The organism is Methylobacterium sp. Leaf88, assembly GCF_001422795.1.
Taxonomy (GTDB): Bacteria; Pseudomonadota; Alphaproteobacteria; order Rhizobiales; family Beijerinckiaceae; genus Methylobacterium.
In genome coordinates this window covers 604,068-772,026 of sequence record NZ_LMMK01000012.1, presented here as the reverse complement: position 1 = coordinate 772,026, position 167,959 = coordinate 604,068, and the positions used below count along the sequence as shown (strand labels likewise).

Annotated in this window: 159 protein-coding genes, 1 tRNA gene, 2 pseudogenes and 1 riboswitch (1 of these 163 running past the window's edge); of the genes and pseudogenes, 92 read left to right on the top strand and 70 right to left on the bottom strand. The window is 67.7% G+C overall.

Annotation, left to right across the window (positions count from 1 at the left end; genetic code table 11):
• Window positions 1-460, top strand: a 460-nt coding sequence (locus ASF20_RS09970; protein ID WP_244476373.1) for a methyl-accepting chemotaxis protein, incomplete at its 5' end; no start/stop codon positions are given.
• 124 nt (window positions 461-584) lie between these two features.
• Here ASF20_RS09970 and ASF20_RS09965 read toward each other — a convergent pair.
• Window positions 585-1,475, bottom strand: coding sequence for a LysR substrate-binding domain-containing protein (locus ASF20_RS09965; protein WP_244476372.1), 891 nt, complete (start codon window positions 1,473-1,475; stop codon window positions 585-587).
• Between the two features lie 372 nt (window positions 1,476-1,847).
• Between ASF20_RS09965 and ASF20_RS09960 the strand changes: the two genes are divergently transcribed.
• From ASF20_RS09960 to ASF20_RS09950, 3 genes are all read left to right on the top strand, one after another.
• The gene (locus tag ASF20_RS09960) at window positions 1,848-2,117 is read left to right on the top strand and encodes a hypothetical protein (RefSeq protein ID WP_082501277.1); all 270 of its coding nucleotides are present in this window, start codon (window positions 1,848-1,850) and stop codon (window positions 2,115-2,117) included.
• Between the two features lie 357 nt (window positions 2,118-2,474).
• Window positions 2,475-4,175 carry an ABC transporter ATP-binding protein gene (locus ASF20_RS09955; protein WP_056273496.1) on the top strand — a complete coding sequence of 567 codons (1,701 nt, stop codon included), beginning with the start codon at window positions 2,475-2,477 and terminating at the stop codon, window positions 4,173-4,175.
• On the top strand, window positions 4,159-5,193 hold the full coding sequence (locus ASF20_RS09950) for an HlyD family efflux transporter periplasmic adaptor subunit (protein ID WP_056273493.1): 1,035 nt from the start codon (window positions 4,159-4,161) through the stop codon (window positions 5,191-5,193). The genes ASF20_RS09955 and ASF20_RS09950 overlap by 17 nt, the downstream gene beginning before the upstream one ends.
• 788 nt (window positions 5,194-5,981) lie before the next feature.
• On the opposite strand, the gene ASF20_RS23965 is transcribed toward ASF20_RS09950, so the two are convergent.
• Entirely contained in the window at window positions 5,982-6,281 is a 300-nt protein-coding gene (locus tag ASF20_RS23965) for a hypothetical protein (RefSeq protein ID WP_156389575.1), read from the bottom strand.
• A 24-nt stretch (window positions 6,282-6,305) separates the two neighbouring features.
• Window positions 6,306-7,277, bottom strand: coding sequence for an alpha/beta hydrolase (locus tag ASF20_RS09940; protein WP_056273488.1), 972 nt, complete (start codon window positions 7,275-7,277; stop codon window positions 6,306-6,308).
• Window positions 7,278-9,080: 1,803 nt separating this feature from the next.
• On the opposite strand from ASF20_RS09940, the gene ASF20_RS09935 reads away from it, so the two are divergent.
• Both ASF20_RS09935 and ASF20_RS09930 read left to right on the top strand, forming a co-directional pair.
• The gene (locus tag ASF20_RS09935) at window positions 9,081-9,647 is read left to right on the top strand and encodes a PilZ domain-containing protein (protein WP_082501257.1); all 567 of its coding nucleotides are present in this window, start codon (window positions 9,081-9,083) and stop codon (window positions 9,645-9,647) included.
• A gap of 361 nt (window positions 9,648-10,008) precedes the next feature.
• Entirely contained in the window at window positions 10,009-10,227 is a 219-nt protein-coding gene (locus tag ASF20_RS09930; protein ID WP_056273483.1) for a hypothetical protein, read from the top strand.
• A 383-nt stretch (window positions 10,228-10,610) separates the two neighbouring features.
• Here ASF20_RS09930 and ASF20_RS09925 read toward each other — a convergent pair whose 3' ends face one another.
• A complete protein-coding gene (locus ASF20_RS09925) occupies window positions 10,611-10,802 on the bottom strand; it encodes a hypothetical protein (RefSeq protein ID WP_056218727.1) in 192 nt (63 codons plus the stop codon).
• Window positions 10,803-11,144: 342 nt separating this feature from the next.
• Here ASF20_RS09925 and ASF20_RS09920 point away from each other — a divergent pair, with 342 nt between their 5' ends.
• The 6 genes from ASF20_RS09920 (at window position 11,145) to ASF20_RS09895 (ending at window position 15,296) form a co-directional block, all read left to right on the top strand.
• The gene (locus ASF20_RS09920; protein ID WP_056273479.1) at window positions 11,145-11,405 is read left to right on the top strand and encodes a hypothetical protein; all 261 of its coding nucleotides are present in this window, start codon (window positions 11,145-11,147) and stop codon (window positions 11,403-11,405) included.
• A gap of 337 nt (window positions 11,406-11,742) precedes the next feature.
• Window positions 11,743-11,952, top strand: coding sequence for a hypothetical protein (locus ASF20_RS09915; RefSeq protein ID WP_056218733.1), 210 nt, complete (start codon window positions 11,743-11,745; stop codon window positions 11,950-11,952).
• Window positions 11,912-12,220, top strand: a complete 309-nt coding sequence (locus tag ASF20_RS09910) for a hypothetical protein (RefSeq protein ID WP_244476371.1) — start codon at window positions 11,912-11,914, stop codon at window positions 12,218-12,220. The genes ASF20_RS09915 and ASF20_RS09910 overlap by 41 nt, the downstream gene beginning before the upstream one ends.
• Before the next feature lie 3 nt (window positions 12,221-12,223).
• Complete coding sequence (locus tag ASF20_RS09905; RefSeq protein WP_056273477.1) at window positions 12,224-12,880, top strand: SOS response-associated peptidase; 657 nt, start codon at window positions 12,224-12,226, stop codon at window positions 12,878-12,880.
• Between the two features lie 169 nt (window positions 12,881-13,049).
• Window positions 13,050-13,502, top strand: a complete 453-nt coding sequence (locus tag ASF20_RS09900) for a BLUF domain-containing protein (protein WP_056273474.1) — start codon at window positions 13,050-13,052, stop codon at window positions 13,500-13,502.
• 324 nt (window positions 13,503-13,826) lie between these two features.
• Window positions 13,827-15,296 (top strand): PAS domain S-box protein, encoded by a 1,470-nt coding sequence (locus tag ASF20_RS09895; protein WP_056273470.1) that lies wholly within the window; start codon window positions 13,827-13,829, stop codon window positions 15,294-15,296.
• Window positions 15,297-15,347: 51 nt separating this feature from the next.
• Here the strand turns inward: ASF20_RS09895 and ASF20_RS09890 are convergent, their stop codons facing one another.
• The 3 genes from ASF20_RS09890 to ASF20_RS09880 form a co-directional block, all read right to left on the bottom strand.
• Window positions 15,348-15,689: a response regulator gene (locus ASF20_RS09890; RefSeq protein ID WP_056273468.1), complete on the bottom strand. Its 342-nt coding sequence runs from the start codon at window positions 15,687-15,689 to the stop codon at window positions 15,348-15,350.
• A 261-nt stretch (window positions 15,690-15,950) separates the two neighbouring features.
• The gene (locus ASF20_RS09885; protein WP_056273465.1) at window positions 15,951-17,030 is read right to left on the bottom strand and encodes a quinone-dependent dihydroorotate dehydrogenase; all 1,080 of its coding nucleotides are present in this window, start codon (window positions 17,028-17,030) and stop codon (window positions 15,951-15,953) included.
• Entirely contained in the window at window positions 17,027-17,419 is a 393-nt protein-coding gene (locus tag ASF20_RS09880; RefSeq protein WP_056273461.1) for a DUF952 domain-containing protein, read from the bottom strand. Before ASF20_RS09880 ends, ASF20_RS09885 begins: the two co-directional genes overlap by 4 nt.
• Before the next feature lie 218 nt (window positions 17,420-17,637).
• On the opposite strand from ASF20_RS09880, the gene ASF20_RS09875 reads away from it, so the two are divergent.
• The 3 genes from ASF20_RS09875 (at window position 17,638) to ASF20_RS09865 (ending at window position 20,587) form a co-directional block, all read left to right on the top strand.
• Window positions 17,638-18,270 carry a helix-turn-helix transcriptional regulator gene (locus ASF20_RS09875; RefSeq protein ID WP_056273458.1) on the top strand — a complete coding sequence of 211 codons (633 nt, stop codon included), beginning with the start codon at window positions 17,638-17,640 and terminating at the stop codon, window positions 18,268-18,270.
• An 87-nt stretch (window positions 18,271-18,357) separates the two neighbouring features.
• Window positions 18,358-19,473: an ATP-binding protein gene (locus ASF20_RS09870; RefSeq protein ID WP_056273455.1), complete on the top strand. Its 1,116-nt coding sequence runs from the start codon at window positions 18,358-18,360 to the stop codon at window positions 19,471-19,473.
• A gap of 115 nt (window positions 19,474-19,588) precedes the next feature.
• Entirely contained in the window at window positions 19,589-20,587 is a 999-nt protein-coding gene (locus ASF20_RS09865; protein ID WP_056273453.1) for a TIM44-like domain-containing protein, read from the top strand.
• 88 nt (window positions 20,588-20,675) lie between these two features.
• Here the strand turns inward: ASF20_RS09865 and rsmA are convergent, their stop codons facing one another.
• Genes rsmA through lptF form a run of 5 tightly spaced genes read right to left on the bottom strand, consistent with a single transcriptional unit; the run spans window position 20,676 to window position 27,531 of the window.
• A complete protein-coding gene (rsmA, locus tag ASF20_RS09860) occupies window positions 20,676-21,536 on the bottom strand; it encodes a 16S rRNA (adenine(1518)-N(6)/adenine(1519)-N(6))-dimethyltransferase RsmA (protein WP_056273450.1) in 861 nt (286 codons plus the stop codon).
• Entirely contained in the window at window positions 21,533-22,555 is a 1,023-nt protein-coding gene (gene pdxA / locus ASF20_RS09855; RefSeq protein ID WP_056273447.1) for a 4-hydroxythreonine-4-phosphate dehydrogenase PdxA, read from the bottom strand. Before pdxA ends, rsmA begins: the two co-directional genes overlap by 4 nt.
• A gap of 36 nt (window positions 22,556-22,591) precedes the next feature.
• Window positions 22,592-25,258 carry an LPS-assembly protein LptD gene (locus tag ASF20_RS09850; RefSeq protein WP_056273445.1) on the bottom strand — a complete coding sequence of 889 codons (2,667 nt, stop codon included), beginning with the start codon at window positions 25,256-25,258 and terminating at the stop codon, window positions 22,592-22,594.
• The gene (lptG, locus tag ASF20_RS09845) at window positions 25,258-26,346 is read right to left on the bottom strand and encodes an LPS export ABC transporter permease LptG (RefSeq protein ID WP_056218780.1); all 1,089 of its coding nucleotides are present in this window, start codon (window positions 26,344-26,346) and stop codon (window positions 25,258-25,260) included. Before lptG ends, ASF20_RS09850 begins: the two co-directional genes overlap by 1 nt.
• A gap of 15 nt (window positions 26,347-26,361) precedes the next feature.
• Window positions 26,362-27,531, bottom strand: coding sequence for an LPS export ABC transporter permease LptF (lptF, locus tag ASF20_RS09840; RefSeq protein WP_056218783.1), 1,170 nt, complete (start codon window positions 27,529-27,531; stop codon window positions 26,362-26,364).
• Window positions 27,532-27,813: 282 nt separating this feature from the next.
• On the opposite strand from lptF, the gene ASF20_RS09835 reads away from it, so the two are divergent.
• The 4 genes from ASF20_RS09835 to msrP all read left to right on the top strand — a co-directional run bounded on the left by ASF20_RS09835 (window position 27,814) and on the right by msrP (window position 32,883).
• Complete coding sequence (locus ASF20_RS09835) at window positions 27,814-29,310, top strand: leucyl aminopeptidase (RefSeq protein WP_056273442.1); 1,497 nt, start codon at window positions 27,814-27,816, stop codon at window positions 29,308-29,310.
• A 5-nt stretch (window positions 29,311-29,315) separates the two neighbouring features.
• Entirely contained in the window at window positions 29,316-30,011 is a 696-nt protein-coding gene (locus tag ASF20_RS09830; protein ID WP_200927208.1) for a hypothetical protein, read from the top strand.
• Between the two features lie 85 nt (window positions 30,012-30,096).
• A complete protein-coding gene (locus tag ASF20_RS09825; RefSeq protein WP_056273439.1) occupies window positions 30,097-31,791 on the top strand; it encodes an AMP-binding protein in 1,695 nt (564 codons plus the stop codon).
• Window positions 31,792-31,926: 135 nt separating this feature from the next.
• A complete protein-coding gene (gene msrP / locus ASF20_RS09820) occupies window positions 31,927-32,883 on the top strand; it encodes a protein-methionine-sulfoxide reductase catalytic subunit MsrP (protein WP_056273437.1) in 957 nt (318 codons plus the stop codon).
• Between the two features lie 57 nt (window positions 32,884-32,940).
• On the opposite strand, the gene ASF20_RS09815 is transcribed toward msrP, so the two are convergent.
• The 8 genes from ASF20_RS09815 to carA form a co-directional block, all read right to left on the bottom strand.
• Complete coding sequence (locus ASF20_RS09815; protein WP_055956592.1) at window positions 32,941-33,831, bottom strand: LysR family transcriptional regulator; 891 nt, start codon at window positions 33,829-33,831, stop codon at window positions 32,941-32,943.
• Between the two features lie 251 nt (window positions 33,832-34,082).
• Complete coding sequence (trxB, locus tag ASF20_RS09810; RefSeq protein ID WP_056273810.1) at window positions 34,083-35,057, bottom strand: thioredoxin-disulfide reductase; 975 nt, start codon at window positions 35,055-35,057, stop codon at window positions 34,083-34,085.
• A gap of 14 nt (window positions 35,058-35,071) precedes the next feature.
• On the bottom strand, window positions 35,072-36,097 hold the full coding sequence (locus ASF20_RS09805; RefSeq protein WP_056273434.1) for a mitochondrial fission ELM1 family protein: 1,026 nt from the start codon (window positions 36,095-36,097) through the stop codon (window positions 35,072-35,074).
• A gap of 50 nt (window positions 36,098-36,147) precedes the next feature.
• On the bottom strand, window positions 36,148-36,660 hold the full coding sequence (locus ASF20_RS09800) for a hypothetical protein (RefSeq protein ID WP_056273431.1): 513 nt from the start codon (window positions 36,658-36,660) through the stop codon (window positions 36,148-36,150).
• A 7-nt stretch (window positions 36,661-36,667) separates the two neighbouring features.
• A complete protein-coding gene (gene greA / locus ASF20_RS09795; protein WP_181017364.1) occupies window positions 36,668-37,144 on the bottom strand; it encodes a transcription elongation factor GreA in 477 nt (158 codons plus the stop codon).
• A 126-nt stretch (window positions 37,145-37,270) separates the two neighbouring features.
• A complete protein-coding gene (gene carB, locus ASF20_RS09790) occupies window positions 37,271-40,756 on the bottom strand; it encodes a carbamoyl-phosphate synthase large subunit (RefSeq protein ID WP_056273428.1) in 3,486 nt (1,161 codons plus the stop codon).
• Window positions 40,757-40,919: 163 nt separating this feature from the next.
• A complete protein-coding gene (locus tag ASF20_RS09785; RefSeq protein ID WP_056218810.1) occupies window positions 40,920-41,297 on the bottom strand; it encodes a hypothetical protein in 378 nt (125 codons plus the stop codon).
• A 212-nt stretch (window positions 41,298-41,509) separates the two neighbouring features.
• On the bottom strand, window positions 41,510-42,751 hold the full coding sequence (carA, locus tag ASF20_RS09780; RefSeq protein WP_056273425.1) for a glutamine-hydrolyzing carbamoyl-phosphate synthase small subunit: 1,242 nt from the start codon (window positions 42,749-42,751) through the stop codon (window positions 41,510-41,512).
• 208 nt (window positions 42,752-42,959) lie between these two features.
• Here carA and ASF20_RS09775 point away from each other — a divergent pair, with 208 nt between their 5' ends.
• The 9 genes from ASF20_RS09775 to ASF20_RS09735 all read left to right on the top strand — a co-directional run bounded on the left by ASF20_RS09775 (window position 42,960) and on the right by ASF20_RS09735 (window position 53,388).
• Complete coding sequence (locus ASF20_RS09775) at window positions 42,960-43,421, top strand: GatB/YqeY domain-containing protein (protein WP_056218815.1); 462 nt, start codon at window positions 42,960-42,962, stop codon at window positions 43,419-43,421.
• An 86-nt stretch (window positions 43,422-43,507) separates the two neighbouring features.
• Window positions 43,508-45,430 (top strand): DNA primase, encoded by a 1,923-nt coding sequence (gene dnaG, locus ASF20_RS09770; protein WP_056273423.1) that lies wholly within the window; start codon window positions 43,508-43,510, stop codon window positions 45,428-45,430.
• Window positions 45,431-45,630: 200 nt separating this feature from the next.
• Entirely contained in the window at window positions 45,631-47,625 is a 1,995-nt protein-coding gene (rpoD, locus tag ASF20_RS09765; protein WP_056218821.1) for an RNA polymerase sigma factor RpoD, read from the top strand.
• Between the two features lie 238 nt (window positions 47,626-47,863).
• Window positions 47,864-49,111 (top strand): adenylate/guanylate cyclase domain-containing protein, encoded by a 1,248-nt coding sequence (locus ASF20_RS09760; RefSeq protein WP_056218825.1) that lies wholly within the window; start codon window positions 47,864-47,866, stop codon window positions 49,109-49,111.
• Window positions 49,112-49,156: 45 nt separating this feature from the next.
• A riboswitch (TPP riboswitch) is annotated at window positions 49,157-49,285 on the top strand.
• Window positions 49,286-49,386: 101 nt separating this feature from the next.
• Window positions 49,387-50,568 (top strand): glycine oxidase ThiO, encoded by a 1,182-nt coding sequence (gene thiO / locus ASF20_RS09755; RefSeq protein WP_244476385.1) that lies wholly within the window; start codon window positions 49,387-49,389, stop codon window positions 50,566-50,568.
• A complete protein-coding gene (gene thiS, locus ASF20_RS09750) occupies window positions 50,565-50,777 on the top strand; it encodes a sulfur carrier protein ThiS (protein ID WP_056218832.1) in 213 nt (70 codons plus the stop codon). The genes thiO and thiS overlap by 4 nt, the downstream gene beginning before the upstream one ends.
• Window positions 50,778-50,813: 36 nt before the next feature.
• On the top strand, window positions 50,814-51,599 hold the full coding sequence (locus ASF20_RS09745; RefSeq protein ID WP_056218835.1) for a thiazole synthase: 786 nt from the start codon (window positions 50,814-50,816) through the stop codon (window positions 51,597-51,599).
• 40 nt (window positions 51,600-51,639) lie between these two features.
• Window positions 51,640-52,296 (top strand): thiamine phosphate synthase, encoded by a 657-nt coding sequence (locus ASF20_RS09740; protein WP_056273417.1) that lies wholly within the window; start codon window positions 51,640-51,642, stop codon window positions 52,294-52,296.
• A gap of 18 nt (window positions 52,297-52,314) precedes the next feature.
• Entirely contained in the window at window positions 52,315-53,388 is a 1,074-nt protein-coding gene (locus ASF20_RS09735; protein WP_056273414.1) for a nitronate monooxygenase, read from the top strand.
• On the opposite strand, the gene ASF20_RS09730 is transcribed toward ASF20_RS09735, so the two are convergent.
• The 6 genes from ASF20_RS09730 to map (ASF20_RS09705) form a co-directional block, all read right to left on the bottom strand.
• Complete coding sequence (locus ASF20_RS09730) at window positions 53,389-54,141, bottom strand: hypothetical protein (RefSeq protein WP_056218845.1); 753 nt, start codon at window positions 54,139-54,141, stop codon at window positions 53,389-53,391. It abuts the gene before it with no gap.
• Window positions 54,142-54,172: 31 nt separating this feature from the next.
• Window positions 54,173-55,000, bottom strand: coding sequence for a transglutaminase family protein (locus ASF20_RS09725; RefSeq protein ID WP_056273412.1), 828 nt, complete (start codon window positions 54,998-55,000; stop codon window positions 54,173-54,175).
• Between the two features lie 37 nt (window positions 55,001-55,037).
• Complete coding sequence (locus ASF20_RS09720; RefSeq protein WP_056218850.1) at window positions 55,038-55,982, bottom strand: alpha-E domain-containing protein; 945 nt, start codon at window positions 55,980-55,982, stop codon at window positions 55,038-55,040.
• A 128-nt stretch (window positions 55,983-56,110) separates the two neighbouring features.
• Window positions 56,111-57,550, bottom strand: a complete 1,440-nt coding sequence (locus tag ASF20_RS09715; protein ID WP_056218853.1) for a circularly permuted type 2 ATP-grasp protein — start codon at window positions 57,548-57,550, stop codon at window positions 56,111-56,113.
• A 103-nt stretch (window positions 57,551-57,653) separates the two neighbouring features.
• Window positions 57,654-58,367: a DNA repair protein RadC gene (radC, locus tag ASF20_RS09710; protein WP_056218856.1), complete on the bottom strand. Its 714-nt coding sequence runs from the start codon at window positions 58,365-58,367 to the stop codon at window positions 57,654-57,656.
• Between the two features lie 10 nt (window positions 58,368-58,377).
• Window positions 58,378-59,208 carry a type I methionyl aminopeptidase gene (map, locus tag ASF20_RS09705; RefSeq protein ID WP_056273408.1) on the bottom strand — a complete coding sequence of 277 codons (831 nt, stop codon included), beginning with the start codon at window positions 59,206-59,208 and terminating at the stop codon, window positions 58,378-58,380.
• A 213-nt stretch (window positions 59,209-59,421) separates the two neighbouring features.
• Here map (ASF20_RS09705) and ASF20_RS09700 point away from each other — a divergent pair, with 213 nt between their 5' ends.
• The 5 genes from ASF20_RS09700 to ASF20_RS09675 all read left to right on the top strand — a co-directional run bounded on the left by ASF20_RS09700 (window position 59,422) and on the right by ASF20_RS09675 (window position 64,252).
• The gene (locus ASF20_RS09700) at window positions 59,422-59,676 is read left to right on the top strand and encodes a zinc-finger domain-containing protein (protein ID WP_055956304.1); all 255 of its coding nucleotides are present in this window, start codon (window positions 59,422-59,424) and stop codon (window positions 59,674-59,676) included.
• Between the two features lie 17 nt (window positions 59,677-59,693).
• The gene (locus ASF20_RS09695) at window positions 59,694-60,878 is read left to right on the top strand and encodes an FAD-dependent monooxygenase (protein WP_056273405.1); all 1,185 of its coding nucleotides are present in this window, start codon (window positions 59,694-59,696) and stop codon (window positions 60,876-60,878) included.
• A 37-nt stretch (window positions 60,879-60,915) separates the two neighbouring features.
• A tRNA-Leu gene (locus tag ASF20_RS09690) sits at window positions 60,916-61,001 on the top strand.
• Between the two features lie 833 nt (window positions 61,002-61,834).
• Window positions 61,835-62,713: a hypothetical protein gene (locus tag ASF20_RS09680; protein ID WP_156648006.1), complete on the top strand. Its 879-nt coding sequence runs from the start codon at window positions 61,835-61,837 to the stop codon at window positions 62,711-62,713.
• 66 nt (window positions 62,714-62,779) lie between these two features.
• Window positions 62,780-64,252: a hypothetical protein gene (locus ASF20_RS09675; protein WP_056273397.1), complete on the top strand. Its 1,473-nt coding sequence runs from the start codon at window positions 62,780-62,782 to the stop codon at window positions 64,250-64,252.
• Between the two features lie 91 nt (window positions 64,253-64,343).
• Here ASF20_RS09675 and ASF20_RS09670 read toward each other — a convergent pair whose 3' ends face one another.
• Together ASF20_RS09670 and ASF20_RS24930 are read right to left on the bottom strand one after the other, a co-directional pair.
• Window positions 64,344-65,756, bottom strand: coding sequence for a serine protease (locus ASF20_RS09670; protein WP_244476370.1), 1,413 nt, complete (start codon window positions 65,754-65,756; stop codon window positions 64,344-64,346).
• On the bottom strand, window positions 65,638-66,657 hold the full coding sequence (locus ASF20_RS24930) for a plasmid pRiA4b ORF-3 family protein (protein WP_244476369.1): 1,020 nt from the start codon (window positions 66,655-66,657) through the stop codon (window positions 65,638-65,640). The genes ASF20_RS09670 and ASF20_RS24930 overlap by 119 nt, the downstream gene beginning before the upstream one ends.
• A gap of 202 nt (window positions 66,658-66,859) precedes the next feature.
• Here ASF20_RS24930 and ASF20_RS09665 point away from each other — a divergent pair, with 202 nt between their 5' ends.
• Both ASF20_RS09665 and ASF20_RS24925 read left to right on the top strand, forming a co-directional pair.
• Complete coding sequence (locus ASF20_RS09665; protein ID WP_056273390.1) at window positions 66,860-67,048, top strand: hypothetical protein; 189 nt, start codon at window positions 66,860-66,862, stop codon at window positions 67,046-67,048.
• 458 nt (window positions 67,049-67,506) lie between these two features.
• Window positions 67,507-67,737, top strand: a complete 231-nt coding sequence (locus ASF20_RS24925; protein ID WP_082501255.1) for a hypothetical protein — start codon at window positions 67,507-67,509, stop codon at window positions 67,735-67,737.
• 39 nt (window positions 67,738-67,776) lie between these two features.
• Here the strand turns inward: ASF20_RS24925 and ASF20_RS09655 are convergent, their stop codons facing one another.
• The gene (locus ASF20_RS09655; protein WP_244476368.1) at window positions 67,777-68,622 is read right to left on the bottom strand and encodes a hypothetical protein; all 846 of its coding nucleotides are present in this window, start codon (window positions 68,620-68,622) and stop codon (window positions 67,777-67,779) included.
• A gap of 191 nt (window positions 68,623-68,813) precedes the next feature.
• Between ASF20_RS09655 and ASF20_RS09650 the strand changes: the two genes are divergently transcribed.
• From ASF20_RS09650 to ASF20_RS23950, 6 genes are all read left to right on the top strand, one after another.
• Window positions 68,814-69,161 (top strand): Rha family transcriptional regulator, encoded by a 348-nt coding sequence (locus ASF20_RS09650; protein ID WP_244476367.1) that lies wholly within the window; start codon window positions 68,814-68,816, stop codon window positions 69,159-69,161.
• 288 nt (window positions 69,162-69,449) lie between these two features.
• Window positions 69,450-69,914: a hypothetical protein gene (locus ASF20_RS23960; protein ID WP_156648005.1), complete on the top strand. Its 465-nt coding sequence runs from the start codon at window positions 69,450-69,452 to the stop codon at window positions 69,912-69,914.
• An 839-nt stretch (window positions 69,915-70,753) separates the two neighbouring features.
• Window positions 70,754-70,951 carry a hypothetical protein gene (locus ASF20_RS23955; protein WP_156648004.1) on the top strand — a complete coding sequence of 66 codons (198 nt, stop codon included), beginning with the start codon at window positions 70,754-70,756 and terminating at the stop codon, window positions 70,949-70,951.
• 94 nt (window positions 70,952-71,045) lie between these two features.
• Window positions 71,046-71,729, top strand: a complete 684-nt coding sequence (locus ASF20_RS09640) for a recombinase family protein (protein ID WP_056273800.1) — start codon at window positions 71,046-71,048, stop codon at window positions 71,727-71,729.
• 766 nt (window positions 71,730-72,495) lie between these two features.
• Window positions 72,496-72,942 (top strand): hypothetical protein, encoded by a 447-nt coding sequence (locus ASF20_RS09635; protein ID WP_244476366.1) that lies wholly within the window; start codon window positions 72,496-72,498, stop codon window positions 72,940-72,942.
• A gap of 90 nt (window positions 72,943-73,032) precedes the next feature.
• Window positions 73,033-73,782 carry a hypothetical protein gene (locus tag ASF20_RS23950; protein ID WP_156648003.1) on the top strand — a complete coding sequence of 250 codons (750 nt, stop codon included), beginning with the start codon at window positions 73,033-73,035 and terminating at the stop codon, window positions 73,780-73,782.
• Here ASF20_RS23950 and ASF20_RS23215 read toward each other — a convergent pair.
• Complete coding sequence (locus ASF20_RS23215; protein WP_082501253.1) at window positions 73,776-74,114, bottom strand: hypothetical protein; 339 nt, start codon at window positions 74,112-74,114, stop codon at window positions 73,776-73,778. The two genes, ASF20_RS23950 and ASF20_RS23215, sit on opposite strands and share 7 nt — an antisense overlap.
• Window positions 74,115-74,352: 238 nt before the next feature.
• On the opposite strand from ASF20_RS23215, the gene ASF20_RS24920 reads away from it, so the two are divergent.
• From ASF20_RS24920 to rnhA, 3 genes are all read left to right on the top strand, one after another.
• The gene (locus ASF20_RS24920) at window positions 74,353-75,405 is read left to right on the top strand and encodes a transglycosylase SLT domain-containing protein (RefSeq protein ID WP_082501252.1); all 1,053 of its coding nucleotides are present in this window, start codon (window positions 74,353-74,355) and stop codon (window positions 75,403-75,405) included.
• The gene (locus tag ASF20_RS09620) at window positions 75,300-78,770 is read left to right on the top strand and encodes a D-alanyl-D-alanine carboxypeptidase family protein (protein ID WP_244476384.1); all 3,471 of its coding nucleotides are present in this window, start codon (window positions 75,300-75,302) and stop codon (window positions 78,768-78,770) included. The genes ASF20_RS24920 and ASF20_RS09620 overlap by 106 nt, the downstream gene beginning before the upstream one ends.
• 85 nt (window positions 78,771-78,855) lie before the next feature.
• Complete coding sequence (rnhA, locus tag ASF20_RS09615; RefSeq protein ID WP_056273366.1) at window positions 78,856-79,320, top strand: ribonuclease HI; 465 nt, start codon at window positions 78,856-78,858, stop codon at window positions 79,318-79,320.
• On the opposite strand, the gene ASF20_RS23945 is transcribed toward rnhA, so the two are convergent.
• Complete coding sequence (locus tag ASF20_RS23945; protein ID WP_156648002.1) at window positions 79,317-79,925, bottom strand: hypothetical protein; 609 nt, start codon at window positions 79,923-79,925, stop codon at window positions 79,317-79,319. The two genes, rnhA and ASF20_RS23945, sit on opposite strands and share 4 nt — an antisense overlap.
• A 465-nt stretch (window positions 79,926-80,390) precedes the next feature.
• On the opposite strand from ASF20_RS23945, the gene ASF20_RS09610 reads away from it, so the two are divergent.
• The 3 genes from ASF20_RS09610 (at window position 80,391) to ASF20_RS25355 (ending at window position 81,791) form a co-directional block, all read left to right on the top strand.
• Complete coding sequence (locus ASF20_RS09610; protein ID WP_056273361.1) at window positions 80,391-80,705, top strand: hypothetical protein; 315 nt, start codon at window positions 80,391-80,393, stop codon at window positions 80,703-80,705.
• A gap of 300 nt (window positions 80,706-81,005) precedes the next feature.
• Window positions 81,006-81,302, top strand: coding sequence for a hypothetical protein (locus ASF20_RS09605; protein WP_162242613.1), 297 nt, complete (start codon window positions 81,006-81,008; stop codon window positions 81,300-81,302).
• A gap of 195 nt (window positions 81,303-81,497) precedes the next feature.
• Window positions 81,498-81,791: a WGxxGxxG family protein gene (locus tag ASF20_RS25355; protein WP_162242616.1), complete on the top strand. Its 294-nt coding sequence runs from the start codon at window positions 81,498-81,500 to the stop codon at window positions 81,789-81,791.
• A gap of 140 nt (window positions 81,792-81,931) precedes the next feature.
• Here ASF20_RS25355 and ASF20_RS09600 read toward each other — a convergent pair whose 3' ends face one another.
• Together ASF20_RS09600 and ASF20_RS24595 are read right to left on the bottom strand one after the other, a co-directional pair.
• Window positions 81,932-82,843 carry a DUF4336 domain-containing protein gene (locus ASF20_RS09600; RefSeq protein ID WP_082501250.1) on the bottom strand — a complete coding sequence of 304 codons (912 nt, stop codon included), beginning with the start codon at window positions 82,841-82,843 and terminating at the stop codon, window positions 81,932-81,934.
• A gap of 646 nt (window positions 82,844-83,489) precedes the next feature.
• Complete coding sequence (locus tag ASF20_RS24595; RefSeq protein ID WP_082501249.1) at window positions 83,490-83,903, bottom strand: hypothetical protein; 414 nt, start codon at window positions 83,901-83,903, stop codon at window positions 83,490-83,492.
• A 298-nt stretch (window positions 83,904-84,201) separates the two neighbouring features.
• Here ASF20_RS24595 and ASF20_RS09590 point away from each other — a divergent pair, with 298 nt between their 5' ends.
• Window positions 84,202-84,639, top strand: a complete 438-nt coding sequence (locus tag ASF20_RS09590) for a globin family protein (RefSeq protein ID WP_056273352.1) — start codon at window positions 84,202-84,204, stop codon at window positions 84,637-84,639.
• A gap of 74 nt (window positions 84,640-84,713) precedes the next feature.
• Entirely contained in the window at window positions 84,714-85,343 is a 630-nt protein-coding gene (locus ASF20_RS09585; protein ID WP_082501248.1) for a L,D-transpeptidase, read from the top strand.
• A 40-nt stretch (window positions 85,344-85,383) separates the two neighbouring features.
• Here the strand turns inward: ASF20_RS09585 and ASF20_RS09580 are convergent, their stop codons facing one another.
• Window positions 85,384-86,634 (bottom strand): GGDEF domain-containing protein, encoded by a 1,251-nt coding sequence (locus ASF20_RS09580; protein ID WP_056273348.1) that lies wholly within the window; start codon window positions 86,632-86,634, stop codon window positions 85,384-85,386.
• A 341-nt stretch (window positions 86,635-86,975) separates the two neighbouring features.
• On the opposite strand from ASF20_RS09580, the gene ASF20_RS09575 reads away from it, so the two are divergent.
• The 8 genes and pseudogenes from ASF20_RS09575 to ASF20_RS09545 all read left to right on the top strand — a co-directional run bounded on the left by ASF20_RS09575 (window position 86,976) and on the right by ASF20_RS09545 (window position 96,252).
• Window positions 86,976-88,454, top strand: a complete 1,479-nt coding sequence (locus tag ASF20_RS09575) for a SulP family inorganic anion transporter (protein WP_056273346.1) — start codon at window positions 86,976-86,978, stop codon at window positions 88,452-88,454.
• Window positions 88,455-88,655: 201 nt separating this feature from the next.
• Complete coding sequence (gene edd, locus ASF20_RS09570) at window positions 88,656-90,479, top strand: phosphogluconate dehydratase (protein ID WP_056273796.1); 1,824 nt, start codon at window positions 88,656-88,658, stop codon at window positions 90,477-90,479.
• Window positions 90,480-90,511: 32 nt separating this feature from the next.
• Window positions 90,512-91,129, top strand: coding sequence for a bifunctional 4-hydroxy-2-oxoglutarate aldolase/2-dehydro-3-deoxy-phosphogluconate aldolase (gene eda / locus ASF20_RS09565; protein ID WP_056273344.1), 618 nt, complete (start codon window positions 90,512-90,514; stop codon window positions 91,127-91,129).
• A gap of 279 nt (window positions 91,130-91,408) precedes the next feature.
• A pseudogene (locus ASF20_RS23205) lies at window positions 91,409-91,692 on the top strand (cation:dicarboxylase symporter family transporter); the annotation flags it as partial.
• Window positions 91,693-92,021: 329 nt separating this feature from the next.
• Window positions 92,022-92,414, top strand: a pseudogene (locus ASF20_RS24915) (transporter substrate-binding domain-containing protein).
• A 32-nt stretch (window positions 92,415-92,446) separates the two neighbouring features.
• Complete coding sequence (locus tag ASF20_RS24910) at window positions 92,447-92,614, top strand: hypothetical protein (protein WP_244472738.1); 168 nt, start codon at window positions 92,447-92,449, stop codon at window positions 92,612-92,614.
• A 722-nt stretch (window positions 92,615-93,336) separates the two neighbouring features.
• The gene (locus ASF20_RS09550; RefSeq protein WP_056218894.1) at window positions 93,337-95,013 is read left to right on the top strand and encodes a porin; all 1,677 of its coding nucleotides are present in this window, start codon (window positions 93,337-93,339) and stop codon (window positions 95,011-95,013) included.
• Between the two features lie 309 nt (window positions 95,014-95,322).
• A complete protein-coding gene (locus ASF20_RS09545; protein WP_056218898.1) occupies window positions 95,323-96,252 on the top strand; it encodes an amino acid ABC transporter substrate-binding protein in 930 nt (309 codons plus the stop codon).
• 39 nt (window positions 96,253-96,291) lie between these two features.
• Here the strand turns inward: ASF20_RS09545 and ASF20_RS09540 are convergent, their stop codons facing one another.
• Entirely contained in the window at window positions 96,292-98,481 is a 2,190-nt protein-coding gene (locus tag ASF20_RS09540; protein WP_056273339.1) for an ATP-binding protein, read from the bottom strand.
• 193 nt (window positions 98,482-98,674) lie between these two features.
• Window positions 98,675-99,133, bottom strand: a complete 459-nt coding sequence (locus ASF20_RS23935) for a hypothetical protein (protein ID WP_156648000.1) — start codon at window positions 99,131-99,133, stop codon at window positions 98,675-98,677.
• Between the two features lie 513 nt (window positions 99,134-99,646).
• Here ASF20_RS23935 and petA point away from each other — a divergent pair.
• From petA to coaA, 11 genes are all read left to right on the top strand, one after another.
• Window positions 99,647-100,222, top strand: coding sequence for a ubiquinol-cytochrome c reductase iron-sulfur subunit (petA, locus tag ASF20_RS09535; protein WP_056218904.1), 576 nt, complete (start codon window positions 99,647-99,649; stop codon window positions 100,220-100,222).
• Window positions 100,223-100,255: 33 nt separating this feature from the next.
• Window positions 100,256-101,542 (top strand): cytochrome b N-terminal domain-containing protein, encoded by a 1,287-nt coding sequence (locus tag ASF20_RS09530; RefSeq protein WP_056218907.1) that lies wholly within the window; start codon window positions 100,256-100,258, stop codon window positions 101,540-101,542.
• Between the two features lie 22 nt (window positions 101,543-101,564).
• Entirely contained in the window at window positions 101,565-102,455 is an 891-nt protein-coding gene (locus ASF20_RS09525; protein WP_056273335.1) for a cytochrome c1, read from the top strand.
• A 100-nt stretch (window positions 102,456-102,555) separates the two neighbouring features.
• Window positions 102,556-103,431: an S-methyl-5'-thioadenosine phosphorylase gene (locus ASF20_RS09520; RefSeq protein WP_056273332.1), complete on the top strand. Its 876-nt coding sequence runs from the start codon at window positions 102,556-102,558 to the stop codon at window positions 103,429-103,431.
• Between the two features lie 97 nt (window positions 103,432-103,528).
• The gene (gene hisB, locus ASF20_RS09515) at window positions 103,529-104,131 is read left to right on the top strand and encodes an imidazoleglycerol-phosphate dehydratase HisB (RefSeq protein WP_056218915.1); all 603 of its coding nucleotides are present in this window, start codon (window positions 103,529-103,531) and stop codon (window positions 104,129-104,131) included.
• A 37-nt stretch (window positions 104,132-104,168) separates the two neighbouring features.
• Complete coding sequence (locus ASF20_RS09510; RefSeq protein ID WP_056273793.1) at window positions 104,169-104,654, top strand: DUF2628 domain-containing protein; 486 nt, start codon at window positions 104,169-104,171, stop codon at window positions 104,652-104,654.
• On the top strand, window positions 104,651-105,313 hold the full coding sequence (hisH, locus tag ASF20_RS09505; RefSeq protein ID WP_056273328.1) for an imidazole glycerol phosphate synthase subunit HisH: 663 nt from the start codon (window positions 104,651-104,653) through the stop codon (window positions 105,311-105,313). The genes ASF20_RS09510 and hisH overlap by 4 nt, the downstream gene beginning before the upstream one ends.
• A gap of 48 nt (window positions 105,314-105,361) precedes the next feature.
• The gene (gene hisA, locus ASF20_RS09500; protein ID WP_056273325.1) at window positions 105,362-106,120 is read left to right on the top strand and encodes a 1-(5-phosphoribosyl)-5-[(5-phosphoribosylamino)methylideneamino]imidazole-4-carboxamide isomerase; all 759 of its coding nucleotides are present in this window, start codon (window positions 105,362-105,364) and stop codon (window positions 106,118-106,120) included.
• Window positions 106,121-106,137: 17 nt separating this feature from the next.
• Window positions 106,138-106,914 carry an imidazole glycerol phosphate synthase subunit HisF gene (gene hisF, locus ASF20_RS09495; protein WP_056273323.1) on the top strand — a complete coding sequence of 259 codons (777 nt, stop codon included), beginning with the start codon at window positions 106,138-106,140 and terminating at the stop codon, window positions 106,912-106,914.
• Between the two features lie 92 nt (window positions 106,915-107,006).
• Entirely contained in the window at window positions 107,007-107,330 is a 324-nt protein-coding gene (locus ASF20_RS09490; protein WP_056218930.1) for a phosphoribosyl-ATP diphosphatase, read from the top strand.
• A gap of 20 nt (window positions 107,331-107,350) precedes the next feature.
• A complete protein-coding gene (coaA, locus tag ASF20_RS09485; RefSeq protein WP_056219487.1) occupies window positions 107,351-108,355 on the top strand; it encodes a type I pantothenate kinase in 1,005 nt (334 codons plus the stop codon).
• A 20-nt stretch (window positions 108,356-108,375) separates the two neighbouring features.
• Here coaA and thpR read toward each other — a convergent pair whose 3' ends face one another.
• A complete protein-coding gene (thpR, locus tag ASF20_RS09480; RefSeq protein WP_056273320.1) occupies window positions 108,376-108,915 on the bottom strand; it encodes an RNA 2',3'-cyclic phosphodiesterase in 540 nt (179 codons plus the stop codon).
• Window positions 108,916-108,919: 4 nt separating this feature from the next.
• Window positions 108,920-109,516, bottom strand: coding sequence for an arylesterase (locus tag ASF20_RS09475; protein ID WP_244476383.1), 597 nt, complete (start codon window positions 109,514-109,516; stop codon window positions 108,920-108,922).
• 194 nt (window positions 109,517-109,710) lie between these two features.
• Between ASF20_RS09475 and ASF20_RS09470 the strand changes: the two genes are divergently transcribed.
• Both ASF20_RS09470 and ASF20_RS09465 read left to right on the top strand, forming a co-directional pair.
• On the top strand, window positions 109,711-110,424 hold the full coding sequence (locus ASF20_RS09470; RefSeq protein ID WP_244476365.1) for an ABC transporter ATP-binding protein: 714 nt from the start codon (window positions 109,711-109,713) through the stop codon (window positions 110,422-110,424).
• Between the two features lie 4 nt (window positions 110,425-110,428).
• Window positions 110,429-113,005 (top strand): ABC transporter permease, encoded by a 2,577-nt coding sequence (locus ASF20_RS09465; RefSeq protein ID WP_056273316.1) that lies wholly within the window; start codon window positions 110,429-110,431, stop codon window positions 113,003-113,005.
• 9 nt (window positions 113,006-113,014) lie between these two features.
• On the opposite strand, the gene ASF20_RS09460 is transcribed toward ASF20_RS09465, so the two are convergent.
• A complete protein-coding gene (locus ASF20_RS09460; protein WP_056273312.1) occupies window positions 113,015-114,013 on the bottom strand; it encodes an aldo/keto reductase in 999 nt (332 codons plus the stop codon).
• 100 nt (window positions 114,014-114,113) lie between these two features.
• Here ASF20_RS09460 and ASF20_RS09455 point away from each other — a divergent pair, with 100 nt between their 5' ends.
• A complete protein-coding gene (locus tag ASF20_RS09455; RefSeq protein WP_056273309.1) occupies window positions 114,114-115,025 on the top strand; it encodes a LysR family transcriptional regulator in 912 nt (303 codons plus the stop codon).
• On the opposite strand, the gene ASF20_RS09450 is transcribed toward ASF20_RS09455, so the two are convergent.
• The gene (locus tag ASF20_RS09450; RefSeq protein WP_056273307.1) at window positions 115,009-116,193 is read right to left on the bottom strand and encodes a hypothetical protein; all 1,185 of its coding nucleotides are present in this window, start codon (window positions 116,191-116,193) and stop codon (window positions 115,009-115,011) included. The two genes, ASF20_RS09455 and ASF20_RS09450, sit on opposite strands and share 17 nt — an antisense overlap.
• A 119-nt stretch (window positions 116,194-116,312) precedes the next feature.
• On the opposite strand from ASF20_RS09450, the gene ASF20_RS09445 reads away from it, so the two are divergent.
• The 3 genes from ASF20_RS09445 (at window position 116,313) to der (ending at window position 119,160) form a co-directional block, all read left to right on the top strand.
• Window positions 116,313-116,921, top strand: coding sequence for an NnrU family protein (locus tag ASF20_RS09445; protein ID WP_056273304.1), 609 nt, complete (start codon window positions 116,313-116,315; stop codon window positions 116,919-116,921).
• Between the two features lie 120 nt (window positions 116,922-117,041).
• Window positions 117,042-117,755: a tetratricopeptide repeat protein gene (locus ASF20_RS09440; RefSeq protein WP_056273302.1), complete on the top strand. Its 714-nt coding sequence runs from the start codon at window positions 117,042-117,044 to the stop codon at window positions 117,753-117,755.
• 46 nt (window positions 117,756-117,801) lie between these two features.
• On the top strand, window positions 117,802-119,160 hold the full coding sequence (der, locus tag ASF20_RS09435; protein ID WP_056273299.1) for a ribosome biogenesis GTPase Der: 1,359 nt from the start codon (window positions 117,802-117,804) through the stop codon (window positions 119,158-119,160).
• 9 nt (window positions 119,161-119,169) lie between these two features.
• Here der and ASF20_RS09430 read toward each other — a convergent pair whose 3' ends face one another.
• The 21 genes from ASF20_RS09430 to ASF20_RS09330 form a co-directional block, all read right to left on the bottom strand.
• Window positions 119,170-120,297, bottom strand: coding sequence for a carboxylate-amine ligase (locus ASF20_RS09430; protein ID WP_056273296.1), 1,128 nt, complete (start codon window positions 120,295-120,297; stop codon window positions 119,170-119,172).
• A gap of 36 nt (window positions 120,298-120,333) precedes the next feature.
• On the bottom strand, window positions 120,334-120,753 hold the full coding sequence (locus ASF20_RS09425) for a dihydrofolate reductase (RefSeq protein ID WP_056273789.1): 420 nt from the start codon (window positions 120,751-120,753) through the stop codon (window positions 120,334-120,336).
• Between the two features lie 41 nt (window positions 120,754-120,794).
• Window positions 120,795-121,544: an SDR family NAD(P)-dependent oxidoreductase gene (locus ASF20_RS09420; protein ID WP_056273291.1), complete on the bottom strand. Its 750-nt coding sequence runs from the start codon at window positions 121,542-121,544 to the stop codon at window positions 120,795-120,797.
• Window positions 121,545-121,551: 7 nt separating this feature from the next.
• Window positions 121,552-123,042 carry an amidophosphoribosyltransferase gene (gene purF / locus ASF20_RS09415; protein ID WP_056218966.1) on the bottom strand — a complete coding sequence of 497 codons (1,491 nt, stop codon included), beginning with the start codon at window positions 123,040-123,042 and terminating at the stop codon, window positions 121,552-121,554.
• A 107-nt stretch (window positions 123,043-123,149) separates the two neighbouring features.
• Window positions 123,150-123,755, bottom strand: a complete 606-nt coding sequence (locus ASF20_RS09410; RefSeq protein WP_056218968.1) for a CvpA family protein — start codon at window positions 123,753-123,755, stop codon at window positions 123,150-123,152.
• Between the two features lie 396 nt (window positions 123,756-124,151).
• Window positions 124,152-125,588: a DNA repair protein RadA gene (gene radA / locus ASF20_RS09405; protein ID WP_056218973.1), complete on the bottom strand. Its 1,437-nt coding sequence runs from the start codon at window positions 125,586-125,588 to the stop codon at window positions 124,152-124,154.
• Between the two features lie 48 nt (window positions 125,589-125,636).
• Entirely contained in the window at window positions 125,637-126,734 is a 1,098-nt protein-coding gene (gene alr / locus ASF20_RS09400) for an alanine racemase (protein WP_056273289.1), read from the bottom strand.
• 20 nt (window positions 126,735-126,754) lie between these two features.
• On the bottom strand, window positions 126,755-127,261 hold the full coding sequence (locus tag ASF20_RS09395; RefSeq protein ID WP_082501246.1) for a DUF29 domain-containing protein: 507 nt from the start codon (window positions 127,259-127,261) through the stop codon (window positions 126,755-126,757).
• Window positions 127,262-127,379: 118 nt separating this feature from the next.
• Complete coding sequence (locus ASF20_RS09390) at window positions 127,380-128,867, bottom strand: replicative DNA helicase (protein WP_056218979.1); 1,488 nt, start codon at window positions 128,865-128,867, stop codon at window positions 127,380-127,382.
• Between the two features lie 290 nt (window positions 128,868-129,157).
• Complete coding sequence (gene rplI / locus ASF20_RS09385) at window positions 129,158-129,721, bottom strand: 50S ribosomal protein L9 (protein WP_056218980.1); 564 nt, start codon at window positions 129,719-129,721, stop codon at window positions 129,158-129,160.
• A gap of 29 nt (window positions 129,722-129,750) precedes the next feature.
• The gene (locus tag ASF20_RS09380) at window positions 129,751-130,776 is read right to left on the bottom strand and encodes a DUF2232 domain-containing protein (RefSeq protein ID WP_056273286.1); all 1,026 of its coding nucleotides are present in this window, start codon (window positions 130,774-130,776) and stop codon (window positions 129,751-129,753) included.
• Window positions 130,777-130,939: 163 nt separating this feature from the next.
• Window positions 130,940-131,227: a 30S ribosomal protein S18 gene (rpsR, locus tag ASF20_RS09375; protein ID WP_056173092.1), complete on the bottom strand. Its 288-nt coding sequence runs from the start codon at window positions 131,225-131,227 to the stop codon at window positions 130,940-130,942.
• Between the two features lie 3 nt (window positions 131,228-131,230).
• The gene (rpsF, locus tag ASF20_RS09370; protein ID WP_055956175.1) at window positions 131,231-131,707 is read right to left on the bottom strand and encodes a 30S ribosomal protein S6; all 477 of its coding nucleotides are present in this window, start codon (window positions 131,705-131,707) and stop codon (window positions 131,231-131,233) included.
• A gap of 447 nt (window positions 131,708-132,154) precedes the next feature.
• A complete protein-coding gene (locus ASF20_RS09365) occupies window positions 132,155-132,418 on the bottom strand; it encodes a PepSY domain-containing protein (protein WP_056273282.1) in 264 nt (87 codons plus the stop codon).
• Window positions 132,419-132,485: 67 nt separating this feature from the next.
• On the bottom strand, window positions 132,486-133,223 hold the full coding sequence (locus ASF20_RS09360) for a pseudouridine synthase (RefSeq protein WP_156394235.1): 738 nt from the start codon (window positions 133,221-133,223) through the stop codon (window positions 132,486-132,488).
• A 14-nt stretch (window positions 133,224-133,237) separates the two neighbouring features.
• On the bottom strand, window positions 133,238-134,158 hold the full coding sequence (locus tag ASF20_RS09355; protein WP_156647999.1) for a methyltransferase: 921 nt from the start codon (window positions 134,156-134,158) through the stop codon (window positions 133,238-133,240).
• Between the two features lie 127 nt (window positions 134,159-134,285).
• Window positions 134,286-135,188 carry a GTPase Era gene (gene era, locus ASF20_RS09350; RefSeq protein WP_156389836.1) on the bottom strand — a complete coding sequence of 301 codons (903 nt, stop codon included), beginning with the start codon at window positions 135,186-135,188 and terminating at the stop codon, window positions 134,286-134,288.
• Window positions 135,189-135,267: 79 nt separating this feature from the next.
• The gene (rnc, locus tag ASF20_RS09345) at window positions 135,268-136,062 is read right to left on the bottom strand and encodes a ribonuclease III (RefSeq protein WP_056218996.1); all 795 of its coding nucleotides are present in this window, start codon (window positions 136,060-136,062) and stop codon (window positions 135,268-135,270) included.
• A gap of 13 nt (window positions 136,063-136,075) precedes the next feature.
• The gene (gene lepB, locus ASF20_RS09340; protein ID WP_056218999.1) at window positions 136,076-136,876 is read right to left on the bottom strand and encodes a signal peptidase I; all 801 of its coding nucleotides are present in this window, start codon (window positions 136,874-136,876) and stop codon (window positions 136,076-136,078) included.
• A gap of 116 nt (window positions 136,877-136,992) precedes the next feature.
• Entirely contained in the window at window positions 136,993-137,406 is a 414-nt protein-coding gene (gene acpS / locus ASF20_RS09335) for a holo-ACP synthase (protein WP_056273279.1), read from the bottom strand.
• Window positions 137,403-138,164 carry a pyridoxine 5'-phosphate synthase gene (locus tag ASF20_RS09330; RefSeq protein ID WP_056273276.1) on the bottom strand — a complete coding sequence of 254 codons (762 nt, stop codon included), beginning with the start codon at window positions 138,162-138,164 and terminating at the stop codon, window positions 137,403-137,405. Before ASF20_RS09330 ends, acpS begins: the two co-directional genes overlap by 4 nt.
• 95 nt (window positions 138,165-138,259) lie before the next feature.
• Here ASF20_RS09330 and ASF20_RS09325 point away from each other — a divergent pair, with 95 nt between their 5' ends.
• The 8 genes from ASF20_RS09325 to dxr all read left to right on the top strand — a co-directional run bounded on the left by ASF20_RS09325 (window position 138,260) and on the right by dxr (window position 145,938).
• Entirely contained in the window at window positions 138,260-138,634 is a 375-nt protein-coding gene (locus ASF20_RS09325; protein ID WP_056273273.1) for a PH domain-containing protein, read from the top strand.
• 168 nt (window positions 138,635-138,802) lie between these two features.
• Complete coding sequence (locus tag ASF20_RS09320) at window positions 138,803-139,870, top strand: 30S ribosomal protein S2 (protein WP_056273270.1); 1,068 nt, start codon at window positions 138,803-138,805, stop codon at window positions 139,868-139,870.
• Between the two features lie 185 nt (window positions 139,871-140,055).
• Window positions 140,056-140,979, top strand: coding sequence for a translation elongation factor Ts (gene tsf, locus ASF20_RS09315; protein WP_056273267.1), 924 nt, complete (start codon window positions 140,056-140,058; stop codon window positions 140,977-140,979).
• 167 nt (window positions 140,980-141,146) lie between these two features.
• Window positions 141,147-141,869, top strand: coding sequence for a UMP kinase (pyrH, locus tag ASF20_RS09310; protein WP_056219019.1), 723 nt, complete (start codon window positions 141,147-141,149; stop codon window positions 141,867-141,869).
• Between the two features lie 563 nt (window positions 141,870-142,432).
• The gene (gene frr, locus ASF20_RS09305; protein WP_056219022.1) at window positions 142,433-142,999 is read left to right on the top strand and encodes a ribosome recycling factor; all 567 of its coding nucleotides are present in this window, start codon (window positions 142,433-142,435) and stop codon (window positions 142,997-142,999) included.
• Window positions 143,000-143,152: 153 nt separating this feature from the next.
• Window positions 143,153-143,896, top strand: a complete 744-nt coding sequence (locus tag ASF20_RS09300; protein WP_056219506.1) for an isoprenyl transferase — start codon at window positions 143,153-143,155, stop codon at window positions 143,894-143,896.
• A gap of 2 nt (window positions 143,897-143,898) precedes the next feature.
• Window positions 143,899-144,762 (top strand): phosphatidate cytidylyltransferase, encoded by an 864-nt coding sequence (locus ASF20_RS09295; protein ID WP_056273264.1) that lies wholly within the window; start codon window positions 143,899-143,901, stop codon window positions 144,760-144,762.
• A gap of 12 nt (window positions 144,763-144,774) precedes the next feature.
• Window positions 144,775-145,938: a 1-deoxy-D-xylulose-5-phosphate reductoisomerase gene (gene dxr / locus ASF20_RS09290; protein WP_056219027.1), complete on the top strand. Its 1,164-nt coding sequence runs from the start codon at window positions 144,775-144,777 to the stop codon at window positions 145,936-145,938.
• Between the two features lie 8 nt (window positions 145,939-145,946).
• On the opposite strand, the gene ASF20_RS09285 is transcribed toward dxr, so the two are convergent.
• Window positions 145,947-146,591, bottom strand: a complete 645-nt coding sequence (locus ASF20_RS09285; RefSeq protein ID WP_056273260.1) for a TetR/AcrR family transcriptional regulator — start codon at window positions 146,589-146,591, stop codon at window positions 145,947-145,949.
• A gap of 261 nt (window positions 146,592-146,852) precedes the next feature.
• Between ASF20_RS09285 and ASF20_RS09280 the strand changes: the two genes are divergently transcribed.
• The 9 genes from ASF20_RS09280 to lpxB all read left to right on the top strand — a co-directional run bounded on the left by ASF20_RS09280 (window position 146,853) and on the right by lpxB (window position 158,468).
• Entirely contained in the window at window positions 146,853-147,983 is a 1,131-nt protein-coding gene (locus tag ASF20_RS09280; RefSeq protein ID WP_156648020.1) for an HlyD family secretion protein, read from the top strand.
• A gap of 9 nt (window positions 147,984-147,992) precedes the next feature.
• Window positions 147,993-149,570 carry a DHA2 family efflux MFS transporter permease subunit gene (locus ASF20_RS09275; protein WP_056273253.1) on the top strand — a complete coding sequence of 526 codons (1,578 nt, stop codon included), beginning with the start codon at window positions 147,993-147,995 and terminating at the stop codon, window positions 149,568-149,570.
• Between the two features lie 184 nt (window positions 149,571-149,754).
• A complete protein-coding gene (rseP, locus tag ASF20_RS09270) occupies window positions 149,755-150,915 on the top strand; it encodes an RIP metalloprotease RseP (RefSeq protein ID WP_056273249.1) in 1,161 nt (386 codons plus the stop codon).
• Window positions 150,916-151,250: 335 nt separating this feature from the next.
• Window positions 151,251-153,839 (top strand): outer membrane protein assembly factor BamA, encoded by a 2,589-nt coding sequence (gene bamA, locus ASF20_RS09265; protein ID WP_056219042.1) that lies wholly within the window; start codon window positions 151,251-151,253, stop codon window positions 153,837-153,839.
• Between the two features lie 44 nt (window positions 153,840-153,883).
• Complete coding sequence (lpxD, locus tag ASF20_RS09260; protein ID WP_056273245.1) at window positions 153,884-154,942, top strand: UDP-3-O-(3-hydroxymyristoyl)glucosamine N-acyltransferase; 1,059 nt, start codon at window positions 153,884-153,886, stop codon at window positions 154,940-154,942.
• A 172-nt stretch (window positions 154,943-155,114) separates the two neighbouring features.
• Window positions 155,115-155,579 (top strand): 3-hydroxyacyl-ACP dehydratase FabZ, encoded by a 465-nt coding sequence (gene fabZ, locus ASF20_RS09255; protein ID WP_056219047.1) that lies wholly within the window; start codon window positions 155,115-155,117, stop codon window positions 155,577-155,579.
• On the top strand, window positions 155,576-156,388 hold the full coding sequence (gene lpxA / locus ASF20_RS09250) for an acyl-ACP--UDP-N-acetylglucosamine O-acyltransferase (protein ID WP_056273243.1): 813 nt from the start codon (window positions 155,576-155,578) through the stop codon (window positions 156,386-156,388). The genes fabZ and lpxA overlap by 4 nt, the downstream gene beginning before the upstream one ends.
• Window positions 156,385-157,299 carry a UDP-2,3-diacylglucosamine diphosphatase LpxI gene (gene lpxI / locus ASF20_RS09245; RefSeq protein ID WP_082501244.1) on the top strand — a complete coding sequence of 305 codons (915 nt, stop codon included), beginning with the start codon at window positions 156,385-156,387 and terminating at the stop codon, window positions 157,297-157,299. Before lpxA ends, lpxI begins: the two co-directional genes overlap by 4 nt.
• On the top strand, window positions 157,296-158,468 hold the full coding sequence (lpxB, locus tag ASF20_RS09240) for a lipid-A-disaccharide synthase (protein WP_056273239.1): 1,173 nt from the start codon (window positions 157,296-157,298) through the stop codon (window positions 158,466-158,468). The genes lpxI and lpxB overlap by 4 nt, the downstream gene beginning before the upstream one ends.
• Before the next feature lie 5 nt (window positions 158,469-158,473).
• Here the strand turns inward: lpxB and ASF20_RS09235 are convergent, their stop codons facing one another.
• Window positions 158,474-158,917, bottom strand: coding sequence for a DUF805 domain-containing protein (locus ASF20_RS09235; RefSeq protein WP_056219058.1), 444 nt, complete (start codon window positions 158,915-158,917; stop codon window positions 158,474-158,476).
• Window positions 158,914-161,418, bottom strand: a complete 2,505-nt coding sequence (gene hrpB, locus ASF20_RS09230; protein WP_056273779.1) for an ATP-dependent helicase HrpB — start codon at window positions 161,416-161,418, stop codon at window positions 158,914-158,916. The genes ASF20_RS09235 and hrpB overlap by 4 nt, the downstream gene beginning before the upstream one ends.
• 177 nt (window positions 161,419-161,595) lie before the next feature.
• Here hrpB and map (ASF20_RS09225) point away from each other — a divergent pair, with 177 nt between their 5' ends.
• Window positions 161,596-162,345, top strand: a complete 750-nt coding sequence (gene map, locus ASF20_RS09225) for a type I methionyl aminopeptidase (protein ID WP_056273236.1) — start codon at window positions 161,596-161,598, stop codon at window positions 162,343-162,345.
• Between the two features lie 112 nt (window positions 162,346-162,457).
• Here the strand turns inward: map (ASF20_RS09225) and ASF20_RS09220 are convergent, their stop codons facing one another.
• The 6 genes in view from ASF20_RS09220 to chlG are tightly spaced (at most 35 nt apart) and all read right to left on the bottom strand, a layout consistent with a single transcriptional unit that may run on beyond the window.
• Entirely contained in the window at window positions 162,458-164,038 is a 1,581-nt protein-coding gene (locus tag ASF20_RS09220) for a cytochrome c (protein ID WP_056273232.1), read from the bottom strand.
• A gap of 35 nt (window positions 164,039-164,073) precedes the next feature.
• A complete protein-coding gene (locus tag ASF20_RS09215) occupies window positions 164,074-164,382 on the bottom strand; it encodes a hypothetical protein (protein ID WP_056273228.1) in 309 nt (102 codons plus the stop codon).
• A 3-nt stretch (window positions 164,383-164,385) separates the two neighbouring features.
• On the bottom strand, window positions 164,386-164,883 hold the full coding sequence (locus ASF20_RS09210) for a TspO/MBR family protein (protein ID WP_056273776.1): 498 nt from the start codon (window positions 164,881-164,883) through the stop codon (window positions 164,386-164,388).
• A gap of 8 nt (window positions 164,884-164,891) precedes the next feature.
• A complete protein-coding gene (locus ASF20_RS09205) occupies window positions 164,892-166,088 on the bottom strand; it encodes a geranylgeranyl diphosphate reductase (RefSeq protein WP_056273225.1) in 1,197 nt (398 codons plus the stop codon).
• A gap of 4 nt (window positions 166,089-166,092) precedes the next feature.
• The gene (locus ASF20_RS09200; protein ID WP_056273222.1) at window positions 166,093-167,454 is read right to left on the bottom strand and encodes a BCD family MFS transporter; all 1,362 of its coding nucleotides are present in this window, start codon (window positions 167,452-167,454) and stop codon (window positions 166,093-166,095) included.
• Window positions 167,451-167,959 carry the 3' portion of a chlorophyll synthase ChlG gene (chlG, locus tag ASF20_RS09195; protein ID WP_056273219.1) on the bottom strand. It continues 376 nt past the right edge of the window, so only the last 509 of its 885 coding nucleotides appear in the window; the start codon falls outside the window, past its right edge; the stop codon is at window positions 167,451-167,453. The genes ASF20_RS09200 and chlG overlap by 4 nt, the downstream gene beginning before the upstream one ends.

The window sequence follows — 167,959 nt, the reverse complement described above, 5'->3', positions numbered from 1 at the left end:
GCTGGCGCTCAACGCCACCATCGAGGCGGCGCGGGCCGGCGAGGCGGGCCGGGGCTTCGCGGTCGTGGCCGCCGAGGTCAAGGAGCTGGCCAACCAGACGGCGCGGGCCACGCAGGAGATCGGCGGGCATATCGCCCAGATCCAGGGCTCGACAGCGCGTGCCGTCTCGGCGATCGGCAGCATCACCGCACGTATTCAGGACATCAGCGGGGTTGCAACGACGATCGCGGCGGCGGTGGAGGAGCAGGGGGCCGCCACCCAGGAGATCGTGCGCAACGTGGCGCAGGCGGCGATGGGGACGAGCGAAGTCACGAGTAACATTTCGGGGGTAGCCGGCGCCGCCGAAGAGACGGGCGCGGCCGCTGCCCAGGTGCTGGGCGCCGCCTCCGAGCTGTCACGCCAGTCCGAGCACTTGAACGCCCAGGTCCGTCAATTTCTCGCAACGGTGCGGGCGGCATAGATGGCCGGCAAAGCGCCGGACACGGTGATGAGGTTCCCATCGACGAGACGGTGCAGCCCTGTTTCGGGACGTTTCGGACCACCTGCGGTGTTCGCAGGACGACAGTGTTGCCGGACCGGCGACGCTACAAAGCGACTGTTTCCTGGCAGGTCGCGTGCCGCTCCAGTGCAGCGATGATCGTGGAGGACAGGAGTTCTGCAGCCGGTGAGAGGGGGCCGGGCGCCCGGTAGAGGACGATCTCGGTGTCCGGCAGCTTCGGCAATCGTAGGCGATTGCCGACCGAGACCAGTCCCGCCGGGATCATCTCGGTCGGCAGCACGGTGACACCGAGTCCCGCCTGAACCGCCGCTTGAAGGCCCGCCAGGCTCTGACTCGTGTAGACCACGCGCCAGGGGCGTCCGCTCGCATCCAGCGCGGACAAGGCGCGCCGGCGGTACACGTCGGGCGAAGGCGGAAGGACGAGCGGCACCGGATCGCTGGCTTCCGTGAGGAGGCGGGGCGATGCGGCCCAGTCGAGGATTTCCCGCCAGACCTTCGTGCCGCCGCCGGACCCCTGGGGCTCGCGCTTGAACAGCATCAGGTCGTAGCGGCCCTTCGAGAAATCGTCGAGCAGGTTCACGGTGAAGTCGCAGCACACCTCCAGCGCGACCTGCGGGTGGGCGCGCGCGAAGCGGGCCAGGATGCCCGATAGGTGTACGGTGGCGAAATCCTCGGGTGTGCCCAGCCGAACCACGCCCCGCACATCCGGTTCGACGATGCGAGAAAGGACCTCGCTCCCGAGCTTCAGCATCTGCCTCGCATACGTCAGCAGAACCTCGCCTTCGGGCGTCAACTGCAATTCCCGACCATCCCGGTCGAACAGGCGTTGTCCAAGGCCCTCCTCCAGCCGCTTGATCTGCAGGGAGACCGTCGACTGGGTCAGCTCCATGCGCCGGGCGGCGCGGGTGAAGCTGCCATTGTCGACGATGGCCACGAAGGTGCGCAGAAGATCGAGATCGAAGGGGAGCGATGGCATCGGCATCCCTTTGATGTCGAGGCCTTCATTCGCCGTACAAGAAGCTGGGACAAAGTCTCGCTGAGCAGATTGACCGAATTCGGCTCCCGTGTGACGGATCGCACATGAAGACTGAAGTGTATGCTAGTGGGTATTTTGAATACAATGACTTCTGCCGTATCGTAAGCGGCGGTGATCGCTCTATTTGAAAACGCAATGCTTTGCATTGTGACGGAGACATTGTCGATTGCCTGGGCTTATCCAAATCTCTGTTGTGGCAGCACGGGACCGATGCGGCGGACAGAGGCCGCTTCGAGCCCCAGCCCAATCACGCGAACCCACCGGTTCGCGTGCCCCAAGCCCAAGCAATGGAGATGAGCCATGAAAGCCGTGATGAAGACCTTTGCTGCGACGCTCGTGGTCGCCCTCGGTGTCGCCGGGGCGACCTCGGTGGCGATGGCCGACTACCGGGTCGGTCCGCAGCAGCGCCCCCTTCCCCCCACCACCTGGGACGGTCTGGTCACCGGCGCGATCACGCTGCCGACGGATCAGGGCTACAGCGCATACGGTTGCCGGCGGAGTTCGGCTCAGGAAGGGAACGCCAATCAGCAGAACTTTCCAGTCCAGCAGTACGGCCAGGTCTCGGGTGGTTATCGCTGCTGACGCCCCTGCCGCCGGCCCATGGGCCGGTGGACGACGCTGACCCCGCGGGCCGCCGGCCAGTCCCCCTCGGTTCGCCGAAGCCGACAGGCTCTGGCGAACCGCTACGCGGGCGCCCGCCGCACATGCGTTCCAAGACCCCCGCATAGCCCTGCATCCGGCAGGACCGCTTTGCCCGCGGCTGCCTGGAGTGCGAGGCGCCCGTCAGGCGCTCAGCCGACCGCCCTGCAGAGCGGATCGGTCGAGTCCGCGCGGACGCGCAGCCGGGGCAAAGGCTGCGCCGTCCTCATACGAAATCCGAGCACTGGCCGGTCGCGGATCGCGAGCGGCTGCGTGCGCCACCCTGGAACGATGTGAACCATGATCGCGCCGCCGCACACACCGCTGACCTTGGCAAAGGCCTGCAAGCTGATCGGACGCCTCCTGAAGCCGGAGGCCGGATACGTCTGGATGGCGGTCGTCTACGGGGCCGCCATCGCCCTCCTGGGCCTTGCCACGCCCATCTCGGTCCAGTTGCTGATCAATTCGGTCGCGAACACCGCGCTGCCGGCGCCCCTGTTCGTGCTGTCCGGACTTCTCCTGCTCCTGCTGGCGATCGCGGCGGCGCTCAGCGCCGCCCGGGTCTACCTCATGGCGCTGTTCGAGCGGCGCGTCTTCGGCCGCATCGTGGCGGAGATCACTCTGCGCGCGGTCCACGCCCGCAATCCGTTCTTCGACGACGCCCAGCGGGGCGACCTGTTCAATCGGTTCTTCGACCTCATGACGGTCCAGAGGGCGGTGCCGCACCTTCTGATCGGCGGCTTTGCCATCGTCCTCCAATCGACCCTCGGCCTGATCCTGACGAGCTTCTACCACCCTTTCTTCCTGGCCTTTAACGGGGTCCTCGTCGGCGCGCTGCTGTTCCTGTGGCTGGTCTGGGCCGGCCCGGCGATCCGCTCGGGTGTGCGGCTCAGCCACGCCAAGCACGACACCGCCCGCTGGCTGGAGTGCGTGGGCGGCTCTAACGGGTTCTACAAGAGCAGCCGCCACCTCGACTTCGCCCTGCAGCGCTCGGAAGCCGTGACGGCCGCCTATGTGCGGGCGCACCGCCGCCACTTCGGCCATACCTTCGCGCAGACCCTCGGCTGCCTTACGGTCTACGCCGTTGCCAGCGCGGCCCTGCTGGCGCTGGGCGGATGGCTGATCCTGCAGGGCCAGCTCTCGATCGGGCAGCTCGTGGCGGCCGAACTCGTCCTGTCGGGAGTGTTCTACGGCATCTCGCAGCTCGGCTCCTACCTGGAGAGCTTCTACGACCTCGTGGCCGCGCTGCACGAACTGTCGCTGTTCTACGACATCGAGCAGGAGAACGACTTCGCGCGGACGGGGGCGGTGCCGGCGACCGGCTCCCTTCGCCTACGCGACGTCGAGGTCGAGGGCGGGCGCCTGGACTTCGCCGTCGGCAGCGGCGAGCAGGTCGCCGTCACCGCGGAGGCGCAGGTCGAGCAAGCGGTGGCCGCGCTGCTCAAGCGCTCGGTGCAGCCGCGGCGCGGGTTGGTGATGATCGGCGGGGCCGACATTGCCTCCTTCGAGATGTACCGCCTGCGCTCCGAGATCCTGGTTCTCGACCGTCCGACGCTCGTCGAGACCACGATCCGCGCCTACCTCGCCCTCGCGGACGACCAGGGAGGAGCCACGACCCAGGATTGCCTCGACCGCCTCGGTCTGTCGGAGCGCATCCTGCACCTGCCGCAGGGCCTCGACACCCCGCTCTCGTCCTCGGGCTGGCCGCTCTCGACCCGCGAGATCATGGCCCTGAAGCTGGCCGCGGCGGTGGCGCGGCCCCCCAAGCTCCTGATCCTGAGTACCCTCTACGACCTCGTGGCGCCCGAACACGTCGCGGCGGCACTGGTGGCCCTGCGCCAGGCGGGCACGACGGTTCTGCACTTCACCCAACGTCCCGAGATACAGGCCTACGACGGCTATCTCTGGCTCTGCAGGCGCGACCAGGTCCGGTTCGCGGATCCCGCGGGTCTGCTCGCCCGCGCCAACGACAAGGAGACGTCCCGTGCTGTCGCGGCCTGAACACCTGCATCACTTCCCGACGCTGACCGCGATCCGCCCGCCCCGTGCCGCCCTCGCGCTCGCCTGGATGCTCGGTATCGGCCTCGTCCTGGCGGCGCTGATCCTCCTCACCGTGCCCTGGGTCCAGACCTCGGCCGGAACGGGCCGCGTGATCGCGCCCAACCCGGCCGACCGCGTGCAGACGATCACGGCCCTCGTCCAAGGGCGGGTCGAGCACTGGTACGTGGAGGATGGCCAAAGGGTCCGGGCGGGCGATCCGATCGCACGGCTTGCCGACAACGACCCCTTCCTGCTTCAGCGGCTCGGGGCCGAGCGGGAGCAGATCGAGGCTGAGATCGCGGCCGCCGAACAGGCGGTGCGGGTGGCCGAGAGCGAGGTCAGCCAGACCCGGGAGGCGGCGGATAAGGGCTTCGTGACGCGGCGCAACTTCGAGGCCGCGCAGATCCGTGTCGCGGAGCGCCGCGTGCGGCTGGCCGAGGTCAGGGGGAAGCTGAGTCGCCTGGATGTGACGGCGAACCGTCAGGCGGCGCAGCTGGTGCGCGCACCACGCGATGGGCGGATCCTCCATATCAACGCGGCGGCCGGAGCGACCCTGGTCAATGCCGGGGACATCCTCGCCACCCTGGCTCCGCACGCCTCCACGCGCGTGGTGGAACTGATGGTCGATGGCCGCGACGTGGCCCTGATCCGGCCCGGGCAGCCCGTGCGCCTCGCCTTCGAGGGCTGGCCGGCCATTCAGTTCAGCGGCTGGCCATCGGTGGCCCACGGCCTGTTCGATGGGCAGGTTCGGATGATCGACCCCTCGGCTCAGCCGAACGGCCTGTTCCGGGTCCTGGTGGAGCCGGCACCCGGCAAGATCGCCTGGCCGGACGTCGCGTTCATTCCCCTGGGCGCCAAGGTGCGCGGCTGGATCCAGATGGAGACGGTGACGGTCGGCTACGAACTCTGGCGCGTCCTGAACAACTTCCCGCTGGAATTCCGCAGGCCCGGTCGCGAGGGGCAGGAGGCGACAAGATGAGACGCCGTCGAACTGTACGCCCGTTGTCTTCCCCGATGGTCGGAAGGCCGATGGCGGCCATCCGCGCGGTTCCTGCGTTCGAGGATTCCGATCCCGGATGGGGTGTCGAACGCCTGCTTCCGAGCATCGCCTCAAGGACGCTGAAGGGCAGGGGTGGGTCGAATGCGGATGGCCCGCTTCACGATGGGGTCATACGCACACCGGACGGCAACGATGTCGGGAAACAGCGGTCGTTCCGACATCAGACGTCGCCGAGGCGGCTGTCAGCCGACCTTCAGGCCGGCCTGAAACGCGAAGGCCCACCGTTTCGGTTCGCGGTCTTCCGGTGACAGGTAAGGAAGCTTTAACCACCTTGACCGAAACTGCATCTGTCAGATCGGAGACGGGGTGTTTGCCTCGGTCCGAGCCGATCACGCTGCTGGCCGACACGGCCGGCCGCAATACTGTACGACTGAAGCTGGTTGGTCCGATGGGAGCGGGAGCCTTGCTCGCCTGTCGCGCTGACTGGCTTCGCCATGCGTGGGACAGGCGTAACATGTTGGGGGAATAGCGCTTCCACGTGATCAGGCGTAGGCTCGCCGGATGTTCAGGTGGCGCATCTACCTTGTGACGACAGCGGTGCTTGCACTTCCCATCAGCGGCTTCTGGCTTCATGCCTGGCACATCGGGGCCGGCTTGAATTGGCTTGAGCCGGACGTCGATTTGTTGGTGATCGCAGCTCTTTCCGTCGGAGCCAGTGCGTTTCTGGCCTTTTCCGTGACGAGATCGATTGCGCGGTCCTAGGCCCGTCAGGAATTGTAGCTGACGAGCGCGACCACCCACGATCCGTGGTCCTTCACGAGGGCCTGTGCTCCAGCCTCGCTGGCCGTCGGAGCATGAGAGCCGGATGGCTGGATCTCATAGACGTCATAGCTTGCCGCCGTGCTCGTTGGCCCGACGTGACCAAACCCGCGAGCCGCACGGCCATGATGGCGGTCAAAGAGAAAGACCGCATCATCCGGGGAAGCCACGTTCCCGGCTTGACCAAAGCGTGCCGTATCGCCGTAGACGCGGCCCGTAGCTCTCTCGATTGCGATGTAGTGTGCCATGTGAAATCGTCCCGCCCTTTCTGATTACACACGGTCGCCGCGTGCCATCTCGAACGCGCGGTCGATGGCCTGAACGACCTGCTTTGGCGCGAGATGATGGATCATGTGGCCCATGCCTGGGACGACGATGAATTCGCTCTGAGGCAAGGCGTGGTGCAATCGCTCGGATTGACGTCCGACATCTGCGATCTGATCGTCGGCCCCGGCGATGATGACGACGGGCAATTTGAGTTCGCGGTAGTGCGCCTGCAGTTCGACCGTCACCGGGGTCATCAACGCAGCATCCTCAGCGGAAGCTCGGAGCTGCAGAGGTCGCAGCATCATCTCCTTGGGGAACTCCCGATCAAACCGCTCCGGCACGCGAGCCGGCGCGAACATCCCCTTGATCATGCCCGGCATGAGAGCCCGACCAACGAGTGGCGATACGGTGTAGCGCAGGACGTCCCCGATGCCGGGGATCGCCGGGGGTGAAGCCAGGATCACATCGGCCCGCAGCGTCGGGTAGTAGTAGCCCGAAGCCAAGACGAGGCTCCGCACGAGGCTTGGCGCCTGCAGCGCCAGGGCGATGGCGACAAGGCTGCCCCAGGAGTGCCCAAGGACCACCGCGTTCGAGACGCCAAGCCGCTCCAGAGCCTTTTCGTACAACGTCGCATGAGCCCGCGGGGTCCAGAGCCCGCGGGGCCGGCTGCTGTAGCCATAGCCCGGCCGGTCGAAGATGATGACCCGGTAGCGCTTGGCGAGTTCGTCCACGATCCCGCTGACCAGGAAGTCCTGGATCATCGTGCCGTTGCCGTGGATCAGCACCAAGGGCTGACCGTGGCCTCGGACGATGTAGTGCATACGCACACCATCCACGGTCATGAAGTCGCCGATGGGCGGCGTGCGCCGCTCGGCTTCGCGGGCGCTCACGACCGCAAACAGCGCGGATGCACCAAGAGCAGCAGCAGACCCGATGAGAGCGGGAACCAGCCAGGGCGTGGTCGAGCGGCGCGTCATAGTGTGATCCTCTGTGGTGAAAGTGGCTCCCTGATCGAGGAGACGGTGCGCGTGCGATGGGGGTCGAGCGTTCTCAGGGACGAGGGGCGGTTTCCAGGAGCCGGGGTGCCATCGCGGCGAGAGCCAGGAGTGGCCCTGGCATCACGACGCCGGCCCGCCGCATGGTCTGAGCAGCGGCTCGGCAACCCTGGATGTCGTTCGTGCCCGCCGCGCTCTCGATCTGCTGCACGTTCTCGGCGGAAGGTTTGGGAGCCGCGGGCGCAGCCGGGACCGTCGCAGACGCAACCTTCGCAGGTCCCGATGCCTTGGCCGTGGAGCCTGCCGGAGCGGCCTTGTTCTGCGCCTCACCCTGGGGACCAGCCGCACCCGGTCCGGAGGCCGTGATCTGCCCGCTCTGACCCGAGGTGTTCTGGGGCGTGCCCGGAGCGGAGGGCTTCGCTGACGTATCGTCACTCTTCTTGGCCGTCACCGCCGTAGCGAGCTGTGGCGGTGCCTCCGCCGCCTTTGTCGCGGCCTCGGGCTGTTTCACGAAGGCAACGAGTTCCGTGCAAAGGTTCGCCGGTCTACCGGTTCCGCCGCTGCTATCGGGCGTGGGCTGACTCAATGCGCCCTGAGCGCGTGCAAGGGCTGGGTTCAGAACCAGCGCGGCGATCGTCATCGCCTTTAAAGCCCGCATGTCGATGTCCTTGGATCAGCCGGGAACGGCGCAGACGCGTTCGGAGGTGCTGATCACAAGAAACTGATCGCAGAGTGATTGGTTGCGATGGAACCTCGATGATGAACCCCAGAAAGCACTAGACATTCGCTTGAATGGCCGGGATGTCGAAGATCCGATTATTTTCCGATTACTCTTGCCGGGCCCGATCTACGCACCCTTGAGACGCCCCATCTCTGTCGGGAAAGATAGGATTGGATTTCCATTGCGGATGAAACGTACCGGAATCACGATCCCGATATGCCCTCGTCTCGACCCTCGACCTGCAGCGTGATGCGCTGACACGAACCGGCTGCGAGTGCCTGCTCGAGGAGAAGACGTTCGATAAGGCCGGGATCAAGGGCCCCGAGTTCGAGGCGGCCCTCGCCTCACTCCGCCCACAGACGTGCTCGTCGTCTGGACGCTCGCTCGTCCAGATGATGCGCACCATCGACTCTCTCGATCGCGGCCATTGCCACGCGCCTCGGGGTCAGCCGGGACACGCTCTTCAGCGAGTTCCTCCAGGCCCGCCCCCGCAGCGAGGCAGACGTAGCGGATCCGGCGCAAGCACCGCTTCGTCTACCCCACCGACTGGCCGCATCTCTCGGCCGTGATCCGCTTCGAGCGAGCCAAGGGACGTTGCGAGGTCTGCGCCCGTCCGCATGGACGGCGCGTCTTCCATCTGACGGATGGGCGCTGGTGGGACGGAGGGGAGGGCTCCTGGCGTGACGGGGCAGAGCGCTTCGTCTGTCCGGCGAGTGGGGCCGACGATGCTCTTGGTACCGTACGAACCACACGCGTGATCCTGACCACCGGCGACCGCGACACGACGAACAACGCGACCCGGGACCGTTCGGCCTTTGGCCATCGCAGCCTCATGAACCCCGATCGACCCGAGCACCAGCGTCGGCGCTGGTATACCCTGTTCAGGCGCAACGCTTTAGGTGATCTCTTCAGGGCCCGTACTAGATTTGCATCTACCCAATGTCTCACAGGAAGTTCCGCAGAGACACAAAATTCTTTTCCTGGGTAATTTCATTGTTTGTTAACCCGGCAATCGGGATATTGGCTCGAGTTTGATGTATTAATGCAGCAAAATGGTATAGTAGATGCCCGATCGGCGACGGTTCAAAAGACAGCAATGCAATCTTGAAGCGAGGATCTTCGTTCCGCTCTCAAGTAACGCTATTCCTTGCCTCATCACGGATATCTCAACTCACGGAAGCTTCGTGCGTACGCCGAAGAACGCGCCCATCCCGGCAAATTTCGATCTTGCGATCGGCTTGAGCAGCCTACCCCGTGCGTGTCGCATCGCCCGGCGAGAAGCGGACGGCTATGGCATCGAATTCCTTGATCCTGTTCGTCATGAGGTAGAGGAAATCCTCATCGAGACCGCGTTCAAGGAAGACCTCGTCTTCGAAGCGCTCAACCCAGCCCTGGACAGCGAAGCCACGATGACCCGGGTGCGTCTTCGTCGAGCCGTCGACGCGGTGATGGATCTGATCGAGCGGCGCAACGCCATGGGCTGGGCGTATATCGAGCCCTTGCCGGATCCGTTTGATCAATCTCGGGAAGCGCTTCGCAGCACCAGCGCGGCTCTGATGCCGGCCTCGACCGCAAAGCTCTTGGCGCCTCCCTTCAGCAAGGGGCAAGGCCGTCGTTCGGCGGCTTTGTGACCGCCGCACCACGAGCGATGTTTCTCGTTCGTTCCGCAGGCCGAAGGTCTCGCCTCAGGAGGGGTCTTGGATCAGAAGAGGGGGCATTCCAGCTTCTGGTCCCGTGTCATGCTCCTCGCTTCCCATTCCGTCCTCCGGCAGCATCGCGAAGTCGTCGCCGTGATGGCCACCTATGGGATGTTCCTCGGCGGCATGCTGGTGCTCGCCTGGGCGATCTCCTGAGGGAGTCCGTGGATCGGTACGAGGCCATCGTGCATCGCGCGGCAGGGATCCGCGGCCGGGGGCCGCGCTGTCCCGGGTGGTGGCGCTCAGCGAGCTGAGATAGACCCGCCGCCCCAGGATGGGTGTGATAGGGGACGGAATGAGCGACCAGCGCAGCGCCGATTTCCTCGCCGTGGTCATCGAGAATGCGGAGCTGCGCCGGCAACTCGCGGAGGTTCAGGACCAGTGCGTCGAGCTGGCGGTCGACGCGGGTGAGCAGCACGCCGAGAACGAGGCCCTGCGTCTCCGACTGGCGCAGGCCGAGCGCGAGTGCGATGCCTGGCGCGCAGAGGCCGAACAGGGGCGGCGCACGGGCTGACCGTCGGGGGACCGCACCATTCGACCACCGGTTCGACTGATCGAGGCTCGTGAAGCCGGTCGTTCCCGCGCAAGCCAAAAGGCCTCCCGGGCGTTCCATGTCGTGCCGACGGCGGCCAAAGCCGAGATGCCTGAACGGGGAGGGCATACGAACGGGTTGCCCGCGGAGACGGTCGAGGTACGCGATGACGTGATCGCCCGGGGCGAGGCGCATCGGAACGAGCCCATCGCAACCCTTCATGCCCTCGGCAGCCGGGGGGAGCGTTCGACGGCGAACCTATGAATGCGAGGGCAGATCGAGGGCACGCTCGCCGCGATGCAGTGGCGTCGCGCCTGACTGCACGCTCTAGAGCCACGCACCGGGTAACCCGCCTGCCACGCGGCTCATTCCCAGTCGATCTCCAGGGAGCGCTCGAACGCCCCATCGCCGAGCTCTTTGCCTTTGGGATCGACGACCACGACGTCCCGAAAGCCTCGCCGCCGCAGCTCCCACGTCTTCTCCATCGCCTGTTCGTCCGTGCCGCAGGCGAAGGTCATCACCCTGCCACTCGGATCAATCCCCTTCACTGTGAACACGACATCGTCTCCGCTCTCGACCGGGATATGGGGTTGGCATTTGCGAGATCGTAGCCCGGATCGGATCACAGGTGGCCAAGTGGGGCAGCCTGGATCCTGGATCGGAAACGTCCGCTCAAGCAATGTCTCTGGTATACCTCTATCAAATGCAACGCCTTGGGATGTCTCTTCGGTGCCCCGTGCCTGACCAGCCGAGGCCGGATTTGCGACGCTCAGTTTTAATCCGGTGCAGTGCGTGTCCCCTGGCACGTCAAGAATGAAAACGGCTCCCCATATTGGTTTCAGACAGAGAGAAACGAACCAAGACATTGGTTCGTACTGTGAAGGAGCTCGTAAGCTTTAATGAAGACCCGTATCGCCGCCCTCGCCACTGCCCTTGTCCTTGGCGTTGCTCCGATCTCGTCCGCCATGGCCTATGACAGCCCCTCCCGCTACACGTCGTTCGCACCCTTCGACGTCGAGACCACGGGCTCGGTCAACGATATGCGCCGTCCTCCGGCCTATCTCGGTTGCCCGATGAGCTCGGCCGCCGAGGGCAACGCCAACCAGCAGAACTTCCCCACCCAGCAATACGGCCAGACCTCGGGCGGAAACCGCTGCTGATTGGATTCGCGACGGAGACTCCCATGCTGCTGAAAGGCTTCTCCACCGCGATGATCGCTGCCTTCGCGGGTGGCATCGTCTGCAGCATCGTCGGCTCGGCCAACGCCTCCTTGAGCCTGTAAAGGCCGAGCCCTACGGATATGCGTTCGAGACCCGCCTGGCCCTGGCCGCGGCGGGTCTCTTGCTATGCTTGACAGCTTTTCGAGGCGCAGCGTGACGCTCCCCCTGGCAAGGCGTTTCTGCCGTCTGTCCCCGGTCTGCACAGGTCGTCCACAAAGCGTTTGACCCGCGCCCGTCCAGAATGTTCCTGCTTTGTACTGAAGGGGGGACAAGACCCATGACCGCAACGCAGATCGCCGAGATGGCGTCCATGAGCGAGGCCGAGATGATCGCTCTGGCCTACGCAGAAGCGGCCGGTGGCGATGCCCGCCGGGCCCTGCTGCAGGCCATCGAGGACATCCTGAGCTTGGAGGCGAAGCTGGCCACGGCCGAACGGCGGATCTCCTATGGCTACGTTCGCGGTGCCGGACCCGGTCGGGGCACCTGACGTGGAGCGCCTGTGCGATGTCCGCGCCGAACGCATCGTCCTCCTGTGCAGTCCCTGCGGACGGCGCGGATCCTATGTGATCGAGCGACTGCGCCAGCGCTTCGGCGCGCATGCCTCGGTGCTGGACGTGTACCTGGCCCTCACGCAAACCTGCCGCTTCCAGCGCGAGGTTGGAAGCCGGACCCCCAACGTCTACGGCATGACGTGCCGGGCCAAGCTCGACACCACGGGTGGCCCTGAACCCGCGGGGCTGCCGTCGAGGACCTGAGCCATGTGCAACCTCTACAGCCTGATCACGCCACAGGCCGAGATCCGCGCTTCCTTCGGCGTGTCGGTCGATCGCACCGGCAACCTGCCGCCGCTGCCGGGCATCTTCCCCGATCAGCGCGCGCCGATCGTGCGCGTGACCGAGGACGGCGAACGCGTCCTGGAGATGTTGCGCTGGGGCATCCCGGGCCCGAAGTCGTTCGGCGAGCATCCTGTGACCAACGTGCGCAACGTGAAGAGCCCGCACTGGCGGCCCTGGCTGAAGCCGGAGTACCGCTGCCTGGTACCGGTCTCCTCGTTCAGCGAGTACGCCGACACCAAGCCGCGAAAGACGCCGACCTGGTTCGCTCTCGGCGAGGACCGGCCGCTGTTTGCGTTCGCCGGCATCTGGCGCCCCTGGACGGGGGTGCGCGGCACGAAGGCCGAGAACCCCGACCGCATCGAGGAGGAGCACCACCTGTTCTCCTTCCTGACCTGCGAGGCCAACGGTATCGTCGGCCCGATCCACCCGAAGGCCATGCCGGTGCTGCTGACGACGCCGGAGGCGTGGAGCACCTGGCTCGCGGCCCCGACCGAGATTGCGCTCGAGCTTCAGCGTCCCCTGCCGGATGCGATGATGCGGATCGTGGCGACGGGATCTCGAAAGGATCCGGCAGAGTGAAAAATCGAGCGGCTTCGCAAAATCCTACCTTGTCATTTGATTAACTTAGCTGCCAAACAAGCAAATCAGATTAAAGACGATCTTCACCGGACTACGTTATCAATCCATCTGGTAGAGAGAGAAAAAGATCTACTCATACAACGCCTGATGGCAGAAGCGAAAAACTGCGATGATCCACCAGCTTGTTTATTACAGCCGCAACGTCGTCCTCGGCAACGACCGGGCGATGCTGACGAATTTGCGGGAGATCGTCACAGCCTCACAGCGCAACAACAGCCGAGACGGGATCACCGGGTTCCTGATCTTCGACAAGACCTGGTTCATCCAGATCCTGGAGGGTGAGCAGGCGCAGGTAAGCGCGACTTATACTCGTATTGCACGGGATCCGCGCCACACGACGGCGACCATCATGGATGCGCGCAACAGTCCGAGCCGCTCCTTTCCCAACTGGACCATGGGAGGCGCCATGCGGACGCCGGAGGTGGAAGAGGTCTACCTGCAGCATGGCATCGGCAGCGCCATCGAGCCCACACGCCTGAAGAGCACGCAGGTCATCAACCTCGCGCTCGACCTCCAGGCCTTCGATACCGCCAAGCGTCAGGCGCAGCGTCTGGCCAGCTAACGGTATCCCACCGTCATCCTGGGGGCGCCGATCCCCACTCTGGCCTGACTGGAATCGAACGCCGTGGGAGGCCTCGGTCGCTGTTCAGCGGCTGAGGCGCAGCCCGAGATCTCGCCGGTCGTTGGAGCGGAAGATCGAACGCCGACGAGGTTCAGGTCTTGATGCCCTTGAAGGTCTTCGAGATCGGCGGCTGGGCTCGCGCTTCCCGATGTTCACGAGCGTCGGGACCGAACGCGCAGCGGCGATGGGCGGTGTGACAATCACACCCCTGGCCTGATCAGGATCGTTCACTAGAACGCTTCTGATCACCGGGACGGCCGACACTTGAACGACTACGAAGACGGCGCGCGCATCGACGCCGAGATCACCAGCTCCGTTGTCGGCTCCGATCCCTTCGCCGCTGCCGTGCGCGCGACGCGCATGCCGATGGTGATCACCGATCCGCGGTTGCCCGACAATCCCATCGTGTACGTGAACGACGCGTTCGTGAAGCTCACCGGCTACGAACGCTCGGAGATCATCGGACGCAACTGCCGTTTCCTGCAGGGCCCCGAGACGAACCCCGAGGACGTCAAGCGGGTCAGGGACGCCATCGACCGGCGCGTCACCATCGAGATCGACCTGAAGAACCACCGCAAGGACGGCATCGCTTTCTGGAACCGCCTCCTCGTCTCGCCTGTCTTCGCGCCCGACGGCGAATTGACTTACTTCTTCGCCTCGCAGTATGACGTGACCCTCGAAAAGGAGCGGCTTGTCGTCCTCCAGAAGGACCGCGACGCCCTGGAGGCGGAGTCGGCCCGCCGCTCCCTCGAACTCATCGAGAGCGAGGAGCGCCTCCGATTTACCCTGAAGGCCGGACGCCTCGGAGCCTGGACGCTCGATCTCGGCGTCATGCGCCTGGTCTCGTCGGATGGGTTCAAGGAGAACCTTGGTCGCCCGCAGAACGAACCGCTGACCTACGAGGAGATGCTCAAGGCCATCCATCCGGAGGATCTCCCCAGGAAGCTCGCGGCCCGGGACGCTGCGATTGCCGGCCACTCGGACTACGACGTCGAGATCCGTGTCATCACTCCGCGAGGCGAGACACGCTGGCTGCAGTTTCGCGGCCAGGCCTCGTACCGCGCGGATGGCACACCTCTGAGCATCGCCGGGATCAGCCTGGACATCACGGACCGCAAGCGGGCCGAAGAGCACCGCGACCTCCTTGCGGGCGAGCTCAACCACCGCATCCAGAACACCCTGGCGACCGTCCAATCCATCTCCCGCCAGACGCTGCGGGGTGCCGCTTCCTTGGAGGAGGCGCAGGTCGCGATGGAGTCCCGCCTACGTTCCTTGTCGGCCGCGACGGAAATGCTGGCCCGGGGCAGTGGCGATTGGGCGACTCTGACGGAGGTCGTCATTGCGGCGCTGCACCCGTTCGGCGTCGAGCAGGGTCATCGCTTCAAGATCGGCGGACCGATCCTGCGCCTCGCACCGCGCGTCGCCCTGGCCTTCGCGCTCGCCATCCACGAACTCGCGACGAATTCCGTCAAGTACGGTTCCCTCTCGCGGGACGACGGTCGGGTGATCGTGAGCTGGGATATCGTGGACGGGTCCAGTCCCGACCGGCTCTGGTTCCAGTGGCAGGAGGTCGGTGGACCCCGAGTCTCGCGACCGACGCGAACCGGCTTCGGCTCCCGCATGATCGAACGCGCCCTGGCCCAGGAGATCGGAGGGACGGCGGAGATCGATTACCGCCCGCGCGGCGTCGTGTTCACGGCCGAGGCGCCGCTGCTGGAGATCACCCGAGACTGAAGGGGCGCCGTTCGGTCGGGTATCCTCATTCTGATAAACGCCATCCAGACGTCAGGCCGCGTGGTGGATGGCGTCGACGACCTGGGAGGAGCTGTACGGTTTGGCGACGAACAACCCGTGATCCGGCATGTCCCGATTCGCGAACCGGTTGCGTCCCGAGGTCACGACGAGCCGGATGTCGGGCCAGGCGTTGTGGACGCGCTCGGCCAGGGTCACTCCGCACATAGACCCGGGCATATCGACGTCCGTGAAGAGCACGCCGATGTCCGAACGCTCGTGAAGGATGAACCAGGCTTCATCGGCTTGACGTGCCTCGACCACCGAGAAGCCGGCATCCTCCAGCATGTCGACCGCCATCATGCGGACGAGGTCATCGTCCTCGACCACAAGCACCCACGATGTTTCGGGATCGCGTTTCCTCGACGTTGCTGTTCAACAAGCGACCTCCGGAACGGTTGCCTGTGGGACCGTTAGGCCCAGGGGCATTCCCGACCTTGGCCGTCTCGGTATTTGATCCCGCGGTGTGGTGATATGGCTGAGCACCATGCTGCGAGGGACGCGCTCTGGTCCGGGTTCTCCCTGGAAGCGGGGCACTCCGTCGCGCGATCCGGTGACGTGAAGAGAGCGTAAGGGCGCTGGCCCGGCGCTGCGGCGTCAGCCCGGCAGCTTTGCCAGGGCGGCGGCGTCGCGCCCGACCACGGGGGCGAGCTGGGGCACGCCCTCGGCCTTCATTCGCTCCACCAGCCCGACCTTGATCTTCGGGATCAGCCCGGGACCGGCATAGACGAGGCTCGAATAGAGTTGGAGCAGGCTGGCGCCGGCCCGGATCTTGGTCCAGGCGGCCTCCGCCGAGTCGATGCCGCCGACGCCGACCAGGGGAAGCTTTCCGCCGACCCGCAGATAGGTTTCGGCGAGGAGACGGGTCGCCGCCGCGAAGAGCGGCCGGCCCGAGAGGCCGCCGGTCTCGCGGGCGAGGCTCGCCTCGCGAAGGGTCCCGGGCCGGGCGATGGTGGTGTTGGACACGACCAGACCCTGGACGCCGCGCCGCAGGGCGGTGGCCGTCATCGCGTCGAGGGCGTCGAGGGTGATGTCGGGCGCGATCTTCAGCAGGATGGCGGTGGCCGGATGGGTCGTGTCGCGGGCCTCGACCACCCGGGCGAGCAGCTCGTCGAGGAAGGCTTCGCCCTGGAGGTCCCGCAGGCCAGGGGTGTTCGGCGAGGAGACGTTGACGGTGACGAAATCCACCAGCGGCGCCAGGGCGCGGGTGCAGGTCACGTAGTCGGCGAGGCGGTTGGTCGAATCCTTGTTGGCGCCGATATTGACGCCGACGCGCCCCGGCCGGCCCTGGCGGGCGGCGAGGCGACCTCGCACCACTTCGAGGCCCTCGCTGTTCAGGCCGAAGCGGTTGATGACCGCTTGGTCCTGTGCCAGCCGGAAGACCCGGGGGCGGGGATTGCCCGGCTGCGCCTTCGGAACGACGCCGCCGACCTCGACGAAGCCGAAGCCGAGTCCGAGCAGGGCATCGGGCACCTCGGCGCCCTTGTCGAAGCCCGCCGCGAGACCGACCGGATTCGGAAACCGGCGGCCCAGGGCCTCGACGGCGAGGCGTGCATCGTCGGCCGGCGGCCGGCGCGGGGGCAGGGCGGCGAGGCCGCGCAGCGTGAGATTGTGCGCCGTCTCGGCATCGAGGCGGTGCAGCAGGGGCTTGGCCAGGGGGAAGAGGGCGCCGATCATGCCGGGCGTCCTTCAGCTTGGGGGCCCGCGCCGGCGAGGGGGGCTGCGCCGAGATCGCTCGGGAAGACGTGGCGCCCGTCGGCCCCGAGGGGCAGGTCGGTCACGGACCGGACGGCCTTCAGGTCCAGGACGGCGTGGAGGTGCGGGAACAGATCGCCCCCCCGCGACGGTTCGTATCGCAGGGCCGGCCCGAGATCTTCGGCCTCCACGGCGACCAGAACGAGGTCTTCGACGCCGGCGAAGTGGCGGGCCGCGGTCTCCCCCACCTGAGCGGCGGTGGAGAAATGGATGTAGCCGTCGGTGCGGTCGATCGGGGCGCCCTCGAAGCGGCCGATATCCTCGGCCCTGCGCCAGAGGGCCCGGGGGGAGATCTTGTAGATGAGCGCCATGCCCGCTCCGTACCGGGTTTCGCAGGGCCGATCAAACGCCGCCGCGACGTCCGAAACTGCAACCTCACGGACTAAGTTGACATCATGAGTTGCCAGGACCCGGGGATGAAGCGACCGGCTGAATCGGCAGCCTTCGCACCATTGCCATCCGAGTAGAATAGTTCTACTTTCCTAACTCTAGGCTGGACGTCTTACCCGTAATACGCTTTGAGCTTTCGATGCTGTCTCATGAACAGATTTGGACCGCAATCGACCGCCTAGCGGAACGTCATGGATTCTCCGCGTCCGGTCTCGCTCGGCGGGCCGGACTGGACGCGACAAGCTTCAATCGCTCGAAGCGCATCGGCCCCGATGGCCGCAAGCGCTGGCCCTCCACCGAATCGGTCTCGAAGGTGCTGGCCGCCACCGGGGCGAGCCTCGACGAATTTCTCCGTCTGATCGAAGCGCGCGATGGACCGCCGCGCACCATGATCCCGCTGATCGGCATGACCCAGGCCGGCGCCGGGCGCCTCTTCACCGACGAGGGCATGCCCACCGGCGGTCCCGGCTGGGAGGAGATCGAGTTTCCGGACCTGGCCGACGATCGCGCCTTCGCCCTGGAGGTGCAGGGCGATTCGATGGCCCCCCTCTATCGCGACGGCGACGTGCTCATCGTCTCGCCGACCGCCGGGGTCCGCAAGGGCGACCGGGTGGTGGTGCGGCTCGCGGCCGGCGAGGTGCTGGCCAAGGAACTGAAGCGCAAGACCGCACGCACCATCGAGCTCGCCTCGCTGAACCCGGACCACGAGGACCGGGTCGTCAACGTCAGCGATATCGCCTGGATCGGCCGGGTGATGTGGGTGCGCCAGTAGCGTCTCCGGCGCAGCTTTGCCGTTCTCCCGGTTGGGGCTATGCCTTGCGGCCGGAGGGGCCGCGTGCCCCGGATCGGCGGACAGGCCATGGCATCGCCCCGGACGGACGATCACCCTGCGGAAAGTGCGCCGGAGGCCGGCCTCGCCCGACTGCTGACCGCCTCGGCCGTGCCGGCCGCGCTGCTGGCGCCGGACGCGCCCGGCAGCCGCATCCTCCTCGCCAACCGCGCCCTCCGCGACCTCGTCCGCCGGCCCGCCGATGCGCCCTCCGACGGCGACCTGCGCGACTGGCTCGGGCTCGCCGGTGATCGGGACTCCGGCGCCACCTTCGCGGCGGCCCTCTCCGGTGGGGCGCCCGAGGGCGTCGAGGTGCTGGCGCGCCCGGGCGGCGGTGCGGCATTCTGGGTGCAGGTCTACCTCGTCCCGGTTCCGGAAACCCCCTACCGGCTGGCGCAGGTCGTGGACGTCACCCGCCGCCACGACGCCGAGGGAGCCCTCGCACTCTCCCGTCAGCGCGAGGCGCTGGGCCTGCTCACCAACAGCGTGGCCCATGAATTCAACAACTTCCTCCAGATCCTCATCGGCTACATCGACGGGCTAAAGCGTCGTCTGGGGGACCGCGACGAGCCCTTCATTCAGCGCGCCATCGTCCGCTCCACGGACGCGGCCGAGCGCGCCACCACTCTGACCCGCCAGCTCCTGGCCTTCTCGCGCCGCATCGCGCCCGATGTCCGCCCGGTCGACCTGAACGGGCTGATCGAAGCGTTCGGCGCCCGGACCGGCCCGACGCTGCCGGTCCGGATCACCCTGGAGACCCGGACCACGCCGGGGCTCGCCTGCGGCCTCAGCAACCCGACCCAGATCGAGCTCGCCCTCAACCACATCGTGGCCAATGCCTGCGAGGCCATGCCGGCGCCCGGGCGCATCGTGATCGCGACCTTCGCGGTGCCCCCGGGGGACCGGGCCCTGCAGCGGCCCGGCGACGGCGCCGTCGGCATCACGGTGACCGACGAGGGCCAGGGCATGTCCCCCGAGATGGCGGCCCGCGCCCTCGCGCCCTTCGTCACCAGCCGCGAGGCCGGTCGGGGTGCCGGGCTCGCCATCGTCCACGGCCTCGTGAAGCGCCAGAACGGCACGGTGTCGATCGACTCGAAGCCCGGTGAGGGCGCCACGGTCCGGATGGTGTTCCCTGCCGCGCTCTGAGGGGAATCCAACAGGATTCTGGCAAGACCAGCGGACTAAAAGTCCGGCGCGAACGTCACCATATCAGGAGCGGCGTCATCGCCGGACTTCCCATTTGTTCACCAGAGGCGTTTTCATGCTCACCTCCACCACTCGCCGGAAGCGCGCGGCATCCATCCTCGCGCTCGCCGCGACGCTGGTTCTCGCAGCGCCCGTCGTCGAGGCGCGTCCCGGTAGCGGCAGCAGCGGTGGCATGGGCTCGCGCGGCTCGCGCACCTACGCGCCGCCCTCGGCCACCACCACGGCGCCCGGCGCCCCGGCCCCGATCCAGCGCTCGCAGACCCAGCCCGGCCCCGCCATGGGCAATCCCGGCATGAACACCGCCGCCCAGCCCGGACGGCGCTTCGGCGGCGGCTTCATGGCCGGCCTGCTCGGCGCAGGCCTGCTCGGCGCGCTCCTGGGCGGCGGCTTCTTCGGCGGCCTCGGCGGCATCGCCTCGTTCCTCGGCTTGATCCTCCAGGTCGGCCTCGTGGTCCTGCTCGTCTCCTTCGCCGTGCGCTGGTTCCGCCGGCGTCAGGGCCAGCCGGTCGCGGCCGGCCTGTCCCGCTCCAGTCTCGACGGCGCCGGCGCGAATCCGGGCCCGTTGGGTGGCGCACCCCTGGGGGGCGCCCCGACGGGCGGCGGCTACGGCAACGCCCAGCGCGGTCCCGCACCGGTCCAGCCCGCGCAGGCGCGTCCGGTCCAGATCGGACCGGGCGACTTCGAGAGCTTCGAGATCGCCCTCAACGACGTGCAGGCTGCCTATGGCCGTGAGGATGCGGCCGCGCTCCGCAACCTCGCCACCCCGGAGATGGCCGGCTACTTCCTCGAGGAGTTGCGCGCCAACGAGGCACGCGGTGTCGTCAATCGGATCTCGGACGTGAAGCTGCTGCAGGGCGACCTCTCCGAGTCCTGGGGCGAGGGCAATGTCGAGTACGCCACGGTGGCGATGCGCTACGCCATCAAGGATGTGACGCTCGACCGTAAGACCCAGCGGGTCGTCGAGACCGGCGAGCCCGAGGCGGTGGAACTGTGGACCTTCGTGCGCGAGCGCGGCGGCCGGTGGATCCTCTCGGCGATCCAGCAGGGTCGCTGAACGACCGACATCGGCGATGAGCCGCTGAAAACGAAGGGCCCGCGCGGAGATGTCCGCGCGGGCCCTTCCGCGTTTCAGGAGGCGGCGATCAGGCGGGCCTGTAAGCCTGCGCCATCGCCACGAAGGCCGAGACCGGCACTTCCTCCGCCCTTGCCGTCTCGGGGATGCCGGCCGCGTCCAGAAGCCGGGCCGGATCGGGCACTGCCGCCTTGAGGCTCTGACGCAGCATCTTGCGCCGCTGCCCGAAGGCCGCCCGGGTGATCGCCTCCAGGGCCTGAACCGAACAGGCCAGCGGCTCGCGCCGGGGCGTCAGCCGCACGATGGAGGACGTCACCTTCGGTGGTGGCACGAAGGCCGAGGGCGCCACGTCGAAGAGGATGTGGGCCTCGGTCCGCCAGCCGCAGAGGACGCCGAGGCGGCCGTAATTGGCGCGGTCGTCCTGGTCGGCGACGATGCGCTCGGCCACCTCGCGCTGGAACATCAGTGTCAGGGAATCCCACCAGGGCGGCCAGGCTGCGCTGGCGAGCCAGCCCACCAGCAGGGGCGTGCCGATGTTGTAGGGCAGGTTGGCGACGATCCGTACCGGCCCCGTGCCGATCAGCGGCACCGGGTCGAAGCTCAGGGCATCGGCATCGACCACGTCGAGGCGCCCCGGATAGTGCGCCGCGATCTCGGCCAGCGCCGGAAGCGCGCGGGGATCGCGCTCGATGGCGATGACCCGGGCGGCGCCCTCCGCCAGGAGCGCACGGGTGAGGCCGCCGGGGCCGGGGCCGATCTCGACCACGGTCACGCCGTCGAGCGGGCCGGCCGAGCGGGCGATCCGTCCCGTCAAGTTGAGGTCGAACAGGAAGTTCTGCCCGAGCGCCTTCTTGGGCTCCAGGCCGTGCCGACGCACCACCTCCCGCAGGGGCGGCAGGCCATCGGTGCTGGTGCTTCCGTCCTCGCTCACGCGCCGGCCTTCACGAGACGGGCGGCGAGGCGGAGCGCCGCCATCAGGCTGTCGGGTCGGGCGATACCCTTGCCGGCGATGTCGAAGGCGGTGCCGTGGTCCGGCGATGTCCGGATGAAGGGCAGGCCGAGGGTGACGTTCACGCCCTCGTCGAAGGCCAGGGTCTTGATCGGGATCAGGGCCTGGTCGTGGGTCGGCGTCAGGGCCACGTCGTAGGTCTCCCGGGCCCGCGCATGGAACAGGGTGTCGGCGGGCAACGGCCCGCGGATGTCGATGCCTTCGCTCTGCAACTGCAGCACCGCCGGCTCCAACACGTCACGATCCTCCGTGCCCATGGTGCCGTTCTCGCCCGCATGCGGGTTGAGGCCGGACAGGACGAGGCGCGGCCGGGCGAGACCGAAGCGCCGGCGCAGGTCCTCCGCCACGATGCGGGCGGTGCGCAGGACGAGATCCTGCGTCAGCAGGTCGGGCACCCGCCGAAGGGCGACGTGAATGGTCACCGGAACCACCGCCAGGGTTTCGCTCCACAGCATCATCACGGGAAGCGGCGGGATCTCGCCGGGCTCCACCGCGCAGGCGGCCAGGAACTCGGTATGGCCCGGATGCGCGAAGCCGACCTGCGTCAGGACGTACTTGGCGATCGGGTTGGTGACGAGGGCGGTCGCCGCCCCGGCACGGACGAGGGTCACCGCCGTGGTGATCGATTCCAGCGTCGCACCGGCATTGGCGGAATCCGGCCGGCCCGCCACGGCATGAATGGCGGCGCCGCTGGGAAGGGCCATCACCGGCAGGGCGCGCCCGAAGACTTCGGTGGCGAGATCCGGGCCGACATCCGCGATGGGAACTCGCAAGTTCAGTTCGCTTGCCCGCCGCTCGATGAAGGCGGGGTCGCCGATCAGGAAGAAGGGCGGCAGCCCGGGCCCGGCGTCTCGCAGGCGCCAGGCCATGAGGGCGAGTTCCGGTCCGATGCCGGCCGGATCTCCGAGGGTGAGGGCGATCGGCCCGTGCAGGCTGCTCACCGCAACACTCCGTGTCGTTCCAGGGGCCAAGCCGCCTCAGCGGACCGTCGAGATGCCGTCGGCCGTGATGGCCGTATTCAGGTTCTGGCGGAAGTCCGCCTCGCCCAGGGTCTTCAGTTCAAGCCGGAGCAGGACGGTCCGGTTGCGCTCGCTGGTGCCGAGGGCCGCCGCCACCGGCGAGACGATGTAGTTGACCGACACCGTCGTGCACTCGTCCTGGTACCCGCCGCCGATGCTCATGCCCGAGAGATAGGCGCGTCCCGGGTTGCGGTAGACGGGCGCGTCCCCGACGGGATTCGCGAGGTAGGAGGCGTAGGCGGTCTGGAAGTTGTCGCGCACGTCGAGGTAGTGTGACAGGTCCACCAGGGCCGAGCCCGTGACGAACCAGTTCGGCGTCACGTGATAGGTGGCCGAGGCGGTGACGCCCTCGCGACGGTTGGCGAAGCCGAGGGCGGGCTGGGCCTTGTAATAGGAGTAGAACGCCGAAAGATCGATCGGCGCGAAGGGAGCGAGGCGGGCGATCACGCCGGTCTCGACCCGGTTCACGCCGAGATCGGCGTGGTCGAAGCGCCCGCGGGTGATGAAGGTGATGTGCTGGTTGGGCGACAGCTGGAACCGGCCGACGAAGTCCGAGGCCCGGCTGTCGAGGCCGGAATCGAGGCCGACATTGGCGATGTCGCCGCGGCGGAACGAGTTCACACCGGCGATCTGGATCGATTCGCCGAACATCACGTTCGCGTACCAACCGGCGGGGGTCACGACGGAGTACTGCGCGCCCAGATTGGTGCGCATGCCGCCCTCGACCCGGTCGTAGCCTGAGAACTTGTCCCACTCGAACAGCGAGGTGTCGTCGAAGATCAGGCTCTGTGCGTCCTCGTTCGGCAGCCGGCCGATCCGCGTCTCGCTCGGTCGCGCGATGACTTGGGCGATCGGCTCGATCGTGTGCACGCCCAGCGGTCCGAAATTGCTGACGAACGGGTAGCGGTAGTCGATGCCGACGGCGGGCAGGACGCGCCCCGAGAAATCCGCGTCCTGCGTCGCGATGTTGGCGGACAGGGCGTTCTGGTAGCCGGAGGTGCGCGGGTCGACGAAGAACGCGTCCGTGCGCAGGTAGGCGAAGGGCGTGAAGACCTGGCCGACGTCGTCGATGAAGCTGCGGCGCCAGGACAGCTGGGCCGAGGCGCGGGTGTTCGTGCCGGCGAGGCCCCGGATCACGCACTGGCCGCGCGAGAAGGACGTGCAGGTCTCGTAGAGGTAGTAGGTCCGGCCGTTGATGGTCGGCGTCTGGAGATAGGCCGTCGGGCTCTGAACGGCCTGGAAATCCGTCGCCTGGCGGGTCAGGCTGGTGATGTTGGCCTCGAACCGCACCTCGCCGCCCAGGAAGCCGGGTCCGTTGATGCGCTTGTCGTAGTCGATCACCGGCGCGACGAAGGGCTGCTCCTTCTGCCAGTCGAAGCTCGACAGGCCCTTGAAGTAGTAGCCCCGCGCCTCGAACCACGAGCGATCGCCCTGACCGATCAGGTAGGCGGTCGACACGGCCTCACGGAAATAGTCCGTGGTGATGCTCTGGTTGCGGATGCGGTAGTTGTCGAGGAACCACTTGTCGGTGACGCCGACGACGTCCCAGCCCGTGCGCCAGCGGTCGTTGATGTAGAACTGGCCCTTGGACTCCACCGAGCCGCGGAAGTCGCGGTCTCCCGCCCCGAGGGGGCCGGGCAGGAAGGCGCTCGGCGTGGTCTGGAAGATGCCGGAGAGGCGCAGGTTGTAGGAGCCCGTCTCCAGCCGGTGCCGGAACTCCGCCTGGCCGAGGACGCCCTGATTGCTCAGGAAGGCCGGTGACAGCGTCAGGTCGTAGTTCGGCGCCAGGTTGACGAAGAACGGGGTCGCGAGACCGGAGCCCAGGGCCGTCGAAGTGAGGAAGCGCGGCGTCAGGAAGCCGGTCTTGCGCTTCACCGTCGGGTCGGCGGTCTCGAAATACGGCAGGTAGGCGACCGGGATGCCGCCGATCTCAAGGGTCGATTCCTCGAACGCGACGGTGTGGGTCTGATTGTTGTGGACGATCTTGGTGGCGCGGATCTGCCAGAGCGGCGGCGTCTCCGGATTGTTCTTGCAGGGTTCGCAGGCCGTGTAGGTGCCGTAGTCGAAGCTGGTGCTGTCGCCCTCGATCCGCTCGGCTCGGGGCGCCGAGAAGCGGGTGCGGACGGTCTGCCCGTTGAGCTGGACGCTCTGCTGCACCCGGAGGGCGTCGATGAAGCCGTTCTTAAAGTCGTCGGTGAGCTCCATCTTGGAGCCGGTGACCACCGCGCCCGACGCCTCCGTCAGGCGCACGTTGCCCTCGGCGAAGACCCGGCTCGCCTTGCGGTCGTAGATCACCCGGTCGGCCTGCAAGGTGCGTGGGCCGTAATGCAGCTCGGCGTTGCCGCGGGCCGTCACCGTGTTGCGGTCGTTGTCGTAGACGAGCTCGGCGGCCTCCACGAGAAGGCGCTCGGCCGGCTTTCCCGAGTCCGGCTTGCCGGCGTCCGCCTTCGGGGCACTGGCCCGCGGGGCCCCCTGGGCGAGCGCCGGCCCGCCGGTCGCCGCGGGGGCGACGGCCGTGAGCAGCGCCACGAACCCCGTGGCCAACGTGATGTCGGCGACCTTACGCAACGCCAGTCCCAACTCCTGCCAAGGCCTGCGCCCCTTCGCCACCACCGAGTCCGACATCAGCCGTCCTCCTGATAGAGAAGCGTGAGCGTACCAAGGAGACTCCCTACCACGGCCGGGAACCACGCCGCCACAGCCGGCGTCACGATTCCCGAGGCACCGAGGCCTTCCAGCACCTGTCGGGCGACGTACAGCACGAACCCCGCCGCGACGCCGCTCAGCACCAGTTTGCCGACACCACCAAAGCGGAAGAACCTTAAGGAAACGCTGGCCGCCACCAGCACCATGGCCAGGAACAGGACGGGCCGCGCCAGCAGGACGTCGTACTGAAGGCGGTACCGCGTGGCGTCGAGGCCGGCCCGCTCGGAGCGTGAGATGGTCTCCGGCAGTTGCCAGAAAGGCACGGATTCGGGCGGCGTGAAGCGCTGGCGCACCTGCGAGGGCACCAGGGTCGAGGCGATCAGGTAGGTGTCGAAGGTTTCGGCAGGCTGGCCCTTGGCCATCACCCGGGCTTGGCTCAACTCCCAGTAGCCGTCGTGCAGGCTGGCCTTGGCCGCCTCGATCTGCGCGGTGAAGATGCCGGCCTCGTCGAAGGCGAAGACCGAGACGCCGGCCAGCGTGGTGGTGCCCTCCACCGCGGTGTCGGCGCGGATGATGGCCTGCCCGTCGAGGCTGCGCTGGCGGATCCAGAGATCCTTACCCGAGTTGGCCTTGGTCGAGCGGGCGAAGATTTTTGCCTCGATCTCGGTGGAGCGCTGCTTCATCAGCGCCGAAATCGGATTGTAGACCCCCACCGTGAAGGCCCCGATGGCCAGCGCCACGAACACGCCCGGTTGCAGGAACTGCCAGGCCGAGATGCCGGCGGCCCGGGCCACCACCAGTTCGAGCTTGCGCGAGAGCTGGAGCAGGGCGGCCATCGAGCCGAACAGGATGGCGAAGGGCAGCACGCCCTCGGCCACTGCCGGGGTTCGATAGAGCGAGAGCTGCGCCATCAAACCTGTGGACGCGCCTTCGGCGTCGCCGGCGCGTCGCAGGAGTTCGACGAAATCGAGGGTGTAGACCAGCGTGAAGACCGTGAGGAACACCCCCAGGATCGTGCGCACGAAGCGCATCGCGAAGTAGCGGCCAAGGGTGGCGCCGATCAGCATGGCGTCAGCTCCGCCTCACTGCACGCCGAGGCGCGGGCGCCGGCCGAAGCGGCCGACGAGCCCGGTCGCGGCCCGGCCCACCCGGGCGTTCCAGTCCCGCACCGCCGCGCCGTTGAAGATGATCACCGCCGAGATCAGGATGGCGAGGAGGGGCACGGCGTAGACGGCCACCACCGCGCCCGGACTGCGCGCCGCCGCGCTGGAAGCCGCGAAGCCGCCGATGCGCACGACCACCACCGCGAGGACGGCGCCGGCCACCGCGAGGCCGCGCCCCTGGCGGGTGGTGCGCGGGTCGCCGAGAGCCGCGAAGGCGATGAAGGTCAGGGCCAGCGGGTAGAGCCAGGACGAGAGCCGGTCGTGCAGCTCGGCCCGGAAACGACCCTTCTGCTGCTTGTAGTAGGTCTCGCTGGTGTCGGGGAACAGCAGCTGCGCCGTGGCGCGTTCGCGCGGCTTGTAGACCAGCTCGGCGTCGGGCGGCGTGAACGCGGCGAGGTCGACGGTGTAGCGCTCGAAGGTGATGATCGAGGCGTCGCGGGAATCTTTCTGCTGGCGGTGGATGCTGCCCTTCTCCAGGGCGAGATAGCTCTGGCCGCCATAGTCCAACGCCTGTCCGCGCTCGGCGAGGTAGACCACCGACTTGCCCGCCTCGCGCTTGTCCTGGATGAACAGGCCGAGCAGGGCGCCCCCCGGGCCGCGCTCGCGGAAATGGAAGGTGATGCCGCTGTCGAGGCTGGTGAACTGCCCCTCCTTGACCACGTTGGCGATAAAGTCGCCGCGCACCCGGGTCAGCACGTCGCGCAGTTCCTGAAACGACGATGGCATCACCTGGATCGTCAGGAAGGCCACCGCGAGGCTGACCGCGAGGCCGAGGCTGAGGAAGGGGCGCAGGATCTGCCGCGGTCGCATCCCTGCCGCCGACATGACGATGAGCTCGGAATCACCGTTGAGCTTGTTCAGCGCGTAGACGACGGCGATGAACAGCGCCACCGGAGCGATCACGGTGATCAGGGTCGGCAGCGAAAGACCGGTGATGAGGAAGAAGATGACCAGGGTCTGACCCTTGGCGGTGATGAGGTCGAGCTCGCGCAGGGCCTGCGTCACCCAGATCGTACCGGTCAGGCCAACGAGGCAGGCGAAGAAGGCCCCGAGCGCGATTTTGAAGATGTAGCGCTCGATCTGCGTCATGGGTTCTCGTGGATCGGCGTCTCGCGGATCGCCCCCCGCATCGCCCGGCGAGGCCTCGGCCCCACCCGTTTGTATCCGTCCCGCCCCCCGGCCGTCGACTCCGATCCGGGCGCGCCGATTCGGGCGCTTTCACGGCCGTCCGGTCGCGTTGCGTTCTGTGCCTCAACAGGTACACAGAAGCGCCGGGAGTGGCACGTCCGATGCCGTGCCGCTCCGCACATCCTGCACGCACCACTTCGAACGCACGGTTCGTTCGAGCCCAATCCTCGGAAAGCTAGCGTCATGGCGGACGGAATTACGATCGCGTTCGGGCCCCTCGGCCCGGTGGGCCGGGGCGACGTCGTCCTCTTCGTCGGCGACGATCTCGCCCTGGCTCCGGCCGTGGCCCAGGCGATCGGCGGCGGCGTGGCCGATCTCGTCGCCCGTGCCGCCGCCAGCGAGCGCTTCAAGGGCAAGTCCCTGTCGGCCCTGGCACTGCCCGCACCCACAGGCCTCGACGCCGACCGCCTGGTGGTGATCGGCCTCGGCTCGGAGAAGGACCGCGCCAAGATCGACTGGCCTGCGCTCGGCGGCTTCACCGCCAGCAAGGTCTCGGGCCGGAACGCCCAGGCCGCCCTGATCCTCGCCGGTCTCGATGTCACGGCCGAGAACGCTGCCGATTTCGCCCTCGGGGCCCGCCTGCGCCACTACAGCTTCGACCGTTACAAGACCAAGAAGAAGCCCGAGGGCGAGGATGCCAGGGCCACCGCGCTGACCCTGATGGTGGCCGATGGCGCCGCCGCCGAGTCGGCCGCGAAGGTCTCGGAGGCGGTCTCCGACGGCGTCATCCTGGCGCGCGAGCTGATCAATGAGCCGCCGAACGTCCTCTATCCGGAGGAGTTCGCCCGCCGGGCCGAGGCACTGACGCAGCTCGGCGTCGAGGTCGAGGTTCTCGGCCCTGGCAAGCTGGAGGCGCTCGGCATGCGCGCCCTCCTCGCCGTGGCGCAGGGCTCGACGAAGGAGGCCCGCGTCGTGGTGATGCGCTGGAACGGCGCCGCCGACCCGGCCGAGGCGCCCCTAGCCTTCATCGGCAAGGGCGTCTGCTTCGATTCCGGCGGCGTCTCGATCAAGTCCGCCGGCGGCATGGAGGACATGAAGGGTGACATGGGCGGAGCCGCCTGCGTCGTCGGCACGATGCACGCGCTCGCCAGTCGGAAGGCGAAGGTGAACGTCGTCGGCGCCATCGGCATCGTTGAGAACATGCCGGATGGCAACGCCATGCGCCCGAGCGACATCATCACCTCGATGTCGGGCCAGACCATCGAGATCATCAACACCGACGCCGAGGGCCGCCTCGTCCTCGCCGACGTGCTCTGGCACATCCAGAGCGCCTACAAGCCGAAGTTCATGATCGACCTCGCGACCCTGACGGGGGCGATCATCGTCGCCCTCGGCCAGGACATCGCTGGGATGTTCTCCAACGACGACGCGCTCTCGGCCAAGATCACGGCCGCCGGCGAGGCGACGGGCGAGGCCGTGTGGCGGATGCCCCTGATTCCGGCTTACGACAAGGCGATCGACTCGAAGTTCGCCGACATGAAGAACTCCGGCGGCCGCCATGGTGGCGCGGCGACCGCGGCGTCCTTCCTGAAGCGCTACGTCAACGACGTGCCCTGGGCGCATCTCGACATCGCCGGCGTGGCGATGTCCTCGTCGGCGAGCGAGATCAACAGGAGCTGGGGGGCGGGCTGGGGCGTGCGCCTGCTCGACCGCCTGGTGCGCGACAACTACGAGGCCTGAGCCGCGTGCTGCCGGCCGTGACTCCGCTGGCGGCAGCGCTCCTGGCGATCGCGCTTACTTTCGCTACGGGGTTCGACCAGCGGGTGGCCATGCCGCCCGAGCTCGACGCCCGCTTCTACGGCTTCTTCCTCGATCGTTACCCGCTCTTCGCGGTGGCCATCGTCTACGGACTCGCCTGCCTCGGCCTGCGGATCCTGCGGCCGGGATCGGCCGGCTGGCCCCGCCGCCTCATCGGCGGGGCGCTGGCCGTGGCCCTGTTCCTGGCAGCCTGCCTCTATCCCACCTTCGGCGGCGTGGCCCTGCGCCTCGCCTTCGCCAGCGGCGGCACCGCCTTCATCACGCAGCAGCCGATGCCGGCGGCCTACGCCCTCGGATCAGCCCTCGCCGCGACGGTGTTCGGAAGCGTCCTGGGGGTCGGCGCCCTGCTGATCGGCAACGGTCCTGCGGGTCGATCCCAGCCCCGGCGCTGGATGCGGGCCGCGGTCGACGTCCTGCTCCGGTACCTCGCCCTCTGGTTCGCCCTGGCCATGCTGGGCTTCGCCCACGCGGCGGGGTTCGGCATCTGGCCGCGCCGATCGATGACGATCGGGGATGCCCTGTTAGCCGGTACCCTGGCCTGCATCGCGTTTCTGCCGCACCTGAGTTGCAACGGGCTGACGACGCGGCAGGATCGTTTGCGCCTGGCCCGCGCCGACGCTTGATCCCGCCGCCGGAATGCCCGAGGATAGTTTAGGTGTGAACTAAGGAGGCAGGAAGCCGCCGGGTCGCATCGCAGGGAGGATCGACATGGCCGAAACCCGGAGCGCTGTGCGCCCGTGGCTGTCCGCGTATCCGCCGGGCATTCCCGCTGAGCTCGATGTCGACGGCCTCGGAACGCTGGTCGACCTGTTCGAGGAGTGCACGGCGCGCTCGGCCGCTCGGCCCGCGCTGGAGAGCTTCGGAGCCCGCATCTCCTACGCGGCCCTCGGGGCGTCGGCGGAGGCCGTCGCCGCGTGGCTGGCGGCGCAGGGCCTGACCAAGGGCGATCGCGTCGCCATCATGATGCCGAACGTCGCCGCCTATCCGGCGACGATCTTCGGCGTGCTCCTCGCCGGCTGTATCGTCGTCAACGTCAATCCCCTCTACACGCCGCGCGAGTTGACGGCGCAGCTGAACGATTCGGGCGCGCGCATCCTCTTCGTCCTGGAGAATTTCGCCCATACCGTGGTGCAGGCCCTGCCGGACCTCGCCCTCGACCGCGTGGTCCTGGCCGGTCCCGGCGACGGCCTCGGCCTGAAGGGGCGGCTGATCACCCTGGTCTCGCGCCATGTGAAGAAAGCCGTTCCGGCCTATCGCTTGCCCGAAGTACTCGCGGTCCGCTTCGACGCGATGATCCGCGCGGGCACCGGCAAGCCGAAGGTCCGGGTTCCCGTCGTGCCGGACGACTTGGCGTTCCTGCAATATACCGGCGGGACCACGGGGGTCGCCAAGGCCGCGATGCTGACTCATCGCAACATCATGGCCAATGTCGAGCAGAGTCGGATCTGGTTCCGCGTCTCGGCCGAGGACGGCGCAGCGCGCGTCATGGTCACGGCGCTGCCACTGTATCATATCTTCGCCCTGACCTGCTGCTTCTTCTTCTTCATGAAGGTTGGTGGCTGTTGCCTGCTGATCGCCAACCCGCGCGATGCCGACGGCTTCATCAAGACCCTCAAGGGGACGCCCTTCACCCACTTCTCAGGGGTGAACACCCTGTTCAATCTGCTCATCAACCATCCGAAGATCCGCGAGGTCGACTTCTCGAGGTTGGATTTTGTCATCGCGGGCGGGATGGCGGTGCAGGCGGCGGTCGCCGAGAAGTGGAAGGCGATCACCGGTCGCGCCATCGTGGAGGGCTACGGCCTGTCCGAGACCTCCCCGGTGGTCTGCGTCAACCCGCCGGATCTCTCCGCGTGGAGCGGCACCATCGGGTATCCCTTGCCCTCGACCGACGTCTCGATCCGAGGGCTCGACGGCCGCGAGGTCGATATCGGCGAGCCCGGCGAACTCTGCGTGCGCGGCCCCCAGGTCATGGCCGGCTACTGGAAGCGCCCGGACGAGACGGCCCACGCCACCACCGCCGATGGCTACTTCCGCACCGGCGACGTGGCGGTGCTGAACCCCGATGGACAGGTCCGCATCGTCGATCGAATGAAGGACATGATCCTGGTCTCGGGCTTCAACGTCTACCCGAACGAGATCGAGGACGTGCTCGCGAGCCATCCGGGCGTACTCGAATGCGCCGTGGTCGGCGCGGTCAACGACGAGACCGGCGAGATGGTCGTCGCGCATGTGGTGCGCAAGGACGACGCGATGACCACCGACGCACTCCGGACCTTCGCCCGCTCGCAGCTCACCGGTTACAAGGTTCCCCGCCGGGTCGTCTTCCACGACGCCCTGCCCAAGACCAACGTTGGCAAGGTGCTGCGTCGGGCCCTTCGCGACGATCCGCCCCCTCCGTGATCGCGTTCCGCCCGTAACCTGCGGCCGCCTGCCGGCGAAGGGTGACATTGAGACGGCTTGCGCGCTCGCCGCGTCCGGCCAATGTCAGGACAACAGGCCGGCGCGCCGCGATTCGCGCTGAACGGAGGGAACGACATGAACATCAGACGCACCCACGCATGGGAGATGCCCGAACATCTCGCGACGCCGGAGAGCGTGTTCCTCGATCGCCGGCGCCTGCTTGGAGGGGCCGCGGGCCTGGCGGCCGCCTCGCTGATCGGGACGGAGAGCGCCCGGGCGGCGTCCGACCCGACCGCCGATCTCTATCCGGCTAAGCGCAACGAGGCCTATACCCTCGACCGCCCGCTGACCCCGGAGAAGTTCAGCGCCGACTACAACAATTTCTACGAATACGGCACCTCGAAGTCGGTCCTGCCGGCCGCCAACGCCCTGAAGACACGGCCCTGGACGGTGGCCATCGACGGCCTCGTCGAGAAGCCGATGACCCTCGGAATCGACGACCTCATCCGCAAGATGCCGCTGGAGGAGCGCCTTTACCGGCACCGCTGCGTCGAGGCCTGGTCCATGTCGGTGCCCTGGACCGGATTCCCCCTCGCGAAGCTCGTGGCGCTGGCGAAGCCCACCTCAGGCGCGAAGTACATCCAGATGCAGACCTTCCTCGACCGGTCGATGGCACCGGGCCAGAAGTCGTTCCTGTATCCCTGGCCCTACACCGAGGGGCTGACCCTGGAAGAGGCGGGCAACGACCTCGCCTTCGTCGCCACGGGCGTCTACGGTAAGCCGCTCGCCAACCAGTTCGGCGCGCCGATCCGCCTCGTTGTGCCGTGGAAATACGGCTTCAAGTCGGTGAAATCGATCACCAAGATCTCTTTCGTGGCCGAGCGTCCGAAGACCTTCTGGGAAGGGCTGCAATCGGCCGAGTACGGCTTCTGGGCCAACGTCAATCCGGCGGTGTCGCATCCCCGCTGGAGCCAGGCCACGGAACGGGTCCTGGGCACCGACCAGCGCGTGCCGACCCTGATCTACAACGGCTACGGCGAACAGGTGGCCGGCCTCTACAAGGGGCTGGAGAAGGAGCGCCTGTTCGTCTGACGGGCCCTGCGGCGGGGCAGGTCGCTGCCCCGTCCGCTCAGGCGTCCGGTGTCGCTTCTAGTACGTCCAGCGCTGGGCCTTGGCCACGAGGAAGTCGCGGAACGCTTGGACACGGGCGACGGACCGCATCTCCTCGGCATAGACGAGATAGCTTTCCATGTGCGGCATCTCGGTCTCGCGCATGACCTGAACCAGGCCCGCCTGACCCTCCGCCGCGTAGTCCGGGAGGATGCCGATGCCGGCGCCGGTGTCGATGGCCTGCTGCAAGGCGGTGATGTTGTTCACCGTGAAGTGGATCGTCCGGCGCTCCTGTCCCTCGCGGCCGACGGTGGAGAGCCAGTGCGTCGCCAGCAGGTAGGACGGCTCGTTGCCGCCGAACGAGACCAGGCGGTGATTGTCGAGGTCGGCGATGGATTTCGGCTCGCCGAAGCGCTTCACGTAATCCTGCGAGGCGAAGGCGTGGTAGTGGACCGTGAACAGGCGCCGCTGGATCAGGTCCGGCTGGGCCGGGCGCCGCATCCGGATCGCCACGTCGGCCTCGCGCATGGCCAGGTCGAGTTCCTCGTTGGTGAGGATGAGTTCGACGCGCACGTCCGGGTAGAGGTCGAGGAATTCGGCGACACGCTGGGCCAGCCAGGCCGTGCCGAGGCCGACGGTGGTGGTGACCTTGAGGTCGCCGGTCGGCCGCTCGCTCGTTTCGACGAGGCGCGCCTTGGTGTTCTCCAGGCGCAGCTTCATGTCCCGCGCCGCGCGGAACAAGAGGTCGCCCTGTTCGGTCAGGATCAGGCCGCGGGCGTGGCGGTGGAACAGCGGCGCCTTCAACTCGCGTTCGAGGGCGCTGATCTGACGGCTGACGGCCGACTGGCTCAGGCCGATGTCGTCGCCCGCGCGCGTGAAGCTGCCGGCTTCCGCCACGTTGAGGAAGATGCGGATCTTGTCCCAGTCCAAGGCGTCCACTCCCGTACGCAACCCGACGCCGGCTGACCAAGCTTCCCGTCTCGCGGCGTGCGAGTCGGATATCCGTGCCTGGCCCGAGCGACCCGGACCCTCCGGCCCACGCGGGACGTGGACGGAAAGGTGCGAGTCATGCGGGTGACGCCGACGGCTCATGCCGTCAGCGCTTAGGTTAGTGGGTCGACCTTGCGATTGTCTTGACGCCGCGCGCAAGACGCATGGCGCCGTCGTCCGCCAGAATCTTCCTATTCTGCGGCGGCTTGCTGGGGTGTTTCGCCGACTTCGAGGGCGGCCAGGTACTTCTCGGCGTCGAGGGCAGCCATGCAGCCCATGCCGGCGGCGGTGATCGCTTGACGGTAGACGTCGTCGGTGACGTCGCCCGCGGCATAGACCCCGGGGATCGCCGTATGCGTCGTGCCCGGCGCCGTCTCGATGTAGCCGCCGTCGCGCATGGCCAGTTGGCCGTCGAAGATCGCGGTCGCCGGCTGGTGGCCGATGGCGATGAACACGCCATCCGTTCGGCGCTCCGTGATTTCGCCGGTGCGGGTGTCCTTGAGGCGGACATGGGTCACCGACGGCGGCTTCTCGCTGCCGCAGATCTCCTCGACCGCGTGGTGCCACACCACTTCGACGTTGGGGTGCTTGGACAGGCGCTCCTGCAGGATGCGCTCGGCGCGGAACTCGCCCCGGCGGTGGACCACGATGACCTTGGCGGCGAGGTTGGCGAGGTAGAGCGCCTCCTCCACGGCGGTGTTGCCGCCGCCGACCACCACGACCTCCTTGCCCCGGAAGAAGAAGCCGTCGCAGGTGGCGCAGGCCGAGACGCCGAAGCCCTGGTATTTGGCCTCCGACGGCAGGCCGAGCCACTTGGCCTGGGCCCCCGTGGCGATGATGACCGCGTCGGCCGAGTAGGTTTCGCCGGAATCGGCCTCCAGCCGGAACGGCCGGACCTGGAAATCCACCTTGGTGATGTACTCGGACACGATCTTGGTCCCGACATGCTCGGCTTGGGAGCGCATCTGCTCCATCAGCCAGGGACCTTGGATCGCCTCGGCAAAGCCCGGATAGTTCTCGACATCGGTGGTGATCATGAGCTGGCCGCCGGGCTGGAAGCCCGAGATCATCAGCGGCTCCACCATGGCACGGGCGGCGTAGATCGCGGCGGAGTAGCCGGCGGGGCCGGAGCCGATGATGATGAGTTTGGAATGGGTGTGCGCCATCGCTCTCGTCTCCTTCAGGCCCATCGCGCGCGGTGCTCGGCATAGGCCTTGGCCATCGCGCCTGCGATGACGGGGGTCGCATCCAGGGGCTGGTAGTGCAATTCCTCCAGGCGGCCGACAAAGGGCTTCAGGGCCCCGGCCATCGCGAGTCCCGCGAAGAGCCGCCTGTGGCGGATATAGGTCTTGGGCAGGTCGAACAGGAGGACGGGAGCCCCGGTGCTTACAGCCTCCCCGACCATGTTGGCCGAATCCGAGGTGACGACGATCGAATCGGCGATCGCCAGCATCGAAACATAGGGATTCGGGCTGCCACCGTCCCAGAAGAAACCGCCCTTCGTCGCCACCATGGTCCGCAGAGCGTCCCGCAGGTTCTGCGGCGTGCGCCGGGACACGGTGACCATGAGGGAACAGCCGCCCTCGGTGAGCTTGTCGAGGTCGCGCAGGAGCCTGCGCATATCCGCCGGGCGATAGCTCAAATGTCGGCTGTCGCCGCCGATCAGCACCGCGATGCGGGGCCAGGGCAGGGTGGACAGGCGCGGGTCCGGGTGCGCGCGGGCCTCGGCGAGACGCTCCGGTGTGACCTGGTGCGGCGGTGTCAGGGTGGTGAAGACGTTGGGGCCGCGCAGGTCGTCGTAATCGGGCACCCAGACGAAATTCGCCGCGTCGTGGCCGATGCGGGGATCCTTCAGGAAGGCCGTGAAGGTGCGGCCCTCGGACGCCGTGCGCACCGCGCGGAGGTACGGGACGGACCGGCGCCCGGACGCGATCAGCAGATCGGGGAGGGGCCCGGACAACGCGCCGCGTGCGTTGCCCGGCCGGTCCCGCGGGTCGGTCGGTCCCCAGGGTGCCATCCAGCCGAAGGGGGGGCGGGGCGCGATCCGACGGATCTCGAACGGCAGGCCGAGGGTTTCGGCGAGGCCGACGCACTGGTTTTCGTCGCCCGCCTTGCCGTCGGTGACGATCCAGGTCCTGGCCTGAGCGAGGTCGGGAAGCGGCGCGGCCGCGCCGGTGGGGGAGGGCATCGCGGACGCTGACGACATCGGGTGATCCAGGTCAATCCTCCAGCGGCGTCCTCCGCCGCGCCGTCCACTCAATCCCGGGGCAGGGCGCGCCGGAGCCAGCCCGCATAGTGCTGGGCGATGGCGGTCACCCGGCGACGCTCGGAAGCCGGATCGTACCAGGCCCCGCCCGAACTCGACGGGAGCGCGGAGAGCTGCGGGTGGCGCGCCAGGACCTCGCCCCGGCGGCCGAGGAGTAGGGCTTCCCCGTCGAGGTAGTCGCTCTGGGTGCCGCCGCCGAGGCGGCCCCGTCCGCCGTCGCCGCCCGCATAAGGATTGAGCGAGAGGCCCGTGATCCGCACCACCAGCCTGGGTCCGCGCCCGCCGAGCCGGTCGGCGAATTCCGTCGTCAACGCGGCGAGAAGGTCTTCGCGCAGGGCCAGCGCCGGGGTGCCGCCACCGAGCGCGATCAGGGGGCGGACATCCACGTCGATGCCGGCGAGGCGCTCGCCCCCGAGGCTGGGAAGATCCTCGGCCCGGGCCGATCCGAGCAGCGCGACGAGACCGAGCAGCGCCGCCGCTGCCCGGAAGAGGCCCGACCGCATGAAGGGCTCAGCCGCCGTACTGGACGGCGACGACCTCGTAGGACTTTCCGCCGCCCGGCGTCGTCACCTCGACGGTGTCGCCGACGCCCTTGCCGATCAGCGCGCGGGCGATCGGAGAGGTGATGGAGACCAGGCCGGAGCGCACGTCCGCCTCGGGCTCGCCGACGAGCTGATAAGTCTTCTCTTCCTCGGTGTCCTCGTCGAGGAGCTTCACCGTGGCCCCGAACTTGATCTTCGTCCCGGAAAGCTTCGACACGTCGATCACCTCGGCGCGCGAGATCATGCTTTCGAGCTCCAGGACGCGGCCCTCATTGTGGGACTGCGCCTCCTTGGCGGCATGGTACTCGGCATTCTCCGACAGGTCGCCCAGGGCGCGGGCCTCGGCGATGGCCTGGATGATCCGCTGGCGCTCCACCTGCTGGCGGTGCTTCAACTCCTCCTCCAGCGCTGCGTAACCGCGCACCGTCATCGGAACCTTGTCTATCGTCATCGTCTCGCGCCACAATGAATAAGCCCGGCCAGGAGCACGCCGCTCCTTCCGGGCCAGAGTAAGTTACTCCTGAACCGCCAACAACACGGCTTCCGTTCAACACGGAAGCCGCGCGAGACTTCAGGCCGCGAAGTATTCCTGCAAGGCGCGGACCTTGAGATCGCCTCCGAGATAGGCCTTGATGCCCTCGGCCGCAGCCATCGCTCCTGCAAGAGTGGTGTAGTACGGCACTTTATGCAAGAGGGCCGCGCGCCGGAGGGACCGCGAGTCCGACAGGGCGCCCGCCCCCTCGGTGGTGTTGAAGACGAGCTGGATGTCGCCGTTCTTGATCGAGTCGACGACGTGCGGCCGGCCCTCCAGGACCTTGTTCACGCGCTCGGTCGGGACGCCCTGATCGGCTAGGTAGCGCTGCGTGCCGCCGGTGGCGATGATGGTGAAACCGAGCTCCGAGAGCAGGCGGATCGCCGGTAGGATGCGCTCCTTGTCGGCGTCGCGCACCGAGACGAAGACCGCGCCGCCCTTGGGCACCAGGGTGCCCGAGCCGAGCTGGCTCTTGGCGAAGGCGACCCCGAAGCTCGAATCGAGGCCGATGACCTCGCCGGTGGAGCGCATCTCGGGCCCGAGCAGCACGTCGACGCCGGGGAAGCGGGCGAAGGGGAACACCGCCTCCTTGACGGCGATGTGATCCAGGACCTTCGGCTGCAGGGCGAAGCTCGCCAGGGATTCGCCGGCCATCACCCGGGCCGCGATCTTGGCGATCGGATCGCCGATCACCTTGGCGACGAAGGGCACCGTCCGCGAGGCGCGGGGGTTCACCTCCAGCACGTAGATCGTGCCGTCCTTGATGGCGTACTGGACGTTCATCAGGCCGCCGACCTGCAGCGCCAGGGCCATGGCCCGGGTCTGCCGTTCCAGTTCGGCGATGATCTCCGGCGACAGCGAGCGCGAGGGCAGCGAACAGGCGGAATCGCCCGAGTGGATGCCCGCCTCCTCGATGTGCTCCATGATGCCGGCGATGAAGACGTCCTTGCCGTCGCAGATGGCGTCGACGTCGATCTCGGTGGCGTCCGACAGGTAACGGTCGAACAGGAGCGGGTTCTTGCCCAGGACCGTGTTGATCTGTCCGGTCTTGTCGTTGGGATAGCGTGCCTTGACGTCCGACGGGATCAGGCTCGGCAGAGTGTCGAGGAGGTAGTCCGCGAACTGCGCCTCGTCGCGGATGATCGCCATGGCGCGGCCGCCCAGCACGTAGCTCGGACGTACCACGAAGGGCAGGCCGAGATCCGAGGCGATAAGCCGGCTCTGCTCCACAGAGTAAGCGATGCCGTTCTTCGGCTGCTTCATGCCGAGCTTGTCGAGGAGACGCTTGAACTGGTCGCGGTCTTCGGCGAGGTCGATGGCATCCGGCGAGGTGCCGAGGATCGGCACGCCGGCGGCCTCAAGGGCGCGGGCCAGCTTCAGCGGGGTCTGCCCGCCGAATTGCACGATGACGCCGTGGAGCGTCCCGGCCTGGCGCTCGGTCTCGATGATCTCGAGCACGTCCTCCTGGGTCAGGGGCTCGAAGTAGAGCCGGTCGGAGGTGTCGTAATCGGTCGAGACCGTCTCCGGGTTGCAGTTGACCATGATGGTCTCGTAGCCGGCTTCGGAGAGCGCGAAGCAGGCGTGGCAGCAGCAATAGTCGAACTCGATGCCCTGTCCGATTCGGTTCGGGCCGCCGCCGAGGATGATCACCTTCTTGGCGTCTGTCGGACGTGCCTCGTCCACCACCGCGCCCGCGAAGGGCGCCACGTAGGTCGAGTACATGTAGGCGGTGGGCGCCTGGAACTCAGCCGCGCAGGTGTCGATGCGCTTGAACACCGGGCGCACGCCCAGGGCCCGGCGCGCCGCCCGCACGCTGTCCTCGTCGGTCCTGGCGAGTACGGCCAGGCGGGCATCTGAGAAGCCGGCGGCCTTGAGCTGGCGCAGCGCCCCGGGGGTGTTCGGGATGCCGTGCGCCTTGACCCGGTTCTCCAGGTCGATGATCGCCTGGAGTTGCTCCAAGAACCACGGATCAATTTTGCAGGAGGCATGGACCTCCTCGTGGCTGACGCCGAGGCGCAGGGCTTGGCCGACCTTCAGGAGGCGATCGGGCGTCGGGGTTCCCAGGGCGGCCTTGATGGCGTTGTGGTCGTCGCCCTTGCCGAGTCCCTCGATCTCGATTTCGTCGAGACCGGTGAGGCCGGTCTCGAGGGAACGCAGGGCCTTCTGGAGCGATTCCGCGAAGCAGCGGCCGATCGCCATGGCCTCGCCCACCGACTTCATGGCGGTGGTCAGCGTCGGCTCGGCGCCGGGGAACTTCTCGAAGGCGAAGCGGGGAATCTTCGTGACGACGTAGTCGATCGACGGCTCGAACGAGGCCGGTGTCGCGCCGCCGGTGATGTCGTTGGCGATTTCGTCGAGGGTGTAGCCGACGGCGAGCTTGGCCGCGACCTTGGCGATCGGGAAACCGGTGGCCTTCGAGGCCAGGGCGGAGGAGCGCGAGACGCGCGGATTCATCTCGATGACGATCATCCGGCCGGTGGCGGGGTCGATCGCGAACTGGACGTTCGAGCCGCCGGTCTCGACGCCGATCTCGCGCAGGACCGCCAGGGATGCGTCGCGCATCACCTGGTATTCCTTGTCCGTGAGCGTCAGGGCCGGCGCGACGGTGATGGAATCGCCGGTATGGACGCCCATCGGGTCGATGTTCTCGATGGAGCAGACGATTATGCAGTTGTCGTTCTTATCGCGAACGACCTCCATCTCGTATTCCTTCCAGCCGAGGACGCTCTCCTCGATCAGGACCTCGTTCGTCGGCGAGGCGTCGATGCCGCGCTCGACGATATCCAGGAATTCTTCGCGGTTGTAGGCGATGCCGCCGCCGGTGCCGCCCATGGTGAAGGAGGGGCGGATGATCGCCGGCAGGCCGACTTCGGCCAGCGCGATCAGCGCCTGCCCGATGGCGTGCTCGCCGTAGCGCTTGCGCCGCTCGGACTCGCCCCGGTGCCAGGTCTTCTCGAAGGCGGCGAGGGCGGCGGCGCGGGGCTCGCCCTCGTTCGCCGCCTCGATGCGGGCAACCTCGGCCAGGTACTTCTCGCGGTCGGCCTTCTTGGCCGCCGAGGCGTTGGCCAGGGCCGATTTCGGCGTCTCCAGGCCGATCTTGGTCATCGCGTCGCGGAAGAGGTGGCGGTCCTCGGCCTTGTCGATCGCCTCGGTGGTGGCGCCGATCATCTGGACGTCGAACTTCTCCAGAACGCCCATTTTCTTGAGGGACAGGGCGCAATTCAGCGCCGTCTGGCCGCCCATCGTCGGGAGAAGGGCGAAGCCGCCCGGAATGGCGTGGCGTTCTTTCTCGATGATCTTGGCGACAATCTCGGGCGTGATCGGTTCGACATAGGTCGCGTCCGCCATGTCCGGGTCGGTCATGATCGTGGCCGGGTTCGAATTCACCAGCACGATCCGGTAGCCCTCCTCGCGGAGGGCCTTGCAGGCCTGGGTCCCGGAATAATCGAACTCGCAGGCCTGACCGATGACGATCGGCCCCGCACCGATGATCAGGATCGAGGAAATGTCGGTGCGTTTCGGCATCGGGCGCCTTGGCTGCAGGCACGCGCGCCCGGCCATGCGCGGTGCCGGGGAAGCGGCACGGGCCTGGGGGCGCTAGCGGCGTGGATTGTCGTTGATCCTGGCACTTACACGCAGCCCGCCGCCATTGGAAGGGCGCGGGCCGAAGGTGAAGCGCTGAAGCGTCTCAGAAGCCCAGGTAGAGAGCCGAGACGGCGCGGTCGATGGACAGGTAGAACACCCCGAAGGCGACCACGGCGGCGGCGGCGAATTCGAGTGCCGCATTGGAGAGGGTCTGGCTCCGGCGGAGCATCTCGCGGCCGAAATACAGGCCAATCCAGGCCAGCGTCATCACCACCGGTAGCGCGAACAGGAAGGACCAGGTGCTCTCGACGCGGTCGAGGCTCGCGGCCGGGTCGATCAAGGCGCGGATGTTGCGGACCCACGGCGCATAGCAGGCCGAGTAGAGGGCGGTCATCCACGCGAGGCTGACGGCCACGCCGAGATGGAACGTGAAGAGGCGATGCAGGCGCGAGAAGTCGTCGCGCGCGTCGTCGAACGTCATGTGGAAATCCCCGGCAAGCGTCGGAACCGACCCGGCGACGATCTTCGAACGCCGTCCTTAGCGGGCCGTTAACGATGCCGGGATGCCCCGGAATGCCGGATTTTTTGTGACGCGGCGGGAACCTTCTCGCGGTTGGCATCGCCTGCGTGCAGGGCTGGCCTGCCGCCGCCGCGGTGGCCGGAAGGGGCATCGCCTCCGTCCGGCCATACGAATCAGTCGGCGGTGGTGACCAGGGTCTCGGGCTTGCCGGCCTTCATCAGGGCGACGAAGCGCTCGAACAGGTAGTGGCTGTCCCGTGGGCCGGGCGAGGCCTCCGGGTGGTGCTGAACCGAGAAGGCCGGCCGGTCGGTGAGGGTGAGGCCGCAATTGGAGCCGTCGAACAGGGAGACGTGGGTCTCTAGCGCCGTCTCGGGCAGGCTCGCCGGATCGACCGCGAAGCCATGATTCATCGAGACGATCTCAACCTTTCCTGTGGTCTTGTCCTTCACCGGATGGTTCGCCCCGTGGTGGCCCTGCGCCATCTTCACGGTGCGGCCGCCCAGCGCCAGGCCCATCAGCTGGTGCCCGAGGCAGATGCCGAAGGTCGGCACCTTCTCGGCGAGCAATGCCCGGATCACCGGGACCGCGTATTCGCCGGTGGCGGCTGGATCGCCCGGGCCGTTCGAGAGAAACACGCCATCGGGCTCCATCGCCATGATCTCGTCGGCGGTGGTGGTGGCGGGCACCACGGTGACGTCGCAGCCGGCCTCGGCCAGAAGCCGCAGGATATTGCGCTTCACGCCGTAGTCGATCGCCACGACCTTGAGGCCGGTGCCGGGCTTGCGGTCGCCGTAGCCGGCCTTCACGTCCCAGATGGTCTGCGACCATTCCGAGCGCTCACGGCTCGTCACCGGCGGCACGAGGTCGAGACCTTCCATCGGCGCGAGAGCCGCGGCGCGGGCCTTCAGGGCCTCGCGGTCGAACCGGCCCTCCGGATCGTTGGCGATGACGGCGTTCGGCATGCCGTTGTCGCGGATCAGGGCGGTGAGCGCCCGGGTGTCGACGCCGGTGATGCCGACGATGCCGCGGGCCTTGAGCCAAGCGTCGAGGTGGCTCGACGAGCGCCAGTTCGATGGCTTGGTCACGGCGGACGCGATCACGGTGCCGCGCACGCCGGAGGCCGGCGCCGCATCGAGGCTCTCAAGGTCCTCGTCGTTGGTACCGGTGTTGCCGATATGCGGGAAGGTGAAGGTGACGATCTGGCCGGCATAGGACGGGTCGGTCAGGATCTCTTGGTAACCGGTCATCGCGGTGTTGAAGCAGACCTCACCGTCGGCGGTTCCGGTCTGGCCGATGCCGAAGCCCTCCAGCACGGTCCCGTCCGCCAGGACCAGAAGGGCTGTAGCCAGGGGCTCGGCCCAGGGAGCGGGGGGCGCGGGCACGGCAGGCGTCTGGACGCCATCATCTTGCAGCATCGGCGTGATCTCGCTTATGTCCGGCCGATCCCGGCGCCGTATAGCGGCGCATGCGGGCGGCTTGTCGTGCGGCGCTCATAGCGAGCGTGCCGTGTTAGGGTCAATGTGGCCCTCGCGTCGGTGCGTCTCAAGAACCCTGGTTCGCGCAGCAATTCGCAGACCACGCCGTTGATCCGCTGCCCTGGGTTCATTTTTCAGGAGTCACACGATGCTGCGCGCCCGTCTCACCACCGAGATGAAGGAAGCCATGAAGGCCGGCGACAAGGCGAAGCTCGCCACCGTCCGGATGATCCAGGCCGCCTTGAAGGACAAGGACATCGAGGCGCGCGGCCTCGGCAAGGAGCCGGCCTCCGAGGAGGAAATCCTCGCGCTCCTGCAGAAGATGATCAAGCAGCGCAACGAATCGGCCGCTGTCTACGACCAGGGTGGCCGGCCCGAGCTCGCCGAGAACGAGCGCAACGAGGTCGCGATCATCGCCGGCTTCCTGCCGCAGCAGATGGACGAGGCCGAGACCCGGGCGGCCATCGACAAGGCCGTGGCCGAAGTGGGCGCCGCCGGGCCCAAGGACATGGGCAAGGTCATCGCCGCCCTGAAGGGCGCCTATGCCGGCCGCATGGACTTCGCCAAGGCGAGCGGCCTCGTGAAAGAGGCGCTGAACGCAAAGGCCTGAGGGCGTCCCAGCGCCCCGCATCGGCGTTGGGGACTCTTTAAGCCCGGGTCGCTAAGATGGGCGGCCGCAGAGGTCCGGTTCTTGCCGTGCGTTACCCGCCCCACATCCTTGAAGAGATCCGTGCGCGCCTGCCCGCATCCGATATCGTGGGGCGGCGCGTCCGGCTGAAGAAAGCGGGCCGCGAGTGGCGCGGTCTGTCGCCGTTCAATGCCGAGAAGTCGCCCTCGTTCTACGTGAACGACCAGAAGCAGTTTTATCACTGCTTTTCCTCGGGCAAGCACGGAGATGTCTTCACCTTCCTGATGGAGACGGAGGGCTTGAGCTTTCCGGAGGCGGTGGAGCGTTTGGCGGCGGAGGCCGGCGTGACCCTGCCGGCGCCGAGCGCCGATGCCCGCGAGCAGGAGACCAAGCGCGCCGGGGCCTTCGACGTCATGGAGATGGCCGCCGCGTTCTTCGAGGAGCAGCTGCGCGGCCGCGCCGGTGCGGAGGCACGCGCCTATCTCGACCGGCGCCAGCTCGGCCCGGAGACCCGGAGCCGCTTCCGTCTCGGCTACGCGCCCGGTGACCGCTACGCTCTGCGCGACCACCTCGCCGCCAAGGATGTCGACCGCGATCTGATGGTCGAGCTCGGTTTGCTCGTGGCCGGCGAGGACATCCGCGTTCCCTATGACAAATTTCGCGACCGGGTGATGTTTCCGATCGCCGATTCGCGCGGGCGCGTCATCGCCTTCGGCGGCCGGGCGATGCAGAAGGACGCCAAGGCGAAGTACATGAACTCGCCGGAGACGCCGCTCTTCCACAAGGGGCAGCTCCTCTACAATCTGCACCAGGCCCGCAAGCCTGCGCACGATCGCGGCGTCATCATCGCCGTCGAGGGCTACGTCGACGTCATCGCCATGACCCTGGCGGGCCATCCCAACGCGGTGGCGGGCCTTGGCACGGCGCTCACCGAGGAGCAGATCGGCCTTCTCTGGCGCAACGCCGACGAACCGATCCTATGCTTCGACGGCGATGGCGCCGGCCAGCGTGCGGCCTTCAAGGCCCTCGATGTGGCGCTGCCCGGCCTGACGCCGGGCAAGTCCCTGCGCTTCGCCATGCTGCCCGAGGGCCAGGACCCCGACGACCTCCTGCGCGCCGAGGGAAAATCGGCCATCGACCGGGTGCTCGACACGGCCCGGCCCCTCGTCGAAGTGCTGTGGTCGCGCGCCACCGACGGGGCGCCGCTCGATACGCCCGAGCGGCGAGCCGGTCTCGCCAAATCGCTGCGCGAGATGGTCGCCTCCATCCGCGACGAGACCGTGCGGGGATTCTACCGGGACGAGATCGAGGGCCGCCTGCGCGCTCTCTCTCCGCAGGCCGCCTCCGGGCGCCGCGGCCCCTGGGAGCCGCGGGCGGCCTCCGCGCGACCCACCTTCCAGCGCCAGCCCCGTCCGGGCGATCCGCCACCCTCGCCGCGAATCACCACCAAGTTCAATCCGCTCTATGCTGGCGAGACCAGCGCCTCCGGCCCGGTGGCGTTTCGCGACCGCGAGGCGATGATCGTCTCCAGCCTCCTCGTCCACCCCGAACTGCTCGGGATCGAGGCGGAGGATCTCGCCGAGCTCGAACTGGGCGACCCGGATGCGCAGGCGTTGCGCTCCCTCCTGCTCGACAGCCACGCCGACGCGGATCAGCCCGGCGTCGCGGTTCTGGAGAGCCGATTGAAGCGGGCCGGGCTCACGGAAGCCGCCTCCCGGCTCGCCAGTCATGTGCGCCCGGGCGATCGATGGACCCTTGACGCGCATGCCGATCCTGTGCGTCTCGAAGACGCATTGCGTCAGGCCGTGATCTTGCACCGCAAGTCTGGAGCGCTAAATAGCGAACTCCGCTTGGCTGAGCGGGCCCTGGTCGAGGACGAGACGGAGGCGAACTTCGCTTGGCTGTGCGACGTAAAGGCCCGTATGGCCGTCATCGCTGGTGCGGAGGCGGACGAGGTGGTGCCGGATGCAGATGAGGCATCGACACCCTGAGACGCGCACCGCGAACGAATTCAGCCGCCATTGGCGGCTCATGGTTAACAATCGGTCAAGCGTCTCGCTTGCATACCGGGATCTGACTTCGACGCGGCTGTCACTTCGGCGGACCGCACATCACATGTATTTCAGCGTCGACGACGCGGAGTGAGCGACATGCTCCCGCGCGATGCTGACACGACAACCATAGGCGGACCATGGCGACGAAGGCAACGGAACGGGACGAGACGGATGCTGCTCCGGAGCAACAGACCGACGGGCCGCTCCTCGATCTGACGGATGCCTCCGTCAAGCGGATGGTGAAGCTCGCCAAGAAGCGCGGCTACATCACCTACGAGGAGATCAACGAGGTTCTGCCCGACGGTCAGTCCGACCCCGACCAGATCGAGGACGTGCTGTCGCAGCTCTCGGAGATGGGCATCAACGTCGTTGAGGCGGAGGAGACCGAGGAGACGACGGAGGCCAAGGGCAACGGCGAGGCCGACGACGAGGACGGGGCGGAGGGGACCGAGGTCGCCGAGATCGCCCCCACCAAGCCCGTTGCTCTGCGCGCCGAGACGACCAAGGAGCCCACCGACCGCACGGACGATCCCGTGCGCATGTACTTGCGCGAGATGGGCTCCGTGGAGCTCCTGTCCCGCGAGGGCGAGATCGCCATCGCCAAGCGCATCGAGGCCGGTCGCGAGGCGATGATCGCCGGGCTCTGCGAGAGCCCGCTGACCTTCCAGGCCATCATCATCTGGCGCGACGAACTCGTCGACGGCCGGGTGCTCCTGCGCGAGATCATCGACCTCGAAGCGACCTATGCGGGCCCCGACGCCAAGAACGCGATGCAGATCGCCGACGGCACGGAGGAGAGCGAGGACGCCGAGGGCGACGCGCCGACGCCGCCCGAGGGCGACGACGAGGATGACATGGAGAACAACGTCTCCCTGGCGGCCATGGAGACGGAGATCAAGCCGCGCGTCCTCGAGACGTTCGACAACATAGCGAACAATTATCGCAAGCTGCGCAAGCTGCAGATCGAGCACGCCGAGCTCAAGGCCTCGGGCGGCACCCGCACCGATGCGCAGGAGCGCAAGCAGGAGGAGCTCAAGGACGCCGTCGTCACCGACGTGAAGTCGCTCTCCCTCAATGCCAACCGCATCGAGGCCCTGGTCGAGCAGCTCTACGACATCAACAAGCGTCTCATCTCCCATGAGGGCCGCCTGATGCGCTACGCCGAGAGCCACGGCGTCGCCCGCGACGAGTTCCTGCGCCACTACCAGGGCTGGGAGCTCGACCCGAACTGGATGGAGCGCGTCGGCAGCCTCGGCGGCCGTGGCTGGAAGAACCTCGTCGAAAAGGGATCGAGCGAGGTCGCCCGGCTGCGCGAGCAGATCCTGACCCTCGCCTCGGAGACGGGCCTGGAGATCGGCGAGTATCGCAAGATCGTCAACATGGTCCAGAAGGGCGAGCGCGAAGCCCGCCAGGCCAAGAAGGAGATGATCGAGGCCAACCTGCGCCTCGTGATCTCGATCGCCAAGAAGTACACCAACCGCGGCCTACAGTTCCTGGATCTGATCCAGGAGGGCAACATCGGCCTGATGAAGGCGGTGGACAAGTTCGAGTACCGCCGCGGCTACAAGTTCTCGACCTACGCCACCTGGTGGATCCGTCAGGCGATCACCCGCTCGATCGCCGATCAGGCCCGCACGATCCGCATCCCGGTGCACATGATCGAGACGATCAACAAGATCGTCCGGACCTCGCGCCAGATGCTGCACGAGATCGGCCGCGAGCCGACCCCGGAGGAGTTGGCCGAGAAGCTGGCCATGCCGCTGGAGAAGGTGCGCAAGGTTCTCAAGATCGCCAAGGAGCCGATCTCGCTCGAAACCCCGATCGGCGACGAGGAGGACAGCCACCTCGGCGATTTCATCGAGGACAAGAACGTCGTCCTGCCCATCGATGCGGCGATCCAATCCAACCTGCGGGAGACCACGACGCGCGTGCTCGCCTCGCTCACGCCCCGCGAGGAGCGGGTGCTGCGCATGCGTTTCGGCATCGGCATGAACACCGACCACACCCTCGAGGAGGTCGGCCAGCAGTTCTCAGTAACCCGCGAGCGCATCCGTCAGATCGAGGCGAAGGCCCTGCGCAAGCTCAAGCACCCGAGCCGTTCGCGCAAGCTGCGCAGCTTCCTCGACAACTGACATCTTCGTTTGCTCTAGCTCGCCCCGGCCAACGACCCCTGCGAATGAGCCGGCTCCTCTCGGGGTCGGCTCTTTCGTTTCGACTTCCCGGCCATCGATGCGCATGAAGCGCGCCGAGCGGCGTCGGCTCCGGCGTCCGGCCCGGTCTGCACTGTTGAAGCGGTGACGCCGGCACGATACGCACGAAACCAGAGCGGTGGCCGTTGCCGGACGCCATCTTCCAACCCACCTTGGCCATATGCTCGATCAAGGCCCGCCCCAGCCTTCCCCCACCGCCGAAGCCGATGGCTCGGAGGCGGCCGACGTCCCCTTCGGCGCCCTCCAGCAATGCGTGGCCCTGCGCGACTGGCTGCTGAGCGAGGGGGCCCGCATGCCGAAAGCGGAAGACCTGCTCTCCGGCCTCGCCGAACGCCTGATCGCGCTGGATGTGCCGGTGGACCGCGCCACCACGGCCATCGACGCCCTGCATTCCGAGTATTCCGGCGTCGGGCGGTTCTGGACCCGCGAGACGGGCTCCACGGTCCGTCTGTTCCCGCACGGGGAAGCGTCGGACAAGGCCTATCGGGCAAGCCCGTTCTTCCGTGTTCACGAAACCGGCGCGTGGCTGATCCTCGATCTCGCCGAGACCCCGGATGAGGCCTTCGCGGTCATTCCGGACCTGAAGGCCGAGGGCTACCGGCACTACATCGTCGCGCCGCTGTTCTTCACCAACGGCACGCGCAACGGCATCTCCTTCGCCACCCGATCCGAAGCGGGGTTCCGCGATGAGGACGTGGCGATTCTCCGCTTCGTCATGCCGACACTGGCGGCGGTCATGGAGATGCGCAGCGTCAACAAGCAGCTGGATCACGTCCTGCGGATCTATGTCGGCGACGAGCCGCACAAGGCGATCCTCGGCGGCTCCATCCGTCGCGGTCACGTCCAGCGCATCCGCTCGGCGATCCTGTTTGCCGACATGCGCGATTACACGCGCATCTCCGCCGACATGACGCCGGAAGAGGCGGTCGACCTCCTGAACATCTTCTTCGACTGCCTGGTGCCGGCCATCGAGCGCGAGGGCGGCGAGGTCCTGAAATATCTCGGCGACGGCCTGCTGGCGATTTTTCGCGAACCCGGAGACGATTTGGGCGGTGCTGCCAAGGGGGCGCTCACCGCCTCGCAGAGCGCCATGGCGGCCCTCGCGGAGGCCAATGCGCTCGGCCGCTTCGCCAATCCCGTGGCCGCCGGCATCGCCCTGCATCACGGCGAGGCCGCCTACGGCAATGTCGGCTCCGGCGCCCGACTGGATTTCACCGTGATCGGACGCGACGTGAATCTCGCTAGCCGCGTCGCCCGGCTGAACCGGACGCTGGGCGAACCAATCCTGATGACGAAGCCCTTCGTCGACTTCCTCTGGGACATGCCGGAGCCTCTCGGCGAACATGCGCTCGATGGGTTCGCCGAACCCATGGGTGTCTATCGGCCGGCGCGCCCGCCCGCTGCCTGAGACCCGCGCGGGGATTGACCCCGATGCGCGGACGGCCCACATCAGGGGTGTTCCAGGGAGATCCCCGGCAAGGGGCTGAGAAACCGATGGCCGTCCGTTTGCGGATGGCGGCGCGGAAATCCTTCGAACCTGACCCGGTTCATACCGGCGTAGGGATTGGACCGCGGGTTTCTCCTCAAGCCCAACACGCTTCACCACGCGAAGCTGCAGTCCCACCAATCTCGACGCCAGTTGCGGAGATTGTGTTGGACGTGACCCCGAACGCCTTCCTCAACCTGCGACGGACGCATGGCGTTGCACCGCCGGCCGCCGTTGCCCCGGCACGCAGTGACGTGGTCATCGTCGGCGCCGGCCTTATCGGGCTGTCGATCGCTTGGCGCGTGACGCAGGCCGGGCGATCCGTGACCGTGCTGGAGCGCGACATTGTCGGCGCTGGGGCGAGCCTCGCCGCTACCGGCATGCTGGCCCCCGCTGCCGAGCACGAGCCCGGCTCCGACCCGCTGCTGCCCCTGGCCCTGGAGAGCCTGTCGCGCTGGCCGGGTTTCCGCGATGCCCTTCAGGCCGCGGCCGGCCTCGACATCGACTACCGAGAGGAGGGCACCCTGGTGCTGGCCATCGGCCGCGACGAGGTCGAGCGCCTGCGCTTCCGGCACGATCTGCAGAAGCGCTCCGGCCTCGACGCTCGCTGGCTGACCGGTCCCGAGGCCCGGGCCCGCGAGCCGCGCCTGCGCCCCGCCGTCACCGCCGGCCTGTACTGCCCGCACGACCATCAGGTCGATCCGAGCCGGGTAATGGCCGCCCTCGTGCGGGCCTGCCTCGCCGCAGGAGTCGCCATCGTGGAGGGCTGCGCGGTCGAGGCGCTGGATTGGAGTGCCGACCGGGTCACTGGCGTCCGTACGGCCCAGGGCATCAGCCGGGCCGACACCGTCGTGCTCGCCTCCGGCGCCTGGAGTGGGGAGACGGGACTCCTGCCCGATCATCTCGCCCTGCCGGTCCGGCCCCTGCGCGGCCAGTCCCTCGCCTTGCGGACCACTGCCCGCACCGGCACCCTCGCCCACATGGTCTGGACCGAGCAGGTTCACATGGCGCCGAAGAGCGACGGCCATCTCATCGTCGGCGCGACGGTGGAGGATTGCGGCTTCGTCCCCGGCGTCACGGCCGGCGGCCTCTACGCCCTGCTGGAGGGCGCCCGCCGCGTCCTGCCCGGCATCGAGGAGATGGCAGTGGAGGCGATCTGGAGCGGCTTCCGGCCGACCTCGGACGACGATGCGCCGATCATCGATGCCCTGGCGCCCGGCCTCGTGGTCGCCACCGGTCATCACCGCAATGGCTACCTGCTGGCCCCCGCCACCGCCGATGCGGTCGCGGCCCTGGTCGCCGAGGGAACGCTGCCGGATTACGCCCGGGATTTTGGTCGAGCCCGCTTCGCGTCGGCACCGCAGAGGGTGTTCGCATGAAGCTCACGGTCAACGGAGAGGCCCGCGAGAGCACGGCTGCCGACCTCGACGCCCTGTTCCGGGAGGAGGCCGAGGAGACCGGCATCGAGAGCCCTCAGGGCATCGCCATCGCGCTCAACGGGTCCGTGGTTCGCCGCCGGGACTGGGCGCTCACCGCCCTCAGCGACGGCGACCGCGTCGAGATCGTCCGCGCGATGCAGGGCGGATGATCGATAGGGGGGAGACATCATGACAGGAAGGTGGGAATGACCGAGATCGCGAACGACACTGACTCGCTGGTGATTGGCGGTGTGAGCCTGGGCTCGCGTCTTTTCATCGGTACCGCCGGCTACCCCACCCAGAGCATTCTGTTCGATGCGGTGGCGGCGTCCGGCGCCGAGGTGGTCACGGCCTCGATCCGGCGGGTTTCGCTCCAGGGGCACGGCTCAGATACGCTGCGCCGGCTCAAGGGGCACCGCTTCCTGCCCAACACCGCCGGCTGCGAGACGGCGCGCGACGCGATCATGACCGCCGAACTCGCCCGCGAGGCCCTCGATACGAACTGGATCAAGGTCGAGGTCATCGGCGATCGCGAAACGCTGTATCCCGACGTGGCCGAGCTGCTGGATGCCTGCCGCCACCTCGTCGATGACGGCTTCACCGTGCTGCCCTATTGCAACGACGATCCGGTGGTCTGCCAGCGTCTCGCCGATCTCGGCTGCGCCGCCGTGATGCCCATGGGCTCGCTGATCGGCTCCGGCATGGGTGTGGCCAACCCGGCCAACCTGGAGCTGATCTGTCGGCGCTCGCCGGTGCCGGTGATCGTCGATGCCGGCATCGGCACCGCCTCCGACGCGGTCATCGCCATGGAGCTCGGCGCCGCCGGCTGCCTCCTCAACACCGCGGTCGCCAAGGCCGACGATCCTGTGCGGATGGCTCGTGCCATGCGCAACGCCGTCCAGGCCGGTCGCGACGCGTATCTTGCCGGCCGCATCCCGAAGCGGGGCCGGGCCGAGCCGTCGAGCCCGCAACTCGGTCTCGTGGGCTCGTGAGCCGGGTTGCGTCCGACGCGCCCGCTACCGGCGCACGGCGATGAGTGGCCTGCCCGCGCGGCTGCTGGTGGTGACGGACAGGTCGGCGACCGACGTACCGGAGGTCGCCACCCGGAACATCCGCGCCACCCTCGAACGCCTCCTGCGGGCCGGCGCCCGCTGGGTCTGGTTTCGGGAGCGCGACCTGGCGCCGGATGCACGGCGCGCGCTCGCCCGGGATATCGCGCGCCTGGTTCAGGCCGAGGGCGGTTCACTGACCATCGGCGCCGATGTGGCGCTCGCCGCCGAACTCGGGGCCGACGGAGTCCATCTGCCCGGTGGAACCACCGCGGCCGAGATCGCCGAAGCCCGCCGGCGCCTATCCGGCGGTCGCATCGGGGTTTCGGCGCACACACTGGAGGAGATCGCGGTGGCCGCGCGGTCCGGCGCCGACTACGCTACCCTCAGCCCGATCTTTCCGACGCAGAGCAAGCCCGGCTACGGTCCCGCCCTCGGAGCGGCGGCCCTGGAAACCGCCGCCGTGTTCGGCATGCCGGTCATCGCCCTCGGGGGAATCACGGTCGACCGCGTGGACGCATGCCGCGCTGCGGGCGCTGCCGGCGTCGCGGTGATGGGCGCACTGATGCACGGCGTGGACCCGGTGGCCGAGGTGCGCGCCTATCTCGCCCGCCTCGGCGCGACATCCGACGAGCGGTGACAGGCAAGGAGGCAGCGCATGTGGGGAAAGAACCGCTTTCTCGAGCGCGTAAGGGTGCAGCATCCGATCATCCAGGCGCCGATGATCGGACCGAAGCCGGCCCTTGCCGCCAGCGTCAGCGCGGCCGGGGGCCTCGGCTCCCTCGCCTGCGCGGCGATGAACCCGGACACGGTACGCAACGAAGCGGCGGCGATTCGGGCGCGGACGGACGCGCCGTTCAACCTGAACTTCTTCTGTCACGTGCCGGACGTGCCGGATGCAGCGCGCGAGTCCGCCTGGCGCAGCCGGCTCGCGCCCTACTATGCGGAACTCGGCCTTGATCCGTCGGCTCTGATCGTCATGGCACAGCGGTCGCCCTTCGACGCTGCGATGCTCGCGGCCGTCGCCGACGTCCGGCCGGCGGTGGTCAGCTTCCATTTCGGCCTGCCGGAAGCGGCGCTCCTCGACCGCGTCCGGGCGCTCGGCTGCATCATTCTCTCGTCCGCAACCACGGTGCGCGAAGCGCGCTGGCTCGCCGAGCGCGGGGTCGATGCGATCATCGCGCAGGGAGCCGAAGCCGGCGGGCATCGCGGCCTGTTCCTCGGCGGCGATCCCGCGACGCAAGTCGGCACGATGGCTCTGGTGCCCCAGGTGGTCGACGCGGTGGACGTGCCCGTCATCGCGGCCGGGGGCATCGCCGATGTCCGCGGGATCGCCGCCGCCTTCATGCTCGGCGCCTCCGCCGTTCAGCTGGGAACGGCCTACCTGCGCTGCACCGAGGCCGGTCTCTCGGGGCCGCACCAGGAAGCCCTGCGCCGCGCCCGCGACGAGGACACCACGATCACCAACGTCCTGACGGGCAAGCCGGCCCGGGGACTCGTGAACCGCGTCATGCGCGAACTCGGGCCCTGGCACGCGGAGGTGCCGGTCTTCCCCACCGCCGCCATCGGGCTCCAGCCCCTGCGGATCGAGGCCGAGCGACGCGGCTCCGGCGACTTCTCGCCCCTCTGGGCCGGGCAGGGGGCGCCCCTTGCCCGCGAGACTGAGGCGGGTCGCCTGACCGTTGAGCTCGCGGAGGGCGCGCTCAGGCTCCTCGGCCGCGCGAGGGCGTGATTACTTCGCCGTGGCCGGGCCGTAGGGCGGCCGGGGGATCGCCCGATGGGCGGCACGCAGCGCCGCCGACCAGCGCTCCCGCAGATCGTGGAAGTAGCTCTCGCCGGCTTCGATCCGGTGGTTTACCTCGAGGTCGAGGGCGTTGCGGCGGGCGACCGCGATGTCGATGGGCAGGCCGACGCCGAGGTTCGAGCGCATCGTCGAATCCATCGAGACGAGGCCGACCTTGAGGGCGTCGTAGAGGTCGGTCTCGTACTTCACCGCCCGGTCCAGGATCGGCTTACCGTACTTGTGTTCCCCGATCTGCAGAAAAGGCGCGTCGCCGCTGCACTCGATGAAGTTGCCGGCCGAGTAGATCAGGTAGAGCTTCATCGGGTCTGAGCCGATCTGTCCGCCGAACAACAGCGAGACCGAGAAGCGCAGGTTGGCCGCCTCGAACCCCGCCTTCTCGATCTCGCGGACCCGCCGAATGGCGCGGCCCACGAGCTGGGCCGCCTGGAACATCGTCGGCGCCTCTACGAGCTTCATCTTCGGCTCGCCGGCATCGCCCTCGACTCCCTCGGCCAGAAGGCTGAGGACCGACTGGGTGATCGAGAGATTCCCGGCGGAGGCCAGCATCATCACGCGCTCGCCCGGCACGTTGAAGTGGTGGAGCTTGCGGTAGGTCGAGATGTCGTCGAGCCCGGCATTGGTCCGGGTGTCGGCGATCATCACCAGCCCCTCCTCGACGAGGACACCGACGCAGTAGGTCATGGAGCGGTCTTTCTCGCGCGTCCGTCCGCGATCAGGACTGGACGGAAGCCTGTGCTTGCTCGACGCGAAGCGTCACGTCGAGTGTTTCTGTCCCGCCGCCCATGCGGCTGCCGCGAATCGGAGCCGCCCCGAGATAGTCGAGGGCGACAGCCACGCGGATATGCGCCTCGGTGGTGGCGATACCATGGGCGGCGTCGAAGCCGATCCAGCCGAGCCCCGGCACCAGCGATTCGGCCCAGGCATGGCCGGAGCCTTGATCCGCATCCCGGTCGGCGTGGTGGTAGTAGCCCGAGACGTAGCGGGTGGGAATCTCGAGGTGGCGGGCCGCCGCGATGAAGAGATGGGTGATGTCCTGGCAGACGCCCTTCTCCTGCACGAAGGCCTGCGCGGCGTTCGTGCTGGCGCTGGCCGGGCCGGGGACGAAGGTGACCCGCTGGTGCACGGCGGCGAGCAGCCGGTGCAGACACGGTAGGGGGGCCGGGTCGCCGGCCGCCGCGATCTCCTGGGCGAAGGCCTGAATGGCGTCGTTGGCCAGGGCGAGATCTGAATCCCGCAGGTAGAACACGTCCGGCAGGCGCTCGATGGTGCCGCGCACGATGCCGTGCATCTCCAGGGTGTCGACCTCTCCGGTGACCCGGATCGACAGGGCCTCGGCCGGCTCGTCCGCCGTGAACCAGTGCACCACGTTGCCGAAGCCATCCTCGCGCTCGCTCACGCGGCCGTCGACGGAGGGCTCGATGCGCCAGCGCCGGACATACTGGCCGTCATGGTCGCGAGGACGCAGACGCAGGACCTGAATCAGCCCGCGGGCGGGCTGCTCATAGGTATAGTTGGTCTCGTGGAAGACGCGGATTCGCATGCGGCGACCTTTGCGCGGCGTCGGGCCGGGGCCGGCCCTATACCAGATATTGCTCGATGACCGCTGCGCCGAGGCGATTGTTCTCGACGATGAACTCCGTCACGAACTCATGCAGGCCGGATGAGAAGATGCGGTTGATGTTCTCGCCTTCCAGGCGTGCCAGGGTATTGCTGGCCAGGCGCTGGCTCGCGCCGCGCCGCCCGTAGGCGTCGGCGATGAGGTCGAGGTGCTCCACCAGCATGCCGTAGCAGTTGGTGAAGGAGCGCGGCATCTGCCGGTTCAGGATGAGAAGATCGGCCACCAGGAGTGGCTTCACGCTCTCGCGGTAGACCCAGTGATAGGCGTTGAAGGCCGAGACCTCGCGCAGGATCGTGGTCCACTGGAAATAATCGAGGCTGCCGCCGATCTTCTCCGTGGCGGGGAGCAGGATGCGGTACTTCACGTCCAGGATGCGGGCGGTGTTGTCCGCCCGTTCGATCGCCGTTCCGAGGCGTGTGAACCAGTAGGCGTCGTTGCGCAGCATCGTGCGGTAGGCCGAACCGTCGAAGGCGAGGGAGACGCCCTTCACCCAGTCCAGGAAGCGGGTGAACTCGTCGCGGTTGAGGTCGCGTCCCTCGTAGTTGCGCAGTTCGAGCCAGGCGCCGTTGATGGCGTCCCACATTTCGGTGGTCAGCGCCGTGCGGACGCTGCGGGCATTCTCGCGCGCGGTCTCGATGCAGGAGCGGATCGAGGAAGGATTGTGGGGGCTGAAGGCAAGGAAATCGCAGACGGTCGCTTCCGTGACGCTGGCGTAGAGCGGCTTGAACACGTCCGGATCGCCAGCCGAGGCCAGGGCGGAGGCCCACTCGTTGGTCTCGCCGCCGCCGTAGCTCGACGGCAGGGCGGCCAGGCGCAGGGCGGCATCGAGGATGCGGGCGACGAACTCCGCTCGCTCGGCGTAGCGCGAGAGCCAGTACAGGTTGTCGGCGGTCCGGGACAGCATGGGGTTCCATCGGGACGTCGGCTGGCGTCGGAAACGCAGGCCGCAGGGCGAAAAGGACTATGCCGGAGCCGGCACGGACTTGGAAAGGCACCCGGGACGGAAGGCCCCGCCGGATGCCGCGCGATGGCTCAGGCGTCGAGGACCCAGGTGTCCTTGGTGCCGCCGCCCTGGCTTGAGTTCACGACGAGCGACCCTTCCTTCAGCGCGACCCGGGTGAGGCCCCCGGGGACGATGCGGATTTCGTCCGAGCCGCACAGCACGAAGGGGCGCAGATCCACGTGCCGGGGTGCGACCCCGGATGCGACGAAAGTCGGGCAGGTGGAGAGGGCCAAGGTCGGCTGGGCGATGAAGCCGTCCGGCGCATGCTTCAGCTTGCGTCCGAACTCCTCGATCTCGCGCTTGGTGGCGTGTGGGCCGACCAGCATGCCGTAGCCGCCGGAGCCGTTGACCTCCTTCACCACGAGCTCGCTGAGATTGTCCATCACATAGGCGAAAGCCTCTTTCTCGCGGCAGCGGTAGGTCGGCACGTTGTGCAGGATCGGCTCCTCGCCGGTGAAGAACTTCACGATCTCCGGCATGTAGCTGTAGACCGCCTTGTCGTCGGCGATGCCGGTACCGACGGCGTTGGCCAGGGTCACGGTCCCGCGCTCGTAGGCGTTCATGATGCCGGGGACTCCGAGCACCGAGTCCGGGCGGAAGACTAGCGGATCGAGGAAATCGTCGTCGAGACGGCGGTACAGCACGTCGACCCGGCGGGGCCCCTCGGTCGTCCGCATGTAGACGACGTCGTCCTTGGTGAAGAGGTCGGAGGCCTCGACGAGGTCGACGCCGAGCTTGTCGGCCAGGAACGAGTGTTCGTAGAAGGCCGAGTTGTAACGACCCGGCGTCAGCAGCGCGACGGTGGGGTCGCGGGTCGCCGTGGACGGCGCGAGGCTGCGCAGGGTCGCCAGCAGGGCGTCGGGATAGTTCTCCACCGGTGCGACGCGGTGGCGGGAGAACAGCTCCGGGAACAGCCGCAGCATGACCTCGCGGTTCTCGAGCATGTAGGAGACGCCGGACGGGGTCCGGGCATTGTCCTCCAGCACGAAGAAGTCGTTCTCCCCGGTGCGGACGATGTCGATGCCGGCGATGTGGACGTAGAGGTCGTGCGGCACCCGGAAAGCGCGCATTTCCATGCGGTAATGCGGGTTGCGGTAGACGAGGTCGGCCGGGATCACGCCGGCCTTGATGCATTCCTGCGCCCCGTAGATGTCCTTCAGGAAGGCGTTGATGGCGGTGACGCGCTGCTTGAGGCCTCGCTCCAGGAAACCCCATTCGGGCTTCGTGATGACCCGCGGGATTATGTCGAAGGGTATCAGCCGTTCGGTGGACTCGTTCGCGCCGTAGACCGCGAAAGTGATGCCGATGCGCCGGAACAGCATCTCGGCCTGGCTGCGGCGGGTGTTGAAATGCTCGGGCGGCGTGGTGTCGAGCCAGTGCTTCAGGCTGTCGTAGGCTTCGCGCACGGCGGGGTTGCTCAGCGCCCCATCGGGCAGCCCGGTCATCTCGTCGAATGCAGCGAGCGCCATTCGCGTCTCCCCCTTGAACACCGTTTCTTGTCTAGGCAAGAGGCGCGCCAGCGTATTGGGATCGGAGTCCGCGCCCACCGCCCTTGCGTGTAGGGTAGCACGTTCAGATCAACTTCAAGCCCTTGAAGCTGGCGTGACCCTCCCGACCCAGGATGATGTGATCGTGGATCAGGATGCCGAGGGGGTCCAGCACCCCGATGAGCTCGCGGGTCATCCGGATGTCGGCGGCCGAGGGAGTGGGGTCGCCCGAGGGATGGTTATGAGCCAGGATGATGGCGGTGGCCGAGAGTTCGAGGGCACGGCGCGCCACCTCGCGCGGATAGACTGGCGTGTGGTCGACGGTTCCCCGCCCCTGGACCTCGTCGGCGATCAGGTGGTTGCGTCGGTCGAGGAACAGCACGCGGAACTGCTCGCGCGCCGCGAAAGCCATGGTGGCGCGGCAATATTCCAGCACGGCGCTCCACGACGAGAGCAGAGGGCGGTCGGCGATCGCCCCGCGCGCCAGCCGATGCCCTGCCGCTTCGATGAGCTTCAGGTCGGCGATGACTCCGGGGCCGATGCCTTCAATTTCAGCAAGTCGCGCCGGCTCAGCGCTCACCACCTCGGCAAAGCTGCCGAAGCGTCGGATCAGGGCCTTGGCCAGGGGCTTCACGTCCCGGCGGGGAATGGCCCGGAACAGGGCGAGTTCGAGAAGCTCGTAATCCGGAAGGGCCTCGGCCCCACCCTGGGCGAACCGGGCGCGCAGGCGGTCGCGATGGCCGAGGTAATGCGGCTCGCCGTCCGACGGGTCGGGCGCGGACGGCGGCCGGGTTGTCATGAGCCCGAAATCAACCGGCGGTCGGCGCGGGCTGGTGCAGACCCTTGGGCGAGAGGGTGAAGATTTCCGCCCCCGTCTCCGTCACCGCCACGGTGTGCTCGAACTGCGCCGAGAGCGAGCGGTCGCGGGTGACCGCGGTCCAGCCGTCGGAGAGAACCTTCACCGCTGGCCGGCCGAGATTGATCATGGGCTCGACCGTGAAGAACTGGCCGGGCTGGAACTTCACGTCGTAGCTCGGCTCGACGTAGTGCAGGATGGTTGGGGCATCGTGGTAGGTGCGCCCGAGGCCGTGGCCGCAGAAATCCCGCACGACGGAGCAGCGCTCCGCCTCGGCATAGGACTGGATCGCCCGGCCGATATCCGTGGTGGAGCCCCCCGGCTTGATCGCCGCGATGCCGCGCATCAGGCACTCGTGGGTGATCTCGCACAGGCGCTGGGCCTTGCGCGGCACCTCTCCGACATAGGCCATCCGACTCGAGTCGCCGTGCCATCCGTCGACGATGAGGCAGATGTCGAGGTTGACGATGTCGCCCTTGCGCAGGGGCTTGTCGTTCGGGATGCCGTGGCAGACCACGTGGTTGATCGAGGTGCAGATCGATTTCGGATAGCCGCGGTAGAGCAGCGAGGCCGGATAGGCGCCGTGGTCCATAGCGAAGGTGTAGGCGAGCTTGTCGAGATGGTCCGTCGTGATGCCGGGAGCGGTGGCCTCCATCAGCAGATCCAGGGCTTCCGCGGTCAGACGGCCGGCCTTGCGCATGCCCTCGAAGGCCTCCGGTCCATGAATCGGCGGCTGGGGCGCGCGGCGTCCGCTCTCGGACACGGCCTGTTCGTTCTGGGTCATGGGGACGTTTCGCGGAGGGGAACCGGGGCGGGGCCTGCCCCTATGTACGGTGACGCGCGCGCGAGGCCAACCCTTCGCGCGCTGCGCACTAGGATTGCGCCGAGGGAGAGGCTAGAGACGGGTCCCGGCAGACCCCGACAACACGGATGCCCGCACGAGCACGATCCTTCCTCGAGGACGAGGCTTCGGCGGGCCGGCAGGCAGGACGAGGCGATGGCTGACAAGGCGGTCCCGCATTTCCACAACGAGCCCGGCGTGGCGGTCATTCACGTCGGCTCCAAGGAGTTCATGTGCATCGGGGCCAAGCCCCCCTTCGATCATCCGCACATCTTCCTCGACATGGGCACGGACGACGAGACCATTTGCCAGTACTGCTCGACGCTGTTCCGCTACCGGCCGACCCTGGCCGCTGGCAACGCCGATCCGGCGATCTGCGTCTGGGACGACCGGACCTCGGCCGCCGCCTGATCAGGCGAGGCGGCTCCGTGCCGGCCCTGAACATCGCTATCGTCGGCGCGGGCATCGGCGGCCTGACGGCTGCGCTCACCCTCGATTCCGCCGGCCATGCCGTCACCCTCATCGAGCGCCGCACCGGATTCAGCGAAGTCGGGGCCGGGATCCAGCTCTCGCCGAATGCCAGCCGAGTGTTGATCGGCCTCGGCCTCGGCGCCGCCCTGCGACGCGCGGCGAGCGAGCCGCCGGCAGTGGTGGTGCGGGCCCTGACGAGTGGGACGGTCATAGGCGGCGTCGCTCTAGGAGCCCATCTGCGCGAGCGCTTCGGCGCGCCCTACTACGTCATCCATCGGGCCGACCTGCAGACCCTGCTCCTCGACGCTGTGCGCGGCCGGCCGGGTATCCGCCTCCTGATGGGACGGGACGTGACCGGTCTGGCGGAGCGACCGGACGGTGTCGACCTGACCCTGGAAATCGGCACGGGCACGCGGACCGAGCGGTTTTCCGCCGACCTCGTCATCGGGGCCGACGGTGTACGCTCCCGCCTGCGCGGCCACCTTGACGGCAAGGACCTGAGGTCCGGGCGTGCCGCGGCGTGGCGGGCCATCGTTCCGCGGGAAGCCCTGCCACCCGAACTTTCGGGCGAGGCCACGGGCCTGTGGCTTGGGCCGGCGCGCCACGTGGTGCATTACCCGATCCGGGGAGGCCAGCACGTCAACGTCGTCGCCGTGATTCCGGAGCGGAAGGGCAGCGAGGGCTGGGGCCAACTCGGTGAGCCGGCCGTACTGCGCGCCCGCTTTCGCGACGCGGCGCCGCCCCTCGCGGCCCTCCTGGCCGTACCGGATTCCTGGCTGGTCTGGTCGCTGGAGGATCGGGGTGCCGCCCTTCCGATGGCACGCGGACGGCTGGCCCTGATCGGGGATGCCGCCCATCCGATCCTGCCCTTCCTCGCACAGGGGGCCGCCCTCGCCATCGAGGATGCGGCGATCCTCGCCAGGGAACTGGGCGCGGACGGCGCCGATCTCGGTGCCGCCCTGGCCCGCTACGATGCGGTGCGGCGTGCGCGGGTGCGCCGCGTTCGCCGGGCCGCCCGTGCCAATGGCCGGACCTATCATGCGGGGGCTCTCGTCGGCACGATCCGTAATGTCGTGATGGGCCGCCTCGGGCCGGACGGAATGAACCGTCGCTACGCCTGGCTCTACGGCTGGACGCCTTGATCTGCGGAGGCGGCCCCGCTACCGCTGATGCTGGCATGCGGACGTGGCGAAACCGGTAGACGCACGAGACTTAAAATCTTGCGGCCTTTGGCTGTGCGGGTTCGAGTCCCGCCGTCCGCACCAATCCATTGAAATCGTGAACGGTGCCAGTAAGATGCTGGCAACAAGGTGTTTTTCGGCGCTCCCCGCTACAAAGGGCGCTACAATGGCCGTTCCGATGACCTCGCTCTCTCGTGCCCCCAACGGGGATTGGTTCGCCCGCAAGGGGCATCCCGAAGGACGTTCGCGAATCATACAAGCGGGCGTTCGGTGTCTCCCAGGAGGAGCGTTTCCGTCGCCCTGGGAGCTTGTCCACGGGCTCTGCGAAGGCTGAGCTACGCGAATGGGACGCGACTGTAACTGGCCGTATCGAGGCTCTGAGGGCCGCTGCGAGGGGCGAGGGTAGGGGGCTGACGCACCGCGAGGCTCATGGGCTGGCTGGGCAGTGGTACGGTTGGTTCGTAGCGCGGCATGAGGCTGAAGCCGATGCACCGGACCGGTGGGCGAATGACTACGAGACCCTTCAGGAAGCTCAGCGTCGCCTCGCTGGGCGAGCTGTAGGGGCACCGCACGAAGATGATGAGATAGAGGGTATTCCCGCCGCTCAGCGTCACGTCAGAGCGGCTGTCACCCAGTTGGGTGAGGTGGCCTCGTTCCTGAGCGAGAATGGCATACGCCTAACCGAGGCAGCGTCCGATGGCTTCCTCGATCTGTTGCAGTCTGAGTTAGCCGCTGCTTTGGCTACGCTGGGTCGGCGCGCGGGGGGCGATTACTCCGCCGATAGGCGGCCTGAAAGGTACCCTGATTTCCTCGCTAAGCCGGCATCGAAGGTAGCAGGGCTCACCTGTTGGTCTCTGTTCGAGGCATGGGTCACGGAGCGCAAGCCTGGAGCAGCCACGGTGGACCGCTGGCGTGCCGTGTTCAAAGGGCTCGATGCGTTCTTCGAGGGGCGGGACATCGCAGCCATCACTGGAGACGATGCCATCGGGTGGAAGAACACCCTCGTCACGACAGACCGCTCAGCTCGTGTCGTGAACGACGTTTGGCTCCGCGCAGCGCGAGTGGGCTTTGGCTGGGCGTTGGATAACAAGAAGATCGCTCTCAACCCCTTTGCCGGGGTGAGCGTGGCTGTCGGTAAGGCGCAGCCGAAGGTGCGTGAGAGGGAGTTCTTAGACGACGAATGGCGAACCATCCTCAAGGCCACCCTGACGCCGCTCGAAGGCCGCATGGCATCCCACAACATCGCAGCTCGGAGGTGGGTGCCTTGGATTTGTGCCTATACAGGCTCACGCCCCGGAGAGGTCACGCAGCTTCGAGCTGAGGATTTCACTCAGCATCGAGACGGCTTCTGGCTGATGAAGATCAACCCGGAGGCTGGCACGGTGAAGGGTGGACAGGCTCGAACTGTGCCGCTTCACGAGCACCTCATTGAGCTGGGGCTGATCGAGTTCGTGACAGGCGCAGGGCAGGGGCCACTGTTCTACGATCCTGCTGCGAAGCGAGTGGTGCGGGATGATCCTACGAACCCCGTTCAGGCACCTTGGGTGAAGCAGCGAAACAAGCTGGCTGAATGGGTGAGAGGGCTTGGTGTCACAGATACGAACATCAGCCCAAACCACGCATGGCGACACACCTTCAAGCGCCGAGCCGCACGCGCCAGGATCGAGAAGCGCATCAGGTTTGCCTTCTGCGGACACGCCTCAGACGATGTGGGCGACGACTACGAGACGCCCACTATCGAGGACATGGCAGAGGAGCTGAAGCTGTTCCCTCGGTTTGTCATCGAGACCGCTTAATCGCCTCGAACCACCCGCTCACTGCAACGTTACCTACCGCTTTCCTGGGTCAAACGAGGCAGTTCAATGGCAACCGATGTTCGTTCGGAGCTGCGTCGGCCACTCACGTTCAGCCTTGCGGTTGTGGCTGTCGTGCTTCTGCTGTGGCTGCTGGTCGTGACGGTGGTCCACGGCAGACAGCGGCGAGCCTTGGAGGCGCAGCTTGCGACCCAGATGGAGAGCCAGATCGCCCTGCAACAGGAGTTCGTCAAACAGCGGTCGGCTCTTGGTACGGTGAGCGAGCTGCAGGAGAAGGCCGCTCTGGTGGAAGCTCAGCGGCGGCGTGGAAGCGAGTTGGTCGCAGAAGCTGTTGCGCAGGTAGCAGCCCTGAAGGAGGCTCAAGCTGCGGCCGAGGTGCGTGCGGCCGAGGCAGGGAAGGCCGCTCAGCAGGAAGCTCAGCGCTTTGCAGACCTTCAGGCTCAGGCACAGAAGCTCGAACCTCTGCGGCAAGCAGCCTCCGAAGCCGAACAAGGTGCCGCAACCCGCACACGTGAGCTTACCGACCTGGACCGCATGATTGATGCGGCACGACAGCAGGAGGCGAAGCTGCGAGCCGGCCTCAAGGGCTTGTCGCAGGAGGTTGAAACGAAGGCGACGAACAACGCAAAGCTGGAGCAGTTCCAGCAGCAGACGCGAGAGGCTGTCGCTGTTGCACAGAGGGAACTCTCAGATGCGAAGGCTGGAAGCGAGCAAGCCTCCAAGCAGCGTCAGGAAGCCGAGCAGGCTCTCAGTGAATTGAAGGCCAAGAGTGACCAGCTTGCTGCTTCCATGACGCAAACCAACCAGCAGCTTGAGCAGGCACGTCAGAGCCTCACGGCAACGCAGGGTGACCTGTCCCGCGCCCAAGCCGAGCGAGATAGCCTTCAGGCTCAGCGTACCGAGACGCAGAACGCCATCAAAACCCTGACGAGCGAGCGCGACCAGCTCACCTCCAGTGTCACCGAAGCCAATCAGAAGCTCGAACAGGTGCGCTCCAGCTTGGCATCCACTCAGAAGGAGTTGGATGCGGCACAAGGCAGCCGAGACAAGCTCACCGCCGAGCGTGCGCAGCTTGAGAAGGCGATTGCCGAACAGATCTCTAACCGGGACAAGCTCTCCTCAGCTCTGACCCAGGCCAATCAGCAGCTTCAGCAAGCTCGCGAGGGCCTCGATAAGGCACAGAAGGAAGTCGCGAGTTCGCAGGCTGAGCGTGAACGGTTGACGTCTCAGAGCGGTGAGTTGCAGGCGGCAGTGTCGAAGCTGGATGCAGAGCGTCAGCGCAATGCGGCCGAGCTGGAAACTCTCAAGAAGCAGCAGGCCGAGGCGCAGGCGCAGCTTGGAACTCTGACTGAGAATGTATCGACCCGTAACAAGGAAGTAGCAGAGTTAGAGGGCCGCCTCGGTGCCACGCGCAAGGAGCTTTCCGACACCCAGAGCAAGCTGGCTGAAACTCGTCAGCAGCTCTCGGGTCAGCCTGCTAAGGACGGTACAGCATCTGAAGCCCCCTCAGAGCCGAAGTGAGTTCCGTTGAGGCGGTGGTGTTCGCATGAGCACCACCCCATCGGACTTCATTGTGCTCAGGTAGAAGGTTGGAGCCTACTGCTGGGCCTTGCTATTGGCAGGCGACGAACCCGCTCATGCTCTTGGCGGCGTCAGCAAGGTCGGCTGGATCGAGCTTGGCCCCGGTAGTGACCCCCGGCTGCATCGTGACCTGATTGGCCTCTAGGAAAGTGGCGAGCATGGTCGTCTTGATCGCGAAGTTGATGTTCTGGGCGAAATCGCCTGAGGCCATCGCCATCTTGAGGACGTTCAGCTTCGCAGCCACGACCCCCACAGCGTTACCGTAGTTGTCCAGTAGCGGTCCCCCTGAGTTGCCCTGCTGGACCGGCGCTGAGATTTGGTAGTAGCGGCTGTCATCACCAAGCCCTGACAAAGCAGTGACGTTGCCCAAGGTAAAGTTGCCCGAACTCGCTAGGATGTCTGCGTGGGGGTAGCCAAACACTGCGACGCCCTCGCCCAGACGCGTACCCATACGGAGTGACGCGAACTTGGTCCCAACGGCATCCTCGACAGCCAAGAGAGCAAGGTCATTGCTGGTGTCCGTGGCGACCACACGGGCCTTGTGAACGGGCTTGCCGTCCGTCAGCTTGACCACGACCACCTTGCAGTCCTTCACGACATGGGCGTTCGTGATGAGGTTGCCCTTGGCGTCCACGAAGAAGCCGGTGCCCGTGGAGATGCCCTTCTCCTCAGCCTTCGGTGTCACTGGAGGGACCGGGGCAGGTGGGGACACGGCAGCAGGAGGAGGCAGGGGCGCTGTGACAGGCGGTGTCTCACGGGCGGCAGGCTGCACTGGGACAGGGACCTGAAGGGGCACGGTTGCAACCTGAGCGTTGGCCTGAGGTGGTCCAGGGGGCTCGATCATCGGGCGTCCGTTCATTACGGAACCAAGAGATGCCGACATCAGGATGGCGACACGCTCTCCGCTGACGTTGCCCCGCTCGTTGTTCCAGAACAGCGTGAAGCCGAGGATGCCATCTCCGTCTTGGTGGTAACGCACATACTCGTCTTCGCCACTGGGCGTGGTCGCAGAGATGACGAACCACCCATCCTTGATGACGCTGTAGTGGACCACGAAGCGGTCTCGGCGCATCTTTTCGAGAAGGTCTGAATAGGCGACCTCCGCACCGACGCCCTGGAAGTGGTTATAGGCGACCCGAAGTCGCCCATTCGGATCATGGTAGCTCAAGCCGTTCTTGTTGGTGACAGAGCGCAGCCCCATGCCTTGAGGCATCCAGATTGGTCGTCCTCGCCAGGGATGGGAAGTGAGCTTGAAGCTCCAAGAGTCGAGGTTCGCCCGTCCAGCCTCGTACAGGCGGTCTGTGGTCATCCGATTAGCGGCACCATCAGGACGAAGGTTGTTCTCGTTCTGGAACCTCTTGAGCGCCGTGAAGGTCCGCAAGCCGAACTGTTCGGTGGGAACCGAGTTCTGGTGCCCTGTCGCGATCAGCAGCACCTGCACCATGACACGAGCACGGAAATCCAAGCCCTCGTTGAACACACTCTCCGCGTAGGTGAATTCCGGCGTTCTCGTTTGTGCAACCGCTGGAAAGGCATGGAGCCCTGCGAGCAGAATGAGAGCGGCCGAACGCATTAGTAGATGCCCTAGAGATCGCCAGACAACCAGTTGTAGGGCTTATGCAACTGGATGCAATCAGGCGGGAAGGCTTTGTTCGCTGGACTACACACCTTGGTGCTTTGATGGTTGCCACTGTTTTATGGCTAGCCCCGATGACTGACAGCGCCGAAAACCCATAGGCCGATTTCTTCCGGCTCTTAGCGAACCCTGCCAATCCCTTAGCGCGCCGTTGAGCGAGCTTGCTCATACCCGCCTCAATGGCCTCAAGGTCCATCGTCTCAGGATCGAAGGGGCCACCGTACCACTCCAGCATCGCTTTCTTTTCGCGGTGCCGAGGCTTGGTCATCGCCTCCACGAACTCCTCAAAGCCCCAGGTGCCCCCTACGTCCTCAGGAGGTGCCCGTCTCTCGCCCGCTACGAGGCGCGGATAGGCCACGGCTGGGTCCGCTTCCGTGACCTCTTCGACTGTCACCGTGTGCTGCCAGTTGTCCCCGAAATCGTAGGTGTAAAGGAACTCTGTCGCCCCGCGCTCAAGGATCAGCCCGAGCTTCGTTAACTTCGCGTCGCGGGTCTCGGGCCCATCGAACTCAGGGGCAGGGATGGCGTAGCGCCGCTCACCCACACGGAAGTCGAACAGGTGGTAGTCCTCGAACGGCATCGCCGCCTGGATGACCTCATGGAGGCCCTTGAGGCTGGTCGTGAGCGGCACCTCGACAGTTCGCCAGATGGGCGGCTCGGTGTCATTGAGGGTGATGCGCAGGCGCGCGATGCGGTCCACGTAGCTCATGCCCAGGAGCTAACCAGGGGAGTGCGCAGGGACGCAAGGCCCCTAGAGACATGCCAAAGGCCGGTAACCCTAGCTGGCGAAAACCATCCACGCTGCAACTGCTGCAACGGTTTCTTCTCGCAAGACGTTCATTCTGCCCTTCCCGGGGCTACCCACTGGCGCTGCCGGGGTAGACGTCAAGTTGGCGAGCGAAGTCCCGGCCATGAAGGCGAACCACTCTAAGCCGCCCTCGGGCTGGCTTGCGTTGCGGACCAAGCTCGCTGCGGCTGTGGATGCCTTGCAGCGGCTGCCAGTCCCTCTGTTCCTGGCGCTCAGCCTTGCAGCGACGCTGGCGTGGGTAGTCTTTCTCTGCTGGGCTGCATTCAACATCATGCTGCTGCTGATGGGCTAGATTTTTGCAGTGCAGAGCTAATACCGCAGAGCACAAGTATGCCTATTATTAACTCTTGTCCTCTATGGGTACGTAGGTAGTCTGGCCGGCCCTACCTTCGGTGACGCCATGTTGTACCTCTGTTTCGCCCTTCTTGGAGCTGCTGCCAGCCGGACTTTCACGGTGCGGGGCTTGCTAATCCTCGTGTCGGTCCTGGCTGTTGCCATTGGGCTGGAGGGCGCCCTTAGCCACCGGCCATTGCAGTCCGTTCTTCTGGGCACGGTGCTGATGTTGGTGACTGTTGAGGTCTCCTACCTCGCGGCGGCCCTGCTCGGGAACGCGAAGGCTCGGGCGCTGAGCTATTGGAGGGTTTGAGGGCGGGCAGACGGCCCAAACATTCCTCATTCCCTTGACCGAACCCATTGGCTTGTGGCTCGTTCCCTTTCCGTTCTCATTGCGGATCGAAGGGGCATCATCGCGTGGCACCGAGAGAAGACACCCGCCCGCCCATCTCCTCCTGTCCCATCGAGGCCATCGCTCAAGCCTATCTTGTGACGACTGCGGGTGACGAGGGACAGGCACTCCGCATCGCCATCACGGACGCTCTAGCGGACCTCATGGAGGGCGACAGGCGAGCCCGAGCACACAGCCGGCTCATCTCACGGGGCTACGTGCGTGGAGGTCTGCACGATGCCGCCGAGGAAGCCTGATAAAGCGCTCTACGGTGCTCGTAGAAGCCATCCAAGGCGTCAGAAGCTGTAGCCAACTCTGAGCCGCATCTGATGACGGTCGAAGCTCGTCAGATCGAGCGGCCCCGGCTCTCCGACCGCCTTTCCAGCCACCTGAAAGCTCCATGTGAACGATGCCCAGGCATGGGGCGTAAGGGTCGTGTAGATGGTCGGTCCGAGGTAGACCGCCTGCCCAGCAAGTTGATCGAGCATCAGACCTTCGTAGGTGCGCGCGTAACGGGCCTCGCCGCCGACGAACAAGCCAGCTCGGACTTGGTAGGCAATGGCTCCGGCCAGCTCCGTGCTTGACCCAAGCACCAGCTCGTCTCCGCTGTTGAGCCGCGTAGACGCGAAGGCGAAGCCGGCGTTGAGGGCCGCAACGAGCTTGCCTGGGATCAGCTCGTAATCTGCAAGTAGCCCGACCTCTGTACCGAAGCTGCGCGCCCCCACCCCAGAGCCACTATCCACGCCGTTGTAGCTCGGCACGATGTTAAGGGTGAGACTGAATGGGCCGGTTCGACGGTCGAGAAGGCGGAAGCGACTTTCCAAGAACGCTCCCGCGATGCCCCCGCTCAGGCGCGTTGGCGTGCCAGGGGAACCAACATTGTAGGCATTGAAAGTGATGCCGGGGGCAAGCCGGAAGTCACTCGTCAGGGGTACCTTCAGTGCAAGCCCACTGTCGATAGCTACGAACCGCCCCAGACGTTTGCCCAGTCGTCCCGAGGTCTCCCATTCTAGCTCCGCTTCACCGGGCACGCCGAGGTCGCTGCCTTCCGTGAAGCCGAACAGGTGCTCACTGTCGATGTCGCCAGGAGTGAGGTTTTCAGCGGCGGTCGGTAGTGACTGAGCCAGGACGGCCGATGACAAAGGCACCTGTCCAGCGGACAGTACCGTGAACGCGAGCACCCCAGCGGAAGGTAAGCGCACTTTTCGGCACCACGGACCCCACATGGGTTACAACCTTATTCATAGCACTTGCTATACGAGTTAGGCGCAGCTGTGCGCCTCAGTCAATGCCCCACTGCACTCCTCGTTGGGCGGCCCTGAAGGAGCACACCATGAACATGCTGACCGCCATCCCGAACGGGCTCACGATGTCGAGCCTGGAGATCGCAGAGCGCACCGGGAAGCGTCACCCAGATGTTAAGCGGGACATCCGCACTATGTTCGCGCACCTGGGGGAAGCAGGTGAGCAGTTCTGCTCAACAGCTTGGATCGACGGTCCAAACCATTCCCGCCGCAACATTGGCATCTACAGCCTGCCCAAGCGCGAGTGCCTGATCCTCGTCTCGGGCTACTCGGTGGAACTCCGAGCCGCGATCATCGACCGCTGGCAGGAGCTGGAGGCGCAGCAGGCACCACGCATCCCCACGCATGTCGAGGCCCTAAGGATGGCCCGTCCTTGAGCACTCAGCGTGGTTGGAGGTGAGCCGAGCTATCCTCCTGTGATTTTTTCCGACTGTTCGCGACCGCCACACGTACCGCCACACGGCTGATTATGGTCGCGAATGAGTATTGGATGGCGCATGTAGATCAATGGGTTGGGCAGGGGGTGGCTCGGCTACACACGGGGACTGATAGTCCTGTGGTGTGAAGTAGAGGTGTAAACTGCGCGAATAGCACACTTGACGCTGGTGCAAGTGGCTGTGACAGATGCGCCTATCCGATCCACCGTCTTATACAGCAGCGCATACGTGAGCCATCCCGCTCCCTCCATCGAAGTTGCCAAGCTCATCAGGATAACCCGTGCTGCCAGACATGCTGGGAACGTCAAGCGAGAGGATGGGAGGTGGCTCGACCTGATGACGCCTCATGCCCTCCAGATCGTTCTTGAGGTTGCTCAGCGGCCTGGGATCAATATGAAGCAGTTAGGTGCTGCTGCGGGGCTTGCTCATGCCTCTATTTCACGGAACCTCATGGCCCTTGGTGAGCGACATCGCAGAGACATGCCGGGGCTGGGTCTCATTGAGACGATAGACGACCCGCAGGAGTACCGCAGGAAGGTAGCGTTCTTGACGCGGAAGGGGCGAACGTTCGTGTCGGAACTTGTGTCCATCCAGTTGGGCGAGAAGGTCACCCTATCGGCTCCGACTGCCGTAGAGTTCCTGTCAGGCTGGGGCGGAGACGACAGGAGCACTTTATCCAAATCCATGAGTTGATTGTTTCACGGATGGATTGATTTCACTCCTGTAATACCATTTGCGCATCTAAGCTCTATTTGGGAGCCAGATCAATCGAGCTTCTTGCCGCGTGGACATCTTCGGAACTTATCTGGATAACCGCAGTCGTCCACCGCTGATGTGGCCGAGTGGTAGGGGTGAAAACGATGCTTGTGAAGTTCTTGGGCTGTGAGTTGGAGTTCGGTCTCAGTCGCTGCTACGTAGATGTCCCTCACTTCGGTGAGTTATACGTCAGTCGGACCCCAGATAACTACGGGAGACGGTGGTTTGAGTGTGTCAGGCAGAGCAGCTCCATTCAGCTCCATCTAGGAGCGACACACATCATCCTGTGCCGCCCGTACAAGCCCACCAGCGGCCTGGATGGTCTTTCCGCCGCCTGACTACCTTCACACCATTCACGCCCCCTAGTGGGCACTACAGTGGCGCTTGAGATGGGCATCCGAACAGGGTGCCCATTGTCTTTAGGGCTGGACATTCGACTACCCCAGGCTCCCCGCGATCCGCCAGAACGGCATGTACGTCCAGGGCATAGAGAAGCTCGATCCAAACAATCTAAGAGCCGAGCTTTGCCTCGGAAGGCAAAATGTTTTCCGCAGATTTACGAGGCGGCATCGACACATTCGAGTTCGCCAGTTTCCCCCTCGGCACCCCTCGCGCGGCATGGCGTGGTATCGCCCGCGAGTATCGCGCTCAGGCGCACGTGAGAAGCACGCGCGTAACCGCGACTGGGGGTGATGGCAGGCGGAACGGGCGTGGTTTGATAGGCTTGCTGACAGGCGGATCAGATGCTGCCTCCCGCCACACATGGAGCGTACCGCATGGTGACTGTGCATCACTTCCGGGTATGGGATGCCGCGAAGGACGAATGGGTTTACCCGCCGCTCAAAAGCCCGGAGAGCCGCATCCGAGATGAAGCGCGCGGCGAAATCCTTCCCGGTACGGCTGAGGACGTTGACGCTTCCACTTTGGATGAGTTCGGGCGCTACGATCCCGCAAGGCTCAACAAGTCCCCCTGAAGCGCAGCCGCTCACACCATTCCACGCGCCTTGACGGTATGCCAAGCGCAGCATAACAATCTGGTCAACGTTCGTTGACTGGAGTGTGATGGCCATGGCGCAGGGTGCTTTCGTCGCCTACTACCGCGTGAGTACGGCTCGACAGGGCGCGTCAGGTCTCGGCCTAGAGGCGCAGAAGGAGACCGTGGCTCGCTACCTGAACGGTGGTGACTGGAGCATCCGCGCGGAGTTCGTGGAAGTCGAGAGCGGGCGTAAGAGCGAGCGTCCCGAGCTTGGGCGTGCCCTTGCAACGGCTCGCCTACATCGCATCCCGCTCATCGTTGCCAATGTCTCAAGGCTCACGCGTTCGTCAGCTTTCCTCCATCGGCTTCTTGAGGCAGGCGTTGATGTCCGGTTCTGCGACCTCCCTGAAATCGAAGGACCAACAGGACGCTTCCTGCTCCAGCAGATGGCCTCAGTGGCAGAGCTGGAAGCCGGGATGATAGCCAGCCGCACCAAGGCTGCCCTCCAGGCTGCGAAGAAGCGTGGACAGAAGCTCGGAGGTAATCGGGGCGTGGTGATGTCGGATGCCACCAGGGAAGCGGGTCGAGCCACTCGGACAGCCAAGGCGAATGGACGGGCTGCTGACCTCGCGCCCATCATCGCAGAGCTTCGGGCCGCTGGAGTGACCTCCTACGGTGCCCTCGCGCGAGCCCTGAACAAGCGCGGCATCCCCACTGCACGAGGCGGTGAGTGGTCGCCCATGCAGGTGTCGAGGGTGCTCGCAAAGGTCGTGTAGCGCCCGCTGTGTCGCTCCTGGGTAACCTTGCGGTCTCTAAGGCGCTTGTCAGGCATGTTCTTCTTCTTTTCCAACCGGCTGGGCTGTCTCGGCTCGATCCTCATCTCGGCTGTGCTCACGCTGATCGTGCTCGCACTCTTCCGAGGGTTCTAGGAGGCTTCGAACTCGCTGAGTGCAGATCGGCTGTAAATGCCGTAGCTTCAGTTGCTTAGCTCAAGAACCCAGGGTTACCCCGCATACTAGGAAGCAGCAATCGCCAACTGATACGACCGGCTGCGAGGGATTACCCGACACACTAGGAAACCGGCCGAGCCGCTAAGGCTCCACCATCGATTGCCCCGCACACTTGCTACAAGCCTTATTGCTCCAGCGCGTCCCTATCCCCGATTGCCCCGCACACGGGCAGGAAGACCATCGCTGCCTCCGCAGGGGCTTCCATCTGCCTGCGCGTCTGTCCCTCAGAGGACGGGCTCAGTTCCCCTTCTAGGCCAACCTAACGCCGCCTTACGCGGCCCTTACGGCCTACTACCCAGGATCATCACACATGACAGTCCGATCTTGCCGTGCGCCCGGCTGTGGCGCGCGAACGTCTCGCTATGGGGCGTTCTGCCAAACCCATCGTTCCCGCTCTCGGCGTCACGGCCACCCGGAGCAGGAGAGCATCACCAAGGCCGACCTCACCCCACACCTGAAGCTCGTCCGAGCACGCATCGCGAGGAATGAGACAAGCCCTCTCTGGGCTGAGTGCGAGGCCCGGTGGAACGCGGTGCTGGAGCACGCTCGTCGCGTCCTGGCAGCCTTCCAGCGTGGTCAGGCAGGTTATCGCCCTGACCGGATCGCAGCCCAGGAGGTGGTCCAGCTTGCCAGCAACGTGGAGCCCTTGAGGGTGCTCGATACGACCTTCGCCATGTTCCTCTTGCAGGATCGTCAGCCTCGACAGTTCCGTTCAGATGCTGCCTTCCGGTTCCAGCTCGTCAGACGACTGCGTGGGCTGACCGAGCTAAACGCGGGCTCTTGGTACAACCACAAGACCGGGAAGACTCATAAAGCCTACCGTGAGCTGACACCGCGTGCCGTCATGGTCTTTGGTCAGTGGGTAGCCGATGCCCTTGGTGGTGTGGGTTTGTATCTCGCCAAGCTCGAACGGGAGCAGGAGGAGGCGAAGCAGCAGCAGATGAGGTCTCTGGCTGGAGCCCTGGAGGCACTTCAATGAAGTCCATACCTGCCCATCAAGCCTGCCCTGTCATCCCTCCGGGGGAGCAAGGTCTATTACCTACGTCCACAACACGCCCGAAAACATAGAATGGAATACACCGATACCGTTCTCGACCGGAAAACCGGCGAGCTCCTAACTGTCAGTGCAGGAGACTGGATCACCCTCACAGAGCTAGGAGACCGATACAGCGTCAGCAGGGTCAAGGTGCGCGCTGTCCTGCGAAAGATGAACTTCCTCTACGTCACGGGAGGAAGGGCGCACAACCGTCATCATCTCATGCCGTGGGTCGTAACACAGGGCCTCGGCAAGCACGTTCCGGCGAAACGTAAGGGCCAGTACCCCTTCGATGTCGTAAGCCCCGAGGGGCAAACGTGGATTGCCGAGCGGTGGTCTACGACTTCTGAAGAAATGGAAGCCGAAGAAGGCAGCCCTGCGGTTGTAGAGGCCGGTCTCGCCCTGAGAGGCTTCAAGGATGATCGTGGTCGCCATGACCTGAACATACAGGGAAGCGTGCTCTGGCTCAGCGACCACTACCCAGGTCTCAAGCACACGGAGATCGCGGGCATCCTCTCGGTTACCCAGCAGCTTGTTAGCCGCTATCTCAGCGTCCGTAGTAGGCAGCTCCAGGCAGCTAAGCTGCGTCGTGCTAAACCCCTTGAGAAGGTCGCTAAGGTCCATGTTTCGGTGGATCATCCCGCTGACTTCATGCTTTCCCTACCCTCCGGGGGAGCAAGGTCTATTACCCACGTCCACAACACGCCTGAAAGCGTCACCCAACACAAAAAGGGCCACCTTTCGGTGACCCTTTTCGCTCAACTAGGGACGGCTGTTCAGTAGCCGGAGCCGTAGTAGCCACCACCGCCATAGCCGTAGGCCGGGGCGTAGCCGTAACTCACAGGGCGGTCGTAGCCGTAGCCACCGTAACCGCCGCCGTAGGCCCCAGCGACTGCCGCGCCTGCTGCGAGGCCCGCGATACCCAGGCCAATGGCTGCGCCCGTTCCGATCCCACGGCGCCCATAACCGCCGCCGTAGCCACGACCGAAGCCGCCGCCACCATAACCACCATGACCGTAGCCACCTCCGTAACCGAAGCCACGGGCCTCTGCTGGTGCTGCGGCGAGGATGCCAAGGCTGAGAACTGCGGTCGAAACGATTGCGAACTTGCGCATCCGGTATCTCCTGCTGAATGACTGATTGCGAAACCAACGGTCTCGGCAGGCACTCGTTCCGGTTTACCGGTTTGCAAAAGGTCGCACGTAGGCATTGGCATCTGCTTCACGCCGATGAACGCGTAATGAACGTCAGCAGGAACTTACGCTGCACGATCTGTATGGCAGCGCATCGAGCTTCTAACCTTTGAGCCAATCGGCTCTTCAAACCTCAATCCTTTAACATCGCGAGAATCACATGAACGATCCCGTCCCGTCACAGGGCGCGAGCGAAGACACACCTGTGTCCGCTCCCCAGAGCATCACGCCTACGTCCCAGGAAACCACCTCGGCCCCCGTCACCCTTCCGGAGCAGGCCGTTAGAGCCCCTGTGATGGCCCCAGAAGCCCCGCAGACGGGCACCAAGCCTGCCCCGGTAATTGTCCAGCCTCCTGCCCCGATGCCCGCCCCTGAGGCTCCTACGGGCATCCAGCCGCCCCGTATCGTGCAGCCTATCGTGGCCCCGGTATCGAACGGTCCATGGGAGCCTGAGCTGGAGCGTTCATCCGCCTCAGCGGGTGTTGACGTGAACCTCATGCGCCGCGTTGCGACCACCGAGAGCACCGATAACCCGAGCGCTCGTGCCCGTACCTCCAGCGCCAAGGGCCTGTTCCAGATCGTGGACGGGACGTGGAACGAACTCTCGGCACGCTACCCTCAGCTCGGTCTGAACAACCGGATGGACCCCATCCAGCAGGCCCGTGTCGCCCCGTACTACATGCGGGAGATCAACGAGAACCTGACGCGCGTCCTTGGGCGTGCGCCTACGGCCTCGGAGAGCAAGCTCGGGTGGGTCTTCGGTCCCACGGGTGGAGCCATGATCCTCAAGGCGTCTCCCGACACTCCGGTTGATCGCGTCCTCGACACCCAGGCCATCGCCTCCAACCCCGGCATCTTCAAGAACGTGCGGACGGTGGGTGACCTCTACGCCTGGGCTGGTGGCACGATGGGGGAGGAGGGCTCGCACCCGAAGCCCCGCATCGACCTCATGCCGTACCTCGCGAAGGGTCACGACGCCTCCCACCTCGACAAGATGGACTGGGACTTGAAGTCCCGCCTTGCGAACATGGTCGCGGACATGCCCGAGAACCTTCGGGCAAGTTCCAGATCAACTCAGGCTTCCGTTCCCCGGAGCGTCAGGCCGAGCTGTTTGCTGCAGCCGTCAAGAAGTACGGCTCGGAGGAGGCTGCTCGGAAGTGGGTGGCTCCTCCCGGCAACTCTCAGCACAACCACGGACGTGCCGCTGATCTGAACATGAACGGTGACCCGGCTGTGAAGGATTGGCTCCACGCCAACGCAGCCAAGTACGGCCTTGGGTTCCCCATGAGTCACGAGCCGTGGCACATCGAAGCCCTGGACGCGCGCTCGACGAAGATCGCCCGGATGGGCATGACCAGCGACCCGGCCAGCACCTCTCAGCGCGTCCCGTTCACCCGAGAGGATGACCGGCTGCGGATGAAGGCCGAGGAGGACAAGAGCTACTCCCTCGTCCAGGCTGCCCAGGCATCCGCCACGCAGGACTGGATGATCGCCAACGCCCTGAAGTCCAACAACAAGGCCGTCTACGATCCCGGCTTCGACCCCGCTTCGGTGCCCAAGAACGATGACGTGAAGGCGCTCGACCCGCGCTACCTTCCCTACCTGTCGAAGGCGATGTCCGAGCAGGACTTGGACTTCCGCATCAAGCAGGCTCAAGGGGACGCTGAACGAGAGAGCCGACTGGCTGCTACCCGTGGCGGTATGCTGATCCGTATGGCAACCGGCATGGCTGACCCTGCGGGGCTCGCCCTGTCCGTCTTGGCTCCTGTTGGTGCCCTCGTTCAGGGCAGCCGTATGGCCCGTCTGGGTGCCGCTGCTGCTGATGGCGCTATCGGTGCCCTGGCATCGGAAGCCCCTGCGATGGTCAACCGTCCCGGCTACGAGACCCAAGAGGCGCTCTGGGCTGGCGTCATGGGCACTGCGGGATACCTGGCTCTCAATCGTCATGCCTGGAAGGGCACGCACATCGAGGAGACAGCAGAGCAGGCCGTGAAGTCCATGCACACCCTCCGCACCGAGCTGGAGAGTGGTACGGCCTTCAGCAACAAGTCCGCTGGTGCCGCCTCAGTCCCCTGGCAGAGGGATGCCGTCCGCTCTGACACCTACGAGATGAGCCTCCTTGAGACGGAAGCCACCGGCGATGCCTTCGTGAACCCGATGCGGTTCGACATGGCCCGTCACAAGAACTCAAAGAACCCTCTCGTTGCCGCTCTAACTGACACCCTGGTGCAGGATACGGTCGGCAACAAGAACACCTCCAAGGCCGTCTCCATCCCCGTAGAGGCTCAGGCACGGCAACTTCAGGAGCAGGCCAACACGGCTTGGTCGCGTGAGTACGAGGCCGCTACGGGCGACTACCGGAAGCGGAACAACATCTCTTGGTACGACTGGGAGTTCGGGGGCAAGGAAGTGCAGTTCCAACGCTCCATTTCCTACGCCGTCCGCAGCTCCGATCCTCTGGCCCAGGTCGATCCTGCTGTGAAGCAGATGGCGACTGCGTGGCAGAAGCAGTCCGAGAGCTGGCGCGAGTACGCTCGTAACCCTGGCTACAAGCGCGGTGAGACCATGCGCCCCTTACCGGGTGCTGAGGACTGGGCTGACAACCCGAACTACCTCCCGCGGTATACGAACTGGGGTCGCTTCAATGAGCTGAACATGGAGCACGGTAACGAGCTTCGCAGGCTCATCGGCACGGCCATCGAGCGGAAGAACCCTGACCTTGATCCCAAGTTCGCAGCCAAGCTCGGCTCCTACTACTACGACCGCCTAGCCAAGGTGGATGCAGGGCAGGAGATGACCACCATGAAGGCCCTCTCAGGGTCTGACGTGGAGACCTTACGGGCTGATCTGGTGCGCTACGGGCTCGATGAGGTGGAGGTGAACCAAGCCCTCTACCAGCTTGATGAGAAGGCGGGCGCTGAAGGGGGCAAGTCGATGACGAGCCGTCAAAAGCGTAGGACGGTCATGGACGAGAACTTCTCGATGACCCTGGAGGGACGCAACGGGCCTCGTGAGGTCGCCATAGCGGACCTCTGGGAGGACAACATGCACGCCATCGTCCACGCCTACAATAAGCAGATGTCGGGTGCCGTGGCTTTCGGTCAGATGCGGATCGAGAACCCGAAGTGGCACCCTGACGGGGACGCTCCGAAGTTCCTCGTGGACGGCATCCACTCGGATGGCGACTGGCAGAAGCTCATGGCCCAGGCACGCGCCCTGGACAGCGACCTTCGCCCTCAGGACCGCGCCAAGACCCTGGAGCGGGAACTGAACGACCTCCAGTTCGCCTACGACACGATCCGTGGAGTGCCACAGAGCGTGGACCGGACGCGGCTCGGTCAGGCCATGAGGGTGATCCAGAACGTCAACTTCGTGCGCCTGATGTCCCAGGCTGGCTGGTCCTCAGTGGCTGAGTTCGGACGCATCCTCGGTGAGTTCGGGGTCAAGCACATGCTCCAGACCATCCCTGGCTTCCGTGACTTCATGCGGGACGCCAAGACCGGCAAGCTCCTACGGGACGAGCTGGAGGACTGGGAGTACGCCTTCACCAGCGGTACGGACCACCTGCGTGGCTCTGGGATCACTTGGCAGGGCAACGACGTGGCCTCTCAGATGGCTGACGGTGCTTCTCGAAATTCTCGTCTCGATGCCGCTGAACAGGTCACCAAGAAGGCTTCACGGTACACCTCGATGGTCTCCCTGGCCCCCATCACCACGTTCCAAGAGCGTTGGGCGATGAAGGCTGCGGTATCGAAGTTCCGTGCGGCTGCCCTGGAGGATGGTGCCCTTTCAGAGAAGCGGATGCGCCTCATCGGCCTCGATCAGAACATGCAGAAGCGGGTGCTGAAGGAGATCAAGACGCACAGCGCCACCATCAAGGGGGAGAGTGGACGCGACATCCAGATACTCGGTCTGGAGCAGTGGGAGCCTCAGGCTCGCTCTGCCTTCGAGCACGCGATCACGACGTGGACCCGCAGGACCATTCAGCAGAATGACCTGGGGCAGATGAACGCGATGCTGGGTTCGCCCTTCGCCAAGATACTGTTCCAGTTCAGGAACTTCGTCATCGGCGCTTGGTCGAAGCAAACGCTCTCAGCGGTTCATAATCACGAGCTGAACGACCTCTTTGGGTTCATGGCTTCGATGATGTTCGGGACGATGGCGTACACCGTTCAGACTAACCTCAACCTCCTTGGCATGTCCGATGAGGACAAGAAGAAGGCCGCGAGCGACCGCCTGTCGGATGCCAAGATCGCGATGGCTGGCTTCCAGAGGGCAGGGGCCTCGTCCCTCATCCCAGGTGCCTTCGACTTCGGTGCTGGCATCATGGGCTTCGATCCGTGGTTCAACACCCGGTCCACTCAGAACCCCTCAGCAGGCTTGCTTGCCAACCCCACTGCCGGGCTCGCTGACGACTTCCTGAAGGGGGTCGGTGGTGTCACCAGCTCCTTCCACGAGGGAGGTAAGCTGGTCAGCGGAGACGTTCGCAACCTCTCAAGGGCACTGAACGTGCTCCACAACTATCCACTGATGCTCCAGACCATCAACGCCACATCATCGCTCCTCCCGGCCAAGTAGCCGGGGCGAGCAAATCACACACGACCAACCGGGAGGGGCTCGCAAGGGCTCCTCCCTTTTTCGTTTCAGAACAGGATCACGAACGATGACAGACGAGACTACACAGAGCACGCCACGCGAGATCACCATTGCCTTTGACGGGGCCTGTAAGGGCAACCCTGGACGGGGCGGCTATGGGGCCATCCTCGTGAACACCCGCACGGGCGCTGAGAAGATCGTGAAGGGCCGTGAGGCCAACACCACGAACAACAAGATGGAGCTGACGGCAGCCATCGCGGGCCTGGGAGCCCTGAGCCCCTGCGCTGTGGTCACCATGCTGGGTGACAGCAAGTACGTCATCCAGGGCATCACCGAGTGGCTGCCAGGGTGGAAGGCCAAGGGCTGGAAGGCTGCTGGGGGGAAGCCTGTGGCGAACAGGCAGCTATGGCAGAACCTGGAGATGGCCGTAGCGCGGCACGAGAGCGTCACCTGGGTGTGGGTGAGGGGGCACGCTGGACACGAACTGAACGAGCGCGTGGACGGGATCGCGAGCGCGATGGCGTGCGGTTAAACCAACTCAGATTGCCAAAGCACATACAGATCGGAAAACTGATCTACATACTTTGCCTTCGCCTGCCCAATCGCCGATCGCATCTCACTATCCCGATGGCCGTAGGCGCTTATGTTGAGGTAGACTACTAGGGTGGGTTTCGCGCCGTAGAGCTTTGAGATTTTTCGACTTATCGCGCTATCGAGCACATCTGGCAAAGCGTTGAGGCGTCTATCCCATTCCTCTCCCGGGTCTTCCCGAAGTGCCGGAGCAGATAGAGAGAACTCCTCTGCGCGTCGCCTGCCTGGCATCATCGCTTCTGTGACCTCAACACCGAAGACATCTCCTCCGCGCCGCACATGCCCATCTGGAAACTGCTCGGTCGATCCTGACAAACAAACAGCGTCTGCATGGCTCAAGGAGGCGAATTGACTTAGCGTCCAGGCGTCGCGCCAAAACGACCATTTCGGTGACCTGAAGATAGTGTAGGGGCCCACTGCGTCGGCTACTTCTCTGACCTGTTTATCAAAGGCTACTGGCGTCATCCATATCGACAGATTAGCTCTGATCTCAGCTGCGATCAGGGCTATGTTAGTTGCTGATGAGAAAGATTTTTGCATCTTCAACGCCCCATCCCCGGCCTCTCCTAGGCAGCCCCAAGCACTAAACAAGCTGCAACTTGTATCGGAATAGCCGGAGGTAGAAAGCCGGGCGGTGCGTTGCGCCTTTGCGATCCTAACATCTCTCACGGATGAGCGCTGCTTGTCCGAGGCCCACCGCTCAGAACAGGCTGAGAAGCGTCACCACTAGAGCTAGCACGAGTGCTGTGCTCGTCAGAAGAGCTGCATGTCCGTCTGCCACAGGACGTTTGCGAACCCAGCTCAGCATGTTCATGATCGCACCACTCGCTGGCCGCCTTCGATACAGCAACGCAAGGCACTGGAACCTTAGCAAGGCATGTCGCGGCTGGTAAGAGCTTGTCGTCCCGGATTATCAACCGAACGGATTAATTCCACATCAGATGATGTTGACACCCTAAAATCTCTATACAGGTTGCACGTAACGGTTCCGTGCCATTCCTGAGGTAGCTCATGTTCGACCTCGCACCGTTTGACCCAGCTTCGGCGCTTGCGGCGTTCTTCGAGCTTCCTCGTTGGGCGCAGATAGCACTTCTCATGATGGCAGCGGCTTTGGTGCTGATGAACAGCATCGTCGGCACCGCCCTTTGGTCGCGACGCAAGGCGCTCATCAAGGTGGAGGAGCTTACGGTCGATCTTGCTGACGTGAAGGCGCGGCTGAGTTCGGAAACACGCTGGCGACGAGCGAATGAGCGGTACGAGGCCACGATGCCGAAGGTCGCAGAAAGAGCGGCCGAAGGCCCACCAACAGCGATGCCTGCCTTCTGATATGGGCTGGGCTTCTAGGCAGTTCCTACGTGGCCCAAGACCTCGTCAGGCGCAGTCTAGCAATTCACTGAAGGATCATCTCACGCGCTCGTGAGGTTGCCGTCTTGCTTGCACCACCAAGCTCCTGGCTGACCTCGCCAGATGGCCCGCTTGGTCCTTCGTTATGCACGCCATTGGCAACACAAATGGGAGTTCACATTGGCCGACATTCAATCTCACGATCCTCTCGGAAAGTCGGGAGGTCAGCCAGGACCAGGGCAGCCCGGCTACAAGAAGCCAATGCCGGGGATTGAGGGGCCTGTGCTGAAGGATCAAGCTACGGACACGCTGAGCACTGTCACAGGACAGGCGAAAGAGGCGCTTGGAAACGTCACTGATCGTGCCTCGGAGACCTGGGACGATGTCTCAAAGCGCGGTGCCGACTACTACCGTCAGGGAAGCCGTGCCGTGAGCAACGCTGACAGCGCCACGGTGGCCAGCCTGTGCATCGCTGGCGCCATCGGGTTCGGTATCGGATGGCTGGTTTTCAGGCAGAAGTCCTACTCAGGCGACTACGTTGCGCGGCGTATGAGCGACAGCAGCGACCGCCGGTACTAAGGCCCATCCTACTAGGGACGCGAGAGTACGAACACGTCCCTCGTGCGACTTCGAGGCACTGAAGTTCTCCTGCATGATCGCGATGCGACCCAAGGTAATCCTCGGGAGATAGAAATAAATAAGCGGGCTCAGCGCGGAACGTTAGAGTGCAGCTTATGCTTTCCCTTGTGATTGTTATCACCTGAGGAATTAGCCATGAAGCTCATTGCCGCTGCCGTTCTTACCGTCCTTCTAGGCGCACCCGCCTTCGCACAGGCTACGAACCCCTCGAACAACGCTGTCACAGCGCCAGCGTCACCGAGCACGATGCCTGGAGCAAACACGACGGGCAACGTACCGACCACTACGGTCAGGCGCGAGGATGACACCAACTGGGGGTGGCTTGGTCTTCTGGGCTTAGCTGGACTGGCCGGTCTGATGCCACGCAAAGCTAGGGTGCAGCATACGGATGCCGTCAATCCGGGCGTCAGCCGTACCACCACCCGCTAACTAGTTCGGGAGCCTGTAATGGGCTCCCGCTCGCCAGCCGCTACAAAGACCGCTACAAAGCCCTCCGAAGTCGCCTGAAAAACATCAATGTTTACAGTGATCTGGAGTGGCACGAAGGGTCTCCCGCCGTCCGCACCAACTCATGCGATTCTGTCTCTGCACTCATCGGCTTGCAGCGACGAACAGCGCCGCGACCGACGGAGATAGACGAAAAGTCCCACGACACCCGCGAGGGCCACGCCCGCGAGTGCCGTCGAACGCAGGGGCGCTCGGGTGGACATCTCGCCGTCCGCAGACAGTCGAGCCAAGGCGCGGTCTTCGTCGAGGATCCAGGCGAGCGAGCGCCGGAGTGCATCGGCGGCATCGCGGTTGAACCATTGGCCGTGCGCGAAGATCACCCGGTCCGGATGAAAGCCGACGAGACGCTGCGCGGCGCGGACCGTGTCCCGATGGTTCAGGCGCAGAAGGACTCGCAGGTAGAGCGGTGCCTTGCCATCCGGGGCGACGATGCCGAGCAGACGGGCCAGGGGGCGCGCGAAGACCGGCAGAAGGTCGCCCTCGAGGTTGATGATGAGATCCGTCAGCAGGAGGGTCCGGCTTGGGCGATGGAACAGACAGATTTCCTGGAACACGGGTCCGGCGACGAGGACCTGATCGATCTCGTTCGCCCAGACGCGTGGCGGCTGGTCTCCCAATTCCGCATCGATCGCGAGGCCAGATCGGAGCACCTGGCTCCGGTCTTCGAGCCCCGGCACCGCCCAGGTGATCGCGTTGGGGCAAGCGGTCTGCCAGTCCTTCAGGAACATCCAATGCCCGACACTCGGCGCTACGAGGTGCCCGATACGCCCGAGTCCCTCCACGGCACATTGAAGGCCCGGGTGGTGCGGAACGGGCGAGTGGAGCAACAGCTCACCGCCGGCCAGTCGCAGCACCGTCATCCGCAAAGGGAGTGGAATGCCGCCCGCGCGAATCGGTGCGGCATCGACGATCCAGACGCCGTCCGCCACCTCCTTCGGTTGGTTCAGGGGCGGATAGCTGAGGTCATGCGCCAAGGTCCTGCACTCCACATCGACGTACACCCGGGGGAACGCTTCGGCAGAACTTGGAGGTCCATCTGTCGTGCGCGACCACGACCATCCCTCGCGCCGGGCGCCGCCCGAAATCGTCGGGTACCACGCTCGCCCAGGTCAGTTCCGAAGGAAAGCGCGCATCTTCGCTTGCCGAGGCGTCATGCGTGTCGATGGGTCGAATCCGCGGGATGGTTTCCCGCCTTCGGCCGCCTCTGCGATGAACCTCACACGCCCGGCGCTGCGCCCTCGGCTACGCCGGGACGCTAGCTCGGTCGTGATCGCCCGCCCGCTTCATAGTGCGGCGGGAGGACGGCGATCAGCGCTTCCAGAGCGTGCATCAGCCGATCGGGAAGGTCTCCGTCCATTTGAGGCGGAAACGAGAGCGCCAGGGCGCGGTCGACCCCGACGCGAAAGGGCGTCCGGTTACAATTGTCGGGGCGAGGAAAGCAAAGATAGGGGTATTCGAAATCCATCCTAACAGTCGGCTACGGCGCCGTTCGCTGACGGATAGTCTATCTACCCGCGAATAGTGACAACGCGACTCGGCGCAGACGGTTGCGCCGGCGTCCCTGGTGACGTTGGAAGGAGGCCGTCCGGTTCGCCCGGCCGGCCTTCGAGAGGGGCCTGACTACCAGCCGCCACGGCCGTAGGGACGGTCGCAGTCCGGACGATCCCCGTATCCGGCGCGGCGATAGCCGTATCCGCCGAATTCCTCACCATAGGTTCGGACCACGGTACGCGATCTGCGATAGACCGGGGCCTCGTCGTACCCGTAGTGGCGAACCAGCGGTGCCGGGCGGTCGCGCACGATGAGAGCCTCGTCGTCTTCGGCATAGCGGGGTTCGGGAGGGCCGTAACCGTAGCCGTAGGCACGAGCCTCATGAGCTTCCGAGGCGGCGGTTCCCATGAGAGCGCCCGCCGCGAGCCCCCCGATCACGCCGGCCAAGATGGCGCCGCCCTGGCCCCGGGCCTGCGCCTCTGGCGTTCCGAACGCACCCATCGCCAAGAGCGCAACGGCTGTGAAAGCTGCCAACGTCTTCATCGCCCATCCGCTGCTTTGTCGAGGAGGCCGGCATCGTGCGCGGTCTCGGTGGCCCAACCGGTGCTGTCCCGGCTGTTCAGGAGGAGATTGCCAAAGCGGCGCTGCACCCAGGCTGAAGCGCGTTGGCGGCATCCGTTCAGTTTCATCGGAGAAACGTCCGTCGCGGGGAATGCCCCTTCGCGAATCAACCCTATCGCAGGTTAGGACAGGGTTCTCTCTTGTGGGATGTCGCTGCCGGGGCAAGAACGTCATACGCGGCGTTCGCGCCGCAATCCCTTCCTCCCGCGTAGAGCTCCGAATGACCCCGGAACAAGTTGTTCTCGTCCAGGACAGTTTCGCCAAAGTTCGGCCGATCGCCAACGCTGCGGCAGACCTTTTCTACGGACGCCTGTTCGAGATCGCTCCGCAGGTTCGGCCGATGTTTCCGGATGACATGCGCGAGCAGAAAAAAAAACTGATGGCGATGCTGGGGCTTGCGGTCACGAACCTGCATAAGCCCGAGATGGTGGTGCCGGCGCTGCAGACGCTGGGCCGACAGCACGTCTCGTTCGGAACCCAGGCCGCACATTATGAACCGGTGGGCGCCGCCCTGCTCTGGGCGCTGGAGCAGGGCCTGGGCCCGGATTTTACCCCCGCGGTCCGGGAGGCCTGGATGGAAACCTATGCGCTCGTGGCAAATGTGATGAAGGCGGCGGCTGCCGAGGTTCGTCGACCGGAATCGACCGCCGACGCCTGATCCGCGCTGCGCTGGAACCAACGCGCGCGGCAAGCGTAGGCGGTCCGGCTTTGTTTGTGTTTTCGAGGATTCCGATGCGTTCCCGTCTGACGTCACTGGTCTCCGGTTTCGCCCTGGCGACGTTCCTGACCTGTCCTGCTTGGGCGGAGGTTTTGATCGCTGTCGACAAGGACGCGCAGCGCATGACCGTGACGGTCGATGGGCGGACCCGTTACGACTGGCCCGTCTCCACGGGCGTGGATGGCTACGACACGCCCAGCGGAGCCCATCGTCCGTTCCGGATGGAGCGCGCGCACTTCTCGCGCGAGTTCGACGACGCGCCGATGCCGAACGCGATCTTCTTCACCGGGCAGGGCCACGCGATCCACGGGACCAATCACACTCGGCGCCTCGGCAGCGCGGCATCCCATGGTTGTGTTAGGCTTGCCCCAAGGAATGCCGCGACCCTGTTCAGCCTCGTCAAGGCTGAGGGTATGGGCAAGACCCGGGTGGTCATCGAGGGCAGTTCCGTGATGGCGTCGCGGCGCCGCCGCGGCGCCGAGGACGGTGTGATGTCCGCCGGCATGCAGATGGGGCGCGAGCCCTCCGCAGCCTATCGGCCGGCCGCCGCCGTGAGGTTGGTGTCGCGCCGCGCACCCGTCTATGATTTCCGGGACCCGGCCGGGGACGGTGACGCCTCTTTCGTCGGTGACGGTCTCGATTAGGCGGGTCGAACCAAGCGATGGATCTCGCTGCTCGGCGCCCTCAGCCGAAGGCGCTGGTCCGCGCCGCCTCGGATGCGGCCGAGGCCGGCGCCAGAATTGTGCTCTCGACCCGGTTCCGTCCGCCGCGCTTGGCCCGATAGAGGGCATCGTCCGCCGCCTTGAGGAGATCGGCGGCCGTGATCGCGGGAGTTCCCAGGCTTCCATGCGCCGTCGCGACCCCGATGCTGACGGTGATGCAGGCGCCGTCGGGAAGAGCCGGATGGGGATAGGCAAGGGCCTGGATCGCCAGTCGCAGACTCTCCCCGATCCGCGCCGCCTCCGAAGGGTCCGCTCCGGGCCGGAAGACGATGAACTCCTCGCCCCCGTAGCGGGCCGCCTGTGCGCCGTGGCGGGCTGCCGCCGTAGCGAGCGCCTCGGCCACCTGTCTCAGGCAGCGGTCGCCTTCGGGATGGCCGGCCGTGTCGTTCAGACGCTTGAAGGCGTCGATGTCGATGAGCACCAGCGTGGCCCAGGCGCCGCCTGCGCAAGCCTCGCCCCATCCGGCCTGGACCTGGGCCGTGGCGCTGCGCCGATTGCGGAGCCCGGTGAGGCTGTCGGTCTCGGACAGGACCGTCAGGCGCGCGTTGGCGGCCGCCAGATCGACGTCGCGGGCGGATTTTTCCAGGGTCAGGAGAAAGGCCTCCTTGCGCGTCCATTCGCGGGTATAGGCGAGCTTGATGGGGACGAGGGTGAGGCTCGCGATCAGGAGCGGCAGTCCGGTCGCCTCGCTGCGCGGAAGAACGAATGCGACGGCGTAGGCCGCGTAGAGGCAGAAGGCGCTTCCGCAGAGGACGAGGCTGTGCCGGAACGAGAGCGGCGCGATCATCCCGACCACCATGGGCACGATCACCGCAAGGATCAGGTAGGTGTCCGCATGGGTCCGCGGCGCGATCCGGGCGCTGTTCAGGACGATCACCATGTCGAGCACGGAGATGCCAATGACGATCCCGGCCTGGCGTCGGGCACTGGTGATGCCGCGCAGCGCTGTGATCGCCGCGAATCCCGCAGGCAGGAACACGCCCAGGGTCAGGAAAGCCGGAACCACAAATTGCTCTGGACCGAGCAGGTCAAAGTCCATCTTCAGTGACAGCACATTGAAGACGATGAAGATCAGCAGCCACGACTGGATGTAGGTCGCCCGGGACCAGCGTGTCGTCTCGGTAAATTGTGCTTCGAGGTCTCTTGGCAGCCGCAGACGGTGCCAAGGTCTGCGGCGCGCAGCCTCGATCAGGCTGGAATTCGTTTCGGACATGAGGCGCGTTCACCGACGATCGAGCAGAGCCTATACGCGCCTTGCTTGCATGCGCGTAAACGCCATTCGTGCCTCGCGCGGAGCGTCGGCCCCTCCCGGCACGGACTCGGCGTCCATTGCACCGCGGCGGAATCCTGTTAAGACCCACCACATGTTGAAGGATCGAGCCAGATTGTACGCACGGCCCACGCCGCCGTAGCTCCGCTCTCCTCGGCGCCCGCCTTCCGTTCGGGTTCCATGATGGCCGCCCCGCGATGCGCGTCGGGTGGCCTGTCTCGCATTCCCCGTCTCGATTCCCGGCCGCCCGACTGCGCGCGGGAACGATTGGATGTCCCATTTCCATGACCCTGACCAACCTGCGGAGCCAGTGGGCTCCCAATATCACGCGTGAAATCCTGGCCGGCACCGTGGTCGCCCTGGCCCTGATCCCGGAGGCGATTGCCTTCTCACTGATCGCCGGGGTGGACCCGAAGGTCGGCCTCTACGCGTCGTTCTGCATCGCGGTGATCACCGCCTTCGCGGGAGGACGCCCGGCGATGATCTCCGCCGCGACCGGGGCGATGGCCCTCGTGATGGTGTCGCTGGTGAAGGAGCACGGCCTCGGCTACCTGTTCGCCGCCACGATCCTCACCGGCCTGCTGCAGATCGCGGCCGGCCTTCTGCGCCTGGGAAATCTCATGCGCTTCGTCTCGCGCTCCGTGGTGACCGGCTTCGTCAATGCGCTGGCGATCCTGATCTTCCTGGCGCAGATGCCGGAACTGATCGGGCAGGGGAGCACGGTCTACCTGATGACGGCGGTCGGTCTCGGCCTCATCTACGGGCTGCCGTACCTGACCAAGGCGGTACCCTCGCCGCTCATCACGATCCTCGTCCTGACGGCGTTCTCGATGGCCCTGGGCCTGCCAATCCACAAGGTCGGCGACATGGGGGCCCTACCCACCGAGTTGCCGGTCTTCGCCATGCCGGAGGTCCCGTTCACCTGGGAGACTCTGCGGATCATCCTGCCCTACGCGCTGACGCTGACCATGGTCGGGCTGTTGGAGAGCCTGATGACGGCGGCGATCCTCGATGAAATGACGGATACGGGCTCCGACAAGAACCGCGAATGTGCCGGGCAGGGGATCGCCAATATCGGCGCCGGCCTGTTCGGCGGAATGGCGGGCTGCGCCATGATCGGACAATCGGTCATCAACGTCTCGTCCGGGGGGCGGGGCCGGCTCTCCACGCTCTGGGCTGGCGTCTTCCTGCTCTTCCTGATCGTCGTGCTCGGCCCCTACGTGGCCCAGATTCCCATGGCCGCCCTGGTGGCGGTGATGATCATGGTGTCGATCAACACCTTCCAATGGGGCTCCCTGCGGACCCTCCTGACGCATCCGAAGAGCTCGAGCGTCGTCATGCTCGGCACCGTCGCCGTGGTGGTGGCGACCCACGACCTCGCCAAGGGCGTCCTGTTCGGTGTGGTGCTGAGCGGTCTGTTCTTTGCCCACAAGGTGACGCGCTACTTCGCGGTGGCCTCCGAGCGGACCGACACGGTGCGGACCTACCGGGTGACCGGCCAGATCTTCTTCGCCACGGCGGAAGCCTTCCACGGCGCCTTCGAGTTCCGCGAAGCCGGGCTGACGGGGATCGTCCTCGACCTCACGGCGGCCCATTTCTGGGACATCAGCGGGGTCAATGCCCTCGACCGCGTGGTGCTCAAGTACCGGCACCACGGTGTGGCTGTGGAGATCGTCGGCATGAACGCCGCCACGGCCACGATGGTCGAGCGCCTGGGTACCCACCACAAGCCCGGCGCAACCCTCGCGGCTGGCAGTCATTAACGAACGGCCTGGCCCGCAACCTGCAGGAGGTGCTGGCCAGGCCGCCGCCCGGATGCCATTGACGGCGCGTGGGTCCGATTGCGATCAGGCCCCGCTTTCGCGCCCCTGTCGTGCTGGCGCGAGAGGTTGATGCAGGCGCGGGCCGCCGCCCCCGGCGCAAGCGGGCGTCGGGCATCGCCCGAATTCGAGGAGGAATTGGCCATGAGCGCGCTTCACCCGGAAATCGCGGCCGTTACGGCGCGCGTGATCGAACGCTCCGGACCAACCCGCAAGGCCTATCTCGACCTGATCGCCCGCGAGCGCGACTCGGGCGTTCAGCGCCCGATGCTGAATTGCGGCAACTTGGCCCACGGCTTCGCGGCCTCCGGCGAGGACAAGGCCGTCATCAAGTCCGGCCGGGCGATGAACATCGCCATCGTCACCGCCTACAACGACATGCTCTCGGCGCATCAGCCCTACGGCCGCTATCCCGAACAGATGAAGCTGTTCGCCCGTGAGGTCGGCGCGACCGCGCAGGTCGCCGGCGGCGTACCGGCGATGTGCGACGGGGTCACCCAGGGCCAGCGCGGCATGGAGCTGTCCCTGTTCTCGCGCGACACGATCGCGCTCTCCACCGCGGTAGCCCTGAGCCACGGGATGTTCGACGGCGCGGCCCTGCTCGGCATCTGCGACAAGATCGTGCCCGGCCTCCTCATCGGGGCGCTTCGGTTCGGCCACCTGCCGATGATCCTGATTCCGGCCGGCCCGATGCCCTCGGGGCTAGCCAATAAGGAGAAGCAGCGCATCCGCCAGCTCTACGCCGAGGGCAAGGTCGGCCGCGATGAACTGCTGGAGAGCGAGTCGGCGTCCTATCACGGCGCGGGCACCTGCACCTTCTACGGCACCGCCAACTCGAACCAGATGATGATGGACGTGATGGGCCTGCACATGCCCGGCGCCTCCTTCATCAATCCCGGCACGAAGCTGCGCCAGGCTGTGACGCGGGCGGCAGTGCACCGCCTCTCCGAGATCGGCGCCTCGGGCAACGACTATCGGCCGCTCGGGCGCTGCATCGACGAGAAGGCCATCGTGAACGCGGTCGTCGGTCTGCTCGCCACGGGCGGCTCGACCAATCACGCCATCCACCTGCCGGCCATCGCCCGGGCGGCCGGCATCATCCTGGACTGGGCGGATTTCGACCACCTCTCGGCTGTGGTTCCGCAGGTGGCCAAGGTCTACCCGAACGGCTCAGGCGACGTTAACCACTTCCACGCGGCCGGCGGCATGTCCTACGTCATCGCCAGCCTGATCGATGCCGGCCTCCTGCACGACGACATCCTCACCGTAGCCGGCACGCGCCTGCGTGATCATGCCCGCGATCCGAAGCTGATCGATGACGACCTCGTCTTCGAGGAGGCTCCGGAGCGCTCGCACGACGAGAGCATCCTGCGCAGTCCGGCCAACGCCTTCCAGCCGGACGGCGGTATGCGCCTGGTGAAGGGCAATCTCGGCCGGGCCACCTTCAAGACCAGCGCAGTCGACCCCGCGCGCTGGACGGTCCAGGCGCCGGCCCGCGTCTTCGACGACCAGGACGACGTCATGGCGGCTTTCAAGGCCGGTGAACTCGATCGGGACGTGGTGGTGGTGGTGCGCTTCCAAGGGCCCCGGGCCAACGGCATGCCCGAATTGCACAAGTTGACTCCGCAGCTCGGCGTTCTGCAGGATCGCGGCTTCCGCGTCGCCCTCGTGACCGACGGCCGGATGTCGGGCGCTTCCGGCAAAGTTCCGGCGGCCATCCATCTCAGCCCCGAAGCCCTCGGCGGGGGTCCCCTGGCCAAGATCCGCGACGGCGACGTCGTGCGCCTGAGCGCGGAGGAGGGCTCCCTGGAGGTCCTCGTCGACCCCGCCGACTGGGACGCGCGGGACGCCGCCGCCGCGCCGCCGCCGGCCTTCGGCACGGGCCGCGAGCTCTTCGCCTTCATGCGCCACGGTGCCGATGGGGCCGAGCAAGGCGCCTCCGCCATGCTCGCGGCCGCCGGCCTCTGAATCCTCCGCCTACCCCGCCAAGGACGCTGCCCATGACCACCATCGATGCCCTGATGCGCTCCGTTCCCGTCATCCCGGTGCTGGTGGTGGAGGAGGTCGCCCAGGCCGAGCCGATCGCCCGTGCCCTGGTGGCGGGCGGCTTGACCGCCCTGGAGGTCACCCTGCGCACGCCGGCGGCCCTCGACGTGATCCGCGCCATGTCGCGGGTGGAAGGCGCCGTGGTGGGAGCTGGGACGGTCCTGAACCCGCGCGACCTGGACGCGGCGATGGAGGCGGGTGCGCAGTTCATCGTGAGCCCCGGCCTGACCGATCCGTTGACCCGCGCCGCCCTCGCGCGGGGGGTGCCCTACCTGCCGGGTGTCGCCAATGCGGCGGACATCATGCGAGGGCTCGACCATGGCCTCGACCGGTTCAAGTTCTTCCCGGCCGAAGCCGCTGGCGGCATCAAGGCACTCAAGGCGCTCGCCGGTCCCTTCGGGCAGGTCCGGTTCTGCCCGACCGGGGGCATCTCCGAAGCAACTGCAACGGACTGGCTCGCCCTGAAGCCGGTGCTCTGCGTCGGTGGAAGCTGGGTCGTCCCGCCGGGCGCACCGGAGCCGGATCTCATCCGGCGCTCGGCCGAGGCGGCCCTGCGCCTGCGAGGCGCCTGACGATTTCTCGGCCGATTGACGCACTTTGCTGTAGCCGGAAAAAGGTTAGTCTTCTGCGACGAGGGCCTGAAATGCATGGTCCGGCCCGGAGTTTCATTCTCTGGCCGACGGCGCGACCTCAAGCCTCGCACGCCCTGTGCTCAACTGTGTCGGGTGAACCAGAAGCTTAGCTTCCGGTGCGGAGCGCCATCAGGCGCGGCGGTTGGGGGGGAAGCGATGCAGTCCAGGCTCACCACCTCCCTCCTCAACGAAATGTTGCTCGAGATCGCTGGTGGGTAGCTGTGCAGCATCACGTGGCCTGACCTGCAGACCTCGAAGGAAATCTCCGGATTCTGCGCCCTGATCAGTGATGTCTTCCTGCGCTTGATTAGATGATCATTGCGCCGCTCGTCCTCTCGAGGCTCGTCGCGGGTATCGCACATAGGGGCGACACGGCTTCGGTGGGTCGCGTCGGGGGTAAGGCGATGCTCTGGTTCGTGGGGGCCTCGCTCTTCTCGCTGCTTCTCGGTTTGGTGATGGTCCTCATTCTCCGGCCCGGCGAGGGCCGCTCGGCCATCAACGTGCTGCGCAACAGCGTCGCGACCGTGGCGGTGGCCAAGTAAGAAGGGCAACTATCGTTTACCGACCAGCGTCTGGATCATTAAGTCAGTCCACTGCCGGAACCGGTCGCGTAGCAAGCGGTCGCAAGCGTCGCGGGGCGACGTCCGATGCATCGGTACCGCTTCGTGGCGAGGACTCACATGTCAGCACGTCGCACCGTTCGTGGGAGTCCTGGCCAGCGTCGGCTTGCTGGCCAGCGACGATCCATCCTAGGCGATCGACGTTCTCTCCGGCTCCCTAAAGACGATCGGCGGGACCGCCACCGTCCGCCTTCGCTAATCGAGAGAACGCCCTGACGTTCTCCTTCAGGGACCCGTCCGGCCAACCCGTCGGCTACGCCCCCGACCTCTGCCTGGAGGTCGTCGACGACATCGGGACGGAACTCGGGCGTTGGGATTTGAAGGTGCTGTATGAGCCGGTGACGTCGGAGACGCGGATCGCGGCGGTGACGTCCGGGCGGATCGACCTCTAGTGCGGCTCAACCACGGACAATGCCGAGCGGCGGAAGATGGCGGCCTTCTCGCCCATCACCTATGTCAGCGCGATCAAGCTTCTGGTGGAGCGCGGTGCTCCGGTCGGTTCATTCCGCGATCTGGCCGACCGGACGGTGGCGGTCACCGCCGGTACCACCAACGGGGTGTGGTGTGCGCGCTCTTCGCTCGTCTCGGCATCCCTGTCACCCTAAGGACTGGGCACGACCATGCCGAACCCTTTGCGATGGTCCGGGACAGGCATGCGGATGCCCTCGGTCCCGACGATGTCCGGCTCTACAGCCTGATCGCCGCCGCGGGGCCGGGCGGCTCCGCCGACACGGTCGGGCCCGACAAGTTCTCGTTCGAGCTCTATGGGCTGATGTTCCGCAACTCGCCGGCTTCGTCACCGTAACCTTGCAGCGTCTTGCCGAATCCCGCGAGCTGCGCTGGATCTAAAAGCGCTGGTTCCTCGAGCGCCTGCCGACCGGCATCCGTCTCAATGTGCCGATGTTCGATGAGCTTCGCACCAACTTTCAGGTGATCGGCCTGCAGGATTGACGGCCCGGACGCTCCCGGACGGACGCCGCGGGCGTCCGTCGCCGCGCGACCCGATTCGGCGCCGGTTGTCGGGACGCGTCCGCCGCGAGGCGCAGCGGCAGATCCGTCTCAGGCGGCGATCCACAGCATACCGGACGGTATGCCTGGCAGCTTGGCGGGCTGTGCACGCTTCCGAGAAATAGTCCACGAACGCCGTGGTCTCGGAATGTGTCGAAAATCACAGAATATTTCGTATTTTCGAGGACTTGACGGTCTCCGCGTCCTCAGGGGCGAACTGTAGAACGGTGGCCGGAGCGCTGAAAACCTGCCCACAGAACAGTTACTTAGTCGCCTGCGGAACGTTGCAGCGCCGCAACAGCGCCTTGGAACCGTTTCGCCGATCACGATTCCGAGTTGCCGCGAGGAACCACCTCGCACAGAGTGATCCTGCGCTGGGGGCAACGCCAGAGCAGCAAGTCAATTTCCAGCGGTCAACGCTCGGTCATTCAAGAACAAAGGGCCACGCGACACCGGGATCCATAGAGGTCTCGGGCGCAGTAAGCCTTCCCTCGGGTCTCGAAGCTTTTGGAGATATCAATGAAGCTCTTGAAGAGCTCGCTTCTCGCCTCCGCGGCAGGTTTTGCTGCGGTCGCAGGAGCACAGGCAGCCGACCTTCCGGTCAAGAAAGCTGTTCCGATCGAGTACGTCCGTGTCTGCTCCGCCTACGGCGCCGGCTTCTTCTACATCCCGGGCACCGATACCTGCATCCGTCTCTCGGGCCGCGCTCGCCTTGACGTCGGCTACCAGCCGACCGACAGCCGTTCAGGCACGAACGGTGACACCACCGGCTATATCGGCCTCGCCCGCATCAACGTCGATGCCCGCACCCAGACCGCCTACGGCACCCTGCGCGCCTTCGTGCGTCTCCAGTTCGCCTCGCGCACCGGCGCTACCGGCGGCCTCCGTTCCGGTACCCAGGAGCGTATCGGCAACGCGTTCGGTGCGACCGGCCAGGATCAGGCCGGCCGTGTCCAGCAGTTCGTGAACACCGACAAAGCCTTCATCCAGTTCGCCGGTCTCACCGCCGGTCGCGCTTCCTCGTTCTTCGACTTCTACGCTCACGATTTCGAGTTCGCCGGCGCGACCGCCAACTCGGATCTGCAGTCCACCAACCTGCTCGCCTATACGAGCAAGCTCGGCGACAGCGGCCTCTCGGCGACGATCTCGCTGGAAGATCCGTCCTTCCGTCGCAACACGATCTATTCGCAGCAGTTCGGTGCGAATGCCAACTTCGCTCCGGCCGGCTCACAGTCTCAGAATGTTGCCTTCTCGGGTGCGACTTCGCCGGTGCTCATCGGCATCAACAACGTGACCGGTGTCGGCACTTACGGCAACGTGGACGTAGCCCAGCGTAACCGCATGCCTGACTTCGTCGGTGTGCTTCGTTACGATGCGGCCTGGGGCTCCATGCAGCTCTCTGCTGCCGTCAAGGAGCTGAACACCGGCAACGCCATCGCCGGCAATGCAACCAACTTTAACGGCGGCATCCTGACCGCGCCCTTCATCCCGGGCGTGACCGGCGCTGCGATCGTGAACCAGCGTCCGCCCAGCGAGTACGGCTGGGCCGTGCAGGCCGGTGCCAAGATCAACCTGCCCTTCATCGCCCCGGGCGACACATTGTACCTGCAGGGTGCCTATGGCGAGGGTGCGACCCTCTACACTGGCTACTCCTCGTACAACGGCAGCTACGCCTCGCGCGCCAGCACCATCAACGGCGCTGCGTTCGACCCCTACATGTCCGATGCGACGCTCAACCCGTTCACGGGCAAGATCGAGCTGTCCACCAGCTTCACGGTGGTCGGTTCGCTGCTGCACTACTGGTCGCCTGAGTGGCGTTCGGCCGTGTTCGCCAGCTACGGCGAGCTCAACTTTGCCAACGGTGCCCGCGCCGCCAACGCCGCCGTGTTCCAGACGCTGGGCTCGACTGGTCAGTTCACCGGTATTCCGGGTCAGGCGTCCTTCGCCGTCAGCCCCGTCCTGCGTGACAACTACCAGATTGTTGCTGGTGGAAGCATCATCTGGTCGCCGGTTAAGGACCTCGATATCGGTCTGGAAGGCTTCTACACCAAGGTTGGTGTTCAGGACGGTCGCGTCGTTGACCAGACCCGGTCCACCGGTAACGTCACCGCTGCTTCCATCGCCAGCGGAGCAGTGCGCACTGTGACTGCATCGGACACCTTCCAGATCCGCGGCCGCGTTCAGCGCGACTTCTAAGGCGACAGAGCGGCTCAATCCGGGCTCCTTGCGAGCCCGGAACTTCACAGATCCGAATCTTCGAGACATGCGAACTGGCCCGGCTGAAAAGTCGGGCCTTTTTGCGTACCAAGTGTTGATCTGCATGGGCGAGACCTGACGAAATCTACGCAGCGAGATCATTCGGCACGGGCTTTGCCAGGGACGGGGGCGTTGCCAGCTTGCACAGCACGAAAACAACGATTGCGGCGGCTCGTGCCGCTGCTACGTTGCCCAGGTCAGTCCTGTCGATCGCCGAACCGTGATCGACCTCCCGGAGTCAGCCCGCAGATGCGTTCGTGTCACCAGAGATCCACCCTATCCGCCGTTGCCGTCAGCTTCGCGCTGTCGGTACTCGCGGTAGGGAGCGCCCAGGCGCAAGAGCTCACCGGAACCCTGAAGAAGATCAAGGAAACCAATACGATCACCATTGGCTACCGGGACGCGTCGGTTCCGTTCTCCTACCTCGACGGCGACCAGAAGCCGGTCGGCTACGCCCTTGAGATCTGTCAGAAGATCGCCGAGGCCGTGAAGACGAATTTGAAGCTTCCGAACCTCGAGGTGAAGCTGAATCCGGTCACCTCGGCCACGCGTATCCCGCTGATCGCCAACGGCACCATCGACCTCGAGTGCGGTTCGACGACGAACAACGCCGACCGTCAGAAGCAGGCTTCCTTTACCAACACCCACTTCCTCACGGCCACTCGCTTCGTCGCCAAGAAGTCGGCCAAGCTCGACAAGATCGACGATCTGAAGGGCAAGACCGTGGTTTCGACCTCGGGCACCACCAACATCCGCCAGATTAACGAGGCGAACACCGCACGCAATCTCGGCCTGACCATCCTGCCGGCCAAGGATCATGCAGAAGCCTTCCTGATGGTCGAGACCGGCCGTGCAGTCGCCTTCGTCATGGATGACGTACTGCTGGCCTCGCTGGCTGCCAGCTCGAAAGACCCGGGTGCCTACGCGATCTCCAGCGAGGCGCTGTCAAAACCCGAGCCCTACGGCATCATGCTGCGCAAGGATGACGCGCCCTTCAAGGCCGTCGCCGACGAAGCCACCGCCAAGCTCTACAAAAGCCCCGAGGGCAAGGCGCTTTACGACAAGTGGTTCACGAAGCCGATTCCGCCGCGCGGCATCAACCTGAACCTGCCGATGAGCGAGGCCATGGCGAAAGCCTTCGTCTCGCCGAGCGATAGTGCCGACCCGGCCGCGTACTGAGCCGACACACCATCGTCGCGCGTTCGAACGCCTCGCCCCTCACGGGGCGGGGCGTTCCTCTATGAGGGCGAGCATGTCCTCGCGGGCGGCTGGTTCGACCCGCGCCGCCAGGCGCTCGACGGTCTCGAACAGCATCGGCCACTCGATCGGCTTCGCGACATGTGCGTCCATACCGGCGGCGCGGCACCGCTCCATCTCCTCGGGCATGGCATTGGCGGTCAGTGCGATGATCGGGGTGGGAGAATGCCCTTCCTGCCGCTCCCGGGAGCGGATCACGCGGGTCGCTGCAAGACCGTCCAGTCCCGGCATCTGCACGTCCATCAGGATCAGGTCCGGGCGTTCGTGGCCGAAGGCCGCCGTCGCCGCCTGCTCTCCGTCATCCACCACCGTGACGGTGTGACCCTTGTGGCGCAGCACCGTCCCGATGATCTCCTGGTTGATCGAATTGTCTTCCGCCAACAGGATGCGCCAGCGCTGCGGCGATGGTCGGCTGAGAGTGGCGAGCCGCGAGTGCTCGACATCGTTCTCCGCCTCGGCGAGCCGCAGCGGCACCTCGAACCAGAACGTAGAGCCCTCGCCGACCCGGCTCAGCGCACCGATCTCGCCGCCCATCAGGTGCACCAGGCGTTTGCAGATAGTGAGTCCGAGACCGGTTCCACCATAGCGTCGCGAGATCGATCCGTCCGCCTGCGCGAAACGCTCGAACAGGTGGGGCAGGGCATCCTCCGGGATGCCGATCCCGGTATCCACGAGTTCAATCCGCAGGGCCGGTCGCCGCCTCGGACCGACGTTCGGTGCCGCTTTCCAGGCCACGCGCATGGTGACGGAGCCCTGGGGCGTGAACTTGATGGCATTGGCGGTGAGATTGAGGATGACCTGGCGCAATCGGGTCGGATCGCCCAGGACCCAGTCCGGGACATCAGGTCCGATCTGCGTGGCAACGCGGATCTCGCGGCCCTGTGCGATCTCGACGCTGAGCTCCCGACAGCCCTCGATCAGCCCGGCCAGGCTGAAGGGGAGTGACTCGATCACGAGGCGACCGGCCTCGATCTTCGAGACATCGAGGATGTCGTTCACGATGGTAAGGAGCGAGCGCCCCGCTTCCTGCGCGAGACCGACGAGGCGTGCCTGGTTTCGGTTGAGGCTGGCATCGCCCTGGAGAAGGTCGTGCACGCCGAGGATGCCCGCCAACGGTGTGCGCAACTCGTGGCTCATGGTGGCCAGGAATTCAGCTTTCGCACGCACGGCGGCCTCGGCTGCGATGCGGGCGCTGTGCAGGTCGGCCTCCTGTCTCTGTCGCTGCGTGACGTCGCGGATCGCCTGGATGACCTGGATCTCGCCCTGCTCCTCAATTCGCCGAAAGGCGGCCTCGACCCAGAGGTCATGCCCGGAACGGTGCCGCATCCGGTAGATCACCGATCCGGTCGGCTGCCCGAGCCCAAGAGCATGCAGAATTGCCGAGAGGTTTGCGATGTCCTCCCGATGGACGAGCGTCCGAAGACCCATGCGGTTGGCCTCGTCCACGGTGTAGCCGAGCATGCTCGTCACCGCGGGCGAGATGTAGAGATGTCGGCCGCTGACATCGTCGAGGACGATGAGGTCCGAGGTGTAGTCGGCCAACAGGCGATAGCGCGCCTCGCTTTCCCGCACGCGCTCATCCGCGGGCCGCCACTCCATCAGATCCGCTCGAACGGAAGCCGGGGGCGCCTCAGCGGGGCGGCGATCCGATCCGATTTGCTTCGAAGCCGATTCGGTGGGGGGGCGGTCGGGATCGGATTCGATGGACCCCTGTCCTCGAAGAGCCGAAGACCCGGCCTCGCCGGTGAGCCGATCGGGCCCCGGCGGCCCGGAGTCCACCTGCCTCGAGGGTCCGAGGTCGTGTAGGCTGACCATGACCCGTCGATCTGCCTGCGCACCTGTCACCCGAAGCGGGACGAAGGTCGCTTCGTACGCGTTCTGACCTTCGACACCCGCGGCCTCGCTCCGAATGCGAAGACTCGCACCCGTCGTGGCCGCCCGCTCGACGCCGGCGCGCAACAGCGCCGCCTGACTTGCAGGCAGCAGATCGGCAAATGCGCGACCCATGGCATCGGCGCTGTCGTGATGGTTTCGCGCCGCTGCGTTCCAGTCCTCGAGCCGAACTTCGTCGCCGGGTCGGAGCGCGACGATGAATTGCGGATCCGGAAAGGCCTCGAACGCGTCGCGCAGGACCTCGGCGTCGAGAAGCACCCGCTTTGGCGCATCACGCCTTCTGCGCTGGAGCATCCGTCCGATGACCTGAAGCCCTTGGAGTGCTCCCTTCACGTCGCACCTCCGAACTGCGCCGTCCGATGTCGCGAGTAGAACCATCCTATACCTTCCGCCAGGCGAGCGCCTGCGGCTCCCGCCATGGTCGTCGGCTGAGCGTGTTTCGAGATCGTGCTCACCGCGAGGGGATCGGTGGCGATCGCCCTGCCGTCAATTGAGACCCGCGGGGCGGCTCCCGAGACGACGAGGAGAAACGAGAGCGCGCGGCGGAAGAGGAACAGGATGGTAGGCCCTTTCGTACCGCCGCGTCCGCGACGACGTTTTCGAGGATCATCGCCACGTCAGTGCCTGCGACGGTCCGGAACGCGCTCCAGCGGGTCACGCTTTCCGTAGCATTCGGATGCGACTCAACCTCACCGCCCGCGAGGTTCGCCGCGATGATCGGAGGAGTTCCGCCGACAATCCGCAGACGTGGCGTCGTCCGCCAGGAAAAGACCACCGGGGCGGCGACGATGCGCAGCAGCACGGCCGGCGGGGACTGCAGATCAGGGGTATCCATCGAATCTTTCGGCGCTTCTGCCCGGACCGAGTGCCCCGACAGAGCTGTCGAGTCAGTCCGGCCGAGGTACTCCATCCGGCCGATCGCGCCCAGGCGGGGTAAGGTGAAGGATCGGCGGAAGGCATGCAACCGGAGCGCGTAAAGTCAGCGCCGCTTTCGGATCGAGAGCTCGTGCCGGTTGCAATGCGAGCTCTTCGAGCCGGCACGCCGCTGGACAGCGTCCGCCCGCGGAACCGGCGGTCGGAGATATTCTTCCAAATTCCACCCAGTGCAGTGCCGCTGTCGATACCCCCGGCATGTGCATGGCCGCCGGCGGGATTCGAGCTGGTCCGCGCGTGTGCGCATGTCTTCTGTGGTCTTCCTGCGCCACCCCCGCGACGGGGTCGCTCCACGAATAGAAACCGCGCGTTCTGAAAGGCTTCGCGCCTTGACTTCGGGTGACGCGGGGTCGCATTGCACAATCATGTGGGATGGTGCTTCCGTCCCGCCGGGATGACATCCCTTTTAAAGCCTCTAAGGTCCCGGCCGGCCCTGGACGCAGGGTTGGGATCAGGGTCGCCCGGCGCAATCATGCTTGGAGTTTGACACTTGGCGAACACGGCAGCCGATCCCGACAGCTCCCACGGCGCGCCGGACGGCACGCGTCGCGATTTCATGTTCCTCGCGACGGGCGCGGGACTGGCCGTCGGGGCCGGTGCCTTGGCTTGGCCCTTCGTCGCCTCAATGGCGCCCGATGCCGAGACCATCGCGGCCGGCGCACCCCTCGAAGTCGACCTGACGCCAATTCAGGAAGGCCAAATCGTCAACGTGTTCTGGCGCGGCAAGCTCATTTTCGTGCGCAGTCGCTCCGAGAAAGAGATCAAGGAAGCTTCCGAGGTGAAGCTCACTGATCTGATCGATCCGCAGCCCGATTCGGCTCGCGTAAAGCAAGGCCACGCCAAGTGGCTCGTCGTCTACGGCAACTGCACGCATCTCGGCTGCGTGCCGATCGGCCATCAAGGACAGTACGAGGGCTGGTCCTGCCCCTGTCACGGCTCCCTCTACGACACGTCGGGCCGGGTACGCCGGGGTCCCGCCCCGACGAACCTACCGATCCCCCCCTACGTCTTCGAGTCGGACTCCAAGATCCGGATCGGCGAGGAGGGCGGCAAGGCCGTCGCCTGACACCCTGAAACAGGATTTGGAGCGGGTCGCCCCATGAGCGGACACGGCAATACCTACGTTCCCAAGAGCGCCTTGGCGAAGTGGTTCGAATCGCGCCTCCCCTTGATCGGGCTGGTGCATTCGTCCTTCGTCTCCTTCCCGGTGCCGCGGAACCTGAACTACTTCTGGACCTTCGGCGCGATCCTGATCGCCATGCTGGTGTCGCAGATCGTCACCGGCGTTTGGCTGGCGATGCACTACGACCCGTCGGCCGCTAATGCGTTCAACTCCGTCGAGCACATCATGCGCGACGTGAACTACGGCTGGCTGCTGCGCTACATGCACGCCAACGGCGCATCGATGTTTTTCGTGGCGGTCTACGTCCACATCTTCCGGGCGCTGTATTACGGGTCGTACAAGGCGCCGCGCGAGGTGCTCTACATCCTCGGCGTGATCATCTACCTCCTGATGATGGCGACCGCCTTTCTCGGCTACACCCTGCCGTGGGGCCAGATGAGCTTCTGGGGTGCCACCGTCATCACGAACATCCTGGCCGCGATCCCCGTGGTGGGCGACACGATCCAGAGCCTGCTCTGGGGCGGCTACTCCGTCGGCAATCCGACGCTGAATCGGTTCTTCTCGCTGCATTACCTCCTGCCGTTCATGATCACCGGCGTGGTGATCCTGCACGTCTGGGCGCTGCATGTGACGGGGCAGAACAATCCGGCTGGAATTCCGATCAAGTCGGGCAAGGACGCGGTGGCCTTCACGCCCTACGCGACGATCAAGGATGTCTTCGCCTCGGTCGTGTTCTTCGCCTTCTTCGCCTACTGGATCTTCTACCAGCCGAACTATCTCGGCCACGCCGACAACTACGTGCCGGCCAACCCGGCGGTGACGCCCGCCCACATCGTTCCAGAATGGTACTTCCTGCCGTTCTACGCGATTCTGCGCGCCGTGCCGGACAAGCTCGGCGGCGTCATTCTGATGTTCAGCGCCGTGCTCATCCTGGCCCTGGCCCCTTGGCTCGATACGTCCCGGGTTCGCTCGTGTAATTACCGCCCGATCTACCGGCAGTTCTTCTGGCTGTTCGTGGTGGTCTGCGTGGTGCTCGGTTGGCTCGGCGCCAAGCCGCCGGAGGGTGGCTACGTCATCGCCGCCCGGATCTGCACGGCCTACTACTTCCTGCACTTCCTGCTCGTGATGCCGCTGGTCGGCCTGTTCGAGACGCCGAAGGCTCTTCCGGGCTCGATCCTCGAGACGGTGACGGGTCCCGGAAAGCAGGTGGGCGGGTCCGGCATGCCGGTCGGCGCCGCAGCCGCACCGTCCTCCAAGGGTTGAAGGCAGGGGACTTTTGAGAACCATGAAAACGACCCGCGTCCTCGCCGCAACCCTGCTCGCGGCTGTCCTGAGCATCACCGTCGCGTCGGCGGATGAGGGAACTCCCCATCCGCCCCGTGAGAAGTGGAGCTTCGCCGGCACCTTCGGCCGCTTCGACCAAGCTCAGCTTCAGCGCGGCTTTCAGGTCTACAAGGAAGTCTGCTCGAGCTGTCACAGCATGAGCCTGGTGCGCTTCCGCAACCTCTCGGAGGAGGGGGGGCCTGGCTTCACCACCGGGCAGGTCAAGGAACTTGCCGCCCAGTACAAGGTGAAGGAGCAGAACGATGCCGGCGAGGACGTCGACCGTCCCGCCCGCGCTGCCGACGCCTTCCCGTCGCCCTTCCCGAACGAGAAGGCGGCGGCCGCCGCCAACGGCGGCAAGGCGCCGCCGGACTTCTCCGTGCTGGCCAAAGCCCGCACCTACGAGCGCGGCTTCCCGTGGTTCGTCTTCGACGCGATGCCGTTCATCGGCTTCTCGGAGCAGGGCGTTGACTACATTCACGCGCTCCTGAACGGCTACGAGGATCCGCCGGCCGGCAAGGAGATTCCGGCTGGCACCTACTACAACAAGTACTATGCCGGTCACCTCATCGCGATGCCGAAGCCGATCAGCGATGGGCAGGTGACCTACGCGAAGAACGACAAGGGCGAGCCGGTGGTGCCGGAGACCACGGAGCAGTATTCCCGCGACGTCGCGGCGTTCATGGCCTGGGCGGCCGAGCCCCACATGATGGCGCGCAAGGCTCTCGGCTTACGGGTGATCCTGTTCCTGCTCGTGCTCTCCGGTCTGCTCTACTACGTGAAGAAGAAGATCTGGGCGAAGGTCGGCGGCGAGGTCCACGGTCTCCAGCCCGAACTTCACAAGACTTACTGATCCGGTTCGGGCGGTCCTTCTGGGCTGCCCGTCCTCCGTTGACACGACCCGCGCCGGCGTCCCAGGGAAGGGCGACCGGCGCAAACTTTTGGAGATGGGGATGACGGCAGCGGTGCTCGGCGTGATGGGCGGGTCCGGGGTCTATGACCTGCCCGGCCTGGAGGATGTCCGCGAGGAGCGGATCGAATCCCCCTGGGGCGCGCCTTCAGACGCGCTGCGCATCGGTCGCATCGGCGCGACGAAGGTGGTGTTCCTCGCCCGCCACGGCCGCGGGCACCGCTTCTCGCCATCGGGTATCAACTATCGCGCGAACATCGACGTGCTGAAGCGGGCTGGTGTCACCGACCTCGTCTCGCTCTCGGCCTGCGGCTCGTTCAAAGCCGAGCTGCATCCCGGTCTTTTCGTGCTCGTCGATCAGTTCGTTGACCGCACCCACGGCCGCGCCGGTTCGTTCTTCGGTGATGGCTGCGTCGCCCACGTCTCCCTGGCGCATCCCGTCGGACCGACACTGCAGGCGCGCATCGCTGCGGCGGCACAGGCGGAGAATATCGCGGTCCATCGCGACGGGACCTATGTCTGCATGGAGGGTCCACAATTCTCCACCTATGCCGAGTCGACCACTTACAAGGCGCTCGGCTACGACGTCATTGGCATGACCAACATGCCGGAGGCTAAGCTCGCCCGCGAAGCCGAGATCACCTATGCGACGATCGCGATGGTGACCGATTTCGACTGTTGGCACCCGACCCACGATGCCGTCGACGTCGCTGCCGTGGTGGCGGTGGCGCGAGCCAATGCCGACAAGGCCGCGCGCCTCGTCGCCCGTCTCGCCCGCGATTTCCCGGCCGAGCGCGAGCCCTGCCCCGTCGGTACGGAGCACGCCCTCGACGGCGCCATCATGACCGCTCCCGCGCAGCGCGACCCAGCCCTACTCGCCAAGCTCGACGCGGTGGCGGGCCGAGTCCTGCACCGCTGAGGAACCGGGAGCGCCGGTGAAATCGGCTCCGTCCACCCTTTCCGCGACCCAGTCTTCCCTCTAGAAGGCGGGTTCTTCCCCAAACCGGAACCGAACCGTGACCCACGAGGCCAAGCGCGCCGCCCGCATCAGCCGCAAGACAGCGGAGACCGACGTGCAGGTCGCGCTCGACCTCGACGGGACGGGGCGGGCTCAAGTCTCGACGGGGGTCGGGTTCTTCGACCACATGCTTGAGCTGTTCGCGCGTCACGCACTGTTCGACCTCGACGTGGCGGTCACGGGTGATCTCCATGTCGATCACCATCATACGGTGGAAGATGCGGGCATCGCCCTGGGACAGGCCTTCGCGCAGGCCCTCGCGGACAAGCGCGGCATCGGCCGCTATGCCGACATCCATTTGCCGATGGACGAGACCCTAACGCGGGTCTCCATCGATATCTCGGGCCGCCCGTTCCTCGTGTTCCGAACCCAGTTTCGGGTCGAAAAAATCGGACAGTTCGATACGGAACTCGTCCGCGAGTGGTTCCAGGCCTTCGCCATGAACGCTGGCATTACGTTGCATGTCGAGACGCTCTACGGTGAGAATGCTCACCATATCGCGGAGAGCTGCTTCAAGGGCTTGGCCCGCGCCTTGCGGCACGCAGTGTCGATCGATCCCCGCGAGGGCGGCCGTGTTCCCTCGACCAAGGGATCGCTCTGATCCGCCCGTTGGGTCGGCAGGGAGGATGCTAGACGTGATGCGCACCTACACATTGCACCCCGCGAAGGGGGCCCTCGTCGGCGAGGCACACGGTCTCGAGCGGGCGCACCTCGTGCCGGATGGCTTCTCCTGGCCGGCTTTCGCTTTCGGGCCGCTCTGGTTCTTCTTTCACCGGCTCTGGCTCGCCGGCCTCGGTGTTCTGGCGCTGCTGGCCGTGGTGGCGCTCGGGGGGCGGTTCCTTGGGCTGACGCCGATCGCCGGTTTTGTCATAACAGTCCTCGTTTCGCTCCTGATCGGACTGGAGGCTTCGTCCCTCCGACGGTGGACCTACGCCCGGGCGGGGCGTCCGGTGCGCGACGCCGTGACGGCCGCGAATGCTGAGGAGGCCGAAATGAAGGCTGCTGCACGCTGGCAAGACGGTGTTTCCACAGGGCGCACCGGACCGGCGCCCCATATCGGCATCTCGGTGCCGCCGAGTGACCTTGCCATCGGCATGTTCCCGTTCAGCGAGGGTCGGCGGTGAGTGCAGAGACCGTCGCGATCATCGATTACGGCTCGGGCAACCTGCATTCCGCCGCAAAGGCGTTCGAGCGGGCGGCTCGGGAGGCCGGCCTCGACGCGACGCGCATCGTTCTGACGAGCGAGGCCGAGGCGGTCGCCAAGGCCGACCGGGTGGTGCTGCCCGGCGTCGGCGCCTACGCCGATTGTCGCCGCGGTCTCGACGCCGTACCTGGCATGGTCGAGGCGATGACCCATGCGGCGCACGAGCGGGGTCGCCCGTTCCTCGGCATCTGCGTCGGCATGCAGCTCCTGGCGACGCGGGGCCTGGAATACGACACGACCGCGGGCCTCGGCTGGATTCCCGGCGATGTCGGTCCGATCCAGCCGAACGATTCCGGCCTCAAGGTACCCCACATGGGCTGGAACACCCTCGAGATCGACCGGCCACACGCTTTGCTGTCGGAGATCCCGACGGGCGAGGGCGGACTGCACGCCTACTTCGTACACAGTTACGCGCTCTCGCCTGAGCGGATGGAAGATCGCGTCGCCCACAGCGATTACGGCGGTTCGGTCACCGCGATGGTGGCGCGCGACAACGTCGCCGGCACCCAATTCCACCCGGAAAAGAGCCAACGGCTCGGCCTCGCACTGCTCGCCAACTTCCTCCGCTGGCGTCCCTGAGGCGCAGACCCCACCTGTGACCCGTCCCACCCGAAAGCGAACCGACGCGTGATCCTGTTTCCGGCCATCGATCTCAAGGAAGGGCGCTGTGTACGCCTCGTTCAGGGCGACATGGCCCAGGCCATCGTGTTCAGCGACGATCCTGCGGCCCAGGCGGCGGTCTTCGAGGAGCAGGGTTTCTCCTGGCTTCACATCGTCGACCTCGACGGCGCCTTCGCGGGCGCGCCGATGAACGCGGATGCCGTCGATGCGATCCTGGCGCGGACCAAGCTTCCGGTGCAACTCGGCGGCGGCATCCGCGAGATGCGGACCCTGGAGGCCTGGCTCGCTAAAGGCGTCAGCCGCGTCATCATCGGCACTGCCGCCGTGCGCGATCCCGCCTTCGTGCGCGAGGCCGCCCGCCTCTATCCGGGCAAGATCGCGGTCGGCATCGACGCCAAGGACGGCCGCGTCGCGGTCGAGGGCTGGGCCACCACCTCCAGCATGACGGCGGAGGAACTCGGGCGTCGCTTCGAGGACGCGGGCGTTGCCGCCATCATCTACACCGACATCGCCCGCGACGGCATCCTGAAGGGCCTCAATATCGAGATGACCCTCGGCCTTGCTAGCGCGGTGACCATCCCGGTGATCGCTTCCGGTGGCCTTGCCTCGATCGATGACGTCCACCGCATCCTGGAACCGGACTGCGCGCTCCTCGCCGGCGCCATCACGGGCCGTGCCCTCTACGACGGGCGGATCGACCCGCGCGAGGCCCTGGCGGCCATCCGGCGCGCGACCGGTGCGCCCGATGCGGCTCCGGCGGCCTGACGCATCCGAGGTTATTCGTGCTCAAAACTCGCATCATCCCGTGCCTCGACGTCAAGGACGGCCGTGTCGTGAAAGGCGTCCAGTTCCTGGAACTGCGCGATGCCGGCGATCCCGTTGAGGCGGCCAAGGCCTACGACGCGGCTGGTGCCGACGAGCTCTGCTTCCTCGACATCACGGCGAGCCATGAGGATCGCGGGACGCTCCTCGACGTCGTCAGCCGAACGGCGGAAGCCTGCTTCATGCCGCTCACCGTCGGTGGTGGCATCCGTACGGTGGCGGATATCCGCACTCTCCTGTTGGCCGGGGCCGACAAGGTTTCCATCAACACGGCAGCCGTGAACGATCCCGATTTCGTCGCCCGCGGTGCGGAAAAGTTCGGTAGCCAGTGCATCGTCGTGGCGATCGATGCCAAGCGGACCTCCGGTCCCGGCGAAGCGCCGGAATGGCAGATCTTCACCCATGGCGGGCGCAACCCTACCGGCATCGACGCCATCGCCTTCGCCCGCACCGTCACGGCCCGCGGCGCCGGTGAATTGCTCGTGACCTCGATGGATCGCGACGGGATGCGCTCCGGGTACGATATCGGCCTGACGCGGGCCATTTCTGATGCCGTCACGGTGCCGGTCATCGCCTCGGGCGGTGTGGGCGGCCTAGACGACCTGGTGGCGGGAGTCCGCGAAGGCGGTGCCAGTGCGGTTCTGGCGGCCTCGATCTTCCATTTCGGGCAGCACACGGTATCCGAGGCCAAGGTCCACATGGCCGCGGCCGGTCTCTCCATGCGCCTCGATCTCTGAGGCGGACCTTCGCAGCCCTTGCGTCATGATCCATCGTGCCGCACGTTTGGTTGCACGGCACGATAGGCCCGGTTCGCCGGGACCAGGATTGTATGACCCAGTTCACTCTCAGCGATCTCGAAGCCCTCGTCGCGGATCGTGCGGCAGCGTCTCCCGAGACCTCCTACACCGCAAAGCTCCTAGCCGGCGGCCCGGCCAAACCGGCCAAGAAGCTCGGCGAGGAGGCGGTCGAGGCGGCGATCGCCGCCGTACAGGGTGACCGATCCGGCCTCGTCAGCGAGGCCGCGGACGTGCTGTACCATCTCCTGGTCCTGCTGCGGGCCGGTGGCGTGACTCTGAACGAGGTGCTGGCCGAGCTCGAGCGGCGCACGGTTCAGAGCGGGATCGCGGAGAAGGCCTCCCGGAGCCCCGCGTGAACGCCGAATCGCTTTTCACGATGCCGCCTGCCGTGATCGAACGCCCGACCGCCCGGGGCCAGGACCCAGTCACCGGCCAGGGCTCGGAGCGGCTGTCGCCTTACCGCTTGTTCACCCGCGAAGAATGGGCTCAGCTGCGTGCCGACACCCCCCTGACCCTGGCAGCGGAGGAGGTGGCGCGCCTGCAATCCCTCAACGATCCGATCTCGGTCGAGGAGGTGGAGGCGATCTACCTGCCGCTTTCACGGCTGCTTTCACTCTACGTGGCAGCGACGCAGGGCCTGTTCAAGGCGACCCAGCGATTCCTTCTCGCCGAGCACGAGACGAAGGTACCCTACATCATCGGCCTCGCCGGATCTGTGGCCGTGGGCAAGTCGACCTCCGCCCGCGTCCTCGCCGCCCTGCTCGCGCGCTGGCCCAACACCCCCAAGGTCGACCTCATCACCACCGACGGCTTTCTGCTGCCCAATGCCGAGCTGAAGCGGATGGGCGCGATGGAGCGCAAGGGTTTCCCCGAAAGCTACGACACAGCAGCGCTCTTGCGCTTCCTCACCGACATCAAGGCCGGCAAGAAGCGTGTCGCGGCGCCCCTCTACTCTCACCTCGTCTACGACGTGGTGCAGGGCGAGGAGCGGATCATCGAATCGCCCGACATCCTCATCGTCGAGGGCTTGAACGTCCTGCAGCCGGCGCGCCTGCCCCGCGACGGCACCGCGATCCCGTTCGTCTCGGACTTCTTCGACTTCTCGATCTACCTCGACGGCCACGAGGACGACCTGCACCGCTGGTACGTCAATCGCTTCCTGCGCCTGCGCCAGACCGCTTTCCGCGATCCGCTCTCCTATTTCCGAAAGTACGCCGAGGTAACGGAATCCGAGGCGATCGAGATCGCCGATACGCTCTGGACGACCATCAACCTGCCGAACCTGCGTGACAACATCCTGCCGACCCGGCAGCGGGCCAGCCTGATCCTCGCCAAGGGGGCCAGCCACCGCATCGAGTCGGTGGCACTGCGCCGCCTCTGACGTCTCCACGCGCCCGTTCCCTATCCGAGCGGGTAGGCTGCCTCGACCACGTAGGGACCGCCGCCCTTCGATTCCCGCGCCGAGAACAGCGTCACACGCTCCGCCGTGAAGGTGAGGGGCGTGAACAGGCCGCGCTCGCCCAGATAGGCCGCGACATCCTCCGCGCCGGCCTCGCGTCGGAGGCGTGCGAGCGTGACGTGCGGCGTGAACTTGCGCCGTTCCGGCTCGGCACCGGCCTGACGGGCGAGACGCTCCTGTTCGGCCTGAAGGTCGAGAAGCTCCGGGGTTGGCAGCACCGTGGCGAGAATCGCACGCGGCCTGTCGCCGCCGAAGCTCGCCATACCGTCGAGGGTCACGGGGAAGGGGGACCGGGGTCGCGCTTCGATCAGGCGCTCGTGCAGCGCCTCCGCGAGGTCGATCTCGACATCGCCGAGGAAGCGCAGGGTGATGTGATAGTCCGAGGGCTCGATCCAGCGGCTTCCGCGCAGAGCGCCGCGCTTCAGGGCGAGCGCCTGCGCGAGGTCGGGGGGAACTTCGAGGCCGGTGAATAGGCGGGGCACGGGCTCAGCGCGCCTGCGGATGGAGACGGTCGAGGAAGGTCTCGACCGTCGGCAACATGCCGGCCACGATCGTTTCGACGCCCCTGGCGTTCGGATGCAGGCCATCGTCCAGGTGGGCCTGCCGGTCGCCGACGATGCCGTCGAGGAAGAACGGGTACAGGACGAGGTCGTAGCGCTTGGCGAGGTCCGGGTAGATCGCGTCGAAGCGCGCGGCGTAGTCCGGCCCGAGGTTGGGGGAGGCCTTCATCCCCGCAAGCAGCACGGGAATGCCGCGTGCCTTGAGCCGCTCGATCATCGCATCGAGGGCCTTGCGGGTTACCGCCGGGTCGGTGCCGCGCAGCATGTCGTTGGCGCCGAGTTCGAGGATGACGCCGTTGGTGTCGTCGGGGACCGACCAGTCGAGGCGATCAAGGCCTCCGGTCGTGGTGTCGCCCGAGACACCCGCATTCGCCACCGTGACGACGCGTCCGCGTGCCTTCAGGGCCCGCTCCAGCACCACCGGAAAGGCCGCGTTCGCGGGCAGGCGATACCCAGCGGTCAGGCTGTCGCCGAAGGCCACCAGCTTCACCGGCGGCACGTCGGGCGTGGCGTGCGATGGCATCGTGCCGAGCCCGAGTGCGGCAAAGAGCGTCATCAGAGCGGCGAGGCCGAGCCCGGCATGGCGCGCCGCCCGTGAGCGGACCATATCGGCGAGGCGTGAGACTCCACACAGACCCATTCGATCACAACCCCGACCCTTGCATCCACCTTGCCCGCCGTCACGATGACGACAGCTGCACACAGATCGGTCGCCCGTTGAAGTCCGACAACCCCATTGCGCCGACGGCGCAGACCATCGCCCTCTCCGACATCGACCTCAGCCTCGGCCGTGGGGCGGCGCGCGTCCATGTCCTGCGCGGCATCTCCCTCGATGTGGCGCCGGGCGAGGCGGTCGGTCTCGTGGGTCCCTCCGGCTCCGGCAAATCGACTCTGCTGATGGTCATGGCGGGCCTGGAACGGCCGGATTCAGGTCGCATCCTTGTTGAGGGTATCGATCTCGGAAGTCTGGACGAGGATGCCCTGGCGCGCTTTCGCGGGCGCCGCATCGGCATCGTGTTCCAGGCCTTCCACCTCGTCCCGACGATGACCGCCCTGGAGAACGTGGCGCTGCCCCTCGAACTCGCCGACCAGCCCGACGCGCACCGCCGGGCACAGGTCGAGCTGGAGGCGGTTGGGCTCGGCCACCGCCTGCACCACTATCCGGCCCAGCTCTCGGGTGGCGAGCAGCAGCGGGTCGCCATCGCGCGGGCTATCGCGCCCGACCCCGCGATCCTCGTGGCCGACGAGCCGACCGGCAACCTCGACGAGGCGACCGGTCGCCAGATCGTCGACCTGCTCTTCGCCCTGAAGCGCGACCGCGGCGCGACCCTCGTCCTCGTCACCCACGACCCCGGCCTCGCGCGTCTCTGTGACCGCACCGTCCGCCTCCGCTCTGGCCGGGTGGAAGCGCCGGTGCCGGTCCAGGCCTGACCCGATGCATGGCACCCTTCCCAACCCGAGCGGACGTTCCTCAGGGGGGCACGTTCCACTCACCCTGCGCCTCGCGCTTCGCGAATTGCGCGGCGGGCTGGCGGGCTTCACCGTGTTCCTCGCCTGCATCGCCCTCGGCGTCGCGGCCATCGCCGGCGTCGCCTCGATCTCGCGCTCCCTCACCGACGGTCTCGGCCGCGAGGGGGCGCGCATCCTCGGCGGCGATCTCACCTACAGCCTGATCAACCGGGAGGCGACGCCCGAGGAGCGCGCCGCCCTCGACGCGCAGGGTCGCGTCTCCGTGGTCACGACCCTGCGCGCCATGGCCGTGGCCGGAGAGACCGGCGCGGCCCTGGTCGAGCTGAAGGCGGTGGGCGCCGACTACCCCACCACCGGCGAACTCGTCACCGATCCGGCCGAACCGCTCGCGGATCTCCTGGCCGAACGCGACGGCGCTGCCGGCGCGGTGGCGGATCCGGCCCTGCTCACCCGCCTCGACCTGAAGGTCGGTGACCGGATCACCATTGCGGGCCGGCCGTTCGCGATCCGCGCCACTCTCGTGTCGGAGCCCGATCGCATCGCCAACGGTATCGGTTTCGGCCCCCGGGTGCTGATCACGCACGAGGCCCTGACGGCCTCGGGCCTGATCCGGCCGGGCAGCCTGAACCGCTGGAGCTATCGCCTGCAGATTCCGGGGGTCGGAGACGCCGATCTCGAGGCGCGCGCCGCCGCCATCGCCAAGGCCGCTCCGGATGCGGGCTGGGAGATGCGGGCGCGCACCAACGCCGATCCGCGCTTTGCCAAGAGCATCGAGCGCTTCACCCAGTTCCTCACCCTGGTCGGCCTGACGGCGCTCATCGTCGGCGGCGTCGGGGTCGCCAATGCGGTCGCGGCCTTCGTCGAGCGAAAACGCGGCTCCATCGCGACCCTGAAGAGCGTCGGTGCGCCGGGCGGGCAGGTGGTGGTGCTCTACCTGACCCAGGTCCTGCTGATCGCGGGCCTCGGGATCGCGATCGGCCTCGCGGTAGGCGCGTTCCTGCCCTTCGGGCTCGATGCGCTGTTCCACGATGCCCTGCCGCTGCCGCTGAATCCGACCCTCGCACCCGGCGAGCTCGCTCTTGCGGCGGCCTATGGGTTCCTGACGGCGCTCGCCTTCGCCATCCTGCCCCTGGGGCGCGCCCACGACATTCCCGTCTCGGGGCTGTTCCGGGACGTGGTCGATCCGGGGTCCGCCCGCACCCGTCTGCGCTATCGCCTGATCCTGGCGGCCGCCCTCATGGGGCTGGTCGGGCTGGCATTGGTCACCGCCTTCGACCGGCGCCTGGCGCTCGTCTTCATCGTCGCCGCCGGCCTCGCCTTCGGGCTGCTGCGCCTCGTCGCCCTCGGGCTGATGGCGGTGGCGCGACGCCTCCCGCGCCCGCGCATGGCGGCTCCCCGCATGGCCCTGGCGAATCTGCATCGGCCGGGGGCGCTCACCCCCGCCATCGTGCTCTCCCTTGGCCTCGGCGTGACCCTTCTCGTCACCCTGAGCCTGATCGACGCCAACGTTCGGCGAACGCTGACGAATTCCCTGCCAGCTAAGGCGCCGAACCTGTTCTTCCTCGATATCCCGTCGAGCGATGCGGACGCCTTCCACGCCTTCCTCGGCGGCCTTTCGCCGGGGGCGAAGATCGAACGCGTTCCGATGATGCGCGGTCGGATCACCGCCCTGAACGGCGTTCCGGCCGGCGAGATCAAGGCGCCCGAGGATGCCGCCTGGGTGCTCGACGGGGACCGCGGCATCACCTACGCCGACGACCTTCCCGAGGGCTCGTCTCTGGTCGGCGGTCACTGGTGGACCGCCGAGGAGGCTCGGACGCCGCTCGTGTCCTTCGATGCCGAACTGGCGGGCAAGCTCAACCTCGCCGTCGGCAGCAACGTGACGGTCAACGTCCTGGGGCGGACGCTGACGGCCAGGGTCGCCAACCTGCGCAAGGTCGAGTGGCGCTCGCTCGGCATCAACTTCGTCATGGTGTTCTCGCCCGGGACGTTCCGGGGGGCGCCGCACTCCGATCTAGCGACCCTCACCCTGCCGAGCGGACCCGACGCCAAGGCAGAGGCGGAAATTCTGCGTGACGTGGCAAAGGCTTACCCCTCCGTCACCAGCGTGCGGGTGAAGGAGGCCCTGGAGGCCGTGAGCGACATCGTCGCCAAGCTGGTCCTGGCCATTCGGGGCGCCAGCGGCGTCGCCGTGGTGGCGAGCCTGTTCGTTCTGGCCGGCGCCCTCGCGGCCGGGCACCGCGCCCGGCTCTACGACGCGGTCGTGCTCAAGACCCTGGGCGCCACGCGGGGCCGGCTGCTGGCGGCCTACACCCTCGAATACGGCGCCCTCGGCCTCGCCACGGCGATCTTCGGCCTCGCCGCCGGCACCCTCGCGGGCTGGGTCATCGTCACCCGGGTGATGAAGCTCGAGTTCACCCTCGACCTGTCGGGGGCGATCCTCGCGGCGGCCCTCGCGGTCGCCTTCGCGATTCTCCTCGGTCTGGCAGGGACTTGGCGGATCCTCGGCCAGAAGCCGGCGCCGTATCTGCGCCAGTTCTGACGGCGGTCGTCACAGAACCTCGATGCCGGCGGTTCCTCCCTCGGCATAACGGGCGCCGGCGGCGGCGCCGGGCGGGAACAGCCCGTCGAGCTCGGCGATCTCGCCGGGGGTGAGCGCGAGGTCCATGGCCGCGGCGTTCTCGGCGAGGCGGGCCACCCGCCGCGTCCCCGGGATCGGGACGACGCCCGGTGCCCGGTCGACGAGCCAGGCGAGGGCGATCTGGCCGGGACTGGCGTTCCGGCGCGCCGCGATGGCGCCGAGCCCGTCGAGCAGACGCTGATTCCGGGCCAGGGCGTCGGACTGGAAGCGCGGATTTCCCCGGCGGAAATCGTCCGCGGCGAGCCGCGCCGGATCGAGGGTGCCGGTTAGGAACCCGCGTCCGATCGGTGCGTATGCCACGAAGGTGACGTCGAGGTCACGGCAGGTCTGCAGCATCTCGTCCTCGGCTCTCCGGCTCCACAGCGAATACTCGCTCTGGACCGCCGCGATCGGATGAATCGCGTGGGCGGCCCGCAGGGTTTCGGGCGAGACCTCGGACAGGCCGAGTCCGCGCACCTTGCCCTGCTCGACCAGGCGCGCCATCGCGCCGATCATCTCGGCTAGCGGGGTCTCCGGGTTGCGACGGTGGCAGTAGTAGAGATCGATGGTCTCGACGCCGAGCCGGGTCAGCGACGCCTCGCAGGCCGCGGTGAGATAGGCCGGCGTGTTGTCGATCCGCCGCTTCGCGCTGTCGTCGGGGCTGTGGGAGGGGCGGACGATGCCGAACTTGGTGGCGAGCACGACCCGGTCGCGGCGGCCCTTCAGGAAGCGGCCCAGCAGGGTCTCGTTATGGCCGAGCCCGTAGGTGTTGGCGGTGTCGAGGAAGTCGTAGCCGAGGTCGAGGGCCGCCGCGAGGGCGTCGAGGGACTCCGTCTCGTCGGCCGGCCCGTAGAATTCGGACATGCCCATGCAGCCGAGGCCGGGGACGGAGACGGTGAGGCCGGTCTGGCCGAGGGGGTGGTGTCGCATCGCGGTGCCTGGGTTCGAAATTCGCCGCATCGGTGTGCCATGGGGCCGGATCGGCGATAAGATCGACACTCCTGGACGAACCGTTGAGCGAGGCTCATTAATGCAGCGGGCCGACCTCGCGGACCTCGCGGCGTTCGCGGCCATCGCCCGGCACGGCAGCTTCCGGCGGGCCGCGCTCGAGCTCGGGGTGTCCCCCTCCGCGCTGAGCCACGCCCTGCGGGGCCTGGAGACCCGGATGGGGGTGCGTCTGCTCCACCGGACCACCCGCAGCGTTGCGCCGACCGAGGCGGGGGCGGCCCTGCTCGCGGGGATCGGGCCGGCCCTGGCCGAGATCGCCGCGGCGGTCGGAGCCGCGGGCGCGTTCCGCGCCACGCTCGGTGGCGCCCTGCGCATCAACGCGCCGCGCTCGGCCTGCCGCCTCGTCCTGATGCCGCTGGTGGCGCGGTACCTCGCGCTCTATCCCGGCGTCCGCGTCGAGGTCGTGGGGGACGATGCGCTGACCGACGTGGTGGCCGGCGGGTTCGATGCCGGCGTCCGGTTCGGCGAGCACCTGGCCGGCGACATGATCGCGGTGCCCCTCGGAGGGCCCCGGCGCTTCGCCCTGGTGGGCGCCCCCGCCTATCTGGCCGGACGGCCGACGCCCGAGAGCCCGGCCGATCTCGTGGCGCACCGCTGCATCCGGCAGCGCTTTCCCGGCGGTGCGGTGTATCGCTGGGAACTGGAGAAGGACGGGCGGGCGCTGGCGGTCTCCGTCGACGGTCCCCTCGTCGTCAACGAACAGGAGATGATCGTGCAGGCGGCCCTGGCGGGGCTCGGCCTCGGCCTGGTCTTCGAGGACAGCGTCGCCGACCTCCTGGCGTCCGGTCGGCTCGTCCGCCTGATGCCCGACTGGTGTCCGAGCTTCCCCGGGCTGTTCCTGTACTATGCCGGCCGGCGCCAGATCCCCCCGCCGCTGCAGGCCTTCATCGACCTCGTGCGGCGGCCGGAGGCGGGGCTCACGGCCACACCTTGATCGCGAGGTTGCGCCGGAGAAGGTCGCGGTCGGAGGTGATGGTGCAGCCCTCGGTGCGCAGGGTCACGTAGGTCAGGAAGGCCGTGTCGCCGGTGTCGTCGAAGTTGCGCCCCTGCGCCTCGGGATCGAGCAGCGACGGATAGGCGATGAGTCCGCCGGGCGCCCGGCAGGGATCGTCGTACAGGGTGGCGCCGGCCAGGAGCAGGCGCGGCGTGTCCCAGTCCAGCAGGTCGCGGGAGGTGGTCCAGTAGAAGCCGGATTGCGGAAAGCCCGGCCCGGCCTTGGCCATGAAGACCGCGATCCAGGCGCCGCTGCCCCGGTGGCGCACGACGGCCCCGACCGGTGTCGGGAACGGCGCGACCGGCGCACAGGTCGCCGCCGCCTTGGCGGGCTTCGCGTAGGGGTCGGGGAAGGCCGCCGTGTAGCCGGTGCCGGTCCAGGCGCGCCACTGCGTCGGGTCGGCGGGATCGCGGGTGCGGAACAGGCAGACCCCCGCGGATTGGTCGCTGCCCGGCTGTGTCCAGCCCGTGGTGGAGGCGAGGAAGTAGCGCCAGGTCCCGTCCGAAAAGACATTCGACGGATTGAAGAAGCCGCGATGGCTGCCCTGCCCGACCTCCTGGCGGAAGGGGGCGCCGGCCACGACCACCGGTGGGGTCGCGCGGGTGAAGCTGCGTCCGCCATCGGTCGAGGCGGCCGCCACCACGCTGTTGTACCAGCACGCCATGTACTCCTTGGCGCGGCAGCGGCCCGGATGCTCATTGGCCCGGTACTCGTGGTGGACCAGGGCGGCGACGGCGCGGCCCTCCTCGGTCCAGGTGGCGGTGATCCACGAGGCGTCGTCGTAGGCGGCCGGATCGGCCTTGCCGCCGGATTCGAGCACCACCGCGCAGTCCAGTTTCAGGGCGTCGAGGCGGGGACCGCGGAAGGCGCGGTTCCGGTAGTGCATGCCGAACAGGGCGACGGCGCCGGAGGCCTCGCGGAAGGCGCGGGCCGAGGCGTCGGGCACGTCGACCCCATCGCAGGCGTCGCGCCCGGCCTTGAACATCACCACCGGGGGGCCGACCAGGGTCAGGGCGGAGAGCGGCGGCTCCGCGGCGGCGCGCGCCGGGCCGCCGAGGCAGACCAGCGCGAGCAGGAGCCGGGCCGCGAGGGGAGGGGGGCGCGTCATCGGGGGTCCCTGGACATCGGCCGCAGATTGGGTTTTGAACCGTTACAGTTCGATTGTGCGCACGCATCCGATTCCGGCCCTGTCCACAGATCCCCGACGCCCTCCCGCGAAGGCCTTCCATGCTCCTCCTCATCCTCGGGCTCGTGCTCTTCCTCGGCACGCATGCCTTCTCCATGGCACGGGCACGGCGGGCACGGGTGATCGATCAGGTCGGCGAGGGCCGCTACAAGCTCGCCTACACCCTGGCCTCCCTCCTGGGCCTCGTGCTGATCGCCTACGGTTTCCACCTCTATCGCCAGTCCGGCTACATCGCCGTGTGGGACCCGCCGGTCTGGACCCGCCACCTCGCCCTGCTCCTCACCGCCCTGGCCTTCGTCGCCCTGGCCTCGGCCTACCTGCCGGGGCACATCCGCGCCCGGGCCAAGCACCCGATGCTGCTGGCCGTGAAGATCTGGGCCACCGCGCACCTGCTGGCCAATGGCGACCTCGGCTCGATCCTGCTGTTCGGCAGCTTCCTCGCCTGGGCGGTGATGGCCCGGATCAGCGCCAAGCGGCGGGCCCTCGCCCCCGGGGCCGTGGCCGCGCAGCATGGCGGCCCCGCCGCCGCACCGGCGGGCTGGCGCAACGATGCCCTGGCCGTCGTCATCGGCCTCGGCGTCTGGTTCGCGTTCGCGCGCTACCTGCATCCGCTCCTGATCGGCGTCGCCGCCTGGCCGGGCCAGGCCTGAGACGCGTCCGGACCGAAGGGCCTCGCGTCGAAGCCGGTCGCCAACCGCCCGCGCCTGTGATAGGCGCAAGCCTTCATCTTCATGCAGCGGCCGCTCGGTTCCCGATCGGCGTGAGACGACATGGCCGAAAACAACGAGTTCATCCGCGAGGTCAACGAGGACTATCGCCGGGATCAGGTCGCCGAGATCTGGCGCCGCTACAGCGGCGTGATCATCGCCCTGGCGGTCCTCGTGGTGGTCGCCGTCGGCGGCTGGCGCTACTGGCAGCACGACCAGCGCGTGCGCGCCGAGGCGGCCTCCGAGCGCTTCGAGGTCGCCAACCGCCTCGCCCGCGAGGGCAAGGCGGCGGAAGCCGACAAGGCCTTCGAGGCGATCGAGGGCGATGCACCGTCCGGCTACGCCCTCCTGGCGCGCTTCCGGTCCGCCACGGAGACCGCCAAGCGCGACCCGAAGGCCGGGGCCGCCGAGTACGACGCGCTGGCCAACGACACCCGCGTGAGCACGGGCCTGCGTGACCTCGCCCGCCTGCGCTCGGCCCTGCTGCGCCTCGACGGAACGGAGCCCGACGCCGCCCTGGCGACGCTCCAGGGCCTCGCCGCGCCGAACGGCCCCTTCCGCCACACCGCCCGCGAGATGCTGGGCCTCGTCGCCCTGAAGCGCGGCGACTACGACGGCGCCGGGCGCTGGTTCGACCAGATCAACGCCGACCCGCAGACGCCGCAGAACCTGCGCCAGCGCATCGAGGTCTACGCGGCCCTGGTGGCCGGCGGACCCGTCACCGTGACCGCTGCGGCCCCCGCCGCCCCGGCCGCTCCCCCACCCGTCACGCGCTGAGCCCTCGACCCGCTTCTCACGGACGCCTGATCGAAACGAGCACACCATGGATATGCCGACCGTCGCGATCGTCGGACGGCCGAACGTCGGCAAGTCGACCCTGTTCAACCGCCTCGTGGGCAAGAAGCTCGCCCTGGTGGACGACCGCCCCGGCGTGACCCGCGACCGGCGCGAGGGCGACGTCAATTTCGGTGGTCTCGTCTTCCGCATCATCGACACCGCCGGCCTCGAAGAGGCCGATCCCGGCTCGCTGATCGGCCGCATGCGCGCTCAGACCGAGGCCGCGATCCTCGAGGCCGACGTGGTTCTGTTCGTGATCGACGCCCGCGCGGGCGTGCTCCCGGCGGACCAGCCCTTCGCCGAGATGGTGCGGCGGGCTGGCTGCCCGGTGATCCTCATCGCCAACAAGGCGGAAGGGGGCGCGGGCCTGTCGGGCGCCTACGAGGCGTTCTCCCTGGGCCTCGGCGACCCGATCCCGTTCTCGGCCGAGCACGGCGAGGGCATCGGCGAGTTGCACGACGCGCTGATCGAGAATCTGCCCAAGCCCGACGACGAGGACGAGGATTACGACGACGATCCGTCGAACCGCTCCCTCAAGGTCGCCATCGTCGGCCGCCCCAATGCGGGCAAGTCCACCCTGATTAACCGGATGCTCGGCGAGGAGCGCCTGCTCGTCGGTCCGGAGGCGGGCATCACCCGCGATTCGATCTCCCTCGACTGGGAATGGCGCGGCCGCCGGATCAAGCTCCACGACACCGCCGGCATGCGCCGCAAGGCGCGCATCGACGACAAGCTCGAGAAGCTCGCGGTCTCGGACGGCCTGCGCGCCGTGCGCTTCGCCGAGGTGGTGGTGGTGCTCCTCGACGCCACGATTCCGTTCGAGAAGCAGGACCTGACCATCGTCGACCTGATCGAGAGCGAGGGCCGCGCCCTCGTCATCGGCCTGAACAAGTGGGACCTCGTGGCCGACCAGAACGGCCTCCTGAAGAAGCTGCGCGAAGATTGCACCCGCCTGCTGCCGCAGGTCCGCGGCGTCTCCGTGGTGCCGCTCTCCGGCCTCGCCGGCGAAGGCATCGACAAGCTGATGCAGGCCGTGACCAACGCCGAGGAGATCTGGAGCACCCGCGTCTCCACCTCGCGGATCAACGACTGGCTCAGCGCCGCCACCCAGCGCAACCCGCCCCCGGCGGTGTCGGGCCGCCGGATCAAGATCCGCTACGCCACCCAGGTGAAGGCGCGGCCGCCGCACTTCGCCCTGTTCGGCAACCAGCTCGACGGCCTGCCGAAATCCTACACCCGCTACCTCGTCAACGCCCTGCGCGAGGCGTTCGAACTGCCCGGTACGCCGATCCGGCTGTCCCTGCGCACCTCGAAGAATCCCTTCGACCGGGAAAACAAGGGCTGAGCCTCGGGCTCAGGCCGCGCCGCAGGTCGTCTGCGCCAGCCAATCCACGACGGCATCGAGGGCCTGGCGGTTCGAGGTGTCGCCGTCGCGGGCCCCCTCGAAGGTGGCCGCCTGGCGCTCGGCGCTGGTGCCGTCCGCGAGGATACGGCGGGCCTGCGTCACCTCCGCTTCGCAGCCGAGGGCGGCGGCGTCCTCGGCGATGAGCACGAGGAGATCGTCCAGGGCCCGGGCGAAGGGCAGGGCCTCCTCGCTCGCCTCGTCGATCAGCTCGGCCTCGGTGCCGCTGCGCTGGGCCCGCCACAGGTTCTCCTGGGCGAGCGCCCGGGAGACGCCGTCGAGGTCGGCGTTGAGCTCCGGCCGGCGCACCATCAGACGGACGAGGCAGCGGTAGAGCGCCGCGATGGTCAGCGCGTCCTCCAGCCGGGTGCAGGAATCGGCGATCCGCAATTCGAGGGTCGGGAACTTGATCGAGGGGCGCAGCGACCACCACATGAAGCTCGCATCCTGGATCGAGCCGGCCCGGGTCATGATCCGCACGTAGCGGTCGTAGGCGGCCGTGTCGGCGAAGAGATCGGGCAGGCCGGTGCGGGGCAACTCGCCGAAGGCGCTGAGGCGATAGGCGCTGAGGCCCGTCGGCTTGCCCTGCCAGAACGGCGACGAGGCCGAGAGGGCGAGGAGCAACGGCTGGTAGGGCAGGAGCCGGTTCATCAGGTCGACGCGGGCGTCGGGATCGGGCACCTCCACGTGGACGTGCATGCCGCAGATCAGGCTGCGGCGCCCGGCGAGGCCGACGTCGCGCAGGATGCCCCGGTAGCGGTCGCCCTTGGTGGGAAGCTGGCGCGCCCAGTCCGCCACCGGATGCGTGCCCGCCGCGAACACGAGGAGGCCGTGCTCGCGCCCGAGCTTGCCCAGGGCCGAGCGCTGGCGCGACAGGACGTCCCGCGCCTGCGCGAAGTCCGTGGAGGGCGGGGTGCAGACCTCCACCTGGCACTGGAGCAGTTCGCGCCCGATCTCGGGCAATTCCTCGCCGGCCTGGACGTGGAAGGGCTTCACCGAGCGACGGGGGGTGCCGCGTGTCTCGGCATCCGCCAGGAAGTACTCTTCCTCGATGCCGAAGCGGTAAGGGGCTGAGGTCATCGGGAGCCTTGTGGAAGGGTGGCTCCCCTCAACCCGTCAGGCGCCGGTTTGTGCCCGCGCGGGGCCGCCCACGAGCCAGGCGGGGTCGAACCAGCGGTCGGCCTCGCCGTCGTAGGGCAGGCGGGTGATGTCCCAGTGCTGGATATACTTGGCGTAGACGTTCCAGACCGCGATGCCGCCGCCCACGAAGATGCGCCGCCCGGGATAGCGCGCCAGCACGGCCTGCGGGTCCTCGTGGCTGCGGATGACGTCGATGGTCCGGTCCCGGAAGGCGAATTCGGGCACCGACGCGATGGTCTTCGGCCCGGCGATCAGGACGTGGCCCATGGTGACGGCGAAGAACCGCGTCACGTCCTCGACGAAGAGCGGATCGGTGTTGCCCTCCCAGGGCAGGTGCCCGTTGAGGCCCAGCTGTCCGCGAAGGCCGATGGCGCAGATGCAGCGAACGTCGATCATGGCGGTCTCGAAGAACGGAGGAGGAGGGACGGCGTCCGGCGTCAGCACGCCATCTGCGGCGTCAGGATCCGGTCGCTCGGGAAGTCGTAGATCTTGCCGGACTCCGAAAAATCCGGGCTGGCCAGGCGCACGAAGTGCGGCGCGAGATCCTCCGGGGTCTTCAGGGTCGTCTCGTCTTCGCCCGGCATCGCGGCCTTGCGCATCGCGGTCCGCAAGGGGCCGGGATTCAGCAGCATGGCTCGCACGGGCGTCGTCGCGGTCTCGGCCGCGTAGGTGCGCACGAGGGCGTCGAGGGCGGCCTTCGAGACGGAGTAGGGCCCCCAATAGGCCCGGCACTTCTGGGCTGCGCCGGAGGTCACGAAGATGGCCCGGCCCGCATCGGAGGCCCGCAGCAGCGGATCGAACGAGCGGATCAGGCGGTAATTCGCCGTGACGTTGATCTCCATCACCTGCGCCCAGGTCTTCGGCGTCACGTGCCCGATCGGCGTGAGGTTGCCGAGGATGCCGGCATTGCCCACCAGGATGTCGAGGCGCTGCCAGCGCTCGTGGATGCCCGCACCCAGGCGGTCGATGGCGTCGTAATCCGTCAGGTCGAGGGGCACGAGGGTGGCGCTGCCGCCGACGCCCCGGATGGCGTCGTCGAGCTCTTCGAGGCCTCCTTGCGTCCGAGCGACGGCGACGATGTGGGCGCCGGCCTGGGCCAGGGCGAGGGCGGCGGCGCGGCCGATGCCGCGCGAGGCGCCGGTGACGACGGCGAGGCGGCCGGCGAGCGGCTGGGTCGGGTCGCTCATCGGACGCTCAATCGGCTTCGGCGAGCATGGCGAGGCGCCGCGGTCCCGCGATGGCGAGATCGGTCAGGCCGGTCGGGTAGTCGCCGGTGAAGCAATGGTCGGTGTATTGCGGGCAGGCCTCGTCGCGCCGCGCCTCGCCCATGGCCTTGTAGAGGCCGTCGATGGACAGGAAGGCCAGGGAATCGGCGCCGATGTAGCGGCGCATGCCCTCGAGATCGTGGGTGGCGGCGAGCAGCTTCTCCCGCTCCGGCGTGTCGATGCCGTAGAAGTCCGGGTAGGTGATCGGCGGCGAGGCGATCCGGAAATGCACCTCGCGGGCGCCGGCCTCGCGCATCATGCGCACGATCTTCACCGAGGTGGTGCCGCGCACGAGGCTGTCGTCGACCAGCACGATGCGCTTGCCTTCGACCACCGCGCGGTTGGCCGAGTGCTTCATGCGCACGCCGAGCTCGCGCACCGACTGGGTCGGCTGGATGAAGGTGCGCCCGACATAGTGGTTGCGGATGATGCCCATCTCGAAGGGCAGGCCGGTCTCCTGGGCGAAGCCCAGCGCCGCCGGCACGCCCGAATCCGGCACCGGGATGACCACGTCGGCCTCCGTCGCCGATTCCCGGGCCAGTTCGTGGCCGATGTTCTTGCGTACGGCGTAGACGCTCTTGCCGTTCACCACCGAATCCGGCCGGGCGAAGTAGATGTACTCGAAGATGCACGGCCGCATCGGCTGGGCCGGGGCGAAGCGGAGCGATTCGATGCCCTCTTCCGAGATCACCACGATCTCGCCGTTCTCGATGTCGCGGATGAACTTGGCGCCGATGATGTCGAGGGCGCAGGTCTCGGAGGCCAGGATGTAGCGGCCGTCGAGCTCGCCGAGCACCAGGGGGCGGATGCCCATGGGATCGCGGGCGCCGATTAGCTTCTTGTTTGTCAGGGCCACGATGGCGTAGGCGCCCTCGATCTGGCGCAGGGCCTCGGTGAAGCGCTCGACGATGCGCGGCGCCCGGGAGCGGGCGGCCAGGTGCAGGATCACCTCGGTGTCGGAGGTCGATTGCGTGATGGCGCCGTCGCGCACGAGGTCGCGGCGGATCGAGAGGGCGTTGGTGAGGTTGCCGTTGTGGGCCACGGCGAGGCCGCCGCTGGCGAGTTCGGCGAAGAGCGGCTGCACGTTGCGCAGGATGGTGCCGCCGGTGGTGGAGTAGCGGACGTGGCCGATGGCGGCCGGCCCTTCGAGGTGCTCGATGGTCGAGCGATCCGAGAACGAATCGCCGACGAGGCCGGGCCGGCGCTCGGAATGGAAGACCGCCCCGTCGAAGGAGACGATGCCGGCCGCCTCCTGGCCGCGATGCTGCAGGGCGTGCAGGCCGAGGGCGACGATGGCGGAGGCATCGGGATGGCCGAAGATGCCGAACACGCCGCACTCCTCGCGTAGCGTGTCGCCGTCGCGGTCGAGCCCGTCCACGACCTCGACAGGGGGGCGGGCGCTCGACTTGGCTACAGACATGATGATGTCGTTCCCTGCTTGGCCCCGCGCGAATCCCGGGCGGGCACCGTCAAGAAGGCGTCATGTAGTCGGCCTTCGCGCTGCAACCAAGCGCGCAGGGACGCAGATCAGCGTCGCGGGGCAGGCGTGGCTGGCGCTTCGGTGCGGCGCTGGGCCGGGACCTCCCCTTCCGGCGGCTCGACGGGATCGGCCGGCGTCTCGGTCTTGGGCTTCTTGAACTGCTTCAGCAAGCCTTCCGGATTCTCGGGCAGCTGGGCCACCAGGGCCTCGCCGGATTTCTCCAGCATCGGGCGGCTGCGGGCCTCGGACGCCCAGGGCGGCATCTTGCCCTGCACGAGCCAGGCCAGGAACACCCACCCGATGACGCAGATCAGGAAGCCGCGGCCGGCGCCGAACAGGAAGCCCAGCGAACGGTCGATCGCGCCGATGCGCGAATCGAGGATCATGTCCGACACCTTCACGGTGATGATCGATACGACGATCAGCGTCACCAGGAAGATCGCCGCGATCGAGGCCACCAGGGCGACGGTGGCATTCGTCACGTGCTGGCTGACGGTGGGCAGCAGGAGCGGATGGAATTTCCAGGCGATAGCGGCGGCGGCGACCCAGGCGATGATGGCGAGCACTTCGCGGGTCGCGCCGCGCACGGCGGCCAACAGCGCCGAGACCACGACGATACCCAGCACGACGAGATCGAGAACGGAGAACGGCATCTCTGACGATTGTCACTTCAAGGGGCGGAGCGGCGACGATGACCGGATCGTGCGGCTTCCCCCGGCCGCGGCCCTGTATATCGTGCGGAAACTCGGCCGTCACCCTGGCGTGGAGGCCCATTCCCGCCTGGTGCTCGTGCGGGTCCGGCGTGACGCCCGGCCCCATCACGACGTCCTCCGGCCGTTTCCGACGGCAAGAAAGCCGGCCGAGCGCCGCGTTGTTCGGCGGCGTGCCGGCCGTCTTCTGGTTTTGCGCCGAAACACATCGCCGGGATCGCGGGCCTGACCTTCCGCCCGGCCAGGATCGTCTGTCGGCCCTCCGCTCGGGCCGGCGCTAGACCTGATCCGAGGTCTCGAGCGAGGCCCGCTCACCGGGCCGCCCGTGCGGCCGAGGGCCTAATCGTCGTCGCCGTAATCGGGCGGGTTGTGGCCGCGGCGCTGCGCGACCCGGCGCGGACCGTTGCTGGCGATGCCCGCCACCATGTCGGCGATGTGGCGCAGGGCCTCCGTCGAGAGGGCGCCGTCGCCGCCCTCGCCGCGCCCCTGCGGCATCACCGCCTTGGCGAAGCCGAGCTTCAGCGCCTCCTTGAGCCGCGCCGGGGCCTGGGCCACCGGGCGGACCGCACCGGAGAGCCCGATCTCGCCGAAATACACCGTCTCGGGCGGCAGCGTGGCCCCGGACAGGGACGAGACCAGGGCGGCGGCCACCGCGAGATCGGCGGCGGGCTCCGAGATGCGCAGGCCGCCCGCCACGTTGAGGTAGACGTCGTGCGTGCCCAGGCGGATGCCGCCATGGGCCTCCAGCACCGCCAGCACCATCGACAGCCGGTTCGGGTCCCAGCCGACCACCGCCCGACGGGGCATCCCGAGGGAGGAGGGCGCCACGAGGGCCTGGATCTCGACGAGGAGCGGGCGCGTGCCCTCCATGCCGGCGAAGACCGCGGTGCCGGGGGCCGCGTGGTCGCGGCCGGCGAGGAACAGCGCGGACGGATTCGGAACCTCGGCCAGTCCCATGTCGGTCATCTCGAACACGCCGATCTCGTCGGTGGGCCCGAAGCGGTTCTTCACCGCGCGCAGGATGCGGAAGTGATGACCCTGGTCGCCCTCGAAGGAGGCGACGGCATCGACCATGTGCTCGACGACGCGGGGGCCGGCGATCTGACCGTCCTTGGTCACGTGCCCGACGAGGATCACCGCCGTGCCGCTGGTCTTGGCGAAGCGGATCAGGGTCTGGGCCGAGCCGCGCACCTGCGTGACGGTGCCGGGGGCGGATTCCACGGTCTCGGTCCACATGGTCTGGATCGAATCGATGATGGCGAGCGCCGGCGGGCGCCCCTGCGACAGGGTCTCGACGATGTCCTCGACATTGGTCTCGGCCGCCAGTTCGACCGCCGCCGAGGTCAGGCCCAGGCGCTCGGCCCGCAGGCGCACCTGCGCCACCGCCTCCTCGCCCGAGATGTAGACGACGCGCTCGCCCGTGCGGGCCATGGCGGCGGAGGCCTGCATCAGCAGGGTCGACTTGCCGATGCCGGGATCGCCGCCCAGGAGGATCACCGAACCGCGCACGAAGCCGCCCCCGGTGACGCGGTCGAGCTCGTTGATCCCCGACGGGATGCGCGGCGCCTCCTTCACCGCGCCGGTCAGGCCCTCCAGGGCGAAGACGCGGCCGCGGGCCCGGCTCGGCCGCGTCTTGACCGGCCCGGACTGGGGACCGGTGGCCCCGGTCTCCTCCACGATGGTGTTCCAGCCGTTGCAGGCCTCGCAGCGCCCGCGCCAGCGGTTGTAGACCGCCCCGCAGGACTGGCAGACGAAGCTCTGTTGGATCTTGGCCATCGCGATTCCGCTGGAGGAGCCGGAGGACTCGCCCGGATCAGGCGGAGGTCAGGCCCCGGTTCCTGTCACATAATGGCGAACATAGCGAGAACCCAGACCCGTCAGGATCTCGTAGCCGATGGTGCCGGCGGCGCGGCCCACCGCATCGACGTCGAGGCCGTCGCCGATCAGGGTCGCGGCGCTCCCGCGTCGGGCCTCCGGCGCCTCGGTGACGTCGAGGATGACGAGGTCCATCGAGATCAGCCCGAGGATGGGGCAGCGGACGCCGTCGACCAGGGCGACGCCGCGTCCGCTGGCGGAGCGCGGATAGCCGTCGGCGTAGCCCAGCGACAGGGTCGCCAGCCGCCGGGGCCCGGGCGCCCGCCAGCGTCCGTTGTAGCCGCAGGTCTCGCCGGCCGCGACGTCGCGGATCTGCGCGACCTGCGCCTCCAGGCGCAGCACCGGCCGCATCGGGTTGGGCTTCCACGGGGTCGGGTTGCCGCCGAACAGGGCGTAGCCGGGCCGCAGCAGGTCGTGATGCGCGTCCGCGCCGAGAAAGATCCCCGAGGAATTGGCGAAGGAGCCGGGCAGGCCCGGATGCGCGGCCCGGACCCGGGCGAAATCCGCGATCTGGCGCGCATTGACCGGGTCGCTCGCCCGTTCGGCGCTGACGAGGTGGGTCATCAGCAGGGCGATGCCGGCGCGCGCGATCAGCGGATCGCCCGAAAGTGCCAGGGCCTCGGGCACCGAGAGGCCAAGGCGGTTCATGCCGGTGTCCACGTGCAGGGCCGCCGGAAGGGGGGCGGCGGCGGCCTCCGCCAGGGTGGCCCATTCGGCGAGTTCCTCCCGGCTGCCGAGGACCGGCCGCAGCGCATGCGCTGCCAGCGTCGGGCCGAGGCCGGGCAGGAGGCCGTTCAGCACGTAGATCGTCGCCTCGGGCAGGACGGCCCGGGCCGCGATCCCCTCGCTCAGGTGCGCGACGAAGAACGTCCGGCACCCGGCCGCCCACAGAGCGGGCGCGACCCGGGCGAGGCCGCAGCCATAGGCATCCGCCTTGACCACGGCGGCGCACGCCACCCCCGGCGCCTGGGCGCCGAGCCGCCGCCAGTTCTCCGCGATGGCCGCGAGGTCGATGGTGAGGCGGGCGCCGTGGGTGCCTTCGAGCATCGGGCGCCGTTCCAAATCATTCAGGGCTCGGATGAGATGCCCGCCTTCTCGTTGGAGGCCTCGGGCCAGGGCATGTCACGGTTCAGCACCGCGTCGGCGGAATAGGGACAGGACTCGGGAAAGGTGGCCTCTGGGAGATTCGTCTCGGCCGCCGCCTCGATCCGTGCGCGTCGATAGGCACGGGCCAGGAGGTCCTCCATCTGCGCTCCGAGGCTCGGACTGTCCTCCATCCGCTCCAGCGCGGCGAGGCGCTGGACGCGGATGGAGGTCGTCCAGCTCCGACTTCGCATGTCCGGCTGATGGTCCCATTTCAGAAGGTGCAGCAGGATGATCCGAAGTGCGCTCGTCAGGGCGTTCCGTTCCGCGCGCGCCACCGATTCCACCTCGTCGATCAGATGGGGGATGTCGAGCTTCGCCCAGGCGCGCTGACGCAGATGTCCGGCCTGTTCAAGGGACCAGGCGGCCAGATCGCCGTCATAGGAGGCGCCGAGGCGCGGTTCGGCCTCGACGCGCTTGGGATGTGCCACGGTCGCTCCTTCTCGCGTCCGAGTGCGACGGTTCACGAATGCGGGCGATCTTACAGGATTCCTGGATCGTCCGCGAGGCGCGTCGGCGCACAGGCGGCCCCGGCCAGAAGCCGCCCGCCTACATCTGCTCCGGCAGGCGGTCGGACTGCGCAAGGTCCGAGAAGCGCGTGATGTTGGCGTCGAACTGGAGTTCGACGGTGCCGGTGGGGCCGTGACGCTGCTTGCCCAGGATCACCTCGGCCTTGCCGTGCACGCGGTTCATCTCGGCCTCCCAGGCGAAGAACTCCTCCGTGCCTTCGCGGGGCTTCTTGTTGTTGACGTAGTATTCCTCGCGGAAGACGAACATCACCACGTCGGCGTCCTGCTCGATCGAGCCCGATTCGCGCAGGTCGGCGAGCTGCGGGCGCTTGTCCTCGCGGTTCTCGACCTGACGGGAGAGCTGGGACAGGGCGATGATCGGCACCGCCAGCTCCTTGGCCAGCGCCTTCATGCCGGTGGTGATCTCGGTCATCTCCTGCACGCGGTTGTCGCTGCGCTTGCCCGAGCCGGAGAGCAGCTGCAGGTAGTCCACGATGAGGAGATCGAGGCCCTTCTGGCGCTTGAGGCGCCGGGCGCGGGCGGCGAGCTGCGCGATGGAGATGCCGCCGGTCTGGTCGATGTAGAACGGGATCGTCTGCATGTCCCGGGCGGCATCGGTGATCTTGTAGAATTCCGCCGGCTGGATGTCGCCGCGGCGGATCTTGTAGGACGGCACGCCCGACTGCTCGGCGATGATACGGGTCGCCAATTGCTCGGCCGACATTTCGAGAGAGAAGAATCCGACGATGCCGCCGTTCTTCGTCTCGGTCCGGCCGTCCGGCAGCTTCTCCGACTGGTAGGCCTTGGCGACGTTGAAGGCGATGTTGGTGACGAGCGAGGTCTTGCCCATGGCCGGGCGCCCAGCGAGGATGATTAGATCCGATCGCTGCAGGCCGCCCATCTTGGCGTCGAGGTCCGACAGGCCGGTGGCGACGCCCGAGAGCTTGCCCTCGCGCTGGTAGGCCTTGGCCGCCATGTCCACCGCGGCCGTGAGGGCGTCGGAGAACTTCTGGAAGCCGCCGTCGTACTTGCCCGATTCGGCGAGCTCGTAGAGACGCCGCTCGGTGCCCTCGATCTGGTCGCGCGGCGAGGATTCCACCGGCGCCTCGTAGGCGCCGTTCACCAGGTCCTCGCCGATGGTGATGAGGCGGCGGCGGATGGCGAGGTCGTAGATGGTGCGGCCGTAATCGCCGGCATTGATGACGGTGGTGGCCTCGGCGGCGAGGCGCGCCAGGTACTGCATCACCGTCTGGCCGCCGAGGTCGGCGTCGCCCAGGTAGGTCTTCAGGGTGATGGGGGTCGCGAGCTTGCCCGCCTTGATGAGCTGCGAGGCCACCTCGAAGATCTTGCGGTGGACGTCCTCCATGAAGTGCTCGGGCAGGAGGAAGTCCGAGATCCGGTAATAGGCGTCGTTGTTCACCAGGATCGCGCCGAGCAGGGCTTGCTCCGCATCGATGTTGTGCGGCGCGACGCGGAATTCCTGCGCGACGGGCTGAAGGTTGGCCGTCAGGGCGTTGGGCAGGGCCATGGGCTGATTCGAGGCTCCGACTCGTCGATTCATCGTCCGCGCGGTGGTCCGCCGCCGCACGTCGCTATCGCCCGACCATGGCGCCGGCATGGTTAGCCGAACCTTAGCCGATTCGCGCTTTGCGGCTTTCCGTTCCGTCGCGGCCGCATCCTTTGGACGCGCGGACGGGAAGGGCGGTCGCAGAAACGCCCGCCATCCTCGCGGATGACGGGCGTCCATGCTGGAACAAATGCGGAACTAGTCAACCTTTAAGGCTGGTCGTCCCCATTCTTCACCGTCCTGTGGCGCGATTACTCGCGGTCGTCGCCGGCCTCGGCGAGGGCGGCACCGACCTCGAGACCGAGGTCGTCGAGGTTGAAGGCCTCGCGCTCGGTGGTGGACTCGCCGCGGGCCTGACGCTCGGCCTCTTCGGGCGAACGGGCGACGTTCACCGTGATCGAGACCTCCACCTCGGGGTGCAGCACGACCGGAACGGTGTGCAGGCCCAGGGTCTTGATCGGCTGGTTGAGGGCGAACTGGTCGCGGCCCACGGTGAAGCCGTCGGCGGTGACGACGTCGGCCAGGTCGCGGGTCGAGACCGAGCCGTAGAGCACGCCGGTCTCGCCCGACTGGCGGATGAGCACGAAGCTCTTGCCCTCGAGGGTCTCGGCGACGGACTGCGCTTCGGACTTGCGCTCGAGGTTGCGGGCCTCGAGCTGGGCGCGCTGGGTCTCGAAGTGCTTCTTGTTGCCGTCGGTGGCACGCAGGGCCTTGCCGCGGGCGAGGAGGAAGTTGCGGGCGTAGCCCGGCTTCACGTTCACGGTCTCGCCCATCTGGCCGAGCTTGGCGACGCGCTCGAGGAGGATGACTTCCATGGTGTTGGTCCTTCGGTTGGGGGGGAGGATCAGAGTCGTCCGGCCGCGTCGCGGGGACGTCGGCGGTCGAGGGCGGTATCGGCGATGCCGAACAGGGTCAGGGCGACGAGAGCGACGCCCTGGGTGAAGAAGAGGATCAGGTAGAGGCCGAGCAGGAGGGCGAGGCGCCCGGGCCGGCCGCGGCTGCGGTCGTGGAAGGCGGCGAGGCCCTGGATGGCGAAAGCGGCGCTGAGCGCCCCCGCCACGGCGACGCCGAGCACGCCCGGATAGCCCGGCACCAGGGCGAGCAGCACCGCACCCCCGAGCACGGCCAGCACCCGGCGCGGCATCATCGTCGCGGCGAGGTCCGGCCAGGGGCGGAGCAGGCGCCCGGAGATGCGCACGATGCGGGCGGCGGCCCAGAGATAGAAGGTCAGCAGGACCGTGAGGCCGTGGGTGGCGAGCCCGGGCGCGATGGCCGCGAGGGCGTTGGCGACCTCGGTCCGGGTCGCCTCGGCGGGATCCTGCGGACCCGGCTCGGCCGGGGCCTCGGCCGGAGGCTTGGCGTCTGCCTCGGGGGCGTCCGGCTTCGGAGCGGGGGGCGCCGGATTGGCGGCGCGGTCGGCCCGGACCTGGATCAGCGTCCGGGTCATGCCCCGCAGCTGGGACTGGAAGGTCTCGTAGTTCGGGGCGGCGATGACCGCGATGGCCACGAAGGCGAGGCCGGCCGTCCCGGCGGTCCAGGCGAGCAGGCGCCCGGTCGGATACCATTCCATCGTGCCGTCGGCGCCCGGCCGTCCGAGCAGCGCCAGGTAGGCGAGCCACCAGGCGGGCAGGGCGAGATAGGCGAAGAAGCCGAGGCCGAGGAAGGGCTGGACCACGAGGGCGAGGGCCAGGGCGCCGGTGACGGCGGCCACGAGAGCGGCCCGGTGGCTCCAGCCGAGGCCCACGATCAGGATCGGGAGCGGGGCGAGCAGGTAGAGCAGGATCGCGAGCGCCGTCGCCTTCAGCAGGACGCCGAAGAGGAGGGCGGAAACGAGGCCCGCGCCGATACCGATGCCGAGAAACTGTGTCATCAATCCCGCTGTCCCACTGTCCCGGTCCGGGCAGGGTTAGAGGCACGTCCGGCCCCAACGATTCCCGGCCCACCTGTCGGATCGGCCGGTACGAACCTGTGTGCCGCGCGAGCGGCGTGAGGCCCCGGCCCGTGGTGACGGGCCGGGGCGAGCGCCGAGGCGCTTACTTGATCACGTAGGGCAGGAAGCCGAGGAAGCGGGCGCGCTTGATCGCCTGGGCGAGCTCGCGCTGCTTCTTGGCCGACACGGCCGTGATGCGCGACGGCACGATCTTGCCGCGCTCGGAGACGTAGCGCGACAGGAGCTTGACGTCCTTGTAGTCGATCTTGGGCGCGTTCGCGCCCGAGAAGGGGCAGGTCTTCCGACGACGGAAGAAGGGACGGCGTCCGCCGCCCGCACCACCACCAGCCCCGCCAGCGGCGGGTGCACCGGGTCCAGCACCAAATGCCATGACTTAAGCCTCCCCGCCGAAGCTGCGCTCGGGGCGGTCGCCCCGGTCGCCGCGATCACCCCGGTCGCCGCGATCGCGGTCGCCGCCGAATCCACCACCGCCGAAGCCTTCGTCGTCCCGACGACGGCCGCGCTCACGATCCTTGCGGTCGTCGCGGTCGCGCTTCTGCATCATCGCCGACGGCTCGGACTCGAGCTCTTCGACGCGGACGGTCATGAAGCGGAGGACGTCCTCGGAGATCTGCATCTGGCGCTCCATCTCGGCCAGAGCGGCCGGGGGGGCGTCGACGTTGAGGAGCGTGAAATGCGCCTTGCGGTTCTTCTTGATGCGGTAGGCGAGGGACTTCACGCCCCACATCTCGATCTTCTCGACCTTGCCGCCATTGGCTTCGATGACGCCCTTGTAGGTCTCGACCATGGTCTCGACCTGCTGGGCCGTCACGTCCTGGCGCGCCAGGAAGACGTGTTCGTAGAGAGGCATTAACGGGCCCTTCATATTCAAAGGGACCCGACGGCACGAAAAACGTGCGGGGAAGGAAGCGTCGGGCCGGTTCATCCGCAATCGCCCGGCGCCAAGCCCTTCGAGCCGTTTGAAGGCCCGAGCGGTTGATCGAAGGCGGAGACACGGGACGACGGGATCGGCCCTTCGCGGGGCTTCACCCTGTGCCGAACGAATCGGCACCGTCCGTTCAGCCCCCAGCCGGAGCGAACGCGAGGGGTGGCGGATAAACGAGTCGGTCGGGATTGGCAAGCCGGGGCGGACGCGGGGGGCTGTCCGAGCCGCCGCCCGGAGCCTGATCCGCTTCGAACGGATCGCCACCCGGGCCGGCGGGTCGACCCCGCAACGCGGGCGGGCCGGGATGAGTCCCCGACGCGGCGGGCCGGGTCGGTAGGCCGATCGCGGCGTTCGCGACCGATCGGGACCGGCTTACTTGTCCGGCTTCTCCGAGAGGATCGCGCCGGTCTTCGGGTCGGCGTGGAACTGCATCTTGACGCCGTTCTTCACGCCCTCGCCCTCCCAGTGGCCGTCATCGGCCTCGAATTCGGTGATGCTGGTGTAGCCCGCGGCCATCAGCTTCTGCTTGACCTGATCGGCCGGCATCCAGTCGGCGCCCGGCGTGTCGGCCAGGGCGAGGCTCGCCGGGCCGGTGCTGAGGGCGAGGGCGAGGAGGAGCGTCGAGAACCGGTTCATTGCGGATCACCCGTCGGGTTGGCGTTCGCCGATCCAACAGGTCGCGCCGGGTCCGGTTCCGGACCGGTCAGGGCGCCTCGCCCGCGAAGATCGCGGCGATCTCCGCCGGGCCGAGGACGCGGTATTCGCCTGGCGCGAGGTCGTCCGGCAGGCCGAGGCCTCCGACGCGGTCGCGGTGCAGGGCGGTGACGTGGTTGCCCAGAGCGGCGAACATGCGCCGGACCTGATGGTAGCGCCCCTCGTGCAGGGTCACCACGGCGCCGGTCTCGCCCTCGGCCTCGAACCCGACCGGCAGGAGCGGCTTCTCCTCGCCTTCCAGCATCAGCGTGCCGGAGGCGAGGACCGTGCCCTCGTCGCCCTTCAGCGGACGATCCAGGGCGACGCGGTAGCGCTTGGCCACGTTGGCCTTCGGCGCGATGATCCGATGCAGGAGGGCGCCGTCATCGGTGAGGAGCAGGAGGCCGGAGGTCTCCTTGTCCAGGCGGCCGACCGTGGAGAGGGCGGGGTCGCGCCGGCGCCAGCGATCGGGCAGGAGACCGTAGACGAGGGGGCCCGCCTCCTTGTGCGAGCAGGTCACGCCGAGGGGCTTGTGCAGCATCAGGGTCAGGCCCGGCGGCGGGTCGAGGGCGGCGCCGTCGACGGTCATCCGCTGGGCGAGGTCCGGCGTCACCGGGATGCGCTGATCCGCGTCGCGCAGGGGCGAGCCGTCGAGGACCACGAGGCCGGCGCGGGTGAGGAGCGCGATCTCCCGCCGCGAGCCGTAGCCCATATTGGCGAGCAGGCGGTCGAGCCGCAGCTGCGCGATCTTGGCCGGCCGCGTCATCGGCGCGCCTCGTAGATCTTGTAGCCGCCGGCCGAGGCCTTCAGCGTCACGCTCTTGAAGGCCGCCTTCAGGGGCGCCTCGTAGGGCAGGTGGGTGTTGGCGGTGAGCCAGAGGCTGCCCCCCGGGCGCAGGGCTTCCGCCGCCCGGGCGATGAAGGCCTGGCCGAGGGCCTGGTCTTCGGCGCCGCCGTCGTGGAAGGGCGGGTTCATCACCACGAAGTCCAGCCGCGACAGGCCGAGGCCGCCGGCGCGGATATCGGCCCAGCGCAGGGTGGCGCGCGGATCGCCGACGTTGCGCGTCGCCATCTCGATGGCGCGCCGGTCGAGGTCGATCAGCGTCAGGGCCGTCACCTTCGGCGAATGGAGGACGGCCCGGGCCAGGATGCCGAGGCCGCATCCGAAATCGGCGCCGGCGCCGGCGAGGGGCGGCAGGTGGGCGAGGAGCAGGGCCGTGCCGGGATCGAGGCGGTCGTAGGAGAAGATCCCGGCCTGCGTGCAGAGGGCGAGGTTGTCGATGTGGCGCGGACCGCCCTCGTGGAGGGCGTCCTCGAGACCGCTGATCGCTTCCGGGCGTGTGCCGACGCAGATCCGGTGGTGGCGCCGCGCCTCCTCCTGAACCGCGCAGCCGAACCCGGCGAGTTCCTTGGCGAGGCGGCTGCCGCCGCGATCCTTGGGGGCCAGCGCCGTCAGACGCCCGCCGGGCTGCAGGGCCTTGAGGCCGAGCGCCAGCACGTAGCGCCGCTCGATCGTCCCGGCCGGTGCCAGGATGTCGAGCCGCTCCAGGCGCCCGGGCTCCATATCCTCGAGGCGGGCCGCGCCGGGGCTCAACGGCGAGACCTGGACCGCGTGCGGGGGCACCTCCACCAGTTCCAGGGGCGGCGCGCCGTAGACGGCTTCCGAGACAGGCATGGTGGACATCGTGACGGGATCCGGCGCGACGGCGCGCGCGCCTCGACGGCTCAGGGCGTGACAGGAAATCGGGAGGCTCGGCCAGCGCGCGACAAGAATCGCCGCGGCGTCGATCTCCCGTTCTCATAGCCCATGCTCAGCCGCGCGGGAACTCCAGACCCATCTCCCGATAGCGCGCCGGATCGTCCGCCCAGTTCTCGCGCACCTTCACGTGCAGGAAGAGGTGCACCGTCTGCTCGGCCGCTTCCGCGATCTCGTGGCGGGCCGCCTGGCCGATGGCCTTGATGGTCTGGCCGCCCTTGCCGAGCACGATGGAGCGCTGGCTCTCGCGCTCCACGAAGATGGTCTGCTCGATGCGGACCGATCCATCGGGACGCACCTGCCACTGGTCCGTCTCGACGGTGGAGCGGTAGGGCAGTTCCTCGTGCAGGCGGTCGTACAGCTTCTCGCGGGTGATCTCGGCGGCCAGCATCCGGATCGGCGCGTCCGAGACCTGGTCCTCCGGGTAGAGCCAAGGGCTCTTCGGCATCATGCCGGCCAACGTCGTCTTCAGCGTTTCGATGCCGTCGCCGTTCAGGGCCGAGACCATGAAGGTGTGCAGGAACGGAATCCGCTCGTTCAGGGAGGCCGCGAGAGCCAGCAGGCGGTCGCGCGGGATCAGGTCGATCTTGTTCAAGATCAGCACCTTGGGGCGCTTCACGTCCGGTAGCTTGGCCAGAATCGCGTCGACCTCCTCGCTCACGCCCTTGCGGGCGTCGATCAGCAGGCAGACCGCATCGGCATCCGAGGCGCCGCTCCAGGCCGAATGCACCATCGCGCGGTCGAGGCGGCGCTTGGGGGCGAAGATCCCCGGCGTGTCGACGAGGATGATCTGCGCGGTGTCGTGCATGACGATGCCGCGCACCAGGGCGCGGGTGGTCTGCACCTTGCGGGAGACGATCGAAACCTTGGTGCCCACGAGGCTGTTCAGCAGCGTCGACTTGCCGGCATTGGGGATGCCGATCAGCGCGACGAACCCCGCGGTGGTGTTCTCCGGCATCGTCACCGCGGGAAGCGGCTGCAGCGGTGGCGGGGCGAAGTCGTCGTCGCCGTCGAAATCGTCGTCGGGCACATCGGCGTCAGGCATCGGGGGCATGTCCTTCAGCGACGTCCGCCGACGTCTCCTGGGTTCGGGAGGGAGCGGGGCCGGTGATCTCGCGCTCCAGCACGAGGCGGGCGGCCTCCTGCTCGGCGAGGCGCTTCGAGGGGCCGATGCCGATGCCGGCCTCCAGTCCCTCGACGCGGACGGCGATCTGGAACACCGGCGCGTGGTCGGGGCCCGAGCGTTCGACCACTTCGTAGAACGGGATCGGCAGGGCCCGGGCCATGGCCCATTCCTGCAGGGCCGATTTGGCGTCGCGGCCGCGGGGGGCCGCCGTGTCGGTGTCGGGGGTGAAGGCCGCGTTGACGATGCCCTTGGCGACCTCGTAGCCGGCATCGAGGAACACCGCCCCGAGGATCGACTCGCACACGTCCGCCAGGATGGTCTGGTTGCGCCGTCCGCCGCTCTGGACCTCGCCGGGGCCGAGGGCGAGATGCGGGCCGACGTCCCAGGTGGTCGCGACGGCGGCGCAGGTCTCGCGCCGGACGAGCCCGGCGAGACGCCGCGACAGCTCGCCCTCGTCGGCCTGCGGAAACGCCTCGTAGAGGAGGTCGCCGATGGCGAGGCCGAGGACGCGATCGCCCAGGAATTCCAGGCGCTGGTAGCTGCCGAGCCGGCCGTTCCCGCCGGCCTTGCTCACGTGGGTGAGGGCCTGGACCAGCAGCTTCGGGTCGGCGAAGACGTGGCCGACCCGCGCCTCGAGCACCGCGAGGTCGGGCTTCGGACGGGGCGCGCGCCGCGCCCGGCTGGAGGGACGCGCCTCTTCGGTCACGATGGATAACGTCCTAGTGGATGGTCGTGAACAGCCGGTTCCAGCGCACCTTCGCCGGCCAGTTCCAGATCTGCCATGCCGGCGTGCCTTCGTCGATGGAGAAGAAGATCATCTCCGCGCGGCCGACGAAGTTCTCGAACGGCACGAAGCCGACATTGGCGAGATCGCGCGAATCCGTCGAGTTGTCGCGGTTGTCGCCCATCATGAAGAACCGGCCTTGCGGCACGGTGTAGGGCTCGGTGTTGTCCCAGTAGCCGTTGTCGCCGTCGCGCTCGATCACCCGGTGGGTGACGCCGTTGGGCAGCGTCTCGAGGTACTGCTCGGCCTTGGCCTGCTCGCCGTACGGCCCGGTGGTCTCGAAGGGCGCGATCTTCTCGCGCTTCACCGGCACGTCGTTGATGTAGAGCAGCCCGGCCTTCATCTGGATCTTGTCGCCGGGCAGGCCGATGACGCGCTTGATGTAGTCGGTGGCGTTGTCCTTGGGCAGCTTGAACACGGCGATGTCGCCGCGCTTGGGCTCGGCGCCCCAGATCCGGCCATCGGCCGTGAAGGGCAGGTACTCGCTCAAGGGCAGGGAGTACTTTGAATAGCCATACGAATATTTCGAGACAAACAGGTAATCGCCGATCAGGAGCGTGGGAACGAGGGAGCCCGAGGGGATGTTGAACGGCTGGAACAGGAGCGTGCGCACCACCAGCGCGATCAGCAGCGCCTGGCCGCCGACCTTCAGCGTCTCCTTGATGCTCGCCCAGGTGCCGGTGTCAGCAGCCTTCAGGTCACGCTTCGTCTGCTGGTCCACGCGGGCACGTTCCATCTGGCTGCCATCTCCGGTCCGACGCTCGCGCCCGGATTCCGGGCGGCTTCCGTCGTTGACGGTCGACCGGCGGCATAGACCATGCGGAAAGGCGCCGCAACGCAGGGGGCTATCGGCTAAGTCCCGGGCGTGCTGTCCGGCACCGCCTCGATGATCACGAAGGCCTGAGCCATGGGCGGGTCGTCCGTGAGGGTGATGTGCAGCTTCGGCATGTGGCCGGCCGGGACCATCGCGGCGAGGTGCTCTGCGGCCGCCCCGGTGAGGCGGAGGGTCGGACGGCCGCCGGGCAGGTTCACCACCTCCATGTCGCGCCAGAAGACGCCCCGGGCGATGCCGGTGCCCAGCGCCTTGGCGCAGGCCTCCTTGGCGGCGAAGCGGCGGGCATAGGAGGGGGCCCGCGCCGCGCGGGCATCGCATTTGGCGCGCTCGCCATCGGTGAAGACCCGATGGGTGAAGCGCTCGCCGTAACGGTCCAGCGACTTCTCGATCCGGCGGATGTCGCAGAGGTCGGAGCCGATGCCGAGAATCATGCCCGGGCCGCGTCCATGGCAGCGCGCAGGTCTCGGATCGCCTGGGGCAGGCCCACGAAGATCGCCTCGCCGATGAGCGCGTGACCGATGTTCAGCTCGGCGATCTCCGGCAGGGCCGCCACCGGACCGACGCTGTCGAGGGCCAGGCCGTGACCGGCATGGACCTCCAGGCCGAGTCCCGCCCCGTAGGTGGCCGCCCGGGCGATGCGGTCGAGCTCGTGCGCCGTGCGCGTGGCGTCGCCCTCGGCCACCGCCTCGCAGTAGCTGCCGGTGTGGAGCTCGACCACCGGCGCCCCGAGCCGGCGGGCCGCCTCCATCACCGCCTCGTCCGGCTCGACGAAGAGCGAGACCCGGATGCCGGCCTCGGACAGGCGGGCGATGCGGGGTTGCAGGGCGTCGTGGCCGCCGATGATGTCGAGGCCGCCCTCGGTGGTGCGCTCCGCCCGCTTCTCCGGCACCAGACAGGCGGCATGCGGCTTCAGCCGGATCGCCATCTCGATCATCTCGTCGGTGGCCGCCATCTCGAAATTGAGCGGCACCGTCAGGATGCGCGCCAGCGTCTCCATGTCGGCGTCGCGGATGTGCCGCCGGTCCTCGCGCAGATGCGCCGTGATCCCATCCGCTCCCGCCGCGACCGCCTCGCGGGCCGCGCGAATCGGATCGGGCGCCGTGCCGCCGCGGGCGTTCCGCACGGTCGCGACGTGGTCGATGTTGACGCCGAGCCGGAGGCGGCTCGGCCGAGAGGTAGGAAAGGACATGGAGGCGGACTCCGGGCACGGACGTGGCGCCCTGACGGAACGGCGGACGCGCCCCTACATAGGTGCGGCGAGGCTTCAAGGGGATACGGCGCGCGATGGGTTTTCTCGATGGACTGCTCGGCCACGGCAGCGATCTCTCGCCGGCGGAGGTCAACCAGCAGATGGCCGGCATCCTCACCGAGGGCGAGCCGGTGCAGGTCGCCTTCCGGATCCTGCGCGACCTCATCGTGTTCACGGACCGGCGCCTGATCCTGGTGGACAAGCAGGGCCTCACCGGCCGGAAGGTCTCGTACCTGACCGTGCCCTACCGGGCGATCACGTCGTTCTCGGTGGAGACGGCGGGCAGCTTCGACCTCGATTCCGAACTGGCGATCTGGGTGTCGGGCCGAGCCGAGCCGATCCGCAAGACCCTCAAGCGCGGCGCCAACATCCTGGCGATCCAGCAGGCGATCGCGGCGTCGATCCGGTGAGATCGACCGCCCCGGCGAACCTTGCCTCGGCGGCCGGGCTCTGTTAAGGCCCCGCCCATTCCACACGCGGAGCCGGCCTCATGCCTGAATGAGGCGTTTCCGGTGGTCGTCGTCCCTCGGGCGCGATCGCTTCCTCCGCGGCGGTACCAACCGGAGAGTACAAAAGACATGGCCGTCGATTTCACCATGCGTCAGCTTCTCGAGGCCGGCGCCCACTTCGGACACCAGGCCCACCGCTGGAACCCGAAGATGCAGTCCTACATCTTCGGGACGCGCAACAACATCCACATCATCGATCTCGCCCAGACCGTGCCGGCCCTCCACCAGGCCCTTCAGGCGGTGAGCGACACCGTCGCCAAGGGCGGCCGCGTGCTGTTCGTCGGCACCAAGCGCCAGGCGGCCGACACCATCGCGGAAGCCGCCAAGCGCTCGGCCCAGTACTACGTCAACTCCCGTTGGCTCGGCGGCATGCTGACCAACTGGAAGACCATCTCGGGCTCGATCCAGCGCCTGCGCAAGGTCGACGAGACCCTCGACGGCGGGGCCCAGGGCCTCACCAAGAAGGAGCGCCTGATGCTGGCCCGCGAGAAGGACAAGCTCGAGAAGGCGCTGGGCGGCATCAAGGACATGGGCGGCGTGCCGGACCTGCTGTTCGTGATCGACACCAACAAGGAGCAGCTGGCGATCAAGGAGGCCCAGCGCCTCGGGATCCCGGTGGCGGCCATCGTCGACACCAACTGCAACCCGGACGGCATCACCTACGTCGTTCCCGCCAACGATGACGCCGGCCGCGCCATCGCCCTGTACTGCGACCTGATCGCCCGCGCCGCCATCGACGGCATCTCGCGCGGCCAGGGCTCGATGGGCATCGATCTCGGCGCCTCCGAGGAGCCGGTCGCCGAGGAGCTGCCGGCCAACGACGACGCGGCAACCTCCGTCGAGTCGGGCTCGGTCAACCAGGCCGACGTCGCCGCCCTCGTCGAGTCCACCGAGCACTTCGAGCTGCTCTCGGCCCCCCGCGGCGCGCCCGACGACCTGTCGAAGCTCCACGGCGCCGGCCCGCAGATCGTGCAGAAGCTCAACGAGGCCGGCATCTACCACTACTGGCAGCTGGCCTCCATGAGCGCCGACGACATCGCCAAGGTCGATGCCGACCTGAAGCTGAACGGCCGCATCGGTCGCGACGGCTGGGTCGACCAGGCCCGCGGCTTCGTCGAGGCTGCCGCTGCCGCCTGATCCCGCTGCGGCGGCCCGTCATCGGGCCGCCATCGCCAGATCGGACACTGCTTCCTGAAGCCCGGTGCTTTCCAAGAGCGCCGGGCTCAGTCGCTTCAAAAGACTCAGCTTCGCTGAACCCGTTCGCTTCAGAAGCCTTCCCGCGGGAAGGTTTCGCATCCGACAAGACACGGAAAGGACCCGCCATGGCCAACATCACCGCCGCACTGGTGAAAGAGCTCCGCGAGAAGACCGGCGCGGGCATGATGGACTGCAAGGGCGCGCTCAACGAGACCGATGGTGACATCGAAGCCGCCGTCGACTGGCTGCGCAAGAAGGGCCTCGCCAAGGCCGCCAAGAAGGCCGGCCGCGTGGCCGCCGAGGGTCTGGTCGCCGTCGAGTCCGCCGGCCACCACGCCGCGATCGTCGAGGTGAACTCCGAGACGGACTTCGTCGCACGCAACGACAGCTTCCAGGCCTTCGCCCGCGAGGCCGCCAAGCTCGCGCTCAACACCGACGGCACGCTGGACGGCCTCGAAGCCGCTACGTTCCCCGGCGCCGCGACCACGGTCAAGGAGAGCCTCGCCAACCTCATCGCCACCATCGGCGAGAACATGACCCTGCGCCGCGTCGCCAAGCTCGACGTGACCAAGGGCGTGATCGCCTCCTACGTCCACGGCCAGGTGGTCGAGGGCCTCGGCAAGATCGGCGTGCTCGTCGCGCTCGAGTCCGAGGGCGACGTCGAGGTGCTCTCCACCCTCGGCCGTCAGATCGCCATGCACGTCGCCGCCACCAACCCGGTGGCACTCGATGCCGCCGGCGTCGATCAGGCGACCCTCGACCGCGAGATCAACATCCTGCGCGAGAAGAATGCCGGCAAGCCCGAGAACGTGCTCGCCAAGATCGTCGAGAGCGGCCTGAAGAGCTACTACAAGGAGGTCACCCTCCTGGAGCAGCCCTTCGTGCATGACGGCTCCAAGACCATCTCCCAGGTGCTGAAGGAGGCCGAGGGCAAGGCCGGCGCGCCGGTCAAGCTCGCCGCCTTCGTGCGCTACGCCCTCGGCGAGGGTATCGAGAAGGAGGAGGCGCCCGATTTCGCCTCCGAGGTGGCCGCCGCCGCCCGCGGCTGAGCCGGACCGTCCCGGGTAAGGCCCCGCGGAAACCAGGGAATCGTCCAAGGGGCGGCGGCAGGAATGCCGCCGCCCCTCGACGTTCCGGCCTCCCTTGGGCTAGACACCCCTCCGCTTCCGATTGGCTCCCCGACCTGATCCAGGCCGGGTTAGAGGGGACTGGCTCGATGCCGGAGACCACACCGTTTCGCCGCGTCCTCGTGAAACTCTCCGGCGAGGCGCTGGCCGCACCCGATGGGTACTGGCTGCATCCCCCGACCCTGGCGGGCATCGCCGACGACATCGCCCGCACCCGCGAGGCCGGCGTGCAGATCGCCCTGGTGGTCGGCGGGGGCAACATGATCCGCGGCGCCCGCATCTCGGCGGCCGGCTGGATCGACCGGGCCACCGGCGATTCCCTCGGGATGATGGCGACCGTGATGAACTCCCTGGCTCTGGAAACGGCCCTGAACGCCGCCGGCGTCCCGGCGCGCACGATGTCGGCGGTCTCGATGCCGACCATCTGCGAGACCTATGCGCGCCAGCCGGCCCTGCACCACCTCGACAAGGGCCAGGTCGTCGTCCTCGCCGGCGGCACCGGAAACCCGTTCTTCACCACCGACACCGCCGCCGTCCTGCGGGCGGCCGAGCTGCGCTGCGATGCGGTGTTGAAGGCCACGCAGGTCGACGGCGTCTATTCAGCCGATCCGAACCGCGACCCCACCGCTACGCGCTACGACCGGCTGACCCATGACGAGGCCATCGCCCGCGACCTCAAGGTGATGGACACCGCCGCCTTCGCGCTCGCCCGCGAGAGCCGCCTGTCGATCGTCGTCGGGTCCGTCCACGCGCCGAGCTCGATCCTGGCGATCCTCACGGGTGGTGCCCCGGCGACCCAGGTCGTCCCCTAGGCATCACTGCGGCCGCGGCCTTTCGGTGGGCGACGCCTGCGGACGTCGCCGATGTCCTTCCGGCTGTGGCGCCCGATCTTGATCAGGGGTTCGCGAGCCTGTCGCCGGGTCGGGCGGCCGGCGATCTCTTGAAGCCCCGGAGGAGCTCCGGTCGCCGGCGCGGCGCAAGCGTCTTGCGGCGCATCGCCGCCACGGGGGTCGGGCGCCGATCGAGCCGTGCGACGTCCCCGGGCGTAGGGTCGGGGATGCCGGTCGCGCCGCACGCCCGTGAGACTCTCCATCCGCTGCGGCGATTCGATCCGATCCCGCTGTCCGCGGCCCGCGTCTGCCCGCCTGCGCGCCCGCGCCGATGTCGGGGGAAGCCAGGGCGTGCCGCGCTTCGGACCGGCTGCAGTGGAGGCTGGGAAGGCTCGGGCCCGCAGCGCGCCCGCCCGGCCCGGGCGTTTCCTGCCCCAACGACACGAACGCCATTTGCGACCCACTGGATTTTGGTTCATTGAGGCCCACGAACGGGCCCCGGCGGCCCGACCCATTCCCTCAAGTTCGCGTCGGGATAGTCCAGCATGGCAGCCATTCCAGAATTCGACCTGAATGACCTCAAGCGTCGCATGCAGGGCGCCGTGACGTCGCTGAAGGGGGATCTCGGATCGCTCCGGACCGGCCGCGCGACCCCGAGCATCCTCGATCCGATCCAGGTCGATGCCTACGGGGCGATGATGCCCATGGCGCAGGTGGCGACGGTGAGCGTGCCCGAGCCCCGTCTTCTCAGCATCTCGGTCTGGGACCGCGGCATGATCGCCGCCGTCGAGAAGGCGATCCGGGAATCCGACCTCGGCATGAACCCGCAGACCGAGGGCCAGACCATCCGCCTGCGCGTGCCCGAGATGAACGAGCAGCGCCGCAAGGAGATGGTCAAGGTCGCGCACAAGTACACCGAGGAAGCGCGCGTCGCCGTCCGCCACGTCCGCCGGGACGGTCTGGACCATCTCAAGAAGCTGGAGAAGGACGGCGCGATCAGCGAGGATGACGAGAAGCGTCAGGCCGGCGAGGTCCAGAAGGCCACCGACCAGTTCATCGCCGAGATCGACGGCGTGCTCGCCGCCAAGGAGAAGGAGATCATGCAGGTCTAGGATCCCGGATCGGGATCGGGGCCACGTGTGATCGGCACGAGAGACGGTTGGGGGAGAAGCGCGTTGGGTCGCTCAGAAGGCGCGCGTCAGATCGAGACGGCGCGGGTGCACGGCACGGACGTCGCGCTGGGCGCGGCGGAGACCGCTGCGGCGGTGTATCCGGGTGCGCCCCTGCCTGCCCTGGCGGCGCCCCCGACGCACGTCGCCATCATCATGGACGGGAACGGCCGCTGGGCCGCCGATCGCGGCCTGCCACGGGTCGAGGGGCATCGGCGTGGCGTCGAGGCGGTCCGGCGCGCCGTGCGCTCCGCCATCGAACTCGGCGTGCGCTACCTGACGATCTACAGCTTCTCCTCCGAGAACTGGCGGCGGCCGCCTGCCGAGGTCGCGGACCTCATGGGTCTGATGAAGCTCTTCGTCCGCCGCGACCTGGCGGATCTCCACGGCAACAACGTGCGCATCCGCATCATCGGCGAGCGCGAAGGCCTGCCGGCGGACATCGCCGGATTGCTCGACGAGGCCGAGCAGCGCACCCGGGCCAATACGGGCCTGACCCTCATCGTGGCGTTCAACTACGGCGGCCGGCAGGAAATCCTGCGGGCGGTCCGCAGCCTGGCCCGGGACGTGGCGGCGGGACGGCTCGCACCCGATGCCATCGATCTCGACGTACTCACGGGCGCCCTCGACACCACCGGCATCCCGGACCCGGATCTCGTGATCCGCACCTCCGGCGAGCAGCGCCTGTCGAACTTCCTGACCTGGCAGACGGCCTACGCGGAATACGTGATCGTGCCGGAGTTCTGGCCGGATTTCGACCATGCCGCCTTCCGCGCCGCCGTCGACGAGTATCACCGCCGCGACCGTCGCTTCGGCGGCCTCAGCGGCAAGGCCGGCTGATCATGGCACCCGGAGAGGCGGCACCCGCCTCGCAGCGCGGCCTCCTCGCCAGCCGCGAGTTCCACACCCGCCTGGTGTCGGCCATCCTGCTCGGCGCGATCGTGCTCTCCGCCCTCGTCCTCGGCGGCTGGCCCTTCGCGGTGATCTGGCTCGCCGCCGGGATCGTCTTCGCGGCCGAGTGGATCGGCATGAGCGCGGTCGTGCCCCGGCGCCTCGTTTTGGCGCTGACTGCCGCGACGCTGTTCGGCCTCGTCCTCTGCCTGCACGGCGACGCCCCGCTCGGGATCGCCCTCGGGGTCGGCGCCGTCGGGGCGGTCCTCGTGGCGGCCGTGGCCCGCGGCGGGGCGGGATGGGGGCGGGCCCTCGCGGGCCTGGCCAGCTCGGCGGTGATCGCTCTGGTTCCCACCGCCCTGCGCGACGATCCTTCCATCGGCCTCCTGGGACCGGCCTGGATGTTCGCCGTGGTCTGGTCCACCGACATCATCGCCTACTTCACCGGCCGGACCTTCGGCGGCCCGAAGCTGATGCCGAAGGTCAGCCCGAAGAAGACCTGGTCCGGGGCGCTCGGCGGCCTCGCGGCGGGCACGTTGGCTGGTGTCGCCCTGGTGATGGTCGCGCGCGACCATGGCTGGAGCGACCTCGCGACCACCTCGCTCGCCCTCGTCGCCCTCGTCAGCGCCACCGCCTCCATCCTGAGCCAGGGCGGGGATCTCGTGGAATCCGCCCTCAAGCGCCACTACGGCGTGAAGGATTCGGGCCGTTCCATTCCCGGCCATGGCGGCGTCATGGATCGCCTCGACGGCTTCTTCGCCGTGGCCGTCCTGGTCGGCCTCTATCTCATCGCCCGCCGCCTCGCGGCGGCCTGAAGGACCCTTCCGTTGCTGACCGTCACCATTCTCGGCGCCACCGGCTCCATCGGCCAATCGACCGTCGACCTGCTGCTTCAGCATCCCGACCGCTTCCGCATCGGCGGTCTCGTGGCGGGGCGCGACGTCGAGGCCATCGCTCGGCTCGCCGGCAACCTGCAGCCCGATTTCGTGGCCCTGGCCGACGCGTCCGCCGGTCCGGCCCTGCGCGACGCCCTGGCCCATACCGGCATCCCGAACGGGGCCGGTGAGGGCGCCGTCCTCGAGGCGGTTGCCCGGGATGCCGACATCGTAGTGGCGGCCGTGAGCGGGGCCGCCGGTCTGCGCCCGACACACGCGGCGCTGAAGCTCGGGCGCACCGTCGCCCTCGCCAACAAGGAGAGCCTGGTCTGCGCTGGCGACGCCTTCATGCGCGACGCCAAGCGCTACGGCGCCACCCTGCTGCCGGTCGATTCCGAGCACAACGCCCTCGCGCAGGCCCTGGGCGACGGCCGCCTCGACGACGTGGCGAAGATGACCATCACCGCCTCGGGCGGTCCGTTCCGGACCTGGACGCGCGAGCGCATCGCCGCCGCGTCGCCCACGGAAGCGGCGGCCCATCCGACTTGGTCGATGGGCATGAAGATCAACATCGATTCGGCTTCCCTGATGAACAAGGGACTGGAGCTGATCGAGGCGCACCACCTGTTCGCCCTCGAACCCGAGCGCCTCGATGTCATCGTCCATCCGCAATCGATCGTGCACGGCCTCGTCTACTGGCGCGACGGCGCGGTGACCGCGGGCCTCGCCATGCCGGACATGCGGGTGCCGATCGCCCATTGCCTCGGTCTCGGCGAGCGCCTGACGATCGCCCGCGGCCGCCATCTCGATCTCGCCGCCGCCGGCAGCCTGACCTTCGAGGCCGCCGACGAGGCGCGCTTCCCCTGCTTGGCGATCGCCCGGGCGGCGCTCGCCGCCGGGGGTGCCGCGCCCACCGTGATGAACGCGGCCAACGAGATCGCGGTCGCGGCCTTCATCAAGGGCGCGATCGGCTTCTATGGCATCGCCGACCTGGTCGAGCGCGCCTGCGCGCACTTCGCCGGCCAGTACCGGACCGCGCCCGAGGATGTCGACGAGGCCCTGGCCATCGATGCCGAGGTGCGCCGCTGGAGCAGCCAGGCCGTCGCGGCGGCCTGAGCCCGGGCTCAGGCCTCGGGGCTGTAGCCCGCCAGGAAGACGCGCACGGCCTCGCTGACGTTGTGCTCGATCTCCGCCTCGGAGACGCCGTCGCCGGCGTTGAAGAGGAGGCGCGTCAGGAGACCGGCCTGGCAGATCTGCAGGAACTGGCGCGCGGCGAGATTCGTACCGGCCGGGCGCAGGCGCCCCGCCGCGACCTGCGCATCGAGATAGGCGGCCAAGCGCGTCGTGCCCTGCACCGGCCCGGCCTCGAAATAGGCCTGGCCCAGGCGCGGGAACTTCTCGCAGGCGCCGATGACCATCCGAATCACCGTGACGTGCTCCGGCCGGATCATCTCGGCAAGGTAGCTGCGGCCGAGACGGGTGAGGACGCCCCGCACGTCGGGATCGTCCGCATCGAGCCGGAACAGCACCTCCGCGAGACCCCGCTTCTCGGCGAGCGCCAGATCCTCGAACAGCGCCTCCTTGCTGTCGAAGTAGACGTAGAGGGTCCCCTTCGAGACGCCCGCCGCCTTGGCGATCTCGCCCATGCTCGCCCCGTCGAAGCCCGATGCCATGAAGACCGCGCGCGCCCCGTCGAGGATCTGGCGACGCTTGTCGGTCTCCCCCGATGTGCGCTCCCGCGCATCGCGCGGGGCCTCTGCGGTCCCCATGGCCCTGACCCTCATTGACCGAACGGTTCGGTCACAATATCCCAAGGCTCTGGGTCGCGCCAGCGTTCGCAGCCCCGAAAATGACCGAACGGTTCGGTCAATTCTCTCGAAGAACCGGATCGAAGCCATGAGATCGATGCCATGAGCTTGCGCCAGGACGACGGGTTTCGGGCCGAGCCGGCCCAAGGCGACGCCATCCGAGCCGATGCCGTCGAGACGCGGACCGTCTCGGCGTCACCGGCCGCCGCGCCGGCCCAGCCGATGACGCCGGCGGTCATCGCGCCGCCGAAGGGCGAAGCCCGCGTCAAGCCCCGGCGGACGCGCAACGTCGTTCTGGCGACGCTGCTCCTCGCCGCCCTCGGCGGGGGGGCCTACAAGGCGCAGGCCTGGTGGACCGTCGGACGGTTCTTCGTCAGCACCGACGACGCCTATGTCCAGGCCGACATCTCGGTCCTGGCCGCCAAGATCCCGGGCTATCTCGCGGCGGTTCCGGTCGTGAACGGGCAGATGATGCACAGGGGCGACGTCATCGCCCGGATCGACGACGGCGATTACCGCCTCGCCGCGCAGGCCGCCCACGACAAGCTCGTCACCCAGCAGGCGGCCATCGCCCGGATCGCCCGGCAGGTCGAGGCGGCGCAGGCGCAGATGCTGCAGGCCTCGGCCCAGATCGATGCCAACCGGGCCGATGCGGTCCGCGCCACGGCCGATTACGCCCGCCAGCAGCAGCTCGAGAAGGTCGACTTCGTCGCCAAGGCGCGGATCGAGCAGGCGCGGGCCGACCGCGACCGGACGGACGCCGCCGTGAAGGGGGCCGAGGCCGCCCTGGTGGCCATGCGCGCCAATGTCGAGGTGCTGCGCGCGCAGGGCAAGGAGGCGGAGGGCCTCGCCGCCGAATTGCGCACCGCCGAGGCACGGGCCGCGCGCGATCTGGACTTCACGACGATCCGGGCGCCCTTCGACGGCGTGATCGGCAACAAGGCCGCGGAGGCCGGCGCCTATGTCTCCCCGGGCTCGCGCATCGCCGCCCTGGTTCCCCTGGAGAGCGTCCGCATCGACGCGAACTTCAAGGAGACCCAGGTCGAGCGCATGCATCCGGGCCAGCGCGTGCACATCGCGGTGGATGCCTATCCGGATCGCGATATCGTCGGCGAGGTCGAGTCGCTCTCCCCCGCCTCCGGCTCGGTCTTCAGCCTGCTGCCCCCCGACAACGCCACCGGCAACTTCACTAAGATCGTCCAGCGCCTGCCGGTGCGGGTCCACGTACCGGCGGACGTCGCCCGAGCGGGCCTCCTGCGGCCCGGCCTGTCCGTGACCGTCCGGGTGGACACCCGCGAGAACGCCGAGACCGCGGCCGGAGACGACCGCCTCCGCACGGCCGCCCGGCACTAGGGGCCAGCGATGGCCGCGATCGCCACCCTGGGACCGGCCGCACCGGCCGCCGAGCCGCCGCTCGACCGCCGCCGGATGGTGGCGTTCGTCTGCATGGTGTTCGGGATGTTCATGGCGATCCTGGACATCCAGATCGTCTCGGCGTCGCTCGCCGAGATCCAGGCCGGCCTGTCGGCCTCGGGCGACGAGATCCCCTGGGTCCAGACCAGCTACCTCATCGCCGAGGTGATCTCGATCCCGCTCTCCGGCTTCCTGTCGCGGGTCGTCTCGACGCGCTGGATGTTCGTGATCTCGGCCGGCGGCTTCACGCTGATGAGCCTGATGTGCGCCACCTCCACCTCGATCGACGAGATGATCGTCTGGCGGGCCGCGCAGGGCTTCATCGGCGGCGGTATGATCCCCACGGTCTTCGCCTCCGCCTTCACGATCTTCCCGCCCTCGAAGCGCTCCATCGTCTCGCCGATGATCGGCCTCGTGGCGACGCTCGCGCCCACCATCGGGCCGACGGTGGGCGGTTACCTCACCGACCTGTTCGACTGGCACTGGCTGTTCCTCGTCAACGTCGTGCCGGGGATCTTCGTGATGGTGTCGACCTACCTGCTGGTCGATTTCGACGAGCCGAACCTGACTCTGTTCAAGCGCTTCGACTGGTTCGGCCTCGTGTTCATGGCGCTGATGCTCGGCTGCCTCGAATACGTGCTGGAAGAAGGTCCGAACCATGATTGGCTCGCCGACGAGGCGGTCTTCGCCTGCGCGGTGGTGTGCCTGACCGCCGGACCCGCCTTCTTCTGGCGGGCCTTCACGGCCGCCGAGCCCATCGTCGACCTGCGCGCCTTCTCCGACCGCAACTTCACGGCCGGCTGCCTCTTCAGCTTCGTCCTGGGCATCGGCCTCTACGGCCTGACCTACCTCTACCCGGTCTATCTCGGGCGCGTGCGCGGTTACTCGGCGCTCCAGATCGGCGAGACGATGTTCGTCTCGGGCCTCTGCATGTTCGCCACCGCGCCGATCGCCGGGCGCTTCTCGGGCAAGGTCGACCCGCGCCTGATGATGGCGCTCGGCTTCCTCGGGTTCGCCACCGGCACCTGGATGGTCACGGGCCTGACCAAGGACTGGGACTTCTGGGAACTCCTGGTGCCGCAGATCCTGCGGGGCTGTTCGCTGATGCTGTGCATGATCCCGATCAACAACATCGCCCTCGGCACCCTGCCGCCGGCGCGCATGAAGAACGCCTCGGGCCTCTACAACCTCACCCGCAACCTCGGCGGGGCCGTCGGGCTCGCGCTGATCAACACCGTCCTGAACGACCGCTGGGACCTTCACCTCGCCCGCCTGCACGAGCGCTTCACCTGGACCAACACCGTCGTGCTGGAGCGCCTGGACATGACCCGCCGGCAGTTCGAGGTGCTCGGCGGCGATGCCGACGCGATGGCGCTGAAGGCCATGATGAACACCGTGCGGGTCCAAGGTCTGGTGATGGGATTCACCGACGTCTTCCTTGTTCTGACCGTCCTGTTCGTGGCCATGGCCTGCGCCGTGCCCTTCATCCGGCGGCCCCGTGCGGCGGCCGGCGGCGGCGGGCACTGAGGACGTCGAGCGCGCAGTCGAAGCCGGCGCGGTTCTTTACCCTGACCCCGGGAATGCGGGGACAGCGCCGCGCGATGCGCCCCTGCGACCGCAAACCCCGGCCAAAAGGTTTGCGTTCGCGTTCGACGCATCCGATCTGCTACAGCGGAGCGACGGCCCCGGGGGAGGCCGAGAGGATCGACCAATGGACTTTCTGAACGCCATGGGCGGCACGGCGAGCGGCTTCTTCGGCGCCGTGATCCCCTTCCTGATCGTGCTGAGCATCGTCGTGTTCGTGCACGAGATGGGACATTTCCTGGTGGGGCGTTGGTGCGGGGTCGGCGTTCACGCCTTCTCCCTCGGCTTCGGACCGGAACTGTTCGGCTTCAACGACCGGCATGGGACGCGCTGGAAGCTCTCGGCGATCCCCCTCGGCGGCTACGTGAAGTTCCACGGCGACGCCAACGGCGCCAGCGTTCCGGATCCCGAGGCCCTGGCCCGCATGTCCCCACAGGAGCGCGCCACCAGCTTCCCGACGCAGCCCCTGCCGAAGCGCGCCGCCATCGTGGCCGCGGGACCGATCGCCAACTTCATCCTCGCCATCGCGCTGTTCTCCGGCGCCATCTATTTCGGAGGGCGTTACGAGACGCCGGCCCGCGTCGAGGCCGTGATGCCCGACAGTGCCGCCGCCCGGGCCGGCTTCGAGCCCGGCGACGTGATCCGCGCCATCGGCGGATCGCGGGTCAACAGCTTCACCGACATGCAGCGGACGGTTTCGGGGGCGGCCGGCTCCAGCCTGACCTTCACGGTCGAGCGCGGCGGCGAGACCCGCGAGCTCGTGGCCGTGCCCGAGCGCAAGGAGGATGTGACGCCGTTCGGTCGTCACCGCTTCGGCCGGCTCGGGATCCAGGGTCCGAAGGCGAGCGAGGCGAAGCTCGTGCATTACGGACCGGTCCAGTCCCTCGGCCTCGGGACCTACGAGACCTACTTCGTGGTCGACCGGACGATCGACTACATCGGCAAGCTCGTCACCGGCCGGGAATCCCCCGATCAGCTCTCCGGACCGATCGGGATCGCTCGCGTGTCGGGTGCCGTGGCCCAGAGCGGCGGCCTCGGGGGCCTGATCGGGTTGATCGCGTTGCTCTCGGTCTCGATCGGCCTCCTCAACCTCTTCCCCGTGCCCCTGCTCGATGGGGGCCACCTGCTGTTCTACGCCTTCGAGGCCGTCCGCGGCCGTCCGCTGAGCGAGCGGGCCCAGGAGATCGGTTTCCGCATCGGCCTCGCCCTCGTGCTGTTCCTCATGCTGTTCGCCGCCTGGAACGACATCCTCAACCTCGGCGCGTCCTGGGGCGCACGCGGAACCTGAACACGCCTGGGCGCGACCGTTCGGCGTTCGCGCTCCGGTCCCGCGACGGGACACGCAACCGCCTCGATCTTAACCACAATCCGTCGCGCGCGCGGAACCTCCGGGTTTCGCGCGCAACCGTTTGTTGACCCTGTTCGACGATCGGGCCGGGGCGTTAAGTGACCGGAAGGCCACGTCTCCCCAAAATCCCCAGTGTGCAGGACCCCCCGGCGTTTGCTTAACGCCGGAATCCCGATAGAAGCTGAGCTTGGGACCAGATGTCAGGACGCCCGGAAAACGGACGCCTGATTGCGGGTGCAAACTCGCGCTGAAGATATAAAGAGACGGGCGATTACATGATGTCGATGACGGGGAAGCGCCGGCGTAAGTCGGCGGAACAGACCATCGTCCTAGTCGCCGCGGCGGCCGCTGGCCTTGTTCTCGGTGGAACCGCTCAGGCGCAGCAGATCGTCGTCCAGGGTAACAAGCGTGTCGATGCCGACACCATCCGGTCCTACGTGACCGGCACCGCCTCCGGCTCGCCCGAGGAAGCCCGCCGCAACCTGCTGGCGAGCGGCATGTTCTCCGACGTGAAGGTCTCCCGCAGCGGCGCCAGCACCGTCGTCAGCGTCCGCGAAAACAACCTGATCAACCGGGTGGTGTTCGAGGGCAACAAGAAGATCGAGAAGGCCACCCTCGAGGGCGAGGTCGAGGCCAAGGCGCGCGGCGCCTTCAGCGAGGCCGTGGTCCAGGCCGACATCCAGCGCATCAAGGAAGTCTACCGCCGCGCGGGCCGCGGGACGGCGAAGGTGACCTACCGGACGGTGGACCTGCCGAACGGCCGCCTCGACGTGATCTACGTGATCGAGGAAGGCGACAAGACCGGCATCAAGGCGATCAACTTCGTGGGCAACAGCGCCTACTCGTCGTCGAAGCTGCGCGAGCTGATGTCCTCCTCGGAGATGAACTTCCTCAGCTTCATCAAGACGTCCGACGTCTACGACCCGGATCGCATCACCAACGACCTCGACATCGTCCGGCGCTACTACCTGAAGAACGGCTACGCCGACTTCCGCGTCGTCAACGCCGATGCCCGCTACGTCGAGGGCGAGGGCGATGCCGGCTGGGTCGTCACCGTCACCGTCGATGAGGGCGAGCAGTACCGCGTCGGCGCGGTGGCGATCGATTCCCGCCTGCCGGGCCTCGACACCCAGACCCTCGACGGCGAGATCCGCGCCCAGGTCGGCGACGTCTACAACGCCGAGGACGTGGAGCGGACCCTCAACGGCGTGACCAACCAGGTCGGGCGCCAGGGATACCCCTTCGCCCAGGTGCGTCCCACCGGCCAGCGCGACCGCGCCACCCACACCGTGGCCCTGGGCTTCGTGGTCGAGGACGGCCCGCGCGTCTACGTCGAGCGCATCAACATCCGCGGCAACACCCGCACCCGCGACTACGTGATCCGGCGCGAGCTCGATATCACCGAGGGCGATGCCTACAACCGGGTGCTGACCGACCGAGCCGAGCGGCGCCTGAACGGCCTCGGCTTCTTCAAGAAGGTGCGCTTCTCCAACGAGCCGGGCTCCTCGGCCGACCGCGTGATCATCAACATCGACGTCGAGGATCAGCCCACGGGCTCGTTCTCGGTGGCGGGCGGCTACTCCACCCAGGACGGCATCATCGGCGAGGTCTCGATCTCGGAGTCGAACTTCCTCGGACGCGGCCAGTACGTCCGCGTGGCCGGTACCGGTGGACAGTACTCACGCGGCTTCGACTTCTCGTTCACCGAGCCGTACTTCCTCGGCTACCGTCTCGCCGCCGGCTTCGACGCCTTCTACAAGTACAGCGACCAGACCCGCTACTCGCGCTACGAGACCACGGTCTATGGTGGCCAGCTCCGCGTCGGCCTGCCGATCACCGAAGAGTTCGGCATCACGCTGCGCTACTCGCTCTACAACACCGAGCTGAAGGTCCCGAACACGGTCAAGCGGCCGTACAACGACTGTTCGAACCCGATTTCCGGCTACACCGCGACCTACGCCGCGAACGCGACGCTTCCGGGTCTGAACCCGGGTGACCCGGTGCGAAACGTCGGTGGTCAGGCGATCTACCCGAACTGTGCCCTCGACGGCGAAGCCTCGATCGCACTCAAGGGTTCGCAGGGCAGCACGCTGACCTCGCTCGCCGGCCTGACGCTGGCCTACTCGACCCTCGACAACCTGGGCTCGCCCCGCAACGGTCTCTACGCCGAGCTGAAGCCCGACGTCGCGGGCCTGGGCGGCGACTCGAAGTTCTTCCGCGTGACCGGCGACGCCCGGTACTACAAGGAACTCTACGAGGACGTGGTCGGCTTCGTCCGCTTCCAGGGCGGTCACATCACGGCGCTGAACGACCAGCCCCTGCGCATCACCGACCAGTTCTTCCTCGGACCGTCGCTGGTCCGCGGCTTCGCGCCCAACGGCATCGGTCCGCGCGACGTCGGCATCAGCGACAGCCGCTCGAACGCCATCGGCGGCTCGACCTACTTCGGCGGTACGGTCGAAGTTCAGTTCCCGCTTCCCGGCGTGCCGCGCGATCTCGGCCTGAAGGGCGCGGTGTTCGCCGATGCCGGTACGCTGTTCGGCTATAACGGCCGGACGCAGTTCAACGTGAACGGCGATGCCTTCATCAACGGTATCGCTCCGGGCGGCGCCTGTAACTTCAACCAGAACACCATCGGCGTCGAACCCGAATGCGTGAACGTGCGCGACAAGATGACGATCCGCTCCTCGGTCGGCGCGTCGATCCTGTGGAACTCGCCGCTGGGTCCGATCCGCTTCGACTACGCCTACGCCCTCTCGAAGGATGAAGGTGTGAAGGCCTACGATGCGACCGGCAACTACCTCGGCCGCGTCGGCAAGGATCAGCTCCAGGCCTTCCGGTTCTCCGGCGGCTCGCGGTTCTGACCCGGAGGCTGCCTCCTTTCGGGGAGGCAGTACGTTGTGACGGCATGTCAGATCCGATCTTCTTCTCCGCGACCACAACCCTCAGCCTCGGCGCCATCGCCGAGGCTGCTGGCGTTTCGCTTCCCCAGGGGGCGAACCCCGACGGCGTGATCACCGGCGCCGCGCCGCTGGAATCCGCCACGCCGGCCGACGTCGCCTACATGGACAACGCCCGCTACGGCGACGCCCTCGCGGCGACCCGGGCGGGGCTCTGCCTCGTGTCGCCCCGGTTCGCCCCACGCGTCCCGGCCGAGACCGTGGCCCTCGTCCTGCGGGATCCCTACCGGATCTATGCCGGCCTGCTGGCCCGGCTTCATCCGGAGGCGATGCGGCCCGCCTCGCTCTTCGGCTCCACCGGCGTCGCCCCGGGCGCGCACATCCATCCCGAGGCCCGCCTCGAACCCGGCGTGCGGGTCGATCCGGGGGCCGTCGTCGGCCCCGGTGCCGAGATCGGCTCCGGCACCGTCATCGGGCCGAATGCCAGCATCGGCCCCCGCGTCCGGATCGGGCGCGACTGCGCGATCGGGGCCGGGGCCACCCTGACCCACGCCCTCCTGGGCAACCGGGTCATCATCCATCCGGGCGCCCGCCTCGGCCAGGACGGTTTCGGCTTCGCCATGGGCCCCGGCGGGCACTTGAAGGTGCCCCAGATCGGCCGGGTCATCGTTCAGGACGATGTCGAGATCGGCGCCAACACCACGATCGATCGTGGCGCCAGCCGCGACACCATCATCGGTGAGGGCTCCAAGATCGATAACCTCGTGCAGATCGCCCACAACGTCGTCGTCGGACGCCACTGCGTGATCGTTTCGGGAGTCGGGATCTCCGGCTCCACCACCCTCGAGGACTACGTCGTCCTGGGTGGTCAGGTCGGCGTCGTCGGCCACCTGCGGATCGGCATGGGCTCCCAGATCGCCGGGTCGTCGAACGTGAACCGCGACGTCCCCCCGGGCAGCCGATGGGGCGGGACTCCGGCCAAGCCCGTGAGGGCCTGGTTCCGCGAATTGACCACGCTGGCGCGCCTGGCCGAGCGGTCCACCGGCGGAGACGAGCCGAAGGCCTGAGGCGCGGCCGCGTCCATCCGGGCGCGGAGACGGCATGTTGCCGCCGCATTCGTCGCCGAGGGCTTGCATCCGCCGGGCTTCTGCCGAATGAAGGCGCATCCTCCAGGTCTGGCGACACACGGGAAAAAGGCGGGCGGCGGAGGCGCCGACGCGCAGCAGGGTATTGCAATCGATGAGCGACATGCCGCGTGAACTCGGCTCGGCTGACATCCAGACGGTTCTGGAACTCCTGCCGCACCGCTATCCCTTCCTGATGATCGACCGGATCGTCGAGATCGACGGCGACCGGAGCTGCGTCGGGATCAAGAACGTCACGATCAACGAGCCGCAATTCACCGGGCATTTCCCCGGCCTGCCGGTGTTTCCCGGCGTCCTGCTGATCGAGGGCATGGCCCAGACCGCGGGCGCCATCTGCTGCCGCCACATCATGAGCGACGAGCTGCGCACCAAGCAGGTGTTCTTCATGACCATCGACAAGTGCAAGTTCCGCAAGCCCGTCGTGCCCGGCGACACCGTCCGCTACCACATGACCAAGACGAACCACCGGCGGACCATGTGGTGGTTCCGGGGCGAGGCGCGGGTCGACGGCGTCCTCGTCGCCGAGGCCGAGATCGGCGCGATGCTGGTGACGGAGTGAGCGCCGCCGCGGATATCCATCCGAGCGCGGTGGTCGAGGACGGCGCGACCCTGGGCGAGGGCGTCCGGATCGGTCCGTTCTGCCATGTCGGCCCGGCCGTGACCCTCGGGGCGGGCTGCGAGCTGGTCAGCCACGTCGTGGTGGCCGGCCAGACCACGATCGGCCCCCGGACCCGGCTCTATCCCTTCGCCTCCATCGGCCATCCGCCGCAGGACCTGAAGTTCAAGGGCGAGGCCTCGACCCTCACGATCGGCGCCGATTGCCTGATCCGCGAGGGCGTGACCATGAATCCCGGCACGGCCGGGGGCGGGCTCGAGACCACGGTCGGCGATCACTGCACCTTCCTCGCCAATTCGCATGTCGGGCACGATTGCCGGGTCGGCGACGGCGTCGTGTTCTCGAACAACGTCATGCTCGCCGGCCATTGCAGCGTCGGCGACTACGCCATCCTCGGCGGCGGGGCCGCCGTGATCCAGTTCGCGCGCGTCGGGGCCCACGCCTTCGTCGGCGGCCTGTCGGGACTGGAGAACGATTGCATCCCCTACGGGATGGCGCTGGGCAACCGGGCCTACCTGTCGGGCCTCAACATCATCGGCCTGCAGCGGCGGGGCTTCGCCCGGGAGGACATCCACACCCTGCGGCGGGCCTATCGGCTGCTCTTCGCCAACGAGGGCACGCTGATGGAGCGGCTCGAGGACGTCGCCGCCGAGTTCGAGACCCACCGCGCCGTGGCCGAGATCGTCGCCTTCATCCGCGCCGGCGGCAAGCGTTCGCTCTGCACCCCGCGCGAGACGCCGGGCGCCCCTTGAGCGCGAACCCGGTGCCGGCGGCGCGCATCGCTCCCGCACCGGCGGCGCTGGTCCTGGTGGCGGGCGCCGGCCGCCTGCCGGAACTCGTGGCCACCTCCCTCGACCGGGCCGGACGGCCGTTCCGCGTCCTGGCCATCCGGGGCTTCGCCGAGCGGGCGATGCGCGCCCGTGCGGATGCCACCGTCGACCTCCTCGACATCGCCGGCATCCTGGCGATCCTCAAAGCCTGGGGGCCGGTCACCGTGGTGCCGGCCGGCGGCGTGTCCCGGCCGAACCCGGCCGCGATCCTCAACGCCGCCGCGGCCCTGCGCAACCGCGACGCCTTGAAGGCCATCTCCGGCGGGGGCGACGACCGCCTCCTGCGCGGCGCCCTGGCGCTCCTGGAAGAGCACGGCCACGGCGTGGTCGGCGTCCACGAGGTCGCCCCGGATCTTCTCACGCCCGAGGGCCTGCTCGGCCGGCACGCGCCCGATGCCGCGGCGCGGGAGTCCATCGTCACCGGCCGCGCCCTGCTGGCGGCCCTGTCGGATTTCGATGTCGGCCAAGCCTCCGTCGTCGTCGGGCAGCGGGCCCTGGCCGTCGAGGGTCCGGAGGGGACCGACCGGATGCTGGCCCGGGCCCGGATGCTCGGACGCCGCCCCTTCGGCTACGGCAGCGCGCAGCCCGGCACCGTGCTGGTGAAATGCGCCAAGATCGGTCAGGACCTGCGCGTCGACCTGCCGGCGATCGGCCCCCGCACGGTGGCGAACGCGGCGGCGGCGGGCTGCGCCGGCCTCGCCATCCAGGCGGCCTTCACCCTGATCATCGACCGTCCGGCCACGATCGCGGCCGCGGACCGGGCGGGCCTCTTTCTCCTCGGCCTCGGTGCCGACGCGGGCGGCCCGGAGGCTGGAACGGGATCGGGATCATGAACGCACCGCACAGCGAGCGGACGATCTGGTTGGTGGCCGGCGAGGATTCCGGGGATCAGCTCGGGGCCAAGCTGATGCGCGGCCTGCGCGAGCTGTCCGACCGGCCGATCCGCTTCGGCGGCGTCGGCGGCGAGGCCATGGCGGCGGAAGGCTTCGCCTCGCTGTTTCCCATCGATGACGTGGCGGTGATGGGCTACCTGCCGGTGGCCGCCCGCCTGCGCACCCTGCTGCGCCGTATCCGCCAGACCGTGCGCGACGTCGTCGAGGCCCGGCCGGACGTCCTTGTCATCATCGACAGCCCCGGCTTCACCCACGCGGTCGCTTCGCGGGTGCGCAAGCGGATGCCGGACCTGCCCATCGTCGACTACGTCTCTCCGAGCGTCTGGGCCTGGCGTCCGTGGCGGGCGGCGAAGATGCGCCCCTTCATCGACCACGTCCTGGCCCTCCTGCCGTTCGAGCCGGAGGCGCACCGGCGCCTTCACGGCCCCGCCTGCACCTATGTCGGCCACCCGCTGATCGAGCGGCTCGGCGAGCTGCGGCCGGACCCCGTCGAGGCCGAGGCCCGGATGACGGGGCGACCGGTCCTGGCGATCCTGCCGGGCTCGCGCCGCTCGGAGATCGAGCGACTGATGCCGGTCTTCGGCGCCACCCTGGCGCGGCTCACGGCGCGCTTCGGCCCGATCGAGGCGGTGCTGCCGGCGGTGACCCGGCACAGGGCCCTGATCGAGCGCCTCGCGCTGTCTTGGGACAGCCCGGTCACCCTCGTACACGGCGAGGCGGCCAAGCACGCCACCTTCCGCCGGGCCCGGGCGGCCCTAGCGGCCTCGGGCACCGTCACCCTGGAACTGGCCTTGGCCGGCGTGCCGATGGTGGTCGCCTACAAGGTCTCGCGTATCGAGGAGGCGGTGGCCCGCCGCCTCATCCAGGTGCCCACGATCGTGCTGCCGAACCTGATCCTCGGGCGGAATGCCATGCCGGAATTCATCCAGGCCGAGTGCACGGCCCCGCGCCTCGCCGAGGCGGTGGCGCCGCTCCTCGCGGGTGAGCCGGCGCGGGAGGCGCAGGTCGATGCGCTCGCCCGCATCGACAGCCTGATGCGCCTGCCCGACGACGAGCCCCCGAGCCGGAGCGCCGCCCGCATCGTCCTGGCCGCCCGGCGCGCGGCCTGACCCGCTCAAGGCGCTGCGGGGACCGGACCGTACCGGTTGGTCCCGGGGCTCCCCGCCCGGAACACCGTCTCGACGAAGAACCAGACGAAGACGCCGAGCATCGCCGCCACGAGGGCGATGACGGGGAGGGGATGGGTGTCGACGGCCCGCTCCAGGGGCAGGACGCCGACGGTTTCCGCCAGGACATATAGGCCGAGCCAGCCGCCGCTGCGGTTCCGGTCGTGCAGGCGCCGGACCGTCTGGATCGCCGTCGCCCCCATCACCGGCAGGATCCCGGCGACCGCGAGGAACCCGACCCAGCGCAGGCCGAGGCTCGCGAGCCAGATACCGAGGCAGAGCAGCCCGGAGCCGAGGAGCAGCGCGCGGATCAGCAGGTACCGGTAGGCGGAGACCGCGAGCCGCCCGCGCGGATCGTAGAGGGCGAGGGGGGAGTGGAGGCGTTCGCTCACGTGCCCCTCGGCTTCACCCGCCGAGTCGGCGGCTCGGCGACCGGGTCCTCGGGCCAGGGATGGCGGGGATAGCGTCCGCGCATCTCCGAGCGCACGGCGCTCCACGACCCGCGCCAGAAGCCCGGCAGGTCGCGGGTGATCTGGATCGGCCGCGAGGCCGGCGAGAGCAGGTGCAGCACCAGGGGGATGCGTCCCCCGGCGATGCTCGGATGGCGTTCGAGCCCGAACAGCTCCTGCACCCGGACGGCGAGCACCGGCCCGCCCTCGGCCTCGTAGTCGAGGGCGATGCGTGAGCCGGTGGGTACCTCGACGTGTGTCGGGGCTTCCGCGTCGAGCCGGGCGCGCAGGGACCAGGGCAGGAGCGCCTGGAGGGCGCGCGCCAGGTCGTCGGCACCGATCGCATCGAGGCTGGTGCGCCCGACGATCTCGGGCGCCAGCCAGGCCTCGATCGTGGACACGAGGTGGGCGTCGGACAGGTCGGGCCAGGTCTCGGGATCGGCCGTGCGCAGGAACTGCAGGCGGGCGCGCCACTGCGTCAGCGCGGGCGTCCACGGCAGGGCCTGGAGACCGATCTCGCCGACGCCCCGCGCCAGGATCTCCGCCGAGGCGAGGTCGGCCGGGACGGGCAGGGTGCGCTCCCCCAGGGTGAGCGCTCCGAGGCGCCGCAGGGAGCGGGCCCGCAGGGCGCGGGCGCTCCGATCGAAGGCGATCTGCGTCGCCGCCTCGATCGCCGGTCCGAACAACGCCTCGATCGCCTCCAGGGTGATCGGGGCCGCCGACAGGATGCGCCCCTGGGCGGCGCTGCCGGTGAGCTCGGCGACGACGAGGAAGGGCGCGCGGGCCAGGGCGGAGGCCGCATCCACGCGCCCGGCCCGGCCATTGGCCATCACGAACTCGCCGTCACGGCCGCGAGCGCGGGCGACGCGGTCGGGATAGGCCAGGGCGAGGAGCGGTCCGGCCTCGCTCATGTCGAGGCCGGCCGGTGCGCTGATCAGTTTGCCGGCGAAGCCCTCCGCCTGCCGGGCCCAGCCCTGGGCGAGGCGGCGCATGTCGCTGGCGCGCTGGCCGCGGTCGCGGGCGAAGCGCTCGGCTCGATGGGTCACGTCGGTGTCGTCCCCGCCGAGGCCGCGCTCGACCAGCACCGCCGCGAGATCCGCCGCCGCGCGGGCCGTGCCGTATCCGGCCGCGCCGACGACCATGCGGGCGAGGCGCGGCGGCAGGGGCAGGGCACGCAGGGCCCGGCCGGTCTCCGTGAGCCGCCCTTCGCCCTCGATCGCTCCGAGGTCGCGCAGCATCGCCCGCGCCTCGGTCAGGGCGGGCGCGGGCGGTGGGTCGAGGAAGGCGAGGGTCGCGGGATCGGAAACGCCCCAGGCGGCGCAGTCGAGCACCAGGTCCGAGAGGTCGGCGGCGAGGATCTCCGGGCGGGTGAAGGGTTCGAGGGCGTTGGTGGCGGCCTCCGCCCAGAGGCGGTGGCAGATGCCGGGCTCGGTGCGGCCGGCGCGACCCCGGCGCTGGTTCACGGAGGCCCGGGAGGCGCGCGCGGTGACGAGGCGGGTCAGCCCCAGGCCGGGCTCGTAGACGGGGACGCGCGACAGTCCGGAATCGACGACGATGCGCACGCCCTGGATGGTCAGCGAGGTCTCGGCGATGCTGGTCGCGAGCACCACCTTGCGCCGGCCCGGGGGCGCGGGGGCGACAGCCCGATCCTGCTCGGCGGGTGTCAGCGCCCCGTAGAGCGGCGCGATCTCGGTGGCGTCGTCAACCTTGTCGGCCAGCAGCGTCGCGACCCGGCGGATCTCGCCCTGGCCCGGCAGGAAGGCCAGGACCGAGCCCGGATCGGCGCGCAGGGCCCGCAGGATGGCCTCGGCCATGACCTCCTCGATGCGCCGGTTCGGGTCGCGGTCCCAGTAGCGCGTCTCGACCGGGTGGGCGCGCCCCTCCGATTCGATCACCGGCGCCGTGCCGAGTAGGCCGGCGACCCGTGCGCCGTCGAGGGTCGCCGACATGACGAGGATCCGCAGGTCCTCGCGCAGCGCTCCTTGCGTATCGAGGGCCAGGGCGAGGCCGAGATCCGCATCGAGGGAGCGCTCGTGGAACTCGTCGAACAGGACGGCGCCGATGCCCGTGAGTTCCGGGTCGTCGAGGATCATGCGGGTGAAGACGCCCTCGGTGACGACCTCGATCCGGGTACGGCCGGAGATCTTCGAGCCGAGGCGGACCCGCAGGCCGACCGTCTCGCCGACGCGCTCGCCCAGCGTAGCGGCCATGCGCTCGGCGGCCCCCCGGGCGGCGAGGCGGCGCGGCTCCAGCAGGATGATCTTGTGGGAGGGCCGCAGCCAGGGCGCGTCGAGGAGGGCCAGCGGCACCCGGGTGGTCTTGCCCGCGCCGGGCGGTGCCACCAGCACCGCGGCCGGCCCTCCGGCGAGGGCGTCGCGCAGGGCCGGGAGGGCGTCCTCGATCGGCAGGTCCGATACGGCGGTGGCGGGAAGCGTCTGAGCCATCGCGGTGCTGGTGACGCGATCCGGCGCGATCCGCAAGCCGGGGCATCGCCCGATGAAGGCTGATGGCCGCCATGCCGAACCCCCGGTCGTCCCGGGGCCGACGATCCGCTATGGGATTGCCGCGACGAGCGGCGATGCGCGCGGCCGGCCATTCGGGCGGCCCCGAGGGACAGCGACATGACGGTATCGAGCGACGACGACTTGGCGGCGCTGAAGCGGATCGGGCGCATCGTTGCCCAGACGCTGGACGCGATGGGGAAGGCCATCGAGCCCGGGATGACGACGGCTGAGCTGGACCGGATCGGACGCCGGCTCCTGGAGGCGGCCGGCGCCCAACCGGCGCCGGAATTGGCCTACGGCTTTCCCGGGGCCACCTGCATCAGCGTCAACGAAGAGGTCGCCCACGGCATCCCGGGGGACCGCCGGATCGCTCCGGGCGACCTCGTCAACATCGACGTCTCCGCGGCGAAGGACGGCTACTTCGCCGATACCGGCGCCTCGTTCCCCGTGCCGCCCGTGACCCGCGCGGTGGAGCGGCTGTGCAAGGATGGCCGCCGGGCGATGTGGACCGGCCTGCGCCAGGTCGGCACCGGCAAGCCGATCGCCGCCATCGGCCAGGCGGTCGGCGCCTTCGCGCGCCGGAACGGCTACACGCTGGTGCGCAACCTGGCGAGCCACGGCGTCGGCCACTCCCTCCACGAGGAGCCCACCGAGATCGCCACCTGGCCCGACGCCTCCGAGCGCCGGGTCGCGACGGAGGGCCTGGTCTTCACCGTCGAACCATTCCTCTCCCTCGGGGCCGAATTCGCCGAGGACGGGGACGATCCCTGGACCCTCTACAGCCGGCCGCAGGCGCCCACGGTCCAGTACGAGCACACGGTCGTCGCCACCCGCAACGGCCCGCTCGTCGTCACCATGGTGAGCTAGGGAGGCGCACCACCGGCGCAGGAGCGGAGCCCGTGCCGGGCGACCCGTCGCGGCAGGATCCGCGGCGCAGGATCCACCGTCTTCGCGACCGGCCCCGTTCAAGGCGATCCCGTCAGGGCGTGGGCGTCGAACCCATGGTCGAGGCCTTCAGCTCGGGATTCTTGAGCTGGGCATAGGTCACGCTGGCGAAGCTGCCGATCACCGCGTGCCATCCGGCCTTGTCGTAGCGCGTGTCGTTCCGTCCGGCCTTGCAGAAGGCCGTCGTCAGCCCGTTGACGATATCGTCGCCCTTGGCGTCCGGGACGGCGGCCTTGATCTTCGGCAAGAGCGCGTTGAGGATCGGGATGAAGTTCTCGGGGTCGAGGCCCGCGAGGCTCTGGGCGGCCCCCGACTCGGCCACCGCCTTGGCGATCTCCGGCTGGGCGATCTCCGCGCAGGGCGCGGTGCCGGCCAGCATCGTCTCGGTCGCCTTGCGCGCCGTGGCGACGACGCCGCGCTCGCTGATCACCGGGGCGGCATTGCCCCAGGCATTGCGGACGTAGTCGGTGACGTCGGCCACCTCCTGGTCGGTCATGCCCGCGCCGATGGCGGGCATCGGCGCGTAGCCGTTCTGGGCCGAGAGGCCGCCGAGGATGACGCGGATCACCGTCTCGGGGCCTTGCGCCTGCACCGAGGTGTTGCCGGCGAGCGCCGGGATCGCCCCCTCGACGCCCTTCCCGTCCGGCTTGTGGCAGGAGGAGCAGTAGCTGAGATAGGTTGCCGCACCGGGGGCGTCGGCTTGGTTGAAGGCCTGGATGTCCTTGACCTTGTAGCTCTCCCTGGCCTTCTGCGTGCGCAGGTAGGCCACCATCGCCTTCAGGTCCGCATCGGTCATCTTCGACAGGGATTCCTGGATGGTCTGGCGCATCGGGCCCGCCGCGACGCCTGGCTGGTTCCCCGGGGCGGCGCCGGTCTTCAGGTAGGTCACGACCTGGTCGTCGCTCCAGCCACCGATGCCGGTATGGTCGTCGGGGGTGATGTTGGGGGCGTACCAGCCGTCGATGACGCCGCCGCCGAGCTTGCCGGCCAGGCCGCTGTTCCCGACTATCTTGTTGGCGTTGTGACACATGCCGCAATGCCCGAGCCCTTCGACGAGGTAGCCGCCGCGGTTGACCTCGGCGCTCGCCTGCGGGTCCGGCTGGAATTCGCCGGCCGTGAAGAAGGCGGTGCGCCAGGTGATGAGCGCCGTGCGGATGTTGAAGGGGAAGGGAATCTCGGAGGGCTTGCGCGGCTCGTGCACCGCCGGCAGCGACTTCAGATAGGCGAAGATCGCATCGGAATCGGCGCGGGTGACCTTCGTGTACCAGGCGAAGGGAAAGGCCGGGTAGAGGTAGGAGCCGTCCTTGGTGATGCCCTCGTGGAAGGCGCGGTAGAAGTCGTCCGCGCTCCACCGGCCGAGGCCGGTCTCCGGGTCCGGGGTCAGGTTCGGCGTGCGGATCTTCCCGATCGGCGTGTTGAGCACGTAGTTGCCGGCGAAGGGCTTCCCGTCCGGTGCCGTGTGGCAGGCGACGCAGTCTCCGGCGGTCGCCAGGTACTCGCCGCGCTTGATCAGCTCGGCATCCTGGGCCGAGGCGCCATGGATCGAGACGCCCGGGGCGGCCAATCCCACGACGAGGCCGGTCCCCAGACGGAGAGCGGTGCGGCGATAGTCCATGGCGTCTCTCCGGAACTGTGGGGTCTGGGGGGTGGTCAGATGGGCGTGTCGTGGGGATCGCGAAGGCAGACGGGCGGGGCGAGGAGGCCGAGGCGCAGCGCCATCTCGGTGAGGTGCGCCAGCCCGGCCCCGGCGAGGCATCCGGCGATCACGGGCCAGCCGGCACCGGTCAGGGCGCCGCGCAGCGCCAGCATCAGGGCTGCGCCGGCGGTCAGATTGCACAGGAGCGCGAGCGGCCAGACGCCCTGCGCCCGACGGCTCCACAGGATCAGTCCCAACGCCTCGATGGCCACGAGGAGCAGGATGGCGTCCACGAGGTGACCGCTGGCGAGAAAGGCCTCCATCGCTCACGCGCTCCGAAACGGACCGTTGAGGCGGACGATCGCCCGGTTCAGGCAGGCGGCGATCCCGACCCAGAGGAGGTAGGGCAGCAGGAGAAGGGCAGCCATCCCGTGCACGCGCCCTGTGACGATGATCAGCACCGCGATCGACAGCCACAGGAACAGCACCTCGACGAAGGCCCAGTCCGGCCGGCGCAGGCGGAAGAACAGGCCGCTCCAGGCGATGTTCAGCACGGCGTTGACGGCGTAGGCGGCCACCAGGGCCGCCCGGGCCGCCGGGCTCGCATCGGCGTTCCAGGCGAGCACCGCCGAGATCGCCGTCAGCGTGAAGATCGTGGTCCAGACCGGGCCGAAGGCCCAGTCCGGCGGCTTCCACGCGGGGCGCCTGAGGGCCTGGTACCAGGGCCCGGTCGTGGTCAGGAGGCCACCCGCCAGCGCCACCAGGATCGCCGTGATGGCGGCGATTCCGGCCGGCGCCCAGCCGCTCGCCCCGTCGAGAGCCATGGCGGGATTCACGGCGAGACCCAGCGGAACAGGTGCGCGAGATCCTTGAAGAAGATTCGCGCATGGGCCGCGGGCTTGGCCCGGACCAGCTCCTTGTTCATGTAGGAATCCCAGGTCAGCTGCTGCACGTCGCGATCCCGGCAGATCGACACGAAGCGCTCGCGCAGGCCGTCGTTGCGATACCAGACCGCCTGCATGATCCGCAGGATCAGGAAGACGCGTCCGTGCAGCCGCATGAAGTTGCGGCGCGCGCCCGCGAGGGCCCGGGCCTGCCCCGTGGCGAGGAAGGCTTGGCCCGCCTCGGCGGCGAGGCGTCCGCCGAGCATGGCGTAGTAGATGCCCTCGCCGGAGGCCGGCGCGACGATGCCGGCGGCATCCCCGGTGAGGAGGACGTCGCGGCCGTTGTCCCAGCGGCGCAGGGGCTTCAGGGGCAGGGGGGCGCCCTCGCGGCGGACGGTCTCGCCCGCCTCGAGGCCGGTGGAGGCGCGCAGGGCCCGGATGGCGCCCCGCAGGGAGAAGCCCTTGCGGGCACTCCCGGTGCCGATGCTCACCGTGTCGCCGTGCGGGAACACCCAGGCGTAGAAGTCCGGCGAAAGCTTGCCCTGATAATAGACGTCGCAGCGCGTGGCCTCGACGTCGTGCGCATCCCCCTCGGGCAGGCGCACGATCTCGTGATAGGCGAAGACCTGCCGCATGGCGGCGTGGCCGGGGACCTCGGCGCGGCCCACCGCCGAACTCGCCCCGTCGGCCCCGATGACGAGGCGCGTCCGGGCGGCGCGGGGAAAGCCGTCCTGGAGGTAGTGCACGGCGACCCCCTCCGCGTCGCGCTCGATGTGCCGGAAGGTGGCGGGCCGGAGCACCGCGCCCGCGGCGGCGGCCCGCTCCCGCAGCCAGGGATCGAAGTCGGCCCGGTCGACCATGCCGACGAAGCCGTCGCCGATCGGCATGTCCACGCGCTTGTCCCGGGGCGAGACCATCCGGGCCGAGCGGATTCGCGCGACAAGGAGATGGTCGGGGATGGCGAAATCGCGGATCAGGCGCGGCGGGATGGCGCCGCCACAGGGCTTGATCCGTCCGGGCTTGTCGAGGAGCAGCACGCGCCGCCCGCTGCGCGCGAGGTCGGTCGCCGCGGTGGCCCCCGCCGGGCCACCGCCCACAACCACCACATCGTAGGTTTCGAGGTCGGTGTCCCGGTCGGCCGCCATGATCTCACCTCGTGGATAGCGATGTCTCGAACGACGATTGAAGACGCCGGCCCCGCGGCACCTGGGTTGCTGGGGCTTGGGTCATGGGAGCATGGGCGATGCGCAGGGCCAGGGCGGCGGCGAGAACGAAGAGCAGCGCCTCGGCGGCGAACACGCTGGCATAGGCGTCGACCACGCGCGGCGTGACGAGGCGGGCCAGGTCCACCGCGACGGTGCCGAGGAATCCGCCGGCTCCGAAGGCCACGCCCTGGGCCGCGCCCCAGACGCCCATCCGCGTGCCGCGCTCGGCCTCGCCGCCGGCCCCGGCCAGCGCCATCATCGAGCCGATGGCCGCTACGGCGAAGATGCCGTTGAACAGGCCGAGGGCGAAGACCGGCACCCGCAAGGGGAAGTCGGCGCCCGCCAGGCCACCCGCCGCGATGCCCAGGAGGGCGAGGGCCGAGCCGAGGCAGCCCAGCGTGGTCCAGACCTTCAGGGACCCGAGCACCGGACCGCCGAGGCCCATGGTGAGGCCCGCCACGGTCAGCATGCCGGCGAGCACGCCGCCGTGCTGCAGGCCCGCGAGCTTGGTGGTCACCCCGGGCGTCATCGCGAAGACGAGGCCGGCGAAGGGTTCGAGGATGAGTTCCTGCGCGCTGTAGGCCAGCATCGCCATGAAGATGAAGATCGTGAAGCGCCGGGATTCCGGCTCGGCCCAGACCCGCGCCAGCACCTCGCGGAACGGACGCTTCTCCGCCGCCTCGGTGCCGCCGGACGACCCTTTTGCCGGCTCGACGCCGCGCAGCGCCAGGACCGCCATCGCGAAGGCGAGGAGCGAGACCGTGCCGGACACGGCGATCAAGCGGTCGCCCGAGAAGGGATCGAGGAAGTGCCCGGCCAGCGGCGCCGTGATGGCGAAGCCCGCGATCATCATGACCCAGACGACGGTGGCGGCGGCTCCGCGCCGGCGGGCGTCGACGCCGGTGGCGAGGAGCACGAGGAGCGAGGTCCCGGCGGCCCCCGCGCCCATCCCGACCGTGAGGAAGGACACCACCGCCAGGGCGAGGCCCGCGGCCTGGTGCGTCTCGGCAAGGGCGGTGGCGACAGCCGCGCCGAACCCGCCGAGGGCCAGAGCCGCCATGCCGCCCACGATCCAGGGCGTGCGCCGGCCGGTGCGATCCGAGCCGTAGCCCCAGCGCGGGCGCAGGACCTGGACGGCGTAGTGCAGGGCGATGAGGCCGCCCGGCACGATGGCCGGCAGGGCGAGTTCCACCACCATCACGCGGTTGATGGTCGAGGTCATCAGGACCACGACGGCGCCGAGGGCCGTCTGCACGAGGCCGAGCCGGACGATGGCGAGCCAGCCGAAGGTCGGGTTCGGCATCATGGACCTCCCTGGACCAGGGGCCGGAGGGCGAAGGCCGCCACCAGCATGCCGAGCACGTAGAGGGTGGTGCCGGTGCCGTTGTACCAGGCGGCCCGCTCGCGGGGTGCGGCCAGGAGGCGGCGCATCAGGATGAACTGACCGAGCAGCAGGAGGCCGATGACCGTTCCGTGCCAGGGCCGGTCCCAGGCGAACAGGCCGAGGATGACGGCCACCTGGGGGACGGCCATGACGAGGCAGGCGAGACGGGCGGCCCCGAGCGTTCCGAGCTGCACGGGCAGGGAGCGGATGCCGGTCCGGCCGTCGCCCTCCACCGACTTGAAGTCGTTGAGGGTCATGATGCCGTGGGCACCGACCGAGTAGAGCAGGGCGACCAGCAGGACCCGGTGGTCCGGCACCGACGCGGCCATCACCGCCGCTCCGGTGAACCAGGGCAACCCTTCGTAGCAGATCGCCACCGCCGAATTGCCCCACCAGCCGTTGCGCTTCAGGCGCAGGGGCGGGGCGC

What these genes read in the sequence shown, in the direction of transcription:
- ASF20_RS09965 (WP_244476372.1), bottom strand. Translation starts at nt 1,475, where the DNA reads ATGCCATCGCTCCCCTTCGATCTCGATCTTCTGCGCACCTTCGTGGCC.
- ASF20_RS09960 (WP_082501277.1), top strand. Translation starts at nt 1,848, where the DNA reads ATGAAGACCTTTGCTGCGACGCTCGTGGTCGCCCTCGGTGTCGCCGGG.
- ASF20_RS09955 (WP_056273496.1), top strand. Translation starts at nt 2,475, where the DNA reads ATGATCGCGCCGCCGCACACACCGCTGACCTTGGCAAAGGCCTGCAAG.
- ASF20_RS23965 (WP_156389575.1), bottom strand. Translation starts at nt 6,281, where the DNA reads ATGGCACACTACATCGCAATCGAGAGAGCTACGGGCCGCGTCTACGGC.
- ASF20_RS09940 (WP_056273488.1), bottom strand. Translation starts at nt 7,277, where the DNA reads ATGACGCGCCGCTCGACCACGCCCTGGCTGGTTCCCGCTCTCATCGGG.
- ASF20_RS09935 (WP_082501257.1), top strand. Translation starts at nt 9,081, where the DNA reads ATGCCCGATCGGCGACGGTTCAAAAGACAGCAATGCAATCTTGAAGCG.
- ASF20_RS09930 (WP_056273483.1), top strand. Translation starts at nt 10,009, where the DNA reads ATGAGCGACCAGCGCAGCGCCGATTTCCTCGCCGTGGTCATCGAGAAT.
- ASF20_RS09920 (WP_056273479.1), top strand. Translation starts at nt 11,145, where the DNA reads ATGAAGACCCGTATCGCCGCCCTCGCCACTGCCCTTGTCCTTGGCGTT.
- ASF20_RS09915 (WP_056218733.1), top strand. Translation starts at nt 11,743, where the DNA reads ATGACCGCAACGCAGATCGCCGAGATGGCGTCCATGAGCGAGGCCGAG.
- ASF20_RS09910 (WP_244476371.1), top strand. Translation starts at nt 11,912, where the DNA reads ATGGCTACGTTCGCGGTGCCGGACCCGGTCGGGGCACCTGACGTGGAG.
- ASF20_RS09905 (WP_056273477.1), top strand. Translation starts at nt 12,224, where the DNA reads ATGTGCAACCTCTACAGCCTGATCACGCCACAGGCCGAGATCCGCGCT.
- ASF20_RS09900 (WP_056273474.1), top strand. Translation starts at nt 13,050, where the DNA reads ATGATCCACCAGCTTGTTTATTACAGCCGCAACGTCGTCCTCGGCAAC.
- ASF20_RS09885 (WP_056273465.1), bottom strand. Translation starts at nt 17,030, where the DNA reads ATGATCGGCGCCCTCTTCCCCCTGGCCAAGCCCCTGCTGCACCGCCTC.
- ASF20_RS09880 (WP_056273461.1), bottom strand. Translation starts at nt 17,419, where the DNA reads ATGGCGCTCATCTACAAGATCTCCCCCCGGGCCCTCTGGCGCAGGGCC.
- ASF20_RS09875 (WP_056273458.1), top strand. Translation starts at nt 17,638, where the DNA reads ATGCTGTCTCATGAACAGATTTGGACCGCAATCGACCGCCTAGCGGAA.
- ASF20_RS09870 (WP_056273455.1), top strand. Translation starts at nt 18,358, where the DNA reads ATGGCATCGCCCCGGACGGACGATCACCCTGCGGAAAGTGCGCCGGAG.
- ASF20_RS09865 (WP_056273453.1), top strand. Translation starts at nt 19,589, where the DNA reads ATGCTCACCTCCACCACTCGCCGGAAGCGCGCGGCATCCATCCTCGCG.
- ASF20_RS09850 (WP_056273445.1), bottom strand. Translation starts at nt 25,258, where the DNA reads ATGTCGGACTCGGTGGTGGCGAAGGGGCGCAGGCCTTGGCAGGAGTTG.
- lptG (WP_056218780.1), bottom strand. Translation starts at nt 26,346, where the DNA reads ATGCTGATCGGCGCCACCCTTGGCCGCTACTTCGCGATGCGCTTCGTG.
- lptF (WP_056218783.1), bottom strand. Translation starts at nt 27,531, where the DNA reads ATGACGCAGATCGAGCGCTACATCTTCAAAATCGCGCTCGGGGCCTTC.
- ASF20_RS09835 (WP_056273442.1), top strand. Translation starts at nt 27,814, where the DNA reads ATGGCGGACGGAATTACGATCGCGTTCGGGCCCCTCGGCCCGGTGGGC.
- ASF20_RS09825 (WP_056273439.1), top strand. Translation starts at nt 30,097, where the DNA reads ATGGCCGAAACCCGGAGCGCTGTGCGCCCGTGGCTGTCCGCGTATCCG.
- msrP (WP_056273437.1), top strand. Translation starts at nt 31,927, where the DNA reads ATGAACATCAGACGCACCCACGCATGGGAGATGCCCGAACATCTCGCG.
- trxB (WP_056273810.1), bottom strand. Translation starts at nt 35,057, where the DNA reads ATGGCGCACACCCATTCCAAACTCATCATCATCGGCTCCGGCCCCGCC.
- ASF20_RS09805 (WP_056273434.1), bottom strand. Translation starts at nt 36,097, where the DNA reads ATGTCGTCAGCGTCCGCGATGCCCTCCCCCACCGGCGCGGCCGCGCCG.
- ASF20_RS09800 (WP_056273431.1), bottom strand. Translation starts at nt 36,660, where the DNA reads ATGCGGTCGGGCCTCTTCCGGGCAGCGGCGGCGCTGCTCGGTCTCGTC.
- carB (WP_056273428.1), bottom strand. Translation starts at nt 40,756, where the DNA reads ATGCCGAAACGCACCGACATTTCCTCGATCCTGATCATCGGTGCGGGG.
- ASF20_RS09785 (WP_056218810.1), bottom strand. Translation starts at nt 41,297, where the DNA reads ATGACGTTCGACGACGCGCGCGACGACTTCTCGCGCCTGCATCGCCTC.
- carA (WP_056273425.1), bottom strand. Translation starts at nt 42,751, where the DNA reads ATGCTGCAAGATGATGGCGTCCAGACGCCTGCCGTGCCCGCGCCCCCC.
- ASF20_RS09775 (WP_056218815.1), top strand. Translation starts at nt 42,960, where the DNA reads ATGCTGCGCGCCCGTCTCACCACCGAGATGAAGGAAGCCATGAAGGCC.
- rpoD (WP_056218821.1), top strand. Translation starts at nt 45,631, where the DNA reads ATGGCGACGAAGGCAACGGAACGGGACGAGACGGATGCTGCTCCGGAG.
- ASF20_RS09760 (WP_056218825.1), top strand. Translation starts at nt 47,864, where the DNA reads ATGCTCGATCAAGGCCCGCCCCAGCCTTCCCCCACCGCCGAAGCCGAT.
- thiS (WP_056218832.1), top strand. Translation starts at nt 50,565, where the DNA reads ATGAAGCTCACGGTCAACGGAGAGGCCCGCGAGAGCACGGCTGCCGAC.
- ASF20_RS09745 (WP_056218835.1), top strand. Translation starts at nt 50,814, where the DNA reads ATGACCGAGATCGCGAACGACACTGACTCGCTGGTGATTGGCGGTGTG.
- ASF20_RS09740 (WP_056273417.1), top strand. Translation starts at nt 51,640, where the DNA reads ATGAGTGGCCTGCCCGCGCGGCTGCTGGTGGTGACGGACAGGTCGGCG.
- ASF20_RS09735 (WP_056273414.1), top strand. Translation starts at nt 52,315, where the DNA reads ATGTGGGGAAAGAACCGCTTTCTCGAGCGCGTAAGGGTGCAGCATCCG.
- ASF20_RS09730 (WP_056218845.1), bottom strand. Translation starts at nt 54,141, where the DNA reads ATGACCTACTGCGTCGGTGTCCTCGTCGAGGAGGGGCTGGTGATGATC.
- ASF20_RS09725 (WP_056273412.1), bottom strand. Translation starts at nt 55,000, where the DNA reads ATGCGAATCCGCGTCTTCCACGAGACCAACTATACCTATGAGCAGCCC.
- ASF20_RS09720 (WP_056218850.1), bottom strand. Translation starts at nt 55,982, where the DNA reads ATGCTGTCCCGGACCGCCGACAACCTGTACTGGCTCTCGCGCTACGCC.
- ASF20_RS09715 (WP_056218853.1), bottom strand. Translation starts at nt 57,550, where the DNA reads ATGGCGCTCGCTGCATTCGACGAGATGACCGGGCTGCCCGATGGGGCG.
- radC (WP_056218856.1), bottom strand. Translation starts at nt 58,367, where the DNA reads ATGACAACCCGGCCGCCGTCCGCGCCCGACCCGTCGGACGGCGAGCCG.
- map (WP_056273408.1), bottom strand. Translation starts at nt 59,208, where the DNA reads ATGACCCAGAACGAACAGGCCGTGTCCGAGAGCGGACGCCGCGCGCCC.
- ASF20_RS09700 (WP_055956304.1), top strand. Translation starts at nt 59,422, where the DNA reads ATGGCTGACAAGGCGGTCCCGCATTTCCACAACGAGCCCGGCGTGGCG.
- ASF20_RS09675 (WP_056273397.1), top strand. Translation starts at nt 62,780, where the DNA reads ATGGCAACCGATGTTCGTTCGGAGCTGCGTCGGCCACTCACGTTCAGC.
- ASF20_RS09670 (WP_244476370.1), bottom strand. Translation starts at nt 65,756, where the DNA reads ATGGTGCAGGTGCTGCTGATCGCGACAGGGCACCAGAACTCGGTTCCC.
- ASF20_RS24930 (WP_244476369.1), bottom strand. Translation starts at nt 66,657, where the DNA reads ATGAGCTACGTGGACCGCATCGCGCGCCTGCGCATCACCCTCAATGAC.
- ASF20_RS09665 (WP_056273390.1), top strand. Translation starts at nt 66,860, where the DNA reads ATGAAGGCGAACCACTCTAAGCCGCCCTCGGGCTGGCTTGCGTTGCGG.
- ASF20_RS09650 (WP_244476367.1), top strand. Translation starts at nt 68,814, where the DNA reads ATGAACATGCTGACCGCCATCCCGAACGGGCTCACGATGTCGAGCCTG.
- ASF20_RS23955 (WP_156648004.1), top strand. Translation starts at nt 70,754, where the DNA reads ATGGTGACTGTGCATCACTTCCGGGTATGGGATGCCGCGAAGGACGAA.
- ASF20_RS09640 (WP_056273800.1), top strand. Translation starts at nt 71,046, where the DNA reads ATGGCGCAGGGTGCTTTCGTCGCCTACTACCGCGTGAGTACGGCTCGA.
- ASF20_RS23950 (WP_156648003.1), top strand. Translation starts at nt 73,033, where the DNA reads ATGGAATACACCGATACCGTTCTCGACCGGAAAACCGGCGAGCTCCTA.
- ASF20_RS23215 (WP_082501253.1), bottom strand. Translation starts at nt 74,114, where the DNA reads ATGCGCAAGTTCGCAATCGTTTCGACCGCAGTTCTCAGCCTTGGCATC.
- ASF20_RS24920 (WP_082501252.1), top strand. Translation starts at nt 74,353, where the DNA reads ATGAACGATCCCGTCCCGTCACAGGGCGCGAGCGAAGACACACCTGTG.
- rnhA (WP_056273366.1), top strand. Translation starts at nt 78,856, where the DNA reads ATGACAGACGAGACTACACAGAGCACGCCACGCGAGATCACCATTGCC.
- ASF20_RS09610 (WP_056273361.1), top strand. Translation starts at nt 80,391, where the DNA reads ATGTTCGACCTCGCACCGTTTGACCCAGCTTCGGCGCTTGCGGCGTTC.
- ASF20_RS25355 (WP_162242616.1), top strand. Translation starts at nt 81,498, where the DNA reads ATGAAGCTCATTGCCGCTGCCGTTCTTACCGTCCTTCTAGGCGCACCC.
- ASF20_RS24595 (WP_082501249.1), bottom strand. Translation starts at nt 83,903, where the DNA reads ATGAAGACGTTGGCAGCTTTCACAGCCGTTGCGCTCTTGGCGATGGGT.
- ASF20_RS09590 (WP_056273352.1), top strand. Translation starts at nt 84,202, where the DNA reads ATGACCCCGGAACAAGTTGTTCTCGTCCAGGACAGTTTCGCCAAAGTT.
- ASF20_RS09585 (WP_082501248.1), top strand. Translation starts at nt 84,714, where the DNA reads ATGCGTTCCCGTCTGACGTCACTGGTCTCCGGTTTCGCCCTGGCGACG.
- ASF20_RS09580 (WP_056273348.1), bottom strand. Translation starts at nt 86,634, where the DNA reads ATGTCCGAAACGAATTCCAGCCTGATCGAGGCTGCGCGCCGCAGACCT.
- ASF20_RS09575 (WP_056273346.1), top strand. Translation starts at nt 86,976, where the DNA reads ATGACCCTGACCAACCTGCGGAGCCAGTGGGCTCCCAATATCACGCGT.
- edd (WP_056273796.1), top strand. Translation starts at nt 88,656, where the DNA reads ATGAGCGCGCTTCACCCGGAAATCGCGGCCGTTACGGCGCGCGTGATC.
- eda (WP_056273344.1), top strand. Translation starts at nt 90,512, where the DNA reads ATGACCACCATCGATGCCCTGATGCGCTCCGTTCCCGTCATCCCGGTG.
- ASF20_RS24910 (WP_244472738.1), top strand. Translation starts at nt 92,447, where the DNA reads ATGGTCCGGGACAGGCATGCGGATGCCCTCGGTCCCGACGATGTCCGG.
- ASF20_RS09550 (WP_056218894.1), top strand. Translation starts at nt 93,337, where the DNA reads ATGAAGCTCTTGAAGAGCTCGCTTCTCGCCTCCGCGGCAGGTTTTGCT.
- ASF20_RS09545 (WP_056218898.1), top strand. Translation starts at nt 95,323, where the DNA reads ATGCGTTCGTGTCACCAGAGATCCACCCTATCCGCCGTTGCCGTCAGC.
- ASF20_RS23935 (WP_156648000.1), bottom strand. Translation starts at nt 99,133, where the DNA reads ATGGAGTACCTCGGCCGGACTGACTCGACAGCTCTGTCGGGGCACTCG.
- ASF20_RS09530 (WP_056218907.1), top strand. Translation starts at nt 100,256, where the DNA reads ATGAGCGGACACGGCAATACCTACGTTCCCAAGAGCGCCTTGGCGAAG.
- ASF20_RS09525 (WP_056273335.1), top strand. Translation starts at nt 101,565, where the DNA reads ATGAAAACGACCCGCGTCCTCGCCGCAACCCTGCTCGCGGCTGTCCTG.
- ASF20_RS09520 (WP_056273332.1), top strand. Translation starts at nt 102,556, where the DNA reads ATGACGGCAGCGGTGCTCGGCGTGATGGGCGGGTCCGGGGTCTATGAC.
- ASF20_RS09510 (WP_056273793.1), top strand. Translation starts at nt 104,169, where the DNA reads ATGCGCACCTACACATTGCACCCCGCGAAGGGGGCCCTCGTCGGCGAG.
- ASF20_RS09490 (WP_056218930.1), top strand. Translation starts at nt 107,007, where the DNA reads ATGACCCAGTTCACTCTCAGCGATCTCGAAGCCCTCGTCGCGGATCGT.
- coaA (WP_056219487.1), top strand. Translation starts at nt 107,351, where the DNA reads ATGCCGCCTGCCGTGATCGAACGCCCGACCGCCCGGGGCCAGGACCCA.
- ASF20_RS09475 (WP_244476383.1), bottom strand. Translation starts at nt 109,516, where the DNA reads ATGCCATCGCACGCCACGCCCGACGTGCCGCCGGTGAAGCTGGTGGCC.
- ASF20_RS09465 (WP_056273316.1), top strand. Translation starts at nt 110,429, where the DNA reads ATGCATGGCACCCTTCCCAACCCGAGCGGACGTTCCTCAGGGGGGCAC.
- ASF20_RS09460 (WP_056273312.1), bottom strand. Translation starts at nt 114,013, where the DNA reads ATGCGACACCACCCCCTCGGCCAGACCGGCCTCACCGTCTCCGTCCCC.
- ASF20_RS09455 (WP_056273309.1), top strand. Translation starts at nt 114,114, where the DNA reads ATGCAGCGGGCCGACCTCGCGGACCTCGCGGCGTTCGCGGCCATCGCC.
- ASF20_RS09450 (WP_056273307.1), bottom strand. Translation starts at nt 116,193, where the DNA reads ATGACGCGCCCCCCTCCCCTCGCGGCCCGGCTCCTGCTCGCGCTGGTC.
- ASF20_RS09445 (WP_056273304.1), top strand. Translation starts at nt 116,313, where the DNA reads ATGCTCCTCCTCATCCTCGGGCTCGTGCTCTTCCTCGGCACGCATGCC.
- ASF20_RS09440 (WP_056273302.1), top strand. Translation starts at nt 117,042, where the DNA reads ATGGCCGAAAACAACGAGTTCATCCGCGAGGTCAACGAGGACTATCGC.
- der (WP_056273299.1), top strand. Translation starts at nt 117,802, where the DNA reads ATGGATATGCCGACCGTCGCGATCGTCGGACGGCCGAACGTCGGCAAG.
- ASF20_RS09430 (WP_056273296.1), bottom strand. Translation starts at nt 120,297, where the DNA reads ATGACCTCAGCCCCTTACCGCTTCGGCATCGAGGAAGAGTACTTCCTG.
- ASF20_RS09425 (WP_056273789.1), bottom strand. Translation starts at nt 120,753, where the DNA reads ATGATCGACGTTCGCTGCATCTGCGCCATCGGCCTTCGCGGACAGCTG.
- ASF20_RS09420 (WP_056273291.1), bottom strand. Translation starts at nt 121,544, where the DNA reads ATGAGCGACCCGACCCAGCCGCTCGCCGGCCGCCTCGCCGTCGTCACC.
- purF (WP_056218966.1), bottom strand. Translation starts at nt 123,042, where the DNA reads ATGTCTGTAGCCAAGTCGAGCGCCCGCCCCCCTGTCGAGGTCGTGGAC.
- ASF20_RS09410 (WP_056218968.1), bottom strand. Translation starts at nt 123,755, where the DNA reads ATGCCGTTCTCCGTTCTCGATCTCGTCGTGCTGGGTATCGTCGTGGTC.
- radA (WP_056218973.1), bottom strand. Translation starts at nt 125,588, where the DNA reads ATGGCCAAGATCCAACAGAGCTTCGTCTGCCAGTCCTGCGGGGCGGTC.
- alr (WP_056273289.1), bottom strand. Translation starts at nt 126,734, where the DNA reads ATGCTCGAAGGCACCCACGGCGCCCGCCTCACCATCGACCTCGCGGCC.
- ASF20_RS09390 (WP_056218979.1), bottom strand. Translation starts at nt 128,867, where the DNA reads ATGGCCCTGCCCAACGCCCTGACGGCCAACCTTCAGCCCGTCGCGCAG.
- rplI (WP_056218980.1), bottom strand. Translation starts at nt 129,721, where the DNA reads ATGGAAGTCATCCTCCTCGAGCGCGTCGCCAAGCTCGGCCAGATGGGC.
- ASF20_RS09380 (WP_056273286.1), bottom strand. Translation starts at nt 130,776, where the DNA reads ATGACACAGTTTCTCGGCATCGGTATCGGCGCGGGCCTCGTTTCCGCC.
- rpsR (WP_056173092.1), bottom strand. Translation starts at nt 131,227, where the DNA reads ATGGCATTTGGTGCTGGACCCGGTGCACCCGCCGCTGGCGGGGCTGGT.
- rpsF (WP_055956175.1), bottom strand. Translation starts at nt 131,707, where the DNA reads ATGCCTCTCTACGAACACGTCTTCCTGGCGCGCCAGGACGTGACGGCC.
- ASF20_RS09365 (WP_056273282.1), bottom strand. Translation starts at nt 132,418, where the DNA reads ATGAACCGGTTCTCGACGCTCCTCCTCGCCCTCGCCCTCAGCACCGGC.
- ASF20_RS09355 (WP_156647999.1), bottom strand. Translation starts at nt 134,158, where the DNA reads ATGTCCACCATGCCTGTCTCGGAAGCCGTCTACGGCGCGCCGCCCCTG.
- era (WP_156389836.1), bottom strand. Translation starts at nt 135,188, where the DNA reads ATGCCGGAGAACACCACCGCGGGGTTCGTCGCGCTGATCGGCATCCCC.
- lepB (WP_056218999.1), bottom strand. Translation starts at nt 136,876, where the DNA reads ATGGAACGTGCCCGCGTGGACCAGCAGACGAAGCGTGACCTGAAGGCT.
- acpS (WP_056273279.1), bottom strand. Translation starts at nt 137,406, where the DNA reads ATGATTCTCGGCATCGGCTCCGACCTCTGCGACATCCGCCGGATCGAG.
- ASF20_RS09330 (WP_056273276.1), bottom strand. Translation starts at nt 138,164, where the DNA reads ATGTCCTTTCCTACCTCTCGGCCGAGCCGCCTCCGGCTCGGCGTCAAC.
- ASF20_RS09325 (WP_056273273.1), top strand. Translation starts at nt 138,260, where the DNA reads ATGGGTTTTCTCGATGGACTGCTCGGCCACGGCAGCGATCTCTCGCCG.
- ASF20_RS09320 (WP_056273270.1), top strand. Translation starts at nt 138,803, where the DNA reads ATGGCCGTCGATTTCACCATGCGTCAGCTTCTCGAGGCCGGCGCCCAC.
- tsf (WP_056273267.1), top strand. Translation starts at nt 140,056, where the DNA reads ATGGCCAACATCACCGCCGCACTGGTGAAAGAGCTCCGCGAGAAGACC.
- pyrH (WP_056219019.1), top strand. Translation starts at nt 141,147, where the DNA reads ATGCCGGAGACCACACCGTTTCGCCGCGTCCTCGTGAAACTCTCCGGC.
- frr (WP_056219022.1), top strand. Translation starts at nt 142,433, where the DNA reads ATGGCAGCCATTCCAGAATTCGACCTGAATGACCTCAAGCGTCGCATG.
- ASF20_RS09295 (WP_056273264.1), top strand. Translation starts at nt 143,899, where the DNA reads ATGGCACCCGGAGAGGCGGCACCCGCCTCGCAGCGCGGCCTCCTCGCC.
- ASF20_RS09285 (WP_056273260.1), bottom strand. Translation starts at nt 146,591, where the DNA reads ATGGGGACCGCAGAGGCCCCGCGCGATGCGCGGGAGCGCACATCGGGG.
- ASF20_RS09280 (WP_156648020.1), top strand. Translation starts at nt 146,853, where the DNA reads ATGACGCCGGCGGTCATCGCGCCGCCGAAGGGCGAAGCCCGCGTCAAG.
- ASF20_RS09275 (WP_056273253.1), top strand. Translation starts at nt 147,993, where the DNA reads ATGGCCGCGATCGCCACCCTGGGACCGGCCGCACCGGCCGCCGAGCCG.
- rseP (WP_056273249.1), top strand. Translation starts at nt 149,755, where the DNA reads ATGGACTTTCTGAACGCCATGGGCGGCACGGCGAGCGGCTTCTTCGGC.
- bamA (WP_056219042.1), top strand. Translation starts at nt 151,251, where the DNA reads ATGATGTCGATGACGGGGAAGCGCCGGCGTAAGTCGGCGGAACAGACC.
- lpxD (WP_056273245.1), top strand. Translation starts at nt 153,884, where the DNA reads ATGTCAGATCCGATCTTCTTCTCCGCGACCACAACCCTCAGCCTCGGC.
- fabZ (WP_056219047.1), top strand. Translation starts at nt 155,115, where the DNA reads ATGAGCGACATGCCGCGTGAACTCGGCTCGGCTGACATCCAGACGGTT.
- lpxB (WP_056273239.1), top strand. Translation starts at nt 157,296, where the DNA reads ATGAACGCACCGCACAGCGAGCGGACGATCTGGTTGGTGGCCGGCGAG.
- hrpB (WP_056273779.1), bottom strand. Translation starts at nt 161,418, where the DNA reads ATGGCTCAGACGCTTCCCGCCACCGCCGTATCGGACCTGCCGATCGAG.
- map (WP_056273236.1), top strand. Translation starts at nt 161,596, where the DNA reads ATGACGGTATCGAGCGACGACGACTTGGCGGCGCTGAAGCGGATCGGG.
- ASF20_RS09220 (WP_056273232.1), bottom strand. Translation starts at nt 164,038, where the DNA reads ATGGACTATCGCCGCACCGCTCTCCGTCTGGGGACCGGCCTCGTCGTG.
- ASF20_RS09215 (WP_056273228.1), bottom strand. Translation starts at nt 164,382, where the DNA reads ATGGAGGCCTTTCTCGCCAGCGGTCACCTCGTGGACGCCATCCTGCTC.
- ASF20_RS09210 (WP_056273776.1), bottom strand. Translation starts at nt 164,883, where the DNA reads ATGGCTCTCGACGGGGCGAGCGGCTGGGCGCCGGCCGGAATCGCCGCC.
- ASF20_RS09205 (WP_056273225.1), bottom strand. Translation starts at nt 166,088, where the DNA reads ATGGCGGCCGACCGGGACACCGACCTCGAAACCTACGATGTGGTGGTT.
- ASF20_RS09200 (WP_056273222.1), bottom strand. Translation starts at nt 167,454, where the DNA reads ATGATGCCGAACCCGACCTTCGGCTGGCTCGCCATCGTCCGGCTCGGC.